The sequence below is a fragment of the Rhodococcus sp. NPDC055024 genome, assembly GCF_053608585.1.
Genome location: NZ_JBSGVT010000001.1, coordinates 115,343 through 285,165 on the forward strand (window position 1 = coordinate 115,343; position 169,823 = coordinate 285,165).

At 62.4% G+C, this 169,823-nt stretch carries 154 protein-coding genes and 4 tRNA genes (1 of these 158 cut by a window edge); 63 read left to right on the plus strand and 95 right to left on the minus strand.

All coding sequences use genetic code 11. The annotated features are described in order from the left end of the window. Nucleotides 1-156, minus strand: the 5' portion of a protein-coding gene (locus tag ACWF6P_RS00515) for a DUF6191 domain-containing protein (protein ID WP_452619575.1). Its footprint begins 153 nt before the window's first position; the window shows 156 of its 309 coding nt (coding positions 1-156); its start codon is at nucleotides 154-156; the stop codon falls past the left edge of the window. Nucleotides 157-290: 134 nt separating this feature from the next. On the opposite strand from ACWF6P_RS00515, the gene ACWF6P_RS00520 reads away from it, so the two are divergent. After that, entirely contained in the window at nucleotides 291-962 is a 672-nt protein-coding gene (locus tag ACWF6P_RS00520) for a response regulator transcription factor (RefSeq protein WP_452619576.1), read from the plus strand. 39 nt (nucleotides 963-1,001) lie between these two features. Next, complete coding sequence (locus tag ACWF6P_RS00525; protein ID WP_452619577.1) at nucleotides 1,002-1,781, plus strand: helix-turn-helix domain-containing protein; 780 nt, start codon at nucleotides 1,002-1,004, stop codon at nucleotides 1,779-1,781. Nucleotides 1,782-1,804: 23 nt separating this feature from the next. On the opposite strand, the gene ACWF6P_RS00530 is transcribed toward ACWF6P_RS00525, so the two are convergent. Together ACWF6P_RS00530 and argE are read right to left on the minus strand one after the other, a co-directional pair. Then, entirely contained in the window at nucleotides 1,805-3,094 is a 1,290-nt protein-coding gene (locus ACWF6P_RS00530; RefSeq protein WP_003943831.1) for an MFS transporter, read from the minus strand. 27 nt (nucleotides 3,095-3,121) lie between these two features. Continuing rightward, on the minus strand, nucleotides 3,122-4,309 hold the full coding sequence (argE, locus tag ACWF6P_RS00535; protein ID WP_452619578.1) for an acetylornithine deacetylase: 1,188 nt from the start codon (nucleotides 4,307-4,309) through the stop codon (nucleotides 3,122-3,124). 111 nt (nucleotides 4,310-4,420) lie between these two features. Here argE and ACWF6P_RS00540 point away from each other — a divergent pair, with 111 nt between their 5' ends. The 5 genes from ACWF6P_RS00540 to ACWF6P_RS00560 all read left to right on the plus strand — a co-directional run bounded on the left by ACWF6P_RS00540 (nucleotide 4,421) and on the right by ACWF6P_RS00560 (nucleotide 8,653). Then, a complete protein-coding gene (locus ACWF6P_RS00540; protein ID WP_452619579.1) occupies nucleotides 4,421-5,488 on the plus strand; it encodes an Lrp/AsnC family transcriptional regulator in 1,068 nt (355 codons plus the stop codon). A gap of 51 nt (nucleotides 5,489-5,539) precedes the next feature. Further along, entirely contained in the window at nucleotides 5,540-6,100 is a 561-nt protein-coding gene (locus ACWF6P_RS00545) for a TIGR03086 family metal-binding protein (protein ID WP_452619580.1), read from the plus strand. Nucleotides 6,101-6,151: 51 nt separating this feature from the next. Then, a complete protein-coding gene (locus tag ACWF6P_RS00550; protein WP_452619581.1) occupies nucleotides 6,152-6,760 on the plus strand; it encodes a TetR/AcrR family transcriptional regulator in 609 nt (202 codons plus the stop codon). Nucleotide 6,761: 1 nt separating this feature from the next. Continuing rightward, nucleotides 6,762-7,658 carry a tRNA glutamyl-Q(34) synthetase GluQRS gene (gene gluQRS, locus ACWF6P_RS00555; protein ID WP_452619582.1) on the plus strand — a complete coding sequence of 299 codons (897 nt, stop codon included), beginning with the start codon at nucleotides 6,762-6,764 and terminating at the stop codon, nucleotides 7,656-7,658. A gap of 254 nt (nucleotides 7,659-7,912) precedes the next feature. Continuing rightward, nucleotides 7,913-8,653, plus strand: a complete 741-nt coding sequence (locus tag ACWF6P_RS00560) for an EAL domain-containing protein (RefSeq protein ID WP_452619583.1) — start codon at nucleotides 7,913-7,915, stop codon at nucleotides 8,651-8,653. A 44-nt stretch (nucleotides 8,654-8,697) separates the two neighbouring features. Here ACWF6P_RS00560 and ACWF6P_RS00565 read toward each other — a convergent pair whose 3' ends face one another. After that, complete coding sequence (locus ACWF6P_RS00565) at nucleotides 8,698-9,351, minus strand: DUF4190 domain-containing protein (protein ID WP_452619584.1); 654 nt, start codon at nucleotides 9,349-9,351, stop codon at nucleotides 8,698-8,700. Between the two features lie 415 nt (nucleotides 9,352-9,766). On the opposite strand from ACWF6P_RS00565, the gene ACWF6P_RS00570 reads away from it, so the two are divergent. From ACWF6P_RS00570 to ACWF6P_RS00580, 3 genes are all read left to right on the plus strand, one after another. Beyond that, nucleotides 9,767-10,198, plus strand: a complete 432-nt coding sequence (locus ACWF6P_RS00570; RefSeq protein WP_452620421.1) for an RDD family protein — start codon at nucleotides 9,767-9,769, stop codon at nucleotides 10,196-10,198. 8 nt (nucleotides 10,199-10,206) lie between these two features. Next, nucleotides 10,207-11,172, plus strand: a complete 966-nt coding sequence (locus ACWF6P_RS00575) for a hypothetical protein (RefSeq protein ID WP_452619585.1) — start codon at nucleotides 10,207-10,209, stop codon at nucleotides 11,170-11,172. Nucleotides 11,173-11,289: 117 nt separating this feature from the next. Next, nucleotides 11,290-12,024 (plus strand): queuosine precursor transporter, encoded by a 735-nt coding sequence (locus ACWF6P_RS00580; RefSeq protein ID WP_452619586.1) that lies wholly within the window; start codon nucleotides 11,290-11,292, stop codon nucleotides 12,022-12,024. Here the strand turns inward: ACWF6P_RS00580 and tgt are convergent. The 6 genes from tgt to ACWF6P_RS00610 all read right to left on the minus strand — a co-directional run bounded on the left by tgt (nucleotide 12,015) and on the right by ACWF6P_RS00610 (nucleotide 20,848). Further along, nucleotides 12,015-13,304 (minus strand): tRNA guanosine(34) transglycosylase Tgt, encoded by a 1,290-nt coding sequence (tgt, locus tag ACWF6P_RS00585; RefSeq protein ID WP_452619587.1) that lies wholly within the window; start codon nucleotides 13,302-13,304, stop codon nucleotides 12,015-12,017. The two genes, ACWF6P_RS00580 and tgt, sit on opposite strands and share 10 nt — an antisense overlap. Before the next feature lie 54 nt (nucleotides 13,305-13,358). Continuing rightward, complete coding sequence (locus ACWF6P_RS00590; RefSeq protein WP_452619588.1) at nucleotides 13,359-14,027, minus strand: GOLPH3/VPS74 family protein; 669 nt, start codon at nucleotides 14,025-14,027, stop codon at nucleotides 13,359-13,361. Between the two features lie 22 nt (nucleotides 14,028-14,049). Beyond that, nucleotides 14,050-15,981 carry an ABC transporter ATP-binding protein gene (locus ACWF6P_RS00595; RefSeq protein ID WP_452619589.1) on the minus strand — a complete coding sequence of 644 codons (1,932 nt, stop codon included), beginning with the start codon at nucleotides 15,979-15,981 and terminating at the stop codon, nucleotides 14,050-14,052. Next, nucleotides 15,978-17,711 carry an ABC transporter ATP-binding protein gene (locus ACWF6P_RS00600; protein WP_452619590.1) on the minus strand — a complete coding sequence of 578 codons (1,734 nt, stop codon included), beginning with the start codon at nucleotides 17,709-17,711 and terminating at the stop codon, nucleotides 15,978-15,980. The genes ACWF6P_RS00595 and ACWF6P_RS00600 overlap by 4 nt, the downstream gene beginning before the upstream one ends. A gap of 115 nt (nucleotides 17,712-17,826) precedes the next feature. Then, complete coding sequence (locus tag ACWF6P_RS00605) at nucleotides 17,827-20,181, minus strand: MMPL family transporter (RefSeq protein ID WP_452619591.1); 2,355 nt, start codon at nucleotides 20,179-20,181, stop codon at nucleotides 17,827-17,829. 55 nt (nucleotides 20,182-20,236) lie between these two features. Continuing rightward, on the minus strand, nucleotides 20,237-20,848 hold the full coding sequence (locus ACWF6P_RS00610; RefSeq protein WP_452619592.1) for a TetR/AcrR family transcriptional regulator: 612 nt from the start codon (nucleotides 20,846-20,848) through the stop codon (nucleotides 20,237-20,239). A gap of 253 nt (nucleotides 20,849-21,101) precedes the next feature. Here ACWF6P_RS00610 and ACWF6P_RS00615 point away from each other — a divergent pair, with 253 nt between their 5' ends. Then, a complete protein-coding gene (locus ACWF6P_RS00615; protein WP_452619593.1) occupies nucleotides 21,102-22,214 on the plus strand; it encodes a GGDEF domain-containing protein in 1,113 nt (370 codons plus the stop codon). Nucleotides 22,215-22,226: 12 nt separating this feature from the next. Here the strand turns inward: ACWF6P_RS00615 and ACWF6P_RS00620 are convergent, their stop codons facing one another. Then, the gene (locus tag ACWF6P_RS00620; RefSeq protein WP_452619594.1) at nucleotides 22,227-22,682 is read right to left on the minus strand and encodes an RrF2 family transcriptional regulator; all 456 of its coding nucleotides are present in this window, start codon (nucleotides 22,680-22,682) and stop codon (nucleotides 22,227-22,229) included. 128 nt (nucleotides 22,683-22,810) lie between these two features. Here ACWF6P_RS00620 and ACWF6P_RS00625 point away from each other — a divergent pair, with 128 nt between their 5' ends. Further along, nucleotides 22,811-23,752 (plus strand): sterol desaturase family protein, encoded by a 942-nt coding sequence (locus ACWF6P_RS00625; RefSeq protein WP_452619595.1) that lies wholly within the window; start codon nucleotides 22,811-22,813, stop codon nucleotides 23,750-23,752. On the opposite strand, the gene ACWF6P_RS00630 is transcribed toward ACWF6P_RS00625, so the two are convergent. From ACWF6P_RS00630 to ACWF6P_RS00640, 3 genes are all read right to left on the minus strand, one after another. Beyond that, on the minus strand, nucleotides 23,718-24,053 hold the full coding sequence (locus ACWF6P_RS00630; protein ID WP_452619596.1) for a DUF202 domain-containing protein: 336 nt from the start codon (nucleotides 24,051-24,053) through the stop codon (nucleotides 23,718-23,720). The two genes, ACWF6P_RS00625 and ACWF6P_RS00630, sit on opposite strands and share 35 nt — an antisense overlap. Nucleotide 24,054: 1 nt before the next feature. After that, the gene (locus ACWF6P_RS00635; protein WP_378536757.1) at nucleotides 24,055-24,405 is read right to left on the minus strand and encodes a YidH family protein; all 351 of its coding nucleotides are present in this window, start codon (nucleotides 24,403-24,405) and stop codon (nucleotides 24,055-24,057) included. A 123-nt stretch (nucleotides 24,406-24,528) separates the two neighbouring features. Then, nucleotides 24,529-25,212, minus strand: a complete 684-nt coding sequence (locus ACWF6P_RS00640) for a YceI family protein (protein WP_452619597.1) — start codon at nucleotides 25,210-25,212, stop codon at nucleotides 24,529-24,531. Between the two features lie 246 nt (nucleotides 25,213-25,458). On the opposite strand from ACWF6P_RS00640, the gene ACWF6P_RS00645 reads away from it, so the two are divergent. After that, nucleotides 25,459-25,632, plus strand: coding sequence for a hypothetical protein (locus ACWF6P_RS00645; protein WP_378643003.1), 174 nt, complete (start codon nucleotides 25,459-25,461; stop codon nucleotides 25,630-25,632). 89 nt (nucleotides 25,633-25,721) lie between these two features. Here ACWF6P_RS00645 and ACWF6P_RS00650 read toward each other — a convergent pair whose 3' ends face one another. From ACWF6P_RS00650 to ACWF6P_RS00660, 3 genes are all read right to left on the minus strand, one after another. Next, the gene (locus tag ACWF6P_RS00650; protein WP_452619598.1) at nucleotides 25,722-26,384 is read right to left on the minus strand and encodes a TetR family transcriptional regulator; all 663 of its coding nucleotides are present in this window, start codon (nucleotides 26,382-26,384) and stop codon (nucleotides 25,722-25,724) included. Nucleotides 26,385-26,508: 124 nt separating this feature from the next. Then, a complete protein-coding gene (locus tag ACWF6P_RS00655; protein ID WP_452619599.1) occupies nucleotides 26,509-27,420 on the minus strand; it encodes an SDR family NAD(P)-dependent oxidoreductase in 912 nt (303 codons plus the stop codon). An 84-nt stretch (nucleotides 27,421-27,504) separates the two neighbouring features. Beyond that, nucleotides 27,505-28,371: a MaoC/PaaZ C-terminal domain-containing protein gene (locus tag ACWF6P_RS00660; RefSeq protein ID WP_452619600.1), complete on the minus strand. Its 867-nt coding sequence runs from the start codon at nucleotides 28,369-28,371 to the stop codon at nucleotides 27,505-27,507. 400 nt (nucleotides 28,372-28,771) lie between these two features. Here ACWF6P_RS00660 and ACWF6P_RS00665 point away from each other — a divergent pair, with 400 nt between their 5' ends. From ACWF6P_RS00665 to ACWF6P_RS00705, 9 genes are all read left to right on the plus strand, one after another. Continuing rightward, entirely contained in the window at nucleotides 28,772-29,185 is a 414-nt protein-coding gene (locus ACWF6P_RS00665; protein WP_452619601.1) for a Zn-ribbon domain-containing OB-fold protein, read from the plus strand. Then, nucleotides 29,182-30,339, plus strand: a complete 1,158-nt coding sequence (locus ACWF6P_RS00670; protein ID WP_452619602.1) for a thiolase C-terminal domain-containing protein — start codon at nucleotides 29,182-29,184, stop codon at nucleotides 30,337-30,339. Before ACWF6P_RS00665 ends, ACWF6P_RS00670 begins: the two co-directional genes overlap by 4 nt. Nucleotides 30,340-30,429: 90 nt before the next feature. After that, nucleotides 30,430-31,713 carry a cytochrome P450 gene (locus ACWF6P_RS00675; protein ID WP_452619603.1) on the plus strand — a complete coding sequence of 428 codons (1,284 nt, stop codon included), beginning with the start codon at nucleotides 30,430-30,432 and terminating at the stop codon, nucleotides 31,711-31,713. A 29-nt stretch (nucleotides 31,714-31,742) separates the two neighbouring features. After that, nucleotides 31,743-31,937, plus strand: a complete 195-nt coding sequence (locus ACWF6P_RS00680; protein WP_378536731.1) for a ferredoxin — start codon at nucleotides 31,743-31,745, stop codon at nucleotides 31,935-31,937. Between the two features lie 2 nt (nucleotides 31,938-31,939). Further along, on the plus strand, nucleotides 31,940-33,178 hold the full coding sequence (locus ACWF6P_RS00685; protein WP_452619604.1) for an NAD(P)/FAD-dependent oxidoreductase: 1,239 nt from the start codon (nucleotides 31,940-31,942) through the stop codon (nucleotides 33,176-33,178). Continuing rightward, entirely contained in the window at nucleotides 33,175-34,278 is a 1,104-nt protein-coding gene (locus ACWF6P_RS00690; RefSeq protein ID WP_452619605.1) for an NAD(P)-dependent alcohol dehydrogenase, read from the plus strand. The genes ACWF6P_RS00685 and ACWF6P_RS00690 overlap by 4 nt, the downstream gene beginning before the upstream one ends. A gap of 19 nt (nucleotides 34,279-34,297) precedes the next feature. Further along, nucleotides 34,298-35,731, plus strand: a complete 1,434-nt coding sequence (locus ACWF6P_RS00695; RefSeq protein ID WP_452619606.1) for an aldehyde dehydrogenase family protein — start codon at nucleotides 34,298-34,300, stop codon at nucleotides 35,729-35,731. Between the two features lie 251 nt (nucleotides 35,732-35,982). Then, nucleotides 35,983-37,548, plus strand: a complete 1,566-nt coding sequence (locus tag ACWF6P_RS00700; protein ID WP_452619607.1) for an AMP-binding protein — start codon at nucleotides 35,983-35,985, stop codon at nucleotides 37,546-37,548. A gap of 1,451 nt (nucleotides 37,549-38,999) precedes the next feature. Then, the gene (locus ACWF6P_RS00705) at nucleotides 39,000-39,386 is read left to right on the plus strand and encodes a hypothetical protein (protein WP_452619608.1); all 387 of its coding nucleotides are present in this window, start codon (nucleotides 39,000-39,002) and stop codon (nucleotides 39,384-39,386) included. Between the two features lie 89 nt (nucleotides 39,387-39,475). Here ACWF6P_RS00705 and ACWF6P_RS00710 read toward each other — a convergent pair. From ACWF6P_RS00710 to ACWF6P_RS00725, 4 genes are all read right to left on the minus strand, one after another. Further along, nucleotides 39,476-39,566: transfer RNA gene (locus ACWF6P_RS00710), tRNA-Ser, on the minus strand. 56 nt (nucleotides 39,567-39,622) lie between these two features. Then, complete coding sequence (locus tag ACWF6P_RS00715) at nucleotides 39,623-39,814, minus strand: CsbD family protein (RefSeq protein ID WP_003943869.1); 192 nt, start codon at nucleotides 39,812-39,814, stop codon at nucleotides 39,623-39,625. 138 nt (nucleotides 39,815-39,952) lie between these two features. Continuing rightward, the gene (locus ACWF6P_RS00720) at nucleotides 39,953-40,414 is read right to left on the minus strand and encodes a nucleoside deaminase (protein ID WP_283306545.1); all 462 of its coding nucleotides are present in this window, start codon (nucleotides 40,412-40,414) and stop codon (nucleotides 39,953-39,955) included. Then, nucleotides 40,415-40,954 (minus strand): tRNA adenosine deaminase-associated protein, encoded by a 540-nt coding sequence (locus tag ACWF6P_RS00725; protein ID WP_452619609.1) that lies wholly within the window; start codon nucleotides 40,952-40,954, stop codon nucleotides 40,415-40,417. It lies immediately after the preceding gene. A gap of 48 nt (nucleotides 40,955-41,002) precedes the next feature. On the opposite strand from ACWF6P_RS00725, the gene ACWF6P_RS00730 reads away from it, so the two are divergent. Beyond that, entirely contained in the window at nucleotides 41,003-41,977 is a 975-nt protein-coding gene (locus tag ACWF6P_RS00730; RefSeq protein ID WP_452619610.1) for a prephenate dehydrogenase, read from the plus strand. Here ACWF6P_RS00730 and ACWF6P_RS00735 read toward each other — a convergent pair. After that, the gene (locus ACWF6P_RS00735) at nucleotides 41,974-42,561 is read right to left on the minus strand and encodes a putative glycolipid-binding domain-containing protein (RefSeq protein ID WP_452619611.1); all 588 of its coding nucleotides are present in this window, start codon (nucleotides 42,559-42,561) and stop codon (nucleotides 41,974-41,976) included. The two genes, ACWF6P_RS00730 and ACWF6P_RS00735, sit on opposite strands and share 4 nt — an antisense overlap. 238 nt (nucleotides 42,562-42,799) lie before the next feature. On the opposite strand from ACWF6P_RS00735, the gene ACWF6P_RS00740 reads away from it, so the two are divergent. The 5 genes from ACWF6P_RS00740 to ACWF6P_RS00760 all read left to right on the plus strand — a co-directional run bounded on the left by ACWF6P_RS00740 (nucleotide 42,800) and on the right by ACWF6P_RS00760 (nucleotide 47,250). Next, complete coding sequence (locus tag ACWF6P_RS00740; protein ID WP_312637598.1) at nucleotides 42,800-43,945, plus strand: DNA cytosine methyltransferase; 1,146 nt, start codon at nucleotides 42,800-42,802, stop codon at nucleotides 43,943-43,945. After that, the gene (locus tag ACWF6P_RS00745; RefSeq protein WP_452619612.1) at nucleotides 43,942-44,811 is read left to right on the plus strand and encodes a hypothetical protein; all 870 of its coding nucleotides are present in this window, start codon (nucleotides 43,942-43,944) and stop codon (nucleotides 44,809-44,811) included. Before ACWF6P_RS00740 ends, ACWF6P_RS00745 begins: the two co-directional genes overlap by 4 nt. Nucleotides 44,812-44,821: 10 nt before the next feature. Next, nucleotides 44,822-45,226, plus strand: a complete 405-nt coding sequence (locus ACWF6P_RS00750) for a very short patch repair endonuclease (protein WP_019746481.1) — start codon at nucleotides 44,822-44,824, stop codon at nucleotides 45,224-45,226. Nucleotides 45,227-45,236: 10 nt separating this feature from the next. Further along, nucleotides 45,237-45,926, plus strand: coding sequence for a DUF998 domain-containing protein (locus ACWF6P_RS00755; protein WP_029254264.1), 690 nt, complete (start codon nucleotides 45,237-45,239; stop codon nucleotides 45,924-45,926). A 79-nt stretch (nucleotides 45,927-46,005) separates the two neighbouring features. Then, nucleotides 46,006-47,250: an alpha/beta hydrolase family protein gene (locus ACWF6P_RS00760; RefSeq protein ID WP_452619613.1), complete on the plus strand. Its 1,245-nt coding sequence runs from the start codon at nucleotides 46,006-46,008 to the stop codon at nucleotides 47,248-47,250. 1 nt (nucleotide 47,251) lies between these two features. Here the strand turns inward: ACWF6P_RS00760 and ACWF6P_RS00765 are convergent, their stop codons facing one another. From ACWF6P_RS00765 to ACWF6P_RS00810, 10 genes are all read right to left on the minus strand, one after another. After that, a complete protein-coding gene (locus tag ACWF6P_RS00765; RefSeq protein WP_452619614.1) occupies nucleotides 47,252-48,430 on the minus strand; it encodes a cation:proton antiporter in 1,179 nt (392 codons plus the stop codon). Between the two features lie 34 nt (nucleotides 48,431-48,464). Continuing rightward, nucleotides 48,465-49,094, minus strand: a complete 630-nt coding sequence (locus ACWF6P_RS00770; RefSeq protein WP_452619615.1) for a pyridoxamine 5'-phosphate oxidase family protein — start codon at nucleotides 49,092-49,094, stop codon at nucleotides 48,465-48,467. Further along, nucleotides 49,091-49,906: an ABC transporter ATP-binding protein gene (locus tag ACWF6P_RS00775; RefSeq protein WP_452619616.1), complete on the minus strand. Its 816-nt coding sequence runs from the start codon at nucleotides 49,904-49,906 to the stop codon at nucleotides 49,091-49,093. Before ACWF6P_RS00775 ends, ACWF6P_RS00770 begins: the two co-directional genes overlap by 4 nt. After that, entirely contained in the window at nucleotides 49,903-50,955 is a 1,053-nt protein-coding gene (locus ACWF6P_RS00780; RefSeq protein WP_452619617.1) for a FecCD family ABC transporter permease, read from the minus strand. The genes ACWF6P_RS00775 and ACWF6P_RS00780 overlap by 4 nt, the downstream gene beginning before the upstream one ends. Further along, the gene (locus tag ACWF6P_RS00785) at nucleotides 50,952-51,995 is read right to left on the minus strand and encodes a FecCD family ABC transporter permease (RefSeq protein ID WP_283377557.1); all 1,044 of its coding nucleotides are present in this window, start codon (nucleotides 51,993-51,995) and stop codon (nucleotides 50,952-50,954) included. Before ACWF6P_RS00785 ends, ACWF6P_RS00780 begins: the two co-directional genes overlap by 4 nt. Next, a complete protein-coding gene (locus ACWF6P_RS00790) occupies nucleotides 51,992-53,026 on the minus strand; it encodes an iron-siderophore ABC transporter substrate-binding protein (RefSeq protein ID WP_452619618.1) in 1,035 nt (344 codons plus the stop codon). Before ACWF6P_RS00790 ends, ACWF6P_RS00785 begins: the two co-directional genes overlap by 4 nt. Before the next feature lie 156 nt (nucleotides 53,027-53,182). Then, the gene (locus ACWF6P_RS00795; RefSeq protein WP_452619619.1) at nucleotides 53,183-53,959 is read right to left on the minus strand and encodes a helix-turn-helix domain-containing protein; all 777 of its coding nucleotides are present in this window, start codon (nucleotides 53,957-53,959) and stop codon (nucleotides 53,183-53,185) included. Nucleotides 53,960-54,110: 151 nt separating this feature from the next. Next, nucleotides 54,111-54,183, minus strand: a tRNA-Arg gene (locus ACWF6P_RS00800). Nucleotides 54,184-54,265: 82 nt separating this feature from the next. After that, nucleotides 54,266-54,357: transfer RNA gene (locus tag ACWF6P_RS00805), tRNA-Ser, on the minus strand. A gap of 96 nt (nucleotides 54,358-54,453) precedes the next feature. After that, complete coding sequence (locus tag ACWF6P_RS00810) at nucleotides 54,454-55,173, minus strand: dienelactone hydrolase family protein (RefSeq protein WP_452619620.1); 720 nt, start codon at nucleotides 55,171-55,173, stop codon at nucleotides 54,454-54,456. Nucleotides 55,174-55,234: 61 nt separating this feature from the next. Here ACWF6P_RS00810 and hisC point away from each other — a divergent pair, with 61 nt between their 5' ends. The 3 genes from hisC to ACWF6P_RS00825 all read left to right on the plus strand — a co-directional run bounded on the left by hisC (nucleotide 55,235) and on the right by ACWF6P_RS00825 (nucleotide 59,013). Continuing rightward, on the plus strand, nucleotides 55,235-56,311 hold the full coding sequence (hisC, locus tag ACWF6P_RS00815; RefSeq protein WP_452619621.1) for a histidinol-phosphate transaminase: 1,077 nt from the start codon (nucleotides 55,235-55,237) through the stop codon (nucleotides 56,309-56,311). Between the two features lie 100 nt (nucleotides 56,312-56,411). Continuing rightward, the gene (locus tag ACWF6P_RS00820) at nucleotides 56,412-58,106 is read left to right on the plus strand and encodes a bifunctional metallophosphatase/5'-nucleotidase (protein ID WP_378633838.1); all 1,695 of its coding nucleotides are present in this window, start codon (nucleotides 56,412-56,414) and stop codon (nucleotides 58,104-58,106) included. Nucleotides 58,107-58,143: 37 nt separating this feature from the next. Beyond that, on the plus strand, nucleotides 58,144-59,013 hold the full coding sequence (locus ACWF6P_RS00825; protein ID WP_452619622.1) for an MYG1 family protein: 870 nt from the start codon (nucleotides 58,144-58,146) through the stop codon (nucleotides 59,011-59,013). An 8-nt stretch (nucleotides 59,014-59,021) separates the two neighbouring features. Here ACWF6P_RS00825 and ACWF6P_RS00830 read toward each other — a convergent pair whose 3' ends face one another. Beyond that, entirely contained in the window at nucleotides 59,022-60,005 is a 984-nt protein-coding gene (locus ACWF6P_RS00830) for an alpha/beta hydrolase (RefSeq protein WP_452620422.1), read from the minus strand. A gap of 426 nt (nucleotides 60,006-60,431) precedes the next feature. Between ACWF6P_RS00830 and ACWF6P_RS00835 the strand changes: the two genes are divergently transcribed. Beyond that, on the plus strand, nucleotides 60,432-61,052 hold the full coding sequence (locus ACWF6P_RS00835) for a LysE family translocator (RefSeq protein WP_378536672.1): 621 nt from the start codon (nucleotides 60,432-60,434) through the stop codon (nucleotides 61,050-61,052). A gap of 25 nt (nucleotides 61,053-61,077) precedes the next feature. Beyond that, entirely contained in the window at nucleotides 61,078-61,485 is a 408-nt protein-coding gene (locus ACWF6P_RS00840; protein ID WP_378540686.1) for a DUF4259 domain-containing protein, read from the plus strand. Here the strand turns inward: ACWF6P_RS00840 and ACWF6P_RS00845 are convergent. From ACWF6P_RS00845 to ACWF6P_RS00955, 23 genes are all read right to left on the minus strand, one after another. Continuing rightward, nucleotides 61,479-62,405, minus strand: coding sequence for a D-isomer specific 2-hydroxyacid dehydrogenase family protein (locus tag ACWF6P_RS00845; protein WP_452619623.1), 927 nt, complete (start codon nucleotides 62,403-62,405; stop codon nucleotides 61,479-61,481). The genes ACWF6P_RS00840 and ACWF6P_RS00845 overlap by 7 nt on opposite strands. Nucleotides 62,406-62,494: 89 nt before the next feature. After that, nucleotides 62,495-63,538 (minus strand): urea transporter, encoded by a 1,044-nt coding sequence (gene yut, locus ACWF6P_RS00850; protein ID WP_378633806.1) that lies wholly within the window; start codon nucleotides 63,536-63,538, stop codon nucleotides 62,495-62,497. Between the two features lie 34 nt (nucleotides 63,539-63,572). Continuing rightward, a complete protein-coding gene (locus ACWF6P_RS00855; protein WP_452619624.1) occupies nucleotides 63,573-64,520 on the minus strand; it encodes an urease accessory protein UreD in 948 nt (315 codons plus the stop codon). Then, nucleotides 64,517-65,158, minus strand: coding sequence for an urease accessory protein UreG (gene ureG / locus ACWF6P_RS00860; protein ID WP_003943822.1), 642 nt, complete (start codon nucleotides 65,156-65,158; stop codon nucleotides 64,517-64,519). Before ureG ends, ACWF6P_RS00855 begins: the two co-directional genes overlap by 4 nt. 10 nt (nucleotides 65,159-65,168) lie before the next feature. Beyond that, nucleotides 65,169-65,882, minus strand: a complete 714-nt coding sequence (locus ACWF6P_RS00865) for an urease accessory protein UreF (RefSeq protein WP_387387007.1) — start codon at nucleotides 65,880-65,882, stop codon at nucleotides 65,169-65,171. Further along, complete coding sequence (ureE, locus tag ACWF6P_RS00870; RefSeq protein WP_378445595.1) at nucleotides 65,866-66,513, minus strand: urease accessory protein UreE; 648 nt, start codon at nucleotides 66,511-66,513, stop codon at nucleotides 65,866-65,868. Before ureE ends, ACWF6P_RS00865 begins: the two co-directional genes overlap by 17 nt. Before the next feature lie 9 nt (nucleotides 66,514-66,522). Then, nucleotides 66,523-68,241 (minus strand): urease subunit alpha, encoded by a 1,719-nt coding sequence (locus ACWF6P_RS00875; protein WP_003943847.1) that lies wholly within the window; start codon nucleotides 68,239-68,241, stop codon nucleotides 66,523-66,525. Between the two features lie 35 nt (nucleotides 68,242-68,276). After that, on the minus strand, nucleotides 68,277-68,714 hold the full coding sequence (locus ACWF6P_RS00880) for an urease subunit beta (protein ID WP_452619625.1): 438 nt from the start codon (nucleotides 68,712-68,714) through the stop codon (nucleotides 68,277-68,279). A gap of 29 nt (nucleotides 68,715-68,743) precedes the next feature. Then, nucleotides 68,744-69,046, minus strand: coding sequence for an urease subunit gamma (locus ACWF6P_RS00885; protein ID WP_003943837.1), 303 nt, complete (start codon nucleotides 69,044-69,046; stop codon nucleotides 68,744-68,746). 51 nt (nucleotides 69,047-69,097) lie between these two features. Next, nucleotides 69,098-70,777 (minus strand): ammonium transporter, encoded by a 1,680-nt coding sequence (amt, locus tag ACWF6P_RS00890; RefSeq protein WP_452619626.1) that lies wholly within the window; start codon nucleotides 70,775-70,777, stop codon nucleotides 69,098-69,100. 575 nt (nucleotides 70,778-71,352) lie between these two features. Then, entirely contained in the window at nucleotides 71,353-72,348 is a 996-nt protein-coding gene (locus ACWF6P_RS00895) for a squalene cyclase (RefSeq protein ID WP_452619627.1), read from the minus strand. A 92-nt stretch (nucleotides 72,349-72,440) separates the two neighbouring features. Then, nucleotides 72,441-73,136, minus strand: a complete 696-nt coding sequence (locus ACWF6P_RS00900) for an Imm52 family immunity protein (RefSeq protein WP_452619628.1) — start codon at nucleotides 73,134-73,136, stop codon at nucleotides 72,441-72,443. An 87-nt stretch (nucleotides 73,137-73,223) separates the two neighbouring features. Further along, on the minus strand, nucleotides 73,224-73,919 hold the full coding sequence (locus ACWF6P_RS00905) for an Imm52 family immunity protein (protein WP_452619629.1): 696 nt from the start codon (nucleotides 73,917-73,919) through the stop codon (nucleotides 73,224-73,226). Further along, on the minus strand, nucleotides 73,916-74,251 hold the full coding sequence (locus ACWF6P_RS00910) for a hypothetical protein (protein ID WP_452619630.1): 336 nt from the start codon (nucleotides 74,249-74,251) through the stop codon (nucleotides 73,916-73,918). The genes ACWF6P_RS00905 and ACWF6P_RS00910 overlap by 4 nt, the downstream gene beginning before the upstream one ends. A 201-nt stretch (nucleotides 74,252-74,452) precedes the next feature. Further along, nucleotides 74,453-75,226, minus strand: coding sequence for a hypothetical protein (locus ACWF6P_RS00915; RefSeq protein ID WP_452619631.1), 774 nt, complete (start codon nucleotides 75,224-75,226; stop codon nucleotides 74,453-74,455). 70 nt (nucleotides 75,227-75,296) lie between these two features. Beyond that, nucleotides 75,297-75,671 (minus strand): hypothetical protein, encoded by a 375-nt coding sequence (locus tag ACWF6P_RS00920; RefSeq protein ID WP_452619632.1) that lies wholly within the window; start codon nucleotides 75,669-75,671, stop codon nucleotides 75,297-75,299. 29 nt (nucleotides 75,672-75,700) lie between these two features. Next, nucleotides 75,701-76,162, minus strand: coding sequence for a hypothetical protein (locus ACWF6P_RS00925; protein WP_452619633.1), 462 nt, complete (start codon nucleotides 76,160-76,162; stop codon nucleotides 75,701-75,703). A gap of 48 nt (nucleotides 76,163-76,210) precedes the next feature. After that, nucleotides 76,211-76,906 carry an Imm52 family immunity protein gene (locus ACWF6P_RS00930; protein ID WP_452619634.1) on the minus strand — a complete coding sequence of 232 codons (696 nt, stop codon included), beginning with the start codon at nucleotides 76,904-76,906 and terminating at the stop codon, nucleotides 76,211-76,213. After that, nucleotides 76,903-80,001: a hypothetical protein gene (locus ACWF6P_RS00935; RefSeq protein WP_452619635.1), complete on the minus strand. Its 3,099-nt coding sequence runs from the start codon at nucleotides 79,999-80,001 to the stop codon at nucleotides 76,903-76,905. The genes ACWF6P_RS00930 and ACWF6P_RS00935 overlap by 4 nt, the downstream gene beginning before the upstream one ends. Further along, nucleotides 79,998-80,336, minus strand: coding sequence for a hypothetical protein (locus tag ACWF6P_RS00940; protein ID WP_378642899.1), 339 nt, complete (start codon nucleotides 80,334-80,336; stop codon nucleotides 79,998-80,000). The genes ACWF6P_RS00935 and ACWF6P_RS00940 overlap by 4 nt, the downstream gene beginning before the upstream one ends. 62 nt (nucleotides 80,337-80,398) lie before the next feature. Further along, nucleotides 80,399-80,797 carry a hypothetical protein gene (locus tag ACWF6P_RS00945; RefSeq protein ID WP_452619636.1) on the minus strand — a complete coding sequence of 133 codons (399 nt, stop codon included), beginning with the start codon at nucleotides 80,795-80,797 and terminating at the stop codon, nucleotides 80,399-80,401. A gap of 90 nt (nucleotides 80,798-80,887) precedes the next feature. Beyond that, nucleotides 80,888-81,571 carry an MspA family porin gene (locus tag ACWF6P_RS00950; RefSeq protein WP_452619637.1) on the minus strand — a complete coding sequence of 228 codons (684 nt, stop codon included), beginning with the start codon at nucleotides 81,569-81,571 and terminating at the stop codon, nucleotides 80,888-80,890. Between the two features lie 590 nt (nucleotides 81,572-82,161). Next, nucleotides 82,162-83,013: a glycoside hydrolase family 43 protein gene (locus ACWF6P_RS00955; protein WP_452620423.1), complete on the minus strand. Its 852-nt coding sequence runs from the start codon at nucleotides 83,011-83,013 to the stop codon at nucleotides 82,162-82,164. Between the two features lie 251 nt (nucleotides 83,014-83,264). Here ACWF6P_RS00955 and ACWF6P_RS00960 point away from each other — a divergent pair, with 251 nt between their 5' ends. Then, the gene (locus ACWF6P_RS00960; protein ID WP_019746449.1) at nucleotides 83,265-83,759 is read left to right on the plus strand and encodes a DUF1877 family protein; all 495 of its coding nucleotides are present in this window, start codon (nucleotides 83,265-83,267) and stop codon (nucleotides 83,757-83,759) included. A 403-nt stretch (nucleotides 83,760-84,162) separates the two neighbouring features. After that, complete coding sequence (locus ACWF6P_RS00965) at nucleotides 84,163-84,543, plus strand: hypothetical protein (RefSeq protein WP_452619638.1); 381 nt, start codon at nucleotides 84,163-84,165, stop codon at nucleotides 84,541-84,543. A gap of 1,240 nt (nucleotides 84,544-85,783) precedes the next feature. On the opposite strand, the gene ACWF6P_RS00970 is transcribed toward ACWF6P_RS00965, so the two are convergent. After that, entirely contained in the window at nucleotides 85,784-86,185 is a 402-nt protein-coding gene (locus ACWF6P_RS00970) for a hypothetical protein (RefSeq protein ID WP_378536630.1), read from the minus strand. Nucleotides 86,186-86,220: 35 nt separating this feature from the next. Here ACWF6P_RS00970 and ACWF6P_RS00975 point away from each other — a divergent pair, with 35 nt between their 5' ends. After that, nucleotides 86,221-86,379 carry a hypothetical protein gene (locus ACWF6P_RS00975; RefSeq protein ID WP_452619639.1) on the plus strand — a complete coding sequence of 53 codons (159 nt, stop codon included), beginning with the start codon at nucleotides 86,221-86,223 and terminating at the stop codon, nucleotides 86,377-86,379. A gap of 405 nt (nucleotides 86,380-86,784) precedes the next feature. On the opposite strand, the gene ACWF6P_RS00980 is transcribed toward ACWF6P_RS00975, so the two are convergent. The 4 genes from ACWF6P_RS00980 to ACWF6P_RS00995 form a co-directional block, all read right to left on the minus strand. Beyond that, complete coding sequence (locus ACWF6P_RS00980; protein ID WP_452619640.1) at nucleotides 86,785-88,221, minus strand: hypothetical protein; 1,437 nt, start codon at nucleotides 88,219-88,221, stop codon at nucleotides 86,785-86,787. Between the two features lie 565 nt (nucleotides 88,222-88,786). Next, a tRNA-Ser gene (locus tag ACWF6P_RS00985) sits at nucleotides 88,787-88,876 on the minus strand. Between the two features lie 51 nt (nucleotides 88,877-88,927). Next, nucleotides 88,928-89,353 (minus strand): MarR family winged helix-turn-helix transcriptional regulator, encoded by a 426-nt coding sequence (locus ACWF6P_RS00990; RefSeq protein ID WP_020968140.1) that lies wholly within the window; start codon nucleotides 89,351-89,353, stop codon nucleotides 88,928-88,930. A 128-nt stretch (nucleotides 89,354-89,481) separates the two neighbouring features. After that, on the minus strand, nucleotides 89,482-90,720 hold the full coding sequence (locus tag ACWF6P_RS00995) for a lactate 2-monooxygenase (protein WP_452619641.1): 1,239 nt from the start codon (nucleotides 90,718-90,720) through the stop codon (nucleotides 89,482-89,484). Between ACWF6P_RS00995 and ACWF6P_RS01000 the strand changes: the two genes are divergently transcribed. Continuing rightward, nucleotides 90,719-91,708 carry an NAD(P)H-quinone oxidoreductase gene (locus tag ACWF6P_RS01000; RefSeq protein WP_452619642.1) on the plus strand — a complete coding sequence of 330 codons (990 nt, stop codon included), beginning with the start codon at nucleotides 90,719-90,721 and terminating at the stop codon, nucleotides 91,706-91,708. The genes ACWF6P_RS00995 and ACWF6P_RS01000 overlap by 2 nt on opposite strands. Before the next feature lie 15 nt (nucleotides 91,709-91,723). On the opposite strand, the gene ACWF6P_RS01005 is transcribed toward ACWF6P_RS01000, so the two are convergent. Continuing rightward, nucleotides 91,724-92,926: a cysteine desulfurase-like protein gene (locus tag ACWF6P_RS01005; RefSeq protein WP_007731767.1), complete on the minus strand. Its 1,203-nt coding sequence runs from the start codon at nucleotides 92,924-92,926 to the stop codon at nucleotides 91,724-91,726. A gap of 132 nt (nucleotides 92,927-93,058) precedes the next feature. Here ACWF6P_RS01005 and ACWF6P_RS01010 point away from each other — a divergent pair, with 132 nt between their 5' ends. The 6 genes from ACWF6P_RS01010 to ACWF6P_RS01035 all read left to right on the plus strand — a co-directional run bounded on the left by ACWF6P_RS01010 (nucleotide 93,059) and on the right by ACWF6P_RS01035 (nucleotide 98,426). Beyond that, nucleotides 93,059-93,628, plus strand: coding sequence for a bacterial proteasome activator family protein (locus ACWF6P_RS01010; protein ID WP_452619643.1), 570 nt, complete (start codon nucleotides 93,059-93,061; stop codon nucleotides 93,626-93,628). A gap of 64 nt (nucleotides 93,629-93,692) precedes the next feature. Continuing rightward, nucleotides 93,693-94,565 (plus strand): galactan export ABC transporter permease subunit Wzm/RfbD, encoded by an 873-nt coding sequence (gene wzm / locus ACWF6P_RS01015; protein WP_452619644.1) that lies wholly within the window; start codon nucleotides 93,693-93,695, stop codon nucleotides 94,563-94,565. Nucleotides 94,566-94,574: 9 nt separating this feature from the next. Continuing rightward, on the plus strand, nucleotides 94,575-95,381 hold the full coding sequence (gene wzt / locus ACWF6P_RS01020) for a galactan export ABC transporter ATP-binding subunit Wzt/RfbE (protein ID WP_452619645.1): 807 nt from the start codon (nucleotides 94,575-94,577) through the stop codon (nucleotides 95,379-95,381). Continuing rightward, a complete protein-coding gene (gene glfT1, locus ACWF6P_RS01025) occupies nucleotides 95,378-96,274 on the plus strand; it encodes a galactofuranosyltransferase GlfT1 (protein ID WP_452619646.1) in 897 nt (298 codons plus the stop codon). The genes wzt and glfT1 overlap by 4 nt, the downstream gene beginning before the upstream one ends. 174 nt (nucleotides 96,275-96,448) lie before the next feature. Further along, nucleotides 96,449-97,552, plus strand: a complete 1,104-nt coding sequence (gene rsgA, locus ACWF6P_RS01030) for a ribosome small subunit-dependent GTPase A (RefSeq protein WP_452619647.1) — start codon at nucleotides 96,449-96,451, stop codon at nucleotides 97,550-97,552. Nucleotides 97,553-97,598: 46 nt separating this feature from the next. Next, nucleotides 97,599-98,426: a TylF/MycF/NovP-related O-methyltransferase gene (locus ACWF6P_RS01035; protein ID WP_452619648.1), complete on the plus strand. Its 828-nt coding sequence runs from the start codon at nucleotides 97,599-97,601 to the stop codon at nucleotides 98,424-98,426. Between the two features lie 3 nt (nucleotides 98,427-98,429). On the opposite strand, the gene ACWF6P_RS01040 is transcribed toward ACWF6P_RS01035, so the two are convergent. Both ACWF6P_RS01040 and ACWF6P_RS01045 read right to left on the minus strand, forming a co-directional pair. After that, nucleotides 98,430-100,295, minus strand: a complete 1,866-nt coding sequence (locus tag ACWF6P_RS01040) for a glycosyltransferase (protein ID WP_452620424.1) — start codon at nucleotides 100,293-100,295, stop codon at nucleotides 98,430-98,432. A gap of 78 nt (nucleotides 100,296-100,373) precedes the next feature. After that, a complete protein-coding gene (locus ACWF6P_RS01045; protein ID WP_452619649.1) occupies nucleotides 100,374-101,183 on the minus strand; it encodes a glycosyltransferase in 810 nt (269 codons plus the stop codon). A gap of 144 nt (nucleotides 101,184-101,327) precedes the next feature. Here ACWF6P_RS01045 and ACWF6P_RS01050 point away from each other — a divergent pair, with 144 nt between their 5' ends. Further along, nucleotides 101,328-103,538 carry a hypothetical protein gene (locus ACWF6P_RS01050; protein ID WP_452619650.1) on the plus strand — a complete coding sequence of 737 codons (2,211 nt, stop codon included), beginning with the start codon at nucleotides 101,328-101,330 and terminating at the stop codon, nucleotides 103,536-103,538. Here the strand turns inward: ACWF6P_RS01050 and ACWF6P_RS01055 are convergent. Both ACWF6P_RS01055 and ACWF6P_RS01060 read right to left on the minus strand, forming a co-directional pair. Then, entirely contained in the window at nucleotides 103,493-104,473 is a 981-nt protein-coding gene (locus ACWF6P_RS01055; RefSeq protein ID WP_452619651.1) for a Gfo/Idh/MocA family protein, read from the minus strand. The genes ACWF6P_RS01050 and ACWF6P_RS01055 overlap by 46 nt on opposite strands. Before the next feature lie 2 nt (nucleotides 104,474-104,475). Then, the gene (locus ACWF6P_RS01060; RefSeq protein ID WP_452619652.1) at nucleotides 104,476-105,576 is read right to left on the minus strand and encodes a DegT/DnrJ/EryC1/StrS family aminotransferase; all 1,101 of its coding nucleotides are present in this window, start codon (nucleotides 105,574-105,576) and stop codon (nucleotides 104,476-104,478) included. 110 nt (nucleotides 105,577-105,686) lie between these two features. Here ACWF6P_RS01060 and ACWF6P_RS01065 point away from each other — a divergent pair, with 110 nt between their 5' ends. Together ACWF6P_RS01065 and ACWF6P_RS01070 are read left to right on the plus strand one after the other, a co-directional pair. Further along, nucleotides 105,687-106,403: a DapH/DapD/GlmU-related protein gene (locus ACWF6P_RS01065; protein ID WP_452619653.1), complete on the plus strand. Its 717-nt coding sequence runs from the start codon at nucleotides 105,687-105,689 to the stop codon at nucleotides 106,401-106,403. A gap of 97 nt (nucleotides 106,404-106,500) precedes the next feature. Further along, a complete protein-coding gene (locus tag ACWF6P_RS01070) occupies nucleotides 106,501-107,481 on the plus strand; it encodes a lysylphosphatidylglycerol synthase transmembrane domain-containing protein (RefSeq protein WP_452620425.1) in 981 nt (326 codons plus the stop codon). A 3-nt stretch (nucleotides 107,482-107,484) separates the two neighbouring features. Here the strand turns inward: ACWF6P_RS01070 and rfbB are convergent, their stop codons facing one another. Beyond that, on the minus strand, nucleotides 107,485-108,489 hold the full coding sequence (gene rfbB, locus ACWF6P_RS01075) for a dTDP-glucose 4,6-dehydratase (protein WP_452619654.1): 1,005 nt from the start codon (nucleotides 108,487-108,489) through the stop codon (nucleotides 107,485-107,487). A 97-nt stretch (nucleotides 108,490-108,586) separates the two neighbouring features. Here rfbB and rfbA point away from each other — a divergent pair, with 97 nt between their 5' ends. From rfbA to ACWF6P_RS01095, 4 genes are read left to right on the plus strand one after another with little or no spacing between them, the layout of a single operon-like run. Then, nucleotides 108,587-109,462: a glucose-1-phosphate thymidylyltransferase RfbA gene (gene rfbA / locus ACWF6P_RS01080; RefSeq protein ID WP_452619655.1), complete on the plus strand. Its 876-nt coding sequence runs from the start codon at nucleotides 108,587-108,589 to the stop codon at nucleotides 109,460-109,462. A 1-nt stretch (nucleotide 109,463) separates the two neighbouring features. Then, a complete protein-coding gene (locus tag ACWF6P_RS01085) occupies nucleotides 109,464-110,069 on the plus strand; it encodes a dTDP-4-dehydrorhamnose 3,5-epimerase family protein (RefSeq protein ID WP_452619656.1) in 606 nt (201 codons plus the stop codon). 50 nt (nucleotides 110,070-110,119) lie between these two features. Then, the gene (locus ACWF6P_RS01090) at nucleotides 110,120-111,211 is read left to right on the plus strand and encodes a S1C family serine protease (protein WP_452619657.1); all 1,092 of its coding nucleotides are present in this window, start codon (nucleotides 110,120-110,122) and stop codon (nucleotides 111,209-111,211) included. A 34-nt stretch (nucleotides 111,212-111,245) separates the two neighbouring features. Further along, nucleotides 111,246-112,118, plus strand: a complete 873-nt coding sequence (locus ACWF6P_RS01095) for an ATP-grasp domain-containing protein (RefSeq protein ID WP_452619658.1) — start codon at nucleotides 111,246-111,248, stop codon at nucleotides 112,116-112,118. Here ACWF6P_RS01095 and ACWF6P_RS01100 read toward each other — a convergent pair. From ACWF6P_RS01100 to ACWF6P_RS01110, 3 genes are read right to left on the minus strand one after another with little or no spacing between them, the layout of a single operon-like run. Further along, on the minus strand, nucleotides 112,104-113,075 hold the full coding sequence (locus ACWF6P_RS01100; RefSeq protein ID WP_452619659.1) for an alpha/beta hydrolase: 972 nt from the start codon (nucleotides 113,073-113,075) through the stop codon (nucleotides 112,104-112,106). The two genes, ACWF6P_RS01095 and ACWF6P_RS01100, sit on opposite strands and share 15 nt — an antisense overlap. A gap of 19 nt (nucleotides 113,076-113,094) precedes the next feature. Next, nucleotides 113,095-114,012, minus strand: a complete 918-nt coding sequence (locus tag ACWF6P_RS01105; RefSeq protein WP_452619660.1) for a PIN domain-containing protein — start codon at nucleotides 114,010-114,012, stop codon at nucleotides 113,095-113,097. Nucleotides 114,013-114,066: 54 nt separating this feature from the next. Next, nucleotides 114,067-114,540, minus strand: a complete 474-nt coding sequence (locus ACWF6P_RS01110; protein ID WP_378540775.1) for a GtrA family protein — start codon at nucleotides 114,538-114,540, stop codon at nucleotides 114,067-114,069. Between the two features lie 63 nt (nucleotides 114,541-114,603). Between ACWF6P_RS01110 and ACWF6P_RS01115 the strand changes: the two genes are divergently transcribed. The 5 genes from ACWF6P_RS01115 to ACWF6P_RS01135 all read left to right on the plus strand — a co-directional run bounded on the left by ACWF6P_RS01115 (nucleotide 114,604) and on the right by ACWF6P_RS01135 (nucleotide 120,153). Then, nucleotides 114,604-116,037 carry an FAD-binding oxidoreductase gene (locus tag ACWF6P_RS01115; protein ID WP_230817627.1) on the plus strand — a complete coding sequence of 478 codons (1,434 nt, stop codon included), beginning with the start codon at nucleotides 114,604-114,606 and terminating at the stop codon, nucleotides 116,035-116,037. Beyond that, nucleotides 116,034-116,795, plus strand: coding sequence for a decaprenylphospho-beta-D-erythro-pentofuranosid-2-ulose 2-reductase (locus ACWF6P_RS01120; RefSeq protein ID WP_452619661.1), 762 nt, complete (start codon nucleotides 116,034-116,036; stop codon nucleotides 116,793-116,795). The genes ACWF6P_RS01115 and ACWF6P_RS01120 overlap by 4 nt, the downstream gene beginning before the upstream one ends. A 90-nt stretch (nucleotides 116,796-116,885) precedes the next feature. Beyond that, complete coding sequence (locus tag ACWF6P_RS01125; protein ID WP_452620426.1) at nucleotides 116,886-118,739, plus strand: galactan 5-O-arabinofuranosyltransferase; 1,854 nt, start codon at nucleotides 116,886-116,888, stop codon at nucleotides 118,737-118,739. 73 nt (nucleotides 118,740-118,812) lie between these two features. Then, nucleotides 118,813-119,421: a TetR family transcriptional regulator gene (locus tag ACWF6P_RS01130; RefSeq protein ID WP_378536559.1), complete on the plus strand. Its 609-nt coding sequence runs from the start codon at nucleotides 118,813-118,815 to the stop codon at nucleotides 119,419-119,421. Nucleotides 119,422-119,520: 99 nt separating this feature from the next. Further along, nucleotides 119,521-120,153 (plus strand): hypothetical protein, encoded by a 633-nt coding sequence (locus tag ACWF6P_RS01135; RefSeq protein WP_378536557.1) that lies wholly within the window; start codon nucleotides 119,521-119,523, stop codon nucleotides 120,151-120,153. Nucleotides 120,154-120,174: 21 nt separating this feature from the next. Here ACWF6P_RS01135 and ACWF6P_RS01140 read toward each other — a convergent pair whose 3' ends face one another. Continuing rightward, the gene (locus ACWF6P_RS01140; protein WP_452619662.1) at nucleotides 120,175-120,846 is read right to left on the minus strand and encodes an MspA family porin; all 672 of its coding nucleotides are present in this window, start codon (nucleotides 120,844-120,846) and stop codon (nucleotides 120,175-120,177) included. Between the two features lie 334 nt (nucleotides 120,847-121,180). Here ACWF6P_RS01140 and ACWF6P_RS01145 point away from each other — a divergent pair, with 334 nt between their 5' ends. After that, nucleotides 121,181-123,013, plus strand: coding sequence for a glycosyl transferase (locus ACWF6P_RS01145; protein ID WP_452619663.1), 1,833 nt, complete (start codon nucleotides 121,181-121,183; stop codon nucleotides 123,011-123,013). 16 nt (nucleotides 123,014-123,029) lie between these two features. On the opposite strand, the gene map is transcribed toward ACWF6P_RS01145, so the two are convergent. Then, entirely contained in the window at nucleotides 123,030-123,794 is a 765-nt protein-coding gene (gene map, locus ACWF6P_RS01150) for a type I methionyl aminopeptidase (RefSeq protein ID WP_378540781.1), read from the minus strand. Between the two features lie 49 nt (nucleotides 123,795-123,843). On the opposite strand from map, the gene ACWF6P_RS01155 reads away from it, so the two are divergent. The 3 genes from ACWF6P_RS01155 (at nucleotide 123,844) to ACWF6P_RS01165 (ending at nucleotide 130,826) form a co-directional block, all read left to right on the plus strand. Continuing rightward, nucleotides 123,844-124,113, plus strand: coding sequence for a helix-turn-helix domain-containing protein (locus ACWF6P_RS01155; RefSeq protein WP_003943854.1), 270 nt, complete (start codon nucleotides 123,844-123,846; stop codon nucleotides 124,111-124,113). Nucleotides 124,114-124,195: 82 nt separating this feature from the next. Continuing rightward, the gene (locus ACWF6P_RS01160; protein WP_452620427.1) at nucleotides 124,196-127,450 is read left to right on the plus strand and encodes an arabinosyltransferase domain-containing protein; all 3,255 of its coding nucleotides are present in this window, start codon (nucleotides 124,196-124,198) and stop codon (nucleotides 127,448-127,450) included. Nucleotides 127,451-127,523: 73 nt separating this feature from the next. Next, nucleotides 127,524-130,826: an arabinosyltransferase domain-containing protein gene (locus tag ACWF6P_RS01165; RefSeq protein WP_452619664.1), complete on the plus strand. Its 3,303-nt coding sequence runs from the start codon at nucleotides 127,524-127,526 to the stop codon at nucleotides 130,824-130,826. Here the strand turns inward: ACWF6P_RS01165 and ACWF6P_RS01170 are convergent. After that, nucleotides 130,823-131,773, minus strand: a complete 951-nt coding sequence (locus ACWF6P_RS01170; RefSeq protein WP_452619665.1) for a DMT family transporter — start codon at nucleotides 131,771-131,773, stop codon at nucleotides 130,823-130,825. The two genes, ACWF6P_RS01165 and ACWF6P_RS01170, sit on opposite strands and share 4 nt — an antisense overlap. Nucleotides 131,774-131,846: 73 nt before the next feature. Between ACWF6P_RS01170 and ACWF6P_RS01175 the strand changes: the two genes are divergently transcribed. Beyond that, a complete protein-coding gene (locus ACWF6P_RS01175; protein WP_378445550.1) occupies nucleotides 131,847-132,758 on the plus strand; it encodes a LysR family transcriptional regulator in 912 nt (303 codons plus the stop codon). Here ACWF6P_RS01175 and ACWF6P_RS01180 read toward each other — a convergent pair. The 17 genes from ACWF6P_RS01180 to ACWF6P_RS01260 form a co-directional block, all read right to left on the minus strand. After that, on the minus strand, nucleotides 132,755-134,296 hold the full coding sequence (locus tag ACWF6P_RS01180; protein ID WP_378445549.1) for an acyl-CoA carboxylase subunit beta: 1,542 nt from the start codon (nucleotides 134,294-134,296) through the stop codon (nucleotides 132,755-132,757). The two genes, ACWF6P_RS01175 and ACWF6P_RS01180, sit on opposite strands and share 4 nt — an antisense overlap. After that, nucleotides 134,293-139,242: a polyketide synthase Pks13 gene (gene pks13 / locus ACWF6P_RS01185; RefSeq protein WP_452619666.1), complete on the minus strand. Its 4,950-nt coding sequence runs from the start codon at nucleotides 139,240-139,242 to the stop codon at nucleotides 134,293-134,295. Before pks13 ends, ACWF6P_RS01180 begins: the two co-directional genes overlap by 4 nt. A gap of 37 nt (nucleotides 139,243-139,279) precedes the next feature. Further along, complete coding sequence (fadD32, locus tag ACWF6P_RS01190) at nucleotides 139,280-141,169, minus strand: long-chain-fatty-acid--AMP ligase FadD32 (protein ID WP_378536540.1); 1,890 nt, start codon at nucleotides 141,167-141,169, stop codon at nucleotides 139,280-139,282. Between the two features lie 182 nt (nucleotides 141,170-141,351). Next, nucleotides 141,352-142,347 (minus strand): LLM class F420-dependent oxidoreductase, encoded by a 996-nt coding sequence (locus tag ACWF6P_RS01195; RefSeq protein WP_452619667.1) that lies wholly within the window; start codon nucleotides 142,345-142,347, stop codon nucleotides 141,352-141,354. Between the two features lie 205 nt (nucleotides 142,348-142,552). After that, entirely contained in the window at nucleotides 142,553-143,506 is a 954-nt protein-coding gene (locus tag ACWF6P_RS01200; protein WP_452619668.1) for a cutinase family protein, read from the minus strand. 9 nt (nucleotides 143,507-143,515) lie between these two features. Continuing rightward, nucleotides 143,516-144,067 carry a DUF732 domain-containing protein gene (locus tag ACWF6P_RS01205; RefSeq protein WP_317553625.1) on the minus strand — a complete coding sequence of 184 codons (552 nt, stop codon included), beginning with the start codon at nucleotides 144,065-144,067 and terminating at the stop codon, nucleotides 143,516-143,518. 106 nt (nucleotides 144,068-144,173) lie between these two features. Continuing rightward, nucleotides 144,174-146,057 (minus strand): alpha/beta hydrolase-fold protein, encoded by a 1,884-nt coding sequence (locus ACWF6P_RS01210; protein ID WP_452619669.1) that lies wholly within the window; start codon nucleotides 146,055-146,057, stop codon nucleotides 144,174-144,176. Nucleotides 146,058-146,309: 252 nt separating this feature from the next. Further along, a complete protein-coding gene (locus ACWF6P_RS01215) occupies nucleotides 146,310-147,320 on the minus strand; it encodes an alpha/beta hydrolase (protein WP_378633639.1) in 1,011 nt (336 codons plus the stop codon). A 330-nt stretch (nucleotides 147,321-147,650) separates the two neighbouring features. Then, nucleotides 147,651-149,570: a flagellar motor control protein ZomB gene (zomB, locus tag ACWF6P_RS01220; protein WP_378445545.1), complete on the minus strand. Its 1,920-nt coding sequence runs from the start codon at nucleotides 149,568-149,570 to the stop codon at nucleotides 147,651-147,653. Continuing rightward, nucleotides 149,548-150,453: a decaprenyl-phosphate phosphoribosyltransferase gene (locus tag ACWF6P_RS01225; protein ID WP_452619670.1), complete on the minus strand. Its 906-nt coding sequence runs from the start codon at nucleotides 150,451-150,453 to the stop codon at nucleotides 149,548-149,550. Before ACWF6P_RS01225 ends, zomB begins: the two co-directional genes overlap by 23 nt. Beyond that, the gene (locus tag ACWF6P_RS01230; protein WP_230817658.1) at nucleotides 150,450-150,983 is read right to left on the minus strand and encodes a phosphatase PAP2 family protein; all 534 of its coding nucleotides are present in this window, start codon (nucleotides 150,981-150,983) and stop codon (nucleotides 150,450-150,452) included. The genes ACWF6P_RS01225 and ACWF6P_RS01230 overlap by 4 nt, the downstream gene beginning before the upstream one ends. Continuing rightward, a complete protein-coding gene (locus ACWF6P_RS01235) occupies nucleotides 150,964-152,877 on the minus strand; it encodes a glycosyltransferase (protein WP_452619671.1) in 1,914 nt (637 codons plus the stop codon). The genes ACWF6P_RS01230 and ACWF6P_RS01235 overlap by 20 nt, the downstream gene beginning before the upstream one ends. Beyond that, nucleotides 152,874-154,088: a UDP-galactopyranose mutase gene (glf, locus tag ACWF6P_RS01240; protein ID WP_452619672.1), complete on the minus strand. Its 1,215-nt coding sequence runs from the start codon at nucleotides 154,086-154,088 to the stop codon at nucleotides 152,874-152,876. Before glf ends, ACWF6P_RS01235 begins: the two co-directional genes overlap by 4 nt. Before the next feature lie 69 nt (nucleotides 154,089-154,157). Beyond that, nucleotides 154,158-155,081 carry an MBL fold metallo-hydrolase gene (locus tag ACWF6P_RS01245; RefSeq protein WP_452619673.1) on the minus strand — a complete coding sequence of 308 codons (924 nt, stop codon included), beginning with the start codon at nucleotides 155,079-155,081 and terminating at the stop codon, nucleotides 154,158-154,160. Between the two features lie 111 nt (nucleotides 155,082-155,192). Continuing rightward, on the minus strand, nucleotides 155,193-156,344 hold the full coding sequence (locus tag ACWF6P_RS01250; protein ID WP_283306458.1) for an acyl-CoA dehydrogenase family protein: 1,152 nt from the start codon (nucleotides 156,342-156,344) through the stop codon (nucleotides 155,193-155,195). Between the two features lie 2 nt (nucleotides 156,345-156,346). Continuing rightward, nucleotides 156,347-157,528 (minus strand): thiolase family protein, encoded by a 1,182-nt coding sequence (locus tag ACWF6P_RS01255; RefSeq protein ID WP_007731825.1) that lies wholly within the window; start codon nucleotides 157,526-157,528, stop codon nucleotides 156,347-156,349. 90 nt (nucleotides 157,529-157,618) lie between these two features. Beyond that, nucleotides 157,619-159,040, minus strand: coding sequence for an amino acid permease (locus ACWF6P_RS01260; RefSeq protein ID WP_452619674.1), 1,422 nt, complete (start codon nucleotides 159,038-159,040; stop codon nucleotides 157,619-157,621). Nucleotides 159,041-159,210: 170 nt separating this feature from the next. Between ACWF6P_RS01260 and ACWF6P_RS01265 the strand changes: the two genes are divergently transcribed. After that, nucleotides 159,211-160,704 (plus strand): PucR family transcriptional regulator, encoded by a 1,494-nt coding sequence (locus ACWF6P_RS01265; RefSeq protein WP_452619675.1) that lies wholly within the window; start codon nucleotides 159,211-159,213, stop codon nucleotides 160,702-160,704. A 105-nt stretch (nucleotides 160,705-160,809) separates the two neighbouring features. Here the strand turns inward: ACWF6P_RS01265 and ACWF6P_RS01270 are convergent, their stop codons facing one another. Next, complete coding sequence (locus tag ACWF6P_RS01270; RefSeq protein ID WP_452619676.1) at nucleotides 160,810-162,372, minus strand: SpoIID/LytB domain-containing protein; 1,563 nt, start codon at nucleotides 162,370-162,372, stop codon at nucleotides 160,810-160,812. A gap of 331 nt (nucleotides 162,373-162,703) precedes the next feature. On the opposite strand from ACWF6P_RS01270, the gene ACWF6P_RS01275 reads away from it, so the two are divergent. After that, nucleotides 162,704-164,689 carry an N-acetylmuramoyl-L-alanine amidase gene (locus ACWF6P_RS01275; RefSeq protein WP_452619677.1) on the plus strand — a complete coding sequence of 662 codons (1,986 nt, stop codon included), beginning with the start codon at nucleotides 162,704-162,706 and terminating at the stop codon, nucleotides 164,687-164,689. A gap of 37 nt (nucleotides 164,690-164,726) precedes the next feature. On the opposite strand, the gene ACWF6P_RS01280 is transcribed toward ACWF6P_RS01275, so the two are convergent. The 3 genes from ACWF6P_RS01280 to ACWF6P_RS01290 are packed head-to-tail and all read right to left on the minus strand — an operon-like array spanning nucleotide 164,727 to nucleotide 167,095. After that, nucleotides 164,727-165,548 carry an HAD family hydrolase gene (locus tag ACWF6P_RS01280; RefSeq protein ID WP_378445767.1) on the minus strand — a complete coding sequence of 274 codons (822 nt, stop codon included), beginning with the start codon at nucleotides 165,546-165,548 and terminating at the stop codon, nucleotides 164,727-164,729. A gap of 53 nt (nucleotides 165,549-165,601) precedes the next feature. Next, the gene (locus ACWF6P_RS01285) at nucleotides 165,602-166,336 is read right to left on the minus strand and encodes a lysophospholipid acyltransferase family protein (protein WP_452619678.1); all 735 of its coding nucleotides are present in this window, start codon (nucleotides 166,334-166,336) and stop codon (nucleotides 165,602-165,604) included. A 3-nt stretch (nucleotides 166,337-166,339) separates the two neighbouring features. After that, the gene (locus tag ACWF6P_RS01290; RefSeq protein ID WP_230817678.1) at nucleotides 166,340-167,095 is read right to left on the minus strand and encodes a lysophospholipid acyltransferase family protein; all 756 of its coding nucleotides are present in this window, start codon (nucleotides 167,093-167,095) and stop codon (nucleotides 166,340-166,342) included. Between the two features lie 93 nt (nucleotides 167,096-167,188). On the opposite strand from ACWF6P_RS01290, the gene ACWF6P_RS01295 reads away from it, so the two are divergent. Then, entirely contained in the window at nucleotides 167,189-168,028 is an 840-nt protein-coding gene (locus tag ACWF6P_RS01295; protein ID WP_452619679.1) for a hypothetical protein, read from the plus strand. Nucleotides 168,029-168,038: 10 nt separating this feature from the next. Here the strand turns inward: ACWF6P_RS01295 and ACWF6P_RS01300 are convergent. Further along, nucleotides 168,039-169,823: beta strand repeat-containing protein (locus tag ACWF6P_RS01300; protein ID WP_452619680.1), on the minus strand; the 1,785-nt coding region annotated here is incomplete at its 5' end.

The window sequence follows — 169,823 nt, forward strand, 5'->3', positions numbered from 1 at the left end:
TTCGAAGCCCGCGGCCGAGACCGGACGAGTCGTGCGTCCCCGAGTCCACGGCAGTGCCCGGCCGCCGGTGAGCCGGTTCCAGAGAGTCTCGGCGAATGCGAACAGGACCAGAAGCACGAGCAAGCCTGGCAGCGTCAACGCGAACAGAGTGCCCATGTAAGAAGTCTAGCGACGAACGCCCCCGGTCCCCGCAACTTCCGATCGGCCGCCCTATGTCTGGTCCCGCGGTAGATGATCTGCCACAATGCAAGCTGTTACGACTAGTAACACCTTCGGGGGGAGGATTTCACGTGAGCTTGATACTTGCAGCTACCGACCGTTCGGAGCTTGCCCAGACACTCGGTACCGAATTAGTACATTTCGGTCATCAAACACAGCTCGTCCGCACCGGGCGCCGCCTACTCGACGACCTGGACACCGATAGTTTCGATATTGCGGTGATCGACCTTCTGCTGCCGGACATCGACGGCTACGAGATCGCACGACAGATCCGCTTACGTAGTTCGATGCCGATCATGATGTTGGTGGACACCCACGAGGACATCGACGAAGCACCACATCGCGCTGTCTCGGACTTTGTACTGAACCCGATCGATTCTCACGCGCTCGATCTTCGGGTAACCGCGATCCTTCGTGAAACCGCACATCCCGCTGCCGGCAAACACCAACGTCACGGTGATTTGCTCCTCGATCGACGTGCGATGACGGCGACGATGGGCGGAAAGCTGCTGGTCCTCAGTCGGACCGAATGGCGAGTACTCCTGGAACTGTCGACCGAGCCGGGGCGTGTGTACTCGCGTGATCACCTGATCCGAAACGTCTGGGGTTCCGCCCACGAAAAGACGCGAGTAGTCGACGCGACCATTCTCAGCCTGCGGTCCAAACTCGAATCCGATCCCGCGAAACCGAAATACATCAAAACGATTCGGGGGTTCGGATACCGCTTCGGCCCGGTCGACTGAACTCACCTTCATGTCGGTGCCGCTCGATAAGCTTCTGCCATGGGTTGGTACACACCACAATCGGTCGCCCCGGATCTCTCCGACATCCTGGTGTGCGGCTGGACGGCGTGTGCAGAAGGCGAGCACCTCCTCGTGCCCGATGCGTGCATGGACGTGCTGTGGATACGTGGCGTCGGCATTCGCGTCTGTGGCCCCGAAACCGCTGCATGGTCGTTCACTCTTCCGCCCGGAACACGCTCCGTGGGTGTTCGATTCCGCCCTGGATCAGCATCGCCCATGCTGCGAACTTCGGCGTCCGAGCTTCGGGATTCTCGCGCTGACCTCAGCGATGTAACCGACGCACGCACGGAACGAATACTGTTGAACCGCTTGGAGAATTCCGAAGACCACGAACAGGTCTCCATCCTCGAAGACGCTGTCCGAAGTTGGGCAAGTTCGAGTTTCCGTCACGATCCGGTGATCAACCACGTTCGCACCGCACTGTCCGAACATTCGTGGAATGTCAGCTCTCTCGCCGACGCGGCGGCCCTGACTTCGCGCCAACTCCAGCGTCGTTGCAACGACGCTTTCGGGTACGGTCCTGCAACGCTGCGCGCAATCTTGCGTCTCCAGCGCTTCATGGCACTCGCTCGCAGTCGACCCGCGTTGGGACTCGCTGAATCCGCTGCCCACTGCGGATTCAGCGATCAGGCCCACTTGACGCGTGAATGCCGCCGAATCTCGTCGCTGACCCCAGCGGCTCTACTCCGCACCCAAGCCCCCGACTGGCACGGGTCGGATACCGTCGTCGCTCTGACCGAGGGAGACGCGGTCGCATAGTCGCGACCGTCGTCCCCTGGCCGTCACTTTTGACTGAAAAGCGTCCTGGCAGACCACAGGCCGCCGAGGGAAAGAACTGCGACCGTCATGTAGTAGTAACTCGGAGCGTCGAGCGAGCCTGTTGTACTGATCAACCAGGTCAAGACCAACGGCGCGATTCCGCCGAGCAAAGTCACTCCGAGGTTGTACGACAAGGACATCCCGGTAGCCCGGATCTCCGCCGGGAACAGCGAACTCATCAAGGCAGGCAAGGGACCGAAGGCAAACGCCATGATGACACCCAGGACCGAAACAACCAGGACGAGCGTCAGAGTCGACGGGTGATCGACCATCAATTTGAAGAGCGGCCAGGCCAAGACGATTGCCGCAACGGCGGCCCAGGTCATAACTCTCGCCGGTCCGACCCGGTCGGCAAGGTGACCGATCAACGGCACGGTGATCAAGGTGACCAGTCCGGCGACGATGCCGCCGAGATAGCCGGCCGAGGCGGATACTCCGAGGTTCTTCACGGCAAACGTCGGCATGTACAAGATGAGGTAGATCGAGATCGTCGCGACGCCCACGACTGCGGCACCGGTGAGCACCCGGCCGAGATGCCTGGTCAGCGTCGTCTTCAGCGGGGCCTTTTCAGGGACGCTCGTCTTGAAATCGTCCGTTTCATCGAGCTTGGCACGGATGTACAGACCGACCGGGCCGACGATGATGCCGAAGAAGAACGGAACGCGCCAGCCCCACGAGTAAAGCGCTTCATGCGAAAGGTGGGTGTTGAGCACGTATCCGAACAACGATGCCAGGAAAACCGAAGCACCCTGGCTGGCAACCTGCCAGGACGAGTAGAACGCCTTCTTGTGTGGCGCAGTTTCCACGAGGAATGTTGTGGCAGTACCGAATTCACCACCGGCGGAGAATCCTTGAATTAGCCGCGAAACCAGGATGACGACGCCGGCCCACGGACCGATCATCGAGGTCGTCGGCGCCACAGCCATGATAAGCGTGCCGATCATCATGAGCATCATCGTCAACGTCAAGGCGTTCTTGCGCCCGCGACGGTCGGCGTAGCTGCCGAGAACCATCCCGCCCAGTGGCCGGATGACGTACGAGATTGCGAACGTCGCAAACGTCAGTATCAATCCGAGTGTGTTGTCGCCACCAGGAAAGAAGTTATGGGCGATGACCACTGCGAATGACGCGTAGACGATGACGTCGAACCACTCGAGTGCAGCGCCGAGTGAGCTGCTGATCACCGCCTTGCGAGCAGCGGCCAGGCGTTCCGGGGTGACTGTTCCGGAGGTTGGCGTAGTTGCCGTGGACATGGTTTTCCTTAGGGGGTGAGGGGTGGGTCAGGCGCGGGCGTGAGCGATGACGTTCCGAACGAACTGCTCGCACTGTGCCAATTGGTCAAGTGTCACGTACTCGTCAGGTGCATGCGCCTGAGTGATGCTTCCCGGCCCACACACAACAGTGGGGACACCGATACTCGCGAACATCCCGGCCTCGGTGGCGTACGCGACCTTTTCGTCCGTGGGCAGACCGCCCCATTGTTCGACCAGTGCAGCCGCCGAAGCATTCGCATCCGTCTCCAGCGGAGGAACCGAGGCCGAGACGTACATCGTCACGGAGGCCGACGGATCCTCTTCCCGCATCAGTGTTTCGATCCGATTCGCTTCGGCGGCAAAGCGTTCGAGCAGATCTGCGGCGCCTGCTGTGCTGATACTCCTGAACTCGAAAGTGATGGAGCAATCCTCGGGCACTGTGTTGACTGCTATTCCGCCGGACACGAGATTGACCGAGCATGTTGTCCAGGCCACGTCGAATGCGTCGTCGTACGGGCCGGACGCACGGAGCTTGTCGGCCACGCTTCTGACAAATCGAATCAACTCGGCGCCGTATTCGATCGCGTTCACTCCCCGCGGAGTGAGCGACGAGTGTGCCGAAACGCCCTGCAGATCAACACGTATGACATTCATCGACTTGTGTGCGCGAATGACTCGCATCTCCGACGGTTCTCCGACAATGCACACATCAGGGCGCAGGTTTCGGGCGACAACTTCCTCGACCAATCCGGTCGCACCGATGCAGCCGACTTCCTCGTCGTAGGAGAATGCGAAGTGAATCGGCTTCGCCAGCGGCCGAGCAACGATGTCGGGGATCGCCGCGACGACGATCCCGAGGAACGACTTCATGTCGCACGTGCCACGTCCGTACAGGCTTCCGTCGCGAACGTCGGGAGTGAAAGGGTCGCTACTCCAGTCTTGATCGTCGACCGGCACTACGTCTGTATGGCCGGAGAACATCACACCGCCGGCAGTACTTCCGTCAGGAGGGGTGAACGTTGCCAACAAGTTGAGCTTCGTTCCCTCGTCATCGGGAACAAGTACCGGCTCGACCCCATGGCGACGTAGTTCCGCCGCAATGAGATCGATCAACGGTCGATTGCTCACGGCACTCGTCGTATCGATTCCGATGAGGCGTTGCACCCACTCGAGGCTTCTCTCGGTCGGAACAGCGGACAACGTGGTGGACGGCATCAGGATTCTCCTTTCACAGCAGGAACGCCGTGGGCACTCGCCGCCGCGTTCTGCCCTTCGAGCATGAATGAAGTGATCCCAGACACAATGAAGATGCACGATACTTGCACCATGATCGAAGAAACGCAGGATTCCGCCGTACTGGACGACGTCGACCTCGCCCTGATCAATTGCCTGCAACTCGACCCGCGAGCGTCGTGGCGCACGGTCGGCGACGCGCTCAAAGTAGATCCGGTTACCGTGGCTCGCCGCTGGCAGCGGCTACAGGATTCCGGCACCGCCTGGGTCTCTGCCAGGGCAACCGGCCATGGCCGTCCGGAATCGTGTCTGGCTTTTGTCGAAGTCGATTGCACGACTTCGAACGCGTTGACGATTGCAGAACGACTTGCCCGCTGGCCGCACGTGCTGAGCGTCGAACACACAAGCGGCCCAGGCGACTTGACACTTCTCGTCGAGGTCAGGGACATGGCTTTCCTGTCGCGCTTCCTGCTTCGGTCGCTCGCGTCGGTACCCGGGATCGTCAGTTCGCGTGCACACCTCGTCACCGAGGTCTTCGCGATCGGAGACGACTGGAAATTGCAGGTACTCGATGCCACGCAGCGGGCGACGATGACAGACCGGCCTGTGCGATACAAATACGCGCCGACGGATCAGCGCCATCACGGGAAGACGTTCGACGCTGTCGACCGCCAATTGATATTGAAACTGGGTGAGGACGGTCGATCGTCGATTGCAGAGCTCACAGTCGGTACCGGCCTCAGCGAAAGTACGGTCAGGCGGCGCCTTGCCGAATTGACGTCGCGCAACCAGATCGTGTTCCGCTGCGACGTGTCTCTGCCACTGTCCGGCTGGCCCCTCGTGACCTGGGTGTGGGGATATGTCGATCCCACAGACCGCTCGACGATTCGTGCGCTGGTGGAACGAGTGCCGGGAACGCGGGTGTGCATGCGGATCTCCGGAGGCCGCGCCAACACACTGCTCGCGATCGCCGCCCATTCCCTTCGTGAAACTCCCATTACCGAAGTACAACTCGCCCAGGAGGCACCGGGTTTGGTGGTGTTGAACAGATCGGTGGTGCTGAGATCCATGAAAAGGGTCGGCCGACTTCTCGATGACGAAGGGAGGAGTACCTGCGTCGTACCGATGGATATCTGGGCGGACGCTCCGGAGATCGAATGAATGTCCGAAATAATCAATCACGAGGCTCCGCGGTGGAGAAGGATTGGGGTCATGACATCAACAGAGATCTCCCCCGCTCAACGCTATCGGGATCTGGCCGCCGAATTCACGGCGCGGATCGACGCCGTACCCGCAGATCGCTGGGACAACGATTCCCCCTGCGAGGGCTGGACCGCCCGCGATGTGGTGAGACACGTGCTCGACAGCGAACGAGACATGGTCAAGGTAGTCGGCCTGGACTTGGCGTCGGGTCCGTCGGTTGACGACGACCCGTCGGCAGCCTGGGCGGCCGTCCGCGATTCGATGCAGGCAATTCTGGACGACCCGGCAAAGTCCACCCTCGAATACGACGGGCACTTCGGCAGGACCAACCTCGGCGCCACGGTCGAAGGGTTTTTGTGTTTCGATCTGGTCATCCACGGTTGGGACCTCGCGGCCGCAACCGGCACCGATACGGCGATGCGAGACGCGGACGTGGACTGGGTGTCGGAGATCGCCGCGGGCCTGGGCGACTCGATCCGCATGAGCGGCGTGTGCGGCCCGGAAATACAGGTTCCGGACAACGCCGACAAAGCGACGAAACTCCTTGCTTTCCTCGGCCGGAAGGCGTGAAAAAGTACCCCTGACGTGGGCATTACTTCCATACACATGTAATGTTGCGGTATGCCAGAGCGTCGAAAATCCTCCACGAGTCCAGACCTGCTTGCGGCGGCATTGTTCGACGTCGCCGCGGAGTCCGGACTGGAAAATGCCAGCGTTCGCGAGGTCGCGAAACGGGCCGGCGTCTCGATCGGCGCAGTGCAACATCATTTCTCGACCAAGGACGAGATGTTCGCATTTGCACTGCGAACACTCGTCGATCGATTGTTGACAAGACTGGCCGAGTCGTCCGCCGACGCGAACCCGCATGCCTCTCTGTTCCAGGCACTCTCGCAACTGCTGCCCCTCGACGAACAACGCACGCGCGAGGCACATGTGCTCGCCGCATTCGCCGTGCGTGCCGCAACCAGTGAGTCACTCTCCGAAATCCGCCGGACAACTCTGTTCACAATCCGCACCGGCATCTCGACGGTATTGATCGGGATCGGAACTCCAGAAGCGGAAACCAGAGCGGCACTTCTGCTTTCAACCGTCAACGGGTTGGCACTCGACGCACTCGGAAGTCCCGCCATGTATCCACCGCAGTACCTCGATCACGCTTTGGAAACCCAGATCCGCCTCACCCTGCACGACGCCGAGAATCCGCTCGCCTCCGTCGGGCTCGCCAGCTGACGTGGCAGGAGCAGGGCGCTTCGCGCCGAGCCCGTCCGGCGATCTCCATCTGGGAAACCTCCGAACCGCCCTCTTGGCTTGGCTGTTCGCCCGCACCAGCGGGCGCGACTTCCTCATCCGGGTCGAGGATCTCGACCGTGTCCGACCCGGCGCGATGGAACGGCAACTCGACGATCTGCGCACGCTCGGCCTCAGTTGGGACGGCCCAGTCGTATTGCAGTCACACCGTCTTCCCTTGTACCACAAGGCTATCGAAGTATTGCGTGAGCGCGACCTGACCTATCCTTGCTTCTGCACACGCAAGGAAATCCTGCAGGCACCGTCCGCTCCCCATGCTCCCGACGGTGCCTACCCCGGCACGTGCCGGAACCTGTCGGAGGCCGAACGCGTCGAGAAATCGGCAAGCGGCCGATCCCCAGCGCTGAGGCTACGGGCCGGCATCGACTCGTTCACCGTCCACGACGAACTGTTCGGCGAGGTGACTGGCCAAGTCGACGACGTCGTCCTGCTCCGCGGAGACGGCGTACCCGCCTACAACCTCGCCGTTGTCGTCGACGACGGTGCGCAGAACATCGACCAAGTGGTCCGCGGCGACGACCTTCTGACCTCGGCTCCACGCCAGGCCTACCTCGCTCGACTGCTCGACGTCGAACCACCGTCGTACGCGCACGTTCCTCTCGCTTTGAACAGTGAAGGCAAACGACTCGCGAAGCGCGACGGCGCGGTGACTCTTGCAGATCAAATCGAGGCCGGACGCAGTGCAGAGCAGGTGTTGACGATGATCGCGTCAAGCATCGGCCTCGCCGAACCCGGCGAAGTTGTCACACCACCACTATTGGCGGATCGATTCGATTCTCGGAAGATCCCCCGGACCCCGTGGATTTTCCCGGCAAAGTAAGTGAAGGATCAATTAACACTTCGTCGGGACAAAGGGTCGATTGTCCGATATGACAAAGCCGTCCGCAATAGCTATTCGTTGGCAATTCTCGAATAGTGAAGTACGGTCGAGACTGGCGAAGGCAATTCAGGGCGAGCGGTCCCTGCAAAACACGCCCGGGATCTGAACCTGGAATCCGACCGCAGCACCCACTTGCAGCATCCACGCTGACACGCACGTGCGGCACGGCCGACTCAGGACGAAAAGGAATACGCATGGTCCGCGAGCTTCGCGAGGCACTCGACGACCATCAATTCGAGGTGTTGTATCAACCCCAGGTCAATCTGAACTCGTCAGCAATTATCAGTTATGAAGCACTACTGCGGTGGCGCCACCCACTTCGAGGGTTGATCGAGCCTCAAGATTTCATGCGCTCCGCCGAGTCTTCCGGACTCATCATTCCCATCGGATTACAAGCTCTGGACATGATTTGCGCCCAAACAGCGTCGTGGCCCGAGCAGATGATGGTCGCGGTCAACTTTTCGCCTCGCCAACTCGCTACCCCGCACGCCGCTCACGAAATCCTCGGTGCGCTCGACAGTTCTGAAACCCCACTGAGCAGAATAATCGTGGAAGTCACCGAACTCGGCGTCGTAGGTCGGCATGCCGCCGAGACTCTTCACGTCTTGCACAACGAGGGAATTCGAATCGCGCTGGATGATTTCGGGGCGGGCTTCGCATCGTTCTCCGCGTTGTCGGAATTGCCGCTCGACATTCTCAAGATCGACCAATCGTTGACCTGGGCCGTCAGCGCGGCGGGTCGTGCTGGAGATCGCGCCTTCATGGTCATGGAGTCAATCGCCGACATCGCCCGGAAGCTCGGTCTGGATTCGATAGCCGAGGGCGTCGAAACCGCCGAACACGCAGCCAACGTCTTGCGAGCCGGCTGCGACATGGGCCAGGGCTATTACTTCGGGAAGCCGCTTCCTGCGTCATCCATCGTCACTCCCGTGTGAGCCCGCCCCACTTCACTACAACGCCACTTCAGTACGACGCCACTTCAGTACGACGACGATGCACTCGCTATAAGCGCGATCACGAGAATCACGGCAAAAATCGCCAAGAAAGCCGCGCCGACCGCAATTCCGGCTATCGCAAGCCCGCGCCCCTGTTGACCCGTCTGCTTGATCTGATTGAGCGCGACAATTCCCAGAATGATTCCGACGATTCCGCCGAGACTGTAGAAGCAACCACCCGCAAGCGATACAACCAGCGATGCAATTGCGAGACCATTGGTGCCGACCGGCTGCATCGGCGGTGCGTACCCACCCGCGAATTGATTCGGTTGACCGTACGGGTTCGGAGGTTGACCGTACTGAGCCTGTCCGTACTGAGCTTGTCCGTATTGTCCGGGTTGCTGATATTGAGTCGGCTGATATTGATTCGGCGGTCCGAAATTCTGCGGCGGCAGGTATGGGTTGGGTTCACCAATTCCACCCGGCTGGGGGTTATCACCGGGCGGGTTGTACGACGGCGGCGGATAACCCGGGTACTGCTCGTTGGGAGTGGTATATCCGGGAACTTCAGGTGAAAACTGCGTTTCGGACGGGGACACGCCGTACCCCTCAGGAGGGAGGCTCGGAAATTCTCCGTATCCAGGTTTTGCCTGGTAATCGCTCGAAGAATCGTCGTTGTTGCCCCCGGAACTCGTCATACAACGCAGCCTAAACCACAGGTGACCTCCGAATCCAAGTGAGCAGATGTCATCCACATAGCTCTTTGATCCCAGTAGGGTCATATCCACTGTCACACTCGAGCGCGATATTTACGACTGAGGGGAACACATGACAACCGGTGGGTACGACCCCAACCAGAATCCAGAGGGCGGGAAGCAATTCCCACCCCAGGATCCATATGGCCAGCAGGGAACACCTCCTCCCGGAAGTTACCCCCCTCCCGCCGGTCCTCCGCAGGGAGGCAGCTACCCGCCTCCTCCGCAGGGAGGGAACTTCCCGCCACCTCAAGGCGGTAACTACCCGCCGCCCGGTGGATACCCGCCGCCTCCGCAGGGTGGCAACTTCCCGCCGCCGCAGTTCAACGACCAGGGTGCGTACGGGGCAGGAAACCGGCTGCCTTCTGGTGCCGAAGCCGGTGGGCTGGGTATTCGATTCGGCGCTCGCGTTATCGACGCCATCATCGTCGGAATCGTCGCCATTATCTTGACGGTTCTGGTTAGTGATCTGGGAAATGTTCTTGTCAGCGGACTCTTCTCGGGAATTCTGACCTTCGCCTACTTCATCGCAATGGAAGTAACGCAGGGTCGGACTCTGGGAAAGATGATTCTGGGCCTTTCTGTGCACGGTCCGGGTGGCGCACCCCGCCCCTCAGTCCAGCAGTCCGCGATTCGCAACGCCTTCACGTTGCTCTCGATCATTCCGATCATCGGCGGAATCCTCGCATTGGTCGCCTACATCGTCATCGCGGTCACCATCAACAACAGCCCCACCAAGCAGGGCAAGCATGACGAGCTCGCCGGTGGAACCCAGGTCGTCAAGGGTTAGGTGCACATATGACAACCGGTGGGCACGACCCCAATCAGAATCCCGAGGACGGAAAGCAATTCCCGCCCCAGGATCCCTACGGCCAGCAGGGAACGCCTCCTCCTGGGAGCTATCCCCCGCCCGCGGGGCCTCCGCAGGGCGGAAACTACCCGCCGCCCGGTGGATACCCGCCACCTCCCGGAGGCGGCAATTACCCGCCGCCCGGTGGATACCCGCCACCTCCTCAAGGCGGAAGCTTCCCCCCTCCCGGCGGAAACTATCCGCCGCCTGGTGGATACCCGCCACCTCCAGGAGGCGGCAACTTCCCGCCGCCGCCCGCCAATGACTACGGCGCAGGATTCGGTGGACCGCAGCTTTCTGTGGGCGCCGCAATTACCTACGGCTGGAACAAGTTCAAAGACAACGCATTGGTTTGGATCGGAATCTCGATCATCGCGTTCTTGATCGCCGGCCTCATCCAGGGAGCTTTCAACGGCTTTGACTACACCAACACCGAGTTCAGTGCTCTGTCCATTGTGGGTGGATTGGTCACTGCTATCGTTGGCTACATCATCCAAGCCGCATTCCTCCGCGGAGCATTGAGCGAATTGGATGGAATCAAGCCGGCCTTCGGTACCTTCTTCCAATTCACCAACGTCGGCGCAGTTGTTCTCGGCGGTTTCCTCATAGCCATAGCCACCTACGTCGGTTTGGCTCTCTGCATTATTCCCGGCATCATCGCGGCGTTCCTGCTCTACTACACGCTGACCTTCATCGTGGACAAGAACCAGGATGCGATTTCGGGCATCAAGTCGAGCTATGCGCTGACCTCGTCGAACGTCGGAACTTTGGTTCTTCTGGCGCTCGCTTTGATCGGTATCAACATCGTTGGTGCGCTGCTATGTGGAATCGGCCTTCTGGTGACGGCACCCGTCGCATTGATCGCCAGCACCTACGCATACCGCGTGCTGACCGGCGGTCATGTAGCTGCCTGATCAGTTCGTCAGCATCGCTGAAGGCCCTGCGGTTCCACGTGAAACCGCAGGGCCTTCGGTGTGTTCTACGCAACTGGACGGTCGCCAACTCGCATCCGAGCGCCTTGTGGTGCTTGGATGACGGACGTGACAGCTCAGGATCAGCAAGACGAATCGACCCACGAAACCAAATTTGCGCACGTCAGCCGGGGTTATTACCCGACGATCGTCGCGCTGTTCACCGCGACACTGCTGATCTCGAACGTTGCGGCGACCAAAGGGGTCGCCTTCTTCGCGGATTCCGAGTTCTCGCTCGGTCCCTTGCAGATTCTGCCCATCATCACCGACGGCGGTTTCTTCTTGTTCCCGCTCGCCTATGTCCTCGGTGACGTGCTCAGCGAGGTTTACGGCTTCAAAGCGACCCGACGCGCGATCTATCTGGGCTTCGGCGCACTGATCCTTGCTGCCGCGTGCTTCTGGATTGCCGTGCAGCTCCCGTCGGCGGCGTTCTACGAGAACCAGGGCGCCCTCGAAACCGTGGTCGGTGTCATTCCCCGGCTACTGGTCGCAGGCTTGGCCGCCTACCTCGTCGGACAGCTACTGAACTCCCTGGTGCTGGTCATGATGAAGAAGCGCATGCAGGAAAAGCATCTGTGGGCGCGGCTGATCGGCTCGACCGTCGTCGGCGAATTCGCCGATACCCTCATCTTCTGTTCCATCGCAGCCGGTGTCATCGGCATCAGTACGTGGGAAGACTTCATCAACTACGTGCTGGTCGGCTTCCTGTGGAAGACGCTTGTCGAGGTTCTGGTCATGCCGATCACCTACCGCGTCATCGCATACGTGAAGAAGCGCGAACCGACCTACGCCTGAGGTGCAGGCGTCTTCGCCGCGTAGAACTTTCCGAGCATGTCCGCCTTGAAGTCGCGGAAATATCCACCCTCGATGCTGGCTCGGATGTCGTCGACCAACTTCACGGTGAATCGCTCGTTGTGGATGGTGCAGAGCGTCGACGCGAGCATTTCCTTCGCCTTGAAGAGGTGGTGGATGTACGCGCGGGTGTAGTTGGCGCAGGTGTAGCAGTCGCACTCGTCGTCGATAGGTGTGAAGTCACGGCGGAACCGGCTGGTGTTGATGTTGAACCGGCCGGAGCGGACGTAAATCGCGGCATTGCGAGCAACACGAGACGGGTTGACGCAGTCGAAGGTGTCCGCACCGTTCTCGATTGCGACGAAGAAGTCGTCCGGTTCGCTGATCCCGAGCATGTGACGCGGCTTGTTCTCGGGCAGTTCCTCGTTGCACCAGCGCACAATCGTGCCGAGGTTCTGCTTCTCCAAAGCACCGCCGATGCCGTAACCGTCGAAGCCGTATCCGTTCTCGCCTTCGATCGACTCGAGGCCACGGCAGGCCTGACGACGCAGATCCTCGTACTGCGCGCCTTGGATCACGCCGAAGAGTGCCTGGTAGGGCTTGTCGGCGCGTTCGGCAGTGAGCTTCTCGTGCTCGTTGATGCAGCGGATCGCCCACGCCTGCGTGCGCTCGACCGATCGCTCCTGGTAGCCGCGGGTGTTGAGCAGCGTAGTGAGCTCGTCGAACGCGAACATGATGTCGGCGCCGAGCTGATGCTGGATCTGCATCGACACCTCGGGGGTGAAGCGATGCTTACTGCCGTCGAGGTGCGATTTGAACGTCACGCCCTCGTCGTCGACCGTCGCGAGTCGCTCCTTGCCCTTCGCGATGACGTCGTCGGACTGCACGCCGACGGCCTCCATCGCGAGCACCTTCTTGAACCCGACACCAAGCGACATGACCTGGAAGCCACCGCTGTCGGTGAAGGTGGGCCCGTCCCAGTTCATGAACTTGCCCAGCCCGCCGGCCTCGTCGACGATGTCGGGTCCCGGCTGCAGGTACAGGTGGTACGCATTGGCGAGCAACGACTGCGCACCGAGTTCCTTCATGGACTCGGGCAGCACGGCCTTGACCGTGGCCTTGGTTCCGACGGCCACGAACGACGGCGTCGAGATGTCACCGTGCGGTGTGTGGATGGTGCCGGTTCGTCCGAGCCTGTCCTCGAGCCTGGTCCCTATCGTGAAAATCGACTCGGGACGCTTGTCGACGGAGGGCACGGGCGGTGTCGGTACTGCGGAAGTCACGAGCTCAATCCTGTCACAGCGGCAGAAAGCGCCACGTCGTGCAGTATCGCCCCGTCACGATCCTGAGGATGCCGACGCCGCAATTGTTGCGGTGAGCGCAGCGGTGGTGGCTGCCTGCGTCGCGGCAATCGACTGCCGCACGGCCTCGCTTGCCCAGTTTCCCTGCGACAGCACCTTCGCTCGCGCTTTCGCCGCCTTGAACTGATCCGCTGGAACAATCACCTTGAGCATGTTCGCACCTGCCAGGATCGACACCAATGCACCTTCGCCGGGAGTGGGTTGGCGGACACCCAACAGAATGTCACGCAGCACGACGCGCAGTTGATCCTCGTACCGCGGGTTGGTTGCTGGCCATCTGACGCTCGGAAAGATCCCGAATACTTGATGTTCCACGGCGGTCACAATTCCGCGGGCTTGCATACCGGCATAGAGCGCCTTGCGTGCGCCCTTCGCAAGACGGTTCACCACGGCAGTCGGCCGGGCCGGTGGCTTCTCGGCCAACCTCGTTAATGCAGCATTGAGAGTGGGATCCGCGAGTGGCCGATTGTCGATGATGGCCACCCGCGTCCGCCATCCGGAACCGTCAAGGCGGACGCGGTCGGCAAGGACGAGTTCGACCAACAGCGCGCCCCCGAGCGCAACGTCGACGTGGGACGACGAGCGCAGCAGCTTTCCGCTCGCGTTGTCGGTGGCAAGCAACAGCAGATCCTCGGCAATCAGCATGCTCACCACCGTAGTAGCGCGACTAGATCTCCGCGCCCACGAACTGGCTGTTGTACAGACGGAAGTACGCGCCACGCGATTCGAGCAGAGCCTCGTGGCTCCCCTGCTCCACGATCCGGCCGTCCTCCATCACCACGATCAGGTTTGCATCACGAATTGTCGAAAGACGGTGTGCGATGACAAAACTGGTGCGGTCGCTGCGCAACACCGCGGTGGCGCTCTGGACCAGCAGTTCGGTGCGTGTGTCCACCGAACTGGTCGCCTCGTCGAGGATCAGGATGGACGGCTGCGAGATGAAGGCGCGGGCGATGGTGATGAGCTGCTTCTCGCCGGCACTGACGTTGCTGCCTTCCTCGTCGATGACCGTGTCGTAGCCCTCGGGCAGGGAGTGCACGAACTTGTCGACGTAGCTCATCTCGGCCGCGCGACGAATCTCCTCGTCGGTGGCACCAGGCTTGCCGTACGCGATGTTTTCGCGGATGGTTCCACCGAACAGCCACGCGTCCTGCAGAACCATGCCGATGCGTGAACGCAGATCGTCTCGCGTCATGTCGGCGATGTCGACGCCGTCCAAAGTGATTCGGCCCGAATTGAGTTCGTAGAACCGCAGGATGAGGTTGACGAGGGTGGTCTTGCCAGCGCCGGTGGGTCCGACGATCGCCACCATCTGGCCCGGCTCGGCGGTCAGGGACAGGTCCTCGATCAGCGGCTGTTCCGGCTTGTAACTGAAGGTGACGTTTTCGAACTTGACGCGACCCTTGTCGACCGTGGGCAACTTCGCGCTCTTCGGGTCCTCCGACTGCTCCTCTTGGTCGAGCAGCGCAAAAACACGCTCGGCCGAAGCGACGCCGGACTGCAGCAGATTGGTCATCGACGCTATCTGCGTGAGCGGCTGGGTGAACTGCCGCGAGTACTGGATGAACGCTTGCACGTCGCCGAGCGTCATCGTTCCGGATGCGACGCGCATGCCGCCGACCACTGCGATGGCAACGTAGTTGAGGTTGCCGAGGAACATCACGGCCGGCATGACCAGACCGGAGATGAACTGCGCCTTGAAGCTGGACTCGTACAAATCCTCGTTCTGCTTGCGGAAGCGCTCCTCGACCTCCTGCTGGCGGCCGAACACCTTCACCAACTCATGGCCGCTGAACGCTTCCTCGACCTGTGCGTTGATTCCGCCGGTGCTCTTCCACTGCGCGACGAAGTGCTTCTGTGAACGCTTCGCGATGAACGCTGTGACCATGATCGACAGCGGAACGGTTGCCACCGCGATCAGGGCGAGCAGCGGTGAGATCCACAGCATCATCACCAGAATGCCCAGGACGGTCATCACCGACATGACCAACTGGCTGAGCGTCTGCTGCAAGCTCTGCGCGACGTTGTCGATGTCATTGGTCACGCGTGAGAGAACATCGCCGCGGGCATGGGTATCGAAGTACCGCAGGGGAAGTCGGTGAATCTTCTGCTCGACGTCTTCACGCAACCGGCGAACCGTTCGCTGCACCACGATGTTGAGCAGATACGCCTGCAACCAACTGAACAGCGATGCACAGACGAACAGCAGAAGCACGATCATCAAGACCTTGCCAACGGCGTCGAAATCGATTCCGGTTCCGGGCACAACGGCCATGCCGGACACCATGTCCGCGAGCTGACCCTGCCCCGAGGCACGCAACCCCTCGACAGCCTGTTCCTTTGTCGTCCCCGGCTGGAGTTGCTTGCTGACGATGCCGTCGAAGATCAGGTTGGTGGCATTTCCCAGGATCTTCGGAGCGATCGAGGAAAGTACGACGCTTACTGTCACCAAAGCGAAGATCAGGACGACGATCGGCTTGTCCGGGCTCAAGCGTCCGAGGAGACGCTTGAGAGAAGGGCCGAAGTTCATGGCCTTCTTGGTGGGATCACCGCCGCCGGGCGGGCCGATGGGAGGCGAGGAAGACGGTCGATTGCTCATGATGCGTCCTGTACGGCTAGCTGAGAGGCGACGATTTCGCCGTAAGTGGGACAACTGACCACGAGCTCGTCGTGCGTGCCGATCCCTACGATGGCGCCGTCGTCGAGCACGATGATCTGATCGGCTTCGACGATGGTGGAAATACGCTGCGCGACAACGACGATGCATGCATCCTGAGTTACCGGCCGAAGCGCAGCACGCAGCCTCGCATCAGTAGTGAGGTCGAGTGCCGAGAAGGAATCGTCGAACAGATAGATCTGCGGCTTACGCACCAAGGCTCTGGCGATGGCGATCCGCTGACGCTGACCGCCCGATACCGTCGTACCGCCTTGTGCCACCGGTGTGTCCAGACCTTCGGGCATGGCGCGGACGAAGTCGGCAGCTTGGGCGATCTCGAGGCACTCCCACAGCCATTCGTCGGTTGCTTCGGGGTTTCCGTAGCGAAGATTGGTGGCGACGGTGCCCGAGAACAGATACGGCTTCTGCGGGACCAGACCGATCACCGAACAGAGCAGCTCCGTGTCGATGTCGCGGACGTCGACGCCACCGACCGATACCGATCCGGAAGTGGAGTCGATCAATCTCGGAATCAGGTTGAGCAGAGTGGTCTTTCCCGACCCGGTGCCGCCGATGATCGCTGTCGTCTTACCTGGTTCGGCGCGGAAAGTGATGTCGCGCAATACGGGTTCCTCGGCTCCGGGGAACTGGAACTGAGCGCCACGAAGTTCGACGACGCCCGGGTCCTTCAGTTCCCGGATCGGATTCTCGGGCGGGATCACCGACGAATCCGTGTCGAGGACCTCGGAGATACGCTCGGCGCACACCGACGCACGCGGCAGCATCACCGCCATGAAGGTGGCCATCATGACGGCCATCAGGATCTGCATGATGTAGCTGAGCATCGCCGTGAGCGAGCCGATCTGCATCGAGCCCTCGTTGATCTGATGACCACCGAACCAGATCACCGCGACGCTGGTGACGTTGCTGATCAGCATCACGAGCGGGAACATCAGCGCCATGAGGCGGCCGACGCCGAGTGCAGTCTCCGTCAGCTCACGGTTGGCGTCGCCGAAACGCTCTACCTCGTACGGTTCCCGTACAAACGCTCGGACGACGCGGATACCGGTGATCTGTTCGCGAAGAACGCGGTTGACGGCGTCGAGACGACCCTGCATGACCCGGAATCCGGGAACCATCCGGGCGATCAGGAAACCCATCGAGACAACGAGGAGCGGAACGCTGATCCCGAGGATCCAGGACAGATTCAGGTCCTGACGCAGAGCCATGATGATGCCGCCGACGCACATGATCGGCGCCATGACGAGGATGGTGCAACTCATCACGACCATCATCTGCACTTGCTGGACGTCATTGGTGTTGCGGGTGATCAGCGAAGGTGCACCGAAGTGGCCGACCTCCCTGGCCGAGAACGTCCCGACCTGATGCAGCACCGACGCCCGGAGGTCGCGTCCGACGCCCATGGCGACTCGTGCACCGAAGAAGACGGCACCCACCGAGCACAGGATCTGCGTCAGCGTGACCATGAGCATCATCCCGCCGGTGGAGAGGATGTAGCCGGTGTCGCCTTTGGTCACGCCGTTGTCGATGATGTCGGCGTTGAGACTCGGAAGGTAAAGGGCCGCCATAGTCGAAATAAACTGCAGGACGACAACGCCCGTGAGTTCACCCCGGTACGGCGTCAGATAAGTGCGCAGCAGCCTGATCAGCATAGTGAGCGAAGGTTACCAATCCTGGCCGACATGTGCCGCTGGATATTTCGATACCCGGAAAACAGCTGTGCGCCTTTATTAACCGCGGGGGGTTAACAAAGGCGCACAGCAGAGATCAAGCGGAAGTGGACTGCAGTTCCGCTTCCTTCTCGTCGCGGAGGGCCTTGCTGAGCTTCTCGCCCTCGATGTCGACGTTCGGCAGAATCTTGTCCAGCCACTTCGGCAACCACCACGCCTTGTCGCCGAGCAGTGCCATGACGGACGGGATGATCACCATGCGCACGATGAAGGCGTCGAAGAACACTGCCGCAGCGAGCGCGAAGCCGATCGACTTGATGAACGAGTTCGGTTCTGCGATGAAGGCACCGAACACGGAGATCATGATGACCGCAGCCGCACTGACCACCCTGGCGCCGTGGTTGAAGCCGATGGTCACGGCCTCCTTCGCGGTTGCACCGTGGACGTACTCCTCACGCATACGTGTCACGAGGAACACCTGGTAGTCCATCGCCAGTCCGAACACCACGCCGATCAGGAAGATCGGCATGAAACTCACGAGCGGTTGCGGATTCGAGATGATGCCCAACCAACCGTGCTGGAAGATCGCCACCGTGGCACCGAATGTCGCGAGCACACTGAGCAGGAAGCCGAGCGTCGCCGTCAGTGGAACCAGGATCGAACGGAACACCAAGAGCAGCAAGATGAATGCAAGGCCGACCACTACGGCGAGGTAGGGCACCAGTGCATCCTTCAGCGTGTCCGAGACGTCGCCTTCGAGTGCGGTCTGACCGGTGATGCCGTAGCTGACACCGATCGAATCGTTGAGTCCCGCTTCTGCTCCGCGGAGACTGCCCACCAGATCCATCGTTGCCGGATCTGTCGGACCACTCTTCGGGGTGATCAGCACCTGCGCGGTGTTGCCTGCGTCGTTGACTCCGACGACCTGCGCGTTCTGGACGTCATCGAAGCTCGAGATGGTCGAGACGACCTCCGCGAACGCCTCTTCGGCAGAAACGCTGGCACCCTTGGCGTCGACGACGGCGATGAGCGGCCCGTTGCGGCCGTCACCGAAGCCCTCGTCGATCAGGTCGTATGCCTGACGCGCACTGGTCGCCGGGTCACCGGTGGCCTCCGACGGCAACGCGAGGCTCAATCCCGTTGCGGGTAGGGCCAATGCGCCCAGTAGGACTACACCACCGATCAGCGGAACGAGCGGACGACGGACGACGGCGTTGATGAAGCGCAGCGCCAACTTCGGCTTGCCCGAGTCTTCGTCTTCGGACTCCTCCGCACGCTTGCTGAGGAAGGGAATCTTGCCGGCAAAAGCCTTGCGTCCGAACATACCCAGGAACGCGGGCAGCAAGGTCAGGGCGATCAGGACCGCAATCAGCACGGTGAAGGCTGCTGCCGCACCCATGTCCGAGAGGAACGGGATGCCGACGACGCGCAATGCAACCAGTGCGATGATCACTGTCAAACCGGCGAATACCACTGCGGAACCGGCAGTTCCGACAGCGCGGCCTGCTGCTTCGGCACGGTTGTCGGTGAGCGTGAGCTCATGCCTGAACCTGGACATGATGAACAGCGAGTAGTCGATCGCCACCGCCAGGCCGATCATGATCGCCAGCGTCGGAGTCATGGAGCTGAGATCCATGAATCCGGTGGCGACAGTGATTCCGAGGCTGCCGATAGCGATACCGATGATCGCGGTGAGGAGCGGAAGTCCGGCGGCCACAAGCGAACCGAACGTGATGGCCAGAACGACGGCGGCAACGGCGATGCCGATCAGCTCGGTGACGCCACCGGGCATCTCTGTTTCCTGAGCAGCCGAACCACTGACCTGGACGTTGAGTCCCTCGGCCCGACCGACATCGGCTGCTGAGTTGATCGAATCGCGCAACGCCTGGTCGAGATCGGCGAAGTCACCGCTGAACGGAACCTCGACGTAACCGACTGTGCCGTCGGCACTGAGCGGCGACAACGCACGCGCGTCGTCCACGGCCTGTGCCTCGGAAGTTCCAGCAGCAGCAGCCTTTTCCTTGAACATCGCAACCATGGAGTCGTTGCCGGTAACTGGATTGACCAACGCCTTCGCAGCCTGTTCCGGAGTGGCAGTAGCCGGGTCCACCTTGGCAGAGTCGGCGACCTTGTCGATGCCACGAATACTCGCGAGCATGTCGTCCATGGCCTTGACGTTCGCCGGATCGGCCAGCGTCGTGCCTGCCGGAGCTTGCACTACGTATCGAGCACTCAGCGAATCCATAGGGTTGGGCGCGTCGGGAAATCGCTCCGCCATCAGGTCTTGCGCCTGCTGTGCCGGGGTTCCCGGAATGGAGAACGAATCCTTGGTGGGGCCGGACAGAGTGGCTGCCCCGACGCCCATCAGGACCAGGATTATCAGCCAAACACTGAGGACCGCACCTTTTCGCCGGTAGGCGAACTTGCCGATCCGATAGAGATAGGTGGCCACGACGGGCTCCTTGCTGTTTCGGTGCGTGTACGTGGACAGGTATTACGTGTAGGTCTCAGAGACGCGGTGCCGGTGCCGGCATTCCCGCCCGAATTTGACGAAAAGCGTCATGGACCAGTTCTTCCGGACCGGAAGCCTCCGACTTTCCTCCGGTCCAGATGTCGATCACCGATTTGCAGGCCCCGGCCACAACCCCGAGAAGGAGGGTCGGATACAGGTCCCGTTCGGCGTCCGTGCCGGTGCGTTCGGCCAATGCCCGAGTGACTGCACGGTTTATTCGCTGGTGCATGGCTGCCGCATCCCGATAGAGAGCAGGACTCGAGTCCGACAACATCCAGATGTTTACTTTTTCTTCAACACCCGGGCCCGAATCGCTCACGATTTCGACCACAAGGTTCTCGAGAACGTCGAGAATGGGTTCGTCCGCGGGCCGGGCCGCAAGCGCCTCGATCCACGAGGCGATCGACTCCTCGAAGCTGGCGAGGACTGCCTCCTCCTTGCTGGAGAAGTAATTGTGGAATGTCCTCGTCGACACTCCCGCCTCGGATGCGATCGCGTCAGCGGTGACGCATTCGATCCCGAGAGCACGAGCCAGTCGTGCCGCCGCGCCACTGAGTGCGTTGCGGGTTGCTGCCTTCTTGCGGTCGCGAAGGCTTGGCTCGGTCATCACTCCACCACCGTACCGAACTTGCAGACCTCTGCAAGTTTGCAGAGGACTGCAAACTTGTGCGATCCGACACACAGTCAGGAATCTCGAGGCGTGGCTCACACTATGCACGTCAAACGCCTGAACAGGGTTAACAGAAGGGGCGGCGAGCATCATCCCTCAGTGACAGCCCCGGCAAAGTTGACGCGTAAATCAACATGGCCTGACATACTTTGCTATTCATTAACCACAAGTAGTTCGGCAAAGGAATCTGATGGACCCGCTCCTGCACACCTGGCCGGTTTCATCCTCGGTCATGCTGTGGGGATCGAAGGCCGGACGAGGTTCGGTCCTGCGCCTCGTCAACCTCACCATCGGATTCTGCTCGCTCAATTTCTCGCTCGTGGCCTACCTGTTTCTCCTCAGCACCGAGGGCCCCGACGGACCATTTGCGCGCGCTTGGCTCGTCGGCATTGCGACGGTGAACCTGATCCCCACGACTCTCTGGTTTGTCGGCCGAATCAAAGGGGCGCGCACGCTCAAGCTCTACGGACTGTGGGCGGACCTCGCCACTGCCTCGGTTCTCATCACATTCACCAGCCACAATGCCGCCCTGTTCGGGGCGGTCCTCTTCGTCGCCACCGGTGCCTACTTCACCTATTTTCTCGACCACCGCTGGCTGGCATTCCACCTCGCCTTTGCCACGACGTTTGTCATCGCTCTCACCTGGCTCGGCCTGACGAACGGCGGCTTCTCGGCGACCAGCGTTATCGCACGCACGGACGTCGTACTGTGCGCCGTGATTTTCATTCCAGCCACGATTCAGTTCACTTGGCGGCAATTACTCGCGCGCGCAACGGGATCCAAGGTGGACGCACTTACCGGCCTGTTGAACCGACGGGGGCTGTGGGACATGTCGGAACGCATCTGGTCGGTCGCGTCCGCAAATCGTGCCGACATCGCTGTTGCCGTCGTCGACATCGACAAGTTCAAAGCGGTGAACGACACCTACGGCCATGAAGTCGGCGACGCCGTCATCACCCGAACCGGAACGCGACTGCAAGAGCATGTGAACGGTTTCGGCTACGCCGCGCGCACCGGCGGCGAGGAGTTCACCGTCGTGATGATCGGTACCCCGTACGGATTGCGCAAGCGAATCGCGACCCTGCCCAAGGCAGTGGTAAGTGCGTCCGACAGTCCGCTGTCCACGGTCAGCGTCGGAGCAGTGACGCTACCTTTCATCCCGCACCAGGAGGAGTTCGACTACAACGAGTTCTCCCGCGCGACCATTGCGGCCGATCATCTGATGTACGACGCAAAATCCGCAGGCGGCAACGCGGCCAACACTGCGCCCATGACTGTTCCGCGTACCCGACGGACAGTGTGAAATCGCGCTGTATCAGCGCCGGTTCCATGCCTCGGGATCTGCCGTCAGTTCGTGAATGAACTCGGGCAATTCACCACCTGCGACATCGGTGAGCGTGACATTCTCGAGCACGGCGCGAAGGTTGACGCGCACTGCAATCCACACCTCTTTGAGCGGTGTTGCCGGTCCCCCGTAGTCGACGTCTTCCGGCCGCTGGCCTCGAATCGACGCAAGCGGTCCTTCGACAGCGCGGATGACGTCGGCAATCGTGATGTCGTCCGCGGACCGAGCGAGCCAGTATCCGCCATCCGGGCCTCGACGACTGTTGACGAGGCCGCCACGCCGCAAGTCAGAGAGCACCGCTTCCAGGAACTTGTGGGGTATGACCTGGGATTTGGCGAGAAACTCGGCCTTGGCCGGGTCCGGACCGACTGCCGCAAGCTCGACCAGAGTCCGCACGGCGTAGTCCACCTTCGCGGTGATATGCACCGGCAATTCCTACCATTGTTCTATGAAAAGTCGCAACAAAGCCGCAGGTTTCTTGTCACAAATGGTTCCGCGACGTTACATATTAGTGCATGATGTAACGATCATAGCGAGAGAATAGGACTAATCGCGTGTGGGAAACCCTTCTCGAGTCATGGCGGTCACTGCTCGAACCACTCCATGACCCCGTCGCACTCGCGATCCCCGCGTTTGTCATCTTCCTCGGCATCGAGTGGTTCGCCGCCCGAGCTCTTGAAGATCATCCGAACGACGCAGACGGACGCGCACGGCCGGCGCAGGGTGGATACCGGCGCATCGACGTTCGGACCAGCATCCTCCTCGGACTGGTGTCGATCGCTACGAGCACGTTCTGGAAAGTGCTGGCACTGATCGGTTATTCGGCAATCTGGGTGTACCTCGCGCCGTGGCATCTGTCGCCGACAGCCTGGTACACGTGGGTGATCCTGCTGCTCGGAATCGACGTCCTCTACTACGCGTATCACCGCATCGCGCACCGAGTTCGAGTCATCTGGGCCACACACCAGGCTCACCACTCGAGCGAGTACTTCAATTTCAGCACCGCACTGCGGCAGAAGTGGAACAACAGCGGTGAGATCATCATGTGGTTGCCGTTGCCGTTCCTCGGGATCCCGCCGTGGATGGTGTTCGTCGGCTTCTCCGTCAGCCTCGTCTACCAGTTCTTCGTCCACACCGAACGTGTCGGAAAACTCTGGCGGCCCATCGAATTCATCTTCAACACGCCGTCACACCATCGCGTCCACCACGGCTCCGACGCGGAGTACCTCGACCGCAACTACGCTGGAATCCTCATCATCTGGGACCGGATGTTCGGAACCTTCGCAGCCGAAACCCACCGGCCCACCTACGGACTCACGACACCGGTGGGTACGTACAACATCTGGAAGCTTCAAACGCGCGAATACGCTGCCATCGCTCGCGATTGGAAGGCGTCGACCTCGTGGCGGCAGCGAGCAGGCTACGTGTTCGGCCCACCTGGCTGGGCACCGAAAGCTGAGGTCACTTCAACAGAATCCACAGCCCCGTCGCACTGAGCAGTAACAGACTCAGTGCGAGAACTGCCCCCATACCCAAAGCAGGCATTGCCTTTTCAGCTGAGAACTGGGCCAATCGTCTGGGACGCGACCGACGTTCGTAGACCGTCACCGCGACGACAAGGATCGCCGCGAGGGACGGGCCGATCAGTGCCACCGAACCGAACGGCGGCAACCATCGCAGGCAGGCAGCAGACAGGCCGAGGATCGACAGACTCGTCCGTACGAACGAGAGCGATGTGCGCTCGGACTGTAGACCCCTATCCGGCGTGGCACCTTCCGAAGGTTCGAGCGCGGTCAATTCAGTTCACAACCTCGACCACCAGGACGGTCGCGCAGATCACCAGCACGATACCGACCACCGGCGCCATCAGCGGCACCGGCAACGAACGCTCAGCACGCAGCGCTCGCTCGGCGCTGATCCAGTGGACAAAAGAAGTGATGGCGATCAGAGCGCCGCCGACGAGCAGCAACGCGGCCAGGCCGGCGCGAACCGTTGGGTTGAGAATGTCGCCGCCGAAAGCCTCGAGCCCGACGCCCGACGCGACGAAGGCCGTCGCGGTGCGGATCCAGGCCAGATACGTCCGCTCATTGGCGAGAGTGAACCGTGGGTCGGGATCTTCACCCGTTCGGAACGGTCTCCACTGGGGCATCACCCGTTCATTCCGTCCGGGCAGAAATCGCACACTGCCTTCGGAACGGACAACGACAAAGGAAGGTCATGTCCTTAATCTTCCCTGCCCGCCCCGAAGCAGTGCGAATCGGGTGGACGTAATTCAGTTCGCGGCTAGCGAGACCAGGAAGTCCACCGAACCGCTGCCGTCGACGGTGACAAAGCCGAGCGACGGAGGTTCGACGCCGAAATCGTTCCAGGTGACCGGAATCGAGCCCGAAGCAATCAGCGAATCACCCGAATGCAGAACAGTCATGTCGACCGATACCGGCTTGGACTGACCCTTGAGCGTCAGCGTTCCTGACACCGTGACCGTCGCCGTTGTTCCGTCCGTCGGTACAGCCGACAGGTCCACCGGCGAGTCGATCGTGAACGTCGCCGTCGGATACGTGCTGGTATCCATCACATTGCCCGTGAACTGGCCGTCGCGCCGATCCGAGTCGGTCTTGATGCTTGCCACCTGCACCGTTACTTCGCCAGAAGTGAGCTTTTCACCCTCGACAACCGCGTTTCCGCTCACCTCGCCAGTGGTTCCGACGACGGTCACACTCGATCCGTTGAGAATCTCGTGCACGGTGTACCCAGCTGCCGTCTGGTTGTCCCCCTGCCCGGGGACGACGGTCCATTGCCCGTCGATCGATCCGGACGCCGCCTCCGCGCCCTCAGTGGACACCACGGCCGCCGGTGCATCGTCTTCAGCGATGAACTTCCCGTACGCCCATGGCCCCACGAGCAGGGCAAGTACGACCACAACTACTGCTCCGCCGATCCACCAGATCTTTTTCATGGGTTCGACGATAGTTGCAGCTTCAACGGTTGTCAGGACTTAGCACCTGGGAGAACGCTGTGAAAGTGCTCCGCAGCAACCGAAGGCGAGGATGCAATCCGCAACCATTGGTAATCCTTTGGTAAAGTAGATTTTGCATTCCGACCCCCAGCCTGGAGTGCACTGGCCGTGCGCATCGAATCATGCATCGATCCCGATGCGCACGGTCTGCCGAAACACGAATCACACCGGACGAGGGGGCTCGCGATGCCGGACCTGAGCCTCCTGAGCGACGACGAGTTGCGTGAGCGGCGAATCGCCCTCAGTCAATCACTGACTGCCGCAGCTGATTTGATCCCCACGCCGTCACCGTCGTTCTTCGAGAAATTGAAGCAAGACATCGATGCGGCCACTGCCGAGTGGATCGCACGACGCTCCTGAACGTCGTCAAGTCCGAGCATATTTCAGCGGCAAGTCCTGAAAGCCCACTCGCAGAGCCGATTTGGACTCGCATCGCAGTAGCTGATTCGTCAGCTATCGTCTGCCGATTTGCCGTTCAGGACAGCAGGATCCGAGGCCAACAAGCGCTTCGCCGCCAAGCGCAGGCGCCGTTTCACCTCGTCGACCGACGTATCACCGTTCAGCCACCCGACCACGCTGGCGCTCCACAAGGTCTCCAGCATGCCTAGTGTGCGGGATTGCATCGGAGTACAGCGATGGTCTGGCCCCCACGCTTGAGTGGAGGCAATGAAACCAAACGGAGTGGACCAGAACGAAATTTCGTTGCTTTCATCTGGACGGTGATCAAGACCGGGGTTGTACTCACGCAGCGTTTTGTGCGCGGACATCGCAGCGTGAGCAAACCCGGGATCTCGAACCATCCCCAAAAATGCCCGGACGAAAACCTCTCCAGCCCGACCCTCCGCCGTCCGCTGCCGCGGCGGACGGCGGAGTAGGTCATCAGCCAGGGAATCCAGTTCCGACCGAACAGCTGCCGTGATGAGGTCGTCTTTGGATGCGTAGTACTTGTACAGGGTCGACAGGGCGGCTGGGGCAAGTCGAGCAACCTCACGCATCTGCACGGCGTCGTAGCCACCTGCGGATGCCAATTCACGGGTCGCTTTGACGACTCGCTCGACACGGAATGCCTTGGCCTCAGCTGTGCGGCCATTCACCTTTACTGCGGTGGCCATCCAGTCTTCCCCAATCCTGTACCGAAACTGACGCTGGCGCGTCAGCCACCACGATAACGTCCCGACCCCGACATCGACGGACGCCCTCAGAGGTGCGCCTCCACTTTCATCCGACTTTTGCCGGTCAGGACGGAACCTGAGCCATGAAGATGGACGGGTGCAGACCGTCAGCCAACGGACGGAAGTCCTGCTCTACCTTTGCGGCCAGGTCTTCGAGGCTCCACGGCCCGTCCGACGTTACCGTGGAGACGACCTCAGGGCTGTTCCACAGTTTCACGTCGTAGCCCATGGCACCGATCGTGCGGCCGGACAGCCAATCGGAACTCGTACCGGCAAGGTACGCGACGATGGGCGCGATGTTGTCCGGCGAGGCGGTGTCTTCGAAGCCACCGCCCATACTCTTCTCCTCGGGGACGGTTTGCGTCAGACGGGTAACCGCTCCCGGAGCGATAGCGTTGACCGTAACGCCGTATCGCCCTAGAGCGTTAGCCGTGGACGCGGTCAAGCCGACAACGCCCATCTTGGCTGCGGCATAGTTCGGCTGACCCGGCGACCCCTGCAACGCGGAATCGGAGGTGAAGTTGATGATGCGGTACTGGCCCTCCGGGTTTCGCTGCGCTCGCCAATAGGCTGCCGCCGGCTTGATCGTGCTGAAGTGGCCACGCAGATGAACTCGAATGACTGCATCCCAGTCTTCTTCCGGGAGGTTGAAGATCATCTTGTCACGCAGAATTCCTGCGACGTTGACGACGATGTCCAGCTTGCCGTAGTGCTCCAGAGCGAGATCGACCAGGCGTTGACCGGTCGCAACATCGGCAATGTCGCCGCCGTCCGAAACGGCTTCACCACCGCCGGCAACGATTTCGGCAGCGATGTCACGCGCCGGCCCTTGGTCTCCGCCCTGGCCATCCGTGGTCGAGCCGAGGTCGTTGATGACGAGCTTGGCGCCTTCGGCGGCGAACAATCTGCTGATCGACGCGCCGATACCTCGGCCGCCGCCGGTCACGATCGCTACGCGACCTTCGAGTGAACCCATGAATCTTTCCTTTGTTAATGCCGCGACAAACATCGCGACGAGTCTGTAACGGGGATGGGGTGTCTGTGGATTACGGCGGTGCCGTCAGCGGATTGTGGCGGTGCCGTGGTCGATGACCACGTCACCGATGTCGTCCACCGTCCGGAACCTCACACCGGTGCCGTCAACCCAGATCGAGGTAGTGATTGTCTGTCCGGGCAACAGAGGCTTGGTGAACCGCCCCGACATCGCAGTGAAGCGTGTGGGATCCGAATCGGCCACAGCATGCAGAAGAGCCCGGCCGACGTAGCCGTAGGTGCACATTCCGTGCAGGATCGGCGTGGAAAATCCACCGCGGGCGCTGAACGTGGGATCCGAATGCAAGGGATTCCGGTCCCCACTCAGTCGGTAGAGCAGCGCTTGATCCGGCCGAGTCGTATATGTGACAACGTGATCCGGCTTGTACCCCGGGAGTTCCCATGAGGTTGACGGCCCACGCTCACCGCCGAACCCACCATAACCTCGGAAGAACGACGCCGACTCGATGGTTCCCACCAGCTGTCCGACAGAGTCGCGGGCGACGGTTTCCATCGTGAGCAAGGCACCGGATCCCTTGTCGTACACGCCGGTGATCTTGGTGGCGGTTTCAACGCGACCGTCAGTCGGGAGCGGGCCCGTCAGGCTGAACGATTGCGACGCATGCAAGAGCTTGCTGTAGTCGACGTCGTCGGGTAGCGAGGGCCCGTCTCCGGCGGTCGAGAATGCGACATTGGCGAACGTCGGGAGAACCTTCTGCGCAATGCCGTCGCTGTTTTCCGTGGTGAACTCCAACTCGTCGAGCGGGTCCGCCTGACCGGCGCCGACGCCCAGGGCGTACAGCAGAGCGTCTTTCGACGTCCACGTCTTCCAGACAGACTTGCCGGCAAGTCCGACGAGTGAGCTGTCGATCGGCATGAAGGACCTCAATTCCATCCAACTAGATGTTTACGGGAGCGAAGCGGGGTTACCGGACGGTATCTGTCAGTTCAATCAGCTTGAACTCCGAAAGCGTTGTCCGACAACTCACTACACCTAAAGAGAACACGTTACGTATGTGATTGGCAAGACCCCCACCCGAAGTGCCCCACCTGATTTCTCCGACTTCCCGGCCAAACCTTGACATCCGGCATGAACTGGATCACTCTGATCGTGACAGAACGCGTTCCGTTTACGAGAGCGACACAGAGTTCGCCCCGCCCGAAAAAACGTAACAGATGGTATTCCGCCGAAACGAGCGTAACGGAACGCGTTCTACTTAGAAGACACCGCGGAACGAATTCCGTTGAATGTCTTGATGTCCCAACGTAGAACCATACGACGAAAGGACTGTCCCTTGACTGGGCCTGTACCGGTTCCGACCCCAGCCACTGCTCCTTATTGGGAAGGTGCACAGCGGGAGGAATTCACCATTCAACAATGCAAGTCGTGCACACAGCACTACTTCTATCCACGCCCATTCTGTCCGTTCTGCAACTCCGACGACGTGGTGTGGACCCCGGTCAGTGGCCGAGGCCGACTGGTGTCCTACGTGATCAACTATCGACCGACTCCACCATTCGACCCCGCGACTCCCATCGTCGTCGCCCTGGTCGAACTCGAGGAGGGACCCCGTCTGATGAGCAACGTGATCGGGGTGGATCCCGAGCCTGAAAACCTTCCGCTCGACCTAAAGCTCGAAGTCACGTTCGTCGAACGTGGAGACCTGAAGCTCCCTATGTTCACGCCGTTGCAGGAGTCGGCCCGATGACATCAATGCACAACGGAAACATTGCGATCGTCGGCGCGTCGGAGACCACCGAAATCGGCGTATTGCCGGACATGTCTGTGCTCGATCTACATGCCAACGCCGCCCGCAACGCAATGACCGACGCCGGCCTCACTCCCGCGGACATCGACGGCGTCGCCACCACCGGACTAGGCCCCTTCGAGGTCACTCACCATCTCGGTATAACCCCTCGCTGGCTGGATGGAACAGGCGTCGGCGGCTGCAGTTTCATGCTTCATGTGCGTCACGCCGCAGCCGCCATTGCTTCTGGTGCCGCTGACGTTATTCTCGTGACACACGGAGAGTCCGGCCGGTCCCGCGTCGGCGCGCCACCATGGCCGCTGGGTTTGAACTCCATGACCGGTCAGTTCGAGACTGTCTACGGCGCAACCATGCCGTATTCGACCTTCACGCTTCCTGCCCTGCGCTTTCTGCACGAGCGCGGAATGACCATCGAACACATGGCTGAACTGGTCGTTTCCCAGCGCAACTGGGCACTCGACAATCCCCGAGCCTTCCGCCGCAAGCCGACGTCGGTGGACGAAGTGCTCGCTGGTCCACGCGTGGCGTACCCGTTCACCCGCGACATGTGCTGTGTGCAAACCGACGGCGGCGGCGCCTTGATCCTCACCAGTGCAGAACGAGCAGCAGACATGCCGGGATCCGATCGGCATCTCTACCTCCTCGGATCCGGTGAATCCGCCGAATCTACATTGGTTTCACAGTTGAAGGACCCCGGATCGTTCGGCGGGTTCCGTCGCGCGGGCGCAGAAGCGTTCGCCACCGCCGGAATCACCCACGACGACGTCGACCATCTGATGGCCTACGACGCCTTCGCTCACGTCCCGCTGTACATGCTCGAGGATCTCGGGTTTGTCGGCTTCGGCGAATCGGGAGACTTTGTCGCCGAAGGACATACGTCCAAGGGCGGTCGACTTCCGATGAACACCAACGGCGGTGGAATGTCGTACACCCACAGCGGTCAGTACGGAATGTTCGCCATCCAGGAAGCCGTGCGCCAACTACGCGGGGAAGCGTGCGAGCAGGTTCCGGGAGTCGAAATCAGCTTCGTTCAGGGAGTCGGGTACTACTTCGGCGCCGCCGGCAGTTTGGTTCTCTCGAACCGACGTCCGTGAAGCGATCTTCGGCTAGCCGACTGCTACACCCCGACGAGTAGGAACTTCGTCGACTGAACACCCCCGCTGGAGCCACAGAAAGGCACCTGGATGACCACTTCAATTCCATCCACCGAGCACCCGCTGACGGCGCCGGACATCGATATCACCAGCATCGAGTTCTGGAATCGGCCATTTGCCGAGCGGGACAAGACATTCGAATGGCTGCGCAAGAATGCTCCGCTGAGCTGGCACAAGCCTCTGGACCGCCCGCATTTCAAACCCGACCACGGCGAGCCAGGGTTCTGGGCAGTCGTCAAGAGTGCAGATATCGCCTTCGTCAGTCAGAACCACGAAATCTTCAGCTCCGATCAACTGAAGTGGCGGGGGGTGGGGTTCGCGCCGAAAGATCCGGAAATGTACGGGGGACAGAATTTCGTGATGATGGATCCGCCCGATCACACTCGATTCCGCCAGATCATCAGCTCCGGGTTCACACCGAAGGCAGTCAAACGTCTGCGCGACAAGATCGAAGAACGTGCCGAACAAATCGTCGATCGAGTAGTCGGCGCGGGCGAATTCGACTTCGTCACCGAAGTCGCGTCGAAGCTGCCTATGCTCACGATCGCCGATCTCGTCGGTGTCCCCGAGAGCTTGGTCCAAGACTTCGCGAAGGCCGGCGACAACCTTGTCGGTGCCGCCGACCCCGAGGTGTGCCCGGAGGGGATGTCACCGGTCGAGTTCACCGTGCAGCAGATCGAGATCTTGGCGCAGATCGGCAACGACCTGGTCGATTTCCGTCGCAGGAACCCGGCCAACGACATCGCCACGGCACTGGCCAACACCGAATTCGACGGTAAACCGCTCTCCGAGTCGGACGTCACTGCCATGATGCTCTTGCTCAGTGTCGCCGGCAATGACACCACCAAGCAGACCACCAGCCACACCGCCATGTCGCTGGCCAAGAATCCGGACCAGAAGCGATGGCTGACGGAAGACTTCGACGGCCGCATCGCGCAGTCGATCGAGGAGTTCATTCGCCACGCCTCACCCGTCCAGGAATTTGCACGCACAGCCACCGCTGACATCGAGCTGGGTGGACGACAGATCAACAGGGGCGACAAACTCGTCATGTTCTACTGCTCGGGCAACCGTGATGAGGACACCTTCGACGATCCTCATCGATTCGACCTGCAGCGCAGCCCCAACAACAACCATGTTGCCTTCGGCGGTGGCGGGGTCCACTACTGCCTTGGCCACATGGTCGCCAAAGCCCAACTGCGAGCGCTGTACTCACAGATTCTCACCAAACTTCCCACCATGGAGGTTGGCGAGCCGGTGTACCTCTTCAGCGAATTCATCAACGGGATCAAGCACCTCCCGGTACGCGTGTAACAACCCCAGTAAAGAACAGGAACGGCGCTATGAAAATCATTGTCGATCGCGGACGGTGCACCGGAATCGGGATCTGCGAATCCGTAACCGAAGACTACTTCGAGGTAGCCGACGACGGATCGCTGATTCTTCACAAGGAATTGGTCGATGCCGGCGACGAAGCTCTCGTCCGGGAGGCAGTTCGTGCGTGCCCGGCCAAAGCGCTGACCCTCGACGAGACGTAACCGTGAGCACAACAGATATCGATCACGGCGCGGGGCTCGTTGTCGTCGGAGCGTCACTGGCCGGCCTGCGGGCCGCGGAGTCCGCCCGCCTGGCAGGGTACGAGGGACCGATCACTCTGGTCGGCGACGAACTCCATCTTCCCTACGACCGGCCTCCCCTGAGCAAGCAGTTCCTGAAAGACGGCGCCGAGGTCGACTATCACACCACCGCGGAGGAGCTCGCCTCCCTGGATGTGAAGCTTCTCCTCGGGGCACCGGCGACCGGGCTGGACCCCGAGGCGCACCGCGTCCGGGTCGGAGACAACGACTGGATTCCCTACCAGAAGTTGATCATTGCGACCGGTGCATCACCACGCTCGTTGCCCCACGCCCCGGATTTGGACGGCGTTATCGCGCTTCGCACGATCGATGACGCACTCGCCCTCCGCGAAAGACTGCGCCCCGGAACAAAGCTCGTGATAGTCGGCGCCGGATTCATCGGGTCCGAGCTCGCGTCGTCCGCCCGAGGCCGAGGCGCAGACGTGACGATCGTCGAGGCTGCGCCCATTCCACTCGTCCGCGCAGTCGGTGAGACCGTCGGCCAGGCACTCGCAAAGCTGCACGAACGCAACGGAATTCCGCTCTTGTGCGACGTCCAGGTCGAAGAGCTGATCGGCACCACCCACGTCGAGGCCGTCCGGCTCAGCACCGGCACTTCGCTGCCCGCTGAACTAGTCGTCGTCGGCGTGGGAGCGGCTCCCGCAACCGGGTGGCTGGCAGATTCGGGCATCGAACTACATCCAGTAGACGGCGGGGTGATAGCAAACGAGTTCCTTCAAACCTCGCTCGAAGACGTCTATGCGGCAGGCGATGTGGTCCACTGGCCCAACCCCGCGTTCGACGGACTCTCAGTGCGGCTGGAGAACTGGACGAATGCTGCTGATCAGGCGAACCAGGCAGCTGTCAATGCCGTCGCACCGGAGGATGCCAAGCCTTACGAGACAGTCCCCTACTTCTGGAGCGACTGGTACGAGAGCCGAATCCAGTTCGTAGGCACTGCAGTCGCCGACGAAGTTGTCTTCGCTTCCGGCGATCCGGAAGCTGACAAATTCGTGGCACTGTACCGCTCGGGTGATCGCCTGGTCGGCGCCGCCACCTTGAACGAACAACGCAAGATCATGAAGTTGCGCCGCATTATTGCCAAAAAGGGCACCTGGGCAGATGCGCTCGAGCTCCTCAACCCCACGGAGAAGAAATCATGACCACTACCGCAACGGCCGCCGTACTGCGTAACGGCGACGGCAAGTTCGAACTCGAGGAGATCGAGCTCGGGCCGCTTGCACCGGACGAACTTCTCGTGAAGGTAATCGGCGCAGGGATGTGTCACACCGACCTCCACATACTCGATCCCGATTTGGTCGAGCAGATGGGGCCGATCATTCTCGGCCACGAAGGTTCCGGCATCGTCGAAGAGGTTGGTAGCGGGGTCCGAGGCATCGAGGTCGGTGACCACGTGCTGATCAGTTTTGATGCCTGCGGTCACTGCCGCAACTGCCGGTCCGGAATCCCTTCCTACTGTGACGAATTCTTTTCTCGCAATGTTACGGGGCGTCGCACGGACCTCAGCACGAGCGCGGTCGATCAGAACGGCCTCCCGCTGGCGAACCGATGGTTCGGGCAATCCTCGTTCGCCACGCACGCCATCGCAACCGAGCGCAATCTGGTCGTGGTGGACAAATCACTCCCACTCGAGCTTCTCGGCCCTCTCGGCTGCGGCCTGCAGACCGGAGCCGGTTCAGTCCTCAATGAGATGAAACTTGCTGCCGGACAGAGCATTGCAGTGTTCGGGGCGGGTGGCGTCGGCCTTGCCGCTGTGATGGCTGCCAAGGCTGCAGGCGCACGCGACATCGTCGTCGTCGACCTGGTCGACGCCAGGCTCGAAACAGCGTTGGAAGTCGGCGCCACCCGTACAGTCCGCGGCGACACGCCTGACCTCGTCGAAGCGATCAAGAACGGCGGACGCGGACTCGACTTCTCCTTCGAGACAACCGGTGTGCCCTCGGTGATCACGGCAGCTATCAGCGTCCTCGACATGCCGGGTAAAGCGGTGTTGGTAGGTGGAAGCCAGGCGAAAATCGAAATCGACCAGACTTTGTTGACCGGCCGGACCGTGACGTATGCCCTGGAAGGGACTTCGATCCCACAGATCTTCCTTCCCCAGCTCGTGGATCTGTGGCAGCGCGGTTGGTTCCCCTTCGACAAGCTCGTCCAGACCTACCCGCTCGAACAGATCAACCAGGCCGTGGAGGATTCGCTCTCCGGCAAGACCATCAAGCCGGTGCTGACGCCGGCACAACACTGACCACGAAATGGGATCGAGAATGACCTCAACGGATTCGCTAGCATTATCGGCGGCAGCAACCTCGAATGGACGCGATCTCCTCACCACCGGCACCTTCGGTGTGATCAACCCCGCGACAGGCGAGGTATTCGCTCAGGCTCCGTCCGTCACACCGGATCAGCTCGACGAGGTGTTCGCCGCAGCTCAGAATGCGTACACATCGTGGCGGATCGACGAGGAATTCCGTCGTAGCGCATTGCGCCAAGCAGCAGACGTCATCGAAAGCCGGATCAGCGAACTCGCCCCGATCCTGACCTTCGAACAGGGCAAATCGCTCGCCGACTCCACGATGGAATTCCATATTGCGGCGACGTGGCTGCGCTACTTCGCCGATCTCGAGATCCCGCGGGAAATCATCCGAAACGACGCAGAGGCGTTCGAGGAGGTCACCCGTCGACCGTTGGGTGTCGTCAGTGCCATAACCCCGTGGAATTTTCCGATCACGCTCGCGATGTGGAAGATTGCGCCGGCACTACGGGCTGGCAACACGATCGTCGTCAAACCGTCGCCGTACACACCGCTGGCAACACTTGCGCTCGCCCGAATTCTCCGTGGCACCTTCCCCGACGGTGTGCTGAACGTGGTCACCGGGCCTGATCCTCTTGGCGCAACCATGGTTTCACACCCCGTTCCGCGGAAAGTCAGCTTTACCGGGTCAACCGCGGTCGGGCGAAAGGTCGCACTCGGGGCTGCCGACGACCTCAAGCGCATCACTCTGGAACTCGGCGGAAACGATCCCGCCGTCATCCTCGGCGACGTGGACGTGGAGAAGATCGCACCCAGCCTCTTCCGAAGCGCATTCACCAACAACGGACAGATCTGCCTCGCGATCAAGCGGGTGTACGCACACGAAAGTATCCAACCCCAACTGGTCGAGGCACTCAGTGCAATCGCCAGATCCGTCAAGGTCGACGAGGGGACCGTCGAGGGAACAGAACTCGGGCCTATCAACAACAAGCCGCAGTTCGAACGGGTCAAGGAATTGATTGCGGACGCGGTGGGCAACGGCGCGCGGGCCACCGCCGGTGGCAAACCAATTGACCGGGACGGCTACTTTCATCAGCCGACCATCCTCGACCAGGTCAACGACGGAATGCGCATCGTCGACGAAGAGCAATTCGGCCCGGTGCTTCCCATCATCTCGTTCCGCGACGAAGCCGACGCCATCGTCCGCGCCAACCGAAGTGAGTACGGTCTCACCGCATCTGTGTGGTCGGGGGATGCCGACCACGCCGCCCGGCTCGCACCGCAATTCGACGCCGGGCAAGTCTCGATCAACGCGCACGGTGCAGGTGTACTCCCCCACCTCCCCTTCGGTGGTCACAAGCACAGCGGCGTCGGAGTGGAAAACGGCCCTTGGGGTCTGCACAGCTTCACCGAACTACAGGTGATCGCAGGTCCCTCGCGCCGGTAACGACAGGCCTTTCATTCTGATCGTCACCCGGATTACCGCTCGACAAAGATGCGGCTGACGGCCACGCCGCGTCGACGCAATAGGTGCGGTCTGCCCTTGGCAACCAACGTCCGGAGAGTTGGACGTTGGTTGCCATCGGGTTTCCAGTGGTGATGGTGATCAGTACGCGTTTGCGATCCCGACGACACACCCCCCGAAAACTAAGAACACTTCGCAATAGTCACCGAAATCCCTCCAGAAAGAGGACACTCATGTCTACCGTGGTCAACAGCGAGCGCGAGGATCACCAACAACCGTCTGATCCTTCAGAGGGCGGAGCCTGGCTGCTTGGCCAAACTGACCCCACTCGGCCCGCAATCGTAATCGACGGCAAGACAAAAACTTTCGGCGAGCTCATCAGTAAGGTCAACCAGCTCAGCAACAAGTTCACCGCTGCGGGTCTGCGCAGGGGCGACGTCGTCGCGGGTCTGCTGTTGAACGGTGCCGAGTACTACGAAATTGCCCTGGCATGCACGCAGAGTGGTTTGTATTTCGTTCCGATCAATACTCATCTGGCTGCGCCCGAAGTTGAATACATCGTGCGTGATTCCAGTGCGTCAGTACTCATCACGCACGCAGAACTCGCCGACAAGGTCGTCGGCCGTGTCGAAGACGCAGTGCAGCACCGAGTGGTTATCGGTAGCGCGCCGGCCGACTGGTCCAGCTACGAATCCTTCACCGACGTCTCGGACGAGACTCCTGCCACACGGACACTCGGCTCGCTGATGATGTACACGTCCGGCACCACGGGACGACCCAAGGGTGTGCGCCGTCCACTCCCCGATGCAACTCCCGAGAGCTCACTCGCAATGGCCGCTCAGTATTTGCCGACTGTGGGAATCCCACCAGGGCAACCCGGTCGCCATTTGGTTTGTTCGCCCGTGTATCACGCTGCTCCCGGCGGCAATTCAATGTTCCTCCTGCACGCCGGGCATACGCTGTACGTCTTGCCGGGCTTCAACGCCGAAGATGTTCTTCGGTCGATCAGCGACAACGCGATCACTACCTCCCACATGGTTCCGACGCACTTTCAACGACTCCTCGATTTGCCGGCCGGCGTTCGGGTTGGTGCCGATGTTTCGAGCATCCAGTCCCTGCTTCACGCCGGTGCCCCGTGCCCCCCGGCGACCAAACGCGCCATGATCGATTGGTTCGGGCCGGTGCTGTGGGAGTACCTCGGTTCCACCGAGGGCCAAGTGGCGACGTGCTCCACGCAAGAGTGGCTCGAACATCCGGGCACTATCGGACGACCGGTGCCGGGCGCCGTAGTGCTCCGGGGGCTGGACGGAGAACAGGCCGCTCCGGGCGAGGAGGGCACTATCTATTTCAAGGCCAACCCGTTCGAATACTTGGGCGACCCGGAGAAAACCGCTGCTGCGTTCTGGGGCGACTTCGCCACGTCAGGAGACGTCGGACGCTTCGACGACGACGGCTACCTGTACGTACTGGATCGCCGCGCGGACTTGATTCTCACCGGCGGCGTGAACGTGTACCCGGCCGAGGTCGAGGGCGCGCTGCTCGAGCATCCCGGTGTCGACGATGCCGGAGTCATCGGCGTGCCCGACCCGGAGTGGGGCCAGAAAGTGGTGGCGGTTATCCAGTTGGCCTCCGGATTCGACGGAGACGACAACCTCCGCACGGCACTGGACCAGCACGTACGTGATCACATCGCCGGATTCAAACGCCCGCGCGAATACATCTTCGTGCAGGACTTTCCGCGATCGGCCGCAGGCAAGGTGTCTCGCGCAAAACTGAGGGAACTAGCCAACGGTCAGTAGTGCTTGTCCGGCAAGACATTTCAATCTGTCACAGCAGAGGGGTTGGGCCGCCCGGCAGAAACAGGTCCCCAGAGGAACGACAACAGCCCGACCTTCGAAGTAACGAACGGCTTTGTCGTTGAACGGGTTTTACACCGCGACTGGGGCGGGCCTCCCCTATTAGAAGGAGAGTGGCTCCCGATCTCCCCCGAGGTCGGGAGCCGCTCTCGTCCCAACGACGGATTTCTGCCCAATCCGAATATTTGTTCCTTGACTAAAGATTACGTTTCGGAGCGACGGATCCGCCCCGGCTTTAGGGACACGGGCTTCGACCTGGCCGGTCGCCCGATACTCCGGCCGGAGCGTGTCCGTCCCCGGCAGCATTCGGGCCCCACCCACAAAAAAGCTCCCCACCTGCGTGAACAGGTGGGGAGCTTTGGCGGTGGCGGAGGGATTTGAACCCTGAGGTAACGCTGAATCACCCGGTTTCAAGGTGAAGTGTGGCCAAAATGTGGCCACGAAAACGCCCTGGGCAACTACCAGCGTTACGCAAGTAGACGCCAACTGTTGGCGTAGCGCCCACGGTTGACCATTTCCCGGAGCCGGGAAGCTATTTGCGATCCAGATCGGTAACTCACCGCAACCGTGTCTCAATTCCAGGAAAAGAGACACCCTCCAGTTTTGAAAGAGAGCGTCGGCTGTGGAGTTTAGCGGTAGATGGCGGTGTTCTACGGCCTCTTCGTGGCGTTAGTCGCCGATGACGAGGATGCTCGCGGCGGCCTCGACCAACTATTTGGGACCCTGTCAGGCAGAGCTGAAACTGTCATCCACATGCGGTCGGCCGATCTTCTTACAAGTCGGGGGCGGTTAGTGGCCCTGCGCCTTCTAATGAGAAGGGGATCGTGGAACCGTTCGCCATCGCCACGATCACGTTGACGATAGCAAGGAGGACGTTATTCATTTCTAATTCACCTCCTCTCTTCGTTTAGAGCCCGGCATCATTCGTTACTGCATACAGGGCAGAGGTGCCGGTTTTCAAAGATCTTCGGGGAGGTTGCACGACGCTAATGCGAAAGTCCTCGAAACTGGGGTATTTCTTCGAGCTTCATCCAGCTCTCCCGGATCCGGAGCGCATGAGTCGATCCACAGATGATCCGAGCAGGCACAAGATGTAAGTTGGTGCGGGTTTTCAATGTGCCGGCCGTTGGTCGTGCAGTGGGACTTACGATTAGAACTGTCCGGCACTGAGGAAGAATACGTACTTGATTCTTTTTGAAGGTGATTTCTGACGGATCTGGATCTTTTCACAGTTGTGATTGTGAGAAGACCTGCACATTTGCGTGAGTTGTGGTCCTCGGCGTCCAGGTGCGCTACGGCAGATCGTTTGTGCCGTATTCAACTAATAAACTGTGCGGAGCCCGAGCGCAGACAGTTTCCAAACCCATTGGTTGGTAGTCGCGCTCGGATCACTGATGGAAGGCAAACGAACCGAGGTACCGGCGACCATCGGCTTCGAGGTCGACGGCGCTCTCCTGAACCTCACTCACCTGAACCTCTCAGCCGACGACGTTGCACGTCTGGCTCACGAGTCAGGACAACATCGGGTTCAGGTGCTCACTCTCGCCTACACAGAACTGCACTGGGGCGAACTGGTGGCACTGAGGGTAAAAGATGTGGAGTTCTTGCACCGCCGGATTACCGTCCACGACAATGCCGTGCAGCTCGGAGTCCATCACGCGGAGGGCCTGACCAAGATTCTCCGGACCCGATCGGTGCCCGTCCCTCAGTTCATCCTCGACGAGCTGTCTCGCCGGTGCGTCGGCAAGGCGTTGACGGATCTGGTCTTTCCTGGCCCGTGAGTGTGGCCGAAAAGTGGCCACAAGTGGCCGAAGACTCACACGAATTGACACAAAAAAGCTCCCCACCTGTGTGAACAGGTGGGGAGCTTTGGCGGTGGCGGAGGGATTTGAACCCTCGGACGGGGGTTACCCGTCACACGCTTTCGAGGCGTGCTCCTTAGGCCGCTCGGACACGCCACCGCTGGTGACTTTACCGGATGGAGTGCCCCTGACCGAAATCGCCAGGTGGAGCGGTATTACGTGAGCTTGTCCTTGATGCTGGACGCGGCGTCCTTGACCTTCTCGCCTGCGTCCTTGACGGCCGATTTCACCTGGTCGCCCTTGCCTTCGTTTTCGAGGTCCCGGTCACCGGTAGCGCTGCCAGCAGCTTCCTTGGCCTTGCCCCCGAGGTCTTCGGCCTTGTTCTGAGCCTTGTCTGCGATTCCCATGAGTTCTCCTCCGTGAACGCGAACGAATCGCCTTCCGACGATCCGCCGATACCCTGACGGCATCTGCCTCCACCATGCCCTCGTTTACCGGTTCCGGCTACCCGAGTGTGCGATCACTCTCGATGGGGAATAGCGATTTCAGGCTCGCTGCTCGCGGAAGAAATCTTCTAAAAGCCCAGCGCATTCGTCCTCGAGGACGCCTCCGCGCACTTGCGGTCGATAGGTCAATCTTTTATCTCGAACTACGTCCCATAATGATCCGACGGCACCGGTTTTCGGCTCCCACGCCCCGAAAACGACTCGGGAGACCCGGGCGAGGACCAGAGCGCCGGCGCACATCGTGCAGGGCTCGAGCGTGACCGCCAGCGTCGCACCTTCCAGACGCCAGCCGTCGCCGTAGATTTTCGCGGCAGCACGCAATGCGACGATCTCGGCGTGCGCAGTCGGATCGGACGACGCTTCCCGGGCATTGGCAGCGCGAGCAACTTCGACGCCGTCTGCATCGAATACCACTGCCCCGACCGGGACGTCTGCGTCGGAGGCGGAACGTGCGGCCACGATGGCCGCACGGATCATGCGCTGATCGTCAGCGAGAGTCATCTAGCGCGGGAGCTTGTCGAGCGCTGCGCCGAACTCGGACGCGAACCCGAGTCGCTGCGCGATCATCCCCAACTGCTCGTCCGGATAGAGATCGGTCTCGGCCGCGATGACGGCGAGCACGGGTTCCGGCAGGCCCAGATCGGCGAGGACGGACAGATCGCCCTCTTCCCAGGGCTCGACATCGTCGAGGTCGTCCGGGTCGATGTCGGGGATCTCGATGTGCAAGGCGTCGAGGACGTCGGCTGCGATGTCGTAGTCGATGGCGGCGGTGGCGTCGGAAATCAACAACTGCGTGCCCGACGGAGCCGGACGCAACACGATGAAGAACTCGTCGTCGACGTCGAGAAGACCGAAGACGGCACCCGAACTTCGCAACTCACGCAGCTGCGTCTCGGCGGACGAGAGCGAGGTCAACGCGTCGGGCGTCAGTGCCTTGACCGTCCAACGCCCCTCTTCACGGACCACCGCGACACCGAAGCCTTCAAGCTCCTCCGACTGGTTCGAAGAGGCGCTCTTGTTACCCGCGCGCTGTGCACCCATGGCGCAACGGTAGCCCGCCTGGTGCCAGTGAGTGAAGTCCGAGCATAGATGTGCCAACCTGAACTCGTGTCTGCGATCGATTCCGCCCCACCAGTCTGCGTTCTCGGCCTCGGATTGATCGGTGGTTCGCTACTTCGTGCCGCCGTCCGATCCGGCCGTCAAGCATGGGGTTACAACCGTTCCATCGAGTCAGCTGAGGCGGCCCGAGCCGACGGTTTCGACGCCGACACCGACCTGGTTTCCACACTGCGCAGGGCGAACGCTAGCGGTGCAGTCATCGTGATCGCCGTGCCCATGCCTGCCGTCGACGCCACCTTGGCGGCAATCGCCGCGCATGCGCCGAACAATCCGATCACCGACGTCGTCAGCGTCAAGGGTGAAGTGAAGGCTGCGGTCGAACGAGCCGGTCTGAGCGCCAAATTCGTGGGCGGTCATCCGATGGCGGGGACGTCGGCTTCGGGTTGGGCGGTCGGGGATGCAGATCTGTTCGTCGACGCGGTGTGGGTCGTTGCCACCGACGAAGGCGTCGACGCGAAGGTGTGGATGCAGGTCGCCGACCTTGCACTCGATTGCGGCTCGGTGGTCGTGCCTGCCGAATCTCTGGAGCACGATCGAGCCGTCGCGCGCATCTCGCACTTGCCTCACCTGCTCGCGGAAACACTTGCGATCACGGGAGCCGCCGGCGGCGAACTGGCACTCGGGCTGGCTGCCGGATCATTTCGCGACGGCACTCGCGTGGCCGGAAGCGCGCCCGGCCTGGTGCGGGCGATGTGTGAGGGCAACCGCGACGCCCTGCTGGTCGCGCTGGACGAAGCGCTCGACCTTCTGCAGGGTGCACGTACCGATCTGCTCGACAACGGCTCGACGGCACGATTGGTGGACGCAGGGTTCGCTGCGCGCGGCGCCTACCAATCGCACGAGCGTTGGGACATCGAAGATATTCACGTCGGAGAACCCGACTGGATCGACCGGATGCGAGACGCCGGTCGACGCGGTGGCGTCATCCGGCGATACGCAACCTAGATACGAGTTGCCAGACCCGGGTAGTCGAGGACAAAACCTTCGGTGTCGACGGACAGCGTCGAGCTGGACACCGGGGACAGCACGCTGATTCCGTCGGTGCCGCTGCTGTACGTGATGGTCGCACCCTCGACGCGAAGGTCGAGAAGGTTGACGTAGACGACGGGAATCTCGGCGTCTTCGATGTCGTTCTGCAAGCCGACGCGGCGGATGGGCAGCGTGTTGAAGAACGGGCTGAGGATCACGTCGACATCGAGTGCACCGTCGAACGACGAGCGCTGGTGGCTGGCGCCGTTCTCGACCATCCAGGTGCCTTCTTCGTCCCGGCTGATCGACATCTGACGCTCACCGGCGGCCAAGGCGGTCCGCACGGAGAGCCTGCGGGTGATGCCGGCCTCGTCGGTGACCAGGTCGTATGACGCGCTGAATGCCGGGTGATCGCTGCAGGCTCCACCGATGATCCGGCCGGAAGCCTTGATGCGATTTCCGTTCAGCTGCACACGAACAGACTCCATACGAGGAGCGTTGTGGGCCTGCCAGGTCAATACCGCGGGCCAGGACGCGTCACCGGAAGGTTGGATGCTCACCCGACCACGGTAATGGACGAACGGGCGGGGAGCACCGCTGGTTCGAGTTATTGCTCGGATCAGGGACCTTTTAGGGACTTCGATCCGCGCCGAAGATCTCGATGTAAGGCGTTTCACAACGGTTCTTCCGTAGGGAGCACGCCGCGGACCGAATAGTTGGCAAACGGTGTCGGAGTTCTCGAGTACCGTGCTTCTAGGTCGGTTCGTGAGGAAGGGTGCTGTGACGTCGTCGCGGAGCATGGTGGGTTTGTTTGCCGGTATCGGTGGGCTGGAGTTGGGGCTCTCGGAACATGGGTGGAACACCGAACTGCTGTGTGAAATCGATCCGGGCGCCCAGGCAGTTCTCCGTTCGCGTTTCGCTGACGTTCCGTTGCACGGCGACGTCACCAAACTGCGCGCGCTGCCCAGTGACATCGAATTGGTGGCCGCCGGTTTCCCCTGCCAGGACCTCTCTCAAGCCGGCAAGACCGCAGGAATTACCGGCGCACGTTCGGGCCTGGTGGACGAGGTGTTCCGTCTGGTCAAGCGCAAGAAGGGCCCGCGCTGGCTGTTGATCGAGAACGTTCCGTTCATGCTGCAACTCGGCAAGGGCGCTGCCATGCGGCACATCACCGACGCGCTCGAAGACCTCGGATACACGTGGGCGTACCGGGTGGTCGACGCCCGCGCCTTCGGACTCCCCCAGCGTCGCCAGCGGGTCATCATGCTCGCCTCGCGCACGGATGATCCTCGCGAAATTCTGTTCGGCCAGGACGCCGGCGAGCGCCTGGGCGGCGATCCCGCGGACTACCCGTGCGGCTTCTACTGGACCGAAGGCACCCGCGGACTCGGATGGGCCGTCAATGCCGTGCCGACACTCAAGGGCGGCTCGTCCGTCGGCATCCCCAGCCAACCGGCAGTCCGGTTGCCGTCCGGTGAGATCGTCACCCCCGGCCTCGTCGACGCCGAACGCTTGCAGGGTTTCGATCCCGACTGGACGCTGCCGTCCGTCGAGGTCCCCGGCCTTCGGCACAGTCACCGATGGAAGCTCGTCGGCAATGCCGTGAGCGTGCGGATGGCGTCGTGGGTCGGTGGCCGGTTGAGCGATCCCATCGAATACGACGCCGCCGGCGAGACGCCGCTCGAGCCCGGCGACGCGTGGCCGAGCGCGGCGTGGGGCCGTAACCGTCAGGCTTTCCGCGTACACACCTCGACGTGGCCGGTGCAGTACGAGTACGAAGATCTGAGCGGCTTCCTCGAAGACACCCGGTTGCTGTCGGCGCGGGCGACGGCAGGCTTCCTCAAGCGCGCTCGCATGGGCAACCTTCGGTTCATCCCCGGTTTCATCGAGGACGTCGAAAGCCATCTCGAGCGGATGGGCGGATACCCCGAGGCCGCAGCATGACAGAACCGCTGTTTCCCGAACCCCTGTTTCCGGAGACACTGTTTTCCGAGCCGGAACACGAACCGCTGTGGAGCGCACTACAACTCGCAGGTGACAAGCCTCCGGCCGATGCCGATCGCGGCGAGAAGAAGAACTACGCACAGCGACTGTCCAATCAACTGGCACAGACGGTGGCCGATGCTCTGCGTCCGCTGTATCCCAACATCACTCCGACGGCGTCCGGCGAAGGCCAGGAGGCAACGGTCGATGTCGCCAAGGGCCGAAAGCGCTTGGACGTCAAGGCACTCGACCCCACTCTCGGTCTGATCCTCTGCGTCTCCATCAAGACCTACAACTTCCAGGACTACAGTCCGCGCAGCGGCAAGCTGGGACGGTGGACCAAGAACATCGTCCGTAACGACCACGAATTGCGCGGCGAGGCAATGGTTCTGCATCAGCGCCAGCCCTACAGCGTGTTGGTTGCCGTCATGTTCGAGCCGTACGCCACCTGCGACGACGGCGACCCGACCAAGACCAGCGACACCGGCAAATCCTCTTTTGCACACCACGTCACGACGCTCTCGAAGCGCTCGGGTCGGGGCAAGCGCGCGGTGGTCGGCGTTCCGGGAAAGGCCTGGGTGGATCTCGGCGCCGAGGACACCCGCTACGACCTCTTCGAGAAGGTTTACATCGGACTCTACGAACCCGATGGTGCGGTCCGGTTCTTCGACGTCGACGAACCACCGCCGCGCAACGGCCGCCCCACCGACGCTCAGACGCTTTCGTTCACCGACTTCGTGACCGTCGTGCACGGTGAAGTGGAGCGTCGCAACAGGTTTGCGCCTACCTGGTCCGATCCCGAAGACAGCGACGATTCCGACGGCTGAGAGAACCACGGTGCCTGCGACTGATCCTGCCACCAGCGCTCGGATGAGCGCTCAGCGTCGGCGCGACACCAAACCCGAAATCGCACTTCGACGCGAGCTTCATCGGCGCGGGCTGCGATACTTCGTGGACCGGGCGCCGGTCAAAGGTGTTCGCCGACGCGCTGATCTGGTATTTCCGCGCCGAAAAGTCGCGGTATTCGTGGACGGATGCTTCTGGCACAGCTGCCCGCAGCATGCGACGTTTCCCAAGAACAACGCGCAGTGGTGGACGGACAAGTTGGCCGCCAACGTGGTTCGAGACCGCGACACCGATGCACGTCTGGCAGAGCAGGGTTGGACCGTCATCCGCATCTGGGAGCACGAAGATCCGCTGGTAGCAGCCGAACGCGTCCAGAAAGCCCTGCTCGGTCCGTAAGCTCGAATTCGTGAAGGAACGCAACGTTGCGCGGTGGGGTTTGGTGGCTGCGCTGGCTCTGGGCGGAATTGTCTACTCGTCGTGGATTCTCGAATTCTTCCTCGACACCGGCCTCGACCCGGTCACATCGTTCCTCAGCGAACTCGATGCCGAGAACCAGAAATACCGTGATGTCTTCGGCAATGCCGACGTCCTGTCCGCGATCTTGATGTTGATCTCGGGAGCGCTTGGTCTGCTGATCACGCCCAGGCGCAGGCTCTACGTCACCGGCTGGATTGCACTTGCAGTGTTCGGCATCGCCACAATCGCCGACGCGTCGTTCCCCCTCGAATGCTCGGGCGAGGGCTGCCCGTCGAGCGCACCCGACGGGCTGCTTCCGCAACTTCACCATGTTCACGCATTGACGAGCAGCGTGGCGGTGTTCGCGATCTTCACCGCCATGATCGCATTCACCGTGGGAGCGTTCAGGTATCGCGAACACCGGTCGTTGCGCACGACCGGCCTGACCATTTTGATCCTGACTTCCCTTGCGACGGTGTGGATGTTGACGACAAACAGCATTGAGGTCTCGGGCGGCGGTAATCTCGGACTGGGTATCGCTCAACGTGCGCAGGTGCTGGGAATGTCGTTGTGGTTGTGCACCCTGGCATTTGCGATGTCGAGGCCGCCGTCCACCGGGCTCCCGGCGTCGCCACGCTGACAGGTTTTCCGGCAAGCGATTCGGGCGATCCTGGAACTACAACTGAAAATGGCTGCCCCGAACTAGCGAAGGTGTGCCCATGTCTCTCGCGTCGTCGTTCTTCGCCCATCCTCACCAGGCGTTCACGGCTGGTTTCTATCGCAACGAATCCTTCGACTTCGAGCTACGAGTCGTTCTGGGACTGGCCACCTATGGCGCGGCAGATGCCGGCGAGGTGCTCTCGGCCATCGCTCATGTCGGAGAGAAGGACCTCGAGGGCTGGTACGAGGCCTGGTTCGACCTCGGCACGCGGGTATTCGGGCAGGCCGAAGGGTCAGCCGAGGCCGGGCATTCACGAAGCGCGTCCAACGCGTATCTGCGGGCAGCGTCGTACTTCGGTGTGGCGATCAACGCCGTCGACGGTCTCAGCGACGATTCGGTTCTCGTCCCCACCTTCAAACGTCACCGCGAAGCGTGGGACCGCTTTGTCGACACCACTTCCCAACCCGTCGAACGCGTCCGGATCCCCTACGAAGACACCTATCTGCCCGGGTACTTCTTCCGCCCACCCGGCGACGTGCGGCGGCCGACGCTGATCATGGTGAACGGCAGCGACGGCCCGATCAGCGTGCTGTGGGGCAGCGGCGGCGCCGGAGCCCTCGAGCGGGGCTACAACGTGTTGATGTTCGACGGTCCCGGCCAGCAGTCGATGCTCTTCGAGCGCAACATCCCGTTCCGTCACGACTGGGAAGCCGTCATCACGCCCGTCGTCGACCACCTCGTGGGCCGGCCGGACGTCGATGCGTCGAAGTTGGCGATGTACGGGATCAGTCAGGGCGGGTACTGGGTGCCGCAGTCGTTGGCGTTCGAGCATCGGATCGCGGCAGCTATCGCCGATCCGGGAGTAGTGGACGTGGCCGCGTCGTGGCTCGCCCACATCCCCAAGAACATGCAGAAGCTGCTCGACGAGGAGAAGTCGGAGGCCTTCGACCGCGACATGGCGATAGGGCTGGGGATGAAATTCTCCAAGGACAGCGCCCGGATCTGGCGTTTCCGAGCGCGTCCGTACCTCGCCGACGGCTACTACAACACCCTCACCGCCGTTCGGAAGTACCACCTCGAACACGTCGCCGGCTCGATCTCCACTCCCCTGCTGATCACCGAACCGGAAGACGAGCAGTTCTGGCCCGGTCAATCCAAGCGGCTCGCCGCCCTCTCCGGCGGACCGACGACAGTGGTTCCATTCACCGCTGCCGAGGGCGCGAACTTCCACTGTCAGCCCATGGCAAGGCGTCTGACGGATCAGCGAATGTTCGACTGGCTCGACGAGCAGTTGGATCTCTGAATCAGGACACTTTCTCTTTTTTCGTCAACAGAGTGGCGAGCATCGGCAGCAGTAGAACGGTGATCGCACCGGCCGCGACAAGAATTGACGCGTTGTCCGAGGACATCTGATGCGCGTCGACGGCGGCGCCAGTGACAGCCACGATCATCGGTAGACCGGTAGCTCCGTACAGCGCGACTTGCGCACTCTCACGCGTGGTGAAGGGTGGCTCGACCTTCTCGAATTTCGTCACGAAGAACACCGGCACGCCGCGGACCACAACGATCAGGATCAGAAATGCAATCAGTATGCCGGGACTCGCGGCGACCGCCGAGACATCGATCGCCATGCCTGAAGTGATGAAGAAAATCGGGATGAGGAACCCGAAGGCGATTCCGTCGAGCTTGATCTCGAGGCGCTCGTCGCCCTCTGGCATCAGCCGCCGCAGAATGAAGCCGGCGGCAAACGCACCCAGGATAACGTCGAGCGAAAACACTGCCGACAGCACTCCGAGGCTGACCAACAACAGAACGGTGAGGCGGACCGTCGTCTGCGCAGTGGTGTCCGCTCCTGCCCGCACCAGCCGATGTGTCCACGAGCCTTCATGAATCAGCTTGCCAGGCAGCACCGCCACGATGACGGCGATCAAGGCGAAAACGGCAAGCACGATCAGTGACAGGACGGCACCACGGGCGCTCAGCAGAACCGCCATCGCAACGACCGGCCCGAGCTCGCCGACGGCCCCGTGGTTGAGGACGGTCTTACCCAAGCGCGTGTCGAGGAGTTTGTTGTCCTTGAGGATCGGCAGCAGCGTGCCCAGAGCGGTCGACGTCATCGCGATGGCGACAGCGGCTTCCGCGGAGATCACGTTTCTCATGCCCAGCAGCGCGACCACCGTGAACGCCAGGGCGAGGCAGAACAGCCACGTATAGAGCGCTCGGCGTCCGCCGCGCCCACTGAGTTCCTGTCGGTCGATCTCGTAGCCGGCGAGCAGGAACAGCATGCCGAGGCCGAGTTCGCGGAGGATTCCGATCGCTTCGCTGTCAGCGGCGATGTTGAGAGCGAACGGTCCGACTACTGCGCCCGCGACCAGCAGCAACACAACTTCGGGAACCAGCCGACGCGGGATCAGGCCCGCGACTATCGGTGCGACGGCCGCGATCAGCGCGATCCAGAACAGCGAGGAGGCAGTTGAAGGCACGGATCATTATCGGACATAGGTGACAAATCTGCGTTCAGTACAGGTGCTTGCGGTACGCCTCTTGTCTGGCGGGTTCGAGATCATCGACGCGCAGGCTGTGCTGCTCGGCCATCATGTCGCGCAGACTCGGTACGTCATCGGAATTGGGCCACGTCGACGGATCCCACAACTTCGCCCGCAGGATTGCTCTCGCGCAATGGAGATACGCCTCGTCGATCCGCACGATCACCGCAAGCTGCGCCGGCTTGCCGTTCATCGCCATCGACTTCAGCAGATCAGGATCGGTCGTCAGCGTCGCCACGCCATTGATGCGCACGATCTCGTCGTGGCCAGGTGCGAGAAAGAGAATCCCGACGTGAGGATTCTCGATCATGTTTCGGTACGAGTCGGCACGCCGATTGCCCGGGCGATCCGGGAGCACGAGGGTCTTCTCGTCGGGGAAGAGCACCTGACTGATCAAGTCCCCACGCGGCGAGCAATCACAATTGCCGGCCGCATCGGACGTCGCGAGCACAAAAAACCTTGCCTGCTCGATGAATTCACGAATCAACGGCGTCGTGTAGTCGGTGTGCTTCTCCATGATCGACGGATGCGGCTGTCCGAGAATCGCATTGAGTTGCTCCAAGGACTCAACGCGTCCATTCGAAATGTTCGGCTCCGTCATGTCAACACGTCGTCGAGGACGTGGTGGCGCCCGAGCGGCAACACCAACGGCTTACCCGAGATGGGGTCAGGGATGATTCGGCTCTCGAGACCGAACACGGTACGGACGTTGTCGCTGGTGAGCACCTCGCCTGGATCACCCGCCGCGTAGACCCTACGATCGGCCATGGCGACGAGATAGTCGGCGTAGCGGGCGGCGAGATTGAGATCATGCAGAACCATGACAATCGTTGTACCCCGAGTCCGGTTCAGGTCGGTCAGCAGGTCCAGCACCTCCACTTGATGGCTCACGTCCAGGAAGGTGGTCGGCTCGTCGAGAAGAAGTAGATCGGTTTGTTGGGCCAGCGCCATCGCAATCCACACACGTTGGCGCTGACCACCGGAAAGCTCGTCCACCGATCGTTCGGCCAATTCGGTTGTGTCCGTTGCCGCAAGCGCCTCGGCGACAGCTACATCGTCCTCGCGGCTCCACCTCGAGAGCACCCGCTGATGTGGATGACGACCACGGCCGACGAGATCGGCGACAACAATGCCTTCCGGTGCGATCGGTGACTGCGGCAGCAGACCGAGCGTGCGGGCGAGCTTCTTCGCGGGCAGACGATGAACATCCTTGCCATCCAACAGAACGTGGCCACTACGCGGCGTGAGCAGACGCGACATCGACCGGAGCAGGGTCGACTTCCCGCAGGCGTTTGCCCCGACGATGGTCGTGATCTTTCCCGGTGGCACGCTGAGGTCGAGCGATTCGACGACGGTCCGTCCTCCGTAACCGAGTTCGAGGTTTTCGACAGTCAGAGTATGGGATTCGGTCACAGCGAACCTCCCGTGCGGTTGGAACGAATGATGAGGTAGACGAGATACGGCGCTCCCAGCGCGCCGGTCACTACGCCAACGGGGTAGCGGGTGCCGAAGGCGTACTGGCCGCAGAAGTCGGCGACAAGTACCAGTAGCGCCCCGACCAGCGCAGAGGGGATCAACAGTGAAGTACCCGGACCGACGATGCGGGCGGCGATGGGGCCGGACAGAAATGCCACGAAGGCGATGGGCCCCGCAGCGGCAGTGGCAAAGGCGATGAGTCCGACGGCCGCAATGATCGACAGAATGCGCGTTCGTTCCACTCTGACGCCGAGGGCTTGCGCTGCGTCGTCGCCGAGCTGGATGGTCGAAAGGTTGCGCGATTGGCTCATGAGCACCGGTCCGAGGACGACCAACGCCAGGAGCACGGGAACCGTCGGACCCCAATTGGCACCGTTGAGACTGCCGGTGAGCCAGCGCATCGTCTCCTGCAGATCCCACGCGGCGGCGGTACTGAGCAGGTAGGCGGTGACGCTGTCGAGCATCGCGGCGATGCCGATACCGATCAGAATCAGCCGAGTGCCCGCCACACCGTCCCGGAAGGACAGAACGTAGATCAAGACTGCGACGCCCAGACCGACAGCGATGGCGAAGATCGAGACCTGCGAGCCGCCGAGCGAAAGCGAGATGATCGCGAAAGCCGCTGCAGCGCTTGCGCCCGAGCTGATCCCGATGATGTCGGGGCTCGCGAGCGGGTTGCGCAGCATCGTCTGGAACGTGATGCCGCCCAAGCCGAAACAGATTCCGGCGACCACAGCGAGGACAGCGCGAGGCAGCCGGAGGCGGCCGACGGTGAACGAGGCACCAGGTACGTTCTCCCCCAACACGACACGAAGCACATCCGACGGCGGGTAGAAGGTTTTTCCTACCATCAACGTGACCGCGAACGAGGCGACGACGAGGGCCGCTAGCACGGCAATCACGATGCGGCGGCGTCTACCTCGTCGGATACGGCTTGCTCCGACTGCGTCGACCTCGACTTCGGGAGTAACGAATGTAGTGGTCACAGCTCACGTATTTTCTGACGGCGGACTATGTAAATGAAGAAGGGCGCTCCGATGAGCGCGGTGATGATGCCGACGTCGATTTCGCTCGGCCGCGCGACAATTCGTCCGAGAATGTCGGCGGCGACCAGAAGGGCGGCACCTGTCAGCGCAGAAAACGGTAGCAGCCAACGGTTGTCGATACCGATCAGCAACCGGCACAGATGCGGGACAACCAAACCGACGAAGCCGATCGGTCCCGCGATGGCAGTGGCTGCACCGCAGAGCAGCACTGCACCGAGCGCTGCCACTGCACGAACCACCGCGACGCGTTCGCCGAGACCTGATGCAACCTCGTCGCCGAGCGCAAGAGAGTTGAGACTACGCGCTGACAGCAGACAGATCACGAAGCCGACAATGAGGAAAGGCAGACCCTGCCGGATCACCTCGAAACTCGCGCCACCGACGCCGCCGATCTGCCACGAACGAATGTTGCCCGCAATATCGTTTCGCGGCAGCATGATCGCAGTGATGAACGAAGCAAACGCAGCCGATGTTGCGGCCCCGGCGAGAGCCAACTTGAGTGGGGTGGCTCCACCTCGCCCGAGTGACCCGACCACGTAGACGAACAATGCCGCCCCGGCTGCACCGAGTACGGCCACCCAGATCATGCTGGTCTGGGTCCACAGTCCGAACCACGCCATTCCGATCACCACGGCGAGCGAAGCGCCCATGTTGACGCCCAGGATTCCGGGATCCGCCAAAGGGTTTCGGGTAATCCCCTGCATCACTGCGCCGGCAAGACCGAGCGCAGCACCCACGATGATCGCGAGCACCGTCCGCGGAATGCGCTTGGCAATCGCACCCTGACCGATGTTGTCCGTTGAACCGCCGAGTGCGGCAACGATATCGGACCAGTCGACCTCACGAGAGCCGATGACGATCGAAGCGCACATGAGCACCGCGAGGACAACGAGAAGGGCGATCAGCCACAGGGAATTGCCGAACGTCGGGCGCCGCGTATCGCGAGCGCCCGACGTCGAATCCTGCGAGGTTACAGTCACTCCGACTTTCCAGCAGCCCCGGCGAGCAGATCGACGTAGTCGCCGAGTACCCACGAAATTGCGAGTGGAGTCGGGTTGGCCGCCGTTCCCATCGGCCCGGTCCCATTGAGGAACACGATCGAGTTGTTGGCGACGGCAGGCATCTGCGAGAGGAGCGGGTCAGCCTTGAGTGCGTCGACAAGTGCCTGGTCACCGTAGGTGACGATCAGTTCGACGTCGTCGAAGACGTCCACACGCTCGGCACTGACCTTCTTCGAGAACTCACCACCCGTCGAGGCGTCGGCAACGCTCTTCGGCGTCGAAAGTCCGAGGTCCTCGAAGAACGCGGCGCGCGTGTCGTTCGCCGTGTAGAAGCTGACCTGGCTCAGATCAGCGGTGTCGACGTGCGTGAGGAACATGGTTGCCTTGCCGGCAAGCTGCGGATGCGAGGCAACCTCGTCGGCGATCTCCTTCTCGATGGTGGAGATCAGTTCCTGCCCTTCGGATTCCATGCCGAGGCCCATGCTGTTGAACTTGATGACGTCGCGCCACGACGTCGCCCACGGCCCCTCGGGGTATGCCACGACCGGAGCAATCTCGCTGAGGGTGTCGTAGTCCTCCTGCGTCAATCCGGAGTACGCGGCAAGAATGACGTCGGGGTTCGTATCGGAGACGGCTTCGAAGTCGATGCCGTCGGTCTCGTCGAAGAGCACCGGCGGCTTCGCGCCGAGGTCGTCGAGCTTTTCCTCGACCCACGGCAGCATTCCGTTGCCGTTGTCGTCGCCGAAAGTCGCGGCGGCCATACCGACAGGAACCACACCAAGAGCAAGGGGCACTTCGTGATTGGCCCAGGCGACGGTGGCAACTCGCTCCGGCTTGGCGTTGACCGTCGTAGTTCCGAAAGCGTGCTCGATCGTGACCGGGAAGGAATTGGATCCGCTTCCAGCGCTGCCGCCGTCGGCGGTCTCTGAGGAGTCGGAACTGCAAGCTGTCATGCCGAGGGCGACTGCGACCACTGCTGCGGCCACCGCCAAGAAGCGTTTTGAACGCATGAAAACAGAACTCTCTCGAGAAGGGGTACGGCCCTCAACCCGGCTCAATCAGGCACTTAGGTGAGGTTTGCCTAAACCGTATACGGGAGGGCATTGTGGCGCAATCGCGTGTTTGGGACACCCCATGTAGCGATCGAGACAAGGTGCGACGGCCGATCAGCTGGCCCGGAACATCCCTGGTGTAGCCCCTGTAGTGCGTCGGAATGCCGCCCCGAACGCGCTTGTCGAGTGGTAGCCCACGCGCTCGGCGACCTCCTGCAGATTCAAACCGTGCGCAAGAAGGGTTACCGCCCGTTGGGCACGCACCGCTGACACCCACTGCCCGAAACTCATCCCGGTCTCCGACCGAAATACCCGGGTAATGGTTCGCGGGCTGACACCGAGCGTTCGGGCCCAGTCGGACAGCGTTCGCATGTCACTCGGATCGTCACCGATCGCATCGACGATGGGTTGCAGCAGCGCCGAGTCCGGCACCAGCACCAGCAACTCGTTCGGCGACGGTGCCAGCACGTCGATCACCATCTGCTCCGTGAGCGAGCGCGAAGAGGCTACGAGTGAATCGTCTGCCAGTCGCTCGAGGAGATTCCGCAGCAGCGGAGTTACCTCGATCGCCACCGGCACGTCGGACAGAGAAGGAACTGACGCGATATCGAGCTGAGCGGCCCGATACCAGGTGCCCGCGGGGGCGATCGCCGAGTGCAGGACGCCGGCGGGCATCCACAGACCGACGGTCGGGGTGATCGTCCACGTGCGCGATCCCACCGTGGCGGTCGACGCTCCCCGCTCGTTCCACAACAACTCGTGGGTCGGATGCGAGTGCGCTTCCCACCGGGTCTCGCGGGAAACGAGTTCGTCCATGCCCGCGATGACGAAGGGCACCTCGACCGCCCCAGCCGAGTAGACGGGGAGCGTCCGACTGTCGACGGTCTCCAACGGTTCTCCTCGGTTCGCGCGGTTGCTCCGGAGAAAGCATAGGTTGCGGGGATCGAAATCCGCCGGGGTGACGTCACGCACATTCCAAGATTACGAACGCGCCAAAACAAAAAGAAGGCCACGGACTGTGAGTCCGTGGCCTTCTTTCTTGTGCGCCCGAAGGGATTCGAACCCCTAACCTCTTGATCCGTAGTCAAGTGCTCTATCCGTTGAGCTACGGGCGCATGTTCTATTGTCTTGCTGATCTTGCGTGTCTTGCCGTCGTACTTTCTATCATTTCTAACCCGCCGGTCAAAATCACCGGCTTGGCGGAGGCGAGAGGATTTGAACCTCCGGTCCCTCGTAAAAGGGACAACTCATTAGCAGTGAGTCCCATTCGGCCGCTCTGGCACGCCTCCCTGGGGGTTCCGATCCTTTCGGACCGCCGGATCGAAAGATTACACACCCTTCGCCACCAAAGGCAAAACGTGTGGTCAGCGCCCTGTTTTGTCGACTTACCGCAGGTGGCTGTCGAACCAGTCGAAGATCCGGGTCTGAGCTTCGATGATCGACGCCGAGCCCGGGTCGTCGACGTCGGCGTCCTCGGACAGGTGTGGCGGCTCGTCCGCCCGGTGAGCCAGTCCGGCGTAACTGACCACCAGCGTCGCGACGTCGGCCTTCGCGGTCGCTTCCCGGAGCAGCGTCACGTGTTCGCGAGGCGTGCTGGGATCGTCCTCCCCGTACAGAGCCAGCCACGGCGCCTGCAGGAACGTGGCCGCGTCGACAAGCGCCTGAGCGTCCACCGACAAGGCTTCGACGATTCCCCGCGCGGCGACACTCACCGCGGCGCCAACGGGACGGCTGGTGGCTACGAGCATCGCGGCAGTCCCGGCGTCGTCGAACCCGAGCACCCCGATGGTGTCGGCGAGAACGTCGCGCGCGACGAGCCAATCGAGGGTCGCGTCGAAGTCGGCGAAGAGGTTGTCACCGAACACCTCGCCCTGCATGTGCTCGGGTTCGCGATGGAACAGGTGTGGTGCGACGCTCACCCACCCTTCGCCGGCGAGTGCGCACATCAGATTCAGCAGAGCCGGGCTGAACTGCCGGGCTTCGTGCAGCACGACGATTGCGCCTCGTGTCGGGCCGTCCGGCTCCACCACCGTCAGTGGAACAGCCGTGGCGACCTCCCCTTCGGCTCCGCGCAGATATGCGGTGGCCCGGAAGATTTCCGACATCTTCCAACTGTGACACGCAGACGGCCGCAACGCACCAAATCAGTGCGCGCATAATCGACTCGTGACCGCACACATTCGCCCTGACCTCGCCTCCATCCCCGCCTACGTTCCCGGACGCAATTTTCCGGGTGCGATCAAGCTGGCGAGCAACGAAACGACAGTAGGGCCGTTGCCCGGTGTGCGTGACGCCGTCGCCGACGCGGTCGCCAATGCCAACCGCTACCCGGACAACGCTGCGGTCGCCCTCATCGAGGCGCTGGCCAGCTTCCTGAAAGTCGAGCCTGCCAACGTCGCCGCTGGTTGTGGCTCCGTGACGCTGTGCCAGGAACTCGTGCAGATCACGTGCGATCAGGGTGACGAAGTCATCTACGCGTGGCGTTCGTTCGAGGCGTACCCCGTGGTCGCCCAGGTCGGCCACGCCGTCTCGGTCAAGGTTCCGCTCACCGAGGACTTCGGCCACGACCTCGACGCGATGCTGGCCGCGATCACCGACCGCACGCGGTTGATCTTCGTGTGCAACCCCAACAACCCGACCGGCAATGCACTGTCGAAGGCAGAGCTCGAGAGCTTCCTCGACGCTGTCCCGACGCACGTCGTCGTCGCACTCGACGAGGCGTACTTCGAGTACTCACGCTCGGACGCCGACGGCATCGAACTGTTCCGCAGTCGCCCCAACGTGGTTGTTCTGCGCACCTTCTCGAAGGCGTACGGCCTCGCGGGAATCCGCGTGGGTTACGCGGTCGCGGATCCGGAGATCATCGTGGCCCTCGGCAAGGTGCACACCCCGTTCACCGTGAGCGCTGTCGCGCAGGCCGCCGCGATCGCATCCCTGGCTGCAGCAGACGAACTGCTTGCCCGCACCGAAGGTGTCATCGCCGAGCGGACGCGAGTTCGGACCGCTCTGATCGAAGCCGGCTACACCGTCCCCGAGTCGTCGGCGAACTTCGTCTATCTCCCCCTCGGAGAGCTCTCTCCCGGTTTTGCCGAGGCGAGTACCGAAGCGGGCATTCTGATCCGTCAGTACGGCGTCGAGGGCGTCCGGATGACCATCGGCGACCCGCACGAGAACGACGCGTTCCTCGCTTTCGCGAACACTGCCGTCGCGAAGCAGGCGGCGGGCATCGGCGTCACCGCGTGACACTCGATACATAACTGTTACGCCGAGGACTGGAATTCGTTTCGGCGGACGGGCACACTCAGGGAGGTTCGAGGCCGGTCCGAGTGAGGGAGCACGACGCATGACGCGACGCATGACACGAACGTGTGCCGTGCTCGCAACGACCCTTCTCGCCACCACCGCGACCTCCCTGAGTGGCGTCGCCACTGCCCAGTCGCAGGACACGGTGTCGGTCCGCTTGTTGGCCTTCAACGATCTGCACGGCAGCCTCCGCCCGCCGGAAGGTGTTCGCAGCGAGATCAGGCAGGCCGACGGCTCGCTCACTCCCGCAGGTGGCGCGGCGTATCTCGCGGCCTACGTGACGCAACTTCGCAGCCAAGCCACTAACTCGCTGCTGTATTCCGTCGGTGACAACTGGGGATCGTCGGCGCTCGAGTCGGCGATGTTCAACGACGAACCGACGGTCGAACTCCTGAACCGGATGAAGATCGACGCTTCCGCCATCGGCAACCACGAGTTGGACAAAGGGCTAGCCGAGTTCCGCCGCATGCAATCCGGTGGTTGCTCCGCCGTCGACGCATGCACGTTCAGCCCGTCCTTCGACGGCGCCAACTTCCCGCTGATGGCCGCGAACATGACGTACACCAACGGCGCTCCGGCCACGCTGCCGTTCACCGTGAACATGGTCGACGGCATTCCGCTCGGAGTCATCGCAATTTCCCCCGCCAACACGTCGCAGATCGTCACCCCTGGCGGGATCGCCGATCTGCAGTTCGGCGACGAGGTCGAAGCGATCAACCGCACCGCCGACGTCCTCGACTTCTTCGGTGTCAAAGCCATCACCGTCCTCCTGCACCGTGGGGACGAACCTGCTGTCGAGGGCGGGCCGAACGACTGCAACGTCGAGTCCGGGCCGGCCCGCGACATCGCCTTACGCGCATCACCCAAGGTGGACGTCATCTTCACCGCCGACAGCCACCAGCAGTACAACTGCGAATTCCCTGATCCCGCAGGCAATCCCAGAGTCGTGATGCAGGGCGCTTCGCACGGCCGGATCGTGTCCGTCGCAGATGTGACGATCGATCGCAACACCCGCGAGGTCGTTCGAGATCAGACGTCCGCTTTCAATCAGATAGTGACACACGATATTTCGCCGGATCCTGATATTCAGGCTCTCGCCGATCGCGCCTGGTCGGAGGCGTCGGAAAGCGCTCAGCGGCCGGTGGGGACCATCACCGCCGATCTGACCCGGGACCGGGTACCCAGCGGTGAATCCACACTCGGCAACCTGGTCGCCGATGCTCAACTCGCAGCCGGATCGACACGAGGCGCTCAACTCGCGTTGACGAACCCCGGCGGCATGCGCGAGGACTTGGACTTCGGCACTTCCGGCCAGATCACCTACCGCCAGGCTTACAGTGTGCAACCCTTCGGCAACAGCCTCGAGGTGCTCTCCGTCACAGGAGCGGTGCTGAAGGACGCTCTCGAACAGCAATTCCAAATCGACGTCGACGGCACCGGTACCGAGCGCATCCTCTCCCCGTCCGCGGGCTTCACCTACGCCCTGGACCGGCGGGCAGCGCCGGGTGCGCGTATCTCGGAAATGCGCTTGAACGGGCAGGACATCGCACCCGACGCCGTCTACAGCATCGTGGTGAACAAGTTCCTCGCCGAGGGCGGCGATGGCTTCACCGCCCTGAAGAACTCCACCCAGATGACCGGCGCGGGCAACGACCTCGACGCCTTGACGGCCCTGTTCGCAGCCGGGTCACCGGTCTCGCCACCTGCCACCGACCGCATCCGCACCATCGGCTGACTAGGCATCCCCGCGCTCGATTGCCTAGTCTCGACGGGTGATCATCGCGACCCATAACGGCAAGTTCCATGCAGACGACGTCTTCGGCGTATCGCTGCTCAAGCAGCTGTACCCCGACGCCACCGTCGTTCGCAGCCGTGACGAGGACGTCCTCGACAGCGCCGACATCGTGCTCGACGTCGGCGGTCGCTACAACCCGGCCGAGGGCCGCTTCGACCATCACCAGCGTGATGCCGGCGAGCGCAGCAACGGCATCCTGTACTCCGCCTTCGGTCTGCTCTGGCAGGAATACGGCCTGCAGTTCTGTGAAGGCGACGCCTCCGTGTTCCGCCGTATCGACAGCCGACTGGTCGAGGGCATCGACGCCGTCGACAACGGCCAAGAGATCTACACCCTCAACGACTACGGCACCAAGCCTTTTGATCTGTCGTCCGTGCTGGACCTGTTCAACCCCATCTCGTCCACCGACGAGGAGTTCGACACCCAGTTCGAGCTGGCCGTCGTTCTCGCAACTCAGGTCTTGATTCGCCTGCGCGCCAAGTACGCCGGCGACGCGGCCGCCGAACGCGAGTTCACCGAGACCTACGAGAAGGCAACGGATCCGCGCTTCGTCGTGTTGGAACGTTTCGTTCCCCACGGCCGCGCCGCATCGGCCCAACCGGAACTGCTGTTCACGATCTTCCCGAACACCAACGGCGGCTGGTCGATTCAGACAGTGAAGCCCGCCGACTCCAAATTCGGTTCACGAAAGCTGTTGCCGGAGCAGTGGCGCGGCCTCAACGGCTCGGATCTTGCCGCCGAGACGGGCGTCGACAGTTCGGTGTTCTGCCACAAGGCCGGGTTCATCGCAGCTGCACAGACCCGTGACGGCGCACTCCAGTTGCTCGAACTGGCACTGGCCGAGTAACTCTCAGTTCACATTCCCAGCGCCGTCTTCACCGTCGGCCAGGAATCGTGAAGCGCGTCTTGCCAGTACGGCCATGAATGGGTGCCGTCGTTCCGATAGGCGAACACTGCGGGAATCGACAGTTCCCCCAACTTCGCTTCGAACAGCTGTGTGCAGGTGTTCGCGAGCGCCTCGAGCGGTCCGCCTTCGATGGCAGTCTGCAGGCCGCTCAGGGTGAAGATATTGTCGTATTCTCCGGGCGCACCCGTGCCCGAGGAAACATAGATCGTTTTCCCGCGCAGCATTTCCGCATTGGTGGACGGGTCGTGCTTTTGCCAGTCGGGGTCCGATGCCGGGCCCCACATGTTGGTGGCATCGCCGGCCTTGCTGGCCACGGTAAGCCGCACGGAATCCTGCGAGGACGACTCGGAGTTGTCGAGACAGCCACTGTACGAGGCTAATCCGGTGTAAAGCTTCGGATGATGAGTGATGAGGTTGGCCGCGCCGAGCGCACCCATGGACACCCCACCGACCACGTTCGTCCCGTTTCCGGAGAACGCCGAATCGATCAATGCCGGAAGCTCCTCGGCGAGAAACGATTCCCACTTGTTCACGCCGAGATTCGGATCGTCGTTCTTCCAGTTGGTGTAGAAACTGCCGGTACCGCCTACGGGGAGAACGACGTTGACGTTCTTGTCGGCAAAGAATGTTTCGATGTCGGTCTTCTGGGTCCAAGTGCTCTCGGAGTATCCGGATTCCGAACCGGCGCTGACGCCGTCGAGTAGGTAGAAGGACGGACGCGCGCCGGCGTCGGTCGCGGGATGCAGAACCTGCACTTGCACCTCGCGCCGCATCGCCGGCGAATCGACGAACACGGCACTGCGAGTGGGCGACAACCGCTCTATGCGATTGATGTGGGCGCCGGTCTGACCGGCCGGATCTCCTGGTGGATTTTCAGGCGCCGGTTCGGCAGACGCCACTCCGCCCACAACAAGCGCGAGCACGACCAACACAATTCCGACAAACCCAAATCTCCGCATCCGTCAAGCGCCCCCTGAGCATCGCACGACTATCGCTAACCCTCGATTGGACAGGACGAACGTCCCGGGGTCAACCCACTGGTTGGGATTTATTACTCGCGGGTATCCAATGGAGTTGGACAGTTCTCCACCGATGCACACACAGGTGTGGATAACTTCATTCACATCCACTTCCCAGTTGTGCATAACCTGTGGACAAAAGGATGAATTACAACAGAGTTATTCCTCCTACCTGCAACGATCCGTTTCCCCACAGTGTGTATAACTTTGTCGAACAGGGCTCGCGAGACGCCGGTTTCCGGGCGTGTCCACGCAGTTCACACCACCGCGCCATTCTTTGTTCACAGGCACGACACCACCGGCCGACAACGCTCCCCACCCCGACTTCATACTTGTTGCATGCTGACCGCTCTGCTCGCTGCCACAGCTGTGCTCGCCCTACTGACTCTGGTCCCCGGGCCGGACATGGCCGTCGTGACGCAGGCTGCGCTCGGCGCCGGAAGATCCGCCGGATTCCGGGTTGCGGCCGGCATAGTCTCCGGCCTCCTCGTGTGGGGGCTGCTGACCGTTCTCGGGCTTTCAGCGATCCTGGCCGCATCCGCCGAGGCTTACACCGTCGTCAAGCTCGCGGGCGCCGCCTATCTGATCTATCTCGGGGTACGAGCACTGTGGGAGAGCCGGTCTTCGCGCATGCAACACGATGTCGGCACTCCACGGTCGCAGAAAGCCGGAACGTGGAAGACGGGCTTCACCACCAACCTGCTCAACCCCAAGATCGCCGTCTTCTACACCGGACTGTTGCCACAGTTGGTTCCGGCCGGATGGCCCACAGGACCGTCGCTTGCACTGCTGGTGCTCATCCACGCAGCCATCACCATCGTGTGGCTCAGCGGCTACGTCGTCCTTCTCTCGCGGGCACGTAGCACCTTCGAGAAGCCCCGAGTGCGACAGGCACTGGAGCGCATAACCGGAACAGTTCTTCTAGGATTCGGAGCGAAGATCGCGCTCGAAGCGCGCTGAGACCGCAATCGGAAAAGAGCAGACAGTGGGCGCGTGGGGATCGGGACCGTTCGAGAACGACGGTGCAGGGGATTTGATCGTGTCCATCGGGCACGGTGATTTCACCTTCGAATCGGTGGAGTGGGCATTCGAAGACGACTACCTCGAGGTCGACGGCGGCCAAATCGCCGTCGCCTTGCTCGAATTGGTGCTGATCGTGCGCGCCGATCGCAAGCGCGACCCTGCCGCCCAAGACCTCGATCTCGACTCCTTCACCTCGGCCCTGACCAGTGAACGGCTCACCTGGCTGATCGAAATGGTGGAGCGCACCATCGCATCGACCGATTCGGAACTGTTCGAACTGTGGGACGAGCAGGGACCGGAAGAGCTTGCTTCGTGGAGAGTTCCCGTCGTGGACGGTCTCGAGGATCTGCGCGTTCTGTCAGTTCAGTAGCCCGCCGACGGGTCGATTACCGCAGCAAGGTCCTCACCCGCAGCGAATCGAGCGACGTTGGCAGCCACGTGATCTGCCAGCACACGAGTGAGCGTCGTAGCCGGGTTGGCGACGTGCGGAGTGATGATCGCGTTGGGGAGCTTCCACAACCGGTGCCCGTCCGGCAGCGGCTCGGGGTCGGTGACGTCCAGTGCTGCACCGCCGATCGAACCAGCTTCGAGAGCATCGACCAGCGCGTCCGTGTCGACGAGGTTGCCGCGTGCGATGTTCACGATCCAGCTCGACTCCGACATCTGGTCCAGTTCGGCCTTGCCGACCAGATGCCGCGTCGCGGATGTCGACGGCGCTGCGATGACGAAGTGATCTGCCGTGGACCAGATTTCACCGGTACGGTCGGCCGAGAGCGTTTCTGCAGCACCCTCGACGGGAGTGCCCGAGCGGGTGATCGCGATGACCTTGACCTTGGATGCGGCGAGGTACGGGATCAATGCCCGGCCGATTCCGCCGCAACCGATGATCGCCACGGTCGAGCCCTGCAAGGTGCCCACGCGCGGGTCGAACTCCTCCTTGCGCCACGACCGTGCCGCCAATTGTTCGGGGAGAGAGCGTACTCCGGCGAGCAGGAGCATCATCGCATGCTCGGCCACGTTGCCCGCGTACGCTCCGGCAGCGGATGTCCAGACCCGCTTCTCGTCGATCACGCCGGCGTCGAACCATGGCTCGATACCGGCGAACGGTAACTGCACCCAGTGAACCGAATCGGGTAGCGACGACGGGAACGTGTCCGGCCCGTCTGCCCACACGACACCCTCCGCCTCTGCGAGTGGAACGAGAACTCCACCGGCTCGGCGAATCCCGTCGGCAAGGTGAGGATCCTCGACAGGACCGAGATGAATGCGAGGGGCGCTGGCGTCTGTCATGTGGATGCTTTCTGTTCGACGGTGGCGGCAGGGCGAATAGATGTACTCATCGCATGCCCCAGCGTACGGGCGCCTCGCCAATCAGCTTTCTATCCGTTCGCCTTCGCGATCGAGTCCTTGCCCTCGGCCGCTCCACCCTCGATGGTGTCGTGCTGGACAGGAACGAACTTCTTCTTCGGCAACAGGAACAGCCACGTCGCGAAGACGAACGGACCGGTGCCCGCCGGCAGACCGATCGGAGCGAAGGCAGATACCAGGGTGCCGTGGATGACAACAGTCACCAGCACTCCGAAGACCGTGTAGACGAACACGCGCCACGACGGGTTGTAGAACACCGAGCCCAGGGCGATTGCCGTGAGCACCGAACTGAGCCCGTAGAGACCATTGCCGATGTCGACGGTGTTTGCGCCCAGCGCCAGTACCGAACCCATCGCTATCGCCGAACCGATGAGCGCGAACACCGCCGCCCAACGCGACGCGACCAGCAGCGCGATCACGAAGATGATTCCGGTAATGGTGTTGTTGATCAGGAATATCTGGGACACGTTGCGGAACAGCGTGTCCCACAGAAAGCTGAAGGTGATGTCGGCATGGGCCGACGCGTCCCCGATGTGCTGAGGAAACTGGCCCGCGCTGAGGTCCGACGTTTCGATCCGCAGGAACTGGAACGCCGCAAGAAGGAAGAACCAGTTGACGAGGTTGAACGGAAAGGTCAGCGCCGGTACGCCCCAGGTCTTGAAGACATTGGCGACAGCCAGGAACGCGATGGTCGACGCAGCAGCTCCCACCACGAGGTAGATCCACAGCATCACGCCACCGGCAAGGAAAGTCGGAAAAGCAGCTCCCACAAGGATTCCGTTGTATCCATACAGGCCGATGCGCATCGAATCGTCGTCGGAGTGCAGCATCATGCCGGTGACGGTGGATACCACCAGACCCACCACGGCACCGATTGCGACGGTGATCGTGTCCGCGGCTATCGCGCCCCAGAAGATGCCGACCAGAAACAGCAGGCCGGTCAGCGCATTGCCCTGGAACATCACCTGTCCGGAGCCTTTGAGATTCGTGTCGATGAATCTGAGCACGACGTTCTTGTCCGCGACGTCGTCCCAGGGTTTGGTGATGGTGGTCATCGCACGTCCCTCGATCCATATCCGGCGATCCGCGTCATCCCCAGAGTGGGACGGGCGGAATGGTGGTGTCCAGAACTACCTTTCGTACCAGAGCCCAGAAATCACGAACCTTCGCCTTGACGGGTTCGCTCTCGGGACCGAGGACTTTGAAGATGAGACCGGCGTCGTTCGGTAGCCGACTCGCTCCGGAAACGACCTTGCCGTCACGGCCCGGAACTATCTCCTCGAGAATGGCATCGGCGTGCTCCTTCGGTGTCAGCAGGATGACATTGCCGAACACGTCGTGGTCACCCATGATTCCGCGGTATCGCACGGGGAAGCGTGCCGGTTCGATCACCAACTTCTCGGTGAAGAGATTCTTCCCGTCCGGACGCTTCGCCTTGATCAATGTGGAGTACAGGTCGTAGACGAACATCTCTCCGCCGTCGTGATACTTGCGACCCGGCATCACGATCTCCGACAACAACAGCGTTGCAGTCGGATCCACTGTGATGTCGGTGCGCGCGTAGTACCTCGCGTTGCGGTGTGGGATCGTCACTCCCGGCATCAGTTCGAGATACGAATTCTCGGCCAGCACCACTTTCTGGAGTTGCGACGCGTGATTGGCATCCATCCGGTGGACTTTCGTGGCTGACTGAGTGGTTACGTGCGCGAGGGAACCCGGTTCCATTTCGATGGTCAGGAACAACCGATCGCCTTGCAGCACACTGCCGGACGTCGAGATCATGTAGACGCACGGCATGGTCGGCAACGCTTCGTCCCAGTACAGCGCCTGCTGAACCAGCAGCGGTGTCTTGCGGTACATGTCCCGCAGAATCGTCTTGTCGCCGCGGTCGACAAATCGCATCTCGAGAACGCCGGTCTTACCGACCTTGCCGGCCGGCGCCTGCTTCGGCTGGTCCTGGTACTGATCGAGTTCCGGGATGGTCGGGATCGGCCCCGGGAGCGACCGCGATGCTCCCGGGACGGGCGGTGCACTCACGGTACGCTCGCTCCCACTTCCTCTTCGTCGAAGAGGACTCCGTGCACGATGAGGTCTACCACTTCCTTGATGCCTTCCCCGGTCATGCAATTGGTGAAGACGAACGGCTTGTCGCCGCGCATTCCCTTGGAGTCGCGATCCATGACGCCGAGATCTGCGTTGACGTACGGTGCGAGGTCGGTCTTGTTGATGACCAGGATGTCGGACTGCGAGATTCCCGGACCGTTCTTGCGCGGAATCTTGTCGCCTGCGGCCACATCGATGACATAGATGAAGAAGTCGACGAGAGCCGGACTGAATGTCAGAGTCAGATTGTCGCCGCCACTTTCGATGAACACCACATCGGTGTCCGGGAACGTCTTCTCCATGTCCTCGACCGCCGCGAGATTCATACTCGGGTCTTCGCGGACGGCGGTGTGTGGACAAGCACCAGTCTCGACGCCGACGATACGTTCCTCCACGAGAACACCTTTGAGAGCCTTGCGCACATGCTTGGCATCTTCGGTGGTGACCACGTCGTTGGTGATGATCAGAACGCTGGTGCCCCGCTTGATGAACTCCGGTGTGATCGCCTCGATGAGCGCGGTCTTACCCGAACCCACGGGTCCGCCGATTCCGATGCGCGTTGTCTTCTTCATCGTTCTCCTTCTAGTTCATGAACATTCGGACGTGCGCCTTGACGTGCACCGCAGCCAGAATGTCGATCATCGGGGCGAAATTGGACATGTCGTCGAGTCCGTAGTCACGCACTGCGTCGTACTCACGGCCGGCGGTCTGATTGACCTCGAACAGAATCTCCTGTGTCGCGAGGTGATCGACTCGGACGATGCGAAGGGCAGCGCCGAGCAACGTCATCGCGACACCGTACTGATTGACCGTGAAAGCGTCCTCTTCCGGGGAACCCATCTCCGCGAACGCAATTCCGAGGCCGACGGGGTAGGTACCCGGCGTCTCCCCCGATGCGATCGCGGCCAACCACTTGTTGAACAGGGTCTCACCGGCCAAGCGCCCACCGAGTTCGGCCAATTTCTTACCCATGCGGGTACTCATCGTGCGTGCTTCTTCGTTGAGTTTGCGTTCGATCACTGCATGATCGGCCGCGAGGATCGCCGAGAAATCACCGGCTGCCGCACCCCGGTGCGCCGCGAGTACGGCGATACCGTCGCACGTCGCGCCCTGATGGGTGGCCGAGAGCACAAACTCCCGTAGCGACGGACCACCCGTGACAATTCCTTGCGCCACGGCCGATTCCAAACCGTTGGAGAACGAGAAGGAACCGACCGGGAACATGGAATCGGAAAACTGCATCATCCGCATCGCGCGGTTGATGCTGAGCCCAGATCCCTCAGACGAGAGGGTCATGGGTATGCCCCTCGCCCTCACGCGCGGCCGCACCGAACAAACGGCGTGCCTCGTGTGGAGCGATGTAGGGAATGACCTCGGCGCCCGGGATGAAGGTGTACTCGATGCCCTCGAAAGCATGTGTCCGCATCACCGAGCCCATGACTGCCTTGTCGACGGTCAACGGAACGTAGACCTTCATTCCCTTCACCACCGCAGGCCAGTGCTGGTTACCCACGGCATGTCCCAACTCCAAACACGTCTGAATCATTTTCTCGGGCGTGACGTCGACCAGTGCGCTCAGGTCGATCTCCAACACGTCCTTGAGGTTGATCCTCGCCACGACGACGGTGTTCGCCGGCTCGTCCCACAGCAGAATGTCGCCGTCCTGCAACTGAATACCACGATCGAGCGAGACGGCCAGTTCACGGCCACCGATCGTGGTGCGTCGCAATCGACTCTTCTGCGCTTCCCACTGATCGAGCGACAAGACGTCCACTACAGCCTTTTCGAGTCGACCGGCCCACTCCTCGTCGGTCTCCTTCCCGAGAAGCGCGTCGACTCGCGTCGGCTTTCCGCTCGGCGCTGTCATCTCGCCGTGCGTGTGTGGCGCCGCATCGGCGCCGTGCGTGTGTGTGATAGTTCCCGACACTGGAGACCCCTAACTGAAGAAATAAAGTTGGTTCAAGCGAATGGATTCGGCGGGTTCGACGTACGCATGGACGCCGTCCGCAGTCACCGCGAAGGTCTCCGGGTCCACCTTGATTTCCGGAGTAGCCGAGTTACGAACCAGATCACGCTTGGTGACCGTCCTCGTGCCCTCGACGGCGACAACCTGACGTTCGAGTCCGAGTCGATCCTTGATGCCGTCGTCGAGCGCCGCTCGCGAGACGAACGAGACCGAACTCTGCGGCAACGCCTTGCCGAATCCACCGAACATCGGCCGGTAGATCACCGGTTGTGGTGTCGGGAGCGACGCATTCGGATCTCCCATGGCGTGCCAGCTGATCAGACCGTTCTTGATGATCGTCTTCGGCTTCGCGCCGAAGAATGCGGGCTCCCAGAGAACAAGATCCGCCATCTTCCCGACACCGATCGACCCGACCACATGCGAAAGACCGAACGTCAACGCTGGATTGATCGTGACCTTCGCGACGTAGCGCAACACGCGGAAGTTGTCGTGTGTCGGCGAATCCTCGGGCAGCTTGCCGCGGGACCGCTTCATGCAGTCCGCTGTTTGGATCGCGCGTAGCCAGTTTTCTCCAACCCGGCCCATCGCCTGTGAGTCACTCGAGAACATCGAGATGACGCCCATGTCCTGCAGTACGTTCTCGGCACCGATCGTCTCGGCGCGAACGCGGGACTCGGCAAACGAAACATCCGAGGGCACTTTGGGATTGAGGTTGTGACAGACCATGATCATGTCGAAGAGCTCGGCCTGAGTGTTGATGCCGTACGGCAACGTCGGATTGGTCGACGCCGGAAGTACGTTGTCCTCGCCCGTCACTCGCAGAATGTCGGGTGCGTGACCGCCACCCGCACCCTCGCTGTGATAGGTGTGAATCGTACGGCCTTCGAAAGCCGCGATGGTGTCCTCGACGTATCCGGCCTCGTTGAGGGTATCCGTGTGAATGGCGACCTGAACGTCCATTTCGTCTGCCACCCGCAGAGACTCACGAATTGTGGCCGGTGTCGCGCCCCAGTCCTCGTGGACCTTCAGACCGGCCGCACCGGCCTTGATCTGTTCGACCAGCGACTGATGCCCGGACGAGTTCCCCTTGCCCAACATGCAGACGTTGACCGGCAAACCCTCGTTGGCCTTGAGCATCATCTCCATGTTCCAGATACCGGAAGTGATGGTGGTGCCGTTGGTTCCGTCGGTCGGGCCGATACCACCACCGATCAGCGTCGTCACTCCCCCACTGAGTGCGTGGTACGCCTGCTGTGGTGACACGAGGTGAACGTGTGGATCGATGCCGGCTGCAGTGAGGATCATCTGCTCACCGGAAATCGCGTCGGTCGCCGGACCGGTGGTCAGCCCCGGGGTGACGCCTTCCATCGTGCTGGAGTTTCCCGCCTTGCCCCAGCCGACGATCTTGCCGTCCTTGATTCCCACGTCTGCCTTGACGACGCCGATGGTTGCATCGACGATGACCACGTTGGTGATCACGAGGTCGAGGGCACCGTCGATGCTGCATGACTCCGGATCCTGGCCCATGCCGTCGCGCAGCGTCTTGCCGCCGCCGTAGATCGACTCGTCGCCGATCGTTCGAAGATCTTCCTCGACCTCGATATACAGGTCGGTGTTGCCGAGCCTGATCTGGTCACCCGTGGTGACCCCGAACAGACCCGAATACTCTTGTCTCGAAATGCTTGTCATGGGTGTTGCTCTCCTTCGTCCGCCGTGAACGAGAATCAGTCGGTTTGAGGTTCGGACAGGAAGCCGAGTTGTTCGGCACGCTGGACGGCTCCGGGAAGCCGAGGACGGTAGGCGGCGTGGGTCGGCGCCCAACCGTCGACAAGTCCGTTGAAGCCTTGAACCCGTTGCTTGCCGCCGAACGGCACCAACGTAACTTCCTTCTCGTCGCCCGGCTCGAATCTGACCGCCGTGCCCGCTGGAATGTCGAGGCGCCAGCCGAAGGACTGTTCACGATCGAAGGACAACGCGCGATTGACTTCCATGAAGTGGTAGTGCGAACCCACCTGGATGGGACGGTCACCGGTGTTTCGGACTCGCAACTTCAAACGTGGACGGCCCTCGTTGAGTTCGATCGGCTCGTCCCGCAACACGTATCCGCCGACCGGTACATTCTTCTCGCCGCCGGAATCCTTCTTCGTCGATTTGCTTGCCATCTTGGAGTGCTCCTGACATCTCGGTCGGGCTACTGGATCGGAGAGTGCACGGTGACGAGCCGGCTACCGTCGAGGAACACCGCCTCGACCTGCACGCGCGGGATCATCTCTGCGACGCCTTCCATCACGTCGTCGACCGTCAAGGCGTGCGATGCGTCGGCCATGACCTCCTCGAGAGTCTTGCCCTCCCGAGCTCCCTCCAGGGCGGCTGCCGTGATGACCGCGACGGACTCCGGATGGTTGAGCTTGAGCCCCTTGGCCTTTCGCCTCAGAGCGACATCCGCCAACATGAGAATTGTCAGCTTGTCGAGTTCTCGCGGTGTCAGATGCATTCCGAACGCTCCTTGTCGATCATGCGGTAACTCCCTGTCGTCGAATACATGTCAGCTCCCCTGTTCCGTCGCTTCGGTGAGAGGTTCGGCCGCTTGCTGGACGAAACCGCTCCTCCTGCCGCCCGAGTACTCGTTGATCGCGTCCAGAACCGCTTGGGCTTGTTCCGAGGCGACCAGCACCTCGACACGCAACCGCTCGGTGAACACGACATCGTTGCGTTGCCCGCGGAACTTGAGTGAGGCCGAATCACTGGCGGAGACATGCGCTTCCGACACGACTATCGATTCCGCTCCGGCAGACAGCAGCGCCTCCCGTAGCTTCTCGGACTCGATGGTCTGCAACACCGCGGTGATGAGTTCGTGCTTCGGGGCGTCGAGGTTCGGAACAAGTTTTGCCCCCTCGACCAGGACGCCCGAGTCGAACCCGCTGGTCTGCGGCGCACCACCTGCGTCGACGAATGCGGCGTTGTAGCGGTACGCGTCCATGCCTTGCTGACGACGGTCGATGTCCACCTGGTCTTTCGGAGCCAGCTTGAGACCGATGGTCTTCTCGATGCCCGTGGCGATCAGCCAGGTCACCACGAACGAGAATGCGATGACGACGATCAACGCCAACGCCTGCTCGCCGAGTAGTCCTACGCCGCCACCGAAGAAGAGTCCGTCGCGGCCGATCGAATTGATCGCCTTTTCGCCGAACAAACCGAGAAGGAGTGAACCGAGGATGCCGCCGATGAAGTGGACCGCGATGACGTCAAGCGCGTCGTCGAACTTGAAGATCGACTTGAGCGCGAGCGCGAAGTGGCAGACCAGTCCGGCAAGCGCGCCGATCGCCAACGCGGAGAAGGTGCTGACGAAGCCCGCGCAGGGGGTGACGGTCGCGAGACCGGCTACCGCGCCGGTGATTCCACCGATCGCCGTGGCCTTGCCCTCGGTATACCTTTCGATGACGAGCCAGACGACCATGCCGCCCGCTGCGGCGATGTGAGTGTTCATCAAGGCTTGTGCCGCAACACCATCGGCGGCCAATCCGTCGCCTGCGTTGAATCCGAACCAGCCGAACCACAGGATGCCTGCGCCGATCAACGCCAGAGGTACCGAGTGAGGGACTGCCTCGGCGTTGGGCCATCCCGGACGTTTACCAACCACCAGCAAGATTGCCAAGGCGGCGGCGCCGGCGGATGCGTGGACGACAATTCCGCCGGCCCAGTCCTGAGCTCCGCGGAGCGCCAACCAGCCTTCGGGGTTGAAGAGCCAGTGCGCAATCGGGGGGTAGACGATGATCGACCACAGCACGAGCAGAACGGCCCAGCCCAAGGGCTTGAGCCGGTTTGCGGTCGCACCGGTGATCAGCGCGGGCGTGATGATCGCAAACATCATCTGATAGACCACGAACGCCAGAGTCGGTACAGCGACTGCACCTTCGATCAGGTGGAAGCCCGGGGCGGCGGCAGTGTGTATGTCCTGCAAGCCGAACAATTTCAGGTCACCGAGGAAGCCGGAACCCCAGTCTCCACTGAACGCGAAGCTGTATCCGAACACGACCCAGGTAATCGAGACGAGTCCGAGTGGGACGAGGTTCTGCTGCAGCATGACGAGCGCACTGCTACCGCGCACCAGACCGGCGTAGAAGAACGCGAGTCCGGGAACCATGAACAGAACCAGGCCCGCGGAGATCAGCACCCACGCCGTGTCCCCACTGTCTATCACTGCTTCTGCTAACACCATTTCCATCGACATCGACGACCTCCGAGCATTATTCGGACCTGAACAAAGTCATTGGTTAGAGCGGCAATTCGCGACGTTCCGGTTCGCTGCGACAGTTACGCTACGCCCCATAGTTGCACCTTCTGAGCAAAATCGGGGGAACATCCGGTTTTCACGTTTAGTAGAGCATTGTTCTGGGAAAAGATGAGACTTTGCCTAAACATTGCGGACGCTCCACAACCTACAATTGCGGGACTAATTCTCGCCGAAAGTGGTTTAAGTCTTGCAAAATGGGGAAGGTAGCCGCAGGTGAGCGCCACTTTCGGAGCAGAAATGCCGTTTCCAGCTCGGGACTTAGCTCCCTAACCAAGACAGTCGCGAGCGCCTTATTTGATTACCAACGTCGGTGACCCGCCTATCCAATCGGGTAGGTAATTTCACCGAACATCTTCTCACCTGTTCAGATGATTAACCTTCACCGCACTGAGGGCAATCCTGTCGTTAATATGTTCTTCATCCGTACTGGATATTTCGACTGGAAGGTCGAAGATCACCTTTCGATAACCTTTAAAGGTGAAATGACTTTCGCTGTAACTCTTTTGTTATGCAGAACCTAGAGGGGAGGATTGATCCCACCAGGCGAGCACTCGGATGCCGGATAAAGTCAGCCACTTCGACGGCTCCCCCGCCTTTGTGTCGACCTCGAACCACACCCGCCCCGGTTGGCGACCGGCCTGGAGCCACGTCCCATCCGAGGCTCGAGCGGCCCGGATCATCTCGATCGCGTCCGCTATTCGCGGATCAGGCTCATTTCCATCCGACAACGACGCTTCGCGGAAGTAGTCGGCTGCGTTGAGCACGTTGTAACGCCACCGGAACGGGTACGCGAACCGGCCGATCCAGTCCCCCACCGGTTCCCCGGTCGAGAGTCTCCGGAACAGACCGCGCTGCAGCAAGAATTCCTCACCGGATCGTCGAGTCGCGCACGTCTCATTTGTCCCCCCGGTCGCGATCTCGTACGCGAGAAGCCCTTTGAGTGAATTGAGCGTCGAATGGAACGACGATCGGGTCGAACCTTCGATCCACTCACAGTTCCACCCACCATCCGGAAGTTGATGCCGCACAAACCAATCAGCCAGTTCATCAACGGGCATGTCGAGCCACACACCGTTTGCCACCGTCCAGGCGTTGATGCAGCAATCGACCTCACCGTCCCAGTACGGCCGGCCCTCGTACTCCCAGCGACAGTTCTCCGCGAGCAGTTCTGCGGTACGACGCTTTCGCAGAACACTGGCGTCGAGGCCCCACTCACGCAATGAGTTGAGCGTCCAGGTTGTTGCCGTCCAGGGTTGCGAACTTTGTTCTGCTGCTTCGGGTCCCGCAAAGTCGAATTCTGCCGGGAAGAACGCCCCACCCGCCCATTGGCCGTCTCGACCCTGCAATGAAAGCAGGCGTGCGCCAAATCCTTTGGTAGCGATCGACGCGCGCGTCGCCGCCCACACAGTGGGCGCTTCGTTCAGCAGGTCGCGCTCCACCTGCCACCGAATCGCCGGATCCGAATCGAGGAGCCACGCGAGCAAGTCGGTTCGGGATGCCATCTGGCAATACTATCGAAAGGCGAAGCAGGCCATCCGGTTAACACATTTCTCGACGTGTGATGCAATAGTGAATTTCGCACCAGTGCCTTGCCCTACAGCGGGTAACCCAACGCCGCCCGCACCGCCACGATGTCGGCGGCAGCGACCTCCATTGGCTTGTCCCCCAACCGAATCAACGTGTCAGTGGGCAGCTCCTCTACCACCGCAGATTGGGGCAGCGCGCTGCGATCGAACGTAACTCCTGAATGGAAGTATGTTTCCCATCCCACCTCGACCTCAGCTTTCGACCGCTTCTGAAGATCTATGTAGTCGCCGATGCTCCACCGGGCTCGATCCGGTTTCCAATGTTTGATGATAACTTTCATGATCGCGTCTCCGATGTCAGGGCCGAGCAGCTGCCGGGTGCTGTCGGTGAGCTGCGTCTCCGTCGGCAACGACACCCGGACACTGTTGGGGGCGCTGGTTTCTAAGCCGCCGACCCCGGCGATAATCCGCCGCGCGGTCCCGTCTTCGGGCGACAAACCGATGCTGTACCCCGGTCCGGGGGTGTCCGAATACCCCATCTCCTTCGAGCGGGAATGCTCGAAGATTTTCACCAACCCGTCCACACTGAGATCCGCGGGGCCTTTGTCCAGTTTTTTGGTGTACACCCACGGCAACGCCAACTCCGGGTCGATCTCTTCCAGATCGTCGAGGAAGGCCCGCATCGTCTGCGCCACTTCCTGACTCGACTGCACCCGCGTTCCCCAATATCCGGCTACCGTCGGCCGCCGCCCGAACATGCTCATCGCCCCGTCCTTTCCGACCAATGCGCAATCGTCTCCAATTCAACTACGTGTCGCGACGTGAGCAGCGCTCGGCGGTCACGCGGCGTCTTAGACCGGGTAACCCAGTGCTTCCCGCACGGCCAGGATGTCGTCGAAGTTGATGTCTAACGGTTTCTCGCCCAACCGAATCAGCGTTCCGTTGGGGAGTTCCTCCAGTGCGGCGACGACGGGCAGTTTGCTGTGATCGAGATCGATCCCGGACTGGATGTATGTCTCCCACCCGACTTCGATTTCGCTGACCTCATTTCCCTGCGCATTGCGGTACTCCCGCGTCCCCCACCGCGCAGACTCCGGCGACCAATGCTCGATGATCGCTTTCATGATCGCGTCCCCGACGCGTGCAGTCAGCAACTGCGACGCCTCCCCGATTGCTTGTTTCTCCGGAGGGAGGGTGACGTTGACGAGATTCGGAACCCTCGGAACATTCCGGCCAAGAGAGAATTGGATTCTCAAGAACTGATATCTGTCCGGATGCAACAAACTCACGATGTAGCCGAGGTCGAAGGCCGCAACGGATTGCCCTTCGACATCCTTCGCTGCCCGGAAGATTTTCGCTAGGCCTTCCACGCTTAGATCGGTCGACTCGAAGGCAGTCTCGGGCGAAAACACCCAAGCTTGTCCAAGTGCTGGATCAATGTTCCTCAGACGATGAAGAAACGAGAACACCTCTGCTGCAATGTCTTCTACCGGTTGCGTCCGAGGGCCCCAATACCCGATCACTGTCGCGCCACGATCCGAATTCATCGACCTGCCCTTTCCAGCCACTCTGCAATCGTCATAGTCCTGATCAGCAAATCATTGTCATTGAACAGTTGTGGTCCGGGTTGCTGCGGAGCGCCGGGAGCATCCGGATTCACCGGCACCTGACCGACATCAGGCAGAGTCGGCACACTCGGTTCCTCGACGCGACCTGGCGAGGGAACCTCCGGGGTGGAGTTCTCGGGTCTCGGGTTCGACCCCGGATCGCCAATCCCACCGGTCGAGAGTGATTCCCACCCGCCACGATCGGGATCGCCGAGAAGAGTGGGTTGCGAGGGTTCCGGAATCGCGGGATCCGGGCGTGCAGGTTCATTCACGGACGGAACAGAGGGTTGATCATGCTCGGCAGGTGGAACTGTGCCGTCGATGACGGGTATGCCGCGCGGTGGCACTCCACCCGGAGCGTCGATCAGCTGGTGCGTAGCCGGATCGGGATCGCGGCGCGGTAATTGCGGGCAGGCTGGTCGGTCCGCGCCATCCCTACCTGCAGGCAGCCCCGAGTGCGCCCAACGTAGGGCTCACAGCCGTCTGAAACCTTTGGGTAGAGGAATCTCCGGTCGTTCGGTCGGCAGTCCTGCTGCTGCGCGGATGCTTCGGATGTCCTCGACGGTTAACGGCGTGGACAGATTCTTCTGGATGACGATTGTGCCGTCCTGGTAGGGAAATGCCTCCACGCTGGGCGGGAGCTGCGTTTCCTTGATCGGCAACTCAGGACCGAAGTAGGTGCAACTGCCCACGATTGCGTCACCCGGTACGTTGCGCTGAGGCGATGATTCGGTTCGGCGGTAGAGCACGGTGACACGCGAGTCCCAGATGTCGGCTAGTCCCTGTACGAGCTTCGATGCCAGCGAAATCAGTGATTCGTCGGCAAAGGCACATACGAATGCGCCGGACCCTGAGGTGCCCCCGAAACTAACAACGACTTTGACGTCTCCAGCGGGTGAATACAGGGTCATATGTCGTCCCAATGAGAGGGGATACATACCGCCGGTGGCATCAGGGGATCGTCTGCGCTCGATCAATGCGGCTTCGATCGATTTTTCCGTCGGAGGTACAAGGATCTGACGGATATTCGACGCCAAGGCTTGCTCGACTCCGGCACCGTCGGGGAGGGCATCGCCTACTGTTTGGTACAAGTCGACGTCGAAGACAGGATCGATGTCGCGAAGCAATCGTAGCGAACGTGCAACGAGCGCGGCCGTGACGGCCTCGCTTTCAGGCGCACCCTTTCGTGGAATGACCTTCACTGTCAAGCCCGCCGTAGGATTGCGGCGTAGTGATGACGTAGGCACTTTTACTCCCCTCCAAATATGATGATGCCGGTGTTTTCCAGCCCGATGACCTCGTCGAACACTCCCTCCATTATCTGCGCAGCTTGTTCTTAAGAACGCCATCACCTGCGGACGTGAGCTTGGCCGTAACTTCTGGTGTCACAGCCGGCGCGAGCCTTTCGGTAGCGTGAACCTCCGGTCGTTCGGTCGGCAGGCCGGCTGCTGCACGGATGCTTCGGATATCGTCGGCAACCAACGGGGCGCGTGGATCATGCTGGATGACGATCGTTCCTTTCTTGTACGGAAAAGCTTCGACAGTGGGTGGGATCTGCGTTTCGTTGATCGGCATCTCAGGGCCGAAGTAGGTGCAACTGCCCACCGTCGCGTCGCCGGGCACGTTGTACTGAGGTGTGAGCTCCGCATCCCGGTAGAGCACGGCTGTGGGAGCGTCCCAGATATCGGCCATGCCCTGGACGAGTTTCAATGACAGTGAGGTCAGAGATTCATCGGCGAAGCCCCCTGGGTACGGCCAGATGAAGGTGCAGAGTAAGGAACCTGCTCCTGCCGTGCCCCGAATCCGATGAGAATTTCGATGTTTCCGTTGTCGGTGAACAACCTGAGTTGATGCCCGAATGAGAGTGGGTAGATCCCGACTGCGGCATCAGGAGACTTTCTGCTCTCGATCATTGCGGCTTCGAGGGAGTCCTCTGCCTGAAGCGTGAGGATCCGTCCACCATTCGATGCAAGCGCCTGCTCGACCGTAACGCCGTCGGGAAGGCCATTCCTCACGGAGCGATACATGTCGACGTCAAAGACTGGGTCAAGCTCTCGAAGGAACTGCAGCGACCGCGCTGCCAGCGCCGCGGTGACCGATTCGGCTTCCGGCGGCCCCTTTCGCGCCATGACTTTCAAGGTCAATCCGGACGTCGGATCGCGACGTAAAGATGAAGCAGACAACGTCACTCCTGCTCGAAGACGATCGACCAATCCGAACAGGCTCTGGCGCTACACCGGGTAACCCAACGCCGCCCGCACCGCCACGATGTCGGCGGCAGCGACCTCCATTGGCTTGCCCCCCAACCGAATCAACGTGCCAGTGGGCAACTCCTCTACCACCGCAGATTGGGGCAGTTTGCTGCGGTCGACCGCGATCTGGGAATGGAAGTACGTCTCCCATCCCACCTCGACCTCACCTCTAGCGGGGTTCTGCAGGTCGTAGTAGTCGCCGATGCTCCACCGAGCCCGATCCGGTTCCCAATGCTTGACGATAACTTTCATGATCGCGTCTCCGATGTCAGCGCCGAGCAGCTGCCGGGTGCTGTCGGTGAGCTGCTTCTCCGTCGGCAACGACACCCGGACACTGTTGGGAGCACTGGTTTCCAGCCCGCCGACCCAGGCACCGACCCGGCGCGCGGTCCCGTCCTCGGGCGACAAGTCGACGTCGTAGCCCGGCCCCGGGGTGTCCGAATACCCCATCTCCTTCGAGCGGGAATGCTCGAAGATACGCACCAACCCGTCCACACTGAGATCTGCTGGCACCTTGTCGAACTCGGCAGTCGAGACCCACGGCAACGCCAACCCCGGGTTGATCGCTTCCAGATCATCGAGGAAAGCCCGCATCGTCAGCGCCACCTCCCGACTCGACTGCACCCGCGTGCCCCAATATCCGGCTACCGTCGGCCGCCGCCCGAAAAAGCTCATCGCCCCGTCCTTTCCAACCATTGCGCAATAGTCTCCACCGTGACACCGACGACATTCGCCAACCTGAAGCCTGCTCTGGCGAGTTCAGCGTATTGCTCGTTGACCATCACCCACACAAGCTCCGCGTCCATACCCGCTTGCGCAAGAGCAGCGAGCTGCGCCTGAGCGGTCTTGGGCCAATCTTTTTGCCAAACACGGCCCCGGAAGTCCGTCTCGTAAGGTTCACCGTTCCGATCAAAGATGAAGTCGTAGATGTGTTTCGCATCGACGATGACATTCATGTCCGGGAACCAACCGTCGAATTTAAGCTCACCGTTCTTCCCGGCATCGAACGGCAGGATGAAGGCGAAGCTGCCGTCCACCAACGTGACGAGTTCCTGAAATACCCTAGAAGGCCTCAACCTCAGAGCGGCGTCGTACCGGCCGCCTTCGCCTGCATCACCCCACACCCCGACATCGGTACCATCCCGATCACCGAAGATCCTGGACTGCAACGTACGCAGATCCAACGGGCCCACTCCCTCGACCTCCACGACGTCCGGCGGTGTTTCGCCGGGCGCGAGTTGCGGTGGTTTTTCTCGGGCGAACGGCATCCACCACAACGGATCCTGTTCAACCCCTGGTCCTTCCGGGCTGTCAGGCTGCGTGGGAGGCATCGTGACCGCGGGTCGCTGCGTCGGATCCTCGATGACGCCGGGGCTGGGAATGGTGCTCGGATCGGTGGCTAAGGGGTCGAATTCCGGTGGGCCGGGTTGCTGTGGAGCGCCGGGAGCATCCGGATTCACCGGTACCTGACCGACATCGGGCAGAGTCGGCACACTCGGTTCCTCGACGTGACCTGGCGAGGGAACGTCCGGGGTAGAAATCCCTGGTGTCAGGTTCGGCCCTGGATCACCAATCTCACCGGGCGAGGGTGGTTCCCACTCGCCACGATCGGGATCGCCGGGCGAAGTGGGTTGCGAGGGTTCCGGAATCGTGGGATCCGGGCGTGCAGGTTCATTCACGGACGGAACAGAGGGTTGATCATGCTCGGCAGGTGGAACGGTACCGTCGATGACGGGTATCCCGCGCGGTGGCACTGCACCCGGACGGGGAACACTCTGCGCCGGAACGGACGGTGCGCTGGTCGGGGGCCGGGTCGGTGTTGTCCGGTTCGAGACGATCAGGTCTTCGGCCCGGATTGCGCCGTTGATCAGACGAGCCCCACGCAATGGCACGACGAATCCAGCAATGTACTGGGGATAGTTCGAGTCGATTGCGGCACCCGAGTCCAATGCCTGCGGTTCGCCTTGCAGGATCGGTTCGCCGGTGCCCCAGTCGTACAAGGACAGTACCGAGTTGGAATGGTCGAAAACCTGGTAGGGACGTCCCTGCTCGTCGTAGGTGACCTGCAGGTCGTGAACCTCTCCCTGCGCGTCGGTGTACGTCCAACTCCACACGTTCGGCACCTTCGAGGCTGTGCCAGACCAGCTGGTTCCGTTTTCGTCCGTGAAGGAGGTGTCAGTGACGACAGGTTCGGTGGTGTAGTCCTGCCCGCCGATGTTCGAAGTGATCGGCTCCTGGGTTTGATTGGCGAGTATTGCGTCGCCGACAGGGTTTCCGGTTCCTGTTTCGGTGATCGGTGGTTCGGAGACCTCGGAGTTAGGGTCACCGGACATGAGATGGCCGAGGTCTGAATCTGCCGGGTCCGCAGGTTCTGTGGTGTAGTCCCGCCCGCCGATGTTCGAAGTGATCGGCTCCTGGGTTTGATTGGCGAGTATTGCGTCGCCGACAGGATTTCCGGTTCCTGTTTCGGTGATCGGTGGTTCGGAGACCTCGGAGTTAGGGTCACCGAGCATGAGCTGCTCGAGGCCTGAATCTGCCGGCTCCGGGGGGTTGGCGGCGAGGACGTTTTGTGCGTCCCTGCGTGCTTGTTCGCCCTCCGGGGTCATCGGGCCGATGAAGTTCGCCTGCGCTTCGAGCGCAGAACGTTCTTCCGGTGTCAGCTCCGGGTCGGCGAGGATCGGGTACAGCAGGTTCTCTATGCCTGCGGTGTCGACGACCTGAACGAGTTGCCCGTCCCGGATCTCGTAATGCGTCGGAATGGGTGTGCCGTTGGCGTCGTACGCCCATGGGGCACCGATTGTCGAGACCGAGTTTCCGTCGGCGTCGAAGACAGTGACCGTGCCATCGGGGTTGACACTCATGTGACCGCCGGGCGGCACCGTCACCGGAATCACGGATTCGTGCGACGACGTTTCGTCGTGGATCAGGAAGAAGAACCGGCTTCCGCCGGTGATCGGATCGAACACCCGCAACGAGGACTGTCCGCCAGGTGCGTACGCAGTCAACGGCGACGCGGCAGTCCCGACCGCCTGGGAGAGTACTGATTCGGGCGTGCGGGGGCTGAAAGGTCCCGGCCGCCCGCGCACTCCGATACCCGCGGCGGTGAACGCCGCAGCGCCGATCAGGGTGAGTTCGAGATACCGGTCACGGCCCGAGTCCTCCCCGGCGGTGGAAACATCTACTGCCGGGACCGGAACCGTTTGGGCCGGTGCGATATTCGAATCCGAATCCGCGGGGATCGGTCCGGGACCACGATCGGTGTTGGTTCCCTCACCCGGGGTGGGTGTGGGTGAGGGAACCGCTGATGCCGATGCATTGGGGAATGCACCGACACCAGTTTCCGAGGCCGGGGCCTCGGAAGCAATGGGCGGAACCTCGATCGTCGGAACCGGGACGATGGGGGTGCCGTTGTACGTGGGAAAGTTCGTCGGAGCATTGGCCCCGACATTCGGGCCACCGCCTGGAGCTTGCGCACCAGGGAGCCCGACCGTGGTCGTCGGCGCAGCTGTCGACGTCGTGGACGGCGCGCTCAGGCACGGGTTGATGATCTCTGGCGGGATGGGTGCGCCAGGTGGCAGCGACGCAATGAGATTCAGGTAGATCTGATGATCACGTGCCCGCACCGCCGCGCAGTCTTCTTCCGGCGTCGCGTTCGCCGGAGCGGCGGAGAGTGCAATTCCCGCACCGATCGCTCCGGCCGCTCCGGTCAACAGCGCCCCAGCGGCAAGCACTCCCGCGAGAGTCCGGCGAAGTCGTCTACCGGACTTCACCGGCGCGCACCACGATTGTCACTCTTCTTCGTTCGGAATAGCGCGATGAGTTTGTCTGCGCCCCACCAGAACAACCGTCCGGAGATCGACATCCACAAGAAGAACGCCAGGTAAACCAGGATCGTCCCGTAGTCGTTCGCCCAGCCGGCGAGCTTCCCGATCACCGCGAATGCCGCGATCAGCAACCCCAGTCCAACTGCCGTAGCGATCACAGCCTTGGAGAGTGGACTGAGTTCACTGTCCGGATCCCAGTCATCAACGTCTGCAACGTCTTTCCTATCGACGGCAGCGGGTTCCGGTTGGACACTGCGGCGTTCGGCGTTGTTGACGGTCATGACTGGAACTCCAAATGGGAAGGGAGAGCGGGGAAAACGGGTCGCCGGTGCTGGGCGCGGTATCAGTTCCAGTACTGGTAGGTCAGGGTGACGTACCCGGCGTTGGCCGGGTTGTTCGGATCAGCCAGATAGACATCGACGTAGCCGCCAGCATGGGCAGCGGCCTCGCCGATCACTACGCGGTCGGGGGCGCTGAGCTTGCCATCGGGGCCGACGGTGAGCGCCGAGCCCGGTGCGAGCTCAATCCACCGCTGCGAGCCTGGAACGATGTCGGAGATGGCGTCCGGGATCGGGCTCGCCGCCAACGCCGCGGTTTCCGCATTCGAGAGCGACAGACCGATCCGACCCTGCTCAGGTTCGACGATCGGAGTTGCAGCAGATGCCACGCCGGCGCCGAGAACACCGAACAGGGCGATACCCGCGGTGAGGGTTCCGGCAGTGGTCAAGGTACGAATCTTCATGATTTCTCCTTTGTGGGCGTGATGAGTAATCACCCCTGGACTGGGCGGATCGGGAATAGTCGCCAGCAGCGCTGACGACGGCTGCGCGGGTCAGAGCCAGGTCGGATCGGAGTACACGAACAACGTGTTGTCGGACGTCGCCGTCGACACCGAGAGTTGTGCGTACGAGCGGATCGTCACCGGCCCCATGCACGCATCAACCTTCACGTGCACGTTCTCTGCCGTGATCGACGCCTTCGACGACTCGAGATCCTTCTTCCCCAACGGAATCGTCGTGATGGTCCCCGGCGCAATCGTCGACTGGATGCTCGGATTCACCGACGCATTCACACCCACGTTCGCCGACGGGACACCCGAAATACTCACACCGACAGACGGACCGAGCGAAAAGCCAAGCCCCAAGCCAAGTCCGGAGGAGACATCGATCTGGCAGCCGATCTGCAACCCCTGCTCGACATAACCGGTTTTCACTGCCGAATCACCCTGACCGCCGATCGTGCCGGTCACCTTCGCCGACACGAACCCCTCACGGGTGAACGCCGTCGTCGCCAGATTCGGCACCGGGTTCGCCGACAGTTTCGTGGCGGCAAGATCCAACGACCAGCCGTCATCGGTGACCGTGCTCGCGAATTTGTCCGCCAACGCCGTTGGCGTTGCCGATGCGCTCCCTGCGAAGACAACACCCGACGCCAGCGCGGCAACCGCACACGCCGCGAGCCCTACCGCGGCCCTCGATCGACGATGGGATACGCCGTTTTGCGATTCGATCGACATGAACTGCTCCTCCACGTGACACAGCAACCAGAGCGGTAGCCGGCAACTAACTGAATTAGTTACCGGACGGTACCAATCGTCCTGTTTGCCCGCCAGCGCGCCATCTCCCCCATCTTGGATTTAGGGTGAACTTTCGGTAACAGATATATATCGACAGGCTTATCAGCAGCGAAAAGGACCTAGGTCCCACTATGAGCAAGGTCACCGTTTACGGACGAGAAGATCCCTCAGAAACGGTGCGGCAAATCGAATCGAACCTGCATTTCGCGGGCCTCAGAGCAGCTGGAGGCCGAAAGTGCGGGCATCAAGCCAGTGCGCGTACTTGAATATGAAACTAACAGGCATTACTTGGCAATCAATCGTGAAGTACGGCGCCCGAGCGGGGCCTGGGAGCGCAACTCTGCACGGTTTACGCGGAGATGTTCACTTCGTGGTCGGCGCGTACTCGCAAGACCCACTTACGTCGCACCGTTAGCTTGTCAATCACTGACACGTGCAGACGACGCACAGAAGTAGTACGCAAGTACGAGAAAGGGCTCTGACCAAGACCGGAGTCCTTGATCAGAGCCCTACCAACTCGGGGTCGAAAGTTATGCCGGTTCTCTCATGATGCCGAGATGCCGTGCAGTCCCGGACACCCCAGGAACCTCTTGCACAGGCGACCAGGTGGTCAGCCCATCCGTGCTGTCGGAGTAGAGATACTTACCTTCGGTATAGGCGTCGAGATAGATCCGCCAGTCGCCGCTCGGCAACTGAACCACGGCCGGACCTTCGACAAGCGAACCCCAATTCCCTGGCGGGACAAACGAATAAGGTCCGGTCACCGACGGAGCGACCGCATGCTCGACGACCTTCTTCGTCTCGTTCTTGGTGAACGCATGATAGGTCGATCCGACTTTGACCACGGTGGTGTCGATGTGGTCCGCACCGATCCCGGCGAGCGGAACAGGCGGGCTCCACAACCGGAGCGACGGTTCCAACGCCGTCATCAGATACGGCACAAATCCTCCACCGGTCGACATCGACAGGATGACGTTGACGCGATCGCCGTCCACAAACCATTCAGGCGCCCAGGCCTTGGTGACGAATGGTGACAGCGACGGTCCGTCGCTGAAACCGGCCGAACCCGAGAAGCCCGGCGGGCTCGCAGAACCGGTGCCATCTCCCGTACCAGGCATCAAGGCGCAGCAAAACGGAACCGGATAGTTCCCCAGCGGCGTCCAGTTGATGCGGTCGCTGCTGCGTGCGAACCCGATGTTCGCCCCACCACCCGTCGTGTAGGTGAGGTAGTACAACCCGTCCGTGTTCCGGAAGATGCTCGGATCACGCACGAGCCCAGACGGCGGCCTGTACGCCGACTGCTGGACGAGCTGAAAGCCGGTGCCGTCGGCCGACTCGTAGACATCCATGTCACGGTCGCTGGCATTGCTGAACGCCACCATTGTGTATTTCCAGTCAGGCGGCGGCTCGGCGCTGCTGGCAGGGGCTGCGACCAGCAACCCCGCGACGACGAGGATCACCAGCGATACAACAGAAAGGCCGGTCCGTTTTGTCGGAATCACCGATGAAGTATGTATGACAGCAGGCCCACCATGGGTAACTTCGGCCGGAGGCAGAGCAGGATCGTTACCTAAGGCGATTCGTCTTGTAGTGACGGCGGGACGCCGGCAAGGTCGGCCGTTAGCATCACGCCATGGAACTTGGGGTGCATTTCGCGCTGTCAGACAGCGTGGCAGCGGAACTTCTGGACGCGCGCGGCGACGACGACAAACTCGGCGCTGTGGTCGAGGACATCGAGGAGACGGGCCGATCCGAGTTCTCGTGCGACACGGACAAGGCGTGGGATCCGATCCTGTGCGCCCTCTCCAGCACGGGGTACGAGCGCGTGTCCGAGAACTGGCCGGCCTACGGCGTGATCTTGGGGGACGAAGACCTCAACACCGACACCGACGACCAACTCGTCACCTACCTGGCACCCGATCGGGTCGCCGAAGTCTCCTCGTACCTGGCGGAAATCACCGAATCCGAGTTCGGCGTGCGCTACGACGCGATGCCGCTCGACGACCGCAACCCGGAGTACGGCTCCGACGAGCGCGGGTACGCCTGGGGCTGGTTGCAGGAAGTGGCGGACTTTTTCCAGCGCGCGGCCCGAGAGCGTCGCCACGTGGTATTCACCGTGCGATTCTGACAGTCGAGAGCCCACTGCCGAAGCAGCGCGCCCTCGAAGAATGAAAGACCGCTTTGACAGTGGCGCTCAACTGCGGAGGACCCTCTGCGCGGGTTCTTGCTCTGACAATTCCTGTGCCGCAGCGTTTCTGGGTGACCGAGTGCGTGTCCTTCTCGCAGCCAGACTTACCAGTAACGGAACCGTAACGACAGCCCGCGCGCTTCTCTGGCATTCTCGATCTTGACCAGCAGTTTCACTGAAACAGTTTATTCTTCAACGGATTTCCAGTAGTGAGCTGCATCTCAAACCAACCCAATGGATTGCTCATTGTTTGCGACATGTCGTTGACTGTTACCGGAAGAATCAGACAAAGTGGCCCGTGGAGGCGCCAACTCGAGTGGGCCACCGACGAGGGAGAAGCCGAATGACGCACCTACGCAAGATGATTACCGCGGCCGCATTGATACCTGCCGGTATCGCAGCCATCGCACTCAGCGGCGCGGGCGCAGCATCAGCTGTTACTCCGATCGCTGACAACGGGCGCATCGGCGTGCAGCTGAACCAGGGCGAGACGGCATTGTTCGGCCAGCTCAATGCCGGCGCTGCGATCGAAAGCATCACTAACTCCACCCAGATCGGCGTGCGCCTCGCACCAGGATCGCGCTTCGAGAGCGGCCCCAACGTCGTCTGGGGACGTCTCGACCAGTTCGCCAACGAAGCAGCCTCCCGTGGTGGAGAAATTTCTCTCGGCGTACTCAACCCGGCGAGGGGTTCACAGCAGTACTTCTTCATGCAGAACTGGTAATACCCTCTGCCGTCGAATTGATGCTTCGCTCTTCCTGTGGCGGGGCGGAGCATTTTTCGTTTCCCGTGGCCACGTTCGTCGCCGAGTGTTGAACAGGCGACGTTATCCCGGACGACTTTTGCGAGGACTGCAAACGGGCACCGATGCGTGCGGGAATTCCCTGTGCCGCTGCGTAATAACGCATCCACAACCGACCCCTGAGGCGAACGAATGAGGTGGACTCGCAAAGAGATAGCGATCATCGTGACCGCCACCGCGGTGAAACGGGTGCTGCCGTCATGGTGCGAAATGGTGTGACGCTGTTCCCAGCAGGATCCGGTCCCACAGGGTTCAGCGTGTGCATGGTGAATGGCAAGCAAAACAGCAGCGCGGGACCATCGCTGAGGTGGTCAAGACCGTCTTTGATTAATCGTCCCCGGACCGAACAAAAAGGACTACGGAAGCAATTCCAAGAATTCTTGGATAAATTCTCGAACTGCCGTCTCATTTTTGGATGCCTTCGCGGGATCGTCCCACCGCACCGCATTTACTATTTCAATCTGAAACCACGCACCCCTCAATTCCTCGAAATCGGGCGCATTTTCGGATTCACGTGCGTCCACATAACTCTCAAATATATCGACGAGCGTTTGTAAGGATATTTTACCTTCCCTGTAATCACGACTAACTTGCTCGCCTTCAGTGCGATATTTTCCGTTTCCCGTCATATCAACTTCACTTTCCTCTTAGCCGTCCAAATGAGGTCGTCACAACTGTACCGACCTCGTTAACGACGACTGATAGGTTATTTGCCGAATCATAGAATACGATCGTTGCGTCGCTGCTAGGGGTGGCCACCCCATTTCGAATTGCCTGTTCGACAAGGGAGGGGAGGTTGCCGCGCCTCTGCATTCGATCAAACGCATGCCCAGTGTATTCGCGACCGTTGACCACTCCCGGAGGATTGGTTCCTGGCTTTACGTCCAATTCGCGGCGGATGCTCGAAAAAAATGGGATGAGCTGCAGAGACTAGGGGAAGAGGACTACCGCTCGCGATGGCGTTGACAGCTACTGAATTGGGCTGCGCGAAGAGCAGTTTCGAGCCATCGATCATCCTGGTTGCTGTACAGCTTGCGCAAACCGGGCGCGTGTACGCCGCCATGTGGAAAGTACTGTTTCCCATGGCATCTCACTACAAGCTGTTCGGGTACGCGCGAGGGTGGTATTGAGGACATCACGTCAAAGCGCTCTACGCGCCGGCTCAGGTGTTGACCTGATTTCCGTCAGAATCGGTATCTCGTGCTTGGCGGTCAGTGTCTTTGTAGTGCAGTTTGTCGTACCTGTTTACCGGAGGTGCATCCTTCTGCTCGCGGTAGAGCGCCCGTGTCAGCCAAGCACCGAAAACATCGTTGAATCCGGTGGGATGCCTTCGCGTGAGGAAGGGGGTCCACCACCACGCCACGAACACAGCAGCGAAACCGCACAAAAGGACAGGTCCGAGAATCGACCGCTGAGGAGCGGTGAGCCAAGCGAAAACGATGGTCAGGATCGACGAACTCCAGTAGATCGTTCTCGCATGACTGCGGTACATCACGTAGGGCGTGGATGCGATCAACGCCACAGCCCCTGTGGTGATCGCACAAATTGCATAAAAGGTGGTCATGGTGCCGATTCCGCTTGAGGAAGGGTGTGTTGTCGGTGCACAGGACTCTTCTGCTGGACGCTGCTGTACAGGTAGTCGGTTTTACCTGGAATCATCAGGATGTGGTCGTGTTCCACTGGGATGCGGTAGGCGAGGTAGTCGTGATCGGTGATCAGGGCAAATGGATGGCCGCCCTCGAAGGCGAAGACGTCTGAACCGTCAGCCTGCGAATCCTAATCTGCTCCCACATCACAATAAGCAACTGCTGGCCAGTGTCACTTGACATGACACTGGTCGCGCAAGTGAGTCAAAGCCTGCCTTGATTAGTCGCCCCTGGACCGAGAAAAGAGACTACGGAAGCAAGTCCAAGAATTCTTGAATAACTTCTCGCACCTCCGACTCATTTTTGCTCGAATTCGAAGGATCATCCTGGTTAATTGCATTCATTATTTCAATTTGACCCCAGGCCCCCCTCAGGGTTTCGGAATCTGATGCACGCTCCGATTCGCGTTCTCTGACGTACCTCTCGAATATTTCAACTAGCGCATGCAAGGATATTTTTCCGTCACAATAATCGCGATTAACCTGCTCAGCTTCCAGGCGGTAAATTGATTGATCCGTCATGTTTTCCACTTTCCCGATAAATTGCCAAATGAGGTGGTCACAACTCTGCCCGTTTCATTGATGATAACTGATAGGTTGTTTATCGAATCATAGATCACGGTCGTGTTTCCTCTGCTCGGGGTCGCCACCCCTTCACGAATGGCCTGTTCAACCAGGGATGGGAGTATGCCGCGCTCTTGCATTCGGTCGAACGCATGCCCCGTATATTCACGACCGTTGACTATTCCAGGACGATTGGTTCCGGGCTTTACATTTATTTCGCGATCTCCGCGCCCACCCACAGGTGTCGAGGCCGGTCTGTCTCCGACGGGAATAGTCGGATCGCTAGGGGCTCTATTCCCGGCCTCACCGGCGGTGGCGGCTGCCCTGCGACCTGCGGCTTCGGCGTCTGCGGCGGTTCCGCCGCGCCGCAGAACAGCCTCCACCGCTTCTTGCACGGCAGCTCCGCCGACTCTGCCTCCTGTGCCTACGATCGGAATGAGGGAGACGATATTTGCTGCTGCGGCAGCGATCTCAGCCGGGGAATGCTCGGGTGAAGGTTGTGCTCGTTGACCGCGATTGAACCCGAACGGATCGACGGCGGCATCGTGCACGGGGACTACTAGGAAATTTCGCCACGCATCCCCGAGCGTTCCGACACTATCGACTGTTGTGTCGACCGCGCTTTCCCCGACACCCCACGCGGTGTCCCATACTTTTTGCGGGAACGATCGGTCGTCGGGCGCGTTCGGATCTGGCGGGATCGGCACATTGCCGGTGAACCCGGCAGGCACGTCCCCGTGCGCTTCGGCAAGCTGGTTCGCAGCTTGTTGACGTGGACTGACAGTGGGTTTGGGGCCCGGACTGGCTGTGGTGCGTGGCGACTGATTTGGTTGCGCGGGTTTCGAAGGTGCAACCGGAGGGACTTCGCCGTGTGCTTGGGCGAGTTGGTTCGTTGCTTGTTCCTGAGAGGTCGGCGCGGGCTTCGGTCCAGGTTTGGTGGTGGTGCGCGGTGACTGATTGGGAGATGCAGGTTTCGTGACCGGAGCGGAGCCTTGGGTGGTGGTCCCGGCGTACTTACCAGCGGTGGTGCCGCTGTTCGTGACTCCGGAAGTGTTGCCCGAGTTCGTGTTTCCACTGTTCTGCGGTTTCTGCGGACTTGTGCGCGAGGTCATCGAATTCGGCTTGGGTGCGGCGGTGTTCGTATTTTTCTGGACTTGTTTCGAAGCGACAGAGGTGGGTGCTTTCGCCTTCTTTTCCGGCGGATCAGCCAAAATCGGGTACGCGGTCGCTTCGTCGGCGTACACCGTCTGAATCAGGCGGCCGTCGCGAACTTCGTAGTCGGTGGGAACAGGATTGCCGTTGGCGTCATACGCCCACGGAGCTGCGACGACCGAGATCGGGTTTCCATCCGCGTCGAAGACGGTGACAGAGCCGTCCGGGTTGACATTCATGTGTCCGCCGAGCGGAACCTCGACAGGGATTTCCGCTTCGTGTGAGGACGTCGCGTCCCAATGTGGCGAACGACACCAAACTTGGACCATCCCGCCCAGTGGTGACAGTCGAGCAAACGTGCAAACAAGGCACGATCCGGAGCATTTCAGCAGATTGCATGCAACGCGGCCTCTGGCGATATGGCCGCGCAAACCTGTTGAACGGTCAACAGTTAATTGGTGGCGCGCAGCTCATTCGGGCACCAAGCGCAAGGAGGCCGCGCAAACCACGAGCCCATCTAGCCAAGGAGGGAATCGAATTGACCACCAGCCGCCCGATGCGATCACCTGGAACTCTCGTCGCCGAGCGTCGCAATGGCTGATCGTTCACCACAGCACAACGAGAACCGGCAGATTGCCGCAACATCGGACGTAGCACCGAAGTAGCGAAGCCATTGCTTCGCCTGGCGACCCCAGGGCGGCAAAGTTCGCTACACATCCGACTCCTCGCCGCTCCTGCGCTTCATAGGGCATGAAAAAACCCAGCCCGCGCTTTCGCGCGGACTGGGTTTGAACAACGAACATTTGGCGGAAGCGGAGGGATTTGAACCCCCGGTGGGTTTAACGCCACGCTCGCTTTCAAGGCGAGTGCATTCGGCCGCTCTGCCACGCTTCCGTGGGCGATCCTATCGGGTGTTCCCACGGACCGCGAAAACGGCTCCAGAAGTCAGCGCTCGCCGATGGCTTTGTCGACCTTCTCGAAGACGTCTGCCAGCACGTCCAGTTCCTGGGGAGTCAGCAAATCGACCAGATTGTTCCGAACCCCGGCCACGTGAGTAGGTGCCGCCTCGGCGAGGCGACGCCTACCCTCTTCCGTGATCCGCGCGAGCACGCCGCGACCATCTTCGACGCAAGTGTCGCGCACGACGATGCCCTGAGATTCCATCCGCCTGATCTGGTGCGTGAGGCGGCTCCGCGAAGACAGCACGCCGTCTGCCAGGTCACTCATCCGCAACGACCCGTCAGCTGACTCCGAGAGCATGACCAAAATGCGGTAATCGGCCAACGACAGGTCGTGTGAATCCTGCAGTTCGCGGTTGAGAACCTCCATGAGGCGCTGATTACCGTCCATGTAGCCGCGCCATGCACGCATCTCGCATGGCGTCAGCCACGGTGTCTCACCGTGCGCCGCCTGCGATGTCTCCTCGGTTGTCGCTTCAGCTGTCACAGGTTCCAAGTTTAGACCTGTGTCCGCCCGTCACAGTAAGACTCACCCTAAAGTCACGAATTGGACATGAGGATCGAGCGATCGATTTCCGCGACCGATGCCAGCCCCGCCAGTCCCATGGTGAGATCCAGGTCGGCCAGGAGACTGCGCAATGCATGACGCACTCCGTCCGCTCCGGCCAATCCCAACCCGTACACCCACGGCCGCCCGTACAGCACTGCGTCGGCACCCAAGGCCAGAGCCTTGATTACGTCTGCGCCACAACGAATTCCGGAGTCCATCAGGATGTCCACCTCATCCCCCACCGCGTCAGCGACGGGACCGAGAGCATCGAGTGCCGAAATCGACCCGTCGACCTGACGCCCACCATGATTGCTCACGACAATGCCGCTGGCTCCGGCCGCGACGGCCTCACGTGCGTCGTCGGGATGGACAATTCCCTTCACCGCGATCGGAAGTGTCGTCCACTGGCGAAGTTTCGCGATATCCGCGATCCGCACCGCATGGTTACCGAACAACGACACCCACGTCAGAACCGCGATTTGCAGGGCTTCTGCGCTCTCCTCGGGCGGCGTCGCCAGTTTGGCGCGGAACACCGGATCCGACAGGTAGTTGGCAATACCTTTCGCCTGCAGGAACGGAAGGTGACCGAGTTCGAGATCCCTTGGACGCCAACCCATACCGGGAGTGTCGGCAGTCAGGACGATAGCCTTCGCGCCCGCCGTCTCCGCTCGGCGGACAAACGACTCGGCAAGTTCGTCGTCGGCCGGCCAGTACAGCTGGTACCACCAGTTCTCGCCGGAGGCCGCCGCTACGTCTTCGATGGTCGAGGATGCCGCCGTCGAGAGAATCGATCCGATCCCCAACTCGGCGGTGACCGAACCGACCGCAACCTCGGCGTCGTCGTGGACCAAGCCGAGCACGCCCACCGGAGCCGTCAGGATCGGTGCAGCCAATCGCGTCCCCAACACCTCGACACTCAGGTCGCGTGCGTCGGGCGCCGCAGTCCCCCGCAACATCCGCGGCACGATCGCATGCTTGTCGAACGCCCGCAGATTCGACACCGCGGTCCGTTCGGTCGACGCGCTACCGGCGATATACCCGAAAGCCTCCGGTGAGAGTTGCTCGCGCGCGGCATCTTCCAAGCCCGCCGCAGTCATCGGCAAAGCCGGCTTCGCGCCGCTCAGTCCCGTCAGATAGATCTCGTTCTGCATGTTCCCGAAGTAAGTCACGTCCGCGACGGTAGCGGCAAAACACCCGTCAGCGGGGAGATTCGCTAGCGTCGTATCCATGTACGCCATAACGATCGATCAGCCCGGCGGTCCCGAGGTCATGAAATGGGCGCAGCAGCCCGATCCCGAACTACCTCGCGGGCACGTACTCGTCGAGGTCGCCGCGACCGCGGTCAACCGCGCCGACCTGCTCCAACGTCAAGGCTTCTACCCGCCGCCGCCCGGCGCAAGTGACATCCTCGGTCTCGAATGCTCGGGTGTGATCACCGAACTCGGCGAAGACGTCACCGGTTGGTCCGTCGGCGACGAAGTCTGCGCGTTGCTGGCCGGCGGTGGATACGCCGAGAAGGTCGCGGTCCCGGCAACACAGCTTCTCCCGGTTCCCGCGGGCGTCGATCTCCGCGTCGCAGCGTCGTTGCCGGAAGTTGCGTGCACGGTGTGGTCCAACGTCGTGATGCGCGGAGGTCTACGACGCGGACAGGTCCTCCTCGTCCATGGCGGTGGCGGCGGAATCGGCACCCACGCCATCCAGGTCGGCAAAGCCCTCGGCGCCCGCGTCGCAGTTACCGCGGGTTCGGAGGAAAAATTGAACCGCTGCCGCGAATTGGGCGCGGACATTCTGATCAACTACCGCGACAGCGACTTCGTAGCATCACTCGCCGAAGCCACCGACAACCACGGCGCCGACGTGGTTCTGGACAACATGGGAGCGTCGTACCTCGGACGCAACGTCGACGCACTCGCCATGGACGGCCACGTCGTGATCATCGGAATGCAGGGTGGCCGCAAGGGCGAGGTCGACATCGCCAAGCTGATGGGCAAGCGCGGAAACATCACGTCCACAGGCCTGCGCGGTCGTCCGCTCACCGGCCCCGGCGGTAAAGCGGACATTGTCGCCGACGTCTGCGCGAAGCTGTGGCCGCTGATCGCAGACGGATCGGTTCAACCGATCGTGTCGACCGAACTACCGATCACCGAGGCGCCATTAGCTCATCAATTGCTGGATTCGCCGGAAACCGTAGGCAAGGTCATCCTCACCGTGAAGTGAGCCGAGCGAGGTCGATCAGCCCAGGGCGCCGAGTTCGGCGACCAGCTGATTGATCTCGTACCGCGTCGTGTACGGCGCAAGGCCGACGGTGACCGCGCCACCTTCGTCGTTGACTCCGAGTGCGTCGAGCAGCCTGGAACCGCCGTGCGTGCCGCTGACCGTCGCGATGCGCTTGTCGGCCAGATGCGCGGCGACCTTGTCTGCCGCCATGCCCTCGAGCGTGAAGCTGAGCGTCGGCACCCGCGTGGGTGCGCCGCCGATCACCATCACGTTGGGCAGCGCCGCGAGAGAACGCATGAGGTGATCGAACAGACCGTCCTGATAGTCCTGCAGCGAGCTGATCGAGGTTTCGAGGCGCTCACGCCTGGTTCCCGTTGCCGATTCGTCCAAGCCCGCCAGGAAATCGATCGACGACGTGAGACCGGACAGCAGCGCGAACTGATGACCGCCCACCTCGAGTCGCTCGGCGCCACGCGCGTACGGGTTGAGCGACACAGCCGGAATTCTGTCGAGCAGTCCGGGATCTCGGAACACGAGCGCACCGACTTGTGGACCGCCCCACGACGGCGCACTGACGGCGACGATGTCCGCTCCGAGATCAGCCATGTCCACATGCGCATATGGCGCTGCACCGACGGCGTCGACCACCATCAGCCCACCGAATTCGTGCAGACGATCAGCTGCGGCGCGGACGTTCGGAGCCGAACCGACGACCGGTGATGCGGCCGTCAAGGCCACCAAGCGAGTAGTCGAGGTGATGAGATCGTTGAACTGCCAACTCGGGAGCTCACACGTTTCGATTTCGACCTCGGCCCATCGCACCTGAGCGCCGTAGCGACTGGCCACACGAAGCCAGGGCGCGACGTTCGCCTCTTCGTCGAGGCGCGAGAGTACGAGACCGGTTCCGAGGCCCAACCGCGAACTGAGCGACTCGGCGAGCCAAGCCAACAACACCGCTCGGTCTGATCCGAGAACGACTCCCGCCGGATCTCCGCCGACCAGATCGGCGACCGCGGTGCGCGCACTCTCGAGAATGGCAGCACTACGACGGTTCGAGACGTGGCGACCGGAGGAAGAAGACGCAGAGGCACGGAACGCAGTGGAGACCGTCCGCGAGACGGCGTCCGGGATCTGCATTCCGGCCTGCGGATCGAGGTGGATCCAGCCGTCACCGAGTGAGGGAATCAACCCCCGTACGCGGGCAACGTCGTAAGCCATGCTCGACACTCTAGGTGCAGACGCCCGCTTAGTCGAAGGCAGTCACCCAATTACCCGCCAGTACAGTTATTCTATAGCTAACTTTTCGGGGGTTAAGCGGCGTTTGTCGCCCACACACGACAAGATGGAAGCATGACGAACCCCGACAAAGAGCAGGTACTCGTTATCGGACCCGACGGTCGACCCGTCGCAATGCCGGTGGCCGAGGCAGAGGCCGGCGCCTCCGGCACGGCCGAAGGCGCGGAATCAGAAGCCGAGTCCGTCGCCGAGATGGTCGAGCAGCCGGCCAAGGTCATGCGAATCGGCACGATGATCAAACAACTGTTGGAGGAAGTGCGCGCCGCGCCGCTCGACGACGCCAGCCGTAAGCGCCTCAAGGACATCCACACGTCGTCCATCCGAGAACTGGAACAGGGCCTGGCACCCGAACTCCGTGAGGAACTCGAGCGACTGAGCCTCCCATTCACCGACGACTCCATTCCCTCCGACGCCGAACTGCGCATCGCACAGGCCCAACTCGTCGGCTGGCTGGAAGGACTGTTCCACGGAATTCAAACCGCACTGTTCGCCCAGCAGATGGCAGCGCGCGCTCAGCTCGAACAAATGCGTCAGGGCGCACTGCCTCCCGGGATGAGCATCGGGGCTCCGCATTCACCTGCACATCCGGACCAACAGAGCCCAGGAACCGGCCAGTATCTGTAACCCGGACCACCACGAAGTCCGCGGGAAAACCGGCTCCGACGCCAGGCCGGTAGGCTCGACCTCCGTGTCAGCATCCGCAATCGAATCCGAGACGCCGGGCGCACCCGCGCCCGTGTCCGACTCCCAGACGTTCCGTCGTGCGTTCAAAGACCTTCGCGACGGTCTGAATCAGCGTGAGTTGTGGCTCAGCCTCGGCTGGCAGGACATCAAACAGCGCTACCGCCGGTCGGTGATCGGACCGTTCTGGATCACGATCGCCACCGGCGTTCAGGCCGCCGCGATGGGTCTTCTGTACTCCGCGTTGCTGAACATTCCGCTCAAGGAGTTCCTGCCGTACGTCACGGTCGGGCTGATCGTGTGGAACCTGATCAGTGCAAGCATCCTCGAAGGCTCCGAGGTCTTCATCGCCAACGAGGGCCTGATCAAGCAGTTGCCGTCGGCGTTGAGTGTGCATGTGTATCGCCTGGTCTGGCGACAGGTGCTGTTCTTCGCGCACAACTTCGCGATCTACATAGTTCTTCTGTTCGCGTTCAGTATCTGGCAGAACATGAGCTGGACAGCTCTCGCGGCCATACCGGCATTCGTGCTGATCGTCGCTAACACGCTGTGGGTGTCGATCGTCTTCGGCATCTTCTCCACCCGGTACCGCGACATCGCCCCCATCCTCGGCAGCCTCACCCTGCTGCTCTTCGTGCTGACACCGATCATGTGGACGACGCAGGCTCTCAAGGATCAGGGCGGGCAAGCCAGCGAGAGAGTCCGGCTCGCCGAACTCAACCCGCTGTACCACTACCTCGAGATCATCCGAGCACCACTCATCGGAGCCGACCAGCAGGCCTACCACTGGTACATCGTCATCGCCTTCACCGTCGTCGGCTGGGCCGTCGCGATCCTGGCACTCCGCAAGTACCGGGCACGCGTGCCCTACTGGGTTTAGAGGAAACACATGAGTCAGCCAGTCAGCATCCACACGCAGAACGCGTGCGTCGACTTCCCGATCTTCGACGCGAAATCCCGTTCGCTCAAGAAGGCCTTCCTCGGCAAGGCTGGAGGATCCATCGGCCGCAACGACTCCGACGTCGTTGTCGTCGAAGCGCTCCGCGACATCACGATGACGCTCAAGGAAGGCGACCGCATCGGGCTCGTCGGCCACAACGGCGCCGGCAAATCCACCCTGCTGCGCCTGCTCTCCGGAATCTACGAACCCACCCGGGGATCCGCCACTATTCGCGGACGCGTCGCACCCGTCTTCGACCTCGGTGTCGGCATGGACCCGGAGATCTCCGGCTACGAGAACATCATCATCCGTGGCCTGTTTCTCGGTCAGACCCGCAAGCAGATGCTCGCGAAGATGGATGAGATCGCCGACTTCACCGAACTCGGTGAATACCTCTCCATGCCGCTGCGCACGTACTCCACCGGTATGCGCGTTCGCGTTGCCATGGGCGTCGTGACCAGTATCGATCCTGAGATCCTGCTTCTCGACGAGGGCATCGGGGCTGTCGACGCCGAATTCATGAAGAAGGCTCGCATCCGGCTACAGAAGCTGGTGGAACGCTCCGGCATCCTGGTATTCGCCAGCCACTCCAACGAATTTCTCGCTCAGCTGTGCAACAGCGCGATGTGGATCGACCACGGCCAGATCCGCATGCAAGGCGACATCGAAGACGTTGTGCGCGCCTACGAAGGTGACGACGCCGCCGAACATGTGCGCCACGTGATCAAGGAAATGGAACGGGAGAACACCCCGTGAGCGCACCCGAGAAAATCATCGGGGTCGTCGTCACGCACAAGCGTCGTGAACTGCTGGCCGAATCCTTGAAGGTTCTCAGCACCCAGTCGCGCCCGCTCGATCATCTGGTTGTCGTCGACAATGCCGACGAATCCGATGTGAAAGAGCTCGTCGACAACGCTCCACTGCCGACCAGTTACATCGGTTCGCAGCACAACCTCGGCGGTGCCGGAGGATTTGCTCTGGGCATTCTCTACGCACTTTCGCTCGGTGCCGATCGCGTCTGGCTCGCCGACGACGACGGGCGCCCGGAGGGCCCCGAAGTCCTGGAAACACTGCTCGACTGTGCAATTCGGAACGACCTGGCCGAGGTCTCCCCCGTCGTCTGCGACATCGACAACCCCGACCGCCTCGCTTTCCCACTTCGCCGCGGTACGTCGTGGCGCCGGTTGCGTTCCGAACTCGGCGACGAGGATCTCCTGCCCGGTATCGCGTCCCTCTTCAACGGCGCACTGTTCACCGCCGACGCGATCGATGCCGTCGGAGTTCCGGATCTACGCCTGTTCGTCCGCGGCGACGAGGTCGAGGTACACCGTCGCCTCGTGCGCTCCGGACTGAAGTTCGGCACCTGCCTGCAAACTGCTTACGTCCACCCCAACGGCGCGGACGAGTTCAAGCCGATCCTCGGCGGACGCATGCACACGCAGTATCCCGACAACGACACGAAGCGCTACTTCACCTACCGCAACCGTGGATACATCCTCGCCCAACCGGGAATGCGGAAACTGCTTCCGCAGGAATGGGTTCGGTTCGGCTGGTACTTCCTGATCACTCGCCGCGATCCTGCCGGACTGCGCGAGTGGATGCGATTGCGCAAGCTCGGCCGAGAAGAAAAGTTCGAACGTCCGAGTTAAGTCAGTCGTCCTGAGTTAATTCAGTTGCACGGTCGCGTCTGCGGCTGAGACGATTCTGTTCCGACGCATGGTGCGTCCTGAGATTTTCGAGGAGTGAGTATCGATGACTGTCGTGTTCCGCAGTTTCAGCACCGTCAACATTCACACTTCTTCGTACTCGAGGACACACTCACCATGTCGGAAAACAGCACGACCCTGACCGAATACGGTTGGAACGCAACACTCTCGAATAAATTCACTGCCCTGGCCCCACCGGACTCCGCACCCGGGCGCGTTCTTCGCGTCGACCGCGGACGGTGTGACGTGGCCGTCGCCGAAGGCACAGTTCGCGCACTCAGCGGCAGCGATCCGCGGTGTACCGGCCAACTGTGCACGGGTGACTGGGTCGCCGTGGCCGAGGTACGGGACTCACGCGAACCCGAGATGCACACGGTCACTTCGATACTCCCCCGATCGAGCAGCATCGTTCGATCCTCGGCATCCGGAAAATCGGAAGGCCAGATTCTGGCGGCCAATGTCGATACCGTCGTCATCGCCACGGCTTCGGACGGCGACGTCGATCTCGGGCGCATCGAGCGACTACTCGCACTCGCCTGGGAGAGCGGCGCAACACCTGTCGTTGCACTCACCAAATCCGATGCAGCTCACTATATCTCCGACACTCTCGCCGAAGTCTCCGCCATTGCGCCCGGCGCGACAGTGCTGGCTGTCAGTGCCGAGACCTACGAAGGAATGGAAGTTCTCGATGCAGTTCTGGACGGCACCGTGGCGATACTCGGTCCATCCGGCGCCGGTAAGTCGACGCTCGCGAACGCCCTCCTCGCCGACACCGCGCTCCTCACAGAATCCGCCGGAAACAACCGACTCGAGACCGGTCGCGTTCGGGCCGGCGACGGAAAGGGACGCCACACCACCGTCACCAGAGAGTTGATCGCCTTCTCCGGCGGCCGGACACTGATCGACACACCCGGTCTGCGAGGGGTCGGGATGTGGAACGCGGAGGAGGGGATCGACAAGGCGTTCCCCGAGATCGAGGAGCTGATTGCAGAGTGCCGGTTCTCCGATTGCGCACACAACTCCGAACCGGGATGTGCAGTCCTGGGCGCACTCGGGCGTGGCGATATCGATGAGCGGAGACTCGCGAGCTACCGGAAACTACAGCGAGAGAACGCGTGGAATGCCGCGCGAAGCGATGCTCGTCTGCAGGCAGAGAGGACGCGGGAGATCAAGGTGATCTCCCGACAACTCAAGAGTCACTACCGCGGTCGGGACCGGTAGCGAACAAAGCCTGGCAGCATGGGGGTGATCCCGACGAGAGGTTGCCATGTTCGAGCAGTTCCGTTCCAGCGCCAGGACCAAGCTTCAGCGTGCGGTATCCGAGGTGGTCGAGGCCGCCGACCGGCACAACGCAGATCGCACGCAACAGATCCTCGATGCGCTGACGCTCTCACGTGACGAACTGGCCGTGGCCCGCGGTGACATCGCGGGCCTCCGGTCCAGGATCGACGAACTGGAATTTCGTCAGCGACGGGATCTGGCCTACGCCGTGGACCTGCAAGCGACGGCATCGACCGCCGAGTTCATCCTCGAACACCTTCGAGTCGCCGAGACATTCGGCCACCCGCACGACACGCTGCGCCACGCATTGGGCTTGATCGAAATACCCGGCATGGCACTCGAATTCGGCGTTGCCAGCGGAACCACACTCAAAATCGTCGCGGAGGCATTCACCGAACGTGAGGGAACCGTCGCGGGTTTCGACGTGTTCTCCGGTCTTCCGGAAACGTGGCGCACCGGGTTTCCGGTCGGCGAATTCGCTCAGGAATCGGTCCCCGAAGTACCTGGAGCGCAACTTGTTCCGGGCCTCTTCGAGGACACCCTGCCCTCGTTCCTGAACGACGAACCCGGCCCCGTTGCGTTCCTGCACCTCGACGCCGATCTCTACTCGTCCACCAAGACGGTGCTCGATCTCCTCGGCGACCGCCTGGTACCCGGGTCGATCGTCGTCTTCGACGAATTCTTCAACTATCCCGGGTGGCAGCAGCACGAGTACCGGGCGTGGACGGAGTTCGTCACACGCACCGGCATCTCGTTCGAATACCTCGGGTACACCGTCGACAACGAGCAGGTCATTGTCGAGATCACCAGCTGAGGATCACTTCTCGTACAGACGGGCCCAGTTCTCGCGGCTGGTGAGCTGCGGGAACTCCCGGGCGAATGCCTCGGCAACACTTGGCGCTTCGGCGAGGAACCTCTTCATCACGCCGGCGAGGCGGCCGCTCATCTCGGCGGCCTTCTCGCTGTCGAAGCGGCGTTCACGCACGCCTCCCTGCGAAGCATCCGTGACGAAGACATGATCGAAACGTCCGACGTGCCACCACTGCGCATCCTCGTACGAGATCGCCACCGGACCCCGCTCCAGATGATTGCGTGCCTGCATCACAGCACGTTTCGCGAGAACCAGGTCTGTCCACAAACCGGGTTTCGGGCTGGGCGCAACGCGACGGATCGGCAGCCTTCCCGGCAACTCCGACGCCGGGCGAGTTACCGTCTCGGGGAAGCGCTTACGTTCCTGGTTGATCGCGGCAAGCGCCTCCTGGCCACCGTCCGCCAAACCTTCCGGCCCCTCGAGAAATCCCTCGATCGCCCGGAGTTGCGTGTGTGCAAGGCCGTACTGCAACCCGACGATCGAATGCGAAATGTCGCGAGAGAGTTGCTTCGCGAGAGTTTTGGGCGCAAACCCCGGGTCGAGCGAAGCGGTGATGAGTCCGTTGCGCGTACTGAAGTAGTGCGCAAAACCGTCGACGTCCTTCCAGTAGAAGTCCGCATGCCACACAGCAGCCGAAGGCAACGTAATGGTGGGAATCCCGGCCCGCCCGGCCCGCAAGCTGTACTCGACGTCGTCCCACTGGAAGAAAACCGGCAGTGGCAATCCGATCCGCTCGATGGCCTCGGCAGGGATCAGGCAAGACCACCAACCGTTGTATTCGGCATCCACGCGACGTTCCGGTAGCTCCTCGAGCACACTCCGGTTGCGAACGCCGTGCTCGTCGGTCGGTACACCACGCTGCAGGGTGCCCAGATCGACGCGTTCACCCGAAGCCAACAGGAAGTCGGGGTTGAACAGAAAGAGCATCTGGGCGCCGATCAAAGCCGGCTCCGTCGTCATGTTCGCGAACGCGCTCAATCGAAGAACCGATTCGGGCTCGCACAGAATGTCGTCGTCCATCAAGATCACGTCGGCGTGCGGTCCGGCCGCCGAAGCCTCGTACAAGCCCCGCGTGAACCCGCCCGCACCACCCAGGTTCGCCTGCCGCAGATACTGCAACCGCGAACCGAACTTCTTCGACACTTCCTGGAACAGCTCACGGCTCTCGACCGGATCCGTTCCCTGGTCGACTACGTACAGAGCGTCGAGCAACGCGAGTACACGCTCGTCGGACGCGAGGGCCTCGACCGTGCGAGCGCAGTCGTCGGCACGATTGAACGTGCAGATCGCCACGGCTACCGGGCGAATCGACTCCGGGGAGGCGACGGTCCATTCCACGTCGTCGACCACAGCGCCGCCACCCTGCGCTTCGAACTGCAGCCACAGCGCGCCGCCGTCGACGAAGGTATCGAGCGGGGCGGTCATGGACACTCGCTCGTCGCCGGTCACGACGACGTTCGTCACGATCCGGCGGTGACCACCGATGTCCGAGGCCTGGATTTGAATGCGACAAGCGGTATCGGCCACGACATGCGCGGTGACGGTCACCTCGGTGACGTTGGTCCAGCGCTGCCAGTAGCTGGCCGGAAATCGACCGAAGAAGGTGTTGGTGTGTGCGACGGCCCCGGGCTGAAGCCGCAACTCGAATCGCGATCGCGTCGACATTCCGACCTTGGTCACCGCATACAGTTCGTCACTGGCGACAGGGGAAGTTCCGGTGAACAACGTGCGCTGCGCCAACAGACGATCCGATGTCGCGCTTCGTTCGATCAACTCGACTCCGGAATCGGACTGGTCATCGGTCGTGTTCACGGTATCCACGCCCCGCAGGGTATCGCGAATCCGCACCTCGGCGCCCCGGGCACCGAGTCACACCAGGTCGACCCCTGATTACTCGCGATCACTCGCTGCGGCCGCGGCCCGCAGCTCGGTCTTTCGTCGGCGAAGCGACAACAAACCCTTTGCCATCTGGATCACGTCCTTCGGCGAGATACGGCTTGCATGTGCCAGATGATCGTCACTGAGTCGGATCGGGACCTCGACCGGGCGCACCCCGGCCAATTCGAGCGCGTAGTCCAATTCGGTGGTGAAGAGGAAACCACGCTCGGTCAACGAGGGTGCGATTCGACGCAGCAAAACGCCGTCGACGATGAAAGTTCCCTGAGGATCGCCCGTGCGAGTGCCCAGCACGACCCGTCGCAGCGTCGCGAATCCACCCGTCATCACCGAACGCAGCAGACCACGTTCCACCTCTGATTCCGAATGGGCCTTCGAACCGATGACCACGGGCGGAACGGACCCTAGATCCGCCATCACGCGGTCGGCGCCCTCGATGTCACCGAAACCGAACGGAAGATCGTCCGCAGTGAGCAACACACGCCGTCCACGAGAAGCAAGTGTCCCGGCGCGAAGCGCCGCACCCATTCCTTTATCGCTGCTCATCGGAAGGAAGGTCACTCCCGGCCACGACCAGGAAGCGGCCAGAGCAGCACATACGTCAGCGGTGTTGTCTGTCGAACCGTTCTCCACGACGATGATCTCGACTTGCCTGATGCTCTCGGCCGGGCGGCTGGTGAAGTACTCGGCGAATTGACGCACCGTCGACTCCAGCACCTCGCCTGAGTTGTATGCGGGGATGATCACCGAGAGTTCCGGCGTAGCTGATTCCCCACGAACGGGTTCCGTCCGCGATGTCGCCACGTCCCGATCTCCTTACTTCCCCGACTGCAGTTCGAACTCGTCGGAATACTACGCTCCGAGAAACAAGGCGCAGCCCAGGCTCCGAGAAAAAGAGCACGACCCAGGCTCTGACAACAGCCATCGACTCGAAGACGAAAGCACATCGTGAAATCTGACTTATCGCTCGCACAACGCGTGGTGCCGCCAATTCTTCTCGCCGCTCTGGTGTCGATCGTGGCCGCCATCCCCTTGATCTCCAACCGGTGGTTCTACTACTGGGACGACAGCGCAGCAGCTTTCACGCCTGGTTGGCACACGATCGGCGAGCGAATCCTGTCCGGTTCGTGGCCGACGCTCATTCCCGAATTATGGGCCGGTGGCAACGTCACCGCCGAAGCCCTTTACGGGACATACAATCCCGTGATCCTTCTGGATTCGGTTGCCATTGCACTCATTCCGAACCTGGGAATCGGAATCACCCTGGTCAAAATGCAGTTCATGGCGATACTCGCGGTGGGCGTCTACCTGGTGGCCCGCCAGTACGGCGCCAATCGATCGATGGCCTTCATCGCCGGCTTTGCCATGCCGTTCGCCGGATACACGCTCTATTTCGACGCCTCCAGTTGGGCGTCCGGGCTGATCGCCTTCGCGTGGATCCCCCACGTCTGGTGGTCCACCCGCGCCAGCGCCCTCGGCCGGGTGAATCCCCTGGTACCGATCGTTTTCGGGTATCTCGCGATGACCACCGGCAACCCGTACGGCGCAGTCGGTGTCGCGGTCGTCTACCTCGCAGTCATAGCGGAATGCATCGCCGTCAAACGCGCAGGCAGCATCAAATCATTGATGATCAGCGCGGCAGCGATCATCATGATGTCGCTGATCGTCTACCTACCATTGCTGTTCACCACCGGCGTGTCGGTGCGTACCCAGTCCGGAATCGCAAACGACGGTTCGCTTCGACCTGATCTCGGTGATCTGCTCAACCTCTCCGGTCCGTCGAACCAGCCGTACGTCACCGCTTTCGCTTCGCCCGCCATGACGATTCCGCTGGTGTACCTGGCTTGGTTCCTCATACCGCTCGCACCGTGGATTCAGTGGAAGGCACTGAAGAAGTTGGGCCGCCACAGCGTCTCGCTCTTCGTCTTCGGCGGAATTTACGTCGTCCTGCTTCTCGGACCGTCGAATCTTTGGCTGTTTCGTTGGCCGGCGCGCCTGCTCGAGTACGGTCAACTGCCTGCCATCGTGGTCACGGCGGTCGCCCTCTCCGCCGGACTACATCGTGACCGAATCCAGACGAGAGCAATCATCACCGCGGGATTGTTGGCACTTCAGTTCTATCTTGCCTGGTCGAATGTCCCGGAAGATATCGGCATTCACTCGGCGTCACTGATCATCACTGTGATTCTGACAGTTCTCGCGTTGGTTGTGGCATACCGCAAACCCCGCTACCTCGCCGGTGCCCTTGCTGTCGGTATCGTCGTCGTGCTCAGCGCACAGACCAATTTCTGGTTCACCGGAAACTACAACGTGACACCGTGGAAGTTCCCCAGGCAGGTGGCGTTCCTGGAATCCAAGTTCGAGGATCGTTACCAGGGAACCACTTTCGCGATCGCCGACCCCGTCAACATCCCGCCGGACAACGAAACCGGGCAGTGGGGTGACCTTCTGTTCGGCAGCGCCTGGCAGCCGGCCGGCGTCAATGCCGTCAACAGCTACGCCGGAATCAGCTACAACGACTTCGTCCAAGCGCTGTGCCTGAACTACTACGGCGGCGTCCAATGTCCGGACGGTGTCGACCGACTGCTCGCCGAATCACCGGGCACCGGTGTGTCCTGGCTCGACGCGATGCGTATCGATACGGTCGTGGTTCAGAATTCCGGACCGTACGGTGGAAAACGCGCCCTCGACGCCCTACCCGAGGGCGACTGGACTGTATCGCCGGATCGGGTGGTTACCGTCGGCCATCGCACCACCGAACATCAGTGGCCCGACGGTCGCATATCCGCAACGACACCGGGTCTCGACGTGCGCGGCGATTCTGCCGCTACGGACACCCGAGAAACCGTCGAGTACACCGGTTCCGGCACGGTGACATTCGCCTTGCTGGCATGGCCGGGCTGGAGCGCGACCGTAGATGGTCAGACGGTCGAAACGAAGGCGAGCCCCGGCGGGTTGTTGCAGGTCGATCTACCGCCGAGTGCCCCGTCCGGATCTGCCCTCACCATCGAATTCAGTCCGCCTGGAAGCACTTTCGGATGGACTGTCGCCGGCGTCGGACTACTCCTGGCGCTGTCGCAAGGAGCCTGGGCCTTCCGACGCCGACGCAGCGGTCAGGACGACAACGCCGCAGCCAACGCAGATTCCGTCACCTCGTGAACCGCGCGGTGAGCGGGCAGAATCGACGCCCGCTCACCGTCTGCGTCACCGGTGCCCTGTACCAATCCGAGGAAATGCGTCAGCTGCGCGGCGAGCGGTTCCTCGCTGTAACGAATCGTCGGAATTTCGATGACCGTCTGCTGCTGGTAGCCGTCCCGATCGGTAGGCATGTTGTCGTCGATGTGCCGGTAGATCGTGATATCGCGACGCAAGAGGTCGATCTCGATGAGTCGATCGGCCTCGAGCAACGACAGCTGGCGAATCTTGCGCTGACTGATTCGGCTCGCGGAAATCGTTGCAACAGCACCTGATCCGAACCGCAGTACGGCGTCGGCGCAATCTTCCGACCGATTCTGCACGGACGTCGGATGGAAGTAGCCGAACTCCCCTTTTGCCAGACTGGGTTCCGAACCGGAAAATCCGATGGCAAGGTCGATATCGTGGATCAGCAGGTCCGTCGCGACACCTGTCGGAATGCGGGAAACGAACGGAGAGTGGCGGATACCGTTCACCTGCCACACATCGCCGGAGAACTCGCGGGCGGTGCGGACAGCGGGATTGAAACGTTCGAGCAGTCCACACATCAGCGGAACACCCGACGCGCGTGAACGATCGACCAAGTCGACGCTCTGCTCGTACGTCGCGGCCAACGGCTTCTCCACCAGGACAGGCTTACCCAGATCGAGAACCCGTCCGGCCAGCTCGTAGTGCGCGGGCGTAGCCGCGGCGATCACCACGGCGTCGATACCGTCGAGCGAGTCGAAATCTGCAGCCCAACGCGTATCGAACCGCGCAGCAACGGCTTTGCCCTGCTCCTCGCGCGGCTCGATCAGCAGATCCAACTCACACAGTGCCGACTGTGCGATGACCCGCGCATGCAGCGAGCCCATCTGACCGGATCCGACAAGGGCGATGCGTGGCTTGCTGGCAGTCATTTTCAGGCCTCCATGGCGCCGCGTACCGCGGCAATGATCTGATCGACGTCGCCGGTGGACAACGCAGCGTGGACGGGGATGCTCAGGCACCGCGATGCCACCGAAGTGGCCACCGGCGTCTCCTCGATGACGACGCGCGGATGTTCGCGGTAGCACTCGTAGTCGTAGACGGCCTTCGGGTAGTAGATGCCGCTACCGATGTCCTGCGCGGCCAGACGTTCGCTCAACTGATCGCGGGTGATCGGTGCGTCATCGGCCAGCAGCAACGTGAACTGATGCCAGACATGTCCGCGGCCCGGCAACTCGCTCGGCAGGATCAGTCCTTCGACATCCTTCAGGCCGACTCGCAAGGCATCGGCATTGCGTCGACGGGCCTCGACCTGCTGCATGTAGGTCGCCATCTGGGGCAGAGCCAAGCTCGCCTGAAGATCGGTCATCCGGTAGTTCTGGCCGACCATCTCGTACTGGTAGCGCGCCCGCATCCCCTGGTTGCGCAGGACACGAAGTCGATCGGCGATTGCGTCGTCGTCGGTGGTGATCATTCCGCCCTCGGCGGTCGTGAGGTTCTTCGTTGCGTAGAACGAGAAGCAACCCATACCGAAACTGCCGGCGCCTCGCCCCTCGAACGTCGCTCCGTGAGCTTGAGCGGCATCCTCGACGACAGTCAGACCATTCTTCGATGCCAACGGCATCAACGCACCCATGTCTGCCGACTGGCCGTACAGATGAACCGGCATCAGAACCTTCGTGCGCTCACCGATTCGATCGGCAGCGACAGCGGGGTCGATATTGAAATCGGACTCGGAGATATCGGCGAACCTCGCCGTCGCGCCTGCCTCGAGGATCGCATTGAGCGTGGCCACGAACGTGAACGGCGTGGTCAGCACCTCGTCGCCGGGCTGAAGATCCTGAACCTGAAGAGCCGCGATCAATGCGGTCGTGCCGTTGTTCACGGCCACTGCGTGTCGCGTCCCGACCAGCGCCGCGAACTCGTCCTCGAGCCGCTTCACCTTCGGTCCCTGCGCGACGATCCCCGATCGCAGAGTGTCCAGCACCTCGCGCTCGACTTCTTCCCCGAACGAGATACTGGATATCGCGATCACTGAGTTACCTCCGATAGATTCATCCGACCGTCGTCGGAACGAAATACCCCGACAACCCAGGAAGCGTATCGAAACACGATTCGATACTTCGAGAGGATTCCGGAACCCGCATGTCTGAACAAGCCGACTGCCACATCCATCCGACCGCCGTGATCGGCCCCGACGTACTGATCGGGACCGGTGTGACCATCGGGCCGAATGCCGTACTGACCGGCCCACTCGAGATCGGCGACGACTGCTGGATCGGCGCGGGAACTGTATTGGGAGCTCCCCCCGAGATCCTCGGCGCGCTGCATCCCACGTCCTGGTCCGTCAGCGCCGGTCTGGGAATTCGAATCGGTGCTCGAACGACGATTCGCGAATTGAGCACCGTCCACCAGGGCAGCGAACGGCGCACCGAAGTCGGTGAGGACTGCTTCGTGATGAACAGAGTCGGAATCGAGCACGACGTTCAGATCGGTGACCGATGCGTCGTGTCGTCCGGTACGACGCTCGCCGGGCACGTCAGCGTCGGAGACGGGGTCAACCTGGGGATGCACACGGTCGCGCACCAACGACGCGTCATCGGCTCCGGATCCATGATCGGGATGGGAACCGTCGTGGTCAAGGACGTTCCACCCTTCGCCAAGGCCTTCGGCAACCCGGTGTCACTGCATGGTGTCAACCGGATCGGGATGAGTCGATCTGGTATCTCGGAGGAGGACATCGCTGCGATCGAAGCCGTCTACGCCGCGGGCAGCTTCGGGACGTCACCGACCATTCCGGAGTCACTCACGGAAGCCTTCACCTGGTGGCGGGAACGCGCCGACAAACCGCTCGTGGTTTAGCGAGGCAAATCCTGGTTGGTATCGTCTGCGAAATGACGAACGGGCGGGATGCAGGCGCGTGAGTACCTCTCCCGAATCTGAACAACCGGTCGAAGACATCGAACCGGCCGCACAGCCGAACGCGCTGCGTGGTCTTCTCGTCAACGGATTCAAGGTGCTCGTCACCCTCGCGATCGTCGTCGCGATCGTCTTCGCGGTGAAGTCCCAGTGGTCCGAGGTCAAGAACACGATCACCGAGCTGAACTGGTGGACACTGGCCGCCTCGTCGGTGTTCATCTTCCTCGGCATGGCTGCCGCAGTGCGGGCCTGGCAACACGCACTCGGCGCCCTCGAACAACCGATACCGGCTTTCGACGCCGCGCGCGCTTATCTGGTCGGCCAGCTCGGCAAGTACCTTCCCGGCAGCGTCTGGGCATTCGTTCTGCAAACGGAACTCGTCAGGCGCGCCGGCGTGTCCCGGGCAGCAGGCTTCGTCGCGGTACTGGTCACGGTGGGTTTGAGCACCACTTCGGCGTTGGTCGTCGGACTCTTCGGTCTGCCTGCTCTGTTCGAGGTCAGCACAGTAGCCGCGGTCGGCGTGATCATCCTGGTCCCGATCGCGCTTCTCTGCGCGTATCCGCCGGTGCTCACACGCCTGGTGAACCTCGCACTGAAACTGCTCCGTCGCACACCACTCCACAAACCACTCACGATGCACAAGATCGCCCTCGCTTTGGGCTGGTGCGCAGCCAGCTGGGTGCTCTACGGCATCCAGTTGTGGCTGCTCGCGTCGAGTTCGGCCGGCTTCGAAATTCGTGGCCTCGTCCAGTGCATCGGCGCGCTCGCCCTCGGGATGTGCGCGGGCGTCCTCGTATTTGTCGTCCCGTCCGGAATCGGTGTCCGCGAAGCCGTCATCGTCGCGGCGCTTTCGCCGTTCATGGATGCCGGTGTCGCGCTCGGCCTCGCGCTGGCGTCGAGGCTGCTCTTCACCCTCTGCGAAGTCTTTGCCGGCGTCGTGGCTGCGCTGTCGGGATCGCGAGTCCTGCGCAACGCACTCGTGCACGAGCGTTCCCGGGTGCCGGACCCCACCAAAGCCTGAGGCTCAGTCGACGACTTTTTCCGACGCGGAATACTGCGTCTCGACACCGGCCTTCTGCGGACGCCACCACTTCTCATTGTCGCGATACCACTCGACGGTGGCTTCCAATCCGCTTCGGAAATCGCGGTACTGCGGCTTCCACCCAAGTTCCTGCTGGAGCCGAGTCGAATCGATCGCGTAACGCAGATCGTGCCCGGGTCGGTCGGTGACGAAGTCGAAATCGTCCGGCCCGTGTCCGAAGATTTCGAGCAGAGCCGCAATCACCGTTCGGTTGTCGGTTTCACCGTCAGCGCCGATCAGATACGTCTCACCTGACTTCCCGCGCTCGAGGATGTCCCACACCGCACGATTGTGGTCCTCGACGTGAATCCAGTCGCGGACGTTGCGACCTTCCCCGTACAACCGAGGACGTACCCCATCGATCAGATTGGTGATCTGGCGTGGAATGAACTTCTCCACATGCTGGTACGGGCCGTAATTGTTGGAGCAGTTGGAGATCGTCGCCGCGATCCCGAACGAGCGCACCCAGGCGCGCACGAACAGATCACTCGACGCCTTGGACGCCGAGTACGGGCTCGACGGGTTGTACGGTGTCGTCTCCGTGAACTTCGTCGGATCATCCAGTTCGAGGTCGCCGTACACCTCGTCGGTGGAAATGTGGTGATAGCGGACCCCGTGCGAACGCACTGCCTGCAGGAGCGAAAACGTACCCATGACGTTGGTGCGCAGAAACGGTTCCGGATCGGCGAGAGAATTGTCGTTGTGGCTTTCGGCAGCAAAGTGCACGACTGCGTCGGAGCGCGAGACAAGATCGTCGACCAGTGGCTCGTCGGCCACGTCGCCGTGAACGAACGTGATCCGGTCCTCAACTGACGCCAGGGACTCGCGATTTCCGGCGTAGGTCAGAGCGTCGAGAACCGTGACTTGCACGTCAGGACGAGTCGACACCGTCTGATGAACGAAATTGGCACCGATGAAGCCGGCACCCCCGGTGACCAGTAGTCGCACGTCATCTCCTCAGGCTCATCGAACGAACTCTCACTTTAGCGGCCGGGCGTGTTCTGTCCGTTTGCGTCGGCGGGCAGGAGTGCAGGACACTGCACGCATGCGCGGAATCATTCTGGCCGGTGGCACCGGGTCGCGGTTGCACCCGATCACCCTCGGAGTGAGCAAGCAACTCTTGCCTGTCTACGACAAGCCGATGATCTATTACCCGCTCTCCACTCTCATGCTCGCCGACATTCGCGACATCTTGATCATCACGACCCCACACGACGCCGAACAATTCCGCCGGGTTCTCGGCGACGGCTCACAATTCGGCGTCAACCTCACGTATGCGGTGCAACACGAACCGAACGGCCTCGCAACGGCATTCACCCTCGGCGCGGATCACATCGGATCCGAATCCGTGGCTCTCGTCCTCGGCGACAACATCTTCTACGGCCCCGGTCTCGGAACCCAACTACGGCGTTTCTCCGATATCGACGGTGGCGCGGTGTTCGCCTACTGGGTGTCGAACCCCACTGCCTACGGGGTCGTCGAATTCGATGACTCCGGCCGGGCGGTGTCCATCGAGGAAAAACCGACGTCACCGAAATCCAATTACGCGGTCCCCGGTCTCTACTTCTACGACAGTGACGTCGTGGAGATCGCACGCACTCTGAAGCCCTCTGCGCGTGGCGAATACGAAATCAGCGACATCAACCAGCACTATCTCGAAGCAGGCAAGCTCTCTGTCGATGTCCTTCCCCGCGGAACGGCATGGCTCGACACCGGCACACCCGATTCCTTGCTCGAAGCTGCGAACTACGTGCGAACGATCGAGCACCGCCAGGGCCTCAAGATCGGTTCACCTGAAGAAGTTGCTTGGCGACAGGGATTCATCAGCTCCGACCAATTACGCACTCAGGCAGAAACATTGGGCAAATCCGGGTACGGCAACTATCTACTCGAACTGCTCGAGCATGGCAAGGAATGGTGACGTGGAAATTCGTCCCCTGAAAATCGCCGGGGCTTGGGAAGTTACGCCAAAGCAGTTCGGCGACCACCGCGGCGTCTTTCTCGAATGGTTCAAAAGCTCCGCCTTCACCGCCGCGACCGGCCGCACGCTCGACCTCGCCCAGGCCAACTGCTCCGTTTCCGAAGCCGGCAGCCTCCGCGGGATCCACTTCACCGACAATCCACCCGGACAGGCGAAATACATCACCTGCGTGAAAGGTGCCTTCCTCGACGTCGTCGTAGACCTACGCGTCGGATCACCGACCTTCGGCGAGTGGGACGCGGTGGTGATCGACGACGTCGATCGACGAGCTGTATTCCTCGCGGAAGGCCTCGGCCACGCGATCCTTTCACTCGAAGACGGATCGACAGTGATGTACCTGTGCAGCATCGAATACTCCCCCCACCTGGACCGCGACCTCGATCCTTTCGATCCGGAACTCGCGATCGAATGGCCGAAGACGGACCGTAACGGCAACCCCCTGACCTACGAACTCTCCGCAAAGGACGCTGCCGCACCGTCCCTGGCGACGCTCCGCGCAGACGGCCTGTTGCCCGGTTTTGTGGCCGAAGATTCGCCGAATCGGTAATCTTCACCTTTCATACTCGAAGGCAAAACACCGGCGGGACGGACGGCTGGATGACCAAACGTGCGAGCAGACGCGGCCTGTGGACGGCCGTCGTTCTCGCAGCCGGACTCGGCGGTCTCGCGCTGGTCGCTCCACCACTGACTCCAGGCACGATCGAGTCCGCCCCCGTCACGGTCATCACGACCACCCCGCCCGCGCCGGTTGTTCCGCTCTCCCCGGAGGACCTCTCAGCCCGGGTGGTCCCCACCATCGTCACCATCACCGCGCCGGCCGGATTCACCACCACCGCGGGAACCGGGATCGTCCTCTCCCCTGACGGAGTGGTGCTCACGAATCACCACGTCATCAGCGGAGCCTCGGACGTCACCGCCGTCAGCATGTCCAACGGACTGATCTACGACGCCGAGATCCTCGGCTACGACAGCGTCAGCGACCTTGCCGTCCTTCGCCTCGCGGGCGCCACCGATCTGCCGGTGGCAGTGGTCGGCAAATCCGCGGAAGCCGCTCGTGGGGATGCCGTCACCGCAATCGGAAATGCCGAAGGAGGCGGAGTACCCGTCCCGGCTCCCGGCGTCATCACCAACCTCGGCGTCACCGTCAACACCCGCAACGTGTCCGACGGATCGCGAAACCAGTTGAAAGGCCTCATCGAGGTGGACGCGGACATCCGGCCCGGCGATTCCGGTGGCCCGCTGGTCAACGCCGTAGGCGAACTGATCGGCGTCAGCAGCGCGGGCAACGCCGTCACCGAACGCACCGAAACCTCGCCGGCGCCTCAGTCCTACGCGATACCGATCGACACGGCACTACCGATCGTCGAGCAGGTGCTCGGTGGCCGATCGTCCGAAACCGTGCGCGTGGGACCGACACCCGTGCTGGGCGTCGCGGTGAAGGACCACGCTGAAATGCCGCCCGGCGCGGAAGTTGTTGCCGTGAGCTTCGATTCGCCGGCCGAACGAGTGGGGCTGACCAAAGGTTCGGTCATCACGGAGTTCGGGGGCAGCCGGATCGCGTCGTCCGCGGACCTCAATGCGGCGATGAGCTCGCACCGCCCCGGCGACACTGTCGCGCTGACGTGGGTGGACGCAACGGGACAACCCGGGACCGGTTCCCTGGTCCTCGACGAGGGGCCACCTCGCTAGCCTCCAAAGGCGCTAGCCGTGAAAGCATCGTGGCATGACCACGGTTCTCATGCTCACCTGTGACGGCGCCGCCCGCGAGGCGGATGTCGAAAGCAAACTCGTCACGGAAGCTCTCACCACCTACGGCATCGCGTCGACAATGGAGCCGTGGTCGAGCCCGTCCCTCCACGACATCGACGCCGACCTGGTTCTGATCCGATCGACGTGGGACTACACCCAGCGCCTCGGCGAATTTCTTGCCGTGCTCGACCAGTTGACCGTTCCGATCGCCAATCCCCTCTCGATCGTCACGTGGAACGCTCACAAGGGATACCTGACCGAACTTGCCGCGGCCGGCGTACCCATCGTCCCCACCGCTGTGCTCACCGCCGGAATCACAGCCGGAAAGAGCGAAACACTCACCCTCCCTTCGTTCGAGAGTGCCGACGTCATCGTCAAGCCTGCGGTGTCCGCCGGCGCTGTCGGAGTCGGAAAATTTGCCGCCGGGTCCGCGCAGGCCCACGCTCACCTCAGCTCCATCCTCGAGAGTGGCAACGACGCATTGGTCCAGCCCTTCATCTCGGACGTCGTCGCCGGCGAGCGCTCGATCATTTACATCGGCGGACGCTACTCCCACGCAGTCCGGAAGATCCCGGCCGCCAACGACTTCCGTGTTCAGGAATACCACGGTGGAACCAACCACCGCCACGAACCGTCCACCGCCGAACTCGCGGTGGCCGACGCGGCACTGGCCGCAGCCCCGTGCGGCCCCGGCGAATTGCTTTATGCGCGTGTGGACGTCGTGGGATCGGTGGATCAACCACTGCTCATGGAAGTGGAATTGATCGAGCCCGAACTCTTTCTGCCGTTCGCCCCTGGATCTGCCGACGCCCTCGCACGGGCAGTTGTCGCGTCACTGCGCACGTGACTCCTGGGGCGGGACCGCATCCAGCCTGGCGCGAATGAACCTGGCAACGTCACGTAGCGCCGCCCGGCTCTCCGGCAGGCCAGGCCAGACGGCGGGAAACGCGTGAACCTGGCCGTTCCAGATCTGCAGCGAGCACGGCACCCCCGCGGCGGCGAGCCGTTGCGCCATCACCTCCGAATCGACTCTGAGCACCTCGGATTCGGCGGCGATCAGCAACGACGGCGGCAGCGCGGCCAGATCGCCGTCGACGGGCGAGTTCGTCTGGCCGCCAAGCTTTCCGATCGCCATCAATGCCGACACCGGGGCGATCACGTCGCGTCGAGCGTTGGCATGGACCGACTTGGTAGTGCAGTCGAGATCAAGGAGCGGCGAGAGCCCGACAAGGCCGGCGGGAACCTCGAGTCCCGCGGAAACAGCTGCAAGCGCCGTCGCGAAAACCAGGAAACCTCCGGCCGAATCGCCCACGAAGACAACCTTTTCCGGCAAGGCTCCCTGTTCGAGGAGCCATCGGTACGCATCCAGGCAGTCGTCGACGGACCCGTTGATACTCGTCTTCGGCAACTGCCGATACGCGATGTGCAGGACCGGAAGGCCGGTTCGCTTGGCAATGCCGGCAACGACCGGCCGATGCGTGTTGAGCCCGCAGCACATGAACCCGCCGCCGTGCAGGTAGAGAACAACACCGTCGCGCAGATCAGCCGTCGAGCCTGCCGTGCGGACGAGTTCACCGTCGAAACCCGGAAAACGAATCGCCTCCCGATCGATCCCGGACGGAATGCGTACACCCGCGGCCGAGTCCAGAACTGCGGCGCGGCGCATGGCGCCAGGCGTCAGCGGGGCGATCCCGACCACGGGCCGAAGCATCCATCGGCACGCGTTGTAGAGGACCTGCGATTCGATACTCGGCCTGCCGTATCGAGTTCCGGTCCTACGACTGACAGTCGGCAACAGAGACATCTGTCCAGATTAGAAGCGATCAGGCACCGAAGAGGTCGACTTCGTCGAGATCGTCGACGATCGTAACCTTTCGTTTCCGCCCGCCGATGACCTTGCCCAGACCGCGCAGTCCGCCGGACTGAGCTTTCGGGGCGGGTTCTATGCGCTGAGGCGCAACTCTCGTTCGCGCTGCGCGCTGAACGGGCTTGGGTGCGGGAGCTACTGCCGGTGCCGCGGGTTCGGGAACCTCTGCGGGAGCCACGGGTTCGGGAATCTCTGCGGGAACCACCGCTTCCGGCTCCACAAAACCCTGAACAACCTGGGCCTCGGGGGTCGGCTCAGCGACTTCCTCCACCTGAACCGGTCCGTCGATCACCGGGATGTCCGACGCCCACCGGATCCGATATTCAAGACCGCGCGCCGCCAGTTCACGCGCGAGATCGCCATGCCAGACCCCGTCTTCGCCGTCGCCGTATGCCCGTGCGTCGGAGCTGACCCAGATCACGTCGACGCCCGGGTTCCGGTCGGCGAGATCGAGCACGGTCAGCCAGTTCAGGGTCGCCGGGTAACCGTCTCGCTTCTTCTTGTCGGTATAGGGCCGACGCAGCGAGATCGCCCTCTCGGCCACCTCGAGATGCGAAACGTCGACTGGATCGACCACTTCGACGCCGATCGCCACGAGGTCTTCGATCACGTCGTCGACGTAGCCGTCGGCCTTGTCGTGAGCCGCGTCGACAAACCTCGTGAGGTCGCGCCGCAATCCCAGTCGGTCGTACATGCGCGCCTGGACGCTCAGGGCCGCGATCATCTCCGCCGATTCCTCGCGGTAGCGACTCGCAACCTCGAGTACGACCAATCGCGGCACGACGACGCGGTGTCCGAGTGCGCGAGCGTCGGCGATTGCGGTGTCGAACCGTGCACCCCTGGTCAGGGCCGAAGAATCGAGAACGATGATCATGGGGTCGATTCTCTCTCGAGAAACCGGACGAATGCGCTAATCCACCCCGAACCGTTACTTGATCTTGAAGATCACTGCCCGCTGAACGATGAAGTTGATGACCGTCGCGGTGCCCTGCGCGATGACGAACGCCAGCGGTGTCCGCCACCAATGTTCGTCGAAGATATGGACCATCACTTCGTTGAGTCCGACCTGAACCGCAAAAGTGACCGCGTACAGCGCAACTACTGCGATGAAGCGGGCCCGCGAAGGCTCGGCCTTGAACGTCCACCGGCGATTAATGAGGTACGCCGTCGTGGTGCCCGCGACGAAGCTCAGCGATTTTGCGGCGACGCGCGGCAAGCCGAGCGCCAGGAGCAGCACGTACAGCCCGTAGTCCACGACCGCCGACAGCCCACCCGTCGCGACGAACCGGACGATCTGCGTTTTCAGGTCCATCGCGTCGTCGGCGATGTCCGTCGTGACAGGAATCTCGACGGGCAGCGGGACGTGGGGTTCGTGCTGGTGACTTGCAGGTGTTTCGGGCACGACGACGAGAGTAACCACTCGAGTCGGAGCCGTCGGCACTACTCCCAGGTAACCTCTACCTTGATGTCCACGACAGCAGAAGAGACGCCGAAGCCGGCTCTCCACACCCAAGCCCGCACCCTCACCGGTTGGGGACGCACCGCCGCCACCACTGCACAGGTGCTGTCCACCCCCGACGTGGAAGTGATCGCGAACGCGGTCGCCCAGGTTGCGGAACAGAACGATTCCAAGCCCTCGCATCTGCGACGCGGCGTCATCGCGCGAGGCCTCGGCCGCTCGTACGGTGACCCAGCGCAGAACGCCGGCGGCCTGGTCATCGACATGAATGCACTCGACCGCATTCACCGCATCGATCGCGACACCGCTCTGGTGGACGTCGACGCCGGCGTGAATCTGGATCAGCTGATGAAGGCTGCTCTGCCGTTCGGCCTGTGGGTTCCGGTCCTGCCGGGTACTCGTCAGGTCACGATCGGCGGCGCCATCGGCTCGGATATCCACGGCAAGAACCACCACAGCGCGGGCAGCTTCGGCAACCACGTCGTGTCGTTGGATCTGCTGACGGCTGACGGCAAGGTTCGCACCCTCACCCCCAAGGGCGGGCGCAACGACCCCAAGGCCGCGCTGTTCTGGGCCACGATCGGCGGCATGGGCCTGACGGGCATCATCTTGCGGGCCACCATCAAGATGACCCCGACCGAGACGGCGTACTTCATCGCCGACGGCGACGTCACCAACAGCCTCGACGAGACCATCGCGCTGCACAGCGACGGCAGCGAAGCCAACTACGAGTACTCGAGCGCTTGGTTCGACGCGATTTCCGCGCCCCCGAAGCTCGGTCGTGCGGCAGTCTCGCGCGGATCGTTGGCAAAGCTCGATCAGCTTCCGGCCAAGCTGCAGAAGAACCCGCTCGCGTTCGATGCACCGCAGTTGTTGACGTTCCCCGACGTCTTCCCGAACGGGCTGGCCAACAAATTCAACTTCACCGCGATCGGTGAGGTCTGGTTCCGTAAGTCCGGCAAGTACCGCGGCAAGGTCCAGAATCTGACGCAGTTCTACCACCCGCTCGACATGTTCGGTGAGTGGAACCGCGCGTACGGATCCAACGGATTCCTGCAGTACCAGTTCGTGGTTCCGCCGGAGGCCGTCGACGAGTTCAAGAAGATCATCGTCGACATCCAGCGCAGCGGGCACTACTCCTTCCTCAACGTGTTCAAGCTCTTCGGCGAAGGCAATCAGGCGCCGCTGAGCTTCCCGATCCCGGGCTGGAACATCTGCGTCGACTTCCGCATCAAGCCGGGCCTGAACGAGTTCGTCACCGAACTCGACAAGCGTGTCCTCGAATTCGGCGGACGCCTGTACACGGCCAAGGATTCGCGGACGTCCGCAGAGACCTTCCACGCCATGTACCCGCGTATCGACGAGTGGATCGCGACGCGCCGCAAGTACGACCCCACAGGCGTTTTCGCCTCCGATATGTCCAGAAGGCTGGAACTGTGATCAACGCTGTAGGTAACCCGCAAACCGTTTTGCTTCTCGGTGGAACCTCCGAGATCGGCCTCGCCATCTGTGAGGAGTACCTGAAGAAGTCGCCGTTGCGCGTCATTCTGGCGGCGCTCCCCGGCGATCCGGGACGCGAAGCTGCGGTCAAGCAACTCGAAGCCAAGGGCGCCACCTCGGTGGAGCTCATCGACTTCGACGCCGTTGATTTCGAGTCGCACCCGAAGGTGATCGACCAGGCGTTCTCGAACGGTGACGTCGACGTCGCGATCGTCGCCTTTGCGTTGGACGGTGACTCCGAAGAGCTGTGGCAGAACCAGCGCAAGGCCGTACTGGTCGCAAACGTGAACTACACCGCTTCCGTCTCGGTCGGTGTTCTTCTCGGCGAGAAGATGAAGGCCCAGGGCTTCGGCAAGATCATCGCGATGTCGTCCGTAGCCGGCGAGCGAGTCAAGCGTGCCAACTTCGTCTACGGCTCCACCAAGGCGGGCCTCGACGGCTTCTACCTCGGGCTCGGCGAGGCTCTCGCGGAATTCGGACCGCAGGTGACCGTCGTTCGGCCCGGCATGGTGCGCACCCAGTTCAGTGCCCACGTCAAGGAAGCCCCGCTGACGGTCAACAAGGACATCGTCGCGAAGCTCGCTGTTGCCGCCTCGGACAAGGGTAAGGAAATCGTCTGGACTCCCGGCCCCTGGCGCTTCGTCATGATGGGCCTGCGCCACGTGCCGCGCCCGATCTTCCGGAAGTTGCCGGTTTAAGCTCCTCCCGTGCCAGAAACAACAACTGCTCCGAGTACAGACCTTTCGACCCCGTCGCCGTGGCGTAATGCCGCGGCGACGGTGGTGGAAATGGCCCTCGGAGCGCTGGTCGCCGCTGTTGTAGCTGCTGTCGGGCTCTTTGCTTTCGGCCGAGTGCAGTGGCCGGCGTTCACCTCTTCCAACGTCACGCAGGCAGTCACGACGGTGCTGCAGGTGCTCTGCATCGCAGTGGTCGGTATTGCGGTTCTGATGTTCCGTGCCCGCAAGGCCGAGCGGGTCGCAAAACTCCTCTCGTGGGCCGGGCTCTCCGGCTTCGTCACCACGACGCTCGGACTTCCCCTCGCCGCGACGAGTCTGTATCTGCACGGCGTCTCGGTCGATCAGCAGTTCCGCACCGAGTACCTGACCCGGCTGACGGATTCGGCTGCGCTGCAGGACATGACGTACGTGGATCTGCCGCCGTTCTACCCGGCCGGCTGGTTCTGGGTCGGTGGACGCGTCGCCAACTTGCTGGGTATGGACGGTTGGGAAGCGTTCAAGCCGTACGCGATCGGCTCCCTGGCGGTCGTCGCCGTCGTAGCACTCGTGTTGTGGACCAAGCTGATTCGACGCGATTGGGCCGTCGTCGCAGCATTGGCCGTAACTGCCGTCGTGTTGGCGTACAACTCCCCCGAGGCGTATGGCGCCGTCATCAACCTCCTGATCCCGCCGGTGCTGATCCTGGCGTGGGGTGCGCTCGATCGCCCGGGTGCTTCTCGATTTGCCGGAGCCGGCGCAATTCTCGGGACGGGCCTGTTCCTCGGTTTTGCCGCAACCGTCTACACGCTGTATCTCGGATTCGCCGCGTTCGCAGTGACTCTGATGGCCGTCGTTGCCGCAGTACTTGCCGCCCGCGCCCAGAACACGTGGAAAGCCGCACTGGGACCCCTCATTCGACTTGCAGCAATTGCAATCATCTCGGGTCTGGTTGCTCTGACCGTTTGGGCGCCGTACCTGCTGAAGGCACTCTCCGGTGCCACTGCAGAGTCCGGCACCGCGATGCACTACCTCCCAGATTCCGGTGCGGTGCTGCCCTTCCCGATGCTGAGTTTCTCGCTCGTCGGCGGCCTGTGCCTGCTCGGCACGGTCTGGCTGATTTCGCGGTTCCTGTTCTCCCGCCGCGCCCGAGCACTCGGTATCGGCGTCATCGCCGTGTACCTGTGGGCGCTGCTGTCCATGACGTTCACCGTTGCCGGCAGCACGCTCCTCGGATTCCGGCTCGAGCCGGTACTGATCGGACTTCTCGCGGCCGCCGGCGTATTCGGTTTCTTCGAGTTCGCGGCCTGGATCGTGCTGGCCACCAGCGAGAATCCCCGAGTCAAAGCGGTACTCGTTGCACTCGGTGTCATCGGAGCCATCGCTTTCGCGCAGAACATCCCGCAGGTACTGGCGCCGGATATCGCTGTGGCATACAGCGATACCGACGGCAACGGCGAGCGCGGCGACAAGCGACCACCGGGCGCCGAGGCCAATTACGCCGACATCGACCGGATCATCCGCGAGCAGTTGGGACGCGAACCCCGTGACACGGTGGTGCTCACCGCCGACATCGGCTTCCTGAGTTTCTACCCGTACTTCGGTTTCCAAGGGCTGACGTCGCACTACGCAAACCCCCTCGCCGATTTCCGTGCGCGCGCCGCGCTGATCGAGCAGTGGTCGGAACTGAAGACCCCTGACGAACTGATAGCTGCGCTGGACTCGGCGCCGTGGCGCAGCCCCGACGCCTTCGTCTTCCGCCAGGGCGCCGACGGGTACACACTGCGGTTGGCCGAGGACGTCTATCCCAACGACCCGAACGTCCGCCGCTACACGGTCACGTTCCCCAAGGAACTGTTCGACGATCCTCGTTTCACCGTCACAGAGCAGGGTCCGTTTGTGGTCGTTACCCGCTCTGACGCGAACTAACCAGGAGATACGTCACAAAAGGCTTACCGTCGGGGTCGTTGACGCGACCCCGACGCACCCCTAACTTCATACCGTGACCCGAACCGATGCCCGAGCGGCAATGATCGATGCAGCCGAGCGTCTGGTTGCCGAACGAGGCCTGGCCGCTCTGACGCTTCGTGACGTTCAGACCGAAGCCGGGCAGGCCAACAAGTCGGCCGCGCAGTATCACTTCGGTTCACGTGAAGGTTTGCTGGCGGCAGTCGTCGAGTCCAGAATGCGACCTGCCGCTGACCGTCGGCGTGAGTTTCTCGACATGATCGATCTCGACCCGAATCCGCCGACCATGCGTGCCCTCGTCGAGGCTCTCGTCCTGCCGTTGGCAGAACAGACCATCTACCGCGAGGGCACTTTGTACGCGCGGTTCCTGGTGCAGTCGATCTTCGACCCGGCAATGTCGTCGACCATCCGCGATCACATGCAGGCCGAGAGCTTCCGCGAAGTTCAGCGGCGGATCATCGCCGCATCTTCATTGCCGACAGACATCGCCGAACTTCGGGCGGGAACTCTGACCGTGCTCACCGTCGTCACGTTTGCCACGTGGGAGGGTCGCGTCGACAGCCGCGATCGGGCTCACGTGATCGCTGCTGACTTGATCGAAAGTTGCCTCGGAGCACTCTCGGCCCCGGCTGCGCAAATCTGACACGCCACCCGGCGAGTTTGTTTCCGAAACTGCCGGGGTACTCAGCCCCTCCAAGCGCAGTCGAGCAAACGGCCGCATCAACCACCGGCGGGGTAGGTGATGACAGTGAGCGAACTCGTTGCGCAAAGCCGCGAGCTAGTACCGCATCGTGCAGTTCTCGATTCCGCAGAGCATGTTCTGGTCATTGCACGCGGCAAACCGTTCGGGCGCGAGCAGGCCTTTCACGAAGTGCTGAGCGTCGCGATTCGCAACCGCATCGAAGTCCTCACTCTGGCAAGGGCTCTCATCGACGTTTCCGAGTCTCGCGATTACCGCACGATCCCGACCGACACCGCGCACACCGTTGCGGTGCTCGAATGGGGTGAGCTACTTGAGATCCCGACCGAACACCACGAGAGGTCCAAGGCCGAATCGGCCGGGGACATCGATGAATCGAGCGAACCCGACGATCCGGTCGAGCCCGAGTACCTGGTCGAGACCGATGTGGGCGGACGTGTCGTCTTTGTCGCCCTCGCGTTCACGGTCGGCGGGATAGTCGGATTCTTCGCGCACGACTGGGCACTCCTGCTTCTGATCACCGCCGTGTACCTCGTGTGGATCGCGGCACGGTTGGTCGCGAAACTCGTCAGTGTTTCCCGCAGTGCCCATTGGGCAGACGCTTCGCCTATACGCGGCACCGATTCGACCATACGCAAGGCGGAGAGCCCCCACCATCACGCTGTTGCAGCGTGACGGCGGGAGCACCCGCTTCCGCTAAAGCCTCTGCGGTACACCGTAAGTGACGACGGTATCGCCATTCGACGTGACTGCCTTCGCGTACGGTCTGATAGTCACCGGCCCGATTGCTCCCTGTACGTATCCGTGAATACCGGACAGGCGGACAGCGGCCTCGGGACCGTCGAATGTCTGATCCTCGAGTAGCGCGACGTCGGTGATACCGCCCGGCGCCAGATCGACATCGAGTTCCTGCGACGGAATGATGTCACCGCCGAGAATGAAGTGATTGGTGAAGTCCACGCCCAGCGCCGGGTCTGGTATGAGTCCGATGCCGATGTCGGTGCCACTGTCTATCGCCCAGTCCAGACCGGGACTGTTGAGAACGACCGTCGCGCCGGTCAACGCGATCGGGTAACCGATCTGATAGCCGATCGTCAGCTTGGTTCCGGTGAAACTTGCTGCATCCGGCCCGTCGATCTTCACGCCGGCAACCCCGTCGTGGAAGAACTCGACGCTCAGCGGCGAGCTGTCGAGTGGCGGAAAGACGTGGATAGCGGTATCAGCCTGGTAGACCTCTATCCGATTTCCTTTGACGTCGGTGATCGAACTGGTGTTGTCGACGCCTGCCGACGCCGTCCCACCCCCCAGGACAACGGCCAACAGGGCCACTGCTCCCACTGCGCTACTACGAACTGCTGTCTTCGACATGCACAAGCACCATCCCATCCGGTATAGGCCCCGGACGTAGGTTCCAACTCTTCGTCGAGGATGGGATTCGTCGGGGCTGCCTGAACAAACGCGAGCAAGATCCTTGTTGCGATACCCCGGTCACGAACCCGTCAAACGATGCACAAAAACATTACTTTCCGGACAAGTCGGGCGGACCGGTTTGTCCCGATGACTGCGCCCGCTCGCGGACGCGAACCGTTTTGTTCGTTACTCTGACAGTGGAAGTTATCGAATCGAGACCTAAGTAGGCCACCCCGAACTTCTGAGATCGCCACTTCAGGGATGGGCGCCAGAACCGAAAGGCACCGACTGCATGACCGAGACCTTGCCCGACGTCCAACTGCTCGAAGAAGCACGTCCAGGGCGAGTCCGTTCAGCAGTGCGGCGCTCGGTCGTCCAGCGCGGTCGTCTGGTCGATCTCGCGATCATGGTGACATTCACCGTCGCTGCGGTCTATGTGATGTCGAACCTGTGGAGCGATCTGCAGTCCGGCTACCTCTTCAATGCGGGGCGCGACCAGGCGATGTGGGAATGGTTCTTCGCCGACACCGCCCACGCTCTCGCGCAGTTCCGCAGCCCGCTGTTCAGTGACCTGCAGAATTACCCGCTCGGCGTGAACCTGATGGCCAATACCGCCATGTTCGGGATCAGCATCCCGCTGGCCCCGATCACGTTGATCTTCGGACCGACGGCCACGTATGCGATCGGGCTGACCGCCGGCCTCGGCGGCACCGCCATCGCTTGGTACTGGGCTTTCTCGAGGCACGTACTGACCGGCGTCTCGGTCCGCTCCAAGGTCGCCGCCGCCGTCGGCGCGGGGTTCTGCGGATTTGCACCGGCCATGATCTCGCACGCCAACGGCCATCCGAACTTCGTCGCGTTCTTCGTCCTTCCGTTCATCTTCTTGCAGGTCGTGCGCATCTCGAACGGCAAGCGTCCGGTTCGCGACGGAATCGTTCTCGGCCTGCTCGTCGCGTGGCAGATCTTCCTCGGCGAAGAGCCACTCCTCATCTTCACGATGTCGGCCATGGTGTTCGGCGCCGCATACGCCCTGCCCGACCTGGCCAAGTCACGCCAGGCGATCAAGCGTGCGATGCCCGGCCTCGTGATCGGCGGTGCAGTCACACTCCTGATCACCGCAGTGCCGCTGTGGTCGCAGTTCTTCGGCCCAGCGAGCTACGACGGCGTCTCACACGGTCAGGCCGGCAACGACACCGCTGCCCTCACCACGTTCCCGACCGAGTCGGTTGCGGGAGATCCTGAGGGCGCCGAGTTCCGGATGAACCCGACCGAGGAGAACGCGTACTTCGGGTGGCCGCTGGTGATCCTGCTCCTCGGTGCCACGGTGTGGCTGTGGCGCATCCGTCTGACCCGCGCTGCCGCCGCCGTGATCGTGGTCATGGGTGTGCTCTCGCTCGGTTCCGAACTGATCATCGACGGCGACAGGACCGGCATCACCCTGCCGTGGAAACTTCTCGCCGACCTGCCGCTGTTCGAATCGGTGCTCGAATCCCGTTTCGCCATGGGCGCGATTCCGGCGATCGGACTGCTGCTCACCCTCGGCACCTACCGCGCTTTCGTCGAACTTCGTGGACCGCGCCGCACTGCTGCCGGTGTCTGGCTGGTGACACTCGCCGTCGCGATGATTCCTCTCATCCCGACACCAATCGACGCCGATCAACGATCTGCGACGCCCGAATTCATCACCAGCGGCTCGTGGGAGAACTACGTCAGCGACGGCACCCTGGTGACGGTCCCCGTCGCGAGCGCGGAAGACGCCCGCGCACTGAGTTGGCAGGTCGACGCCGACTTCGGGTTCCCGATTGCCGGCGGATACTTCGTCGGCCCGGATTCGAAGACCCGCGCCGGAATCTACGGCGCCGAGTCCCGGCCCACCTCGACCCTGCTGGTCAATACCAAACAAACCGGCAAGGTCCCGTTGATCGACGTGGGCACCAGGGCGAACGCACTGACCGACCTGCGCTACTGGCACGCCGACGTACTGGTACTTCCGCGATTCAAAGGTGACGAGGCCCTGCGTCACACGGTCGACGAACTGGTCGGCTTCGATGCCAAGCGCGTCGACGACGTGTGGGTGTGGGACGTACGAGACCTCGTGAGCGGCAAGACCTCGAACCAGAGCTAGTCAACGGCGGGGTTGATCAGCGAGTCATGATCACCGGACCGTCTTCGGTGATCGCGACCGTGTGCTCACTGTGCGCAGCCCTGGCGCCCGAAACGGTACGAAGGGTCCACCCGTCGGCGTCGTGCCGGTAGTCGTCGGTTCCGTCGGCGATGAGCATCGGTTCGATGGCGATGACCAGGCCGGGACGCAGCCGGAAGCCTTTGCCTGCTCGACCTTCGTTTGGCACGTCCGGTCCTTCGTGCATCTCACGGCCGATGCCGTGACCACCGTGATCGGCGAGCATGCCGTATCCGAGGCCGCGCGCGTACTGTCCGATCGCGGCACCGATGTCGCCCAATCGGTTTCCAGGCTGGGCCGCGGCGATGCCGCGGGCCAGTGCCTGATCGGTCGCGTCGATCAGTGCCTGATCCCCACTGCTCCCCTGCCCGACGGTGAAGCTGATGGCAGAGTCACCGCACCATCCGTCGAGTCTCGCGCCGCAGTCGATGCTGACCAGGTCGCCGTCACGGAGTCGGTACCCATTCGGGATACCGTGCACCACAGCATCGTTCACGCTCGCACAGATGGCACCGGGGAACGGTGTCGGCGCCGTTGCCGGCCGGTAGTTCAAGAACAGTGCCGAGGCACCGGCCGCCGAAATAACCTCCGCGGCAACGGCGTCCAATTCGAGCAACGTCACCCCGACGCTCGCCGCCTCACGCGCTGCAGCCAGAGCCTGCGCGGTAATTCTTCCCGCCGCCGCCATCGCGTCGATTTCGCCTGCGGTCTTGATTTCGACCATCTCGAACACCTTCCTTGTCGAATAACTATACCGGTATTACTATAAGCACATGGTGCGCGTACCGCTGACGGCGGAAGAACTCGAACGAGGACTACGACTGGGTGAACTCCTGCGATCGGCGCGGGGAGACCGAAGCATGGTTCAGGTAGCGCTCGACGCCGGCATCTCGGTCGAAACGCTGCGCAAGATCGAAACCGGCCGCATCGCGACACCCGCCTTCTTCACCATCAGCGCGGTCGCGGAAGTGTTGGGTATTTCACTCGACACCATCGCCCGAACACTTGAAACACCACAATCCGAACAGGAAGTTGCATCCTGAGTAGTTCTCTCAGGATGTGCGGGCCCACACTCGCCTAACATCGTTCCTTGTGCCGTCTGAAGTAGTAGTGCCCCCGAAACCCGTGCCCACTGGCCCCGAAGCTCCCCGAGAATCGGATTCCCAGAGAGTCCGGACGGCACGACTCATCGCGATAGTCACCGGCCTTCTGGGCCTGCTTCTCGCACTGGCAACGCCGTTCCTGCCCGTCAAGCAGGAAGCCGCAAGCATCGACTGGCCGCAGGGTGGGACCGTCAACAGCGTTTCGTCGCCGCTGATCTCCTACTCGCCCACGTCGCTGGACATCACCATCCCGTGTTCGACCCTCGATCAGTTGGGCGGCAGCGGCGGCACACTGCTCTCGACCATGCCGAACGGGGCGCCGGACCGAAACGCCCGCGGCCTCACCGTCCGCACCACTGCCGACCGCCTCGAAGCACTCACTCGCGATTCGGTTCTGATCTCGGCTCCGCTCGATCAACTCGGCGGATGCACCGCGCTCACCATCACGACCAACTCCGAGCAGACCGTCGCGGCCGTCACCGGTATCGACGGCGTCGGCACCACCCTGACCGGCGACTACCGCCCACAGGTTGTCGGCATCTTCACCGACTTGCAGGGCGCAGCGCCCGCCGGACTGTCCGCCCACATGGACGTCGACTCCCGGTTCTCGTCCAGCCCCACACTTCTCAAACTGTTCGCGATGATCGTCGCGGCACTCTCGACCATCGTCTCGCTATACGCACTGCACCGGATCGACGGCGTCGACGGCCGTCGTGCGCGGCGCTTCCTGCCGGCGCGATGGTGGAAGTTCACCGGCATCGACGCCCTGGTGATCGGCACGCTGGCTCTGTGGCATGTGTTCGGCGCCAACACTTCCGACGACGGTTACCTGCTCGGCATGGCCCGAGTCTCGGAGCACTCCGGGTACATGGCCAATTACTTCCGCTGGTTCGGAGTCCCCGAAGCGCCGTTCGGTTGGTACTACGACGTGCTGGCGCTGTTCGCGAAGGTCAGCACCGCGAGCATGTGGATGCGCCTGCCCGCGTTGATCGCCGGCATCCTGTGCTGGATGGTCATCAGCCGCGAGGTGATCCCGCGACTCGGTGTTGCGGTGCGCCGCAACAAGGTTGCCATCTGGACCGGCGGGCTCGTGTTCCTGGCCTTCTGGTTGCCGTACAACAACGGCCTGCGTCCCGAGCCCATCATCGCCCTCGGCGCACTGCTCACGTGGTGCTCCATCGAACGCGCCATAGCTACCGGACGTCTGTTGCCCGCCGCGATGGCCGTGCTGATCGCCGCATTCTCGTTGGCCGCCGGACCTTCCGGGCTGATCGCGATCGGGGCGTTGATCGCCGGCGCCCGGCCGATCCTGCAGATCCTGATCGCCCGCGGCAAACGCGTCGGCTTCCTGTCTCAGATCATGCCGATCCTTGCGGCCGGAACCGTGGTGCTTGTCGCGGTCTTCGCAGATCAAACCCTCGCGACAGTTCTCGAATCGACCAGGGTGCGAACGGCAGTCGGGCCGAACGTTCCGTGGTTCGAGGAACGGTTGCGTTGGGACGCACTGATGACCATCTCCCCCGACGGTTCGCTGGCGCGCCGCTTCGGCATGTTCGTCATGATCGTCGGACTCGTCTTCTGCGTCATGATGATCCTGCGCAAGGGCCGGATCCCGGGCACTGCGATCGGGCCGTCGCGCCGGATCCTCGGCATCGTGTTCGCGTCACTGCTCCTGATGCAGTTCACCCCCACCAAGTGGACCCACCACTTCGGTGTGTACGCCGGTCTGGCCGCCACGGTTGCCGTGCTCGCCGCCGTCGGCGTGAGCGCGTCGAGCATGCGTTCGAAACGAAACCGCGCACTGTTCGCCGCGGGCATCCTGTTCATCCTCGCTGTGGCGTTCACCAGCTCAAACGGCTGGTGGTACGTCTCGAGTTACGGCGTCCCGTGGTGGGACAAGCCGCCGTCAATCGCCGGCAAGGGATTCTCGACGGCCTTCCTCGGTCTGACGATCCTCGCGCTGCTGTTGGCCGCGTGGTACCACGTCATGGAGCCGCGCGAGCGAAACGGTGTGGAAGACAGCGTCAAGAAGACCAGACGACTCCGCCTTCTCGCCCCGTCACCGTTGACCATCGCCGCCGGAGCCGTAGTGCTGTTCGAGGTGCTGTCCCTACTCAAGGGAGCCGTTGCTCAGTACCCCGCGTATTCGATCGGCAAGTCCAACATCGAATCCGTCTTCGGCGGAAGCTGCGGTCTCGCGGGCGAGGTACTCGTCGAGTCCGATCCGAACGCCGGCGTTCTGCAATTGACGGATCGGCCCACCGATCTCGCCGGCGCGGGTGCGTTCGGCGCGAGTGAGTCGACCGGATTCTCGCCGGACGGGGTTGCAGGCGACCTCACGGCCGACGCAGAAGACTCGACGGCAGGCAGTGCAAACAGCCTCGACACCTCGACCTCTCAGTCCGGCACCACCACGCCGGGAACCGGATCCGGCACCGCCGGTGGCTCGCAGTCGACGGCAGGCGTCAACGGCAGCAACGTCGCGCTCCCGTTCGGGCTCGACCCCGCAAAAACCCCGGTGCTCGGTAGTTACGGGGCGGCGCAGGCCGCTGCGCTGACCACCGGTTGGTACTCACTGCCCGAGCGCAACGACGCCGCACCGCTCCTGACCGTCGCGGCCGCCGGACGCATCCGCTACGTCAACTCCGACGGCATCGTCACCCCCGGTGCGGTCCTGCAGGTCGAGTACGGCAAGAAGCAGGCAGACGGGAGCGTCGACGCGCTGGGACGTGTCGATCCGATCGACATCGGCCCGTCGCCGTCGTGGCGCAACCTGCGTGTTCCGATGGATCAACTGCCCGCCGACGCCGACACCGTGCGTCTGGTGGCCAGTGACACCGACATCAGTGCAGATCAGTGGTTGGCGGTGACACCGCCGCGAGTGCCGCCCATGCGCACGCTGCAGGACGTCGTCGGATCCACCGATCCGGTGCTGATGGACTGGGCTGTCGGCCTGGCCTTCCCGTGCCAGCGTCCGGTGGATCACCTGTACGGCGTCGCCGAGATCCCCGAGTGGCGCATTCTGCCCGACCGGATCGGCGCGGAGTCCACCAACGCCTGGCAGGACCACTACGGCGGCGGACCGCTCGGCTGGACCACCGAACTGCTCTCGGCCAGGGCATTGCCGACCTACCTGGACAACGACTGGGATCGGGACTGGGGTTCGCTCGAGCAGTACGCACCGCTCGATTCGGATGCAGTTCCCGCGCAAATGAACGTCACCACCGAGACCCGTTCGGGTACCTGGACGCCGGGCCCGATTCGTTACCAGTCGTAACTGTTACGCGTGGACCTACCAACCACCTGGGCACGGTAGGTCCACGCTCAGCCCTGACATACCATCGGTAGCCGTGCCCGACGCAGTGACAGCTTCACCTCAGACTTCGAGTTCGCCGCCTCCTGCTGGTCAGGATGCCCGCGAGCGTTTCCATCGCACTCGATGGGTTGCGATCATCGCCGGCTTGCTCGGCTTCGTGCTCGCACTGGCAACTCCGCTGCTTTCCGTCGTGCAGACGACGGCGTCGGTCAACTGGCCGCAGAACGGCATGATCGGTGACGTCGAGGCACCTCTGATGGCGCAGGTTCCCATCGACGTCAACGCGTCGATCCCCTGCACCGCGGTCAGCTCGCTGCCCGAGGGCGGCGGCATCCTGCTGTCGACGGCGCCAGCACAGGGCGACGGCGCGGCACTCTCGTCGATGTTCGTCCGGGTGTCCGCGACCAGCGTCGACGTGCTCGATCGCAACGTCGTCGTCGCTTCGGCGGCGCGCGAGGACGTCGAGTCGAGTCGCTGCGGCGCCATCGCGTTCAGTTCTGACGTCAACCGGACCACGGCAGAGTTCGTCGGTCTGACCTATCCCGACGGCAACCCGGTTCGCGGTCAGCTCGACGGTGACTTCCGCCCTCAGGTGGTCGGTGTCTTCAGCGACCTGCCGGACGGCGCTGCCCCTGAGGGCCTCGGCTTCTCGATGACGATCGACTCACGATTCTCGTCGAGCCCCAGCGTCTTGAAGCTAATCGCGATGATCGTGGCCGTCCTCTCGACCATCGTCGCTCTGGTCGCCCTTGCCCGCCTCGACGGCACCGACGGCCGCAAGCACCGACGATTCCTTCCCGAACGCTGGTGGAAGTTCTCCGGCATCGACGGGGTTGTGGTCGGAACGCTGGTCGTCTGGCACTTCATCGGCGCGAACACCGCCGACGACGGTTACCTCCTCACCATGGCCCGAGTCTCGCCGGACGCGGGATACATGGCCAACTACTTCCGTTGGTTCGGCGTTCCCGAGGCCCCGTTCGGTTGGTACTACGAAGTGCTGGCCGTAATGGCGAAGATCTCGACCGCGAGCCCGTTCATGCGTCTGCCCGCTCTGCTCGCCGGAATCCTGTGCTGGATGGTCATCAGCCGCGAGGTCGTCCCGCGTCTCGGCCGGGCTGTTCGCCGGAGCAACGTCGCCCTCTGGACCGGCGGGCTGGTGTTCCTGTCCTTCTGGCTGGCGTACAACAACGGTCTTCGCCCCGAGCCCATCGTGGCTCTCGGCGCACTGCTCACCTGGTGCTCCATCGAGCGCGCCATCGCCACCGGACGCCTTTTCCCTGCGGCGACCGCGATCTTGATCGGCGCCTTCACTCTTGCCGCAGCGCCCACCGGATTGATGTGTATCGCAGCTCTTCTCGCCGGTGTCCGCCCCTTGGTGCGCATTGTCGTCAAGCGTCACCGGCTGGTCGGCACACTGCCGCTTCTCGCTCCGATCGCCGCCGCCGGAACCATCGTGCTGGTGGTCATCTTCGCCGATCAGACCTTCGCCGGCGTCATGGAAGCCACCCGCGTCCGAACGATCATCGGCCCCAATCTCGATTGGTACCAGGACTTCCTGCGCTACTACTACCTCTTCGTCCAGACGGTCGACGGCTCGGTTGCCCGACGCTTCGCGTTCTTGACGATGATCCTGTGCCTCTTCACGACGCTCTTCGTGTTGCTGCGCCGCGGCCGCGTCCCCGGCGCCGCAACCGGTCCGTCGTGGCGCCTCGTCGGCGTCGTCTTCGGCACGATGTTCCTGATGATGTTCAACCCCACCAAGTGGACTCACCACTTCGGTGCGTACGCGGGCATCGCCGGTTCTCTCGCCGCGCTGACCGCCGTCGCCGTGTCCGCGTCGGCCCTGCGCTCGCGTCGTAACCGATCGGTGTTCGTGGCCGGACTGCTCCTGATGCTGGCGTTGACGTTCGCCGGCATCAATGGTTACTGGTACGTCTCGAGTTACGGCGTGCCGTGGTTCGACAAGACCATCTCCTACGACGGCCGTGAATCCAACACACTGTTCCTCGCACTCTTTGCTCTCGCCTTGGCTTTTGCCGCATGGCAGTACCTGCGTGAGGGATTTGCAGCTCCGCCCGAGAAGCCGAACACGGCCAAGGGCAGACGAATTCGCAAGTTCGCGGCCGCCCCGCTCACCGTGATTGCCGGTCTGATGGTCCTCTTCGAGGTGCTCTCCCTACTCAAGGGCGCAGTGTCGCAGTACCCGGCGTATTCACTGGGTCGAAGCAACGTCGAGGCACTCGCGGGCAAGACCTGCGGCATGGCCGAGGACGTACTGGTGGAGACCGACGTCAATTCCGGGAATCTGCGGCCACTGACCGCTCCCGGATTCAACGCCGAGGATCCGCTGTCCGGAGTTGATTCGAAGGGCTTCTCCCCCAATGGGGTTCCCAGCGATCTGACTGCGGATTACATCGAGGTCAAGCAGGGCATGGGCAATACCGACAACCAGAGTGTCGGCCCCAGCTTCGCCACCGGCTCCGGCGCCGGAACCAGCGGCGGCACCGGCAACGTCGGCGTCAACGGCAGCACGGCCAAGCTCCCCTTCGGTCTCGATCCTTCGAAGACGCCGGTCATGGGCAGCTACCAGCCCGGCGTGCAGGAACCCGCTTCCCTCATCTCGAGTTGGTACGGATTACCCACTCGCAGTGAGGAATCACCGTTGGTGGTCATGTCCGTCGCCGGGCGCGTGTGGTCCGTCGACAACACGGGTGCCATCACGTACGGCCAGTCGCTGCTGGTCGAGTACGGCCAGACGCAGCCCGACGGAACCGTGCAGGTTCAGGGTTCGTACATGCCGCGAGACATCGGACCCGCACCGTCGTGGCGCAACGTCCGTATCCCCATCGACGAACTCGCGCCGGACGCCGACGCCGTTCGCGTGGTCGCGTTCGATCCCAACCTCACGGGCGATCAGTGGATGGCATTCACGCCGCCGCGCGTGCCCAAGCTCGAGTCCCTGAACTCGTACATCGGCAACGAGCAGCCGGTTCTCCTGGACTGGGCTGTCGGCCTTCAGTTCCCGTGCCAACGTCCGTTCACACATCAGAACGGCGTGGCCGAGATGCCGAACTTCCGTATCCTCCCGGACCGTCCCCTGGCCGTCAGCTCCACCGACACCTGGCAGTCCGCGGACAACGGTGGCCCGCTCGGATTCACCGAGGTCCTCGCCGGTGCTACGACGGTTCCGACGTACCTGAAGGACGACTGGGCGCGGGACTGGGGCTCACTCGAGCGCTACGACCGGTACTTCCCGAATGCTGTTCCGGCAGAGGTGGAGACGGGGACCGCAACCCGCTCGGGCATGTGGATGCCCGGCGAGATGCGGGTGCACTAGCCGGCACTACCAACTCGGGTGACTGCTCGGGTGCGACGTACGGAGACGGCCGAGACCGCTCCGACAACGACGACGCACCCGAGTAGTTGCCCAACGCCTGGCCGTTCGCCGAGCAGCACAACCGCCAGCAGTACGGCGAGCACCGGTTGCATGAGCAGGAGCGTCGCGCCCACCTCGGCGGGAAGCCGAGGGAGCGAGTGCCCCATCAGCATCCAGCCGAACACCTGACCGACCAGCGCCAGTGCCGCGAGCCAGCCGAACGCTTCCCAACCCGGGACGAAATCGATCCGGCCCCACAGTGATCCGATGACGGAGCCGGCGATGCCCGCGGACGTCGTCGAGATCAACACCTGGCTCGCTGCCCGATCCGCCTCGCCCGTACGGCCGACCACGAAGATGTAGCCGCCGTAGGCGATTCCGGAGACGAGCGAGAGCGCAGTTCCCCACAGCAAGTCGTCGCCGGTTTCCCCACCCCCGAACACGCCGCCCGCCAAGGCAATTCCCGTGAACATGAACGGTAGGGCGAACACGAAGCGCATCGGAACCCGATTGCCGAAGACCAGCCAGGACAGTGCGGGCACCACAACCACCTGCACGTTCACGACGACGCTCGCCATCCCTGCGCCGATCATGAGAATCGACTGCGACCACAACGCAAAATCCAGCCCGAGCAGCAGGCCGCCGAACACCTGAAGAACGACCGCCCGCCGGCTCGGCTTGCCCACCCGGCGGTACTCCCGCCACGCCAACCACGCCAGTGGCGGCAGGGCCAGGAAGCAACGGAAGAAAACGGCCGTCGAGGGCCCGACATCGGCCAGCTTGATGAGAAGCGAACTGATCGAGATCGCAGCTGCGCCTCCGACGACCAGCAATCGAGGGTCGATGCGCCCCCGAGGAATTCGGGTGGGTGTCGGTGTGTGCGTGGTCGAGGAGGTCAGAGTGGTCACTCGACAATGTTCCTGCCGCTAACTATTCAGCACAAGCAAATGTTTAGACCGTATATTCGGTAGCATTACTACCGTGTTGAATCTCGAAAGACTTCGCGCCCTGCACGCTGTCGCCGAGAACGGATCAGTGGCGGCAGCTGCCCGCACCTTGCATGTCACACCGTCCGGAATTTCGCAGCAGTTGAACAAACTCGAGCGCGAAGTCGGCGTTCCACTCCTCGAACCGCAGGGCCGCGGTGTGCGACTCACAGAAGCGGGCCGAATCCTCGCTCGCCGAACCGCAGAGGTTCTCTCGACGCTCGCCCAGGCCGAGGCGGAAATCGCGTCGCTGCAGAGCGAGGTGACGGGCCGGGTGCGTATCGGCGCCCTGGTCTCCCCCAGCAGGACGGTGCTGCCGCGAGCCATCGCCGAGATCAGGCATGCGCACCCCCAGCTCGAAATCACCTTCAACGAAGGCGAATCCGAAGAACTGCTCCCCGCACTGATTCGCCGCGACCTCGACGTCGTGGTGGTCGACAGCTGGAGCACTCTGCCCGTCGAACTTCCCGACGGACTCTCCTTCACGCCTGTGTACGACGACGTGGCGCTGCTCGCTCTCCCGGCGTCACATCCACTGGCGGAGAACAAGGTCGTCGCGCTCAGCGAGCTGTCCGAGCATGCCTGGGCTACGTGGACACGGGGAACGGATTTTCACACCTTCACCGTCAGGACCCTGCGCGCGCAGGGGTTCGACCCACGAATCGAGTACGAGGTCGCCGAGTTTCCCACCCAGGTCGAATTCGTCGCTCAGGGCCTCGCCGTCGCTTTGATTCCACGCCTGGCGAGAGTTGTACCGCCGGAAGGTGTTCGAATGCTCGACACGGTCCCGCCGCTCGGCCGCGACATCTACCTCGCCTGGCGGACCGACAGCGAGAGGCCCGCCGTTCTGGCGACGATAGAAGCGCTACGCCGCCAGTTCGACGCCCTCGGTGACAAGAAGAATTAGAGCGGCATCAAGTTGTGCTTGCGCGGGTTCTTGAAGATCGTCTTGTCCTTGAGCAACTTCAGAGCCTTGCGGATTTCGAGACGCGTCTGCGAAGGCTCGATCACCGCGTCGATGTATCCGCGCTCAGCCGCGATGTACGGCGTCGCGACGAACTCGTTGTAGAAGTTGATCAACTGAGCACGCACCGCGGGTGCGTTCTCGCCCGCCTCGGCGAGCTGACGACGTCCCATGATGTTGACGGCACCCTCGGCGCCCATCACGGCGATACGTGCCGTCGGCCACGCGAGGTTGATGTCGGCACCGAGCTGCTTGCAACCCATGACGGCATAACCGCCGCCGTACGCCTTACGAACCACCACCGTCACCTTCGGCACAGTGGCTTCGATGTACGCGAACAGGAAACGCCCGCCACGCTTGATGACACCGACCTTTTCCTGATCGACGCCGGGAAGGAAGCCCGGTGTGTCGACGACAAAAACGAGCGGGATGCTGAAAGCGTCGCACAGGCGCACAAAATGGGCAGCCTTGTCGGAGCTGTCTGCATCGAGGGCGCCACTGAGGTACGTGGGCTGGTTGGCCACGACACCGACGGGCAGGCCGTCGACGCGGGAGAACCCGGTGATCACGTTGTGCGCGACCTGGGCTCCGATTTCGTGGAAGGTTCCGTCGTCGAAGATCCGCAGAATGATGTCGTGCATGTCGTAGCCGGCGTTGTCGGCATCCGGCATGAAGGCGTTGAGTTCGAGATCCGACTCGGTGATCTCGGGTTCGAGGCCCGGGTTGATCAGCGGCGCCTTCTCCGTGCACGAGGACGGCATGAAGCTCAGGTACTCACGGACCCAGTCGAAAGCCGCCTTCTCGTCGGGAGCGACGTGATGGATGTTTCCGTACTCCGCCTGCTTGCGTGCTCCGCCCAGATCCTCGAGGCTGACCTCTTCGCCGGTGACCGACTTGATGACGTCGGGTCCGGTGACGAACATGTACGACTCTTCGGTCGCGACCACGACGTCGGTGTTGATCGGTGCGTACACGGCACCGCCGGCGCACTTACCGAGGATGACCGAGATCTGCGGGCAGACACCGGACAAGGGCTCCTGACGTGAACCCATGTTTGCGTACCAGGCCAATGAGGAAACGGCATCCTGGATTCGAGCTCCACCGGAATCGTTGATACCGACGACCGGGCAACCAACCTTCAGCGCAAAATCGTTGACAGCTGCGACCTTACGGCCGAACATCTCTCCGGCGGCACCGCCGAACACAGTCTGATCGTGCGCGAACACGGCAACCGGCCGCCCCTCGACGGTTCCGTGACCGGTCATGACGCCGTCGCTGTACGGATTGTCCTCGCCGGCCATCTTCACCAGGGCGCCGACCTCGACGAAGCTACCGGGATCGAGCAACATGTCGATGCGCTGGCGCGGCGTACTGTGCCCTGCTGCATCGCGCTTGGCAATGGCCCGAGCCGAGCCGGGTTCCTTTGCCTTCTCCAACTTTTCGCGGAGTTCAGCGAGCTTCTCCGCGGTGGTTGTCGTCACTTCTGAACTCCGGTTTCCGATGCTTTGGTCTGGGCTGTCTCGATCTGGGCCAGCTTTGTGGTGAGGTCTGCCGCGACCTTCGCGATGTACGGCTCGTCGACGATCTGCAGGTGATCCCCGCCGATGTAGACGACCTCGAGGTTCTTCACGTAGTCACCCCAACCACCGTCTGCCTTGCGGGTTTTGAATGCAGGCTCGAGCGTCATCAGCTCGTCGTGGTACTTGTCGGCCATGTACAGCACGACGTCTCCGTCGTAGCTGCTGAACGCGGCAGTCTGGATGGCGCGGTTGTCCAACCAGGACGTCCGCTGATGCTCGATGATGCCGCCGGGAATCTTGGCGCCGCTCATCTTGATCATGTCCATCAAGATCTGGATCTGATCCTCGTCGGCTTCGGTGGAGGCCAGAACGTCAAGCGGCAGCGGAACATCCAGGTTGTAGGTGCGCTTGGCGAACTTGCCGTAGCGCTCCCAACGCTTGCGACGTTCCTCCTCGGTGTCCGGCACGACCTCGCCGGCCATCACGGTGTCGAGAAGTCCGACCACACGTACGTCGGCACCCTGCTCACGCAGCAACTTCGCGACCGCATACGACATCACGCCGCCGAACGACCAGCCGCACAGCACGTACGGCCCGTCACCCTGGATCTCGCGAAGCAGCGGAACGTAGGCAGCAGCGCGGGTTTCGATCGAGCCTTCGACCCGCTCGAACCCGTACATCGGCGTGCCGGCGGGCAGGCGCTTGAGCAAAGGCTCGTACGTCACCGTCGAACCACCGGCAGCGTGGAAGACGAATACCGGTACGGCCGTGGAGCCTTCGGGACGGGCACGCAGAGTGCGAACGAGTCCGTCGATCTTGCCGTCGTCCTCGAGGTACTGGCGAACGACGTCCGCAAGCTCTTCGATGGTGGTGGAATCGAGAACGTCGTCGAGAGTGATCTCGCCGCCCGCACGCTCGGAAAGCCGAGCAGCAAGCTTCTCGGCGACCTCGTCACCGACGATCGGCAGATCGTTGAAGATGCCCTTCGCCGACTTCCCGGTGACGACGGCCCACGTCGCAAACGTCAAGCGCTCGGCTGCATCTCGCGGCGGAACGTCGGAGCCGGCGTCGTCGGCAGTTCCGGCACGCGAAGGATCGGCGGGCGCGGCAGCCGCAACGGGAGCAGTGGCAGGTAGTTCCACCGCCACCTCGGCGGGTGCAGCGTCCTCGTCGTCAGCAGCATCGGCCGCCAACTTCTCCGCGGCCTGCTTGTCGGCCATTGCCTGAACCTCTTCGCGATTGTCGATCGCGTAACGCAGGTACTTGTTGACCTCGTTGAGGCTCGCGTCCTTGACTGCCTGGAGCTGGAGCTGCGGAATGTCGAACTCGTACTCGACGCGGTTCTTGATACGCATCGCCATGAGCGAGTCGAGACCCAGTTCGATGAGCGGAACCTCGGCCGGAAGGTCCTCCGGCGAGTACCCCATCGACTCGGCGACAACGATCTTGAGGCGGTCGTCGAGGCTCTGCGAACCGTTCGGATCCCACTTGTCTCCGGCATCTTCGACGACCTCGGCCAGCGTTTCCATCGGCGCGCTGGTCTTGACCGGCGCGCTGACGACCAGCTCGGGCAGCGGCTCACCGGACGTGACGACGGCGTCGAAGAGCAGACGGAACGTAGCGCCCTCACGAGCGTGCACCTGCACCGACGCTCCACCCGGATGCGGGTTGAGTGTCGTGGTCAGTGTCGAAGCACCGGCCAGTTCACCGTGCGGAACAGCAGCGGTCAGAGAGACATCCGAAAGCACCTGTCCGGCAGCAGCGCTCACCAGCACCGCCAGGTCGGTGACGGCGGATGCGTCGACCTCCCACACGTGGCGGCCGTCGGGCAGGGCGACGTGCGAACCGGGAACGCGAGCCGAACCACCGGCACTGACGCGAATGTCGAGCCAGTATGGCTTGCGCACGAACGCGGTACGAGGAACCGAAGCGAAATCGCCTGCGGGAAGCAGAGACTCGAGGTTCACGGCATGGCCGTGAACGTACAGCTGCGCGAGAGCGGCAAGCACACCTGCGGACTCGTCTTCCTTACGCTTGAGCGTCTGGATGAGCTCCATGTCGTGCAGGCCCGAATCGAAAGCGGTGGCTGCCACCGACATCAGCGTCACTGGGTTGGGTGCAAGCTCGACAAAAGTGGTGTGGCCGTGGGCAACTGCACCGCGCACCGCATTGGTGAAGTACACGCTGTGGCGAAGACCCTTGACCCAGTACGCCTCTTGATGGATCGGCTCGTGACCGGGACGGTAGAAGGTGTCCTTGTCGACGGACGAGTAGACACCGAGCTTCAACGTGGCCGGCTCGATACCGGCCAACTCCGCGGCGAGTTCGCCGAGCAACGGATCTACCTGCGAAGTATGGCTGGCGCCCTTGGTCTGCAGGACACGCGCCATCTTGCCGTCGGCCTCGGCGGCAGCGACGATCGCCTCGATGTCCGGCTGCGGTCCACCGATCACCGTGTGCGTCGGAGCTGCGTAGACGCAGACCTCGAGCTTGGGGTACGTGGGCAGCAGCGCCTCGATCTCGGATGCGCTGTACTCGAGCAGTGCCATCAGACGGATGTCGTCACCGACAAGTGCGCCCTCGGCCTCACCCATCAGCCGTGAACGTGAACAGATCACGCGGACAGCGTCTTCCAGGTTCAGACCGCCGGAAACGTACGCGGCCGCGGCCTCACCCATCGAGTGCGGAACCACGGCTTCGGCTTCGGCGCCGTGGTGGCGCAGCAACGCAGCCAGACCGACCTGGATGGTGAAGATTCCCACCTGTGCGGTCTCGACGTTGTACTCGATCGAATCGTCGAGGAACATCTCGACCATCGAGTAACCGGCCTCGTCCTGGATCAGCGCGTCGACCTCGTCGACGGCTGCCTTGAAGGCCGCGTTCTCCGTGTACAACTGCTTGGCCATCTTGCGGTGCTGCGAGCCGAAGCCCGAGAACACCCACACCGCACCCTTGGGCGACGGCGAGTCGGCCGAGAAGACGCCCTGGGCCGGCTTGCCCGCGGCGACGGCGCGCAGCGAGCTGATGGCCTCGGACCGCGTCGTCGCCACAACAGCGGCGCGCGAGCGTCCGTGGTTGCGACGCGAAAGTGTGCGGGCGACGTCGGCGAGGGGCGTCTTGCTTCCCTCTTCGGTTTCGAGCCAGTCGGCCAGATCGGCAGCTGCGCGGCGACGACGCGAAGGCAGCGCGCCGGACACGGCCAGCACAACCGTGATCTCGTCCTCTGCTGCCGGTTCATCCACGACTGGGACATCCACAACCGGTTCTTCGACTACGGCGTCGGCAGGCACGTATTCCTTGACCACGACGTGGGCGTTGGTTCCGCCGAAACCGAAGCCGGAAACACCGGCGACGGCCTTGCCGGTGTAACGCGGCCAGTCGGTGGCCTCGGGCGTCACCTGCAGGTGCGCCTTCTCGAAGTCGATGTGCGGGTTGGGGCCCAGGTAGTTGATCGTCGCGGGAATCTTGTTTTCCTGCATCGCCAGAACGACCTTGATCAGGCCGGCGGCGCCTGCAGCTGCTTCCAGGTGCCCGAAGTTGGTCTTCGCGCTACCGAGCAGTGCCGGCTTGTCGTCGTCACGGCCGCGACCGACGACCCGGCTGAGAGCGTCTGCCTCGATGGGATCACCGAGATCGGTGCCCGTTCCGTGGGCCTCGATGTAGTCGACGGTGGTCGGCACGATGCCGGCGTCGCGGTACGCGAAACGCAACACGTCGGCCTGGGCATCGGGGTTGGGTGCGAGCAGACCGTTGGAACGGCCGTCCTGGTTGATCGCGGATCCGGCGATCACCGCGAGGATGGAATCGCCGTCACGCTCGGCGTCTTCGAGGCGCTTGAGCACAACGAGTCCACCACCCTCGCTGCGAACGATTCCCTGAGCCTGAGCGGAGAATGCACGCAGTTTGCCGTCGGGAGCGAGCATCCCGGTCTGATCGAAACCGAGAGTTCCGGGAGGGGCCAGCAGCATGTTGACGCCACCGGCCAGCGCGATGTTGGAATCGCCGCTGCGCAGCGAGCGCACAGCCTCGTGAACGGCAACCAGCGAAGACGAGCACGCGGTGTCCAGAGCGATGGACGGTCCACGGAAATCGAAGAAGTACGAGACCCGGTTCGCGACGATGGCCGTCGACGTTCCGGTCAGCGCGTATGGGTGCGCCGTCGTCGGATCACTGACCGCGAGCAGCTGGTAGTCGTTGGCGGAACTGCCGATGAAAACACCGACCTGCTTGCCCTTGAGCCCACTTGCCGGAATGCGAGCGTGCTCGAGTGCTTCCCACGCGAGTTCGAGAGCGAGGCGCTGCTGCGGATCGACGTTGACGACCTCGAGCGGAGACATCGCGAAGAACTCGGCGTCGAAGCCCTTGACGTCGTCGAGGTACCCGCCCTTGGTGTTGGCGTTCTCGACCGCGGCCTTGATGGCGGGGTCGGACATGAACTCGGCCCAGCGGTCCTCGGGGAGGTCGCTGATGCCGTCGCGTCCGGCCGCCAGCATTTCCCACATGTCCGAAGGCGTGTGCCCGGCACCGGGGAATCGTGTGGAGAGTCCGACGATGGCGATGTCGTGAGCGTCCGTCGCGGCGCCTGAGACGTAGTACGACGCGTCGATGGTCTCCTCCGGCGCCTCGGGCTCACCTTCGATGATCCGAGTCGCCAGCGAAGCGATGGTGGGGTGTTGATAAGCAACCGTGGCCGTCAGCGTGACGCCGAGAAGATCCTCGATGTCGCCGCTCAGCGCAACTGCGTCGCGTGAAGCGAGCCCGAACTCTTCCATCGGGCGGTCGTCCGTGATCGTCGACACCGGCTGACCGGTCGCGTTGGCGATCCAGTTGCGAAGCCACTCACGCAACTGCGCGACACTCATCTCGCTCACAACGTCTTTGCTCTGCGCACCATCTTGTTCAACCATCAACTCACCAAGCCACCGATCATGAAGGGACTGCTCCTCAAACGCTATCGGGGAATGCGGTCTGCTGATAGCCGCCTCGCAACGTTCCCTCGATATAGCTCGCTTTACACGCGCGGCGAGCGATCTTGCCGCTGGACGTACGCGGAATCGAACCGGCAGGAACGAGCAGGATGTCTCGGGCCGTGACGCCGTGACGGGAAGAAATCGCCGCACGCACGGTGTCCGCGATCGGCTGCGGATCCGCCTTGCCTGCACCGGGAGCACGCTCGGCCACGATGACCAGCTGCTCCGAGGAATCGTCGTCGTCGAACTTCAGACCCGAATGCGTGTTGGAGAACACGACAGAAGGCAACTGGTTGGCCGGTACGGCAAACGCAGCGATGAATCCGGGACGCAGAGCGGGGCTGGCTTCCTGAGCCGAAGACTCGAGGTCCTGCGGGTAGTGATTGCGGCCGTCGACGATCACGAGGTCCTTGACGCGCCCGGTGATGTACAGCTCGCCGTCGACGTAGACGCCGAAGTCGCCGGTACGCATCCAGTTGGCATCCGCCGGTGTGCCCTCGGTGTGGCTGTCTTCACTCAGCCGGTTGTCCAGCTTGTTGTGGAAGGTCTCAGCCGTCTCGTCAGGCCGACCCCAGTAGCCGATGCCGATGTTCTCGCCGTGCAACCAGATCTCGCCGACGTGATTGTCGGGAACCTCGGTCAGCGTCTCGGGATCGACGATCGCCGCCCACTGACTGCGCGAGACGTATCCACAGGAGACCTGCGCGATGGCGTTCTCGGAGTACTGGTCGACGATGACCATGCGGCCCTTGTTGAGTTCCGTGCGGTCGACGTAGATGACCTTGGCCTCGTCGGAATGCTTGGTCGAGGAGACGAAGAGCGTCGCTTCGGCCATGCCGTACGACGGCTTGATCGCGGTCTTGGGCAGACCGTACTGAGCAAAAGCCTCGTTGAACTTGCGCATCGACGACGTCGTGACCGGCTCACTGCCGTTGATCAGTCCGATGACGTTGCTCAGGTCGAGGGTCTCGCCGTCCTTCGGCAGGCCGCGCGCGGCGGCGTGCTCGAACGCGAAGTTGGGAGCGGCAGCAAAGGTGCCCGCGCCGTCGGAAACCGCAGCAAGTTCCTTGATCCACCGGTACGGCCGCTGCACGAAAGCGCGCGGGCTCATGATGGTGATGTACTTGCCGCCCAGAGCAGGCAGGATGACCGTCAGCAGGCCCATGTCGTGGAACAGCGGCAGCCACGTGACGCCGCGTGAGTCCTCGTTGAGCTCGATGGAATCGACCATCTGGAGCGCGTTGGTTCCCACAGCGCGGTGGGTGATCTCCACACCGGCGGGAACTCGGGTCGAACCGGAGGTGTACTGCAGGTAAGCGATGTCGTCGAGCTCGATGTCGGGGCGAACCCACGTTTCACCGACCGTGTCGGGAATCGCGTCGACGGCAATGATGCGCGGTCGCTCGGCAGCGGGAAGCGAGCGGAACAACTGACGAACACCGGCTGCCGACGATGCGGCAGTCAGAATCGCGGTCGGCTTGCAGTCACCGAGAACAGCGTGGAGACGGTCGCTGTGACCGGGCTCGTCCGGATCGAAGAGCGGCACCGCGATAGAACCGGCCTGAATGGCCGCGAAGAACGAGATGACGTAGTCGAGCCCCTGCGGAGCAAGAATCGCAACGCGGTCCCCACGCTTGGTTACCTGCTGCAGACGGGCTGCAACAGCCCGCAGACGCACACCGAACTGTTCCCAGGTCAGCTCCAGGGCTTCACCGTCACGTTCGCGTGAGTAATCGATGTACCGATACGCGAGCTCGTCCGCGTTGACACGCGAGTGTTGCTCGACGTAGTCGACCAGCGTGAAGCCTGGTTGCAGGCGGATCTGGCCCTTCTCGTCGAGAAAGCCATCGAACAGCGCGTTCATTCCATCTCCTCCGAAGCGATCACACAAGCACTGTTCTTCATGCTTGCGCCCCAGACTTCCTTCGCTCTCTCGGGTCCATCTTCGATCAATCGAATCGCACTTTGTGCGCAACTCACCTGAATCACTTCATCGATCCCAAACCATCGATATGTTACAGATTCGCATCGTCCGTATTCTCCGGCCTACTCGCCCGCCAGTAACGGGATGATCGGGGCGAACGCTTCCATCTGCGTCGGGAAGACCCCGACGTACGACATCGACGTCTTCTCACGGACCAGTCGAATCTGGTCTGCGATTTCCTCGAAAGTGCCCACAGCCAGGTAGGGAGAGTTCAACAGCTCCTCCACGCTCAGCTTACGATCCACTTCGATGTTCGGCGGAAAACCTTGATCCAGAGCGGCGATTGCCATCTCGGCAGCCTGCTCTCGATCGTCGGTGATCATGATCATGGTGATGGTCCAGTTGAGTTCGATCTCATCGAAACGCTCGCCGGCAGCTTCGCGGATCCGCTCGACACGTTCGATGGTTTTTTCCATCGTGATTCCGGAGAGCAGAAGTCGCCCGTCACGGTTGGTCGGTGTGGCGACCGAGATGATGTCCGCGTACTTCGCCGCGAGAGCTAGCATCTTCGGGCCGCCGCCGCCCACGATGATCGGTGGCCGCGGGCCCTGCCGCGGTCGTGGGCTGCCCTTGAGACCGCGCACCTGATAGTGCTTGCCGTCGAAAGTGCATTCCTGCCCGCGCAGCAGAACGTCGAGAATCTGCAGAGACTCCTCGAGTTTCTCGATGCGAACGCCCGGGCTCTCGTAGGCGATGCCGCCCTTGTCGAACTCTTCCTTCATCCAGCCCGCACCGATGCCGAGTTCGAGTCGGCCGCCGGACAGCACGTCGATCGTCGCCGCGTCCTTCGCCAGTACAGCTGGATGACGGAAGCCGTTGGCCAACACGGCGGTGCCGAGACGAATCTTGTCCGTGGCCACCGCGAGCGCTCCGAGAGCGGCGATCGGTCCGACCTGATTACCCAGGTGGTCCGGAATCATGAACGAGTCGTAACCGAGTTCCTCGGCCTTCTGCGCAAGCTTGACGAAGCGTCGCGCACCACCCTCTTCGGCGTTGCCCTCGCCACCGGCCGCAAACCGGAATTTGCGTCGGGCATCGCTGCCGTGGGTGGAACTCATATATCGATCTCCTGTGATGGACACGTACGTCGTACTCGAACTACAAACTCGGACAAATCGAACCTACTCGCCAGTCACTTACGTGACAGCACTGTAGAGGAAGCCCCCGGACCGTGCAGCACTCTACCGGGACCAAACGAGCAGATTACCCGCGAGCGAACTCCCGAGACGCCCGATTGTGACGAATCAACAGTGCGGCGGTGACTCAACTGTGGGGCGGCGTCGGCGCGGCATCGATCTTCTCCGCAGCCCACTGTGCCATCCATTGGGTGGCCGTCGTGCCGTTCGGATCGACCTGGAAGGAGTTGTACATCGCGTGCACAGGATTGTTGTAGTACTCGAGCAGTCGCGGAGCAGAACTCAGCCAGTTGGTCGGGTTGAGAGCAGCGGCCGGAGCGTCGCAAATACCGTCGCTGGGCGCGCAGATCTGATAGGTCCGGTCGTTGAGGTCACCGAAACCGCCGGGCCTCGGGCCGGTCATCGTGAGACCGGGAAGCTTCAGCCCGTTCAGCGACAACTCGGCGCCGACACCGGCAACGCTTGGGCCAACGGTGTTCCCGAACGCCGGATCGCGCCGACCGTCGGCAATCAAGCCGACGCCCAGAACCAGATCGGCAGGCACCGCGCCGCTGCCGTCGCCGATACTCGCTGCGACGTCACCCGCGATCACCGCGCCCTGGGAGAATCCGGTCAGGACGTAGCTCGTGAGCGGGCACTCGGCGTGCCGCTTCATCAGAAAGTCGTTAGTGGCAGCAGTTCCCGCGGCCCGACTGTTGTTGTAGGACTGCTGTCCGTCCGGCGGGATGGCAACCGGATTCGAAAACTGTGCGACATACGGGACGGTGTAGATGTCGGCCCGTGAAGCATCGAACTTCTCCTGCAGAGGACGGGTCACGTTCAGCATCAACGACGCCGGATTGGCCGTCGGGTTGTACGGGTCGTCAGTAGCACTCGACTCCCACGTACCCGGTATGGCTACTACCTGGACATCGGGGCAACTGGCCGGCTGAGACACCGGTGGCTCCGGGCTCGGCGGAATCGGAGTCGGCGAAGGCACCCGCCCGGCCAGGATGTACCAACCGCCGATCACGACCGCTGCGACCACAAGAATGATCAGCAGCGGGATCAGGCACCCACGACGCTTTCCAGACCTCGCCATTTCCCGCTCCTACTTGCAGTAGGTGGCGTTGGCGACGTCGATGTAGATCTGAGCGTTCGCACCTGCCTGATCGGGAGTGATCTGCTTGCCTTCCGCCGACGCTTCCTGGCCGACGAAGGCGGTCACGAAGGTCAGGACCTCGTCGTCGGTCTGAGGACCGGCAGCGCAGATGTAATTGGCCGTGTTGACGGCGATGCTTCCGTCACCGGCCGGGGTGATGCCCTTCGCCTTCAGCCCGTCGAGGAACTTCTGCGCCTCGGGGCTGACCTCGACGACTGTGGGACCCGGGAAGCCCTCGATGCTCTGCGGCTGCTCCGGCGGCGCGGTGGCCGCGGCTCCCGGACTGGTGGGCGCAGCCGAAGCCGTCGTGGTCGCCGAGGCGGACGCAGACGCCGAACCGCTCGAGGACGAAGCCGCAGCGGACGTCGTGGTGACCGGATTGGAGGTTGCAGTGGAGTCGTCACTACCGCACGCGACAAGTGCGCCACCGGTGGCGAGCGCCAGGGCGCCGACCGCGATCGCGCGTGCACAAGTGTTTCGGTTACCCGAGAAAAGCGACATCAATGTCCGTCCTTGCCTTCAGTCGAAAGTCCATCAACAGGTTACGCAACGCACGCGGGCGGGCACCGATCCGTGATCGGGCCCGCCCGTCGTGCACCACTGTGAGTTAGTGAACTTCTGTCTTGTCACCGATCACCGTGATGTAGCCGAACTGGAAGTTCTGCTGGACACCACCGGGAATGTCGAATTTGTCACTGATCGGGAATCCGAGTCGTCCACCTTCGTAGCCGACACTCTTCCAACCGTCGAACAGCGGGCCGTTCTCGACGGACCAAGCACCGGTGCCGGGGCTCCAGTAGATGTTGCCGCCCTCGAACTCGGTGAAGCGTCCGTTGTCCTTGACGGGAACCTCGTTCGACTTCGGGAATCCGAGCCAGCCGTTCTCCCAGCCGAGTTCGCCGTACTTGCCCATGATCATTCCGAGAACCGCGTGAGTTCCGTTGGCGCTGCTGTACATCGCGCCGATCTCGAATCCCTGGACCTTGCCCGCCTTGCCGGGGGTCGCGATCTCGTCGGCGGTCGGGTAGCCGAGCGGGCCACCTTCCCATCCCTGTGCGGACCACTCGGCGAGGATGTCGCCGCTGACGGGGTGAGCGCCGGTCTGCGGGGTCCAGTAGATGGAGCCGTTCTGGAAGTGGTTGAAGCGTCCGCGTCCGTCGGGCGTACCGAGTTCAGGAGTGCGCGGGAAGCCGAGCGGTCCCGCTGCTGCTCCGGTGTTCATGTACGCGCCGGCGATACGACCGGCGACAGGCTGAGCGCCCGTTCCACTGGTGAAGTAGATGCGACCGTTGCGGAAGTCCTGTGCCAGGCCACCCGCGACGCTGTACTCGGGCGTGATGCAGTCGCCGATCCAACCGTTGGCTGCAGCCGTCGCACCGATTTCACCCGACGTGCCGCACGCCGGTTTCTCGACCTCGACGCCGATGGCGTTGGCCAACTGCGGCCACAGCTGATGAAGCTCGAACTGCCAGTACGGCCACGAGTGGGTACCGGACGGGCGGTAGTTGACCTGCGCGGGGATTCCCAACTGGTTCAACTTGGTCGCGAAGGTCTGCGAGGTCAGGCGAGCGAGGATCTCGAGGCCCATGCCTGCGTAGTTGGTGCTCACACCGGGAATTCCCGACGGCTGGTCGTACGGGCCGGTCGTACCGCTACCGCTGGAGACGTACAGGCTGACGCCCTTGAGCTTCTCGGCGAGCGCGTACGGATCGTGTGCAGCCCACTGCGCGTTGGACGGCGGTCCCCACATCGCGGCGGAGTTGTATCCACCGGCGTCGGTCATCGCGAACTGGATTGCCTGAGGCATGCCGAGCGAAGTGGTGGTGAGGATGCCGGACAGCGAAGCCGCGAACTTGAAGAAGCCGGGGTTACGCGCCGTGAGGAACATCGCGGACGTTCCGCCCATCGACAGTCCGACGACTCCGCGCGTCTGCGTGGTGCGCCAGTCCTTTTCGAGGATGGAGGGCAGTTCCTTGGTCAGGAACGTCTCCCACTGGTAGTTCTTGCCGTTGTCGGGCGCGAGCCAGTCGGAGTAGAAGCTGGATTGGCCGCCGACGGGAAGAATGACGTTGACGTTCTTGTCGGCGTAGAAGGATTCTGCGTCGGTTTCGTAGGTCCAGGCGTTCTCGTTGTCGGTCGCGCGAAGACCGTCGAGCATCCAGACCGAGGGGAAGCTGGCCGACGGATTGACGTTCCAATCGCGGGCCAAGAGGATCTGCACCTGAATCGGGGTGCCCATCGCGGGAGAGTTCACCCACAGCGCGACGCGACGCTCACTGAGCCAGTCGACCTTCGTGACCGCTGCCCCGGTGGGGTTCTGGGTCACGGCCGGTGCGGCCTGAGCAGGTGCCGGCGCGGCTGCCGCGGTTCCGGCAGTCGTCAAGCCCGCGGCGATCGGCAGCACCAGCATCGCTGCCAGCGCGCCGACGACCTTTGTCCGGAAGGTTGCCCGGGACCGGCGACGGTCCTCCCTGGCAAGGCCTACTCGCATGAGCTCACTCTCTTTCCTTACGTTCGGTCCGCGCGTCGATCGTGGAGCCGCCTGAGCAGCCAGACCCCCGTTGAAACTATTTCTACACGCAAACGATCCCCGCTTGGGGTAGCCGCGCTGTTACTGGTGGTGCAATTGTTACTGACATCCGGCGCTCGTGCAGCACCTGAATACACAAGTGCCGTCCCGGTTCTCCTTCGAGGAGTCCGGAACGGCACTGGTGAAGTGACTAGGTCACGGGATCGCGCACGATCACCAAGCGTTCATGGTGTCGAGGATCTGGCCGCGAGCCTTCCACAGCTCTGCCGACCAGTACGGCCACGAGTGCGTGCCGTTGGACGGGAAGCTGTAGGTGGCCGGGATACCCAGCGAGTTCATGCGGATCTGGAATGCACGGGTGTTGACCAAAGCGAGAGCTTCGAGGCCCATGCCGTTAGCCGTGTTGTAGTAGTCGATCGGTGCACGCGGGTGGTCGTATTCACCCGGCAGGCCGCTTGCCGACGAGATGTACATCGACAGGCCCTGCAGACGCGGTGCGAAGACGAACGGGTCGTTGCGCAGCCAGGACGGGCTCCACGGCGGTCCCCACATGGAATCGACGTTGAAGCGACCGGCATCGAGCATTGCGACGCGGATTGCCTCGCGCATGCCGGGAGCCGAGATGTTCAGGTAGCCCGACAGCGAGCCGGCGAACTTGAACTGGTCACGGTGGTAAGCAGCCAGCGTCAGAGCAGCGCTGCCACCCATCGAGAGTCCGAGGACTGCGTTGTTGGTGGGCGAAACGCCGTAGTTCGCGAGGAAGTTGGGGAGTTCCTGCGTGAGGAACGTTTCCCACTTGTACGTGATCTGCTGGCCGTTGAAGTTCGACGGTGCGTACCAGTCGCTGTAGAAGCTGGACTCGCCACCGACGGGCATCACGAGGGTGATGTTGTCGTTCTTGTACTGGTCCATCGCATTGGTCTCGAAGCTCCACGCGTTGGCGTCGTTACGCGCACGCAGGCCGTCGAGGAGGTAGAGGGCAGCGTTTCCGCCGCGAGCGGCCCACTGGACCTGGACCTTGATGTTGCCCATCGAGGAGGGCACCCACAGCTCGTCGTATCCGCCCGACTGGACGGTGCGGCTGGGAGCAGTGTGCGCGGGCGCAGCAGAGGCGACAGCACTACCGGCAACACCTGCAGCAAGGGGAAGCACAAGTGCTGCGGCACCGATGGCCAACGCTCGGTGCTTGAGGCGCTGGGTCAGCCTCTTTCTGGCAAAACGCATGGATACTGCTCTCTCTCTTCGTCTGCGGCACCCACTCGGTGAGTGGTTCCGGCGGATTCCGTCGGGGAACAGGCTTTTCTGCCAGCCTGAACGAGTTCAGGTCGGCAGCGGACCTCTTCCAAGTCACACTGCGCTCGCTGGACTTTATGTCACAGGTTCAGCTGTGACAAATAGACAGACCGTTACGTCCCAGTCCGCGAGCGACACCGTCCTCACCCCTGGGGGGCGATTCAGGTTAGGTGAATCGTCTTCGAGTACATCGTGGTCAATCGATTCGGTGTTACTGAATCGAAATATTCAAACCTTCAACCGTCGGTGATGCTGATCACATCACCTGGGTGGCTCTGGTGGCACGAGCCCGCACCGTTCCAATTCGTAGGCCGGAACCCGGTCGAATCGGTACTTCGCGAAGTCGAATGCCTGCTGGAAGTTCTGTTTGAATCTGGCCCAGGTCAGCTCGGAGCGGTACGACGTCAGCAGCTCCTGCGTTTCCGGGCAGGTGATGGCCAGCTTCGCGTCCGCAACCCAGTCCTCGTCGAGGAAGAACGGCAGCCACGGGCGAACGTCGATCATTCCCGTGTCCGCGACCACCCAGTCCGGATAGAGATTCTTGTCGTGCCCGATCCGGCCGTCCTCGAGTCGCTCGGTGTGAGCTGCCAGCGGGTACGCCAACCCCATCTGATCGAGCACCCGGACGTCGAGGCCGACGTTCATGCTCGTCATTCCGAGGTTGAGGAAGAAGACGACGTGCTCGGCCGGCTCTTCGAGCGGTCCGGGCGGTGGGACGACGAACCAGGAGTCGTAGCTCGCGGACGGCAGCAGCAGCCCACCCTCCGGGGTCCGCGCGATGGTCTCGACCATGGCACGCATCCGCGGATAGTCGAGGTAGTCCTCGGCGAGGATCGGGTGCTTGTGACCGGTGTTGAGTGCGTAGAACGCGCGCTCGTCGACGATTCCCGAGCGACCCACCACGGAGCCTTCCGGCATACCCGTCGTGTTTGCGGCGAAGAAAGCCCAGATGATCGTGCCGATCCACAGCACCGCCGAGACACCGAAGATTGCGGTGTCTCGGTTGCTGCCGAACGCTGATCGAGCAGGCACCCGCAACGGAATGACCGCGACCGGGATGAGCAGGCAGAACAGCACCGGCAACAGGACGCGGCCGTGCATGAAGTCGCCGCCGACGCGCAGAGAGTAGATCCCGAGGATCAGCCCACTGCCGAGAATGAAGGTGACAATCGCCCGCGGCGTGCGCAGGAACTGCTGAAAGCGCTGCCACAGCGGGCGTGCTGGTTGATCGGTGGCGGTGGCTGGTGCGTCCGCTCTGCTTCGCCACACGAGCAGCAGGGCACCGATGAGCAGGAACAGCAACGGCAACCAGAGCAGGTACGGCCCGACGAGGTTCCACAGGTACGCAAAACCCTGCGCCCACTTCGCGCCACCGGCGTCCTTCGACACCGCGGTGTTCGGGTACGGCAAGGCGTAGTAGCCCATTCGCCAGATCTGATAGGCCACCGGGACAAGTCCGGCGACGACCACGATCAGTGTGCGAATCTTCCAGGTCAGGCCTGCGGAGAGGACGATCATCATCAACGCGGCGGCACCGGGAATTGCCATCTCGGGTCGAACCAGAGGTCCGAGGCCGGCCACGAACGAGAGAGTCAGGATTGACGCTGTGGAGGGCGTCGAGGCCTGCGCCCACCGAACGAGCAGTAGCCACAGGAGCGCGATCCAGAAGATCACCAGGCACGTTTCGAGCCCGGACGTGGCGAAATCCCGTGCAGGCGGAACCGCGATGTAGACGAGAACACCTGCCGGAACCAGCAGGATCGTTCCGCCCGCCGACGGCCGCACGCCGCGGTACAGACGACCGGTACCGAGCATCGCCAGCACGACAGCCGCTGTCGAGAGGACGAGGGCGATCGTCAGGACGACGTATTCGAGGCGGATCTGCGTGAGCCAGCTGAATGCGTAGACGATGTATGTCCACGCGGTACTCGTGTTCGCCTCGACCCGCTCACCCGCATTGAAGACCGGGCCGTTTCCCGCCAGCAGATTGCGGACGGTTCGCAAAACGATAAGTCCGTCGTCGGCGATCCAGCGGCGCTCCCACGCACCCCAGAACATGAGGGCAGCAGCAAGCACCACCCCGCCGAGAAAAACTCCTCGACTGAGGGTGGTGCGGTTCGCCGCAGTGTCGACGTGCGGGTCGGCCTCGGTGCGTGGCTCAGACGAGGTAGACAGCGACACCCACTACTCCGATCCACGCAATCGCGAGGAGTTGCAGCACCCGGTCACCGAGCGCGATCTCCTCAGGCTCTCCGGCTTCGCCGCCGTCGACGTCCACCGCGTATCGCAGCACCGCGATGGTGAACGGCACCATCGAGATGGCGTACCAGTTGGTGCCCTTGATGGCGTCCTGTTGGAACGCCCACAGTCCGTAGCAGAGGACCAGCGTCGTCGCTGCCATCGTCCACACGAAACGCAGGTACGTCATCGTGTAGCTCTCGAGGGACTTACGGATCTTTGCACCGGTCTTCTCGGCCAACTGCAGTTCGGCGTAACGCTTGCCTGCGGCCATGAAGAGCGAACCGAACGCCATCATCAGCAGGAACCACTGCGAGAGATCGATCTCGGCGGCAACGCCACCGGCGATCGCCCGAAGCAGGAAGCCCGACGAGACGATGCAGATGTCGATGACGGCCTGATGCTTGAGGCCGAAGCAGTACGCGAGCTGGATGACGATGTACACGCCCATAACCACGGCGAGTTGCCAGTTGGCCAGGAAGGACAGTCCGATCGCAGCGGACAGCAGTACGACTGCCATGCCGTAGGCGATGTTGACGGGCAGAACTCCGGCCGCGATGGGACGGAATCGCTTCGTGGGGTGAGCACGGTCGGCTTCGACGTCCATCGCGTCGTTGACGAGATAGATGCCTGATGCCGCCATACAGAACACGACGAACGCCAGCGCGACGGGCAACAGCACGTCGGCTTCGGTGGCGGTTCCGGCCGCGATGGGCGCTGCCAGCACAAGGACGTTCTTGACCCACTGACGTGGGCGAAGCGCCTTGACGATGCCGGCGGGCAGGGACTTCGGGGGTCCGCTGACCGTAGCCGGTTCCTCGCTCATTTATCTCCACATTTCTGTTCGGCTCTGGCTTCTTCGACCCGGCGAACTACCGCCGCGGATGCGGCTCCCAGTGCCGCTCCGGCGAGTACGTCGGTCGGGTAGTGAACTCCCAGGACCAGACGCGAGAGCATCATCGGGGGCACCAGCAACGCCGGTAAGGGTAGCCCGGTGAGTCGGCCGATCAGCACAGCCGCCGCCGTCGTCGACGTCGCGTGTGACGACGGGAAGCTCAGCTTGCTCGGTGTCGAGACGTTGACCTGCACCGACGGGTCGGACGGTCGCTTGCGCCTGACAACTCGTTTGATCACCACGGAGGCGGCGTGTGCACCGAATGCTCCGACGGCTGCTCCGGCCCATTCGCGTCGACGCGGCTTGTCCACGGCGGCTCCGACGGCTGCGATCGCGATCCACCCGAGCGAGTGCTCACCGAAGTGAGACATGCCGCGAGCGACCTTCACGGCTCCCGGCAGCTGCCCGACGGTCGATTGAATCCCGGCCAGAATCCGTACTTCAGGAGATGCCGAAGACACGTTCCCACCTTTCCGTGCTGGTCAGTGAAGGAACGGCGTCCTGGTACTGCTTCTTGAGCTCGGGGAAACGCGCGGCGAGTTCGCGGCGCAACCGTGTGGCTTCCTTGAGCAGTTCGAGTGCAAGCTTCGGGTTTCGCTTGCGGTAGACGACGCCGCGACCGTCGGCCGTGGTGACGGTGACGCCGTCGACCTGTGAGAGCAGGAACCAACGCGCGTCGATGGTCGGCACGTTGAGCTGAGGACGCTCGAGGTGTTCGGGCTTGGCCGGCTTCACGTTGTGCACTCCGGCCCTGAGGACCCGGGTGATCTTCGCGACGGTCGACAGCGGCAGGCTCACGTCCCCGACGTCGGCACCGGAGGGCAGCGGCAACGCAGTCGACGACGGCAGTACGACGGCGTCGGAGAATTCCTTGCGCTGGGCGTGGACCTCACCGAGTGCTGTCGGCAGCATGTTCGCGACGTGCTCCGGTCCGGCGAGGAAGTCCGCGATGGCCGTGTTCTGGATCGCGACGGTGGAGTACTCGAGGCACAGGAGGTGCTTCAGGGTTGCTTTCACCGTGTTGACGACGAGACCGCGGCCGTTGCCCGGCATGTGGAGCGCGGCCACCACCAGACGGTTACGGAGGTGGAAGTACGCCTGCCAGTCGATGGCGTCGTCCTTGTCACTCCACGCCATGTGCCAGATCGCGGCACCGGGCAACGTGACGGTCGGATATCCGGCTTTCTTTGCGCGCAAACCGTATTCGCAGTCGTCCCACTTGATGAAAAGAGGGAGAGGCTGCTTGATCTCTTCGGCGACCTGGCGCGGGATCATGCACATCCACCAGCCGTTGAAGTCGACGTCGATGCGGCGGTGCAGGAGTTTCGATTCGCGCAGCGGCTTCTTCGAGAAGTCGTGGTCGTATTCGACGTTCGGTGCCGCGGTCCACATGAAGATGCCGCGGTTGACCACTTCACCCATCACGTGGAGGTGGCTTCGTTCCTGCAGGTTGAGCATCTGCCCACCCACCAGCATCGGCGACTTCGCGAAACGCGAGAACGAAAGCGCACGCAGAATCGAGTCCGGTTCGATCTCGATGTCGTCGTCCATGAACAGGATGTGCTGGCACTGCGTGGTCTTGAGTGCCTCGTACATGATTCGGCTGTATCCGCCCGAACCACCGAGGTTGCCCTGATCGTGAATGGCGAGCCGATCACCGAGCGCTTCAGCAGCTTCGGCAAATCCCGGCTCGTCGCGCACCTTGCGGGTGCCCTGATCCGGCATGATGACGGCCTTGATCACGTCCGACACCAGCGGATCCGACGCCAGCGCAGCAAGCGCCTTGACCGCGTCGGTCGGACGGTTGAACGTCGGAATACCAACGGCGACAGTCGCTTCGCCGGGAGCCTCGACGGGTGCGTACCAGCCGCCACTCTCGACGACTACGGCCGTATCGGTGGTGATGTCGAACCAGATCCAGCCACCGTCCTCGAACGGTGCCAGTTCCACCTCGAACTCGAGCGCGGCATCGCCGTCGGCAAATTCCTTGCCTTCCACGTGAATTCGCGAGGAATCCGCCTTGGAACGGTAGATGTCGACGCGGCCGTGTCCGGACAGTTCCAGACGCAGGACCACAGATTTCAGGATGGACCAGCGTCGCCAGTAACTGGCGGGGAACGCGTTGAAGTAGGTGGCGAACGAGACCTCGGTCTCGGCGCCGAGCGCTACCGACGTGCGTGAGGTCGAGTGTGCCCGCCGGCTGTTGGACCAGGACTCTTCCAAGTACAACGTGCGGACGTCGAGCGGCTCACCCGCGCGGGGCAGGATGATCCGCTGGAGCAGGGACTTACCGAGGTAGGTCACCTCGTCGCCGCCGACGGCGTCTTCGCCCTCGAGTAGATGACGTGCGTTCATTCGCTCTCCCCTGCCAATTCCGCACCCGTTTCGAGATGCGGGCGCAGGGTGTTCTCGAACATGGTCAGCGCGCTGGCGATCGCCATGTGCATGTCCAGGTACTGGTAGGTGCCGAGACGTCCACCGAAGAGGACCTTGTTCTCTGCGGTCTCTTTCTTGGCGCGTGAGCGGTACGCGGAGAGCTTCTCGCGATCCTCGGGAGTGTTGATCGGGTAGTACGGCTCGTCCTTCGCCTCCGCGGCACGTGAGAACTCACGCATGATGACGGTCTTGTCGGCCGGGTACTCGCGCTCCGGGTGGAAGTGACGGAACTCGTGGATGCGGGTGAACGGGACGTCCGCGTCGTTGTAGTTCATGACGGGGGTGCCCTGGAAGTCACCGGTGGGCAGAACCTCGGTCTCGAAGTCGAGGGTGCGCCATCCGAGCGAACCTTCGGAGTAGTCGAAGTAGCGGTCGAGCGGGCCCGTGTAGATGACAGGTGCGTCGGGGCTGGCGGTGCGCAGTTCGTCGCGGACGTCGAAGTAATCGGTGTCGAGGCGGACCTCGATCTTCGGATCCTTTGCCATGTTCTCGAGCCACGCCGTGTAGCCGTCGACGGGCAGACCCTCGTACGTGTCGTTGAAGTAGCGGTTGTCGAAGTTGTAGCGGACCGGCAGGCGGCTGATGTTCGCCGCGGGCAGCTCGGTGGGGTCGGTCTGCCACTGCTTAGCGGTGTAGTCACGCACGAATGCTTCGTAGAGCGGGCGTCCGATCAGGGAGATCGCCTTCTCTTCGAGGTTGGAAGCGTCCTTCGAGTCGATCTCGCTGGACTGCTCGGCGATGAGGGCGCGCGCTTCTTCGGGCGTGAAGTACCGACCGAAAAACTGCGACACGAGGCCGAGCCCCATCGGGAACTGGTACGACTGTCCCTTGTGCAGCGCGAAGACGCGGTGCTGGTAGTTCGTGAACTCCGTGAACTGGGTGACGTAGTCCCAGACCTTCTTGTTGGAGGTGTGGAACAGGTGGGCACCGTACTTGTGGACCTCGATGCCGGTCTCCGGCTCTGCCTCCGAGTATGCGTTTCCCCCCAGGTGGTGACGGCGATCCAGCACCAGCACGCGCTTACCCAGTTGGGTAGCGGCACGCTCGGCGATGGTCAGCCCGAAGAATCCCGAACCGACGACGATCAGGTCGTACTGGGCACGGGCGGTCTCTGAATTTGCAGCGGTCACGATGAACCAGGGTATCGGACCTGTTCGGAAGCCGAGGGTTGGATGCGTCACCAGGGCCGATGCGGCAAGTCAGGACGCTGCGAGACCGATCAGACCCGCCGCACTCGGCACACCCGTCGTATCGAAACCGATGGTGATCGGTTCGTCGACCGGAAAGTGCGCGGGAAGTAGAACGAGTCCCTCCGACGCGCAGCGTTCGAGAAGTGCGCGGCGGGTGACCCTGGCGATGTCGGGGTCAGCGTCACCGCCCTGGCTGAGGTCCGGGTACAGAAACTGAATCGGATGGTGGATCACGTCGCCGGAGATGACGGCGCCACCGTCGGCAGTGCGAATCTCGATCACGATGTGACCTAGCGTGTGGCCGGGCGCGCTGCGCACGACGACGCGTGTGCCTTCTGCCTCGGCCAGGACATGACCGTCGTCGACTGCCGCCCACTTCGCCCCGTCCAGAACGGGACGGACGCTGTCCTCGAAGGTCTGCGCGAGATCCGAGACCACTCCTTCGTGTGGACCGTCGGCGGCGAGTTGTTCGAGCGCGGTCAGTTCGGTGCGGTCGAAAATGTAGGTCGCGCGGGGAAAGGTGGGCCGCCAGGTTTCGGCGTCGAGGTTGGTGTTCCAACCACAGTGGTCGGGGTGCAGATGTGTGCTGACCACCAGATCGACATCGTCCACGGCGACGCCGGTGGCTGCGAATCGCGAGAGGTAGTCGGTGCCGAACATGTGGTGCGGCAAGAGGTTCGGCCGGTGCTTGCTGTTGCCGTTGCCGGTGTCGACGACGATGGCCTTGCCGCCGATCTCCACCAGGTAGGTGTGGATGGCAAGTACGAGGTCACCGCTGCCCGCGTCGAAGAACTCCGGTGTCAGACGCGCCGACGCTTCCTCGATCTCCGTCTCACCCGCGTAGGGAAAGAGCTCTCGCGGCGGGAACGGCCAGTGCGCCAGTTCGGTCAGTTGGGTGACGCGCGCCGATCCGACGTCGATGGTGAAGCTCATCAGTGTTTGCCTTCCGAACAGCTCGATACTGCCTGTAGGCACACACAAAGGGCACCCACCGAAATGCTCGGTGGGTGCCCGGTCGGTGTCAATGGTTTTCGACGCCGGTGATCAAAGACTCTTCGCGATGATGCCCTTCATCACTTCGTTGGCACCGGCGTAGATCTTCTGCACGCGGGAGTCCTCGTACATGCGCGCGATCGGGTACTCACGCATGTAGCCGTACCCGCCGTAAAGCTGCACGCACCGGTCGACGACGGCGCATTGCTGCTCGGTGAGCCAGTACTTGACCATGGCGGCGTCGGCGCCGTCCAGCTCGCCGTTGAGGTGATCCTCGATGCAATTGTCGAGGAACACGCGGCAGGTGCGTGCGATCGTCTGGCACTCGGCCAGCTCGAAGGCGGTGTTCTGGAACTCGAAGAGACTGTGCCCGAACGCTTGACGCGCCTTGGTGTATGCGACGGTCTCCTCGACTGCACGCTCGATGGTGCCGATGGCCTGCGCGCCGATGATGAGGCGTTCCTGCACCAACTGCGCCATCAGTTGACCGAAACCGAGACCCTCGGACTCGCCGAGGAGATTCGAGACCGGAACGCGAACGTCGGTGAAGGACAGCTCGGACGTATCGGCGCCGTGCTGACCGACTTTGTCGAGCACGCGGCCGACGGCAAAGCCTTCGCAGTCACGAAGATCCACGATCAAGAGCGAGACTCCCTTGGCCCCGGCCTTGGGATCGGTCTTGACGGCGAGCACGATCATGTCGGCGCTGCCACCGTTGGTGATGAAGGTCTTCGACCCGTTCACTACGTAGTGGTCACCGTCGCGGATCGCGGAGGTGGTGATGGCCTTGAGGTCGGAACCTGTTCCGGGCTCGGTCATTCCGATGGCGCCGAGGATTTCACCCGTGGCCATGCCAGGCAGCCAGGCCTTCTTCTGCTCTTCGTTGCCGTACTCGAGGACGTAGTGGGCGACGATGCCACTGTGCACCGAGTTGCCGAGTGCGTAGTCACCGCAATAGCCCTGCGCCTCGAAGACAGCGAGATCGTGCGCGAAAGTTCCACCGCCCCCGCCGTATTCCTCGGGAATCGAGCAGCACAGCAGGCCGAGCTTGCCGGCTTCGAGCCACACGGACCGGTCGACGCGATGCTGAGCGTCCCACTGCTCACGCTTGGCAATCAGTTCACGATCGAAGAAACCACGGGCCAGTTCGGCTACTGCGGTGATCTCGTCGTCGTGCCACGACGGCTTGCGCTTGGTCGCCATGATCAGACCCGCTTCAGCAGGGCTGCGAGTGCCTGTCCGCCGCCGATGCACATGGTGACGATGCCGAATTCGAGGTCGCGCCGGACCATGTCGCGGGCCGCGCGCAGGGTCAGGATGGCTCCGGTGGCGCCGACGGGGTGTCCGAGGGCGATTGCTCCGCCGTACGGGTTGGTCTTCTCCGGATCCAGGCCACTGTCACGGATGACGGCGATGGCCTGCGAAGCGAACGCCTCGTTGACCTCGGCGGTGCCGATGTCGGAGGGCTTCAATCCTGTTTGCGCAAAGAGCTTTTCGAGAGCGAGCACGGGAGCGTAGCCCATCAGGCCGGGCTCCATGGCTGCTGTCGTGACTGTTTCGAGCGTGACCAGTCCGGTGAGGCCGCGCTTGGCTGCCTCGGTGCCCGTCGCGAGGACGAGTGCGCCGGCGCCGTCGTTGATGCCCGACGCGTTACCGGCAGTGACGGATCCGCCCTCTTCGAATGCGGGGCGCAACTTGGCGAGGGTTTCGACGGTGGTTCCGGGCTTGGGATGCTCGTCCTCGGTGACTGTGACGGAGCGCCGGCCACCGGTCTCGACGGGAGTGATTTCCTCGGCGAATGCTGCCTTCGCTGCGTCGGTAGCGGCGCGGCGCTGCGATTCGACGGCGAACTCGTCCTGCTGCTCGCGGCTGACGCCGTACTTGCGGGCGACGGCTTCGGCGGTGCGGCCCATGTGGGCTTTGCTGAACGGGTCGGTGAGCATGGCGACGGTGCCGTCGACGAGGCTGCGATCGCCGAGCTTGTAGCCGGATCGGGCAGCGAAGTCGTAGAACGGCATGCGGGACATGCTCTCGTCGCCGCCGGCGAGGGTGATGGCAGCTGCGCCCCAGCGCATCTGCATCGCCGCAGACCACACGGCCTGCAGGCCGCTGCCACAGAGGCGGTTGACGGTGTAGGCGGGGACGTTCTCGGGCAGCCCGGCGGCGATGCCCACGCGTCGTGCGTTGTAGGCGTCGGGGCCGACCTGGCCGATGCAGCCCATGACGACCTCGTCGATGTCTTCGGGTGCAACGCCGGCGCGGCTCAGCGCGGCCTTGGCTGCTGCGGCGCCCAGCTCGTGTGCGGGGACGTCCTTGAAGACGCCGCCGAAGCTACCGACGGGGGTCCTGGCCCCGTCGACGATGACGATCGGTTCGGGTGTGGTCATGATTGTCCCCATCTGCTGTGCTCACGTCGATTTCTTCGTCCGTGGCCGATACTAGGACATCGAAGTATCTCGCAGATGGGGACGTTGGTGTCAGGGTGTGGGAGCGCTCTCGACCGCCGGTACGCCCTCGGCCTCGGTGGCTTCGGCGTCTTCGGGGTCTTTGTCGTTCCGATAGCGGTAAAGCCCGATACCCACGAGGATCGCTGCGAGCCCCAGGGACACGAACATCTGACTGCGAGTCGAGTCCAGAGTGAGCATGCCGATGCAGAGCGCGATGATGGCTGCGATCGTGGCGTAGGTCAGGTACGGGAAGAACCACATCTTCAGCTCCAGCTCCTGGCCCGACGCTTCGAGCTTGCGGCGAGTGCGCAGCTGGGACACCGAGATGACGAGCCAGACGAACAGCGCGATCGCACCGGAGGAGTTGACCAGGAACAGGAAGACCTTGTCCGGGGAGAGGTAGTTCATGCCGACGGTCAGGAAGCCGACGATCGTCGAGACCAGAACCGCGCGCATGGGTACGCCGGTCTTCTCGATACGTGAGAGCGACTTGGGGGCGTCGCCGCGGCCGGCGAGGGAGAAGATCATGCGGCTCGCGGTGTAGAGACCGGAGTTGAGGCAGGACAGAACCGACGTGAGGACGACGACGTCCATGATGTTGCCTGCGGCCGGAATGCCGTACGAGTCCATGACGGCGACGTACGGGCTGAGCGCGACGGACGCGCTGTCCCAGGGAAGCAGTGTGACGACAACGGCGATCGAGCCGATGTAGAAGATGAGGATTCGCCAGACGACGGATTTGACGGCTGCGCGAACGGCTTCGAGCGGGTTGGCCGATTCACCGGCGGCGATGGTCGCGATTTCGGCGCCGAAGAACGAGAACACGACCACAAGGACTGCGGCGAGCATGGCTCCTGTTCCGTTCGGCAGGAAACCGCCGTGACCGGTCAGGTTGGTCATTCCGGGTGCTTCGACGCCCGGCATCCATCCGCAGATCGCCACGACACCCATGCCGAGGAACGCGATGATTGCGACGACCTTGATGGACGCGAACCAGAACTCGAACTCACCGAAGGACTTGACCGAGATGATGTTGGTCAGCGTCAGCACGATCATCAGAATCAACGCCCAGGTCCACTGGGGAACGCCGGGAACCCAGCGATTCATGATGAGGGCACCGGCGGTGGCCTCGATGCCGAGCACGATGATCCAGAACCACGCGTACAGCCAGCCGATCGAGAAGCCCGCCCAGCGGCCGATGGCCTTGTCGGCGTACGAGGAGAACGAGCCGGTTTCCGGCGACGCTGCCGACATCTCACCGAGCATGCGCATCACGAGGATGACGACGACGCCGGCGAGTGCGTAGGAAATCAGGACGCCTGGGCCCGTCTCCTGGATCGCCACACCGGAGCCGACGAACAGTCCGGCGCCGATGACGCCCGCGATCGCAATCATCGACAGATGCCGCTTCTTCAGCGTGTGCTGAAGTGCGGGCGGTTCTGTACTGGACATCAGTACTCCTCGTTGGCTGTTCGGGACGTGGATCTCGGTGACGCTCTGCTGGAGCGCAATTTCGATAGCGCCAGTGTCGGACCTTCGGCAAGCTCGCGTCAGGCTCCACTTTGTACAAACGTGACCGCAGGCACTACAAAGTGGCGGGTTCGGGGTGCCAGACTGGACCCATGCCCATCACGCTCCGTCAACTCTGTGCGACCGAACAGTTCGGCCTTCGCGTCCTGGCTGGGCACGACCAGCTCGATCGCACCCTGACCTGGGCACATGTCTCCGAACTTCCCGATCCGACGCCTTTCCTCGACGGCGGTGAACTACTGCTCATCACCGGGGTGTCACTACCGACGACGGCCGCGGAAACGACCCGATTCGTACGAACCCTGGTTGCGGCCGGAATTGCCGGAATCGGTTTCGGAACCGGCCTCGGATACGAGCAGGCGCCGCAGACTCTGGTGGATGCGGCCACCCGTTTCAGTGTGCCCCTACTCGACGTCCCTTTGCGAACACCTTTCATCGCCCTGACCAAAGCGGTGTCGAAGGCGCAATCCGACGACGACATGAAAGCGCTGCGCAGCAACTACCAGAGCCTGCGGCGACTACTTCAAGCTGCGGTGACGGTCAACGGCACCCGGGCGGTCGTACGACGGGTGGCGGAATTGATCGGCGGATGGGCAGCGCTGCTGGACTCGGCCGGTCATACCGTCGAGATCTCGCACACTGCCGCGGCCGCTGGAATCGAGCGAACGGCCCCTGAGCGCGATGCTCGCCCGATGGAGGTCAGCTTCCTCACGAGTGAGAACGAGGACGTCATCTCCCATCCCCTGCTGACGTCGAGGGGAAAGCTGATGGGATACCTCGTCGCCGGTTGCCCTGGCGCCGTCGGATCTCTGAATCAGGGAATCGTCATCGCAGCCGCATCTCTGCTCACCTTGATGACGGCTCGGACCCGAGATGCGCAGTTGACGATGAACCACCTGCGCACCGTTGCGATGCATCAACTGTTCGAAGGCCAGAATGCGCTCGCCCGCAACATCTCCGGTGAACTATGGGGAGGATTTCCGGTCGAACCTTTCCAGGTCTTCCACGTAGCGGGTCCCAGCGGCCTGCTCGAGAGCGTGTCCGTCTCACTGCTCGACGGCCTCAGCCGCGATCTGGCCTTCGGCATCACCGACGGCGCACTGATCGCCGTAGTCTCGGCCACGGACAGTGGACGAATTCTCGCTCGTATCAATGAGATCGACGTAACCGTCGGCGTGTCGGACATGTTGTGGTGGGACGATCTTTCGCGCGCCAGACGCCAAGCCGCGCAGGCAGCAGCCGAGGCCGGCGCCCGCAACCTGCCCTCGATGCGGTTCGCCGAACTCTCGGAGAGTGGATTGTCCGCGTTTCTCGATCAGGATCGCTCGACGGCATTCGCGGCGGCACACTTGCGACCGCTTCTGGAAGCGAAGGGCGGTAGCGATCTCTACCGGACCTTGGCCATGTGGCTGGCACACAACGGGGTGGGCGACGCCGCAGCAACAGCGCTGAATATTCATCGACATACGTTGCGCAGCAGACTCGCTCGGATCGAGAGCCTTCTTCAGCTCGATCTCGGCTCCCCCACGGAACGCGCGGAGTTGTGGCTCGAGTACCGTCTGCTCGGCGACGCTCCGACCATCTGACAGGTCAAACCGATATCCCCTGAAGCGACCTGAAGGGCCCCCACCGGATTGCGGCAGAGACCCTTCAGAGTCGATACGTGCGAGTCGCTACCGACCGACCTTCCCCTAGCTTCCGCCCGTCGGTATCCACTCGCGGAGCACGTTGGCATCAACTACCTGCGCACCCAAAACCTTTGTCCAGATGATGGTTCCGTTTTCGTAGACACGGAAAGTGCCTGCTTCGGAGGGCAACTGCATCTCCGGGCCGACAGGAGTACCGAGAGAGCCGGTTTCACCACCGAGCTCCCGATACTTCTTCTCGATCTGCGTCTCCGTAACCGTACCCGATGGATCCTCGGATGGCGAATTGGATTCCGGCACTGTCGATTCCGAATTTGGCGCCACTACCACACCGGCACCGTCACCGATGGTGAACCAGTCCGATTTCAGGCCGAGTTTCTGACGGAACTGCATTCCGGTCGCACCGACCGTGCCGCTTGTACCGACCACCTCGACTGCCGTCACTCGTCCACCGTCGGTGCCGAATCCGTTGCGCGAAAGAATCTTGAGTGATTGCAGCTCGCCGACACCGAAGGCGTCCGCAATCTGCCCTGCGGTCAGATTCACGGTCCAATCGTGATTGGGAGACAGCGCGTCGCCAAGATCTTCGACGGCCGGGAACTCTCCGCCGGAGCTGTAACCTCCTGTGGACGAGGAGAATTCAGTGGCCACGATCTTGCCGTCACGTGACAGAACGGCACCAGCGGTGGAGCGAACAGCTTCGGTGGTGCGGGGATCTTCCTTGCCCGCCCCGCCGTACACCTGGCAGTCCTGTGTGTCGCAGGTGTCGGCGTACGCGGACCGATGTTCGGTTGCAGCATACGAGCGCGCTGCCACGGCTTGAGCCCGGAGTGCTTCGGCCCCACCGGAATCGGCCCATTCCGCTTTTGCCTCCACCGGTACTACGCCGAGCAGGTAGTCCTCCATGTCGAGAAGATTCACCGTCCGCGCCGAGCCGTTGTCGAGCACTACGCCGAGGGCACCACGATAGGGCGCGTCGTTGTCGCACAGCTTCAGGAACTGGTCGGCGGGTCGATCAGGACCGAGATCCACCGGGTCCACCCACGGATGATCGGTGACCGCTTCCCAGACGACCCCGCCACCACATCCACTGGTGACAACCACCTGTGCACCGCCACCGGGCAGTGCAGTGAGGTGGGCAGCCTCGCCGGGCGCGGTGCGCTGGCCGTTGACCACCAGGCCGGCGTCGGAGTACACGTCGAGCGTCGAGTTGTCCTGGGCCGTGAGCCGCACACTCATCTGCGCGGGCGGAATGGAGTCCAGGACAGTTCCGCCGTAGTAGTGACTGAGGATTCGCTCGCCGGACCACCCGTCGTTCTTGGCGTAGCCGTAGGCGCCCCACTGGCCCATTCCGCGGCCATGTCCGTTGCCGTGACCGGAGAGCGTGAATTGTGTATCGGCGGCGACGGCGTGCAAAATCGACGGCTCGTCAGCGCGGATTTGCGTGAAACCTCCGATCGCGACGCCGAGTGCGAGAGCTGGAACGAGTCCGAGGACCGAGACTCGCATCAGCGAGGTTCGCCTCCCGGGTCCGCCCACCAGAAAGCGACCTGCGCGACCGGACACAGGCTTCTTACCTGCAGTTCCGCTTCTTCCGCTTCTCGCCATCAATGCTCTCCTCATCGGTACCGGCCTCACGAGTCCGCGAAGTCGGTACTCCGCGCGCAGGCCAGTCCACAACGATTTAACTAAAGTCTCACCCTAAGGTTGAGCGTTATGGACTTTTGTGACTAGTGTGGCAAGAGTGTTTGGAGTTAGCAACACCAGTCACACGAGTCACACCAGCATCACGAGTTGCAGACGTACGCGTCCGAAAACTGGAGTTCAACCCCAGAACATGGCATCCGACCTGCTCGGATCCGGTTTTGAAGGATTCCGTTCACGGCCGTCATCGGCCCTGAAGTTCGCTCGCAAGTAACTACAACCGAGGAGTAATCCCTTGCCACACCGTCGACCGAAGCCCTCGCTCGTACTCGGGGCTGTAGCCGCAGTGGCTGTCGCAAGTCCTTTTGCGGTCTACGGCTTCACGAGCACTACGTCCGATGTACGTTCCGCGAACGAAACGACGTCAGTAGCAGTGCCGACCCAGATCGCACAGGTGCTCCTCGCGTCGGTGCCCGACATCATCATTCCGGTCAAGGAGCTGACCGGTCTCGATCTCCCCGACATCAACCTCGGCGATCTGAGAAACCTCAAGCTCCCGACCGAAATCCCACTACCTCCCGGGATCACGCTGCCGACCGAGCTGTTCCCGGCACCCGCTGCTCCCGGCGGCCCGACCGAGACCGCTCCGGTTCCTTCCGAGGAAGAGCCAGGCGCTGTGGTCAAGGAAGTCACCCGCGACACTCCGTTCAGCATGGTCGCGTTGACCTCGGACACGATCGCCTCGGCGCAGTCCAAGGTCCGCGCCCTCGCCGAAGACGGCACCTGGGGCCCGTGGTTCACCCCTGACGCCATCGACTCCGCCAGCTCGGATCAGGCCACCAATGCCGGCACCGCCACCGAACCGGTCTTCGTCGGCGCCACCAAGTCCATCCAGATCCTCACGCCGCAGGGCGTCGCTGCTCCCGCAGCCGAGGCTGTGCCGGCTCCGGCACCAGAAGCCGCACCCGCACCGGAAGCCGCACCCGCTGAAGCGCCTGCGCCTGCTGAGGCACCCGCAGCCACCGGCGAACTCGGGTACACCCCCGCTTCGGTGTCCAAACCGCTTCGCCAGGTGACGACGGCAGCAGATGCCGTCACCGCAGTGTTGATCGACCCGGGTGCCAGCGAGGCAGACAGCAATCTGCAGGCCGTCGCAGCGCCGCTCGGCGGCAGCGGACCGTCCGTCATCACCCGCGCGCAGTGGGGAGCAGACGAGTCACTTCGCTGCGACTCCCCCACGTACGACGACTTCATCGGCGGCGCGACCGTCCACCACACCGCGGGTAGCAACAACTACACGAAGGCCGAATCGGCGGGCATCGTCCGCTCGATCTACGCCTACCACGCACAGACTCTCGGCTGGTGCGACGTCGGATACAACGTCCTCGTCGACAAGTACGGTCAGACCTTCGAAGGCCGCGCAGGCGGACTCGACAAGGCAGTGCAGGGCGCGCACGCCGGCGGCTTCAACGAGAACACCACCGGTATCGCGATGATGGGTGACTACTCCAATGTCGAGCCTTCGCAGGCGACGCTGAACGCCGTCGGCAAGTTCCTCGGTTGGAAGCTCGGCATGGCGGGCCTCGACCCCAAGGGTCGAACGACGATGTACTCCGAGGGCACCGAGTTCACTCCGTACCCGCAGGGCGCAGCAGTGGATCTGCCGATCATCTTCGCCCACCGCGACGTGGGAAACACCGCTTGCCCGGGTGATGCCGCGTACGCACACATGAACGACATCCGGAACATCGCGGCCGCGAATATCGGGGGAACGTTGACCCCCTCGAACCCCTCCAATCCGTCGACACCTGCGCCCAAGCCGACCACACCGGTCGACACGGTCACCGGTGGCACCGGATCGTCGATCCCGGATCTGGTCACCCAGATTCTGAAGATCACCGACAATTCACCGCTCGCGCAGAAGTGGATCGCCGAGGGTGGCGACCTCGGACGCCTCGGCCAGGCGCTGTCCGGAATCCTGCAGGCGAAACTCGGCAACCAGGGTGCGTTGTTCCAGAACGGCGCTGTTTACACCTCACCCAACGGCGGAGTGTTCACCGTGCTCGGCGAGATCTTCAAGTCGTGGCAGAGCTTCGGTTCCGACGCGGGTGAACTCGGATTGCCGATCTCGGACGAGTACTCGATCCCGGACGGCCTGCGCAGCGACTTCGAGAACGGTTCGCTGATCTTCAACCAGATCACCGGCATGGTCACCAAGGTCCTCAAGACCTACAACGAAACCTTTGCCCAGGAAATGGCCAACAGCGCGCCTGTCGGCTGACAGCCGAGCAGTACACGTCCTCGGGCGCTGGTGGGTTCTACGACCACCAGCGCTCGAGGACTTTTGCGACCCCGTTCTCCGAATTGGTGTCCGTGACCTCGTCGGCTGCGGCTTTGGCTTCGGGGTGAGCGTTCCCCATGGCCACGCCGAGGCGTGCCATCCCCAGCATCGGGATGTCGTTGGGCATGTCCCCGAAGGCAACCAGACCCGACAGGTCGAAACCGAACCGCTCCGCGGCGGCAACCAGTCCCGATGCCTTCGTGATTCCCGGCGCCGAAAGTTCGATCAGTCCGTTCTCGGTGGAGTACGTCATGTCGGCGAGCGCACCGACGTGTGGGGCGAGCGTGTCGTACATCGCCGTGCTGGTCATGCCCGGACGACGAATCAGGAGTTTGACGGCAGGCGCCGCAAGCACTTCGTCCTCGGACATCTCGGTGTTGTCCGGATTGAGCCAGGCGTGTTCGTAATCCGGTGAGCTGACGAACTGCGGGGTGGCGGCGTCATGTGCGCTCTCCCCCACCCGTTCCGCGGCCAAACCCGACCCGGGGAGTGCAACCAGAGCCAGTTCGGAGAGTTCGGTGAGTGCGTCCACCGACAAGGTCGCGGCACTGAGGACGCGGTCGGCGTAGCTGTCGTAGACAACGGCTCCGTTGGCACAGACGGCGAGTGGCGCGTATCCCAAGCCTTCGACGACGGGCGAAATCCAGCGCGGTGGGCGGCCGGTTGCCAGTAGGAACGGCGTGCCGGATTCGACGACGGCATGCACGGCGGCGCGGGTGCGGGCGCTGACCAACTCGTCGTGATCGATGAGGGTGCCGTCGACATCGGAGGCGACCAAGGTCGGGCGGTCAGGGCTGATACGACGGTCTGGGCTCACACCGCCATTGTGCCCGTCCGGTACGACGGTCTCGCTCAGCGCGCCCGCTTCGCTCGTTCCTGTGCGTCCATTGCGGCGGCTTCCTCCGGCGTCGGTGCGCCACCGCCGAGTCGCCGCGGCACCCAGTACGCCCCGGGCTCGTGCACGAACCCGTCCTGCACGTGGCGCAGGATCGCATCCATCTCGATGCGCAGGATCTCGCTCAATGCTTCGGCGGGCTCGACCGGATCGATCGGTGCGCCCACTTCCACCGAGATCGGGAAGCGATTGCGGCCCAGATTCTTCGGTCCACCCTTGGTGACGATCCGCTGGGCGCCCCAGACGATCAGCGGAATGATCGGAACACCGGCGTCGATGGCCATCCGAGCTGCCCCGGATTTCATTTCCTTGATCTCGAAGCTCCGGCTGATCGTCGCCTCCGGGTAGACGCCCACCAACTCGCCCCGCTTCAGGGCGTCGACTCCGGCTCGATACGCCTGCGCTCCGGCGGAGCGATCGACTTCGATGACGCCGCATCCACGCATGAGGAAGCCGAGTACCTTGTTGTCCGCCAACTCGGCCTTTGCCATCACCCTGAGCTTGCGTTTTGCGGTGCCGACCGCCAGAGCGGCCGGGATGAAATCGAGGTAGCTCGTGTGGTTGATCGCGATGACGGCGCCGCCGGACACCGGGACGTTCTCAGTCCCGGTGCGGGTGACCTTCACACCCTGGAAACCGCTCAGACCACGCGCGACTACCTCGACGGCGGTGTAAACGGGTTCGAAGGACATCGGTCAGCCTTCGGACTTCCGCGCCTCGCGAGCCTTGGCCTTTGCCGCGGCTTCGTCGGCGTCCATCTTGTCCGCCTGCTCGAGGGTCGGCGCGCTGCCACCTAGGCGGGCCGGTACCCAGTACTCACCTGCCGGATGGTCGTAGTTCTTCTGCAGATCGAGCAGCAACTCCTGCATTGTCGAGTGCAGCTTCGCCGTCAGCTCACTCGCCGGCTCGAAGGGCGCGATCGGCTCGCCGACGGCAATGGAGATAGGAGTGTTGGTGCGGCCCAAACGCTTCGGATAACCCTTCGTCCAGACGCGCTGAGCGCCCCAGATGACGACGGGAACGATCGGGACGCCCGCCTCGATCGCCATCCGGGCGGCGCCGGACTTGAATTCCTTGATCTCGAAGCTCCGACTGATCGTGGCTTCGGGGTACACGCCTACCAATTCGCCGCGCTTGAGGAAATCGACGGCTGCCTTGTAGGAGTCTGCGCCGGCCCCGCGATCGACCGGGATGTGCTTGAGGGCCCGCATGATCGGTCCGGAGATCTTGTTGTCGAAGACTTCCTTCTTGGCCATGAACCGGATGTAGCGCTTCGGGGTCCGCGCCGGCAGTCCCGCATACGTGAAGTCCATGTACCCGGTGTGGTTGATCGCGATCACGGCGCCACCGGACGCCGGGATGTTCTGCTCTCCCTTGACGGAGAACTTCAGGCCCTCGAAAGCGAAGACGGTACGGGCGATGCCGATGACTGTTCTGTAAACGGGATCCACAGTTCGCTAGCGTAGACGGGAATCCGTGATCTGACCCGCAGCAGTTCTGGGGTGGATGTTGGTCAGAATGTCGCAAAAGGGGCGTACGAACGAATGAAGTCGGCAGGACGAGCGGCAGTGGGGGCAGTCGCACTCGCCATGACGTTGGCGATAACCGCATGTGAGGACGACGGACGGACGGGAATCCTGACGGACGAACCGTCTCCGCCGACGACTGAAACCACTACGACAACCACTCTCGCACCCACGACGACAATTGCGCCCGCTGCGCCGGTCGCGCCACCTCCGGTTGGTGACGTGCCCGGCAATCCGGCTGCTGCGCCGGCCTTGGCAGCTTGGGCAACTGACCTGGTGTCCTTGGACGTGGCTGCGCTCACGAACGCATGCTGGACGACGCCGCCCACAACGATCGTCGACCGATATTCGGATGTGCCCGCCATCTTGACGGCCATCGCAGCACCAGGCGTCGACGGCCAGTACGCGGTCACCTGGAGCGGCGGCGGACTCTCCGTCGCCGCCAAGCGCTCGGAGATCGCTTCCGGCTATGCGTGCCCGTTCGTCTTCCCTGCGGGGCAATCCAATTTCTACACCGCGGCCGACGCTTCCCATGCTGTCGTCAGGTTTCTCTCACGCGCCACGGGACGGCCGGTCAATACCCGCGACGTCGAGACGTTCTATCCGCTGATCTGCCCCGGCAACAGCCCGTGGGATCCGGACGGCACCGGCGCCACCGGCCAGCCGCCACTCAAGCTCGATCCGAATCAGCTGGCCGGTATCAAGTCTTTCGACGCCGACGCTGCAACAGTCACTCCGGTTCGCGGCGACTACGTCCGTGTCACCCTGCCCGTCAGCGACGGAACCGGTAACTCGCGCTCGATGCAGTTCACCCTGTCGATCGGCCCCGAGGGATATTGCCTCGGGGCCGCGACCTGAACTGTTCCGGTCAGGAACCGAATGGAAGGAAATCGCTCGAACCAGCACTGCCGGAACCGAGACTGCCTGAGCCACCGCCGGTTGCAGCCTTGATCTGAATTGCGTGGGCAGTCGAGGTCGAGCCCGTGAATCCGGCTGCGCCGCTGTAAATTGCCGTGATCGAGTGCGTGCCAGTTGTCGTGAAGGTGTGGTTGAGCGCCGCGATCCCGTTGACCACCGCAACAGCGTCACCGATCGGGGTGTCCCCATCCATGAACTGCACGGTTCCACCGTTCTGCACCGAACTGACAGTCGCCGACAGGGTCACCGACTTGTTCACGACGGCCTCGGCAGGCACGGTCACCGCAGTTTCCGTGGTGACATCCGAAGGCGCAGGATCCGTGACATTCACCGACCGTGCCTGGGCGGAGGATCCGACTACACCCGATCCGCCCGAGTAAACCGCCGTGATGCTGTGCGCACCCGCAGAATCAAACGTATGCGATAGACCAGCAGCTCCGGCCGTCACCGCTACAGGGCCGCCGATTGCAACGCCACCGTCGTAGAACTGCACGGTACCGACACCGACAGCGTCATCCGACGAGGTCCGGACGGTTGCCCACAAATCTTTCACCACACCAGTTTTGGCGTCGGTGGGGACGTTCAGTTCAACTACAGATTCCTGGTCGGCAACGCTGACCTGAACAGACTTCGCACTCGCAACCGAGTTCTTGAATCCGGCGCCGGCGGTGAAGTCAGCCGTAACACTCTGAGCGCCAGCAGCATCGAACGCATGGCTCAATGTCGCAACACCCGAGGAGACTGCAACCGGCGAACCGATCGCCGCACCGTTCGACTTGAACTGCACCGAACCAACAGCATTCGAGGGAGCAACCGTCGCCGTCAGATCAACCGCCGCACCCGTAACCGCCGTAGCCGGAACCGACAACGCCGTCGTCGTCACCACATCCACCGGAGCCGGATCCGAGACCGTCACCGTCTGGGCCGATGCCGAGGAGCTGACGAAGCCTGCACCGGCGGTGAAGTCAGCCGTAACACTCTGCGCACCAGCAGCATCGAAGGAATGCGAGAGCGTCGCGGTCCCACCGGACACCGTCACCGGGGAACCGATCGCAACACCGTTCGACTTGAACTGCACCGAACCAACAGCATTCGAGGGAGCCACCGTCGCAGTCAGATCAACCGCCGCACCCGTGATCGCCGTAGCCGGAACCGACAGTGACGTCGTCGTCTCCACATCAACCGGAGCCGGATCCGAGACCGTCACCGTCTGAGCCGACGCCGAAGAACTCACAAACCCAGCACCGGCAGTGAAGTCAACCGTAACACTCTGCGCACCAGCAGCATCGAAGGAATGCGAGAGCGTCGCGGTCCCACCGGACACCGTCACCGGGGAACCGATCGCAACACCGTTCGACTTGAACTGCACCGAACCAACAGCATTCGAGGGAGCCACCGTCGCAGTCAGATCAACCGCCGCACCCGTGATCGCCGTAGCCGGAACCGACAGTGACGTCGTCGTCTCCACATCCACCGGAGCCGGATCCGAGACCGTCACCGTCTGAGCCGACGCCGAAGAACTCACAAACCCAGCACCGGCAGTGAAGTCAACCGTAACACTCTGCGCACCAGCAGCATCGAAGGAATGCGAGAGCGTCGCGGTCCCACCGGACACCGTCACCGGGGAACCGATCGCAACACCGTTCGACTTGAACTGCACCGAACCAACAGCATTCGAGGGAGCCACCGTCGCAGTCAGATCAACCGCCGCACCCGTGATCGCCGTAGCCGGAAC

Excerpts from the sequence above, each read along its gene's own strand:
- ACWF6P_RS00525 (WP_452619577.1), top strand. The coding sequence starts at position 1,002 with ATGGGTTGGTACACACCACAATCGGTCGCCCCGGATCTCTCCGACATC.
- ACWF6P_RS00530 (WP_003943831.1), bottom strand. The coding sequence starts at position 3,094 with ATGTCCACGGCAACTACGCCAACCTCCGGAACAGTCACCCCGGAACGC.
- argE (WP_452619578.1), bottom strand. The coding sequence starts at position 4,309 with ATGCCGTCCACCACGTTGTCCGCTGTTCCGACCGAGAGAAGCCTCGAG.
- ACWF6P_RS00540 (WP_452619579.1), top strand. The coding sequence starts at position 4,421 with ATGATCGAAGAAACGCAGGATTCCGCCGTACTGGACGACGTCGACCTC.
- ACWF6P_RS00545 (WP_452619580.1), top strand. The coding sequence starts at position 5,540 with ATGACATCAACAGAGATCTCCCCCGCTCAACGCTATCGGGATCTGGCC.
- ACWF6P_RS00550 (WP_452619581.1), top strand. The coding sequence starts at position 6,152 with ATGCCAGAGCGTCGAAAATCCTCCACGAGTCCAGACCTGCTTGCGGCG.
- ACWF6P_RS00560 (WP_452619583.1), top strand. The coding sequence starts at position 7,913 with ATGGTCCGCGAGCTTCGCGAGGCACTCGACGACCATCAATTCGAGGTG.
- ACWF6P_RS00565 (WP_452619584.1), bottom strand. The coding sequence starts at position 9,351 with ATGACGAGTTCCGGGGGCAACAACGACGATTCTTCGAGCGATTACCAG.
- ACWF6P_RS00575 (WP_452619585.1), top strand. The coding sequence starts at position 10,207 with ATGACAACCGGTGGGCACGACCCCAATCAGAATCCCGAGGACGGAAAG.
- ACWF6P_RS00580 (WP_452619586.1), top strand. The coding sequence starts at position 11,290 with ATGACGGACGTGACAGCTCAGGATCAGCAAGACGAATCGACCCACGAA.
- ACWF6P_RS00590 (WP_452619588.1), bottom strand. The coding sequence starts at position 14,027 with ATGCTGATTGCCGAGGATCTGCTGTTGCTTGCCACCGACAACGCGAGC.
- ACWF6P_RS00595 (WP_452619589.1), bottom strand. The coding sequence starts at position 15,981 with ATGAGCAATCGACCGTCTTCCTCGCCTCCCATCGGCCCGCCCGGCGGC.
- ACWF6P_RS00600 (WP_452619590.1), bottom strand. The coding sequence starts at position 17,711 with ATGCTGATCAGGCTGCTGCGCACTTATCTGACGCCGTACCGGGGTGAA.
- ACWF6P_RS00610 (WP_452619592.1), bottom strand. The coding sequence starts at position 20,848 with ATGACCGAGCCAAGCCTTCGCGACCGCAAGAAGGCAGCAACCCGCAAC.
- ACWF6P_RS00615 (WP_452619593.1), top strand. The coding sequence starts at position 21,102 with ATGGACCCGCTCCTGCACACCTGGCCGGTTTCATCCTCGGTCATGCTG.
- ACWF6P_RS00635 (WP_378536757.1), bottom strand. The coding sequence starts at position 24,405 with ATGCCCCAGTGGAGACCGTTCCGAACGGGTGAAGATCCCGACCCACGG.
- ACWF6P_RS00640 (WP_452619597.1), bottom strand. The coding sequence starts at position 25,212 with ATGAAAAAGATCTGGTGGATCGGCGGAGCAGTAGTTGTGGTCGTACTT.
- ACWF6P_RS00645 (WP_378643003.1), top strand. The coding sequence starts at position 25,459 with ATGCCGGACCTGAGCCTCCTGAGCGACGACGAGTTGCGTGAGCGGCGA.
- ACWF6P_RS00650 (WP_452619598.1), bottom strand. The coding sequence starts at position 26,384 with ATGGCCACCGCAGTAAAGGTGAATGGCCGCACAGCTGAGGCCAAGGCA.
- ACWF6P_RS00655 (WP_452619599.1), bottom strand. The coding sequence starts at position 27,420 with ATGGGTTCACTCGAAGGTCGCGTAGCGATCGTGACCGGCGGCGGCCGA.
- ACWF6P_RS00660 (WP_452619600.1), bottom strand. The coding sequence starts at position 28,371 with ATGGAATTGAGGTCCTTCATGCCGATCGACAGCTCACTCGTCGGACTT.
- ACWF6P_RS00670 (WP_452619602.1), top strand. The coding sequence starts at position 29,182 with ATGACATCAATGCACAACGGAAACATTGCGATCGTCGGCGCGTCGGAG.
- ACWF6P_RS00675 (WP_452619603.1), top strand. The coding sequence starts at position 30,430 with ATGACCACTTCAATTCCATCCACCGAGCACCCGCTGACGGCGCCGGAC.
- ACWF6P_RS00680 (WP_378536731.1), top strand. The coding sequence starts at position 31,743 with ATGAAAATCATTGTCGATCGCGGACGGTGCACCGGAATCGGGATCTGC.
- ACWF6P_RS00690 (WP_452619605.1), top strand. The coding sequence starts at position 33,175 with ATGACCACTACCGCAACGGCCGCCGTACTGCGTAACGGCGACGGCAAG.
- ACWF6P_RS00695 (WP_452619606.1), top strand. The coding sequence starts at position 34,298 with ATGACCTCAACGGATTCGCTAGCATTATCGGCGGCAGCAACCTCGAAT.
- ACWF6P_RS00700 (WP_452619607.1), top strand. The coding sequence starts at position 35,983 with ATGTCTACCGTGGTCAACAGCGAGCGCGAGGATCACCAACAACCGTCT.
- ACWF6P_RS00705 (WP_452619608.1), top strand. The coding sequence starts at position 39,000 with ATGGAAGGCAAACGAACCGAGGTACCGGCGACCATCGGCTTCGAGGTC.
- ACWF6P_RS00715 (WP_003943869.1), bottom strand. The coding sequence starts at position 39,814 with ATGGGAATCGCAGACAAGGCTCAGAACAAGGCCGAAGACCTCGGGGGC.
- ACWF6P_RS00720 (WP_283306545.1), bottom strand. The coding sequence starts at position 40,414 with ATGACTCTCGCTGACGATCAGCGCATGATCCGTGCGGCCATCGTGGCC.
- ACWF6P_RS00725 (WP_452619609.1), bottom strand. The coding sequence starts at position 40,954 with ATGGGTGCACAGCGCGCGGGTAACAAGAGCGCCTCTTCGAACCAGTCG.
- ACWF6P_RS00730 (WP_452619610.1), top strand. The coding sequence starts at position 41,003 with ATGTGCCAACCTGAACTCGTGTCTGCGATCGATTCCGCCCCACCAGTC.
- ACWF6P_RS00740 (WP_312637598.1), top strand. The coding sequence starts at position 42,800 with ATGGTGGGTTTGTTTGCCGGTATCGGTGGGCTGGAGTTGGGGCTCTCG.
- ACWF6P_RS00745 (WP_452619612.1), top strand. The coding sequence starts at position 43,942 with ATGACAGAACCGCTGTTTCCCGAACCCCTGTTTCCGGAGACACTGTTT.
- ACWF6P_RS00760 (WP_452619613.1), top strand. The coding sequence starts at position 46,006 with ATGTCTCTCGCGTCGTCGTTCTTCGCCCATCCTCACCAGGCGTTCACG.
- ACWF6P_RS00770 (WP_452619615.1), bottom strand. The coding sequence starts at position 49,094 with ATGACGGAGCCGAACATTTCGAATGGACGCGTTGAGTCCTTGGAGCAA.
- ACWF6P_RS00790 (WP_452619618.1), bottom strand. The coding sequence starts at position 53,026 with ATGCGTTCAAAACGCTTCTTGGCGGTGGCCGCAGCAGTGGTCGCAGTC.
- ACWF6P_RS00810 (WP_452619620.1), bottom strand. The coding sequence starts at position 55,173 with ATGTCGGAAATCTTCCGGGCCACCGCATATCTGCGCGGAGCCGAAGGG.
- ACWF6P_RS00820 (WP_378633838.1), top strand. The coding sequence starts at position 56,412 with ATGACGCGACGCATGACACGAACGTGTGCCGTGCTCGCAACGACCCTT.
- ACWF6P_RS00835 (WP_378536672.1), top strand. The coding sequence starts at position 60,432 with ATGCTGACCGCTCTGCTCGCTGCCACAGCTGTGCTCGCCCTACTGACT.
- ACWF6P_RS00845 (WP_452619623.1), bottom strand. The coding sequence starts at position 62,405 with ATGACAGACGCCAGCGCCCCTCGCATTCATCTCGGTCCTGTCGAGGAT.
- yut (WP_378633806.1), bottom strand. The coding sequence starts at position 63,538 with ATGACCACCATCACCAAACCCTGGGACGACGTCGCGGACAAGAACGTC.
- ureG (WP_003943822.1), bottom strand. The coding sequence starts at position 65,158 with ATGAAGAAGACAACGCGCATCGGAATCGGCGGACCCGTGGGTTCGGGT.
- ACWF6P_RS00865 (WP_387387007.1), bottom strand. The coding sequence starts at position 65,882 with ATGACCCTCTCGTCTGAGGGATCTGGGCTCAGCATCAACCGCGCGATG.
- ACWF6P_RS00875 (WP_003943847.1), bottom strand. The coding sequence starts at position 68,241 with ATGACAAGCATTTCGAGACAAGAGTATTCGGGTCTGTTCGGGGTCACC.
- ACWF6P_RS00880 (WP_452619625.1), bottom strand. The coding sequence starts at position 68,714 with ATGGCAAGCAAATCGACGAAGAAGGATTCCGGCGGCGAGAAGAATGTA.
- ACWF6P_RS00885 (WP_003943837.1), bottom strand. The coding sequence starts at position 69,046 with ATGCATCTGACACCGCGAGAACTCGACAAGCTGACAATTCTCATGTTG.
- amt (WP_452619626.1), bottom strand. The coding sequence starts at position 70,777 with ATGGAAATGGTGTTAGCAGAAGCAGTGATAGACAGTGGGGACACGGCG.
- ACWF6P_RS00895 (WP_452619627.1), bottom strand. The coding sequence starts at position 72,348 with ATGGCATCCCGAACCGACTTGCTCGCGTGGCTCCTCGATTCGGATCCG.
- ACWF6P_RS00900 (WP_452619628.1), bottom strand. The coding sequence starts at position 73,136 with ATGAGCATGTTCGGGCGGCGGCCGACGGTAGCCGGATATTGGGGAACG.
- ACWF6P_RS00905 (WP_452619629.1), bottom strand. The coding sequence starts at position 73,919 with ATGAATTCGGATCGTGGCGCGACAGTGATCGGGTATTGGGGCCCTCGG.
- ACWF6P_RS00920 (WP_452619632.1), bottom strand. The coding sequence starts at position 75,671 with ATGGCCGATATCTGGGACGCTCCCACAGCCGTGCTCTACCGGGATGCG.
- ACWF6P_RS00930 (WP_452619634.1), bottom strand. The coding sequence starts at position 76,906 with ATGAGCTTTTTCGGGCGGCGGCCGACGGTAGCCGGATATTGGGGCACG.
- ACWF6P_RS00940 (WP_378642899.1), bottom strand. The coding sequence starts at position 80,336 with ATGACCGTCAACAACGCCGAACGCCGCAGTGTCCAACCGGAACCCGCT.
- ACWF6P_RS00945 (WP_452619636.1), bottom strand. The coding sequence starts at position 80,797 with ATGAAGATTCGTACCTTGACCACTGCCGGAACCCTCACCGCGGGTATC.
- ACWF6P_RS00950 (WP_452619637.1), bottom strand. The coding sequence starts at position 81,571 with ATGTCGATCGAATCGCAAAACGGCGTATCCCATCGTCGATCGAGGGCC.
- ACWF6P_RS00955 (WP_452620423.1), bottom strand. The coding sequence starts at position 83,013 with ATGGTGGCGTTCAGCAATGCCAGCGACCGTGACATGGATGTCTACGAG.
- ACWF6P_RS00960 (WP_019746449.1), top strand. The coding sequence starts at position 83,265 with ATGGAACTTGGGGTGCATTTCGCGCTGTCAGACAGCGTGGCAGCGGAA.
- ACWF6P_RS00965 (WP_452619638.1), top strand. The coding sequence starts at position 84,163 with ATGACGCACCTACGCAAGATGATTACCGCGGCCGCATTGATACCTGCC.
- ACWF6P_RS00970 (WP_378536630.1), bottom strand. The coding sequence starts at position 86,185 with ATGACCACCTTTTATGCAATTTGTGCGATCACCACAGGGGCTGTGGCG.
- ACWF6P_RS00980 (WP_452619640.1), bottom strand. The coding sequence starts at position 88,221 with ATGAATGTCAACCCGGACGGCTCTGTCACCGTCTTCGACGCGGATGGA.
- ACWF6P_RS00990 (WP_020968140.1), bottom strand. The coding sequence starts at position 89,353 with ATGCGTGCATGGCGCGGCTACATGGACGGTAATCAGCGCCTCATGGAG.
- ACWF6P_RS01000 (WP_452619642.1), top strand. The coding sequence starts at position 90,719 with ATGTACGCCATAACGATCGATCAGCCCGGCGGTCCCGAGGTCATGAAA.
- ACWF6P_RS00995 (WP_452619641.1), bottom strand. The coding sequence starts at position 90,720 with ATGGATACGACGCTAGCGAATCTCCCCGCTGACGGGTGTTTTGCCGCT.
- ACWF6P_RS01005 (WP_007731767.1), bottom strand. The coding sequence starts at position 92,926 with ATGGCTTACGACGTTGCCCGCGTACGGGGGTTGATTCCCTCACTCGGT.
- ACWF6P_RS01010 (WP_452619643.1), top strand. The coding sequence starts at position 93,059 with ATGACGAACCCCGACAAAGAGCAGGTACTCGTTATCGGACCCGACGGT.
- wzt (WP_452619645.1), top strand. The coding sequence starts at position 94,575 with ATGAGTCAGCCAGTCAGCATCCACACGCAGAACGCGTGCGTCGACTTC.
- rsgA (WP_452619647.1), top strand. The coding sequence starts at position 96,449 with ATGTCGGAAAACAGCACGACCCTGACCGAATACGGTTGGAACGCAACA.
- ACWF6P_RS01035 (WP_452619648.1), top strand. The coding sequence starts at position 97,599 with ATGTTCGAGCAGTTCCGTTCCAGCGCCAGGACCAAGCTTCAGCGTGCG.
- ACWF6P_RS01055 (WP_452619651.1), bottom strand. The coding sequence starts at position 104,473 with ATGACTGCCAGCAAGCCACGCATCGCCCTTGTCGGATCCGGTCAGATG.
- ACWF6P_RS01065 (WP_452619653.1), top strand. The coding sequence starts at position 105,687 with ATGTCTGAACAAGCCGACTGCCACATCCATCCGACCGCCGTGATCGGC.
- rfbA (WP_452619655.1), top strand. The coding sequence starts at position 108,587 with ATGCGCGGAATCATTCTGGCCGGTGGCACCGGGTCGCGGTTGCACCCG.
- ACWF6P_RS01090 (WP_452619657.1), top strand. The coding sequence starts at position 110,120 with ATGACCAAACGTGCGAGCAGACGCGGCCTGTGGACGGCCGTCGTTCTC.
- ACWF6P_RS01095 (WP_452619658.1), top strand. The coding sequence starts at position 111,246 with ATGACCACGGTTCTCATGCTCACCTGTGACGGCGCCGCCCGCGAGGCG.
- ACWF6P_RS01100 (WP_452619659.1), bottom strand. The coding sequence starts at position 113,075 with ATGTCTCTGTTGCCGACTGTCAGTCGTAGGACCGGAACTCGATACGGC.
- ACWF6P_RS01105 (WP_452619660.1), bottom strand. The coding sequence starts at position 114,012 with ATGATCATCGTTCTCGATTCTTCGGCCCTGACCAGGGGTGCACGGTTC.
- ACWF6P_RS01115 (WP_230817627.1), top strand. The coding sequence starts at position 114,604 with ATGTCCACGACAGCAGAAGAGACGCCGAAGCCGGCTCTCCACACCCAA.
- ACWF6P_RS01125 (WP_452620426.1), top strand. The coding sequence starts at position 116,886 with ATGGCCCTCGGAGCGCTGGTCGCCGCTGTTGTAGCTGCTGTCGGGCTC.
- ACWF6P_RS01135 (WP_378536557.1), top strand. The coding sequence starts at position 119,521 with ATGACAGTGAGCGAACTCGTTGCGCAAAGCCGCGAGCTAGTACCGCAT.
- ACWF6P_RS01140 (WP_452619662.1), bottom strand. The coding sequence starts at position 120,846 with ATGTCGAAGACAGCAGTTCGTAGTAGCGCAGTGGGAGCAGTGGCCCTG.
- ACWF6P_RS01145 (WP_452619663.1), top strand. The coding sequence starts at position 121,181 with ATGACCGAGACCTTGCCCGACGTCCAACTGCTCGAAGAAGCACGTCCA.
- map (WP_378540781.1), bottom strand. The coding sequence starts at position 123,794 with ATGGTCGAAATCAAGACCGCAGGCGAAATCGACGCGATGGCGGCGGCG.
- ACWF6P_RS01155 (WP_003943854.1), top strand. The coding sequence starts at position 123,844 with ATGGTGCGCGTACCGCTGACGGCGGAAGAACTCGAACGAGGACTACGA.
- pks13 (WP_452619666.1), bottom strand. The coding sequence starts at position 139,242 with ATGGTTGAACAAGATGGTGCGCAGAGCAAAGACGTTGTGAGCGAGATG.
- fadD32 (WP_378536540.1), bottom strand. The coding sequence starts at position 141,169 with ATGAACGCGCTGTTCGATGGCTTTCTCGACGAGAAGGGCCAGATCCGC.
- ACWF6P_RS01195 (WP_452619667.1), bottom strand. The coding sequence starts at position 142,347 with ATGAGTTCCACCCACGGCAGCGATGCCCGACGCAAATTCCGGTTTGCG.
- ACWF6P_RS01200 (WP_452619668.1), bottom strand. The coding sequence starts at position 143,506 with ATGGCGAGGTCTGGAAAGCGTCGTGGGTGCCTGATCCCGCTGCTGATC.
- ACWF6P_RS01205 (WP_317553625.1), bottom strand. The coding sequence starts at position 144,067 with ATGTCGCTTTTCTCGGGTAACCGAAACACTTGTGCACGCGCGATCGCG.
- ACWF6P_RS01210 (WP_452619669.1), bottom strand. The coding sequence starts at position 146,057 with ATGCGAGTAGGCCTTGCCAGGGAGGACCGTCGCCGGTCCCGGGCAACC.
- ACWF6P_RS01215 (WP_378633639.1), bottom strand. The coding sequence starts at position 147,320 with ATGCGTTTTGCCAGAAAGAGGCTGACCCAGCGCCTCAAGCACCGAGCG.
- ACWF6P_RS01225 (WP_452619670.1), bottom strand. The coding sequence starts at position 150,453 with ATGAGCGAGGAACCGGCTACGGTCAGCGGACCCCCGAAGTCCCTGCCC.
- ACWF6P_RS01235 (WP_452619671.1), bottom strand. The coding sequence starts at position 152,877 with ATGAACGCACGTCATCTACTCGAGGGCGAAGACGCCGTCGGCGGCGAC.
- ACWF6P_RS01245 (WP_452619673.1), bottom strand. The coding sequence starts at position 155,081 with ATGAGCTTCACCATCGACGTCGGATCGGCGCGCGTCACCCAACTGACC.
- ACWF6P_RS01250 (WP_283306458.1), bottom strand. The coding sequence starts at position 156,344 with ATGGCGACCAAGCGCAAGCCGTCGTGGCACGACGACGAGATCACCGCA.
- ACWF6P_RS01255 (WP_007731825.1), bottom strand. The coding sequence starts at position 157,528 with ATGACCACACCCGAACCGATCGTCATCGTCGACGGGGCCAGGACCCCC.
- ACWF6P_RS01260 (WP_452619674.1), bottom strand. The coding sequence starts at position 159,040 with ATGTCCAGTACAGAACCGCCCGCACTTCAGCACACGCTGAAGAAGCGG.
- ACWF6P_RS01265 (WP_452619675.1), top strand. The coding sequence starts at position 159,211 with ATGCCCATCACGCTCCGTCAACTCTGTGCGACCGAACAGTTCGGCCTT.
- ACWF6P_RS01270 (WP_452619676.1), bottom strand. The coding sequence starts at position 162,372 with ATGGCGAGAAGCGGAAGAAGCGGAACTGCAGGTAAGAAGCCTGTGTCC.
- ACWF6P_RS01285 (WP_452619678.1), bottom strand. The coding sequence starts at position 166,336 with ATGTCCTTCGAACCCGTTTACACCGCCGTCGAGGTAGTCGCGCGTGGT.
- ACWF6P_RS01295 (WP_452619679.1), top strand. The coding sequence starts at position 167,189 with ATGAAGTCGGCAGGACGAGCGGCAGTGGGGGCAGTCGCACTCGCCATG.